Consider the following 230,686-nt stretch of genomic DNA (forward strand, 5'->3'; position numbering starts at 1 on the left):
TGCCCGAAGAACCTGCTCGGATCGATATAGCGCTTCTTCGCCTCGTCCGGCCACGCCCCGATGTGCAGACACGACCGGTCGCAGTGGTCACCGGAGCCGATCGTGCCGATGCGCTCGCCGGCCGAGAACTCTTCGCCCTTCTTCAGCATTGTCGCCGCCGGTTGGAAGGACAGCACATGCCCGGAGGCGGTGAGCACGCTGACGGTGGCCGTGCCTGCGACCGTGCCGGCGAAGCGGATGGTGCCCTTCGTCGGCGCCCGCAGCGGTTCTCCCTCGACCGCGAGCACATCGATTCCCCGGTGTCCCTTGAGCCAGGGCTTGTCGGGCGGGTCGAAAGCGTTGATGATCTCCATCGCGGGCACCGGGCTGACCCAGTTCTGTGCATCGGTCGCCGCTGCAGCACTCGGGGGAGATGTGGTGAAGATGAGTGCCGAGGCGAGGAGCGACGCCAGCAGCAGAGACCGGATCTGCCCGGAACTGGCGAACGACCACTCGGGGCGGTATGACCGTCGACGATGGTGGGGCCCGCCGGATGCACCGCGATAGTGGGACCGGCGGGTCCATCCTCGGCGGTGAAGCGTGTGATGCGGATCAGGGGAGACGAGGTTCATGCGCCCATAGAAGCCCCCGCCCCTCCACCGTGTCACCCTCCCAGAAGCCGCCTGTGGACACGTGTAGGCCGTCCCCAGGGCTCGGGAGGTGGAGTCGGGGCAGGGTCCACAGAAACAGGTGGTCGAGTGCCCGCGTGCGCACCCGCGTGCAGCCCTCTCCGGTCTGCGGACTTCAGGCACGAACCGCGCGCCACTGCCTGCAAGGCCGCGCACCGGAACCGTCCCAGGGGCGGATCCCATCCACACCCTGCGGCGCACGAGTCGGCGGGTTCGGGAGGCAGCCGAGCGCCGCCTCGGCGAGGGCGGACCTCGATTGGAAATGACTTGCCCAACCGGGATAGAATCGCGTCAGCAGAAGCATGTCTTCTGACTACGCGTATCCGAATTCTTCTCCTTCCCATGGTGCAAGCTGCCATCAGGTGTGCTTGTGGGGCGGACGAACCGGGTACCAGGAATCAACCGAAAATGTCATCGACGCTCCCCGTCGGTCGGATCGAAGCGAGCCCTCGCGGGTTTCGCATCGCGGAAGGACCGACGCGCGCGTGACGTAAAAGCACCCTCGGGTGCAACAGAAAGGAGGGCGTCGGCATGGCCGTCGTCACCATCCGCCAGCTGCTCGACAGCGGCGTACACTTTGGACACCAGACCCGTCGTTGGAACCCGAAGATGAAGCGCTTCATCTTCACCGAGCGCAACGGCATCTACATCATCGACCTGCAGAAGTCGCTGGGCTACATCGACTCAGCCTTCGAGTTCGTCAAGGAGACCGTGGCCCACGGCGGCACGATCCTCTTCGTCGGCACCAAGAAGCAGGCCCAGGAATCCATCGCCGAACAGGCCAAGCGCGTGGGTCAGCCCTTCGTCAACCAGCGTTGGCTCGGCGGCATGCTCACGAACTTCCAGACCATCTCGATGCGTCTGCGCCGCCTCAAGGAACTCGAAGAGATCGACTTCGACGATGTTGCAGGCTCCTCGCACACCAAGAAGGAACTGCTCATCCTTCGTCGCGAGAAGGACAAGCTCGAGAAGACCCTCGGCGGCATCCGCGACATGCAGCGCACCCCGTCGGCCGTCTGGATCGTCGACACCAAGAAGGAACACCTCGCCGTCGATGAGGCCAAGAAGCTGGGCATCCCGGTCATCGGCATCCTCGACACCAACTGCGACCCGGACGACGTCAACTACCCGATCCCGGGCAACGACGACGCCATCCGCTCGGTCTCGCTGCTGACCCGCGTGGTCGCCGACGCTGTCGCCGAGGGCCTCATCGCCCGTCACTCCTCGGACGAGCAGTCCGGTGAGAAGAACGTCTCCGCTGTCGAGCCCATGCCCGAATGGGAGCGCGAGCTGCTCGAAGGCAAGACCGAGGAGAAGCCCGCCGAGGCTGCTGCCGAGTCCGCTGAAGCCGCTCCTGCCGCTGAGGCCGAGACCGCTGCCGCAGCTCCTGCCGCCGAGGCTGAGACCGCTGCCGCAGCTCCCGCCGCCGAGACTGCTGAAGCTGAGACCGCTGAAGCCGCTCCGACCGCTGAAGCTGCCGACTCCACCGAGTCGACCGAGTCCTGATTTCCTTTAACTCCACCACCCTGAGGAGAAAGAATGGCAAACTACACTGCCGCTGACATCAAGGCACTGCGCGAGAAGACCGGCGCCGGCATGATGGACGTCAAGAAGGCTCTTGACGAGTCCGACGGCGACCAGGCCAAGGCTATGGAAGCTCTGCGCGTGAAGGGGCTCAAGGGAGCCACCAAGCGCGAAGGCCGCTCCACCTCCGACGGCCTCGTCGCCACGCACGTGGACGGCGGCGTCGGCACCATGATCGAACTCAACTCGGAGACCGACTTCGTCGCGAAGTCCGAGCCGTTCGTCAAGCTCGCCGACCAGGTCCTCGAGCTGGCCGTGGCCAACAAGTCGGAATCGGCCGAGTCGCTGCTCGCCGCCGAGACCGACGGCAAGCCCATCTCCCAGTTCATCACCGAGTCCGGTGCCACCCTGGGCGAGAAGGTCGACCTGCGTCGCGTGGGTCGCGTCGAAGGCGCCAAGGTCGCTTCCTACCTGCACCGCACCAACAAGGACCTGCCCCCGCAGGTCGGTGTGCTGCTGGCCTTCGAAGGTGACGACGAGACCGTGGCACACGATGTCGCCGTGCACATCGCTGCCATGAGCCCGAAGTACTTCTCCCGCGAAGACGTTCCCGCCGACATCGTCGAGAACGAACGCCGCATCGCCGAAGACACCGCGAAGAACGAAGGCAAGCCCGAGAAGGCTATGCCGAAGATCGTCGAAGGTCGCGTCAACGGCTTCTTCAAGGAGAACTGCCTGCTCGACCAGGGATTCGCCAAGGATCCCAAGCAGTCCGTGGCCGCGGTGCTCGAGGCTGCCGGAGTCAAGGCCACCGGCTTCCTGCGCTACCGCGTCGGAGCCTGAAACACCACTGACCGCTGAGCAGCCCCTGCGTCTGCTCGGCAGGTTCGCTGCGTGAGTGAGAACTCACCTGCGCAACGGGGTCGGACCGATCGGTCCGACCCCGTTTTTCGCTAGACTGGCCCAGACGACTCAACCGAATGACGATCCACCCGGGCATCGATCTGCCCGCACGGAAGAAGGACTCCATGACAAGCACCCCGGTTCACGAATCTGCTCACGTCAGCCATCCCGTCCGCACCCATCGCCGGCGCGTCCTGCTCAAACTCTCCGGTGAGGTCTTCGGCGGCGGTCGGATCGGCGTCGACCCGGATGTCGTGGCTGCGGTCGCCCGCGAAGTCGCCCCCACGGTCGAGGACGTCGAGGTCAGCATCGTCGTCGGCGGCGGCAACTTCTTCCGCGGCGCCGAACTTTCCCAGCGCGGCATGGACCGCACCCGCGCCGACTACATGGGCATGCTCGGCACCGTGATGAACTGTCTGGCACTGCAGGACTTCCTCGAACAGACCGGAGTCGACACCCGGGTCCAGACGGCGATCCCGATGTCCCAGGTCGCCGAGTCCTACATCCCCCGCCGCGCCATGCGGCACATGGAGAAGAACCGCGTCGTCATCTTCGGTGCCGGAGCCGGACTGCCCTATTTCTCCACCGACACCGTCGCCGCCCAGCGCGCGCTGGAAGTCCACGCCGATGAGGTGCTCATCGCGAAGAACGGCGTCGACGGGGTCTACACCGCCGACCCGAAGGTCGACCCGGCTGCTGAGAAGCTCACCGAGATCACCTACCAGGAAGCCCTGCAGCGCGGACTCAAAGTCGTCGACGCCACCGCCTTCAGCCTGTGCATGGACAACAAGCTGCCGATGCACGTCTTCGGCATGGAAGGCGAAGGCAATCTGCGCAAGGCGATCATGGGCGACAAGATCGGCACCGTCGTCCACTGAGATCCGCCGCCACCGAGGCGGTCACCCCTCCGCAGAGGAGGCGCCGAGGCGGGCCCACCGTTTCGCATCCACGCAGGTGAGGACACCCCTGTGAAGATTCGGTGCGGCATTTTTCAGTCATGACCCATAGAATGAACCCAAAGCTTACAGAGATGGAAAGAGTGAACCGTGATTGAAGAGACACTGGCCGAAGCCAGAGAGAAGATGGACAAAGCCGTCGAATTCACGCAGGACGACTTCGCGTCGATCCGCACCGGCCGCGCCAACCCCGCACTGTTCGCCGACATCGAAATCGACTACTACGGTGCTGCGACCCCGCTGCAGCAGCTGGCATCGTTCCAGACGCCCGAGGCCCGCACGATCCTCGTGACCCCCTACGACAAGGGCACCCTGGGCGATATCGAGAACGCTCTGCGCAACTCGGACATCGGTGCGAACCCGGCCAACGACGGACATGTCATCCGCGTCGTCCTCCCGGAGCTCACCGAGGAACGTCGCAAGGAATACGTCAAGATCGTCAAGGGCAAGGCCGAAGACGGCAAGGTCTCCATCCGCAACATCCGTCGCCACGCCAAGGACGTCCTCGAGCGCATCAAGAAGGACGGCGAGGCCGGCGAGGACGAGGTCACTCGCAGCATCTCGGAACTCGACGATCTGACGAAGAGCAAGGTCGACAACATCGACCAACTGCTCTCCCAGAAGGAAGCCGAACTCCTCGAGGTCTGATGATCTCCGTGACCGGGTCCGACAGCCCAGCCGCAGATCCGGCTCCCCTCGGGGAGCCGGATCACTCGCGCGACGCCGCACACTCAGAGGCACCGTTCCCCAAACGACGGGACCTGCGCCACTCGGACAAGCCGTATTCGCCGGACGATCCGGATTCGAACCCGACCCCCGAGGCGGTCGAAGAGTTCGAAGAACCCGAACCGAAGGACTACGGTCGAGCCGGCCGCAACCTCCCCGCCGCCATCGGCATGGGCATGCTCATCGGCGGCGTCGTGCTCGCCTCCCTCGTGTTCCTGCCGATCTCGTTCCTCTTCATCGTCCTCATCGGCATCGTCGCTGCGATGTGGGAACTGGCGAATGCGCTTTCGCGTTCGGGTTCCCTCGTCTCCCGTGTGCCCACCATGGTCTCCGCGGCCTGCATGGTCGTGGCCACCTATATCGGCGGTCGTGAGGCCCTGTGGGTGACCTTCGCCGCCAGCGCCGGCGCGGTTATGCTGTTCACGATGGTCGAACGGCGGAAGAACGCGGTCAAAGACGTCTCGCTCTCCCTCTTCGCCCTCACCTACGTCGGCCTCATGGCCTGCTTCATCGTCTTCCTGCTCACCCAGCCCGACGGCAACTTCTACATCATCATCTTCCTCGCCTCCGTCGTCGCCTCCGACACCGGCGGCTACGTCTTCGGCGTGCTGTGGGGCAAGCACCCCATCGCACCGAGGATCTCGCCGAAGAAGTCCTGGGAGGGCTACCTCGGCTCCACGGTCTTCGCCGCGATCGTCGCGACCATCCTCGCCGTCACCCTCGTCGGTGCCCCGTTCTGGACCGGACTGGTCATCGGTGCGGTCATTCCCGCGTTCGCGACCCTCGGCGACTTCAGCGAATCGATGATCAAACGCGATCTCGAACTCAAGGACATGGGCACCCTGCTGCCCGGCCACGGCGGAGTGATGGACCGACTCGACTCGATCCTGCCCACCGCCCCCGTCGCCCTCGTCCTGTTCATGGTGTTGCCCGGCTACCTCTGAGCAGCGTTCACCGGCGTGGCGGCTCACACACGACAGTCCCGTGCCCGACATGAGACAATGGGTCCGTGAGTTCTCAAGCAGGCAGAAGGCAGACCAGGCCCGTCGTCGAACACGCCGACGGCACGACATCGAAGACCCCGATGCGCGATGGCCGTCCCCTTCTCAACTTCAAGTCCGCGCGGGTCAAGCAGCCTCCCCAGCACTTGGCCGACATGAGCATGGGCGAACGGGTCGAAGCGGTCAAGGAAATGGGCCTGCCGGCCTTCCGCGCCAAGCAGATCTCGACGCACTACTTCAGCCACTACGTCACCGACACCGAGGGGATGACCGACCTGCCCAAGGACAAGCGGGCTGAGATCCAGGAGCGGTTCTTCCCGCACCTGCTCACCGAGGTCCGTCGGCTGCGCACCGAGAACGGCGACACCATCAAATTCCTCTGGCGTCTCTTCGACGGCGCCCTCGTCGAGTCCGTCCTCATGCGCTACCGCAACCGGGTCACCCTGTGTGTGTCCAGCCAGTGCGGCTGCGGCATGAACTGCCCGTTCTGCGCGACCGGACAGCAGGGGCTGACGCGCAACATGTCCACCGCCGAGATCGTCGAACAGGTCATCCGCGCCAACCAGGTCATCGCCGCCGGCGAACTCGCCGAGGCACCGAAGTCGGACATGCCGGGCACCGGCGAGACCGCGCTCGGCGCCGAAGCCGACGATGATGACGCGGCAGGGGAGTCCACGTTCGACGGGGACGGCACGGCCGCCTCGGCGAGCGGACCCGAACGGGTCTCGAACATCGTGTTCATGGGCATGGGCGAGCCCCTGGCCAACTACAAGCGGGTGATGGACGCGGTGCGCCGGTTCGTCGGACCGGCACCGGAGGGCCTGGGCATGTCGGCCAGGCGGATCACGATCTCCACGGTCGGGCTGGTGCCGGGCATCAACAAGCTCGCCGCCGAGGACATCCCCGTGACCTTCGCGCTCAGCCTCCACGCACCCGATGATGAGCTGCGCGATGAGATGATTCCGGTCAACACCCGGTGGAAGGCCGATGAGGCCATCGACGCCGCCTTCAACTACTACCAGGTCACGGGGCGGCGCGTGAGCATCGAATACGCGCTCATCAAGGACATGAACGATCACGTCTGGCGCGCCGAACTGCTCGCGAAGAAACTCAATGCGCGTGGCCGCGGCTGGGTGCACGTCAACCCGATTCCGCTCAACCCGACCCCCGGATCGGTGTGGACGGCATCGGAACCGGAAGTCGCCGACGAATTCGTCCGCCGCCTCCTCGACCACGGCATTCCGACGACGATCCGCGATACCCGCGGCTCCGACATCGACGGTGCCTGCGGTCAGCTCGCCGCCGCCGACTGAGACACGGCCCGGTCGGAGACATCCGATGGCCGGCACGTACGTGCCGGCACGCAATTTCTGCGGCTTCCATCTATCATGGTGGAAACACCACAGCCACTCGCTTCTGGAGGAGACATGGCGGACACGACTTTCCCTCGGATGTCCGGTTGGAAGAACGGATACGACCCCAAGCAGGTCGACAGCTTCTTCAAGCGCGCCCGCGAGTCCTTCGAACGGCCGACCCCGCAGCCCGGGGACCTGGATTCGCGTGCCGTGCGCACGGTCGGCTTCGACCTCGTCCGCAAGGGCTATCATGTCGCCGTCGTCGATGCCGCACTCGACCGCCTCGAAGACGCCTTCGCCAAGCAGGCCCGCGACCGTCTCATCGCACAGTCCGGTCAGGACGCCTGGGTCTCCGAGCTCACCCGCGTCGCCGCGTCCCTGCGGGGCCGTCTGGTGCGTGAGACCGGGGAACGCTTCGACAACCCGCCTCCCGGTGTCATCGGCTATGACATCGAGCAGGTCGATGACATGTGCGACAAGGTCAACTCCTACTTCACGCAGGGCGTGGCGATGAGCGTCGACCAGGTCCGCCGTGTGCTGTTCAAGACGGCGAAGGGCAAGAAGGCCTACAACGAGGACCAGGTCGATGCGTTCATCGACCGCGTCGTCGAGGTGATGGCCTCCGTTGACTGACTTCCACTTCTTCTCCGTTCCGACGAAGTCGCATCCCGGCACCCTCAACCCCGTCTACGAGATCCTCGACTTTCCGATCGCCATGGGGCAGGCCGACGACGTCGTCCTCACCGGTCCCGCACCCGAGAAACCGCTCGTCGACGGTCGCGAAGTCACCGACCCCCGGCTCATCAAGGCCCTGTCCGTGCCCGTCGAACTCGACCGCGCGGAGGTGCTCGACCGCAGTTCGAAACTCGCCGGGGTGCTGCGGGCCATGGGTGTGGTCCCGGAGTCCGGTGCCACGCTCACCGTCGCCGAGGATGTCCCACCGGTGGCGCGGGCGCTCAGTCTCCTCGCCGCGGCCCGGATCGGGCTGACCGTGGACCTGCGCGGTCCCGGGGATTCCTCTGACGGTGTCGCGGGCGCCGGAGATGCGATCGTTCTGCACGCTATCGAAGCGGAACCGGTCGAACCGGGTCGGGCGTCGGTGCGGGTCACCCGCTCGCGGTTCGAAGGCGTGGGCGTGACCATCGGGGCCGAGACCGCGAACCTCGATCAGGCGATGCGCGACTCCCGGGTCGAATTCGCCGCACTCGTCCCACTAGCCCCCGACCACACCCTTCTGCTCACGGACTCCGGTGAGATCGACGCCGAGTCGAGCCTCGAGTGGCTGCGCAACGAGGTCCTCTCTGCCTCGTAGGCCGCAGCACGATCCGCGATTCGCACCGACCGTGGAGCGTCTGCGCGCCGCCGGCTGCGTCTTCGCCGAAGACGAAGCGGCGATTCTTCTCGAAGCGGTGCACCTCGGCGACCCGGACACGAAGCTCGTCGACCTCGTTGCACGACGGGTCGCGGGAGAACCGCTCGAACAGATCGTCGGCTGGGTCGACTTCGCAGGACTGCGCCTGAACGTGCGGCCCGGAATGTTCGTTCCCCGGCAGCGCACCCGCCAGCTGGCCGAGGCCACGGCGTCCGCGATCAGGGACGTGGCGCGCCGCCGCGGTGCAGGAGGAGCGGGCCCGGTGGTGCTCGAAGCCTTCTGCGGAGTCGGACCCGTCGCCTCGGTCGCAGCCGCCGCAGTCACGGCCGCTTCGGTGCCGGACGTTCAGATCCATCTCGGTGATGTGCAGGCAGAGGCGGTGAGGTGCGCCGTGCGGAATGTGACAGCATCCTCGCAGGCCGGGGCGCCTGGGCAGCCGGGAGCGCTTGGGCAGTCAGGGATGCCTGGGCATGAGCGGCGGCCGGGGATCACCGTGCACGGACACACTCTCGACTGTCTGCACGGCCTGCCCGAGGCATTGCGGCACAGGCTCTCGGTCATCGCCGCCGTTCCACCCTATGTGCCCGGGACCGCCGCGGACTTCCTGCCCCGTGAAGCCGTGGACTTCGAACCGGCCCGTGCACTGTTCGCGGGCCCCGATGGGCTCGACCTCGTGCGACGTCTCATCATCGAATCCACGGACTGGCTCGCAGCCGATGGCGTGCTGCTCATCGAACTCGGCCGGGAACAGGCCGCGGACGCCGCCGAGTTCGCCACTGCCCATGGGATGCACGCTCACAGCCGCCTCGGCGAGGACGAACTGACGATCACGCTGGAACTGCGACCGGTGTCGTGAACGCGACACCGCCCGCCGAACCCCGAGGGGTCGGCGGGCGGCAGCGGCACTGAGCGGCGGGAGCGCCGAGCTTGCGCAGCAGCCGGCGGCCCAACTTCAGTTGGCGAAGGCGTTGATTCCGGTCATCGAACGGCCCAGGGTCAGCTGGTGGACCTCATGGGTGCCCTCATAGGTGAGCACGGTTTCGAGGTTGACCGCGTGACGCAGCGGCGGGTACTCGCTCGTGATGCCCGAACCGCCGAACAGGGCGCGCAGGTCACGGCAGACGTTCATCGCGGTATCGACGTTGACCATCTTGCCGAGGCTGATCTGCTCCGGACGCACACCCTTTTCGGAATCCTTGAGCTTGCCCAGGTGAGCGGCGAGCAGAGTGATCTGCGAATACTGGCCGAAGGCCTTCGCGAGCTTCTGCTGCGTGATCTGGAACGACGAGAGCGGACGGTCGAACTGGATCCGGGTTCCGGTGTACTCCAGTGCCGAGAGCAGCGCGTCACGAGCGGCACCGGTGACACCGAAGACGATTCCGTAGCGAGCCTCGGACAGGCAGGACAGGGGGCCCTTGAGTCCCTTGGCCTTCGGCAGCATGGCATCTTCGGGCAGACGGACATTGTCGAGGACGATCTCACCGGTGATCGACGCCCGCAGCGAGATCTTGCGATGGATCTCCGGGGTCTGCACACCCTCCGTGTTCGACGGCACGACGAAACCGCGCACGACCTGCTTGCCCTTGTCGTCGACCTCTTCGGTCTTGGCCCACACGACCATGACATCGGAGACCGGGGAGTTCGTGATCCACATCTTCGCGCCGTTGAGGACCCAATCGGACCCGTCCTTCTTCGCGGTCGTCTTCATCCCCGAAGGGTCGGAGCCGACATCGGGTTCGGTCAGTCCGAAGCAGCCGATGGCCTTGCCGGCGGCCATCTTCGGCAGCCATTCTTCCTTCTGCTCCTCGGAACCGAAGTGGTGGATGGCGAACATCGCCAGCGAGCCCTGCACGGACACGAGCGAGCGCAGACCGGAGTCTACGGCTTCGAGCTCACGACAGGCCAGACCGTACTGTGTGGCGGTCGATCCGCCGCAGCCGTAGCCGTCGAGGTGCATGCCGAGCAGACCGAGTTCGCCGAGACCCTCCGCGAGCTCACGGGCGGGGATCGTCGCGTCGAGGAAGTAGTCACCGATCTTCTCGCGAACGTTCTCGTCCAACCACTTCTTGACAATCGATGCGAATTCGAGGTCATCGGATTCGAAGACCGAATCCAGTCCAAGAATGTCGTCAGGGCTCAGCGTCTTGCTCATATCCATCTCTTTCGCCATTGATTCTTCTCACTCACTGTTTCACCGGATCGCGGTGGAAGACCAGCGCCGGCGAACCACAGCAGACACCTGCGGTTCATCGGGCGGGACACGAGCTGCCACGCGGGGTCGTGTCGAGTCATTTCCCAGAGAACTTTGGCATCATCGGTTGGCGTGAGTAAACGTAGCTTCATTGTAGTCGGCTCCACCGGCTCGGTCGGCACCCAGGCCCTCGATGTTCTCCGTGGACATCGGGACGAGCATCGGATCGTCGGCCTCGCCGCCGGATCCCAACTCGATCTGCTGGCCGACCAGGCGCTGACCTTCGGCGTTCCCGTCATCGGGCTCACGACCCCACCGGCCGGGGGAGAGGCCGAAGTGCGTGCGCGCCTGTCTGAGATGGCCGCGCGGCGAGGAATCGCCGATCCCGTCGAGGTCATCCACCTCGGCGACACCGCCGCCGAGGCGGTTGCGGGCCTGGACGCGGACATGATCCTCAACGCGATCACCGGTGCCGCCGGCCTGGGCACGACCCTGGCCGCTCTCGCCCAGGGCACCGATGTGGCTCTGGCGAACAAGGAATCCCTCATCATCGGCGGCTCCATCGTCCTCGACGCCGCCCGTGCCACCGGTGCCCGGCTCATTCCCGTCGACAGCGAGCATTCGGCGATCGCGCAGGCACTGCGCGCCGGCACCCACGGTGAGGTCAGCAAACTCATCATCACCGCCTCGGGCGGGCCCTTCCGCGGCATGACTCGCGATGCCCTGCGCCGTGTCAGCCCGGCACAGGCACTCAACCATCCCACATGGTCGATGGGGTCGATGATCACCATCAACTCCGCGACTCTGGTCAACAAGGGCCTCGAAGTCATCGAAGCCCATCTGCTCTTCGACATCGACTTCGACCACATCGAAGTCGTCGTCCACCCGCAGTCCCACATCCACTCGATGGTCGAATTCAGCGATGCCTCGACGATCGCGCAGATCTCCCCGCCGGACATGCGACTGCCCATCTCCTACGCCCTGGGCACTGAGGACGATGGAACGACGAAACGTCTGTCCTCGGGCGCGGTGGCGAACAACTGGGGCCAGCCCATGCACTGGTCGTTCGAACCCGTCAACCATCTCGCGTTCCCGGCACTCGGCCTGTCCATCGATGCCGGGCGGAAGGGACGCAGCTATCCGGCAGTGCTCAACGCCGCCAACGAGGTGTTCGTAGCAGCGTTCATCGCCGGTGACATTCCGTTCACAGGAATCGACAAAGGCCTCGCCCGAGCCCTGGCCGCACACGAACCGGCCGCCGCACACACCGTGGACACTGTGCTCGCAGCCGATGCCTGGGCCCGCGAGTTCGCCCACACCGACGTCGCAGAACAGACTGCCGCCCAGAAGCCTGCGCGCGACTCCGCACGCGATTCTGCCCGGAATTCCGCGCACGACTCTGCAGGGAACGGGGGCCGCGCATGACCGTAGTGCTCTACATCATCGGGATCATCCTCTTCCTCATCGGCATCTCGATCTCCATCGCCTTGCACGAACTCGGCCACCTCACCCCGGCGAAGAAGTTCGGGGTCAAGGTCACCCACTACATGGTCGGCTTCGGCCCGACCCTGTTCTCCTTCCGCAGGGGAGAGACCGAATACGGCATCAAGGCGTTCCCGCTCGGCGGGTTCATCGCGATGCCCGGCATGTACCCGCCTGCCGAAGCAACGACGAAGCGAGTCGACCGGGTCGGTGCTGTGGCTGCGGTCGACAGCGGCACGGGGACGGACGGCGAAGTCACGGCAACGGCGGGCCACCTCGGCGAGGGTGATTCCGACCTTCATCGGAACGAGCCTCTCAACGGTGACGCACCACGCCGGAATCGTCGGAAGGGTCGCCTGTTTGAGAACACGATGGCCGATGCCCGGGAATTTTCGAATCAGGAGATCGAGCCGGGGGAAGAGCACCGGACGTTCTACGCGCTGAGCGTGCCCAAGCGGCTCGTTGTCATGTTCGCCGGACCCTTCGTCAATCTGGTCCTCGGCATCCTCATCATGGCGATCTCGCTGCTGGGCATCGGCGTGATGACCCCGACGACGACGGTGCAGACCGTCGTCGAATGCGCGGTGCCGGCCTCCGAGGCTCAGCAGCGTCCCGCGTCGGAGCAGAACACGTGCCGTGCCGATGACCAGCTCACCCCCGCCTGGGAGGCCGGGATCGAACCCGGTGATGAGATCACTGCGATCGCCGGTGTCGAGACGAAGGACTGGGACCAATTGTCCGCAGTCATCAAGGAGCACGCAGGTGAGCGGGTCGAGGTCGACTACATCCGCGACGGCAAGGCAGCGTCGGTGACGGTGCCGATCATCGCCACGGAGCGGCCGAAGGTCGACGACTCCGGCAAGGCGCTGATGAACGCCGACGGCACCCCGCAGACCGAGAGCCAGGGCTTCCTCGGCATCGGACCTGTGCAGGAACGCGCATCCCTGCCGATCGGCGAATTCCCCGGAGCCGTCTGGGACCAGGTCTCGGGAGTCTTCCATGCGATCATCACCCTGCCGGTCAAACTCGTCGACATCGGCGAGGTCGCGGTCGGGTCGAAGGACCGCGACGCCGAAGGACTCGTCGGGATGGTCGGTGTGGGCCGCATCGCCGGCGAGATCGTGTCCACCGACAAGATCGACGTCGTCGACAAGGCGCAGATGGGTCTGGGCATGCTCGGCTCGGTCAACATCTTCCTCTTCGCGTTCAACATGATCCCGCTGCTGCCGCTCGACGGCGGTCACATCGCCGTCGGCCTCTACGAAGGCGCTCGCCGCCGCATCAATCGGTGGCGCGGTCGCGGACTCGTCGGACCCTTCGACACAGCGAAGCTGCTGCCGCTGACCTACGTGTGCATCGGACTCATGCTGTGCATGACGGCGCTGCTCATCTACGTCGACCTCGTCAAACCCATCACCCTCGACGCGATCTTCAACGCCGGCGGATAGGGGTGCAGGGCCTCAGGCGCTCAGGGTGATCGCCTGCACCTCGCCGAGGTGGTTGAGCCCGACCGTGATCGTCACCGTCTGATCAGGTGCATCCGTCGCTGCTGCATCGCTGGTGCCCGTCGCTGTCCCGTTGCCCGGCACCGTGACCACTCCGCGCAGCGGGGAGACCATGGTCAGGTCCGCTTCGGTGAACGGGGCCGTGACCTGCTTGGTCGCCCGCCACCTTGAAAAGCGCTCACGTCGTTCGTGCCGGGGTTCGTCGAGGTCCATGTTCATCGAGAACAGCTCATCGGCGACCGTGTCGTCGAATTGCGTGACGAGGTTCGCCGCGTCCAGGACCGTCTGGGTCTGTGCGGACTTCGCCTCATAGCGGGGCACCGGCGCCGAGGTGGAGCTGCGGTCAAGAGCCAGGCCCGGCCTCCCAATGGCTGCCGCCCAACCGGCGTCGACGGCGTTCTGAACACTGCGCTGAGCCGGGTAGTACGTGGTGTTGCCGAGCACGACGATGCTCAACCCCAGGTCGGGGAACCAGCGCATGTGCGAGCCGTAGCCGGGATAGCCGCCCGAATGGCAGACCACTCGCCCGAAGCGCGAATCCAGCCGGGTCTCCAGGCCATACCCGTAGACCAGGGTCTCCGTATGGTGCTCGCTGCGCTGGGTCTCGATGAGCCGTCGGCCCTGCTGATTGCCGGTGAGAATGTGCGGAAGCGTTCCGGGCTCCGCATCGAGGTCGTCGAGCGCGTCGAGGTGGGCCGCCATCCACGTGCCGATGTCGCCCACCGTGGAGATCACCCCGCCGATGGGGGAGAAGACCCCGGGCCCGGTGAGCTCGGCCGGGTGAAGACCGCCGTCGGCGTCGACTCGGAATCCCGGTGTCAGGTCCGGGAAGTCGGTGTGGTCGAAACCGGTGCGCGTGAGTCCCAGGGGGTCGAAGACTTCCGCGCTCACGAGCTCGGAGAAAGGGCGTCCGATAACCGCCTCGGCGACCATGCCGAGCACCGCATAGCCGAGGTTCGAATACTCGTAACCGGTGTCGGCGGGCGCTGTGGCGATCGTGCCGCGGCGCAGCCAGGCGATCAGCTCGTCCGGGGCCATCGACTCCATCCGGTCGGCCCACGGATCGTCCTTCGTGAACCCGGTGCCCATGGTCAGAGCCTGCCGGCAGGTGCGGTCGGCGATCGCCGTGCCGGCCAGTTCGGGCACAAGCCGACCGAACGGCCGGTCGAGGTCGAGGCCGTCCGCGGCGAGGAGACCGATGGCCGCGGCGGTGAAGGACTTCGTCATCGACGCGATCCGGTACGGAACGTCGGCGTTGACGGCTCGTGCGGAGCCTCCTCGGCGAAAGATCCCCCAAGCCAGGGATCCACCCTGATCGGCCAGCGCGCTCGCCTCCGCATCCAGGGAGGCGGTCATCGCCTCGATGTCGGGTTCGGGGTATGCGCCTTCGCTCACGGGTCCGCTCCTTCACATTTCCGGCACAGTTCTGGCAGGTCACTGTCACACTACCGGTCGGGCGGCAGACTGGAAGGGGAGGCTGGGACGGAATCGACCTTCGAACGCGCGACCGGGACTCGCCCAGAGGTCCTACAATGGACGTGGTTCGAACAATCCGGCCGCAGCGAGGCGCCACCTCGGCGTCGGCACCATCATCGTCGCTGGTCACCAGCCAGACGGAAGGGATCGTCTTCGTGACATCGGTGAATCTCGGAATGCCCACCGCTCCACCTCCCGTGCTTCAGCCCCGGCGGAAGACCCGGCAGATCCAGGTCGGCAAGGTCGGGGTCGGATCCGAATCCCCGGTGAGCGTGCAGTCGATGACGACGACGCCGACGACCGACATCAACGCGACCCTGCAGCAGATCGCCGAACTCACCGCAGCCGGCTGCGACATCGTGCGTGTCGCCTGCCCGACGGCCGAGGATGCCGCGGCCCTGCCGATCATCGCCGGGAAGTCCCAGATCCCTGTCATCGCCGACATCCACTTCCAACCCAAGTACGTCTTCGCCGCGATCGACGCCGGATGTGCGGGAGTGCGCGTCAACCCGGGCAACATCCGGAAGTTCGACGATCAGGTGCGTGAGATCTCGAAGGCCGCCGCCGACGCCGGAGTGTCCATCCGCATCGGCGTCAACGCCGGTTCCCTGGACAGGCGACTCATGGACAAGTACGGCAAGGCCACCCCGGAAGCACTCGTCGAATCCGCGCTGTGGGAAGCCTCCCTGTTCGAAGAGCACGGGTTCTATGACTTCAAGATCTCCGTCAAGCACCACGACCCGGTGATCATGGTCCGTGCCTACGAACTGCTCGCCGAACGCGGGGACTGGCCGCTGCACTTGGGTGTGACCGAGGCAGGACCCGCCTTCCAGGGCACCATCAAGTCCGCGACCGCCTTCGGCCACCTGCTCGCCGAGGGCATCGGCGACACGATCCGCGTCTCCCTGTCCGCGCCTCCGGCCGAAGAGGTCAAGGTCGGCAACCAGATCCTCGAATCGCTCAACCTGCGCCCGCGCCGGCTCGAGATCGTCTCCTGCCCTTCGTGCGGTCGGGCTCAGGTCGACGTGTACACCCTCGCCGAGGAGGTCACCGCCGGGCTCGAAGGCATGGAAGTGCCGCTGCGCGTGGCGGTCATGGGCTGCGTGGTCAACGGCCCCGGTGAAGCCCGCGACGCCGACCTCGGAGTCGCCAGCGGAAACGGCAAGGGCCAGATCTTCGTCAAGGGGGAGGTCATCAAGACCGTGCCCGAATCCGAGATCGTCCAGACGCTCATCGAGGAGGCCAACCGGATCGCCGAGGATGCCACCGGGGACTCATCGGGCCCGCCTGCGGTCGTCGTCGGGTGAGTGCGATACCTTGAGTCGAACACGTTCATCATCCGGGCCGCCTCCTTCGTGACGGCCACGGACAGCGTCAGGGAAGAGTGCACGGGCAGATGGTGCTGAGAATCGCGCGACTGGAGCATCAGCATACGCAGTGGCTGACAGACCTGCTCGCCCGCAATCCCTGCCAGAACGTCTACCTCATCTCCCTGCTCGAAGTCACCGGCACCGCCCGACTCGGTTCGCCCGCCGGGACTCTCTATGGGGTCTTCGACCGCGACCGGCCGGTGGCCGCCTACTGGGTGGGCGGGAACATCATCCCGGTCGCGGCGACGCCGGAGACGAACGAGGTGCTGGCACGCAAACTCAATGCCGATGGCCGCGTCTCCTGTTCGCTCATCGGTGAGCGCACCGTCATCCTCGACCTGCAGTCGCGGCTGAACTGGGGTCGACCGCGAGGCGTCAGGCAGCGCCAGCCGCTGCTGGCGATCAGTTCGGATCCGCTCGTGACCCCGGACGAACACGTTCACCGGGTGACCCTCGATGACCTCGGCGCGGTGTTTCCCGCCAGCGTCGACATGTTCACCAAAGAGGTCGGATTCTCACCCGTCGAAGACGGCACCGCCGGTTACCTGTCTCGGGTGCGCGGCATCATCCGCAGCAAGAACTGCTACGCCCGGATCTCGACCACTCTGCCCGACGGCGGAGCCGTGCCCCGATGGCCGGCGACGGAACAGGACGAGCAGGTGCTGTTCAAAGCCGATATCGGCATTCGGGCCCGCCGCATCGTCCAGGTCCAAGGCGTGTGGGTCCACCCTGAGGTGCGCAACCAGGGGCTCGGGGCGGCCGGGATGGCCGCCGTCGTCCAACGCACGCGCGACAAGGGCCATTCCACGGTGAGCCTGTATGCCAATGACTACAACGAGTCCGCGCTGCGGATGTACGCCCGCGTCGGCTTCGACCAGGTCGGCACCTTCGCCACCGTCATGTACTGATCGGGTGGTAAACCTCAGTCGCGGCGGTTGCGGGACTGGGGCTTGGCCATGTCGCCTAAGAACTTCTCCATCTCCCGACGGTCCTTCTTCGTCGGACGTCCCAGCCCTTTGTCGCGACGGGGCACGAACCCGCGCAGAGCCGGGTCCGGCGGGGGAGTGAGATCTTCGTAGCACTTGACTGCGACGGACGCCTGCATCCGGGTCGGGATGAAGCCGGTGATCTTCCAGGTGAATTCGGACCCGGCCTTGCGCACCCGCACCTCTTGGCCGATCGTCACCTTCTGTGCGGCTTTGACCCGCTGACCGTCGACCTGCACATGCCCGCCTCGGCAGGCCTGAGTGGCGAGATTGCGGGTCTTGAACATCCGCGTCGTCCACAGCCACACGTCGACGCGCATGTGCTTTGCCGCATCACGGTTGATCTCGGTCATCGCCGGTGTCCTTCGGGCTCCTGGCTGCGAGAGTCGGCCCGCAGGGCCAGCTCGGAGCGGCGGGTGAACGTCTGGGCGGGACGGCCCCGCCCCTGAGTCACGGCCTGACCGGTGGGATCGAGCAGCGGCAGCATGGTGCGCCGGAACGTATCGGCCTGCAGACTCTCCCCGGCCACAACCTCGTGGAGTTCGCGCAGCTGCCGCAGCGAGAACTCGCTTTCGAGCAGACCGAAGGGATCCGGAGTCCGTTCGTGCAGCGCCCGCAGCCGGTGCACGGCCACGCGCACGATCTCCCGATGCTCCTCACTGAGCTCCTCGACCTCGTGCACGGGCACGAGTCTGCGGCGGTGGGCGGGGGAGTCGGCGTAATCGGAATCCCGCGCAGCCTCCTCGGCGGCGGGGTGGGGATGATCATCCTCGGCGAGGCCGACGTCGGCGGCCGAGAGCACATCGAGGTGAGCCACGGAGATCACCCACCCGCGATCGTCACGGTCGGGCTGATCGAACACGTGCAGCTGCACCGGTGCCCGGTCGACCAGCCGGGCCTTCTCGCGCAGGCACCGGGCGACCGCCTCGGCGAGCCGTTCCTGCGGACGCAGGATCGACCCGGGCAGCTGCCAGACCCCATCCCCGGGATGGGTCATGAGAACATGCAGGCCGCGGCCGGGCACGGGGCAGAGGACCGCGGTGTCGACCGCGACCGAGGGCCGCGGGAACTGCGTGAGTTGACTCGGATCAGGCATGCTCTTCGTATCGTTCGAATTCGTCGTCGGTGCAGGTGGTCGGCGAGGAGACCGGAGGTCTCGCGTGGTGCTGGACTTCCGTGCAGCACGCACCAGTCTAATTCTCTTCTGCCGGGTGACGAATCCTCTCTCACCGGTGAGCGAAATCCTGCCCCCGCCGTTTGTTCCGCGCCGATTCCCTGACCCTCGCCCGCGTGCGATAGTGTTCGAGCAGAGTCCTGACAAGTTGAGGAGAATCACCCATGGCCCTGCGCATGTCGTCCCTGTTCGTGCGAACCCAGAAGGAGGACCCGGTCGGCGCCGAGGTGGCCAGCCACAAACTGCTGCACCGCGCCGGATACATCCGCAGGTCCGCCCCGGGGATCTACACGTGGCTGCCGCTGGGTCTGGCCGTACTCGGCAAGATCGAGGCCATCGTGCGCGAAGAGATGGCGCGCGCCGGCTCCCAGGAAGTCCATTTCCCCGGCCTGCTGCCGGCCGACCCGTACAAGACCTCGGGCCGTTGGGAAGCCTTCGGACCCGACCTCTTCCACCTCAAGGACCGTCGGGACAACGACTACATCCTCGCGCCCACCCACGAGGAGGTCTTCACCCTCCTCGTCAAGGATCTCTACTCCTCGTACAAGGACCTGCCGCTGTCGATCTACCAGATCCAGACGAAGTACCGCGACGAGGCCCGGCCCCGGGCAGGACTGCTGCGCGGACGCGAATTCATCATGAAGGACGCCTACTCCTTCGACATCGACGATGCCGGACTCGACGCCTCCTATGAGGCCATGCGCGTGGCCTACCTGCGGGCCTTCGCTCGCCTCGGCCTGCCTTGCCTGCCCGTCAAGGCGACCCCGGGCGCGATGGGCGGCTCCGGCACCGAAGAGTTCATCTACCCCTCCGAGGTCGGCGAGGACACCTTCGTGCGCTCGCCCGGCGGGTACGCCGCGAACGTCGAGGCCGTGACCTCGATCGTTCCCGAGGCGATTCCGTACGCTCAATCTCCTGCCGCCCACGTCGAGGACACCCCGGACACCCCGACGATCGAAACCCTCGTCGCCGCCGCGAACGCTCAGCATCCGCGCGCCGACCGCGAGTGGACGGCCGCAGACACACTGAAGAACGTCGTCTGTGCCGTCACCCATCCCGACGGCACGCGCGAGATCATCGTCATCGGCCTGCCCGGTGATCGCGAAGTCGACCTCGACCGGGCCGCCGGCACCGGAATGCTCGGCAACGGCGAGGTCGGCCTCGAGGCCGCCACCGCCGAGGATCTTGCCGCCCACCCGGAACTCGTCAAGGGCTACATCGGGCCCGGCAACGACCTGGCCGACCCCGTGCTCGGTCTCGAATCGCCCTCGAAGATCCGCTACCTGCTCGACCCCCGTGTCGTCGACGGCACGCGCTGGATCACCGGAGCCAACGAACCCGGACGTCACGTCTTCGACCTCGTCGCCGGTCGTGACTTCACCGCCGACGGCACGATCGAAGCCGCCCAGGTGGTTCTCGGCGACCCCGCACCGGACGGTTCGGGACCCCTGGAACTGGCTCGCGGCGTTGAGATCGGTCAGATCTTCAAGCTCGGCCGCAAGTACGCCGAAGCCCTCGACCTCAAGGTGCTTGACCAGAACGGGAAGGCGCAGACCGTGACGATGGGCTCCTACGGGCTCGGCGTCACCCGCGTCATGGCCTGCATCGCCGAGGAGTACCACTCGGAGAACGGCCTGCTGTGGCCCCAGCATCTGGCCCCGGCCGATGTCCACATCGTCGTCGCCGGCAAGGGCGACGAGATCGCCGAAGCGGCCGAGACCATGACCGCCGAGCTCGAAGCCGAAGGTGTCAGCGTCCTGCTCGACGACCGCAACAAGGTCTCACCGGGCTTCAAGTTCGCCGATGCCGAACTCATCGGCATCCCCACGGTCATCGTCGTCGGACGGGGGCTGGCCGACGGTGTCGTCGAGGTCCGCGACCGTCTCGGTGACGGCAAGGGCGATGTCCCCGTCGCCGAGGTGGTGCCGTCGACCGTGGCACGAGTGCGCGCAGCATATGCGAAGGCGAACGATGCAGCCGATGCGGCGGTGGCTGCCGACGGCGCGGACGCGTCCGACACCGCCGACGCGAACGACTGAGCCTCCTCGGTGTTCGAAGCGCTCACCGGCGGCATCGATGTCACCGTGGCCATGGTCCTGTGGCTGCTCGCCGCAGGAGTCCTGGCCGGGTGGATCGATGCGGTCGTCGGCGGGGGTGGACTCATCCAGCTGCCCGCGCTGCTGCTCGTCCCGGGGATGACCCCGGTCCAGGCGGTCGCGACGAACAAGATCGGGTCGATCGCGGGCACGACCGCCTCGGCGATCACGTATCTGCGCAAGATCACCCCGGATCGGTCGGCGACGATCCCGGCGGCTGCCTCGGCGTTCCTCGGCGCTGTGCTCGGGGCGAAGCTTGCGACCCTGGTTCCCTCCGCATTGTTCACGCCGATCATCCTGCTCGCTCTGATCGGGGTCGGACTGTTCACGCTGCTGAACCCCAGCCTCGGCGCGGATGCGAGCCTGCGGTTCGGGGAGACGTCGAAGCGGCACCATGCGCTGTCATGGCTCATCGGGCTCGTCATCGGCGTCTATGACGGGGTGCTCGGGCCGGGGACGGGATCGTTCCTCGTCATCGCCTTCGTCTCGGTCATCGGGTTCTCGTTCCTGCAGGCCTCGGCCACGGCCAAGGTCATCAACTGGGCGACGAACTTCGGTGCGCTCGTCTACTTCGTCCCCGATGGTCAGGTGGTGTGGCTGCTCGGAATGGTCGTGGCGGTCGGAAACGTCGCCGGCGGCATCTTCGGGGCTCGGACCGCGCTGAAGAAGGGGTCCGGGTTCGTCCGCGTCATCTTCGTCGTCGTGGTCTCCGCGATGATCCTCAAACTCGGCTTCGACATCCTGACCACCCTCATCCACCCACCCCTTGCTACCTGACGGCGGCCCAGCAACCTCGCGCGAGGTTGCTGGGCCGCCGTCACGTAGCAATTAGCCGATGGGTTTGAGGGCGTGGGCGTTGACTCCGGCCACGTCGGCGCCGGACAGGGCGCGGGCGACCCACAGGGAACGCGCCGCATCGGCCAGGCTCGACGTCGACCCCTCGGAGGCCGAGCGCAGATACCAGAACATGTTCGTGATCTCGCGGGCCACGGTCGCGCCCATCCCGTACTGCGGGTCGATGCGCGCGCACAGGGCCAGGTCCGTGGCGAAACCGCGCAGCCACGCCGCCTGCGCCTGCGGATGGTTCGATGGGATCTCAGCCAGACGATTCCACAGCACCGGGGCCAAGGTATAGGCGGTCGGCCCGGCCAGAGGCTGCGGGTCGATGGCCTTCCACGTCGAAATGCCCGTCGGATCCGGATTGCCGGCAAGGATGTTGTAGTAGTGCAGGTCGGCGTGGATGAGCCAGTTCTCATCCGAGGAGGCCAAGGTCTGCATCCAATTGCGGGCGAACGACAGCAGCAGCCGATCATTCGGACCCGCCTCCGACCACCCGGTGAGCAGCCCGGCATCGGCATCGAAGCTGTTCAGCCACCCGCCGACGACGTCCTGGACGCGCAGGAACTCCGCCGCCGCCGGAATCTCCAGAGACCGCTGCAGGGCACCCCACACGGGAGGCACATCGGCCAAGGGCAGCACCGAGAGATTGTCCTTCGTGCGCAGCCGCTCCTGCAGGGTCACGCGGAAGCTGCGATCATCGCGGATGACCCGCACGGCGCCGTGCCCGTTCCACATCTTCAACGCGCGCAGCACCTGCGCATGCGCGGCGGTATGCGCCGAGGTGGGGGCCGCGAACCGCAGCACACCCTGATAGTTCTCCTGAGTGAGCACCGGAATGACCAGCGATTCGCAGCCGGCCCACGGGGAGCCGGGCACATCGTCGAAGCGCAGCTTCCACCGATCGAGGAGCTCAGTGGCCATGAAATCGAGCGCCGCGACCCAGGCATCGGTGCGGAACTCGCCGATGATGTCGCGAGTGGACCGGTAGAGAACAGGTGGAACCCTCACTTCGTCGCCTCCGCCCGTCCCGGATCGTCGTAGGAAAAACGCAGCGGCTGCGGTGCGGCGAAGACCGTGCGTGCCCGCGCCGATTCCCACAACCGCAGGATCGCCGAGGCGTCACCGTCCAACCACGGCAGCACCGAGGCGGCCACGCCGTCTTCGAGATTGAGGGCGAGCTCCTTCGCCGACTCGGCATCCGTGGGGGTGGGCTCGAGTTTCCACGCCGAGGCGTTCGGGTCCGCCTGCTTCTCGCCGAGGAGTTCGAGCATCTCCCCGGACAGGGCCCCCAGGGACTCGAGCCGGGCCAGCGCCCTCATGCGTTGAGAGGACTTGACCGGGAAATTCACGGCCAGGCGTTCGTAGCCGTAGGCCGCCGCCCGCGACTGATTGAGGATCGCGTTGAACATCGCCTGCCGATCCTCCGCACCGCCGGACGGGGAATCGCCGCTGCCGTTACCATCCTCGCTGCCCTCGCCATCCTCGCCGCCCTCGGCATCCTCGGCGGCTGCCGACGGCTGCGCACGGTCGGACATGTCCTCACGCCCGGTGCGGATGAGGTCATCGGCAGTGTCGATGAGCTCGGGCCGCTTCGTCCCGGCCGTCAGTGCCAGCCCGGTCGCGACGTCGGCCAGGACGGGGATGAGGCCCGATCCGAGCGGCGACGACGCTGAGAAGACGGCCTTGAGGACGACCTCGGCGGCGTCGACGAATGGGCGTGATTCCTCCGTCGGGGGAGGATCGGTGGCGAACTCCGTCGGCGGGTTCCACTCGGGGCCGATCGCCGTCTTGAAATCGGCAAGATCCTCACCAGCGGTTTCCGGGTCACCGGAGCCGGGGGAGGCGGCGTCGAGGATGCGTGCGATGCGGTTGCGCAGCTGCTGCGTGGAATCGAGGGTGGGGATGTCGGGGTCGGAGTCGATGCGCAGGCCACAGGCCGTGAGTAGACTCAGACTCATTCCGCTGACGCCGGTAGTCAGGAGGACGCGGCGACTGACGGGAAAACGCATACGGCAATCCTATCGGATGCCCACCGGCCGGCCCGGACGCACAGTCCGGGCGGAAACTCGCCCCGCGGATCGGATGCTTAACGTCGAGCGAGGGTGTCGCTTAGGGTGGGGTGAAACGGTCGACCGGGCATGCGCACGGGCCACCGCACCCACGCCGCCGCCTCGGCGAGTGGGCCGTCCAGTGACGAGGAGGAGATATGGACGAGGACATCGAACGGATCAAGGGTCTGCTCGCCCCACCCCTGGAATCCGCGGGATTCCACCTGGAGAACGTCAAGGCCGTCGCCGCAGGCCCCCGCCGCACGCTCACCGTCGTCGTCGACCTCGATGAGTCGAGCACGGATCCGATGTCGATGGAGAAGATCGCCGAATCGACGAAGATCGTCGGCGCCGCCCTCGACGAGGTCGAGATCTTCCGAGACAAGCCCTACCAGCTCGAGGTCACCAGCCCCGGTGCCACACGCAAGCTCGAGACCCCGCGTCACTTCCGCCGCGTGATCGGCCGCCGCCTGGAGATCACGACGAAGAAGGACACTTTCAAACTCGACCTCGCCGAGGTGGGGGAGACTTCGATCACGGGAACGAACCCCCAGAACAGGCAGACGAAGCAGGTGCCGCTCGACGACATCCGCACGGCGCAGGTGGAATTGAAGTTCCGCTGAGGTCGAACTGACGTTCCGCCGCGGCCGAACGTGGGGCTTCGCTGATACGGTGCGGGCGCGGACTGGGATAGACTGTTACGCCTGCATAAGTGAACACAGACAATTCAACGCTCGAGTGAGCTGCAATGCTTGAGTGAGCCGGAGAGGACATAGGCATATGGACATCGATCTCAATGTTCTGCGCGTGATCGAACGAGAGCGTGAGATTCCGCTGGAGACCCTCGTCGAACTCATCGAACAGGCTCTCTACCTCGCCTACCAGAAGACCGAGGGTGCGTGGCCCGACGCCCGCGCAGAGCTCGACAAGTCCTCCGGTGAGGTGCGCATTCTCGCTGTTGAGTTCGACAACGACGACAACCCGATCGGCGAATTCGACGACACCCCCACCGGCTTCGGCCGCATTGCCGCCCAGACCGCCAGGCAGGTCATCTACCAGCGCCTGCGCGACGTCGAGGACGAAACCGTGCTCGGCACGTTCAAGGGCCGCGAGGGCGAGATCGCCTCGGGTACCATCCAGCAGGGCAGGGATCCGCAGATGGTCCAGGTCGACCTCGGCGATGTCGAGGCCGTTCTGCCCCCGCACGAACAGGTCCCCGGCGAGGAATACACCCACGGCACTCGTCTGCGCGTCTACATCGCCGACGTCCACAAGGGGCAGAAGGGCACCTCGGTCACCGTTTCCCGCACCCACCCGAACCTCGTGCGCCGTCTCTTCGCCCATGAGGCCCCGGAGATCGCCGACGGCACCGTCGAGATCGTGTCCCTGGCCCGTGAGGCCGGCCATCGCACGAAACTCGCGGTGCGCGCCACGAAGCCCGGCGTCAACGCGAAGGGCTCGTGCATCGGCGAGCTCGGATCCCGTGTGCGGGCAGTCATGAACGAGCTCGGCCAGGAGAAGATCGACATCGTCGACTACTCCGACGATCCGGCGAAGTTCATCGCCCACGCGCTGTCGCCGGCGAAGGCCAGAAGTGTCGAGATCCTCGACGCAGCCGCCCAAGAATCCCGCGCCGTCGTACCGACCGACCAGCTCTCACTGGCCATCGGCAAGGAAGGGCAGAACGCCCGCCTGGCCGCGAAGCTCACCGGCTGGAAGATCGACATCGTCGCAGCCGACTGATCCTCGCCGAGGCGGCCCACCGGTCGACATCGCCGCAGGCGAACAGCCTTCCGCAGTGATCCTCACCACTGGCCCCTTGGCGCGCGCCGTGGCGTCGGTGCTGTAGAATCATTCATTGTGAATGTTGGCGATGGACCCGTAAGGACGTGCATCGCCTGTCGGCAGAAGGCCGATCGGAGCGAGCTGACGCGATTCGTCTTCCGCCCCGATCAGCACCCCGCCGTCGTCCACGACGTGTCAGCGACACTGCCGGGACGCGGCGCCTGGGTGCACCCTGACGAGAAGTGCCTGACCAAGGCACGGACCGCTGCCCCCTTCGCTCGAGCCTTTCGAACGAAGATCACGGCCTCGGACCTCCCGAAGCCGGACACCGAACCCAAAGAGAACGGGTAGCCGAATGGATGACAAGTTGTGAGTGTCGCACGATGACACCCAGACGGAAATCGAGAGAGCAGTGAAATGAGTACTGCTCTTCATTGATGAGGTTCTTTCCTGACCGGGAAAGAACCCGGACAGGAGAACTGTGGCAAAGCCCCGTGTCCATGAGCTCGCGAAAGAGCTCGGCACAACCAGTAAAAACGTCCTTGAGAAGCTTCAGGACATGGGCGAATTCGTTCGCTCTGCTTCCTCGACGCTCGAAGCGCCCGTCGTGCGCCGAGTGAAGGAAGCCTTCGCCGATTCCGCACCCGCCGCTGGCGAGAAGTCTGCCGGTGGTGCCGCGAAGAAGTCCGCTGCCAAGCCCGCGGCGAAGCCCGGAGCCCCGAAGCCCGGTGCGAAGCCGGCACCCAAGCCCGCCGCGAAGTCGACGGCCAAGCCGGCCCCGGAGAAGTCCAAGTCCGCTGAGGCGGACGAGACCGCAGCGAAGCCGGCGTCGAAGCCGGCAGCCAAGCCGGGCGCCAAGCCCGCAGCTCCGGCTGCCCCGAAGGCAGAGACTCCCGCCGAGGCTCCCGCGGCCGAGACGAAGCCCGAAGGCTCCGCCTCCGCCAAGCCCGATGCACCGAAGCCGGCTGCCGCACCCAAGCCGGGTGCGCCGAAGCCCGGTGCGCCGAAGCCCGGTGCCCCCAAGCCGGGTGCGCCCAAGCCCGGTGCGCCGAAGCCCGGGGGCCGGTCATCGGCACGCCCCGGCAACAACCCGTTTGCTCCCTCGCAGGGAATGCCGAAGCCCGGTCGCGGCCCGAAGCCCGGCGGCCGTCCCGGCGGTCAGGGTGGTCAGGGCGGACGCCCCGGCAACAACCCGTTTGCTCCCTCGCAGGGAATGCCGAAGCCCGGCCAGAAGCCGCGCGGCACCGGTGAGGAGTCCGCGGCAGGTCCGCGTCCGGCACCGCGTCCGGGCGCACCTCGCCCGAACCCGTCGATGCTGAAGAACTCGGCACTGAACAAGCCCGCTCCCGGCCGCGGTCGCGGCGGGGGACGCGGCAATGCCCCCGGCGGCGGTCCCGGTGCTCCGGCAGGCGGTCCCGGCGGCGGTCCGCGTCGCGGTCCCGGCGGTCCGGGCGGACGCGGTTCAGGTCGCGGTCGCGGAAGCACCCAGGGTGCATTCGGCCGCGGCGGCGGTCCCCGTCAGAAGGGACGGAAGTCGAAGCGGGCGAAGCGCGCAGAGCTCGAGCAGATGCAGGCTCCGTCGGTCGGTGGCGTCACCGTTCCGCGCGGAAACGGCAACACGCCGCTGCGTCTGCGTCGCGGCTCCTCGCTGGCCGACTTCGCCGAGAAGATCAACACGGATCCCACGAACCTCGTGACCGTGCTCTTCCACCTCGGTGAGATGGCGACGATCACCCAGTCCCTCGACGAGGCGACCTTCGAGATCCTCGGCGAGGAGCTCGGCTACAAGATCGAGATCGTCTCGCCCGAAGACGAAGACCGTGAGCTGCTCGAGACCTTCGACATCGATCTCGATGCCGAAGCCGCCGAAGAAGACGATGAAGACCTCCAGGCTCGTCCGCCGGTCATCACCGTCATGGGTCACGTCGACCACGGTAAGACCAAGCTGCTCGACGCGATCCGCTCGGCCAATGTGGCAGCACGGGAAGCCGGCGGCATCACCCAGCACATCGGCGCCTACCAGGTCGAGGTCGACCACGAGGGCCAGGAGCGCAAGCTCACCTTCCTCGACACCCCGGGCCACGAGGCGTTCACCGCCATGCGTGCCCGCGGTGCGAAGTCGACCGACCTCGCGATCCTCGTGGTCGCCGCCGATGACGGTGTCATGCCGCAGACCATCGAAGCGCTCAATCACGCTCAGGCGGCGAATGTGCCGATCGTCGTGGCTGTCAACAAGGTCGATAAGGAGGGGGCGAACCCGGCCAAGGTCATGCAGCAGCTGACCGAGTACAACCTCGTGGCCGAAGAGTACGGCGGCGAGACCATGTTCGTGCCGATCTCCGCGCTCAAGCGTGAGGGCATCGACCAGCTGCTCGAGTCCGTGCTCCTGACCACCGATGCGGCACTGGACCTGCGGGCCAACCCCGACAAGTCCGCTCGCGGCATCGCGATCGAAGCCAAGCTCGACAAGGGCCGCGGCGCGGTTGCGACCGTGCTCGTCGAGTCCGGCACCCTGCGCCAGGGCGACGCCATCGTCTGCGGCACCGCCTACGGACGTGTGCGGGCGATGTTCGATGAGAACGGCAACCTCGTCGAGGAGGCCGGTCCCTCCCGTCCGGTCCAGGTCCTCGGTCTGTCCTCGGTCCCGCGTGCCGGTGATTCGTTCATCTCCACCGATGACGACCGCACCGCACGTCAGATCGCTGAGAAGCGCGACGCCATCGAGCGCAATGCCGCTCAGGCCCGCGGTCGCAAGCGCATCAGCCTCGAGGACTTCACGAAGGCGCTGGCCGAGGGCAAGGTCGACATGCTCAACCTCATCCTCAAGGGCGACGTCTCCGGTGCTGTCGAAGCACTCGAGGATTCGCTGCTCAAGATCGATGTGGGCGAGGAAGTCGATCTGCGGATCATCCACCGCGGCGTCGGTGCGATCACCGAGAACGACATCAACCTGGCCACGGTCGACAACGCGATCGTCATCGGCTTCAACGTCCGTCCGGAAGCGAAGGCTCGCGACCTGGCAGACCGCGAAGGCGTCGACGTCCGCTACTACTCGGTCATCTACCAGGCGATCGACGACATCGAGAGCTCGCTCAAGGGCATGCTCAAGCCCGAGTACGAAGAGGTCCAGACCGGTACCGCGGAGATCCGCGAGGTCTTCCGGTCCTCGAAGTTCGGCAACATCGCCGGTTCGATCGTCCGCGATGGTCACATCAAGAGGAACTCGACCGCACGCGTCACTCGCGACGGAGTCGTCATCGGCAACAGTGTCAGCATCGAGTCGCTGCGCCGGTTCAAGGACGATGCCACCGAGGTCCGTGAGGGCTACGAGTGCGGTATCGGACTCGGCAAGTTCAACGACCTGCGCGTCGGAGACATCATCGAGACTTTCGAGATGCAGGAGAAGCCGCGCGACTGAGCGGACCAGTCTGAGTCGCACGCTCACGATGTGAGTCGCAACCGTTGGCTCCGGTCGGCCCCTGGAACAGGGGACCGGCCGGAGCCGGTTCGATTCCACGTCTAAGATAGGGCCGGAGACACGCTCCGGCCCCGAACCACGAAGGACAGCACTATGGCAGACCCCACCAGGGCTCGCAAGATCGCCGATCAGATCAAGGTCATCGTCGCCAGCACGATCGAGCGTCGGCTCAAGGATCCGCGCCTCGGCTTCGTCACCGTCACCGATGTGCGTGTGACCGGAGATCTGCAGCACGCCACCATCTTCTACACCGTCTACGGTGACGACCAGGACCTCATCGGCACCGGCAAAGCGCTGGAATCCGCGAAGGGCTTCATCCGCTCCGAGGTCGGCAAGGGGCTGACGATCCGTCTGACCCCGAGCCTCGAGTTCATCGCCGATGCCGTCCCCGAGGCGGCCGCCCGTCTCGATGGACTGCTCGCTCAGGCCGCCGCCGACGATGCCCGCGTGGCCGATCTGGCTGAGAACGCGGAGCACGCGGGAGACGCCGATCCGTACAAGAAGAGCGAGAGCGCCGACGACGAGTGATCGGCGATCTTCGTCACGAATGCAGAAAACGTCGTCGTAACAGTTTTGTTATGTTTCCGAGATGTCGTAGACTTCTTCGGGTAACGAAATGATCACGACTCTGTTAAGGGAATTCTGCATTGGGTAAGCACTCTTCACCGAAGCCGTCGTTCGCGAAGCAGCTCATCCGGGACCTGACTCCCGGCAGGCGCCCCGCGGGACGACGCGCAGCGACTGCGCCGTCGACGGCGACATCCGTGCTGGCGACCGTCAAGCAGCGTCCCGTCGTCGCCGCGATCGCCGTTCCGGCCGCAGCGACCGCGGCCGTGGTCGGTTCGACCGTCGTGATGGGCCCGCCGGAATCCGGCGAGGTCACCAGCGAAGCCGCCAGCACCACGCCTGAGCAGGCGAGTCCCTCGTCTGTGAGCCAGGACGAGATCGACGCGCAGCGGAAGAAGGCCGGCGAAGAGTACCTCGAGAAGGTCAAGGACAACCCGAAGTACAAGAACAAGTCTTCGAAGTCCACCCTCGAGGTCAAGACGCCGAAGCCGGAGCCGACCGCCGAATCCTCGACCGCGGCGACCAAGAGCGGCAGCGACTCCTCGTCCAAGGACAAGTCCACCGAGGGCGGAGGCACCTCGGACGACACCTCCGCACCGCCGTGCAGCGTGTCATCGTCGATCGAATCCGGTCTGCTGCCCAACGCCGTCAACGGATACCGTGCCGTGTGCGCGAAATTCCCCGAAGTCAAGACCTTCGGCGGCCGTCGCCCCGGCACCGGGTCGGACCACAACACCGGTGAAGCCGTGGACATCATGATCAGCGGCGCCACGGGTGACCGCATCGCCGACTACCTGATCAAGAACCAGGGCAGCCTCAACGTCAAGTACGTCATCTGGAAGCAGCGCATCTGGATGCCCGGCCAGGGCTGGAAGGGTATGGAGGACCGCGGCAGCACGACTGCCAACCACTTCGACCACGTGCACGCCTCCTTCAACTGAAGTCGGCCTCAGTGAGCGATACTTCCCCACAGGGCATCCTCGTCTGCGACAAGCCGCAGGGCCTGAGCTCCCACGGTGTGGTCTCGCGGATCCGGCGCTGGTTCGGCACGAAGAAGGTCGGCCATGCCGGCACGCTCGATCCCATGGCCACCGGTGTGCTCGTGCTCGGCATCGGCCGCGGCACCAAACTGCTCACCTACATCACCGGAGTCTCGAAGACCTACTTCGCGACGATCCGACTGGGTGCGTCGACCCCGACCGATGACGCGGACTCCGAACCTGACCGCTTCGCCGAGCCCGCAGCGCTCGCGCGCAGCGACGCCGCCGCCATCGAGGGCGCCGTGGCAGCCCTGCGCGGCCCGATCGACCAGGTGCCCAGCGCCGTCTCGGCGATCAAGGTCGACGGCAAACGCTCCTATGCCCGCGTCCGCGCCGGTGAGAAAGTCGAGCTCAAGGCCCGCCGGGTCGAAGTCTCCGCGTTCGAGATCATCGACATCCGCTTCGCGGCAGACGAAGGGCACATCGACGTCGATGTCGAAGTCGACTGTTCCTCGGGCACCTATGTGCGTGCCCTGGCTCGCGATGTCGGCGCCGACCTCGGCGTCTACGGCCACCTCACGGCTCTGCGCCGCATCCGCGTCGGCGACTTCGAGCTCGACCAAGCCGTGACCCTGCCCGAGGACCTCGACGACCCTGCTCCCGGGCTCATCCCCCTCGCCGAGGCGGCCCGCACCCTTCTGCCCGTCGTCACGGTCACGCGCGAGCGGGCCACTGCGCTCATGCAGGGCAAGGTCGTCGCCTCCCGCGACTGGGCCGGCGACTCGGCCGCCGAGGCCCTCCCCGGCACGGAAGTGTCCGTGATCTGCGAGGACACACTCGTTTCCGTGGCAGAGGTGCGAGCGGACGGAGGGCTCAAATCCGTCACTGCCTTCGCCATCGACCTCGCCTGAACAACCCAAAAAGTTGTATTCGATCAATACAATGGAAACTCTTGTATTGCGGCCGAGGGTCTGCTGTACTGGAACCATGTTCGTCTTGACCATCGACCAGCAGGATTCGCGCACGAGCGCCGACGCCGTGCCCGAGGTCCTCGCGGTGCTGGCCCCCATTGCGACCGTCGTGCCCTTCGCCCGCACCATCGGCGATGAGGTCCAGGGAGCCCTGGAGGATGCGAACGCCGTCGCCGAGGCGGTGCGCCGACTCGCGGTCCGCACCGGCTGGCACATCGGCATCGGCATCGGCGAGGTCGACGAACCGCTGCCCGAAGCGACGGCCGCGGGCCGGGGCCCGGCCTTCTACGTCGCCCGAGAAGCCGTCGAAGCCGCGAAATCCGCTCCCGCCCACCTCGTCGTCCGCTCCGGGGAGGACCCGGGGGAGAGGTCCGCGACGGCGGACCATTGTTCGCTCGCCGAGGCGGCCCTGCGCCTGCTCGTGAGCACACTGGCCGAACTGCGCGCACAATCGCGCGGCTACGTCGACTACCGGCTCGACCACCCCGAGGCGACTCAGGCCGAGATCGCCGCCCGCTTCGACGTCTCCCAGCAGGCCGTGTCGCGAGTGCTCGCTCCCGGGACCGCGGATATCGTCGCCGGCGCCCAGACACTCGCCCGTCACCATCTCGAGCTGGCGGAAGGAGCATTCGATGTGGACTGAAGTCCTCGTCGCCGTCGGCGCGGCACTCGTCGCTGCACTCATCGGCTGGCCCCTCGTCCCCGCCTTCCTGCGGCTGACCCATTCGGGTCCCGGAAGCAGACCCGAGCGCACCGGAGCCGAAGATGTCGAAGTCCTGCGCGGAGGACTGTGGGTCGGCATCGTCGAACGTGCCCTCATCGCCGGGGCCATCGTCCTCGGCCGTCCCGAACTCATGGCCGTGGTCATCGCGGTCAAGGGCCTCGGTCGCTTCGCCGAGATCAAATCCTCGGCGGCAGCGGGGGAGCGGTTCATCATCGGCACCTTCGTTTCGATCGCCTTCGCCTCCCTCGTCGGGGTCGTCGGCTGGGCGATCATCGCCTGAGCGCAGACGCGCAGACGACCGTAATCGCCCGACCGGCGTGACCCGCCCGCCTCCGCCGGTTCGTCCGCGCCCGAGATCGGGTGGAGCCGCCTCGGCGAGGTGTGGGTTAGGAGGCGTGAGATCTCTGCGATAATCTGAATCGGTGCACGGAAGGAGCGAATGTCTGGTGGAGCTGTATCACGGACTCGGTGAAGTCGAGGCCGACGCTGTCGGCACCGTCGTCACCCTCGGCAACTTCGACGGCGTGCACCGCGGGCACCAGACGGTTCTCAAGACCGTCGCCGCCCTCGCTCGGCAAGAGGGACTGCGCTCGATCGCGATGACCTTCGACCCGCATCCGCGCACGGTGCACCGTCCAGCCGACCCGACCGTGATGATCACCTCGACCCGGCAGCGGGCCGACCTCATCGCCGAGACGGGCATCGACGCCCTCCTCATCCAGCCCTACGATCTCGATTTCGCCGCCCAGACGGCCGAGGAGTTCGTCCGCACCTACTTCGTCGAGGGCCTGGCCACGAAGATCGTCGTCGTCGGCGACGATGTCCGCTTCGGGCGCGACAACGAAGGCACCATCGACACGTTGCGCCGCCTCGGCGAGAAGTACGGGTTCCGGACCGAGACGATCGACGAAGTCGGACGTGGGGGACGATATTCGTCCTCGCGCATCCGCGAACAGCTCACAGCCGGGGATGTCGCCGAGGTGGCCGACCAGCTCGGTCGCTACCACGCCCTGCACGGCACCGTCGTCCACGGCGATGCGCGCGGCCGCGACCTCGGGTTCCCGACCGCGAACCTCTCGACCGACCCCGAAGGGCTCGTGCCCGCCGATGGCGTCTACGCGGGATGGGCGACGTTCTCCGGTGAGGGTCAGGCGTATCCGGCGGCGATCTCCGTGGGCACGAATCCGACGTTCCACGGTGAGACGCGTCGGGTCGAGGCCTATGTGCTCGACAAGGAGTTCGGCGAATTCGACGTCTACGACCGTGAGATGACTCTCGAATTCGTCTCCCGCATCCGCGGCCAGGTCGCGTTCACCGGGATGGACGACCTCATCGTGCAGATGCATGAGGACATCGCCGATGTGCGCGAGGTCCTGCACACCTGATACGCTGAACTCTGCCGTTTTCACCGGCCGCGGTCCCAGAGTGCGAGGATTTCAGGTCTTCGCGCCGCGCAACGATACGAAGGAGAACTCCATGGCTCTCGACACTGCTGTGAAGCAAGAGATCATCAAGGAATATGCAACTCACGAGGGCGACACCGGTTCTCCCGAGGTTCAGGTTGCACTGCTGACCCGCCGGATCACCGATCTGACCGAGCACTTCAAGGATCACAAGCACGACCACCACTCGCGTCGTGGCCTGCTGCTCCTCGTTGGTCAGCGTCGCCGCATGCTCAAGTACCTGCAGAAGGTCGACATCGAGCGTTACCGTTCGCTCATCAAGCGCCTCGGCCTGCGCCGCTGATTCGGTCTGAGCCGATCAGCTCACGCTGATCTTCTCTCACCGATCGATTCGGAAGCGTCCCACCACTCGGTGGGGCGCTTTCGTGCTTCCGCGGCCGGGTCCGGCCCGGTGCGTGCCGCTTCGCAACGGTGCTTCGGCGGTTTCGTGCTTCTGCGGTAGACTCGGACGTGGACACTCTTGCCATGGACGTTTCGGTCTTCGGTAGTGGCCTCCGGAGGAATGCGCGTCTGCATCTGCTTTCACCTGTGTGCAGCGCCGGTTCCGTGGGCCCCGATCGATGACCGGCCTGGATCCATGGAGAGTCCACAGCCAATATCCCGCCGGCAGGACGCGGGGCCTCGCGCTGCACAAGGCAGAGCGATGCCTCATACGTCGAGGGCCATTCCTCGAGCGCTGCAGGCCTCACATCGATGAGGGCCACCGCGCACCGGCACAACATAGGAGACTACGTGGGACTCAACCCTGAATCCGCCGTTGCCAATATCGACAATGGCAGCTTCGGTTCGCACACCATCCGCTTCGAAACCGGGCGTCTGGCCCAGCAGGCCGCCGGTTCCGCCGTCGCTTACCTCGACGACGACACCATGCTGCTGTCGGCTACGGCCGCCGGCAAACACCCCCGTGAGGGCTTCGACTTCTTCCCCCTGACCGTCGACGTCGAAGAGCGCATGTACGCCGCCGGACGCATCCCCGGCTCGTTCTTCCGCCGTGAGGGACGCCCCTCGACCGACGCGATCCTCACCTGCCGCCTCATCGACCGCCCGCTGCGCCCCTCCTTCGTCAAGGGCCTGCGCAACGAGGTCCAGGTCGTCGTCACCGTGATGTCGGTCAACCCCGACCACCTCTACGACGCCCTGGCGATCAACGCCGCCTCGATGTCGACCCAGCTGTCCGGTCTGCCGTTCTCCGGCCCCATCGGCGCTGTGCGCATCGCGCTCATCGACGGTCAGTGGGTCGCCTTCCCGAACCACTCGCAGCTCGAAGACGCCGTGTTCAACATGGTCGTCGCGGGCCGTGTCGTCGGTGACGACGTCGCCATCATGATGGTCGAGGCCGAAGCCACCGACAACGTCATCGACAAGATCAAAACCGGCGCCCAGGCTCCCACTGAGGAAGTCGTGGCCGAAGGCCTCGACGCCGCCAAGCCCTTCATCGCCGAGCTCTGCCGCGCCCAGTCCGAACTCGCCGGTCGTGCCGCGAAGCCGACCGTCGAATTCCCCGTCTTCCGCGACTACGAGGACGATGTCTACGAGGCCGTGCGCGAGCTCGCCGAGGCCAAGCAGACCGAGAACTTCCAGATCGCGGACAAGCAGGAGCGCGAAGCCGCCGGTGCCGTCCTCCTCGACGAGCTCTTCGAGAAGCTCGGGGAGCGCTTCGCCGGACGTGAGAAGGAGATCGCGAACGCGCTCAACGCTCTGACCAAGCAGGTCGTGCGCAAGCGCATCCTCACCGATCAGGTCCGCATCGACGGACGTGGACTCAAGGACATCCGTCCGCTGACCGCGGAGACCAACGTCATCCCGCGCGTCCACGGTTCGGCCCTGTTCGAACGCGGCGAGACCCAGATCCTCGGTGTCACCACGCTCAACATGCTCAAGCTCGAACAGCACATCGACTCGCTGTCGCCGGTGACGTCGAAGCGCTACATCCACCACTACAACTTCCCGCCCTACTCGACCGGTGAGACCGGCCGTGTGGGCAGCCCGAAGCGCCGCGAGATCGGTCACGGCGCCCTTGCCGAGCGTGCGCTCGTGCCGGTCCTGCCCAGTCGCGAGGACTTCCCGTACGCCATCCGCGAGGTCTCCGAGGCCCTCGGTTCGAACGGTTCGACCTCGATGGGTTCGGTCTGCGCCTCGACCCTGGCCATGCTCTCGGCCGGTGTGCCGCTCAAGGCCCCTGTCGCCGGCATCGCCATGGGATTGGTCTCCGACGTCATCTCCACCGACCAGGGTGAGCAGACCGCATACGCGGCGCTGACCGACATCCTCGGCGCTGAAGATGCCTTCGGCGATATGGACTTCAAGGTCGCCGGCACCCCGGACTTCGTCACCGCGATCCAGCTCGACACGAAGCTCGACGGTCTGCCCGCCTCGGTGCTGTCCGCAGCGCTGAAGCAGGCGCACGAGGCCCGCATGGTCATCCTCGGCGTCATCAACGACGCCATCGACACTCCCGCCGAGATGGCTGCGACGGCTCCGCGGATCATCTCCGTGAACATCCCCGTCGACAAGATCGGTGAGGTCATCGGGCCCAAGGGCAAGATGATCAACCAGATCCAGGAGGACACGGGCGCCGACATCAGCATCGAAGACGACGGAACCGTCCTCATCGGTGCCACCGACGGACCGGCTGCCGAGGCCGCCCGCTCGATGATCAACGCGATCGCGAACCCGCAGGTGCCCGAGGTCGGCGAACGCTACCTGGGAACCGTCGTGAAGACGATGAGCTTCGGTGCCTTCGTCTCCCTCACGCCGGGCAAGGACGGTCTGCTGCACATCTCGGAGCTGCGTAAGCTCAATGAGGGCAAGCGCGTCGAGGACGTCGAAGACGTCGTCGGTGTCGGCCAGAAGGTCCAGGTCGAGATCACGAAGATCGACGACCGCGGCAAGCTTTCGCTGGCTCCGGTCTCCGATGACGATGAGCAGTCGGACGACGAGGGATCAGACAACTGATACTCAACAGTTCACACACCGGGGAGGGCAGCCGAATCGATCGGTCTGTCCTCCCCGGTGGTTTGACGCTGACCACCGAACACATGCCGGGCCTGGCCTCGGAGACGATCGGCATCTGGGTCGCCGCCGGCTCCCGGGACGAATCCGCTGCGACCGCGGGTTCGACGCACTTCCTCGAGCACATGCTGTTCAAGGGCACCGGCAGCCGTGACGCGAAGACGATCGCCGCGGCCTTCGACCGCACTGGAGGTGACTCGAACGCGATCACCGCGAAGGAGCTCACCTGCTATTACTCGCGGTGCCTCGTGACCGATCTGCCGAACATCACGAATCTGCTGCTCGACATGGTCTCGAACGCCCAACTCGACGTCGAGGAGTTCGAGCGGGAGCGCGGTGTCATCATCGAAGAGCTCGCGATGTCGGCCGACGATCCCGGCGATGTGCTCTTCGACGACTTCGATTCGCTCGTCTTCGGTTCGCATTCGCTGGCGCGCCCGGTCGGGGCGACGAAGGACCAGATCCGGGCGCTCGGCCATCACACGGTCATCGACCACTACACCTCGACGTACATTCCGCCGCGGCTGGTCATCGCTGCCGCCGGTGGGGCGACCCATGAGGATGTGCTGGCGATGGTTGAGGATGCCCTCTCCGAGGCGGGGCTCGGATCCCGTGCCGACGTCTGGTCGGGTGCGGGGGTCGAGAAGGGATCGCATCTGGGTGGGGCCGCACGCGTGCGCCCGGACTTCCATGCCGGAATCTCCCATACCGTCAAGGACATCGAGCAGTTGGGCATCATGCTCGGCTGCGAAGGCCTGGAAGAAGGTCACGAGGATCGGTTCATCTACTCGGTCCTGCTGACCATGCTCGGCGGCGGCATGTCGTCGCGTCTGTTCCAGAGCGTTCGTGAGGAACGCGGACTGGCCTATGCTGTCAACTGCGTGGCCAGCCAGTTCACGGATGTCGGCACCTTCGGCATCTACGCCGGATGCACTGCGGAGAACGCGCAGGCTGTCGTCGATCTGGCTCTGAGCGAATGGGACCGGTTGGCGCAGGAGGCTCCGAGCCAGTTCGAACTCGACGAGATCGTCTCACAGCTCTCGGGCTCGATGGTGCTCGGTCTCGAATCCTCGGCGGCGCGGATGAACCGTCTGGCGCGGTCGGAGATCTTCGGACTGCCGATGGAATCGCCGATGGACCTCATCGAACGCGTCCGCTCGGTCACGGCCGAGGACGTCAGTGCGATGGCCGGTCGGCTGCTCTCGCGGCCGAAGGCCCTGGCCATGGTCGGCCCGACGGCCGAGGTCGAATTGCCCTGAAGGGAGTCTGAGACGATGGCGCGGAAGAACGCGGCCGTGCGCCGGGACGAGATCCTGGCGGCGACGGTCGAGGAGATCGAAGCCTCCGGTCTGCGGACCCTGCGCGTCTCCGATGTCGCTGCTCGGCTCGGTTTGAGCGCGAGCCTCGTCATCTATCACTTCGAGACGAAGGAAGCTCTCGTCTCCGAGGCCTTCGGCTATGCCGGACGTCAGGACATCGACCATGCCCGGGACCTCGCTTCGGGGGCGCCGCCCGCGCATCCCACTGCCACTGCCGCCGACGCGGTTGCGGAGCCGGACTCAGCGGCGCTCTCGGCTCGGCAGCGTCTGTGGAATGTCATCCGGTGGTACATGCCCAGCGGCTCGTCGCGCAGTTGGCGGATCTGGATCGACGCCTGGTCGGCTGGTCTCTTCGACGAGGAAGTGAAGTCGACGTTCGCCGGACTCGACCGCGAATGGAAGTCGGTGCTCAGCGGTCTCATGGACGAGGGCATAGCCGCGGGGGAGTGCCGGCCTCCTGAAGGCGGCACGGAAGCCTGTGCGACGAGGATGCTGGCCTATCTTGACGGCCTGGCGATCCAGATGATGGTCAATCCCGACACCGTCGACGCCGAGCGGATCGCGGTCTGGGTCGAGGACTTCCTCGCCCGCGAACTCGCCTGACTCCTTCAGCCATCTCAGTTGATTCCTTCGCGTCAATAGCGAGCAGAGAACCCACCGTCAGCGGAGAGCAGCTGACCGCTGATCCATCGTCCCTCCTCGGAGAGCAGGAATGCGGTGAGACCAGCCCTCGTCGCACGTGGTCTTGACGCGCCAGCCCTCGCCGAGTCAGACTGGTGTCACAGCGCTACTGAATCGCGGTTCAGTAACCTTCTGCTGCGGTCTGACCCCGATGCCCTCCTGGAGGCCCTATGTTCATGGACATCACGTGGCAGGATTCTGTCACCGGCGCACTCGGCTACGTCGTCATCGACACCCTCGTGCGCGGCACGGCCTCCGGCGGACTGCGCATGCGCAAGGGCTGCACCCTCGAAGAGGTGCGCGGACTGGCTCAAGGCATGACGCGGAAAGAAGCCATCCACTTGCGCGAAGGCCGCCACTACGTCCCGGTCGGCGGGGCGAAAGGCGGGATCGACTTCGACCCCCGCGCACCGGGAGCCAAAGACGTCCTCGAACGCTTCCTCGTCGCCATGAACCCGATCATGCGCACCTACTGGGCCCTCGGCGAAGATTTCGGAGTCCGCCAGGACGACATCGACGAGATCCTCGCCCGTCGCGAACTCGGCTCCGGACTCTCCGCCGTGAACAAACTCGTCGATGATCCGGACGCCGTCGAAGCCCGCGCGAACACCGCATTCTCCACGATCGTCGACGGCGTCGCTCAGGACGAACTCGTCGGCGGACTCGGCGTGGCCACCTCGGTGATCGCCGCACTCGAAGCCGCCGGCCGGAAACCCAGCGAATCCACCGCCGTCATCCAAGGCTTCGGCTCCATGGGCGGAGCCACCGCCCGCTACCTCGCCGAGGCGGGACTGCGTATCGTCGGCATCGCCGATGCCGACGGATTCGTCTCCAACCCGGACGGACTCGACGTCGAAACCCTGCTCGCCAGCCGCGACCCATTCGGCGGAATCGACCGTGCCCGACTGCGGCCGACAGACCACGACGGTGACCGCGACGACTGGCTGGCCGCCGCCACTGACGTCCTCGTCCCCGCCGCCGTCAGCTACGCGATCACCGCTGACAGCTGTGACCGGATCCGCGCCGAACTCATCGTCGAAGCCGCGAACATGCCCGTCCTGCCCGCCGCCGAAGAGAAGCTGCTGGCCCGCGGAGTCACCGTGATCCCGGACTTCCTCGCGAACTCCGCGACGAACGCCTGGTGGTGGTGGGTGACCTTCGGCGACGTCGACGGCAGCTGGGACGACAGCCGCGCCCTCGTCACCACGACCCTGCGCGACCTCACCACCGAGGTGCTCACCACCGCCCGCGACCAGGGCATGAGCCCACGTCAGGCCGCCCAGGAAAAGGTCGACACGAACCTCGTGAAACTCGCGGACCTCAGCCCAGCCCCCGCCTCGGTGCCGGAAAGCTAGCGGCATGGACGCGTTCTTCGATCCCGGCAGTGTGGCCGTCCTCGGAGCATCGAACGATTCCAGCAAATGGGGATTCTGGCTCGCCGCCGGAGCACTGCGCGGAGCCGACCGCCGCAGTGTCCACCTCATCAACGCGAAGGCCGCCTCGATCCAGGGCCACCCCACCTTTGCGCACTTGGGCGAACTGCCGGAGGTGCCCGAACTCCTCGTCGTCTCCGTGCCCGGTCCCACCGTGGCAGGAGTCGTCGCCGAGGCGCTCGAGCTCGGGGTGCGCGCCTTCCTCGTCATCTCCGCACGCGTGCCCGATGCGGCCGGGCTGGCCGCCACCATCCGAGCCGCCGGCGGACGTCTCATCGGCCCGAACTCGTTGGGCCTCGTCGATTCGAGCAACGACCTGCTCCTGGCCTGGGGCAACTTCACCCCCGGCTCCTTGGCCGTGGTCACGCAGAGCGGGCAGCTCGGCACGGAGATCGCGACTCTGTCGGCCCGCAGCGGACTGGGCATCTCCCGCTTCGCCTCGATCGGCGGGCAATCCGATGTCCGCGCCGCCGAGATCCTCACCGCACTCGTCGACGACCCCGCCACCACTCAGGTCGCCCTGTACCTCGAATCCTTCGCCGGCGGCCCCGCCCTCGTCGCCGCGCTCAAAGCGCTGCGGGCAGCAGGGAAGCCGACGATGATCCTCACCACCGGAGCCTCCTCGGCGGGCGCGCGGATGGCGAAATCGCACACGGGTTCGCTGACCTCGACGATGGATGCCGTCGATGCCGCCTGCCGCGCGGCCGGGGCCATCCGGCTGAATACCCCAGGCCAGCTCGTCGAACTCGCCGGCTTCTTCACCACCGCGTGGCTGCCTGCCGGCCCGCGCATCGCCGTGCTCTCCGACTCCGGCGGCCAAGGCGCGATCGCCGCCGACACCTCCGAGAACTGGGGACTCCATGTGCACGAACTCCACTCAGACACTGCAACCCGAATCGGTGCCGCACTGCCCGAAGCCGACCATGTCGACAACCCCATCGACCTCGACGGGGCCGGGGAGAAGAATCTCGATACCTACGCCGACCTCACCGAGGTGCTGCTGGCCGGCCCGGACATCGACGCCGTCGTCCTCAGCGGCTACTTCGGCTGCTACGGCCAAGACATCCCCGAACTCCTCGAGACCGAGCTGGCCGTCGTCGAACGCTTCGGCCGGATCGTCGCGGAGGCGAAGAAGCCCGTCATCGTCCATTCGATGAGCGCGGACTCGCAGGCCGTGACCCGACTGTGGGAGCTCGGTGTCCCCGCCTACACCTCGATCGAGGCCGCCATGCGCGTGCTCTGCCGTGCCGGCTTCTACGCCGCCCACTCCGGCCGACTCACCGATACCCAGGACGTCACCGGCCCCGTCACTCCGTGGGGGACCGGATACGCCGCCGCCCGCGACGTCATCGCCACCGCCGGTGTTCCCGTCCCCGCCGCCGTGAGCCTGGGCAGAGGCCGGGAACCTGCCGAGGTGGTCCCGGACTCCGGACTCAACCCGCCGTTCGCCCTCAAGGCCGGATGGCCGGCGCACAAGACCGAAGTCGGCGGCATTGCTCTCGGGCTGAACGATCTCAGCGCCGTCGAGGAGGCCTATGCGGACATGGTCGGCCGCCTCGGTGACGGGGAGTACATTCTCGAGGAGATGGACACCCGCGATCATGTCGTCGAGATCCTCGTCGGCGGTCGGCAGGATGAGAACTTCGGGCCGCTGGTCATGGTCGCGGCCGGCGGAACGGAGACCGAACTCTTTGCCGACACGTGGCTCGAACTGGCGCCCGTGTCGCATACCGAAGCGCTCGAGATGATCTCGCGACTGAGCTGCTCGCGGCTGCTGACCGGGTGGCGGGGGCGACCCGCCGCCGATATCGACGGACTCGCCGAAGTCATCGTCTCCGTCTCACGGCTGGTCGCCGGCAGCAATGACATCGCCGAGATCGAAATCAACCCCGTGCGAGTCGCCCCTGATGGGGCGGTTGCCGTCGACGCACTCGTCGTGACCACAGAGAACCCTGACAGCGAGGAATGAGAATGGAACAGATGACCATCACCGGCGGTGCCCACCTGGCCCGCGCGCTCCAGGCCGAGGGGATCACCCGCGTGTTCGGGATCCCCGGCACCCACAACCTCGAGATCTTCGCGCAGCTGAGCGCCCACGGCATCGACATCGTCTCTCCCCGCCACGAACAGGGCGCCGGGTACATGGCCGACGGCGCCGCGCGCACCACCGGAGAGGTGCAGGTCATCGTCACCACCACCGGTCCGGCCGCGCTCAACGCCCTGACCGCGCTGCTGCAGTCATTCACCGACTCCGTACCGGTCCTCCTCATCACCCCGGGCATGCCGCTGACCCACCCGGGCCGCGGCAACGGGCTCCTCCACGAGGTGCGCAACCAGGAGGCGGCGCTGTCCGCGGTCCTCACCGAAGTCCACCGCGTCACCAGCCCCGGCGAGGTGTCCCTGGCCGTCGGACAGACCCTGTCGGCGATGCGTTCGGGACGCAAGCGGCCGGCCGCCATCGAGATTCCGCTCGACCTCATCGAAACCACCGGACCCGGCCGCCTCCACCCGTCGGTGACCCGTGCCCTGCCGGCCCCGGTACAGACCCAGATCGACACCGCCGCCGAGGCGATCGCCGCCTCGAAGCGCCCTCTCATCATCGCCGGCGCCGGCGCGCTCGGCGGGGGTGCCGGCACAGAGATCGAAGCGCTGGCGGACACGCTCGGGGCCGGGATCCTCCTGTCCTCGAACGCCAAGGGGCTTCTCGACGATCGGACGGTGAGCTGCCTCGGCGCTGTCGGGTTCCTCGAAGTGCTGCCCGAACTCCTCGGCGATGCCGATGCCGTCATTGCGATCGGCACCGAATTGGCGTCCAGCGATTTCTGGCCCGAGCCGCTGTCGCTGCCCGAGACCGTCGTGCGCATCGACATCGACGAGGTGCAGATGCTCACGAACGCGACCGTGACCCACCCGATCCTCGCGGACGCTGCCACCGCGGCCGCTGATCTGAACACTCGTGTGGCGGGTCTGCGGAGCGACGCCGACGCGGCTGCCGCACGGGACTGGACGGCCGGCTGGAAGGCGCGGACCGCCTCGGCGGCGGAATCCGAAGGTCGGCCCTGGGCCGAGCTCTCGGCAGCGCTGACTGCGTTCGCGGAAGCCGAGGAATCTCCGCTCATCGTCGCCGCGGATTCGACGATGGCCTGCTACTACGGAGTGCAGACCGGGTGGGCGGCTCGCCGCGGTGACCGGTTCCTCTACCCGGCCGGGGCCGGAACGCTCGGCTACGGACTGCCCGCCGGAATCGGCGCGAAACTCGCCTCACCCCGAGCTCGAGTGGTTGCCGTCGAAGGCGACGGCGGGTCGATGTTCACCATCGCCGAACTCGCCGCGGCCGTGCAGGCCGGCGTCCGGATGACGCTCATCATCGTCGACAACGGCGGGTACGGCGAGATCCGCAACGAGATGGAAGACCGCGGCGATACGCCCTCCGGGGTCAAGCTCACCAGACCCGACTTCCCCGCCCTGGCGCAGGCGATGGGCGCCCGAGGCATCCACGTCGACGGCTCGCAGGAGCTGCTGGACGCGCTGACCGACGCCGAGTCAGCGGAGGGTCCGACGCTCATCCACATCACAGAGGACTCACGGGCCGGGGCGGACATGCTTCGCCGGTGAGGCGGACGCGCCGGGGCCGCTGTCGTCAACCGGTGGAGAACGAAGGAATTCGGTCGGGCGCAACGGCGCGTCCGACCTGCACACGAATCTGAAGGAGATCAGCATGAGCTACACGCCTTGGCCGCTGTCGGATGAACAGCATGACATCCTCGACCTGGTGCGCGGATTCGCCGCGGACACGATCCGGCCCGCCGGACGCCGCGTCGACGAAGCCGACACCGAATCGCCCGTCGACATCTTCCGGGCCGCCGCCAAGCTCGGGATCACGGACTTCATGGTCCCCGATGAGTTCGGCGGGGGCGGGTTCACCGATGTCTTCACCCAGTGCCTCGTCCAGGAGCAGCTGTGCTTCGGCGACCCGGGCATCGGGAACTTCGTGTGCTCGAACGGGTTCTTCGCCGATCCGATCCTCGCGCTCGGCACCGATGAGCAGAAGGAGGCCTGGCTGCGCCCCCTGACCGGATCGGAGCCGGTGATCACCGCACTGGCGACGACGGAACCGGGATCCGGATCGGACTCGGCGTCGATCATCACACGCGCGGACGCCGTCGACGGCGGATACGTGCTCAACGGGCAGAAGGCGTGGATCTCCAATGCCGGACTCGCGGACTACTACGTCGTCTTCGCCAAGACCGACCCGACTCAGCGCTCACGCGGAATCAGCGCCTTCCTGCTGCCGCGCGAGACCGAGGGGATGGAGTTCGGGGCGCCGATGAAGAAGATGGGCCAGCGGGCGATCGTATGCCGGGAGATCTTCTTCTCCGACGCATTCGTGCCCACGTCGGGCCGCCTCGGCGAGGAGGGCAAGGGCTTCTACGGCCTCATGCGCACCTTCGACATCTCACGGGTCGTGCTCGGGGCGGCGGCCCTGGGCACGGCGCGGGCGGCGTTCGAATACGCGCGCGACTACGCGCACGAGCGCACGCAGTTCGGGACGAAGATCATCGACCACCAGGCTGTGGCCTTCCGCCTGGCTGACATGTCCTCGCGCATCGATGCGGCGTGGCTGCAGGTGCTCAACGCCGCACGGATGCTCGACGCTGGGGACGCGGTGGAGCGGCAGAAGATGACGGCTGCGGCGGCGATGGCGAAGCTCATCGCCTCGGAGACGGCGATGTTCTGCACCTGGGCGGCGGTGCAGACGCTCGGCGGGTGGGGCTACTCACGCGAACACCCGGTCGAACAGTGGATGCGCGACGCCAAACTCGAGGAGATCGAAGAGGGCACCTCGGATATCATGCGGCTGCTCATCTCGCGCAACCTCGGTTGAGAAGCGGAAAGGGGCTCATGTGTCATCGAGACGGGGCGGTCGTGTCTTCGACGGGCTGATCAGCGGAAAAGGGAATAGGACTCGGGGAACCCTTGTTGTCCGAGATGAGACCCTGGGATAGGGTCGAAATGAAGCCACCGATGTGGTGGTCATCAAATCTCATCAGGAGGAATCTCATGGCTGAGCAGTACACACTTCCGGAACTGCCCTACGACTACTCCGCTCTCGAGCCGCATATCTCGGCTCGCATCATGGAGCTGCACCACGACAAGCACCACGCCACCTACGTCAAGGGCGCCAACACCGCCGTTGAGCAGCTGGCCGAGGCCCGCGAGTCCGGCAACCTCGCGAACGTGCCGAAGCTGACCCGCGACCTCGCATTCAACCTCGGCGGACACGTCAACCACTCGATCTTCTGGAACAACATGTCCCCGGACGGTGGAGACAAGCCGGTCGGTGAACTCGCCGCAGCCATCGACGACCAGTTCGGTTCGTTCGACAAGTTCCGCGAGCACTTCACGACCGCAGCCACCACGATCCAGGGCTCCGGCTGGGCCGTCCTCGTCTACGACCAGCTCGGCGGAAACCTCTTCATCGAACAGCTCAAGGACCAGCAGTCCGACATCCAGCTCGGCGGCACCCCCGTTCTGCAGCTCGACATGTGGGAGCACGCCTTCTACCTCGACTACCAGAACGTCAAGCCCGACTACGTCAAGGCCTGGTGGAACATCGTCAACTGGGCCGACGCCGGCGCACGCTTCGACCGCGCTGTCGCACAGACCAAGGGCCTTCTCCTCGGCTGACCCCAATTGCTACCTGACGGCGGCCCAGCAACCTTGCGCGAGGTAGCTGGGCCGCCGTCACGTGTGTGGAGGGAGTGCCTATCGCACACATGGTCGAAGTCAGGGTGATCCTATGAACGCAAACCTCAGGCGCTGGCGAGACGATGATGCCGCAGGGTTGGGCCGCGTCTTTGAGCAGGCCGACGCGGCTCTGCTGTCGAACGTTCCCGACGACCGCAGTCCCGATGGTGCTCGTAAGTGGATCGAGATCGTCACCGGCTCCGAGGCGGAGGGCAAGGTCTGTGCCTTCGCCGTCGTTGATCATGCCGACGGATTTGATCTACGTATCCTCGGCAACGTCATGGCCTCCGGGATCGAACACCGGCACTCGACTGCGTGGATCTCCTACTGGACTGCCGCCGAGGGGAGAGGCCGAGGGCTGACCTCGGCGGGATTGCGCAGCCTCGTCGATCACCTCCACGACGAACTCGGCATCTATCGACTCGAACTCGGGTACCGAGTGAACAACCCCGCCTCGGCCGCAGTGGCGATGAACGCTGGTTTCATCATCGAAGGTCGCGAACGCCAGAAGCTGCTCTATGACGGCATCCGATATGACACCGAAGTCTGCGCCCGGCTCGCCGACGATCCTCGAACCGCAGGGCCGCGTCTGCCGATCCTTCCGCCTCACTGACCTCTACCGCACAATTGCTTGCCGTAGGAGTCCGCCCAGAAGCACCTGACGGCTGCCCAGCAACCTCGCGCCAGGTTGCTGCGCCGCCGTCAGGTAGCAAATGGGAGTGTTCTTTGGGGCACCGGATGTGAGGAGTCACCCCCCTGGGTCGCTAGACTGGCTGGCGGAGATCGCCGGGATCATCACACAAGGAGTCAAAGACACATGAGCATTCGCGTAGCCGTCATCGGAGCCAAGGGGCGGATGGGATCCCACGCCGTCGAAGCGATCGAGAACGCCGAGGGCATCGAACTCGTCGCGGCACTCGGCAGCAGCGATTCGCTCGAGACCCTGCTCGATGAGGACATCGACGTCGCCGTCGAACTCACCGTGCCCAAATCCACCGAGGACAACGTCACCTTCCTCGTCGAACATGACATCGACACGGTCGTCGGCACCACCGGCTGGGACAACGACCGCCTGGCCCGGCTGTCATCGACACTCGAGGCTCATCCGCAGACCGCGGTGCTCATCGCCCCGAACTTCTCGATCGGTGCGGTTCTGGCGATGCGCTTCGCCGAACTCGCCGCCCCCTACTTCGACTCCGCCGAAGTCGTCGAGATCCACCACACCCGCAAACTCGACGCACCTTCGGGCACCGCGAACCACACGGCCCAGCGCATCGCCGCGGCCCGCAACGCCGCCGGACTGCCCGCTGTGCCCGACTCGACGGAATCCGACCCGCAGGGTGCCCGGGGCGCCGTCATCGACGGCATCCATGTCCACGCCATCCGCCAACAGGGCATGAACGCCCACGAGGAGATCCTCTTCGGCTCCGACGGCGAGGCACTGACCATCCGCACCGACTCGCATTCCACCTCGGCGTTCATGCCCGGCATCATCACCGCGGTGCGTTCGATCGCCGATTACACGGGGCTCATCCACGGCCTCGAGAACATGCTCGACCTCTGATGTCGAAGGCCAAGATCGGGGCGATCATCGTCTCCGTCGTCCTCGTCTTCTACTTCGTCCTCATGGGGCAGCGGGCGTGGATCCTCGTGCGCGAACCCGACCTCATCCCGCGCATCATGGGCATCGCCCTGTTCGTTCTCCCGCTCATCGGCGCGTGGACGCTCACCGTCGAACTCATCTTCGGAGCACGGACCGAGAAGCTTGCCCGCATCCTCGGCGCCGAAGGCGGACTGCCCGTCGACGATCTGCCGCGCACGCCGGGCGGGAAGATCATCCGCGAAGCCGCCGATCGGGAATTCGTGAAATACCAGGCCGAAGCCGAATCCGCCCCCGAAGACTGGCGCTCCTGGTTCCGACTCTCGTGCGCCTATGACGCCAGCGGGGATCGCAAACGCGCCCGGGCGACGATGCGGAAGTCGATCAGCCTCTTCCGCGAAGGGCAGAAGCAGGGCGCCTGAGCGAAGACGCCCGAATAAGAGCCGCGATTCCGCCTTCCAAGGGTCCGCGCGAGTTGACGCACATCTTCCACAGCAGCGGGACGAGCACGAAGACCAGTGCGTGGATCGAGTATTCCGTGGTCTGCTCGGCCACGGTCGCCGCACCTTCGACCGGGTCGCCGACGATCTGCGGCCGGGTGATCTCAATCAGCACCACATGTGCCGCGTAGACGCTCAGGGGCATCGATCCCGGTGCCGACAGCGGCGCGAGTGCCCAGGACCTGCGTCCCAACAGCACCGCGGCGGCCTGGCACGCCGCGATCGTCATCACCGCGGTCCCGCCGGTGGAGAGCAGGTCGAACGGTGTGCCCGAATGCGGTCCGGCGATTGCCAGCCACCACCACGAGGTCGCGGGAGTGACCCCGTAGCTGCCGGTGAACAGCGCCGCGCTGAGATCGATGCCCCACATCTGCGAGTCCTGCACGAGTGCGGCATCGCCGCCGAAGACGTTGAGCAGGATCCAGGAGGTGCCGCGCCCGAGGATGAAGAGTCCGAGTCCGGCAGTGAACAGTCCGAGCAGATGCCTGTCGATGTCGAGCTTGGCCACGGCCATGCCCAGCAGAATGTAGGACATCCACTGCAGCACGGGGTAGTAGCCGGTGAGGAGGAGATCGGTGAGCATCGTCCCCGGAGTCGCGAAGTCGAAGAAGCCCATCGGCAGGTAGCTCGGCTCGAGGAAGTACGTCGACCGCACGAGCATCGAGACCGCGGGGGAGATGAGCATCCACGCCCCGGCGATCGCGAACAGCGCACCGGCCCGCAGACGCAGGAACACCAGAGCGAGGGCGAACATGATCCCGTAGTTGACGAGGATGACCGCGAGCAGCGTGGAGATCGACCCGAGGCACAGTCCGACGAGCACGATCGCCGCCGCCCGGATGAGCACGCTCGGCGCGGCATCGCGCAGCCGGCCCCGTTCGGAGAGCCGCCCGCGGGTGGACAGGACCAGTGAACAGCCCGCGAGGACGGCGAACAGCGCCGAGGCGCGACCGGCGAAGACCGCCGCCCAGGTCGGCATCCCCGTTTCGTCGGCCAGCGCGAAGATATGGGTGATCATCATCGCCAGCAGTGCGATCCCGCGGGCGGCATCGAGTCCGATGAGTCGACCGGCGGGGCTGAGTCGGTCAGCCACCATCGCCGAGGCGGTGGCCGGGTCAGATCCGTGCCCGCGGTGGGAGTTCGCCTGCTGAGAGCTCATGGAACGATTCTCACACGAGTTGAGGGCAACCGTGGCCGATGCCGGATCGGCCACGGCATCTTTATGCCATGACTGCCACGGCGCCGTCCCCTGCCTCTCGGATCTGTGCGAGGACGAACCCTTGCCGCCATTCGTCATATGGTGATATGAATAACGGGGTCAGCCGCATCCTCGAGTGATCAAGGACGATCATGTCTCAGCTGTTCCCGCACCTCTTCGACCCCATCGCCCTCGGCCCCCTGACCGTCCGCAACCGCATCGTCTCCTCCGGCCATGACACCGTCCTCGACGACTACGGTCACATCGGCGACGATCTCGTCGCGTACCACGAAGCCCGCGCGCAGGGCGGAGCCGGACTCATCGTCCTGCAGGTCTCCGGCGTCCACGAAACCGCCCGCTACACCAGCCACGTGCTCATGGCCACCGACGAATCCTCCGTGCCCGGATATCAAGCCGTCGCCGAGGCGGTCCACCGCCACGGTGCCACGATCTTCGCTCAGCTCTTCCACCCGGGCCGGGAGGTCATGGACGGTGAGCGCGGCATGGCCCCGCGAGCCAAAGCCCCCAGCGACGAACCGCAGGAGCGATTCAAGGTCGTCCCCGAAGCGCTGACCACCGCCGAGGTCAAAGACATCATCGCCGGATACGGCCGTGCCGCGAAACGCATCACCGACTCCGGCATCGACGGCGTCGAGATCGTCGCCAGCCATGGCTACCTGCCGATCCAGTTCTTCAATCCGGGAGTCAACACCCGCACCGACGAATACGGCGGCAGTCCGCAGAACCGCCGCCGGTTCCTCGCCGAGGTGGTCGCAACCGTCCGCGAATCAGTCGGTCCCGACGCAGTGGTGGGCCTGCGGATCTCCGGAGAGGAGAAGACCGAAGACGGACTCGTCGCCACCGAGATCCTCGACCTCATCGACCATCTCGACGGCCTTGACCATGACGGCCGCGACTGTCTCGACTACTACTCCGTGACAGCCGGCGATTCCTCGACCCTGCAGGGAGCAGTCCATATCGTGCCTTCGATGCAGGTCGAGGCCGCTTATGCGACGAACCTGTCCGAGCAGGTCAAGAAGATCACGGATAAGACCGTCATGGTCGCCGGCCGCATCAACCAGCCCCATGAAGCCGAAGCGGCCATCGCCGAGGGCCGCACCGACATGGCGATCATGACTCGCGCGATGATCTGCGACCCCGAGATCGCGAACAAATCCCAGGCCGACAGAGTCGACGAGATCCGTGCCTGCATCGGCTGCAACCAGGCCTGCATCGGTCACTTCCAGCAGGGAGTGCCGATCTCGTGCATTCAGTACCCCGAATCCGGTCGCGAACTCACCTTCCTGCCCCGACCCCGCGTTCGCGCCCGAGACAAGGTCCTCGTCATCGGTGGGGGACCGGCCGGGCTCAAAGCCGCGGCCGTCGCCGGCGAACAGGGCGACGAGGTGGTGCTGTGTGAGAAGGAGCCCCACCTCGGCGGAGCTGTGCTGCTGGCTCAGGAACTTCCGTATCGATCCGAATTCGGGGGAGCTGCGACGAATCTGTCCGCCGAGGCGGCCCGCGCTGGCGTCGACATCCGCACCTCGACGCCGGTGACCCAGGCGTTGATCGACGACATCGTCCCCGATCATGTCATCGTCGCCACCGGGGCCCAGCAGCGTCTGCCCGCGCTCGAGATCGCCGACGATTCTCTCGTCATCGGAGCCCGCGACTATCTGCGCGAGGACCCGAACCTGCCGACCGGCCGGGTGCTCGTCACGGATTGGAAAGGCGACTGGATCGGCCTCGGCATCGCGCTGCGGTTGGCCGAGGCCGGCCGGCACGTGACCTTGGCGACCGCGGCGAACTTCGCCGGTGCCGCCATCCAGCAGTACACGCGCACCCTGCTCGTCTCTCAAGCCCTGCGGACCGGGCGCATCGAGTTCCTGAACGACGCTCGGCTCGTCGGAGTCGACGCCGACACCGGGTATCTGCAATCCACGCTGTGCGAAATCGTCCACGAGGTCGCAGATGTCGCCGCCACGATCGTCTCGGCAGCACCGCGATCGGTGCCGGTCGATCTCGACTTCGGGACCGCCTCGGTGACGGTGATCGGCGACGCGCTGGCCCCGCGCACGGTCGAGGAAGCCGTGTACGAGGGACTCACCGCGGCCACCGAGATCGCGGCCTGGCAGCGGACTGTTCCGGCATGAGTCCCCGTCCGGCGCAGCCGCCCGAACGGGCCGAAGCGAAGAGATCAGCGATCATCCGGGCCACCCTCGACGTCATCGTCGACCGTGGGCCCGCCGCCGTGCGACTGGCCGATGTGGCGAGTGCGGTGGGCATGTCGGTCGGGACCGTGCAGTACTATTTCGCCTCCCGCAACGAGCTGCTCGCGCAGTCGTTCTCATCTCACACTGCGACCGTGCTCACCGACATCGAGAAGATCGCGAATGCTCGCGAGGACAACCGTGGACACACCGCGCGGCATCGCCTGCACACCGCCTTTGCCGCCATTCACGAGGTCGGCAGGCACGAGCAGCGATCCCGGATCTGGCTCGAACTCGTCACCGTCGCCCGCACCGACCGGGGGCTGCAGAACTGCGTCGACGCCGTCTTCGACGGCTGGCGGGGACTGTTCCGGCAGATCATCGACGACGGGGTGGAAAAGGGCGAGTTCCGCCTCGGCGGGCTCACCGTGGCCGAGGTGGTCGACACGTTGACCGCGATCATCGACGGCTTCGACCTCGCCACCGTCGCCGGGCACGGACCGAATCCGCGGACGATGGCGCGTATGCTCATCGAAACCGCCGACAAGCTGCTCGAAAGCTGAGAGGAAGAGCGTCGAGATGAGTGAAGAAGTGTTCAGCCCCGCTCGGATCGCCGACGCCGGTCTCGACGACTGGAGGCAGCTGGCTGGCCCGATCCGTGCTCGATTTCTCCCGCGGAGCTTCACCGATGCGGCAGCCTTCGTCAGCCGCATCAGCGAGCTCCCCGGTGCGGTGACCCATCCTCCCGAAGTCCTCCTCACCGGCGGCCAGGTCATCATCACTCTGACCAGCATTGACGCTGGGGGCGTGACAGCTTCCGAGATCGACCTCGCACGAGAGATCAGCGCCATCGCAGCTGATGTCGGACTGCCCGCGGACACCACGCATCTCATCCAAGCGGAATTCGCTCTCAACACTTCGGCCAGCGATCGTGTGTCACCGTTCTATGCGGCCCTCCTCGACGGTGTGCCGGCCGGCATCCACTCGAACGGTGATCTCGTCGACCCCAGCGGACAGGTGAATACGCTTCTGTGGTGGCAGGAACCCAAGACCGACAGCCGGTTCCCATTGCCGGACTCAGCCGTCGACCAACGCTGGCATCTCGATGTGTGGGTCAGCCACGATGAGGCAGAGGGAAGGATCGCCGCTGCGATATCGGCCGGCGGACGCCTTGTCTCTGATGCGGCGGCTCCCTCGTACTGGGTCCTCGAAGACCCGGACGGCAATCGGGCATGCGTGTGCGCACCGATGATCGTCTAGGCCCACGCGGCGGAGCTCACAGCCGCGCGATGGTCTGCACGTCCTCGCCGAACTGCCGGGCGGTCTCGTCGGAGACGGTCGCACGGGTCGCACGCAGCGCCTCGAGATAGTCGGCCGTCGACAGCACATCCGTCCGGGAAGCGATGTCGACCAGCTCCTGACGCAGTGATGATGCCAAGGCCTCCTGCGAAGCACGCCGGGCCGCGTACTCGATATCGGCCGGGGTCAGCCCATCACTGGCATCGACGAGTACCGCAAGATCGACACCGGAGATCGTGTGCTCGGGAATGTAGCGCGACCAGATCGCCTCCCTGGCCGTGGCATCGGGCAGACCGATCGGAATGACGTAGTCGAAACGCCCATGCCGTAGAAACGCCGCATCGAGAGCACGGACGAAGTTCGTCGCACAGATGAGCAGCCGGCCCTCCCGGTCCCGGAACTCCGCGACCTGTTTGAGCAGCTCATTCGTCACTCCCTGAGTCGGCGAGGGCGGTTCACCGCCGCGTTTCGACGCGATCTCCTCAACCTCGTCGATGAACACAACAGCATGCTCAAGCTCGTTGATCTGCTCAAACGTCGTGCGCAGACCAGCGGCCACACCACCGGGTTCACCGGAGAGGCGTGAGGGGAAGACCTCGACGAACGGCCAATCCAAACGCGACGCCACCGCCTTCGCAAACGTCGTCTTCCCCGTCCCCGGAGGACCGAAGAGCATGACCGCTCGAGGTGGGACCACCCCGAAATGATCGGCGAGATCCGGTTCGGCCAAAGGCACGACGAGGCGGTCCTCGAGCATGTCCTTCTCCTCCTGCATTCCGCTCACCCCGTCCCAGAGGTGGCGCGGCAGGATCCGTCCTCCGACTGTTTTGAGCCGGTCGAGCTCACGGCGCTGGACGGGCAGGTGCCGTTCGACGTACTTCAACCCGGAACGGGCCTCGAAACCATTGGCCACAAGACCATCGCAGGCCGGGGTTCCGGCGGGAATGAGCATCGACAGTTTGCCCAAACCCAGCGGCATGAGGCGACGTTCGAGCGCATCGAGGAGCCCCGCCTCGGCGCGAGGTCCCTGCCCCGGATCGGCACGCACCCTCTCCAGGACATGGAAGAACACGAGCACGCCCTGTCCATGGGCGGCACGGCCGACGGCGGCGCCGACGATCTCCTCATCGCGCACGGCAACGACCGCCTGATTGCGCTGGCAGGCGGCCAGCACTTCGGAAAGCGGATAGAGCGGGGGAGCGGTCGCCGCAGACTCCGGCATGGCGGCCTCAAAGAGACGGATGATTCCGTCGAGATCATCATCATGGAAATCGCGGATGCGGGTGCGGGTCATCGAAAACTCCTTCGGTTTCGGTGGCGGGCAGGGTCCAAGCGTAAACGACTCCCGGCCACCGGCCGTGATCTGTCTCTCACCGACGAACGGCGGGGCCGCCTCGGTGAGGGAAAGGAGCCGGGGGCGCGAGGGCGCGGACAACGCGATCCCGTGAGGATGTTCACCGGATCGTGATCGCTCGTGCGCGTGATTCGCGACGAAGTCCATCCGCAACGCGGGTGGACCACTGCACTCGTGAGACGACGTGGGCGGTATCCTGGGACTATGGCGATTCTCGGTGACAGGGCAGCAGCGACTGCCATTGACGCGTTCGGTACCGTCGGCACGGCAATGGTGACCCCATTCAAACGCGACGGAAGCATCGACTATGCGTCCGTGGAGAAGGTGGCGAACCACCTCGTCGAGCTCGGCAACGACATGCTCGTCGTCTCCGGGACCACCGGCGAATCACCGACGACGACTGATGACGAGAAGGTCGAACTGCTGCGCGTCGTGCGCGGGGTCATCGGCAATCGGGCGAAGATCATCGCCGGCACCGGCAACAACGTCACCGCCCACACCATCGAACTCTCGCGGCGCTCGGCCGATGCGGGAGCCGACGGCATCCTCATCGTCACCCCGTACTACTCGAAGCCGACGCAGCCGGCGATCGAAGCGCACATGCGCGCGGCCGCCGACTCGACCGACCTGCCGGTGATGCTCTACGACATCCCCGGACGGGCCGGCGCACCGATCATCACGGATACGCTGCTGAGGCTGTCCGATCATCCGAACATCCTCGCGGTCAAGGACGCCAAAGGCGACCTCTTCGCGTCCTCGTTCGTGATGAACAACTCATCGCTGGTCTACTACTCCGGCGAAGACGCCCTCAACCTGCCGCTGCTGTCCCTCGGCGCGCTCGGACTCGTATCCGTTGCCGGACACGTGTGCTCCGACCGCTTCGCGGCGATGGTGGCCGCAGTGGCGAACAACGATCTCAACACCGCCCGCATCCTTTCCCGCGATACCGCGGATGTCGTGGATGCGCTCATGAACCACATGCCGGGAGTGACCTCGGCGAAGGCCGCTCTGCAGGCCCAAGGAATACTCGACAACCGCGATGTGCGGATGCCGCTGCTCCCAGCTGATGAGGAGCAGGTGGCGTTCGTCACCGCCCAATTGACCAGGAGTGGTTACCTCAGTGAATAATGCATTGACCCAAGAACTGTCCCGTCCGCCGAGGATGGATAAGGAAGCCGTCCGCATCGTCGCACTCGGCGGCCTCGGCGAAGTCGGGCGCAACATGACCGTGTTCGAGTACCACGGCAAACTCCTCATCGTCGACTGCGGCGTGCTCTTCCCCGAAGAGGACCAGCCGGGCGTCGACCTCATCCTCCCCGATTTCTCGTACCTCGATGACCGCCTCGACGACATCGTCGGCCTCGTCCTCACCCACGGCCACGAGGACCACATCGGCGCGGTTCCCTACCTGCTGCGCCGCAAGGGAGACATCCCGATCCTCGGCTCGAAGCTGACGATCGCGCTCATCGAAGCCAAGCTCAAAGAACACCGGATCAAGCCGATCACCCGCGTGGTCAAAGAAGACGATGTCGATCAGCTCGGTCCCTTCGACCTCGAGTTCGTCGCCGTCAACCACTCGATCCCCGATGCCCTGGCCGTGTTCATCCGCACCGGGGCCGGCAATATCCTCCACACCGGTGACTTCAAGATGGACCAGCTGCCGCTCGACGGCAGGATCACCGACCTGCGTGCCTTCGCCCGCCTCGGCGAAGAGGGCGTCGACCTGTTCATGACGGACTCGACGAACGCTGAGGTCCCCGGCTTCACCGCGCTGGAGAAGGACATCGGGCCCGTGCTCGAAAACCTCTTCGGCACCGCCGAGCGCCGGATCATCGTAGCCTCCTTCTCCTCCCACGTCCACCGTGTGCAGCAGGTGCTCAACGCTGCGACCGCCCACGGGCGCAAGGTCGCACTGGTCGGCCGGTCGATGGTGCGCAACATGAAGATCGCCGCCGACCTCGGGTACCTCGACGTGCCGGACGGTACGCTCATCGACATCAAGAAGGTCGATGACTACCCGGAGGACCAGATCGTCCTCATGTGCACCGGATCTCAGGGTGAGCCGATGGCGGCACTGTCGCGCATGGCCAACCGCAGCCACCGCGTCGACGTGGGCGACGGCGACACCGTCATCCTCGCCTCCTCGCTCATCCCCGGCAACGAGAACTCCGTGTTCAAGGTCATCAACGGCCTGATGAAGCTCGGTGCACGCGTGATCTCGAAGGCCGATGCGAAGATCCACGTGTCCGGCCACGCCTCCGGCGGCGAGCTGCTCTACTGCTACAACATCGTCAAGCCCCGCGGCGTCATGCCCGTCCACGGAGAATGGCGCCACCTGCTGGCCAATGCGCGCCACGCCGAGGCGACGGGAGTCGACCCGAACAACATCGTCCTCGCCGACGACGGCTGGGTCGTCGACCTCAAGGACGGCCACGCCGAGGTGGTCGGAGCTGTCGACTGCAACTACGTCTTCGTCGACGGCTCGTCGGTCGGCGAGATCACCGAGGCCGACCTCAAGGATCGTCTCGTCCTGTCCGGTGAGGGCTTCGTGACGATCTTCATGGCCGTGAACTCGCAGACGAAGTCGCTCATCGCCGGCCCCGAGATCCATGCCCGCGGTGTGGCCGAGTCCGACGATGTCTTCGACTCGATCATGCCGAAGGTCCAGAAGGCCGTCGAGGATGCTCTGCGCGACGGCACCACCGACCAGTACCAGCTGCAGCAGGTAGTGCGCCGCACGGTCGGCCGCTGGGTGTCGTCGAAGTTGCGTCGCAAGCCGATGATCGTCCCCATGGTCGTCATCGTCTGAGTCGGCTCTGTCGGCAGGCGCGCTCATGAGGGCCGCCTGCCGTCAGCAGCGCGCATCGCCGAGCAGCAGCGCGCCGAGCAGCGCCTTTGCTAAAGCGCGCATTGCCGAGCAGCACCTTTGCCAACGCGCGCATTGCCGAGCAACATTGGCAGCGCGCCTACGAGTTCCTGCGCCCACGGCGTGTGCTTTTCAGCGCGGTCGTCCGGAAACAGCACGGTCTTTGCCCCGAGCTGAAGTCGGACGACCGCGCTGATGCCATTCACAGGCCTGCGTGGGCGCTTCCATGCGCCTGCTCGTCTCACTAACCACTTTTCGTACCGTGCATCAGTAAAAAAGCTGATGCACGGTACGAAATGTAATGCGACCTGCACCAAATGTGGTGATCCGCGTACCAAATGTGGTGTCAGGGCACGCCCATCTTGATGCACGCTCCGGCGCCGAAGCGGGTGTCAGGCGCGGGCGGTGGGCTCCGGCTCGTCGTCATCGGCGGCAGAGCCATCGGCGGCAGAGCCGTTGGTCTCCGCGCCGGTGCTGTGCGAATCGCCGGCGGCAGCGCCTGTGCCAGTCGTGCCGCCGTTCGAACCGCCGGCGGCAGAGCCGTTGCCGTCGCCCTGAGTTGCATGGCCTCCGGCACCGACCTCGATGCCCGGCAGGGGTTTGCCCGGTGACCTGCGGGCGAGGACGACGGCCACGGCGAGGCCGACGATGAGTGCCGTGAGCACGACGGTGCCGGCATTGAACCCGAGGCCGTTGAGGCCGATGAACGCCAAGGCGCCCGCAGCCAGCGAATAGATGAGCATCGGGACCGACGTGCGGCGGATGAGCTCGCCCTCGCGGCCCACCAGCCCCACCGTCGCCGAGGCGGCCACCACATTGTGTACGGCGACCATGTTGCCCGCGGCACCGCCCACGGCCTGCGCGGCCACGACCGTCTCGGGGCTGGCCGCACCGATGGCGGTGCCGGTCGAGAACTGGAACTGCGAGAACATGATGTTCGAGACCGTGTTCGAACCGGCGATGAACGCGCCGAGAGCACCGACGAACGGGGCAAGCAGCGGCCACGCGTCTCCGACGGTCGAGGCGGCCGCCTCGGCGAGGGTGACCGGCATGGATTCGAGCCCGGCCCCGTTGTAATCGGCACCGGAGTTGATGAAGACACGCACCAGCGGCAGGGAACACAGCAGGGCCACGGCGGCACCGGCGATCTGCGAACCGGCGATCTGCCAGGACCCGGCGATCTGCTTCTTCGTCATCCGATGGATGAAGTAGGTCAGCCCGCAGGCGAGGACGAAGATCGCGCCCGGGGACCACAGCAGATCCATGTTCTGGTTGATCGCGGTGCCGAAGATGCCGTCGATCTTGATCACCGCGGGGCCGTTGAGGAACTCCTTGATAGCCGGAACATTGCGGGTGATGAGCAGCAGCGCGACGACGATGAGGTAGGGCGACCAGGCGCGGACCATCGACATCTTCTTCTGCAGCTGAGCCTTCTCCTTGTTCGGGTCGACGGTGCCCATCCAGAACGCCGGCCATTTCTCCCTGGGCGCGAAGTCCCAGGTCTTCTTCGGCATGAGGAAGCCCATCCGCGAAGTCGTCACGACGATCGCCAGACCGATGAGACCACCGAGCAGGGACGGGAACTCGGGTCCGAGCAGATTCGCCACGATGAGATAGGGGACGATCATCGCCAGCGCCGCATAGATCGCGAACGGAGCGACGGCCAGTCCATCGGCGAACCGACGATTGGCTCCGAAGAACCCGGTCATCATGCAGGCCAGAAGAAGCGGGATGAGGATACCGCAGATGGCATGGATGAGAGCGACCTGTGCGGCGGTGTGGGCGACGAACTCGGCCTGATTGAGACCGAGCTGCCCGGCACGCGCGGCGACATCGGCCGACATCGATCCGTCCTCCTGTGCGAGTCCGGTGCCGATGCCCAGCACCATCGGTGTGCCCACGGCGCCGAAGCTCACCGGCGTCGACTGGATGATGAGACCGGCGAGGACCGCCGCGATCGCCGGGAAGCCGAGGGCGAGCATGAGCGGAGCGACGACGGCCGCCGGGGTGCCGAAGCCGGCAGCGCCCTCGATGAAGGAGCCGAAGAGCCACGCGACGATGATGACCTGCACACGCCTGTCCGGAGAGATCGCGATGAAGCCCGAGCGGATCGTCTCGATCGCTCCCGAGCGGGTGATCGTGGCCAGCAGCAGAAGCGCGCCGAAGACGATCCACAGCAGACCGATCGCCACGAGGAGACCCTGGACGACGGAGGCGCCGATCGTCACCCACTCGATCTTCCACGCGAAGTTCGCCACGAGCGCGGCGGCGACCAGTCCGACGGGCATCGCGTATTTGGCCGGCCAGCGAAAGCCGATGAGCAGGATTCCCGCCAACAGAATGGGGGAGAGGGCCAGTAGAGCTGCAACAGCGAGGTTGTCCACTGCGAGTCCGATCTGCGGCGTCGTTGCCGCGTCGATCCAAGGACGCAGCCTGGGCGACGCTGTCCTTCCTCCGACCGAGAACTTCGGGTGGTCGGTGCTGGTCGGCCGCCTCGGCGAGTCCACGAAAGATGGTGCTCTGCACATCGTCTCCGGCCCGCGTCGAGGAGTCAACGAACACACCGTCTCGAATCCGGGATAGGGTTTGACGAGATGTGCATCACCTCATAGTCTTTCGTTGTGTGAACATACATTTTCACGATGTGAAAGTTTCGCAGGCCAAACCCCGTTGACCAGCGAGAACGACGCACCACGCGGTGCGGACAAAGACGCAGCAACTCTGTGCTGACTAAGGAGAACCATCGATGACCGCTCATATCGAAAACCTGGACATCCCCGCCGGGATGGAGATCACCGGTGAGCTGCCGGACGGGGCTGAAAAGGTCCTCACCCCCAAAGCGCTTGAGCTCATCGTCGACCTGCACCGGAAGTTCAACGGCGATCGCCTGGCCCGTCTCGAAGCTCGCAAGAAACGTCAGGCCGAGATCGCCGCAGGCAAGGACCTCGACTTCCTGCCCGAAACCGCCGAGATCCGCAACGACCCGAGCTGGCAGGTCGCACCGCCGGCACCCGGCCTCGAGGACCGCCGGGTGGAGATGACCGGACCGACGTACAAGAAGATGACGATCAACGCCCTGAACTCGGGTGCGAAGGTGTGGCTGGCCGACCAGGAGGATGCGAACACCCCACAGTGGGATTCGGTCATCCAGGGCCAGATCAACCTGCTCGATTCGCTCAACCGCGAGATCGACTTCACTTCGCCCGAGGGCAAGTCCTACACCCTGGCCCCCGAGGAGGAGCTGCCGACCATCGTCGTCCGCCCCCGTGGCTGGCACATGCCGGAGAAGCACATCCGCATCGACGGTGAGGAGACCTCGGGCTCGCTCGTCGACTTCGCCCTCTACTTCTCCACCGCCGGTCAGATCCAGATCGAGAAGGGCAGGGGCCCCTACTTCTACCTGCCGAAGATGGAATCCCACCTCGAGGCCCGTCTGTGGAACCAGGTCTTCGAGGTCGCCGAGGATACCTTCGGCCTGGCCCGCGGCACCATCCGCGCGACCGTGCTCATCGAGACCTACCCCGCGGCCTTCGAGATGGAGGAGATCCTCTACGAACTGCGCGAGCACTCCGCCGGTCTCAACGCCGGTCGCTGGGACTACATCTTCTCCGTGATCAAGAACTTCCGTTCGCGCGGCGACGACTACCTGCTGCCGGACCGCTCGGACGTGACGATGACCGTGCCGTTCATGCGCGCCTACACGGAACTGCTCGTGCGCACCTGCCACAAGCGCGGGGCGCACGCCATCGGCGGCATGTCCGCGTTCATCCCGTCGAAGGACGAGGCTGAGAACAAGGCCGCCTTCGACAAGGTCCGCGATGACAAATCCCGTGAGGCCGGCAACGGCTTCGACGGCTCCTGGGTCGCCCACCCCGGCATGGTCGCCCTCTGCAAGGAGGTCTTCACCGAGACCCTCGGCGACAAGCCGAACCAGATCGAGAACAAGCGCGAGGACGTCAATGTCGTCGCCGCCGATCTCCTCGATGTGAAGTCGACCCCGGGGTCGATGACCGAGCAGGGTCTGCGCACCAACGTCTCCGTGGGCATCCAGTACCTGCGCGCCTGGCTCGAGGGCAATGGCGCGGTGGCCATCAACGGGCTCATGGAGGATGCCGCGACAGCGGAGATCTCCCGGTCCCAGGTCTGGCAGTGGCTGGATGCCGGCATCACCCTCGACTCGGGGGAGAAGGTGACGAAGGAGCTCGTCGAGCGCGTCGTCGCCGAGGAGGTCGCGAAGCTGCCCGGTGACGACGCCGGTTGGAAGGACGCCACCGACACCTTCGTCTCGGTCGCGCTCGCTCCCGACTACGTCGACTTCCTCACCCTGCCGGCCTACGCCCGCATGCCGTGATCCGGATTCGGTGCTGACACCGAACGCCCCCGAAATCTGTGCCCAGAGCGCCGATTTCGGGGGCGTTCTTCGCTAAGCTCGACATACATCGGCGCGGCCCGATGACCGCACAGAGGAACGGTCGGAGGAACGACCGCAACGACGAAGAACAACCGCAACGACGAAGAGCGACCAGCAGTGCCACCACCAGCAGGAACCGAGACAGGGATGACCCGGACCACTGACGAACTGCCCCGGCTGGCCAGCCCCGGCAGCATCGCCGAGCTCTCCGAACTCCTCTCGCGCGCCCATGCCGAATCCCGCACCGTCGCCGTCTTCGGCGGCGGCACCGCCTTCGACGACCATCCGCCCGCGCCCACGCCGGGGCTGCTGCTCGACCTGTCCGGACTCGCCGAGGTGGCCGGACACTCCCGCGACGATAAGACCCTTCGTGCCGGTGCGGGAGCGAAGATCAGCGCACTCAATCGGCAGCTTGAGAACGCAGGGCAGGAGATCCTCGCCGACCTGCCCGCCGATCGCATCGATGCCGGGTCCAGCTTCGGCGGGATGATCGCCACGGCCGCGACCGGCCCGGCCCACCTCAACCGTCCCCGACTGCCCGAGACGGTGCTGGCCGTGACCACGGTCGGCGCCGACGGGACCATCGCCCGCACCACCGAAGGGCTCTCGCCGGAGTTGGCCGGCTGCGAGCTGCCCGGACTCGTCACGGGCTCGTGGGGAAGCAGGGCGATCATCGTCGAGGCCGAAATCCGTGTCAGAGCCCGACCCGAATCCCGCGGATTCGTGTGGATACCCGGCGCCGAGGCGGCCCCCGCCCTCGTGGGCGCTCGCCGTGTGCCGGATGCGGTCGTCCTCGAACGCCCGCCCGGTTCACCGGCGGCGACGGTGGTCCTCTTCGAAGGCCCAGGCGAGCTCGTCGAATCCGAGAGCGACCGCCTCGTCGAGCGAATCCCCGGCGCCACCGCCTGCGCCCGTCCGAGCTGGTGGGGCACACGGGTGCGGACTCCCGTGACGATCAGTGTGTCCGTGGCCCCCGATTTCCTGCCGAGCCTGCTCACGACGATCGACCGGCTCGAAACCGCGATCGGCTATCCGCTGCAGCTGCGGGGGAGTGCGTCGGGACGTGTCGAACTCGGAGTCGGCGCCCCGGAGACCGAACCGGGAGTGGCCACACGCGTCGTGCTCGAACACCTGCGCTCCTTCGGCCTGCACCGCATCAGCGCACGGCTGCTCCATGCTCCGGCGCCGGTCTGGGACGAACTCGACGCGTGGGGGCCGCTGCCGGGCAGTCGCGGGCTGCAGGAGATCAAGGACCTGCTCGACCCGCGCGGAATCCTCGCGCCGGGCCGTGGCCTCGGCGGGATCTGAACCCGACTGCTCTATTTCACCAACAGCACCGGGCAGTCGGCTTCGAGGATCACCTGCTGGGCACTCGACCCGAGCAGCAGCTTGACCACGGGGGAGCGGCGTTTGGCCGCCATGACGATGAGCCGTGCCGCATGCGTGGAGGCCAGGTCGAGGATCTGCTCGGCGAGGTCGGAACCGGCACGGTGGACCTCGAACTCCAGGCCCGCCTCGGCGAGGGCGGTGCCCAAACGGGAGCATTCGGCCAGAGGGGACGTCGACGGGGCGGTGGTCGTGTCCGTGCCGAACACGACCGCCCGCACGCAGGCGTTCTCACGTCGGGCCGCCGCGATCGCCTGCTCGAGCACGGCCTCCGAGGCATCCGTTCGCAGGGCCAGGACGACGGTCGCGGTCGCAGATCCGAGACCGGGTGACGCCGTCACCCGCAGGGTGGGGGCCGGGAAGCGGCGGTGCGGAGTCGAATAGAGATCAGTCATGGTTGCTCCGCTCAGCCGATTCCGATGACGCCGATGGCCACACCCACGGCGAGCATGACGAGGGCGACGATGAGTGCCCGCCACAGCACCTTCTTGTGGTGGTCGCCGAGTTCGACGCCGGACAGGGACACGAGCAGCAGGATCGCCGGCACCAGCGGTGACTGCATGTGCACGGGCTGGCCGGTGATCGAGGCGCGGGCCATGTCGGCCGCGGAGATGCCGAAGTGGGAAGCGGTCTCGGCGAGCACGGGCAGGATGCCGAAGTAGAAGGCATCGTTGCTCATGAAGAACGTCATCGGGATCGACAGCAGACCGGTGATGACGGCCATATAGGGGCCCATCGCGTTCGGGATGACGTCGACGAGCCACGCGGCCATCGCATCGACCATTCCCGTGCCGGACATGATTCCGGTGAGCACGCCCGCGGCCATGACCATGGCGACGACGGAGATGATCGCAGTCGCGTGGCTGGCGAGCTCCTCCTGCTGGTCCTTCATCTTCGGGAAGTTGACCATGAGCGCGATGACGGTGGCGATCATGAACAGGTACGGCAGCGGCAGAATGTCGGCGATGAGCAGAACCATCACGGCCACGGTGAGTGCGAGGTTGAACCAGAACAGCTTCGGCCGCAGTGTCGCGCGATGGGGATCGAGCGCGGTGTTCGCCAGGGCCGAACCCGAACCGGCGGATCCAGTTGCGGGGGCAGGGGAGTCGAGGGTCGCCTCGGTGGCGGTGCCGTCCGATCCCGTCCCCGAGGCGGCCGTGCCGTGCCCGCTCGCAGTCGCTGCCTGCCCGGTGCCTGCCGTCGCTGACTTGCCCGCGGTGGTCGTCGTCGACGATCGGCCCGCCTTGCCTCCGGCTATGGCGCCGACGAGATCCGACCGGGACCGGCCGGATCCGGACTCCTCGACCCAGGCCACACCGTTCTTCGCCAGGCGACGACGCTCGGAGAGGCCGAGCAGATATGCGAAGAGGAAGCACACGAGCAGACCCGCGACCAGCGAGGGCACCATCGGGGCGAAGATCTCGTTGGCGTCGATCTGCAGCGCCGATGACGCACGTGCGGTCGGCCCGCCCCAGGGGACGATGTTGAGCGTGCCGTTGATGAGACCGGCCACACAGGTGAGCACGACCGGGGACATCTCGAGGCGCTGGTAGATCGGCAGCATTGCGGCGGTGACGACGATGAATGTCGTCGATCCGTCGCCGTCGAGGGAGACCGCTCCGGTGAGCAGGGCGGTGCCCATGACGACCTTGACCGGGTCGTGGCCGGCGACCTTGAGGATGAATTCGACGAGCTTGTCGAAGAGGCCGACGTCGATCATGATGCCGAAGTAGATGATGGCGAAGAGCAGCAGCGCTGCCGTCGACGACATCGAGGCGATCGCGTCCATGACCATCTCTCCGATGCCCAGACCGGCTCCGGCGAAGAGGCCGAAGATCGTGGGCACGAGGATGAGTGCGAGGATCGGTGAGAGTCGCTTGGTCATGATCAGCGTCATGAAGACACCGATCATGGCGAAACCGAGGATGACGAGCACGAGAGCTTCTCCTTCGAAGGCGAATGTGAGGCTGAGAACACCGTAGGGTCCAGATCACATGCTTCGCGCGCTTGTGTGCACTGATGGCGTTTAGATCATTGACCACCTTTTGCGCATTGCGCTCAAACCGGTCTACGCTTGCCGCGTGCCAAGGCCCCGCCAATCGTTCTCCCGTCGTGTGCTGATCTCTCAGCTCGCGCTCGTCGTCGTCATCCTGGCGCTGGTGACCGGGGTGTTCGGGTGGATGGGGGCGCGCACCGTCACCGAGGTGACCGAGACCGAAGCGCTGTCCACTGCCCGCACTCTCGCGATCGACCCGGATGTCCGGGCCGCCGCGACACAGGCCTCGGCCGAGCACGCTTCTGCGCCCGATGAGCAGCTTGTGAAGTCGATGCTGAAGATCACCGACGATCTGCGTGACCGTACTGGTATCAGCTTCGCCGTCATCACCGACGACCGCGGCATTCGGCTGACTCACCCGGACCGCACGAAGATCGGGCACAAGGTCTCGACCTCACCGGATGAGGCGCTGGCCGGACGCGAGAACGTCTCCCACGAATCGGGCACGCTCGGTGAGACCGTTCGAGCGAAGGTCCCGATCTATTCGAGTGAGGATTCAAAGACGGTCGTCGGCGAAGTGTCTGTGGGTATCTACGCCTCGGTGCTCGATGCCGATGTGCGCCGGGAGATGCTGCTGCTGGGCACCGTGGCCGTGCTGGCATTGGCGCTCGGAGGTGTCGTGTCGTACCTGCTCGGGCGTCGGCTGCGTCGGGAGACTCTCGGAGTCGGGCCCGAAGAGCTCGCCGAGATGGCGCGAGACCAGGCAGCCGTGTTGCGCGGTCTCGACGACGGAGTGCTCGGCTTCGGCAACGACGGCGCGCTGACCCTGAGTAACTCGAACGCGAAGGAGCTGCTTGGGGCGGCCTCGGGGGAGGACAGGGTCGCCGGTACGGGCAGGGCCGCCTCGGCGCGGGGATTCGACGGGGATGACGAGATCGACGTGCCCGACGAAATCACCGCGATGATGGCCGAAGCCCCGGCCGAAGGAGCCCTGCGCCGGCGGATCACGATCGGTGAGCGGATCCTCCTGGCCACCGCTGTGCGGGTTCAGCGCGACGGGGTGTCCGTCGGCGGGGTCGTGACTCTGCGTGATGAGACCCAGATGCTCGCCATGGCTCGGCAGCTCGAATCCGTCACGGCCATGGCGCGGGCCCTGCGCACCCAGCGCCACGAGTTCGCCAACCGATTGCACACCGTGCTCGGCCTCGTCGACACCGGAGCCACCGACGAGGCCCACACGTATCTGTCCTCGCTGCTGGGCACCGGGCCGATCACGACCCCAGTCGAGGACATCGATCTGATCTCCGACCCGTATCTGCGTGCCGTTCTCGAGGCCAAGGGGACCACTGCCGCCGAGGCGGGAGTGACCCTGGCCGTGACCCCGGATTCCCTGGCTGTGGGTACGGTCCGCGATCCCGAGGCGGTCACACTCATCCTCGGCAACCTCATCGACAATGCCGTGCGTGCGGCCGTTGCCGGGCACCGATTCCCGGGATCGGGCGGCCGCGTCGAAGTGCAGCTCCTCAGCGCCGGCGCCGAACTCCACGCCGTCGTCACGGACACCGGCGACGGGGTCGATGCGGACCTGTCGGAGACGATCTTCGACGAGGGATTCTCCACCGTCGAGGCCGCCTCGGCGACGGACTTCGGCATAGGACTGACAACGGGAACCGGGACCGGGGACGCTCATGGGCTGGGCATCGGTCTCGCACTCAGCCGCCGCATCGCCGAGTCCGGAGGCGGCCGGGTGTGGCTCATCGACGGCCGCGATCCGGACCTCGGCGGGGCGAGCTTCGGAATGGTCCTGCCCGAGGCGCTCGACGATACGGCAGACGACAGCTCACAGCGATCTGAGGAGAGATGATGGTCAACGTTCTCGTGCTCGATGACGACTTCTTCGTCGGGCAGATCCACGCCCGCTACGTCGACGAGGTGCCCGGTTTCACCGCGCTCGAACCCGTGCGCGACCTGAAGACGGCGCGCGAGGTCATCGCCTCCGGCGGTGTCGACCTGCTGCTCGCGGACTATGTGCTGCCCGAAGGCACCGGGGTCGAGCTCGTCCGTGAGACCGATATCGATGCGATCGTGCTCTCGGCGGTGACGGATCCCCAGGTGGTGAGGGCCTCGCTGCGGGCCGGGGCGATGACGTACATCGTCAAACCCTTCGCGGCCGAGGTGCTGCAGAATTTCCTCCGTCGCTATGCCCGGTTCCGTCGGTATTGGGAGCGGGAGAAGGTCGGGCAGGCCGATCTGGAACGTCAGCTGCGCAACCTCCACGATGCGTCCGCGTCGGGCGGAGCCGGGGCGAGTCCGGCCGGGTCGTCGACGACGAGTCGGATCCTTGAAGCCCTCGAGGAGGCGAGCGGTCCGATGACGGCCCTCGAAGTCGCCGAGGCGGTCGGTGCCTCCCGCGCGACCGCGCAGCGGCATCTGGCGAAGCTCGCCGAAGCGCGCACGATCACCGTCTCCCTGCAGTACGGGTCGACGGGCAGGCCCGAACACCTCTACGCCACCCGCTGAACCTGCACGGGCGAGTGGGGCCGCCTGCGCTGAGTGGGCGAAAAGGGCGGACGCGGCGCGGGAACAACGGCCCAGAACGACCGGCGAGGTGTACTTCTGCGAGATTCGTGCAGGACGACCGCTTCAGGCGTCTCGGTTCTGAGATTCATCGGTCGCACGCGAGGCGGCATCACCGGCGAGGAGATCGTGTTCGCAGGGCAGCTCGCGCATCCGCAGCAGCGGCTTCGGGCAAATATAGGTCGGTAATGGATACTTTTTCGCGAAATTTCTCTCCGAAGGTGACCTACGTTTGGGGTGCAGACGGGTTTGCCGGCGGATCCACGGCGAAATTCGCTCGGGAAGCCACGAGGGATCGACCAGACAACCCAGGCGAGACGGTGCCCGGGATGAGGTTCCTTCGAATTCGGCGAACTTCAGGGGTGGAACATCCGGCTGATCGGGCCTCCGACACCCCAGCTGACGTCGATACTTGTCCGGCACGGCTCGTCCACCACACGCCACACCACCCGCCTCGCCACACGCCGAAACCTGCGGATTTGCTGGGCAGGAGCGCAATATCGTCCTAAGATGAGAGACATGGCAACCAGAACGACTTCCCCCGCTTCTGGTTCCGGGAAACGCACAGCGCGCAAAAACGCTGGTCGGTCCGGTCAAGCGGGGACCGAAGAACCCGGGACAAACGTTGTCACCGGTGCATGGAGGGGAGTGGCCCACATGGCCGGAAACCGTGCGCGAAAGACTCTCAGCGACGAACCGACCGATCAGTCACCGACGAAGCGGGACGGCACAGCCTTCTTCCTCATCGGCCTCTCGATCGTCATCGCCGCCTTCGAATGGTGGAATATCCCCGGCGCGATCAGCGACGGCGTCCGCGGCATCGTCGAAGGCACCTTCGGGCGAGTGGCCCTGGCCCTGCCCGTGATCTTCACCTGCTACGCGATCCGCCTGTTCCTGCGCGGCGACGACAATCGCGGCAACAACCGCATCCTCATCGGGATGATCTTCGGCCTGCTCGCCGCATCCGGCCTGGCACACATCGCCGCCGGCAACCCGTCCTTCACGAACTCCCGCGAAGCCATGGCCAACGGGGGAGGAGCCCTCGGCTTCGTCGTGTCCTCGCCTTTGGTCGTCGCGACCACCGTCTACGTGGCGGTGCCGCTGCTCGTCCTGCTCGGACTCTTCTCCCTGCTCGTGGTCACCGCGACCCCGGTGCGCGCGATTCCGAAGCGTCTCACCGACCTGTACTACCGACTCACCGGCGGTGCCCGACCCAGCAGGACCGCCGAGGTGGACTCTGAGGGCAACCCCGTCGACCTCGTCGCCGACAACAGCCGCACCTCCGACCTCAAGCCCGTGATGGGCGCGAAGCGCCGGAGCCGGAAGAAGAAGACCGACATCCCGGACTCCGACAAGAAGTCCGACGACGACGCTGTCACCAAGGCCTACGACAAGGCCTACATCCACGAAGACGATGTCAGCGACGAAGAGGCCGACACCACGGTCATCGACACCGAACCGAAGCTCAAGCCCGGCCAGCGCCGTCCGACCAAGGCCGAACGCGAGGTCGCCGAGCTCAAGAAGACCATCGGCATGGACGACGACGCGAACCAGGCGAAGAAGTCCGAGTCCGCAGCCGCCTCGACGCCGGTGCCGGTGACGAATGCACCCCCGCCGCCGCCCACGGAGCAGCTGCCCGAACGCGTCGAACAGCTCACGCTGGCCGGCGACGTCACCTACACCCTGCCCGCCTCGGACAACCTCCAGCCCGGACCTCCCGCGAAGGAACGCTCCGAGGCCAACGACCGCGTCGTCGAAGCCCTGCGCGATGTGCTCGAGCAGTTCAAAATCGACGCCGAGGTCACCGGATTCTCCCGTGGCCCCACGGTCACCCGCTACGAGGTGGAGCTGGGCGCCGGCACGAAGGTCGAGAAGGTCACGGCGCTGTCGAAGAACATCTCCTACGCGGTGGCCAGCGCCGACGTCCGCATCCTCTCGCCGATTCCCGGCAAGAAGGCCATCGGCATCGAGATCCCGAACTCCGACCGTGAGAACGTCGCCCTCGGCGATGTGCTGCGTTCGAAGGCCGCCCGCAAGACCGACCACCCGATGGTCATGGGCGTGGGCAAGGACGTCGAGGGCGGATTCGTCGTCGCCGACCTGTCGAAGATGCCCCACCTGCTCGTCGCCGGTGCCACCGGTGCCGGTAAGTCGAGCTTCGTCAACTCGATGATCACCTCGATCATGATGCGCGCGACACCCGACGAGGTGCGCATGATCCTCGTCGACCCCAAGCGCGTGGAGCTGACGATCTACGAGGGCATCCCGCACCTCATCACCCCGATCATCACGAACCCGAAGAAGGCCGCCGAGGCGCTCGAGTGGGTCGTGCGCGAAATGGACGCCCGCTACGACGACCTCGCCCAGTACGGGTTCAAACACGTCAAGGAATTCAACAAGGCCGTCCGCGAGGGCCGCATCCATCCGCCGGCCGGATCCGAACGCGTCCTCCAGCCCTACCCCTACCTGCTGGTCGTCGTCGACGAGCTCGCCGACCTCATGATGGTCGCCCCGCGCGACGTCGAAGCCTCGATCCAGCGCATCACGCAGCTGGCCCGTGCCGCCGGCATCCACCTGGTGCTCGCCACCCAGCGTCCCAGCGTCGACGTCGTCACCGGCCTCATCAAGGCCAATGTGCCCTCACGACTGGCCTTCGCAACCTCCTCGCTGGCCGACTCGCGAGTCGTGCTCGACCAGCCCGGTGCGGAGAAGCTCATCGGTCAGGGTGACGCCCTGTTCCTGCCCATGGGTGCGGCGAAGCCGATGCGTGTCCAGGGTGCCTGGGTCAACGAGTCCGAGATCGAGAAGGTCGTCGACCACGTCAAGGGCCAACTCAAGCCCAACTACCGCGAAGACGTCGCCGTCGAGGCGCCCAAGAAGGTCATCGACGAGGAGATCGGCGACGATCTCGACCTCCTGCTCCAGGCCGTCGAACAGGTCGTGACCACCCAGTTCGGTTCGACGTCGATGCTCCAGCGCAAGCTGCGTGTCGGCTTCGCCAAGGCCGGCCGGCTCATGGACCTCATGGAGTCCCGCGGCATCGTCGGGCCCTCCGAGGGTTCGAAGGCCCGCGATGTGCTCGTACGCCCCGACGACCTGCCGGGAACCCTGGCCATCATCAAGGGCGATACTCCTCCGCCCGAAGATGACTCCTCCGGGGCCGCGGCCGAACCCGAAGGACAGGACCATGGCCAGTCCGGGCATGCCTCGGCGGCGGGAGACTACGACGAGGAGTTCGAGGACTACGGACAGTCGTCGAACCCCGGTTCGCAGTCGTCGGACCACGGACGCGACCGCTACGCCCACGGTGTCGGCCACGCCGAAGACTTCAGCGTCGGCGATATCGACCCGGAGACCGGGCTCGAAGTCGTCGAAGCCAGCGGAGACGACGCCTGGCAGCTCACCGGGCGGTGAGTCTCGAACCCACCCCTTCGCCGAGGCGGCCGTCCGTGACCACGGACGGCCGCCTCGGCGATTGTGGCTGCGATGATCTGTCCAGCTCACTCCGATAGGGTGGAGTCGTGAACGATCGAGTCGAGGCCGGAGCCTCTCAGCAGCCCGCCGCAGAACCGAGCCCATGGAACATTCCGAATGCGCTCACGGTGCTGCGCATCCTCATGGTGCCCGTCTTCCTGGTCCTCCTCCTGGCCCAGGGAGGCGACGATGTCACCACCCGCTGGTGGGCCCTCGTCGTGTTCCTCCTGGCGATGCTCACCGACAAGATCGACGGTGATCTGGCCCGCAGATACAACCTCGTGACGAACTTCGGCAAGATCGCCGATCCGATCGCCGACAAATCGCTCATGGCCGCCGCCCTCATCGGGCTCGCGATCATCGTCGAACTGCCCTGGTGGGTGCCGGTGATCATCCTCGTGCGCGAACTCGGCATCACCGTGCTGCGGTTCTTCATGATCCGCATCGCCGTCATGCCCGCCTCACGCGGCGGGAAGATCAAGACGGTGCTGCAGACCGTCGCCATCGGACTCTTCCTGCTCATCTTCCCGTTGGCGCACCTGGTCCCGCCCGTCGTCTACGTCGTCCTGCTCGTCTTCGCGTGGGTCGTCATGACCGGGGCCATCGTCGTCACCCTCGTCACCGGCATCGACTACTGCGTGCAGGCGGCGAAGCTCTACAAGGAGGCGAAGGCCGGCGGTTCGAGTGCGGCAGGGGACGGGGCCCGTGACTGAGACCGAGCTGTTCGAATCCAACCGGCGGATCATCGCCACCTGCACACGACTGGGTCTGTCACTGGCCTCGGCGGAATCCCTGACCGGAGGGCGCTTCGTCGCCTCACTCGTCGACGTTCCCGGTGCCTCAGCCGTTGTGCGCGGGGGACTGGTCACCTACGCCACGGACCTCAAAGCCAGCCTCGCCGGAGTCGATGCCGACCACCTCGAGGAGACCGGGCCGATCGACCCGGTCGTCGCCGCACAGATGGCCGTCGGCACCGCTCAGAGATGCGTGGCCGACATCGGGATCTCATGCACCGGGGTGGCCGGGCCCGACCCGCAGGACGACAAGCCGGTGGGGCTCGCCTACACGGCGATCGCCTTCGGCGGCAAAGCCACAATCTTCGAACACGAGTTCAGCGGCGACCGCAACGCCATCCGCAATCAGACGGTGCAGGCGATGGCGGTCAACCTCGACGAATTCGTCACCGCACTTGCCTTCGGCCCGGCCCCCGAACAGTCGCAGCCTGCCCCTGCCGAGAGCACCGAGCCCGGGGCGGTCGGGCCGTCAGGGGAATAACTTCGATGCTTAAGAGGTTGACCGAGTGATGACCATCGGACGTAATCTCTCCAAAGTCTTCGAGTGGACTGGCAAAACCATCCGCTCGGGGAACCAGGTTGGTGCTGTGTCACGGCCAGGTTGTAAGGTTATTGGAACCACCACGACGGAACGCGCTGACAAAGGGAGGGCCGCGTTATGTTATTGAGAGTCGAAATCGGCGACGCGCTACGCTCCGCCCGCCGTCGTCAAGGACGCACCCTTCGCGATGTCTCCACCGGTGCCAGCGTTTCGCTCGGCTACCTGAGCGAGATCGAACGCGGACAGAAGGAAGCCTCCTCGGAGCTGCTGTCGGCCATCTGCGAGGCACTCGATCTGCCGCTGTCAGCGCTGCTGTCCTCGGTTTCCGATCGCTTCGCCCTCGAAGAGGGAGTGCAGATCCCCGACACCATCCCGCAGGAACTGTCGGACAAGATCCTCGGCCATCCCGAGAGCTACTCCGGGCCACGCCTGGCCGCCAAGCCCTGATGCGGCACACGCTCTACTGGATCCTCATGAACGAGGAATTCGGTGAGGCGCGTGCTGCCTCCCTGCACACCGACCTCACCCTCAGCTCGCTCGGCTCACGCACCGCCGCAGAGGCGTTCTCGGCAGGAGTCGAACCCCGCGACATCTGGATCGCAGTCTGCGATTCCATGGGCGTGCCCGAATCCCGCCGCCTCGGCAAAGAGAAACCGCGCGCCACCCCGTTCTGATTCGTGCTGATTCCCGCCGACCGCAGACGTCGCGCTCGAACGAAATGCGCGACACACCCCAATATATAGAACACCTGTTCCCATGTCGGTTATGCTGGTAGGGAATCACGGGACCTGTGACCATGAGTGGCTGGTTATCCACGGGGGAAATCCTTCCTCTGTCGTTATGTCAGTGCCATCTTCTAGCCTTGGTCTCAACGGAAAAGCAACGAAGAGGAGACGTCATGGCACGTACACCCAAGAACCTTCAGGTCCCCACCGGCGGCGACAAGTCGAAGGCGCTCGAAGCGGCGATGGGACAGATCGATCGCAACTATGGCAAGGGCGCGATCATGCGTCTCGGCGATGGAGTCCGGGAGCCGATCGCCTCGATCCCGAGCGGTTCGATCGCCCTCGACATCGCTCTGGGCATCGGCGGTCTGCCGCGCGGCCGCGTCGTGGAGATCTACGGCCCGGAATCCTCCGGTAAGACGACCGTGGCCCTCCACGCTGTAGCCAATGCTCAGAAGGCGGGCGGAATCGCCGGCTTCATCGATGCCGAGCACGCGCTCGACCCGGAGTACGCGAAGAAGCTCGGCGTCGACACCGATCAGCTGCTCGTGTCCCAGCCGGACACCGGTGAGCAGGCGCTCGAGATCGCCGATATGCTCATCCGCTCGGGAGCCCTCGACGTCATCGTCATCGACTCCGTGGCCGCGCTTGTGCCGAAGGCGGAGATCGAAGGCGAGATGGGTGACAGCCACGTCGGCCTGCAGGCACGTCTGATGTCGCAGGCGCTGCGTAAGATCACCGGCGCCCTGGCCCAGTCGAAGACCACCGCGATCTTCATCAACCAGCTGCGTGAGAAGGTCGGCGTCTTCTTCGGTTCGCCGGAGACCACTTCGGGCGGTAAGGCGCTGAAGTTCTACGCCTCCGTACGCATCGACGTCCGCCGCATCGAAACCCTCAAGGAGGGCCAGGACGCGGTCGGCAACCGGACGCGCGCGAAGATCGTGAAGAATAAGGTCGCCCCGCCGTTCAAGCAGGCCGAATTCGACATCCTCTACGGCCACGGCATCTCTCGCGAAGGCAGCCTCATCGATATGGGCGTCGACAACGGCATCATCCGCAAGTCCGGTTCCTGGTTCACCTACGACGGCGATCAGCTCGGCCAGGGCAAGGAGAACGTCCGCAACTTCCTCCGGGACAACCCCGGACTGGCGGAGGAGATCGAACTGAAGATCAAGCACAAGCTGGGTCTCATCAAGGTCGACGAACCCGAGGAAGACGCCGAAGCGGCCGGAGAAGCACAGACGGATGACGTCGAAGTCTCCTGACACCCCGATGCCTGACGACGAGTTCACCGCACCGGCCGCCCAGGTCGGTGCGGGAGACTCCGGTCAGGCGACGACGCTTTCCCAGCTGCGCAGTGCGATCACCGAGATCGACCAGCGCCATGCCGAAGGCGACGGCGGGTTCTTCGCCGGGCTCTCTGGTATCGACGCGGACCCTGCTCCGAGGAATGCGCCGCGAAAGAAGAAAAAGGCGTCCCGCAGCCCACGTCCGCAGAAGGACGCAGGAAACGGCTGGGTCGAAGGTGGGACCGACGCGCTTCCCGACTTCGTCGCTGTTCCGGACTCTGCGCAGACACTCGATGGCACACACGCCCCTGACTTCGCATCTGAGGACAATGACACCGGTGCCGGCACCGACGTCGAAGGCGGCCTGCGCTTCGACGACGAAGACGATGCCCCCGACTTCGAGGCCGACTATGCGCAGGCGAAGAAGACAGCAATGAACATGCTCGCCATGCGCGATCATGCCAGCGACGAGCTGCGCAAGAAGCTGCTCAAACGCGACCTCATGCCCGAGGCCGTCGACGAACTCATTGAGAAGCTGCAGAATTCCCGTCTGCTCAACGACGAAGAATTCGCCCACCGCTTCGTCCGGGCGCAGAGAGAGAACCGGAAACTCTCTCGCTCCGTACTCAAACGCGAACTGAGCAAGAAGGGCATCAGCCCCGAACTCGCCGACGATGCCGTCGCCGAAGTCGATGGCGAGGAAGAACTCGCACGCGAAGTCGCGGCGAAGAAAGCGGCCTCGACCCGCCGTCTCGAATACCACGTGCGAGAGCGCCGAATCCTCGGCATGCTCGCCCGCCGCGGTTTCCCCTCGGCGATCTGCATCAAGGTCACCCGCGAGGTCCTCGCCGAAGACTGAACCGAGTCCGGGGAAGGGCTAGAATAGGTGCGCCATGACTGAACTGATTGAATCCCCGGCGACATCCGAGACCGCACCTCGCAGCTACGAGGTCAAGACCTATGGATGTCAGATGAACGTCCACGACTCCGAACGTCTCTCCGGACTCCTCGACGACGCCGGCTATGTTCAGGCCGACACCGACGACCAAGCCGATGTTGTGGTCTTCAATACCTGCGCCGTGCGCGAGAACGCCGACAACCGGCTCTACGGCAACCTCGGTCAACTCGCGAAGGTCAAGGAGAACCACCCGGGCCTGCAGATCGCCGTGGGCGGATGCATGGCACAGAAGGACCGCGACACCATCGTCAAGAAGGCCCCCTGGGTCGATGTCGTCTTCGGCACCCACAACATGGGGTCCCTGCCGGCGCTGCTCGAACGCGCCCGACACAATGAGGAAGCCCAGGTCGAGATCCTCGAGAGCCTCGACGTCTTCCCTTCGACCCTGCCCAGCCGCCGCGAATCCCAGCATTCCGGATGGGTCTCGATCTCGGTTGGCTGCAACAACACCTGCACCTTCTGCATCGTCCCCAGCCTGCGTGGCAAAGAGAAGGACCGTCGCCCCGGCGACATCCTCGCCGAGGTCGAAGCACTCGTGGCCGACGGAGTCGTCGAAGTCACCCTGCTGGGACAGAACGTCAACTCCTACGGTGCCGAATTCCGTGACAAAGGCGCGTTCGCGAAACTGCTGCGGGCTGTCGGCAACATCGACGGAATCGAACGCGTCCGCTTCACCAGCCCGCACCCGGCCGCCTTCTCCGACGACGTCATCGAAGCGATGGCCGAGACCCCCACCGTCATGCCGCAGCTGCACATGCCGCTGCAGTCCGGTTCGGACACCATCCTCAAGTCCATGCGCCGGTCCTACCGGACGAAGCGATTCATGAACATCCTCGACAGCGTGCGCGAACGTATCCCGCACGCGGCCATCACCACCGACATCATCGTCGGCTTCCCCGGTGAGACCGAGGAGGACTTCCAAGGCACCATGGACATCGTCCGCCGCGCCCGCTTCTCTCAGGCCTTCACCTTCCAGTACTCGATCCGGCCCGGCACCCCGGCCGCGACCATGGACAACCAGATCCCGAAGGACGTCGTCCAGGAACGCTTCGAACGCCTCACGGCACTCCAGGACGAGATCGCCTGGGACGAGAACAAGAAGCAGATCGGCCGCGAGGTCGAGGTGCTCGTGACCAAGCTTCCGCACGATGATTCCCCACGACTGAGCGGTCGCGCCGCGGACAACCGACTCGTCCACGTCGGCATCCCCGAAGGCGCAGAGCCTCCTCGCCCCGGCGACTTCGTCACCGCCACCGTCACCGAGGCGAAACCCTACTTCCTGCTCGCCGATTCCGGATATTCGCTGCGCCCGTCCCGCGCCGGCGACGCCTACGACCGTGCGCAGGCCGACAGCTGCGGCGCTCCTGCGCCCGGACAGGGCGCGGGCGGGGCGACGAACCTCGGCATGCCGACCATCCGCCCCCGCGACTGAGATGAGCGGCTTCGCCATCATCCCGGCAGCCCCCGTGCTGCTCGACGACATCGACCGGACCGAAACGGTCCGCACCGCCGGACTGCGCGCCAAGATCCGCGAGATCCTGGGCACCCACTCGAACTGGGCACTGCCTATCGACACCCTGCCTCCCGTGGCCGGGCTCGGCGGCTGGGGCATCGATCGCGGCCTCGACCTCCGCACCGACCGACTCCACACCGGTGGTGCCTGGGTCGAGCTCGTCGAATCTTTGACCGAGACCGAACGGTCCCTCGCCGAGGCGGTCGATTCCGCCATCATCGTCGCCCTCCTTCATGCTCATGCCACCGGAGTCGAGGTCGGAGCGCTCGGGTCGAGTGCGAATCTGCTGCTGCCCGTCGACCTGTCCGGAGCCGCGGCCGAAGAAGCTCCTCTGGCCCCGGTCGACGGAGCCGCAGAATTCGACACCGCGGTCGTCGCGGCACTCACCGCCGGCGCGACCCTTGAGGCGGCCGCCGTTGTCGACCTCTGTGCCCAGGGGGAGTCCATGCATGCGAATCTCTCCGTCCTTGAGGCCGGGATCCAACACCTCATCGAACAGGGCGCTGAGATCTCGTCAGTCGACGTGAGGTTCGACGAGCGCGTCCACGATGTGCGGTCACTGTGCGGTACAGGTTCCTGGACGGCAGCGGAGACTGGCGCTCTCCAGCACCAGGGCGTGAATGACCGTGACTGAGCACCACGATCCGCCGCCGATCATCGCCGTCGTCGGAGCCACCGCCACCGGCAAGTCCGAGCTCGCCCTCGATCTGGCCGAGCGCCTCGGCGGGGAGATCATCAACACGGACTCGATGCAGTTCTACCGGGGGATGGACATCGGCACCGCGAAGCTGCCGGTCACGGAGCGCCGAGGCATCGTCCACCATCTCATCGACATCCTCGACGTCACGGAAGAGGCGAACGTCCAGGACTTCCAAGCGCGTGCGCGGGCCGCCATCGCGCAGGTGCGTGAACATGGGCACCGACCGATCCTCGTCGGCGGGTCCGGGCTCTACGTCCGCGCCGCCGTCGATCATATGGAATTCCCCGGCACCGATCCGGCTGTCCGTGCCCGTCTCGAAGCAGAAGCCTCAGCCGATCGCTGGAGCCTGCACAAGAAGCTGCGGGAACTCGACCCGACCGCAGCCGCGAAGATCACCGTGAACGATCAGCGGCGCATCGCCCGGGCCCTCGAAGTCATCGAACTCACCGGACGCCCCTTCAGCGCCCAGCTGCCCGACTACCAGGAGATCGAACCGACGATCCACCTCGGGCTGAGCATGGACCGGACCGTCCTCCACGAACGCATTGCGACCCGTGTCGGACTCATGTGGGACCACGGCTGGGTCGACGAGGTCCGTGACCTCCTCGACCACGGACTGGCGGAGGGCAAGACCGCGTCCCGAGCCATCGGCTATGCCCAGATCCGGCGCCACCTCGCCGGGGAGCTCACCGTCGCCGAGGCGCAGGAGGAAACCACGATCAGGACCCGTCAGTTCGCCCGACGGCAGGACACCTGGTTCCGCCGGGACCCGCGCATCCACTGGATCGACGGCAGCGCCGCCGACACCGAACAGAACCTGGCAGCAGCGCTCAAGGTGCTCACTGAGCCCTGATCGGCGTCCGCCGACGCAGGTTCGACTGACGGTACGCCACTTCGCTCCGGCCTCTGTCCGGCTCGCCACTTCGCTCCGGCATGTGCTCGGCTCGCCACTTCGCTCCGGCCTCTGCTCGGCTCGTCACTCCGCTCCCGCATGTGCCCGGTTCTCGGTCTGCGGTCGCTTGTTCGCTTCGACGTCGATGCCGCGCATCCCCATGAGCACAAGCGATGCCAGGAGCAGCACCGCTCCGACGAACACATAGATCAGCTGCGGACTCCATCCTCCGTCGAGCAGGGCACCGGTGGCCGTCGGAGCGATGATGGCGCCGAATCGCCCGATTCCGATGCCCCATCCTGCGCCCGTCGACCGCAGCGTCGACGGGTACGATTGCGGCGTCAGCACGTAGAGTCCGGCGATGCAGCCGTTGATCGACATGCCGACAAGCACACCGAAGACCACGACGACTGCGATCCACTGCGCCATGAAAATGAAGATCGCCATGAGCACGGCAGCCACCACCGAGAACGTCATGAGTACGGTTCGCGTGGACCAGCGTGAGGTGAAGAGGCCGAAGACCACAGAACCGATGGCCCCGCCCAAGGTGAGACCGACGGTGACGATCATCGACAGGGTGTCTGTCAGACCGGTTTCGTGCATGAGCCGTGGAGTCCACGAATTCACGAAGTAGAACCCGAACATGATGATGAAGAACGTCGTCCAGACGACGAAGGTGACGCGGCGGTTCTGGCGATTGAACAGAGCCATGATTCCCGTCCCGGAGTCCGCTCCTCCAGCAGATGCGGCCGGCCTGGCATCGATATCGACGGGCTCGTCGAAACCGAGCCTGCGGGCGATGACTTCGAGCTTGGCCTGCGAATTGTGCGGCTTCCTGTTGTAGAGGAACGACGGGGACTCCGGTACCAAGAAGATGACCAGCAGGAGTGAGAAGACGGCCAGCGCACCGCCGAGGACGAACACCGATCGCCAGCCGGAGCTCGCGATGAGCGCGACCATCACGGATCCGCCGATCGCCGCACCGATTCCGTACCCCGCTGCATAGATGCTGATGACCAGGCCGCGACGCTTGCGTGAGGAGTATTCGGCTGAGATGACGTTGGTGGCAACCAGAATGCCTCCGATGCCCAAGCCGGTGACGATCCGCCACAGACCGAGCTGATTCGCCGAGGTTGCGGTTGCGGACATGAAGAGACCGATCGCATTGATGATGATGGCGATCACGATCATGTTCCTGCGCCCGATTCGGTCTGCCACCGGGCCGAGCACCAGGGCTCCGACGGCCATGCCGAAGAGCGCCGCGCTCATGACGAGTCCGAGAGCAGTCCCGGTAAGTCCGAATTCTTCGGTCACCTGATTGGAGGAGAAGGAGATGGCCAGGACGTCATAGCCGTCCAAGGCGTTGAGAAGTGTGCAGATCGCGACGATCAGCCATTGGTAGAAGGACATCGGCGAGTTGTCGATGCGAGTGCGTAGATCCACGAGAAGTCTCCGTCATTGTGAGGTCTGGTGAAGAGCAGGAACGTCGCCCCGATGCGACTTCCCTATACAGAGTCCCTATGATGATAGTGAAAATGAGATGCCAGTCACGCTAGCATCGCCCGAGCCGCAGGGCAATGGTTCGCGGCCAGGGCTCACTCCGGGGAGGCGATGCGCAAAGTACCTATGGACTGAGGCAAATACCTATGCGTATAGTGACTCACGGAACCCATTGAAGTGTTCGTGAAAGGCGGCCTCGTGGTCACAGCAACCGGAACTCAGCTCGTTGACGACTACTCACTCGAAATGACGGGCAAGGACGTCGAGAAGCTGCGTGAAGCGGCTCCTGCCATACCACCAGGCACTCGCGTCAACGTCACCTTCCTCGGCAACGAGGAGCTCGCGATGCGAGTCAACGCTGCGAAGGTGGTCCGCGAGCTGGGCTTCGTTCCGGTTCCGCACATCTCCGCGCGCAGACTGAAATCGCCAGCTGAGCTTGAAGACTTCCTCGGCGAACTTCAGCAGGTGGGGGCTTCGGAGCGCGTATTCGTCGTCGCCGGAGACCCGAAGGAACCGGAAGGACCCTACGCCGATTCGCTGTCGGTCATCGATACCGGAATTCTGCCGAACTACGGCGTGACCGAGGTCGGCATCGCCGGATACCCGGAAGGTCACCCCGATATCGCAACGAACGACCTGTGGTCTCATATGGAGGCAAAGACCCAGTCCCTGAAAGCCCAAGGGCTGGACCGTGTGGTCCTCACCCAGTTCGCCTTCGATGCCGACCGGGTCTGTACGTGGATCCGGGAGACCCGGGAGCACGGAATCGACTCCCTCATCCGCATCGGAACGCCCGGCCCAGCCGGAATCAAGCGGCTGCTCGGATATGCGGGCCGATTCGGGGTCGGGACAAGCGCCTCGATCGTCAAGAAGTACGGATTCTCCCTCACCAATCTTCTCGGCACGGCAGGCCCCGACAGGTTCCTCACCGAGCTGGCAGGCGAAATCGACGACCCGAGCAGGAACGACGGCCCGCACAGGAGCAACATCAAGGTGCACTTCTACACCTTCGGCGGCCTGCTCAACACGGCCCAATGGGTCAGCGACTTCTCGCCCGGACTCTAGGGGGCCCACGCCGAACGAGAAGTGCTGTCAGCGACCACCAGCAAGAACGCGACCATCAGCAAGAATCAGAACAGAGAGGTTCACATCCCATGACCGACAATCTCCAGCAGCTCCTCGAGACCACGAACCCGGTCGACCTGCTCCGCAATTCCCAGATCGGGTCATACATCTATCCGGTCGTCCCCGCTGACTTCAGCAACTGGATCAAGGAACAGCGGGCATGGCGGGAGACCGCAGTCCTCTACGACCAATCACATCACATGGACAACGTGTTCCTGCGCGGCTCCGACGCCATCAAGCTCATCTCCGACACCGCCATCAACTCAACGGCGAAGTTCGCGGTGAACAAGGCCAAGCAGTACGTTCCGACGACGGCCTCGGGCCATGTCATCGGCGACGGCATCCTCTTCCACGAGGCCGAAGACGAGTACGTCTACGTCGGACGCGCCCCGGCGTCGAACTGGCTGCTCTACCACGGCGAGACCGGCGGCTACTCGAACCTCGACATCGAGATCGATCGTCGTTCGCCCTCGCGCCCGTATGGCGACGCGGTCTCACGGCAGTACTGCCGATTCCAGATTCAGGGTCCGAACGCGTGGAGCATCATTGAGAAGCTCAACGGCGGCCCGCTCGAGAAGCTCGGCTTCTTCAACATGTCGACGATGTCGATCGCCGGCAAGCAGGTCCGCACGCTGCGGCACGGAATGGCCGGCGCTCCGGGCCTCGAGGTCTGGGGCCCCTACGAAGACCACCACCTGATCCGCGATGCCATCGTCGAGGCGGGAGCCGAGTTCGGCCTCCTGCCGGTCGGGGCTCGCGCCTACCCGTCGAACACCCTCGAATCCGGCTGGATCCCTTCGCCGCTGCCGGCGATCTACACCGGCGAGGAAGAGCGCGGTTTCCGCGAATGGCTCGGTGTCGACAGCTACGAAGCGACAGGAACGCTGGCCGGATCGTTCGTCTCGGAGAACATCGAAGACTACTACCTGACCCCGTGGGAGCTCGGCTATGGCTCCTTCGTCAAGTTCGACCACGACTTCATCGGCCGCAGCGCCCTGGAGAAGATGGATCCGGCGAAGCAGCGTCGGAAGGTCACCCTCGCCTGGGACGCCGACGACCTCGGCCAGGTGCTGTCCTCGCCGCTCAATGTCGACGGTCCGAACTACAAGTACTTCGATCTGCCGCTGGCGAACTACGGTTCGGCGAACTACGACTCGGTCATCGACGCCGAGGGCAACACAGTCGGCTTCTCGATGTTCACCGGATACTCGGCCAACGAACGTCGCGGACTGTCACTGGCCGTGATCGATCCAGAAGTTCCCGAAGGCGCGGAGCTCAAGGTCGTGTGGGGCGAGCCGAACGGAGGCACCTCGAAGGCATCGGTCGAGCCGCACGAGCAGACCGAGGTTCGTGCTGTTGTCAGCCCGGTCCCGTATTCGACGGTCGCACGTCAGACGTATAAGGGCGGTTGGCGGACCGGCTACACGAACTGACACCGCTATCCTGAGAGGGCCCGGACTTCGGTTCGGGCCCTCAATGCGTTCGACTACAGGGAGATTCAGACCTATGAGCCTACGCAGTGCCCTCCTCGTGCTCCTGCGGATAGCACCCATGTCCGGCTACGAGCTGCAGAAGCAGTTCTCGCAGTCCGTCGGATACGTCTGGCACGCTCCGGACTCGCAGATCTATCCCGAGCTGAGGAAGATGGCCAAGGAAGGACTCGTCGAGCCCGAAGAGCAGACCCGGGGGAGCGTGGCCACCCGGCGGGTGTATCACGTCACGGATGCCGGTGAGGACAACTTCGCCGAATGGATGCGCACTCCGCTGAAGTATCAGCGCACGCGTGACGCTGCGCATCTCAAAGCCGCGTATCTGGAATCAGCCGATCATGAGACCCGAACAGCCTTCCTCAACGATCACATCGCCCATTGGACTTCTGAACTGAAGTGTTGGGAAGACGAGATCGACAAGATCGACACACTGACCACACCTATGCTCCAGCGGCGACTGGAAGTGACCCGCCCCGAAGACCGCGAGAAGACGATCGCGTTCAAGCGATTCGCCTATGAAGGACTGGCCGAGAAGGCACGAACCGAGATCGCGTGGGCGCAGAGGGGCCTCGAGCTGGCGAAGAGATTCGGTCCCTGATCGGAGACTGTATCGAGCCGCCGAGGTCCACCGATAGGATGGTGCCATGAGCACTCCGGATACCCCGTTCGCCGCCTGGACCGATGTCTCCTTCCTCAAGGGACACGGCACGCAGAATGACTTCGTCCTGCTGTCCGACGATGACAGCGAACTCGAGATGCATCCGGAAACCGTGGCCACACTGGCCGACCGGCGAGCCGGGCTCGGCGCCGACGGCATCATCCGCATCGTCCGGTCCGCCGCCAGCGGCATCCCCGGCGCAGCCGAGCAGGCCGCAGCCGGCGCCGAATGGTTCATGGACTACTACAACAACGACGGCAGCCTGTCCGAGATGTGCGGCAACGGTGTGCGTGTCTTCGCCCACGTGCTCGTGACCAGCGGTCGCGTTCCGGCCGATACCCGCGACATCCTCGTCGGCACCCGCGACGGAATCAAAACCGTGCGCACCACCCTCAACCCGGCACTCGGCGTCCAGACCGGCGACGACGTCGTCGGCACGGGAGCGTCGGGACCCGGCTCGGCCAGCGACGCCTGGTACACGATCGACATGGGCGACTGGTCACTCGACCCGTCGAGCTCGGTGCTCGTGACCACCGGCGGCGTCGAAGTCGCTCGACCCGGACTGCGCGTGTCCACCGGCAATCCGCATACGGTCGTCGCGCTGGCCGAACACTCCGAACTCTCTGCCGCCGATCTGCGTGACGCCCCGGTCCTCGACCCGGTGCCCGCGGACGGTTCGAACGTCGAATACATCGTCATGGAGCCCGCTCGCTCCGACGTTGCCGGAGGAGAGGGCGCACTGCGCATGCGGGTGTTCGAACGCGGAGTCGGCGAGACCCGCTCCTGCGGCACCGGCGCATGCGCCGCAGCGATCGCCGCCCACCACTGGGCGGGGGAGACCTCGCCGCTGCAGTGGCGCGTCGACGTGCCCGGCGGACAGCTGCGCATCGAGATCGACCCGAACCCCGAGGGCACGAGCGGACGTGTCAGCCTCGCGGGCCCCGCGACCCTCGTCGCCAGCGGCACCATCAGCTGAGGCGCGAGCGGACCGCACTTCGTACGCGCAGCCGAGCCCGACCTCGGCGAGGGAAGACCTCAGCCTCGGCGCGGAATGACGTGTCGAACCGAAGACTCAGCCGCGGTGGACGGTGAGGACGCGAAAGCCCTTCGACGAACCCGTGCGTTCGATCGTGAACCCGTCCCCGAGCATCTGCGCGATCCATTTCTGCAGGGAATCGGCCCCGAGGTTCTTCGACACGACGAGATCGGCCCGACCGCCCGGCGCCAGTCGCGGCAGCCAGGTCTCAAGCAGTTCGTGGAGGGCGGCCTTGCCGATGCGGATCGGGGGATTGGACCGGATGGCGGAGAACTGGAGGTCCGCGGGGATCTGCTCGGCGGTGACGGGAGCAATCGAATCGAGTCCGAGCCGGCGCGCGTTCGCCGCTGTCGTCTCCAGGGACCGGGAGTTCACGTCGAGTGCCCACACTCGCAGGGCCACCTCGGCGTCCTTGGCCTCCAATGCGGTGTGCAGGGCGATCGGCCCCCACCCGCAGCCGAGGTCGAGGACATCACCGGTCGGCGGTTCGGGCAGATGCCGCAGCAGCACGGCGGTGCCGAGATCGAGGCGAGTCGGTGAGAACGTGCCTGATACGGTTTCGACGGTGACCTCGCGGCCGGCCAATTCGAGGCGCAGTTCGCGGGTCTTGGCCTCACTGCTCGGAGATTCGGTGAAATAGTGCTCTGACACCACTTCAGTCTAGACGGCTGTGGGAGAATTGATGGACACCATCGTCGGTGCGATGCGCCACCGTCGGTGCGCAGCAGGACCACGCCCACACGATCAGTACCGTGCGGGCGGCAGAGAACAAAGGAATGAATGACGTCTGAAGACAAGGAGCGTCGCAACGCGATGCTCGACCGTGTGCTCTCCCGAGGCGCCCAGGCCCTGGACGATCACGACACCACCCGCGAGGACGACCAGTTCGACCTCGCCGAGCGTGCCGCACTCACCCGTGTGGCCGGACTCTCCACCGAACTCGAAGACATCACCGAGGTCGAATACCGCCAGGTCCGACTCGAACGCGTCGTGCTCGCCGGCATCTGGAACACCACTCAGGCCGAAGCCGAGAACTCGATCCGTGAGCTCGCGGCGCTGGCCGAAACCGCCGGTTCGGACGTCCTCGACGCGCTCATCCAACGCCGTGACAAACCGGACCCCGGCACCTACCTCGGCAAAGGCAAGGCGAACGAACTCGCCGAGATCGTCGCCTCCGTCGGCGCCGACACCGTGATCATCGACTCCGAGCTCGCCCCCAGCCAGCGTCGCGGCCTCGAGGACGTCATCAAGGTCAAGGTCGTCGACCGTGTCGCCCTCATCCTCGACATCTTCGCCCAGCATGCGAAATCCCGTGAAGGCAAGGCCCAGGTCGAACTCGCCCAACTCGAATACCTCCTGCCGCGCCTGCGCGGTTGGGGCGAGTCGCTGTCCCGGCAGGCCGGCGGTCGTGTCGCCGGCGGTGCCGGAATCGGCTCCCGCGGACCCGGTGAGACGAAGATCGAACTCGACCGCCGCCGCATCCGCACCCGCATGTCCAAACTGCGCCGTGAGATCGCCGCAATGGCCCCGTCACGGGAGACGAAGCGGAAGAACCGCGCCCGCCACCATGTGCCCTCGGCCGCGATCGTCGGATACACGAACGCGGGCAAGTCCTCCCTGCTCAACCGGCTCACCGATGCCGAGGTGATGGTGCAGAACGCGCTGTTCGCCACCCTCGACCCGACCGTCCGACAGGCGAAGACCGCCGACGGCATCGTCTTCACCTACACCGACACCGTCGGTTTCGTCCGCAACCTGCCCCACCAGCTCGTCGAAGCCTTCCGCTCGACGCTCGAGGAGGCCGCCGGTTCGGATCTGCTCCTCCACGTCGTCGACGCCTCCCACCCGGACCCGCACGGGCAGATCCACGCCGTGCGCGAAGTCCTCAAAGACGTCGAGACCGGGGACATCCCCGAACTCCTCGTGTTCAACAAGTCCGATCTCGCCGAGGAGGCCGTGATCACCGGTCTGCGCGCGGAATATCCGAAGGCGCAGTTCGTCTCGGCCGTGACGAGGGAAGGCATCGACGCCCTCGTCGAGGCCATCGAGAGTCGGCTTCCCGCCCCGGACATCGACATGACGCTGCTCGTCCCCTATGAACGCGGCGACCTCGTGTCGAAGATCTACGCCCTGGGCACCGTCGAACACGAATCCCACGGGTCCGAAGGCACGAGCCTGCAGGTGAAGGTGCCGGCCGAAATCGTCGACGAGCTGCGTGAGTTCCAGCGTCCGGACCTGGTCATCGACGAGTGAAGGCTGTCGACGACCTCCTCGAATCCGCCGTTGGGGCCATCGGCGGATCGCCCAGGCAGGGTCAGCAGGATATGGCTCAAGCGGTCGCCTCGGCGGTCGACAAAGGCATCCACCTGCTCGTGCAGGCCGGCACCGGCACGGGCAAGTCCCTGGCCTACCTCGTGCCGGCGGCCGAATACGTCAATCGCACCGGCGGGAAGGTCGTCGTATCGACAGCGACCCTGGCGCTGCAGACGCAGATCATCCACCGTGACCTGCCGCGTCTGTTCAAAGCCGTGAAGAAGGACCTCGACCCGCTGCCGAGGGCCGCTCTGCTCAAGGGCCGACGGAACTATGTATGCAAGCACAAGCTCTCCGGCGGGTACCCCGACGAAGGCGAAGGAATGCTCTTCGACCTCGGTGCTGACGCCGAGGCGGGACGCAAACCGGCCGAACGCTCCGGCCTGGGCGAGGAGATCCAGAGGATCCGCACCTGGGAGAAGACCACAGACACCGGTGACCGTGATGACCTCATGCCCGGTGTCAGCGACCGCGCCTGGTCGCAGGTGTCCGTCAACGCCTTCGACTGCCTCGGATCGAACTGCCCCCTGTTCACCGAATGCTTCGCTGAGATCGCCCGGAACAAGGCCGCCGAGGCGGACATCGTCGTGACCAACCATGCGCTGCTGGCCATCGACGCCTTCGGCGAATCGAACGTGCTGCCCGAACACGATGTCATCATCATCGACGAGGCCCACGAGCTCAAGGACCGGGTGACCAACGCCCTGTCCGGGCAGATCAACACGAGCATGCTCTCGGCCGCGACGAGTTCGGTGCGCAAACACACCACCGTCCAGGACGGGGTCGTCTCCCTTCTCGACTCCGCTGCGGCGGCACTCGAACGCGCACAGTCCTCGGTGCCCGAAGGACTCATCCTCCATATGAGCGAAGCCCTCGGGCTGGCATTGACGCAGATCCGCGACTCCGCCCGACAGATCATCAACGACATCGGAGGCAAGACCGAAGACGCCGATGCCGGCCGGCAGATGGCCAAGGCCCGGTGTCAGGAGATCTTCGAACTCGCCGAACGCTTCTGCGATCCGGGCAAGAACGACGTCATCTGGCTCTCGCGGTCGACATTCCGGGAGAAGGAGACGACGAACCTCGTCGTCGCACCCCTGAGTGTGGCCGGGACCATGCGCTCGGGCATCTTCGAAGAGTCCACCGTCGTGGCCACCTCGGCGACTCTGTCCTTGGGCGGGAACTTCGACGCGGTCGCCGCATCCTTGGGACTCTTCGGCCCCGACGCCCCGAAATGGGACAGCCTCGACGTCGGCTCGCCCTTCGACTACGGCAGACAGGGCATCCTCTACGTCGCCTCCCACCTGCCCAAACCCGGACGCAGCGGCCTGAGCGACGAAGCGCTCACCGAACTCGAAGAGCTCGTCAGAGCCTCGAACGGCGGGGCACTGGGACTGTTCTCCTCTCGGGCGGCGGCCAATGCCGCAGCCGAACACCTGCGGGAGAAATTCGATTTTCCGATCCTGCTCCAAGGAGATGACGGCCTGCCCGCACTCGTCTCCCAATTCACCGCCGATGACCAGACCTGCCTGTTCGGCACCATGTCACTCTGGCAGGGAGTCGACGTGCCGGGCCGGACGAACCGGCTGGTCATCATCGACCGGCTGCCGTTCCCGCGCCCCGACGACCCGCTCATGCAGGCCCGCGCGCGGGATGCCGATCAGCGGGGTGTCAACGGCTTCATGGCCGTCTCCGCCACACATGCCGCGCTGCGTCTGGCACAGGGAGCGGGTCGGCTCATCCGCTCGACCAAGGACAGGGGAGTGGTGGCCGTGCTCGATTCGCGGCTGCGTTCGGCCCGGTACTCCGGCTTCCTCGTCAACTCGATGCCGCGGATGTGGCCGACGACGAACGCTCAGCTCGTGCGCACGAGCCTGGCCCGCCTCGCCGAGTCCGAAACGGAATGACTAGGCACTGCGCCTCGACGACCGATCGCTCCGCCTGAATGGCAGAACGCCTGCGACCGATCCGGTCGCAGGCGTTCTGTGTTCGAGCGTTGAGTGCCGGGGCCGCCGGCAGTGTGCTCAGAGGCGGCGGATGACAGCGACGACGAGCCCCATGATCTGGGCGTAGGTGCCGTCGATCGGCTCATAGTTCTCGTTCTGCGGCATCAGCCACTGCTCACCCGCCTTGCGCTTGAGCGTCTTCACGGTCGCCTCGCCGTCGAGCAGCGCCGCAACGATCTGGCCGTTGTCCGCGGTGTGCTGCTTGCGCACGACCACCCAGTCGTCGTGGCAGATGGCGGCTTCGATCATCGAATCGCCGACGACCTTGAGCAGGAACATCTCACCGGAGCCGACGACCTGCGTCGGCAGCGAGAAGATGTCATCGACTTCCTGTTCGGCGAGGATCGGGCCACCGGCGGCGATCCGTCCGACGACCGGCACCTGCACGGTGTTGTTGGCAAGCTCTTCGAACTTCGCCCGCTCCGCCTCTTCCTCTTCGAACGGATTGACGACCTCGATGGCGCGCGGGCGCTTCGGATCGCGGCGGACATAACCGAGACGTTCGAGCTGGGAGAGCTGGTGGGCCACGCTCGAGAGCGAAGCGAGTCCGGCGGCCTTGCCGATCTCGCGCATGCTCGGCGGGTAGCCGTTGGTCACGACAGCGCGTTCGATGGTTTCGAGCACGAGACGCTGACGTGGGGTGAGGCGGAAGTCGTCTTCGCCGGTCGAACCCTCAGGGATCTGAATCTCGTCGTCATCGCTGCGAGCGGCAGCGATCTCACTGGCAACATCTTCGTTGCGAGGCCGGCCTCTGCCTCGTTTGTTCTGAACCATTGCTCGTTCCCCTTCGTTCTATTCCCTGCCGCTGGACGCCGTGATCTCCGCTTCGAAGATTCTCGTGTCAGTGCCGGCTGAGATGGTTCTGACAGATCAATCAACAACGCTGGTTCCCTCTCATTGTCGCATAGATGTTCGAGTTGGACTGGACATTTGTTCGATTGGCATGTTGAATAGAACAGACGTTCTACCGATTGCTGGTGGAATCGTACGAATGAAAGAGGTAATGCGATGTCTGCACAGAACACCGGGCTGCGCCTGACCACTCGTGGACGCCAGGCGGTTCGCCTTCTCCGGACCCTGCTCATTGCTCTCGTCGTCATCGGCGGAGCGCTCCTCCTCGCCACCCAGTCGTTCTCGGCCGCAGCGGTCGCCGAACCGGAATCCGAGAGCATCGGCATCGAAGCCGACGCGGTCGTCGTCGGTGAAGGCGAGTCGCTGTGGACCGTGGCCTCGAGCCTCGGACTTGATCGCGATACCCGCGATGTCGTGGCCGATATCGTCGACATCAACCATCTGACGACTCCGACCGTCCACCCTGGCCAGACCCTCGACGTCCCCGTCCGCTGAGGGCCGGCCGGGTGAGACCGGCAGCCGCGCAGCGTGGCAACGTGCGAGGTCGCCGGGGAGCTGCTTTCGGCCGCATCGGGCCGGAGCTCCGATGTCGGATCTCGAGGCTCGACCCGCCGCCGGAGCGGTGGGAGTCTCTCGGTAGACTGATCGCGTGGGAAACATCGAATCTTTGCCAGTGCGTGCCGACCTCGTCGGGCTCAAGCCCTACGGGGCTCCGCACCTCGACGTGCCGGTCCAGCTCAACGTCAATGAGAACGCCTATCCGCTCCCGGACGTCGTCGTCGACAGCATGCGTGCCGCCGTCAACAATCACTTCTCCGGGCTCAACCGCTACCCGGACCGGGAATTCACTGCGCTGCGCGAACACCTCGTCACCTATCTCAACGGTGTCAACGAACGCGCAGGAGACACAGTCGCACTCGAACCCGGCATGATCTGGGCAGCCAACGGTTCGAACGAAGTCCTCAGCCACATCGTCCAGGCCTTCGGCGGCCCGGGCCGCACCGTCCTCGGCTTCACCCCGTCCTACTCCATGCATCCGCTCATCACGACCGGGACCGGAGCCGAATGGAGGCACGTCGACCGCAGGGACGACTTCACCCTCGACGCTGAGACCGTCGCCGCCGAGGTCGCACGGGTCGACCCCGATATCGTCTTCCTCTGCACCCCGAACAACCCGACAGGCACCTCGATCGGCCTCGACGTCATCGACGCCGCCTACGAGAACTGTTCGGGCATCGTCATCGTCGATGAGGCCTACGCGGAATTCTCCCGCCCGGCCGCATCCTCGGCGATGACCCTGCTCGACGGCCGTCCGCGCCTCGTCGTGTCCCGCACCATGAGCAAGGCCTTCGCCTGTGCCGGGCTGCGCTTGGGCTATGCCATCGCCGCCCCCGAACTCATCGACACCCTCCGCCTTGTCCGTCTGCCCTACCACCTGTCCGAGGTCACACAGGTCCTTGCCTGCACCGCCCTCGAACACGCCGACGTGCTGCTCGGCAACGTCGACCGGCTCATCGACTCCCGCAACCGCATGTCGGAGCATCTCGCTGAAGTCGGCTTCACCGTCCACGACAGCGATTCGAACTTCGTGCTCTTCGGCAACATCTCCTCACCGGCACGACTGTGGCAGGAGCTGCTCGACCGCGGCGTGCTCATCCGCGACATCGGCATCGCCGGCCACGCCCGCGTCAACGCCGGCACCGAGGATGAGACCGACGCGTTCCTTCGCGCCATCGATGAGATCCTCGCCGAGTCCCCGGACATCCTCGCCGAACGACCGACGTCTCCGCCCAGCTCAACGGCTCCCAGCGCGGCTCCCTCCGGCTCAGCTCCGTCATCCTCCGCCCCGACGAAAGGCACACCATGAGGCAGGCCCAGAACTCACGCACCACCTCCGAGTCCACGGTGTCCGTGTCCGTCGACCTCGACGGCACCGGCACCTCGAACATCTCGACCAGCGTGCCGTTCTTCGACCATATGCTCACCGCCCTGGCGAAGCACTCGATGATCGACCTCGACGTGACTGCCACCGGCGACACCCATATCGATGTCCACCACACCGTCGAAGACACGTCGATCGTGCTCGGCCAGACTCTGCGTGAAGCCCTCGGCGACAAGATCGGCATCCGTCGCTACGGCTTCGCCGCGGTTCCACTCGACGAAGCCCTGGCCCAGTGTGTCGTCGACGTCTCCGGTCGCCCCTACTTCGTCCACGCAGGCGAACCCGACGGTCAGCAGTACCACCTCATCGGCGGTCACTTCACCGGTTCGATGACCTCCCACTCGCTCGAATCCATCGCCTTCCACGGCGGACTGACCGTCCACCTCGACCTCGTGCGCGGTCGCGATCCGCACCACATCGTCGAAGCCCAGTTCAAGGCCTTCGCCCGTGCCCTGCGCGAAGCCGTGGAAGAAGACCCCCGCAGCAATTCCGTTCCCAGCACCAAGGGAGTCCTGTGAGCACGACCGTTCTCGTGACCCCCTTCGGGGTCGCCCAGCAGCTGGCCGCAGCCTGCGTGCTGTCGAACATCCACGGCACCATCGTTCCGATCGGGGAGTTCACCGGAATCGTCCTCGCCGACACCGATGTGCAGGCCGGCAACGAGGCGGCTGCCGCGATCTCGAAGCTCGCGGGCAAACATGAGGTCCTCCTCCTCGTCCGCAGTGAAGAGCAGATCGATGCCGGACATTACCGTCACGGCAACCGCGAATCCGATGTTCCCGCCGGGCTGGCTCTGAAGAACCTGCCCGATGTGCTCGAAGGTCTCCTGCTCGAAACCGTCGCCGCCGAAGACGTCGACGGCAATATCCCGACGAGTTCGATGACGAAGCTGCAGGCCAGCGCCGCCACCATGACGCCGGGACGTGCCGCGGTGGCCCGCACCGCGCTGCTGTGGATCGTCGCCGCGGTCCTCGCCGGTCTCGTCGCTGCCTTCGGCGTCGCATTGGGCCTCGGCGGCAACACCGTCGCCTGGGTCGTCGCCGTCTTCGGTGCCATCGTCCTCGGATTCTCCCTGTGGCGGATCTGGTCGGTGCTGAGCAAGGGCGCAAAGCGATGACGACGGTCGCGGTCCTCGACTACGGCGCCGGAAACGTCCGCTCCGCTGTGCGCGCGGCCGCTGCCGCCGGCGCCGAGGTGACACTGACGGCCGACCACGACGTCATCAACGACTCCGATGGTCTCCTCGTCCCCGGCGTCGGTGCCTTCTCCGCCGTCATGACGGGACTGCAGAACGTCGGGGGAGGCGAACTCATCCGGACCCGCCATGCACAGGGCCGTCCGCTGCTGGGCATCTGCGTGGGCCTGCAGGTGTTCTTCGCCCGAGGCGAGGAACACGGCGTGCAGACCGACGGCATCGGCCTGTGGCCGGGAGCCGTCACCGGCCTCAAGGCCCCGGTCGTTCCTCACATGGGCTGGTCGCAGGTCTCCGCGCCGGAGGACTCGCAGATGTTCGCCGGCATCCGCGAGGAGCGCTTCTACTTCGTCCACTCCTATGCCGCGACCCAGCCGCCTCCCGACACCAAGGTGACCACGGCCCGACACGGCAGCGACTTCATCGCCGCCGTCGAAGACGACACCACCTGGGCGGCCCAATTCCATCCGGAGAAATCCGCCGAAGCGGGAGCGCAGCTGCTGCGCAACTGGATCGGCACGTTCTCGTAGAGCCCCGCTCAGTTCCTGACCGAGCGCACCGACTAGCATTGCCCGAAACCCCTGGCACCCTTCGCAGAAAGGTCACAATGACAGAGACCCCGAACAAGCTCGTCCTCCTTCCCGCAGTCGACGTCGCCGACGGCAAAGCCGTCCGGCTCGTCCAGGGTGAAGCCGGCACCGAAACCGACTACGGTTCACCCATCGACGCGGCTCAGGACTTCGAGAGCAGGGGAGCCGAGTGGATCCACCTCGTCGACCTCGATGCCGCCTTCGGCCGCGGTTCGAACTCGGACCTGCTCAACCAGGTCGTCAAGGCCGTGGGGATCAAGGTCGAACTCTCCGGCGGAATCCGCGACACCGAAAGCCTCGAGCGCGCACTCGACACCGGCGCCGAACGCGTGAACATCGGCACCGCGGCACTGGAGAACCCGGAGTGGACGGCTGAGATGATCTCCCGCTTCGGCGACCAGGTCGCCATCGGACTCGACGTCCGCGGCACGACGCTGGCCGCCCGCGGCTGGACGCAGGACGGCGGAGACCTCTACGAAGTTCTGGAGACCCTCGAAGCGGCCGGCTGCTCTCGCTACGTCGTCACCGATGTCCGCAAGGACGGCACCCTGCAGGGCCCCAACGTCGAACTGCTCAAGTCCCTGGCCGAGAAGACCGAGACCCCGATCGTCGCCTCCGGCGGTGTCTCCAGCCTCGACGATCTGCGTGCCCTGCGTGAGCTCGTGCCCTTCGGCGTCGACTCGGCGATCGTGGGAAAGGCACTCTACGCCGGCAAGTTCACTCTGGAAGAGGCCCTCGACGTCGCAGGACGGTGAGCCGGTGAGCACACACTCGCACGGTCCAGAGGACTCCCATCAGCCCACGGACTCGGCCGGACAGGCCTGGGCCGGGCGGGAGCTCAAACCCAACCCGTTCTCCGGGGACTCCGGACTGGCCGACACCGCACTGCTGGAAGCGTTGAACCAGGTCGCACAAACGCCCCTGGAACCCGCCGCACACCAGCAGGTCGTCACGGCACTGTCCGGGGCCCGGCTCTACGCCCCGATCGTGCCGATGGTCGTCGACCAGGAGGTCGGAGAGAACGGGCTCATGGCCGACAACTCTTCGGAGATGGCGATGGTCCGTCTTCAGGCCGAGGACGGACGCGAGTGCACGCCCGGCTTCTCCGGCATTCCGCCGCTGACCGCCTGGCACCCGGATGCGCGTCCCGTGCCGATCGAATCCGAACGGCTCGTGCTCGGTGCGATCGAGGCCGAATCCCAGCTCGTCGTCCTCGACCCGGGAGCCGAGCCCTCGTTCCTGCTGCGCCGGCCGTCCATGTTCGCCTTCGTCCAGTCCCAGCCCTGGACCCCGTCCTGGGCCGACGCCGAGGTGGCCCGGCGTCTGCGTGCCATCGCCGAGTCGTTTCCGTGGCTGGCTCGGCTGGGCGTCAGCCCCGGCAGCAACTCCGTCCACTTCGCAGGACCGGAGCTCGGCATCACCCTCGGCGTCGAATCCGAGGTGCCGCAGGAAGAGGTGCGCCGGTTCCAGGAGACCGTCGCCGCCGATGAGGAGCTCGTCGCGAAGATCGACTCCCTCGCCATCCGCATCATCGAAGCCTGAGACTCACCGAACCCCGGCATCGACGAGACCCCGACGGACACCGGATCATGCGGTGCCGCCTCGGCGGATTCGGACATGACGGGATCGGAAATGACGGAATCGGGTGTGCCACAACGGCAAGACACCTATGCTTACAGCCATGAGTGGAATCCGTGATCTCAATCACCCGACCGCACCGGACGAGAGCTACCTCGACCAGATGGCCCACCAGACCCGGATTCGGGCCGAAGCGGCCGCCGACTGGGACTCGGACTTCGCCGGTGCCCCGGAGACGAGCCGCACCGGAATCGCCGCAGGCCTCGAGGCCGCACAGAGCGAGCTGAAGGACCTGCTCCACACGATCCATACGCTGGCCGAGACCGCCTTCGTCGAATTCGAATCCGTCGCCGCAATCGCCTCGGTACTGGACAAGCACGGCATCGACGTCGAGACGGGACTGTACGGGGTCGAGACGACGCTGCGGGCCACGACCGGTTCCGGGCAGGGTCGGACCATTGCGATCCTCGCCGAATACGACGCCCTGCCCGAGATCGGACACGCCTGCGGACACAACATCATCGCCACCGCGGGAGTCGGCGCCTTCCTCGCACTCCACGCACTGTATGAGAAGGATCCCGAGGCTGTGCCGGGCACCGTCGTGCTGCTGGGCACCCCGGCAGAAGAGGGGCACTCGGGCAAGGAGGTCATGGCCCGGGCCGGTGCCTTCGACGGTCTCGATGCGGCGATCATGGTCCACGGCTACGGTTACGACTGCGCCGACCAGGTGTGGTTGGGACGGCGACTGCTCACCGTCACCTACTCCGGCATCGCAGCCCACGCCTCGGCGCAGCCGTTCATGGGCCGCAACGCCCTCGACGCGGCGAACCTCTTCTACCAGGGACTCGGCCTGCTGCGGCAGCAGATGCCCCCGATCTCGCGCCTGCACGCCGTGATCACCGACGGCGGCACCCGACCGTCGATCATCACCGAGGCCGCCACGGTCCAGTGCTACGTCCGGTCGAAGTTCCCAGAAACGCTCAAGGAGCTCTCGGACCGGGTCGAAGACGCCGCGCAGGGTGCTGCACTGATGACCGGCACCGGAGTCGACGTCGCCTGGGACGAACACCCGCCGTCGCTGCCCGTGCGCGCGAACTCGGCGCTGACCCGACGTTGGGCAGAGCACGAACAGGCCCGCGGGCGGTCTCCGCTTCCCCGCGGTGTCCTCGACGAGTCGATCGCCGCATCCACAGACTTCGGCAACGTCTCCTACCGGATCCCCGGCATTCACCCGCTCATCAAGACCGCCGACGCCGAGGTGGCCCTGCACACCCGTGAATTCGCCGAAGCCGCGAAGACCCCGGCCGCAGAGTCAGCAGCGAGCGACGCGGCCTATGGACTGGCGTGTACGGCCCTGGACTTCCTCGTCGACGATGCCCTGGCCGCCGAAGTCGCCGAAGAGTTCGCTCGAGACGGGGGAGCCATCGACGTCGAGAACTACTTCGCCTGATCGCCTGAGGACTCTGACCACCGCAAGAAAGAGAGCATCCATGTCAACGACGACACAGGGCAAGGTCGGCATCGGGCAGCGACTGCTGGACTGGGTCGAGAACGTCGGCAACAAGCTGCCGGAGCCCTTCACCCTCTTCCTCGGTCTGTTCATCATCACCGGGCTGGTCTCGACGGCGATGGCGATGGCCGGGGTCTCGGTCACCATCCCCGGCGATGACGAGACCATCGCGATCAAAGGACTGTTCACCGGTGAGGGACTGTCGTGGCTGACGACGACGATGGGGGAGAACTACCTCGGATTCCCGCCGCTGGCCACCGTGCTGCCGATCCTCTTGGCCGTCGGTGTCGCTGAGAAGTCGGGAATGCTCGCCGCGGCCGTGCGCATCGCCTTCGGCAGGAGTCCACGCTGGCTGCTGCCCTACGCCGTCGGGTTCGTCGGAGTCACCGGGTCGATCATGTCCGACTCTGCGTTCATCATCATCCCGCCCTTGGCCGCGCTCGTGTTCAAAGCCGCCGGTCGCCACCCGATGGCCGGGCTCATCGGCGGATTCGCCGCCACCGGTGCCGGATATTCGACGTCGATCGTGCCGACGAGCCTCGATGCGCTGTTCGCCGGCATCACCACCTCGGTGATGGACACCCTGCCGAACACCGACTTCACGGCCGTCAACCCCGTGTCGAACTACTACTTCAACATCGCGTCGTCGATCGTGCTGGCCATCGTCGCCGGATTCATCATCGACCGTCTCATCGAACCGAACATGATCCGCCGAGGCGTCCCCCGCGAATACGCGAATGCAGGAGCTCAGGGGCTGGCGAAAGAGTATCGAGCGGACAACCCGTACGGCGAATCCGGGAGCGCAGGCGGTGGCGAAGCCGAGGACGAAGAGTCCGAGATCAGGGCCGAACTCGAACCGCAGGAGAAGCGGGGTCTGATCTGGGCTGTTCTCGCAGCGCTGCTGCTGACCGCGCTGATCCTGTTCTCCGTGCTCATCCCGAACTCGCCGTGGCGCAACGAGGACGGCGGATTCCTGCCGGAGTCACCGCTGCTGTCATCGATCGTGTTCATCGTCTTCGCCTACTTCATGCTCATGGGAGTCGTCTACGGATTCGCCGTGCGCACCGTGCGGTCGATGAACGATCTGGTGAGGATGATGAGTCAGTCGATTATCGACATGATGTCATTCCTCATCCTTGCGTTCATCCTCGGCCAGTTCATCGCTCTGTTCAATTGGACGGGCATCGGTTCGTGGATCGCTGTGGCCGGTGCCTCGGGGCTCGAGGCGATCGGGCTGACAGGGTTTGCCGCGGTCATCGGCTTCATGCTCCTGGCCAGCGTGCTCAACCTGTTCATCATCTCCGGCTCATCCATGTGGACTCTCATGGCCGCGGTGTTCGTGCCCCTGTTCACCCTGCTCGGATACGAACCCGCGTTCATCCAGGCCGGCTTCCGCGTCGGAGATTCAGCCACTCAGGTCATCACCCCGCTCAACCCGTACATGATCGTCCTCCTCGGCCTCGTCCGCCGCTACGAGCCGAGCGCGGGGCTGGGCACCGTGATCTCGCGAATGTTCCCATTCGTCATCCCGTTCTGGCTCGCGTGGGCTGCGCTGTTGGCCATCTGGTACTTCTTCGACCTGCCGCTGGGACCGGGCAATGGGATCTTCCTCAACTAGGGCGCACCGGGTAGTGCTCACAGCATCTGCCGCACGCCGTCGCGCCAATCGGTGATCGGGACCGCGTCGGCCAAGGTGCCCGGTTCGATGACGCAGGGTTCGTACCAGATGGGGGCCAGCTGGTTGAGCTCATAGAAGGAGCGTTCGAACGCACCGACGGCCCTGGTCACCCAGCGCGGCACCGGGACCGGACGCTTGTGCTTCTGCCCCAGAACGTCCGCGGTGAAATCAGCGATCTCAGTGAGAGTCGGATTCGAGGCCGGTGCGATGCGCAGCTGATGCGTCCCCGCGGGGACGGTCGTCAGATCCTCTGCCGCCTGGATCATTGCGGCCGCGTGATCGGCGATGACGGTGATTCCATGAGGGACATCTGTCCGTGCCGGGACCAGGGCGCGGCGCCCCTTGGAGATCGGCTCGGTGATGCACATCCGCACGACCGATGACCACTTCTCTGCGGTTCTGCCGAGCAGATCCCCGGCGATGACACTGGCAGACGTCGCAGAATGAGCGGAGCGAGCCTCGAGGAGCCGCTGCCGGATTCGGCCTTTGTCTTCGACAGGAGCGAAGGGTGAGGTCTCGGTGATCGGTCGGGTGAGGCCGGTGAAGGCGTATACCGATTCGGGGAAGACGACGGGGATGCTCAGTTCGGCGGCGGTGTCGAGGACCGCCTGATCCAGCCGCGGGAGGACCTGTTCCCATTTCCGGCTGTCATAGGGGGCATGAGCGCAGGCGAAGATCACATCGACGCCCTCCGCAGCCTGAGCCAGCTGCGAACGGTCCGTGGCGTCGGCCCTGATATGCGCGGGAGCGGGACTGGGTGCCGGTGCCCCAACGGTCACGGCCTGCTGTGCACGGCCACCCGAGCGCGTGGCGATGCGCACGGTGACCCCTGAGCCGATGAGTTGGGCGGCGATCTCCGAACCGATCTGGCCGTTGCCGATGACGAGTGCTTGCTTCATGACGGGTCCTTTCCGATGACCTCGAATCAAATTGAGAGAGCGGTGATCTCGAAAAATCAGCGTAGACCTCAAGGCGGTTCAATTCAAGAGCAGTGCTCACAATTGTTATCTCTGTTCTCGGATCGTAGAGTGGATCCATGACTGAGACGACCCCACGCCAGCGCGCTCGCGTCGAGACCGAAGCGCAGATCACACGCATCGGCAACCGGATGATCGACGAAGACGGGGTCGACGGCCTGTCTCTGAGGGCGATCGCCCGCGAGCTCGGTGTCGTCTCGAGCGCGGTCTACCGCTATGTGAAGAGCCGCGATGAGCTGCTGACGATCCTCATCCGTGACGCTTTCACCCAGATCGCCGACACCGTCGATGAGGCTCTGGCAGAGCAGCGGAACGTGGAGACTCTGGCGCTGTCGATGCTCGCCTGGGCGCGGAGGTATCCGAACCGCTGGGCGCTCATCTACGGCACTCCGATCGCCGACTATGAGGCCCCACGGGAAGAGACCGTGGTGCCGGGAACACGAATCATGGTCGCCCTGGCATCCCTGGTGGCGGAATCCCGCAATGATTTCGAGGTTGCCAGCCGGGCCGGACAGGTGCAGGGCACCTCGGGTGTCGAAGTGCGGAAACCGAGCGCGACGCTCAAGCCGCTGCGACAAGGGTTCGAAGAGCTCGGGCTCGGCTACGACGATTCCGTCATTCTGGAGACCGTCACGATCTGGGTCGGCATCGTCGGGCTCATCAATGCCTTGCGGTTCGGTCAGTTCGGGCCGGGATTCGATGACGTCGAAGACAACCTCATGTCCGCGGTGGTCGGCCGCCTCGGCGAGTGAGGATGCGACAGCGGCCCCCGATCGATGATCGAGGGCCGCTGGATCAGCTATTGGCGGGGGAGTGGGGTCAGCGGACGGGGCCGGTGAACTTCTCTCCGGGGCCTTCGCCGGGGGCGTCGGGAATCTCCGAGGCCTCACGGAAGGCCAGCTGCAGACTGCGCAGTCCATCGCGCAGCGGGCGGGCGTGGTGATCGCCGATCACCGTGGCGGCGCCGGTGATGAAGCCGGCCAGCGCCGTGATGAGCTTACGGGCCTCATCGAGGTCCTTGAGGTCGGACCCGGGGCCGTCCGGTCCGTCTTCGGCGAGGCCGCACTTGATGGCGGCGGCGGACATGAGATGGACGGCGCTGGAGGTGATGACCTCGACGGCGGGAACCTCGGCGATATCGCGGGTGACTTCGGCGACCGCCTCGGCGGGAACGGATTCTTCAGAACTCATGCCATAAGCTTGACATATAAATCAACGCGGCGATCACACCAGGGTCTCGATGTGCGAAGAGTCATGAAGCGTAGTACACTGGTAGCTGGTGCGAAGCGGAGTCTGACTCCCACCTTGATCGCGAAGAGCGATCGGGTCCAAAGATCTCTCCCGCGGACGACTGTCCGCATGGGTTGCAGATCGAGGTGTATTCACCGAAGACGTACGGTTGACCGTACTGCTCGTGTGTGCAGGCTCCCTTGGCATGTGTCAACGGGAGCCTTTTTCGTTGCCACGACCACATTTGAGCAAAAGGAGTGAACACATCAGCGAGACGCGCATCAATGACCGGATTCGGGTTCCCGAGGTCCGGTTGGTCGGACCCAATGGTGAACAGGTCGGTATCGTTGCCATTCGCAAGGCACTCGATCTCGCCCGTGAGGCGGATCTCGATCTCGTCGAGGTAGCCCCGCAGGCGAAGCCACCCGTAGCCAAGCTCATGGACTACGGAAAATTCAAGTACGAATCTGCTCAGAAGGCCAGGGAAGCCCGGAAGAACCAGGCGAACACTGCGCTGAAGGAGATCCGCTTCCGTCTCAAGATCGACGAACACGATTACGAGACGAAGAAGGGCCACGTCACCCGCTTCCTCGAAGGCGGCGACAAGGTCAAGGTCATGATCATGTTCCGCGGACGTGAGCAGTCCCGCCCGGAAATGGGCATCAAGCTGCTCAACCGCTTGGCCGAAGATGTGTCGGACCTCGGCACCGTCGAATCCTCCCCGCGAGTCGACGGACGCAACATGGTGATGGTCATCGCCCCGCACAAATCAAAGTCTGACGCCAAGGCGGAGGCTCGCAAGGCATCGGCAGGTGCCAAGGGCAAGTCCGCTGAGGTGAAGTCCCGTCGCGATCGGGTTGCTGCAGAGAAGAACTCAGCTCAACCCGAGGCGTGAGCAAACAGGTAACGTCGCGTTCCAGGCCCCCTGGTCTGTGCGTGTGAAGTAGTTGCCGGCGGCCACCGCCGACAACGAATTGCAAAGGAGAACGGCACTATGCCGAAGCAGAAGACGAACAGCAGCGCCAAGAAGCGCATGCGCGTGACTGGCACTGGCAAGATCATGCGTGAAGGCGTGAACAACCAGCACAAGTTCGAGGGCAAGTCCTCGGGCCGCAAGCGCCGGGTGTCCACCGACCAGGTCATCACCGGTGGAGACCGCGCCATGGCCCGCAAGCTTCTGGGCAAGCTCAAGGGCAGGTGAGACCCCTTTCGGGTCTTCTTTCTCGGACGAGTCTCCGGGATCTCCCCGGGCAGCCGATCACCGGCTCCCACAGCTTGAACCAGAGTCCGGCACCGCCGGAAGATACGAACTTTTCAAAGGAGTAACACGTGGCACGTGTGAAGAGGGCGGTCAACGCCCACAAGAAGCGCCGGGTCATCCTCGACCGGGCAAGCGGCTACCGCGGACAGCGCTCGCGCCTGTACCGCAAGGCCAAAGAGCAGGTCATTCATTCGCTGGTCTACAGCTACCGTGACCGTCGCAAGCGCAAGGGGGACTTCCGTCGCCTCTGGATCCAGCGCATCAACGCCGGCGCCCGCGCCAACGGCATGACCTACAACCGTTTCATCCAGGGCCTCAAGGCCGCTGGAGTCGAGGTCGACCGTCGCATGCTCGCTGAGCTCGCCGTCAACGACTCGGCCACCTTCGCGCACCTGGTCAAGGTCGCCAAGGACGCTCTTCCTGCTGACGTCAACGCAGCGAAGACCGACGCCGCCTGAGCAGCGTCACCTGAATACTCCAGTCACACTCGTGACTGATTGGTCACCTCGGTGACCGTCGACGGCCCCGAACTGACATGGTTCGGGGCCGTCGAGTCTGTTCGGGCCATCGCTCGCGCTCTAGGTCGGTTCGTGCCGGCCGCGGCACCGACCCGGCCTGGCTCCCTCCCGGCAAAGTTCTCGTATTCCAGCAGCTCCCTCCATCGACTCTTAGGACCACGCACGCATGAAGCTCCCTGACGTCATCTCCTCGCCGCAGTCGAAGCGGATCAAGAACGCCGCGAAGCTGCTCAAGCGTCGTGACCGCAAGGCCACGGGGCAGTTCCTCGTCGAGGGTCCGCAGGCCGTGCGTGAGGCATTGGCGCTGGCGGGCTCCGTGGTCGAGCTGTTCATCACCGAGGAAGCCGCCGAGGAGCATCCCGAGTTCATGGCCTCGGCCAAACATGGGCGTCTGCAGTGCAGCATCGTCACCCCCGAGGTGCTCACCGAGCTGGCGACGACCGTGAATTCGCAGGGGGTCGTCGCCGTGTGCAAGACTCTCGATGTCGAGCTGACCTCGGTACTGAACAAGGAAGCGCAGCTTGTCGTCGTCCTTTCCCAGGTCCGCGACCCGGGCAACGCCGGTACGATCATCCGCCTGGCCGATGCCGCCGGCGCCGACGCTGTGGTGCTGACATCGTCGTCCGTTGATGCCTATAACGACAAGGTGGTGCGTTCAACTGCCGGCTCTCTTTTCCACATCCCCGTCGTCACCGGAGTCGGACTGTCCGAGGTCACTGAACTTGCGCGAGCCCGCGGCCTGCAGGTCCTCGCGGCCGACGCAAACGACGAGGCGCACGATCTTCACCACCCGTGGGACACAGGGCTGGATCTGACCGCGCGCACCACGTGGGTCTTCGGCAACGAAGCATGGGGGATGAGTGCCGAGGATCTGGAGCTGTGCGATTCGTCTGTTGCCGTGCCGATCTACGGCTCGGCCGAAAGCCTCAACCTCGGGACTGCCGCCGGCGTGTGCATCTATGAGAGTGCGCGCAACCAACGGATGTGAGGTTTCGTGGGCGCGGCCATCTTTGCTGAGCCAGCGGCACTGTGAAACAGATAATTGAGCCTGGCTCAACGGCCACACGGTTTTGAGCGCCTCATTCAACGGCGAATCAGGTTTTCGATACGAGCCAGCATCGAAAACCTGATTCGTGGTTGAACGAGTCCGGTCGTCCCGTCCGCAGCTTGCCTGGGAGGAAGCGCGGATTCGGCCAGGTTGGGAGACGAGGGCGGCTGATTTTCTGACCCTGTGCGCACGAGTCAGGGGTTGTCCACAGCCCCTTGCGCCGCCCTTGCCTGTCTGCTGTGGCACGGCACATGCTGGTGAGCATGTTCATCTGCTTGAGTACCGCAGACCTCCAAGACGCCGGGTGGTCAACGCATCAGATCACCCACGCCTTGCGATGCTGTCTTCGACGTGTGCGCCACGGGATCTACGTTGTGTCAAAAGAGTGCAGGCACCCTGACCACGGCTACGTGGCAACTTTTGCCGCAGCGGCGGATGTCAATCTTCCAGTCGAAGAATCTGGGATGCGGAAGCGGGATGAGGACTTGCGCATCTTGGTCCGATCCTACGCTGGCCGTATGCCGCCCCGCTGCGTCTTATCTCATCGCAGCGCGTTGATCGTCCACGGGTTGCCCATCCCGTATCTCGACAAAGACAGCAGCCCGATGGCCGAAGCAATTCATCCGAAGTACGGAGTGCGCCATGCGACGATGCTGATTCGGCGTCGAGACTTGGCGGAGTCCGACATCGTCGAGGTAGCTGGGATTCCGGTGACGTCAGTGCTGAGGACTCTCTCTGACATTGCACGAGACTACCCGTTGGCTTTTGCCGTGGCAGTCCTTGATGCCGCGGTGCATCGCGGGTTCACATCGGAACAAGCCATCATCAGGTATTGCGAGGCACATCCTCCGCGGACCTTGGCACGGAGAGTCGCTGACGCAGTGCACCTTATGAATGGCGGTCGCGAGTCGGTGTCGGAATCGATCTGTGCTGTCCGATTTGTTGAGTATTCGGTTCCGGGGTTCGAACCGCAAGTGGAGTTCTACGATGAGCAGGGCCGTTTCATCGGCCGCACGGATTTCGCGAACAAGAAGGCAAGAGTCATCGCTGAGTTCGACGGCGAGGGGAAATACCATTTGCCGGGGAAGAACCCTCGGGATGAGATGGAGAAGGAACGTCGCCGAGAATACAAGTTGCGGAATCTCGGTTACGCGGTTTTTCGCCTTCGCTGGCAGGACCTTTTCTCTGCGGACGTCTTTCTCAGGATCAAAGAGAGCGTCGAGCGGCGCAGCGCTCGCACCGGCTGATGTCGGAAGCGGCCGATTCGGCGTCGTGGAACAACAGCCATTCGGACTATCGATGGTGCCTCGTATCGAAAACCTGAAAAGCTGTTGAACGAGACACTGCGAGCGTGCGCATCTGCGGGAGTGCTCGGAATCAGCGGGTGAGAGGTTCTGGGGGTGTGGCCTTTGCCGCTGAATTGGCGGCACGCCAGATGAAAACGCAGCAAGCCAGGATGATGATCCACCCTGAAAGGGCGAGCAGATGTCCCACAGTTCGCGGGAGCTCGAATGCTTCCACAGCGGCCAGAGCCGCCGCGTGGCCGATCGCGACCACGGCCACGCCATAGACATAGGGCGCAGCCGCCTGCTGGCCGCGTTCCCACGACTCGTCTGAACTGAGAGTGTGCTTCGTCCGAATCCCGATTATCCGATTGCGACCGATCATTCTCCGAGCGATTCCCAGCTGCATAAGGACGCAGACAGCGGCAATGACCAGATAGCCGATCATCGGAGGGTAGAACACCTATCGATCACCTCCTGGAACGAAGCCGCTTCGAAGCGGCGCATGCTGAGAGCACTCCTCCTGCAGTGTATCGGTCACGCAGCTGCAACGTGGGCCGAACGGGTGAGAACGCCCCGTGTCCGGCGAGCCAGATACGGTGAGCACATGACGACCGAACCTCCCCGCGCACCCAAGATCACCCTCGGCTCACTGACTCCCGGCTACCTCGGAGACCTTGGCGCAGAAGAATTCCTCGAAGGTATGGAATTCAACGATCTCGACCTCACCGAGGTTGACTCGGCACAGGCGACGTTCCTCGACTGCACACTGACGCGAGTGAACTTCGGCCAAGCAGAGGCGCCGGCGAACCTGACGGGCGGGCGTTTCTCCGGAACACGGGTCGACGACTGTCGGGCCGACACGTGGACGATGCCACGAGGCAGCCTTCTGCACACGGAGATCCGAGGCACACGGATCGGCGCGGGGGTGACTCATGACAGCGTGTGGGAGAAGGTGCGATTTGAGAACTGTCGCATCTCGTATCTCAACCTGCGCGGGGCCACGCTCACCGATGTCGAATTCCGGGACTGCGTCATCGACGAGATCGACCTTGACCGCGCCAAAGTCAGTCGGGTCGCGTTTCCAGGGAGCAGTGTCGGTGCTTTCCAATGCGAGGGAGCGACTCTCGGCAGTGTCGATATCCGTGGGCTGCAGCCGCACAAGATCTCCGGGGTGCACTCGCTGCGCGGAGCGACGATCGACGACACCCAGCTCATGCTCTTTGCCGACCTCTTCGCTCGGGAGCTCGGCATCACCGTGGAATGAGCATCGTGAGTATTCGTCGATGCGCGTCGTCCATGCTCGGGAACGGGAATCGGTCCTGGTTCAAAAAGAACACGCGAGCGTACAACAGCATTGCGTCGGGCATCCGAGGGCCGGAAGGCGGTCGCCGACCGTGCGTCCGAGTCTTGCAGCCATCAGCTGCTACATCATGTCCATTGCTGGTTCTTGGCGAACTCGACCAGAGCCTGTGCGCGCTTCGGCGACGCGTGGTCAGAGGGCCAGATCACTTCGACGCCGACTGGCTCAACTGCCGGCTTGATCTCCTTGACGATCAGAGGATACCCCTCATAACTGGCAGTATTCGTCAGCCTCTGAACCAAGACGCCGTAGCCCAGTCCGCGACCGACAAGTGTTCTCACAACTTCGTAGCTGGTCGTTCGGTGACGGATCCTCGGCGCCAAACCTCGGTCGTGGAACATTCCCAGCGTGTGTTGGCTCGAAGGAGGAGAGTCGAGGAGGATCATGTCACGTTCGACGAGATCCTCCAGACGCACGGCCTCTCGAGCAGCGAAGGGATCATCTGCTGCCAGGATCACATGGGCAGGCTGTGCGAAGAGTCTCGCGTGGTTCGGCGTCCCCGGAATGAGCGTCTCGTAGACAAAAGCAACGTCGATCTCTCCAGACTCCAGAGTTCCGGTCAAGCGGTCCTGTGTGGTCTCGACTATTTCGAGACTTACTCGTGGGTGCTGCTTGCCGAAATCGTCGAGCAGTACGGGCAGAATCACCGGTGCCAGAGTCGGATAGCAACCGATGGTGATCGGACCGGCCAGTTCGCCATCGTGTGATCTGAGTTCACGCTCGAGTTCGTTCGCCTCGGAGATCAGGCGCGTGGCTCGGGCGGCCACCTGTCTTCCGGCGGCAGTGAGCACCAGTCCCTGAGCCTTCCTCCTCACGCACAGCTGTGCATCCATCTGATGTTCGAGCGCGGTGATCGAATCGGAGATTGCCGAGGAGGAGACATGCAGTTCCGCCGCCGCGGCCGAGTTCGTACCCAGCCGGGCTGCGGTGAGGAGATAAGACAGTTGCCTCAGTGAATAGTTCGGGGCGTGATCAGAATGCATCTTCGTATTTCCGGATTAGTTCTCAGATTAATTCCGCTTTTCCTTTCATAGTACCCATCGCAGACTGGACTGTGAACACGATCACAGAGTGATCGCACCGACATAAGCTGTCGCAACGATGAGGAGATGATGATGACGTCAGGTCTTCACGAACACACCCGCAGGGCAGTCACCTCGGCACCGGTGGCGGACTGGGTGAAGATCCCGGAACTCTACGAGAATCCGTTTCCGATCTATGAACGGCTCCGTGCCGAAGGCGGAGTGCACTGGGTTCCTGCGGTCAACCGCTATCTCATCACCAGCTATGAGGCCGTCAGCGCAACCGAACATGACCAGGACATCTTCTCCGCGAACGAAGAGGGCTCCCTGCAGATCCGCGCGATGGGCCATTCCATGCTCCGACGCGATGATCCCGAACATTATGAGCAGCGCCGAGCCTGGCAACCGGTGCTCAAGCCCGGTTACGTCAAACGCGTGTGGACATCTATGTACCGCGAAGTTGCCGAGGATCTTTTGGATCAACTCGTCGAAAAAGGCACTGATATCGACCTCATCTGGGACTTCGCCGCGCCCTTTGCAGCGGAGACCCTGCGTCGCATGCTCGGGCTGTACAACGCCGATCAGCTTGACCTGCAGCGCTGGTCGCAGACGATGATCGACGCCACCGGCAACTACGCGGACGACCCCGAAGTCTGGGCCAAGGGGGAGCGGTCGTTCAACGAGGTCGACGCGGCACTCGACGAAATGCTCGACTACCATCTCACCCACCGTGATGATTCGCTCATCTCGGGGCTCCTATCGATGCCGGGCGAAACCATGCCGATCGAGCAGATCCGGGCGAACATCAAGATGACCATCGGCGGGGGACTCAACGAGCCCCGCGATGCTCTCGGAGTTGCGGCGTTTGCCCTGTTCAACCACCCCGATCAGCGTGAGGCCGTCATGGCCAACCCGCAGCTGTGGCCAACTGTGTTCGAGGAGACCATTCGGTGGATCGCCCCCATCGGCATGTATTCCCGCCAAACCACCCAGGACACCGTCCTCGCGGGCACCCACCTGCCTGCAGGAGCGAAGCTCGGAATCTGCGTGCTCTCGGCCAATCGCGACGAAACCGTATGGGAACACGCCGATCGGTTCGATATCCATCGGGAAGCGAAACCGCATCTGGCCTTCAGCAAAGGAGTGCACGTGTGCCTGGGCAACTGGGCCGCAAGAGCCGAGATCGCCGAAGTGGCTCTTCCGCTCCTCTTCAACAGTCTTGAGGGATTGCGCGTCGATGAATCTCGTGAAACTGCGGTCGGAGGCTGGGTGTTCCGCGGCATGCTCAAACTCCCCGTGACGTGGTCGAGCGCGCGGACAGAGCCCGACTACGGAAAGTCCGCCTGTGGCCGAGCGGCCGCGACGAGTGACGATGCGGCTGGCCGGTCGCACGGACCCACGATCGCGATCATCGGTGCCGGACCGGCAGGCTGCTTCAGTGCGAAGGAGATACTGCGGCAGGTGCCCGGAGGCCGCGTCGACATCTTCGACAAGCTCCCCGTGCCATACGGACTGCTGCGCTATGGAGTTGCGGCTGATCACCAGGGCACCAAATCCGTGACGAGTCAGTTCGACCGACTCTTCACCGATCCCCGAGTGAGATTCATCGGCAACACCGAACTGGGCATCGACGTGTCGATGGATGAGCTCAAGGAGAACTATGACAGCGTGGTCCTCGCCAGCGGGCTCTCCCTCGACCGTACCCTCGGCATCCCCGGAGACGACCTGCCCCAGGTGCACCGGGCAGGCAGGATCACCCGCCTGCTCAATGGGCACCCCGATGAGGAGCGGTCGGCGGTCGAACTGGGTAGGAGAATTGCCGTTGTCGGTCAGGGCAATGTCGCCATCGACATCGTCCGGCTGCTCACCTGTGCACGTGAGTCCCTGGTCGGCAGCGACATCGACGACACCATACATGGGCCGATGAGAGAATCGATCGCTCGCATCGACATCATCGGTCGTTCAGCATCGCGAACTGCGAAATTCGATCCGGTCATGATCCGTGAACTGGCTCGAGTTCCGGGGCTGACTCACACACTTCATGGTGTCGATCTGTCGACGGTTGCCGAGGGCAAGGACGCGAAGCTCGATGCCCTCCGTGACCTCGTCGAACCGGCAGAAAATACCCAATACCAAACAGGGCCAGCAGACGCGATCGAGATGCACTGGTGGTTCTCAAGCACACCCGATGCGATCACCGGTTCGATTTCCTCCGCTCGGCAGGTCGATGGGATCGACATCACCCATGACGGTGCGGCCGTTCACCTCGACGTGGATTCTGTCATCACCGCCATCGGCTTTGTCGGAGACCCGATGTCGATGGCGAAACAGGGCATCTGCCCGGCGACGCCGATCCCCGCAGACGGCAGGATCGACGAGAACCTTTTCGCCATCGGCTGGCTCAAGGGTGCCGGCCGCGGAACCATCCCCGACCAGCGCACAGACGCCAGGATCCTTGCTGCGACCATCGCCGCTGAGGTGAGCACCGGGTCGATCGCCACCGGTGCTCCAGGGCTCGACCCGGGGGAGACCGCCATCGATTTCGACGGTTGGCGCCGGATCGACCTCAAGGAGCGCCTCGGCGCCGGTGAAGGTCGCTGCCGAGCGAAGATCACCTCTCGTGAGGACCTGATGGCCACAGCTGAGGACACCGACCTCGACGACTATCTGCCGGACGCTGCGGCGAGCACGGTTGAGGGCCTGTCTCCCGGGATGCCGGTGACGATCCTGTTCGGCACGGAGTCCGGCAACGCTGAACTCGTCGCCGAGGAACTCGGCACGGTCCTGCGAGAGCTTCCCGAGGTGGAGGTCTCGGACCTGTCCGCGGTGTCACCGTCGGACCTGCAGCCGGAGAGATTCTATTTGCTCGTGTGCTCGACGTACGGCGACGGTGATGTCCCGAGCTCGGCCGCGCAATTCTACGATGAACTGCGCGACCTGCCCGTTGAGCTCGACGGCGTCAGATTCGCCGTGTTCGGGATGGGCGACGCCAGCTACACGAAGACATATTCGCGGGGCAGCGAACTGATGACAGAAGCGCTCGAGGCTCAGGGAGCGACTCGGCTTGGCGAATACGGTCGCCACGATGCCGGAGGGCCGGTACCGGCAACCGAAGCGGCCTGTGAGTGGGCAGAAGGAGTTCTGACGAATCTGTCCGAGACGCTCTCACCGGTCTGACCGGCTGTTCCAGCCCGGCGGCGGATGCCCCGACCGGATTTCAGTGTCTCGCCCGGGTGCCGATGTCACATCACGGCTGTCGGTGACTCTGGACTGACAATTTCTAACCACCACGACAGAACAAGGACGTTCTCATGACTGCCACACACGCACAGACGCCGACGGCGCAGAAAGCGAATCAGCGGAGGGTCGCGTTCGCCTCCATCATTGGTACGACGATCGAATGGTACGACTATTTCACGTATTCGACCGCGGCCGCGCTCGTCTTCGCCCACCTCTATTTCGCGCCGGCGGGTGAGGGCGTCGACCAGCTGCTCGCCTTCGCGACGATCGGCATCTCCTTCCTCTTCCGGCCGCTCGGCGCCTTCCTCTCCGGCCACTTCGGCGACAAGCTCGGCAGACGCTTCATCCTCGTCGTCACATTGGTCACGATGGGTGTGGCCACTGCCCTCATCGGTCTCATTCCCACGTACGAGACCATCGGGGTGACAGCACCGGTCCTTCTTATTCTCCTGCGCATCATCCAGGGCCTCTCGGCCGGAGGGGAGTGGGGCGGCGCGGCCCTGCTGGCCGTCGAACACGCCGATGTGGACAAGCGTGGTCGGGCCGGATCCTACCCGCAGCTCGGAGTTCCGTTGGGCATGTTGCTGTCGTCAGGCGTTATTGCACTCATGACCGGAGTCATCTCACCGGGAGACGCATTCATGGAATGGGGATGGAGAGTGCCGTTCCTGCTCTCGGTCGTGCTCATCGGCGTCGGCTATTGGGTACGGAGGGCCGTCGAGGACACTCCGGTGTTCAAAGAAATCCAGGTCGAGTCGGCCAAGCGCAAGGCACCGATCCTCGTGCTGTTGAAGAAGCATCTGCCTCTTGTATTCGTCGCCGCACTCATCTTCGCCGGTAACAATGCCAGCGGGTATATGACCACTGGCGGGTTCGTGACGAAATATGCGACGACCGATGCAGTGGGCTTCTCGCAGACCGATGTGCTGCTGGCCATCACCTTCGGGTCATTCGTCTGGCTGGTCTCGACCGCGGTCTCAGGTTACCTGTCCGATGCCATCGGCCGGGTGCGCACCTATGTCATCGGATTCGTCATCCTCATCGTCACTGCTTTCCCGCTGTTCTGGCTCATCGACACCGGATCATTGGGTCTGCTCTACCTGTCGCTGGGAATCTTCTCCATTGGGCTCGGTCTCTCCTACGGTCCGCAGGCCGTGCTCTATGTCGAACTCTTCCCTGCGTCGATCCGATTCTCCGGGGTCGCGATCTCCTATGCCCTGGGAGCTGTCATCGGCGGTGCGTTCGCCCCGACGATCGCCCAGGCACTCCTGCAGGCGACGGGCACGACAGCCTCGGTTTCGCTCTATCTGGTGATAATGGCGGTGATCTCTCTTTTCGCCGTCTCATTGCTCAGGGACCGCAAAGGCATCGATCTCTCTGTCGGCAACGAAGAAGAGCAGAGCGCGGGAATGTGGCGGGCGGGGAATTCACGCGTGCGCTGAAAGAGCTGAAAGACGGGTCCCGCCTTGGCCCCGTGCGAGTCGCCGAGGCGGGACCTCACCGGAGTCAAACCTCACCGATCGAGCAGGCTCAGTGCTTGCCCAACTCGTCGATGAGCACCCGCTTGTTCTCAGAATAGTCGACGGGCGCGACGACGATGTGCACACCGCCGGCCTCGAAAGCCGACGACAACACCGAATTCATCTCGGACACGTCGGTGAGCCGATGACCGGAGGCCCCATAGGATTCCGCGTACTTCACGAAGTCCGGATTGCCGAAGGTCAGACCGTAGTCGGGCATGCCGTCGGATTCCTGCTTCCACCGGATCATGCCGTAGGCATCGTCTTCGAGGATGAGCACGACGAGGTCCAAGCCCAACCGCACCGCCGTCTCCATCTCCTGACTGTTCATCATGAATCCGCCGTCGCCGACGACGGCCATGACCCGACGGTCCGGATACGTCAGCTTCGCTCCGATCGCCGAGGGCAGCCCGGCACCCATGGTCGCCAGCGCGTTGTCGAGCAGCAGAGTGTTCGCCCGAGTCGTCCGATAGTTGCGGGCGAACCAGATCTTGTACATCCCGTTGTCGAGAGCGACGATCCCGTCGACGGGCATGACGTCGCGGACCTCCTGCACGATCCGCTGGGGGATGAACCGATCCTCGTCGGCACCTTCGTGGATCTTGACGAGGATGTCCTCACGCATCGGCAGCAGCGCCTCGGCGGTGGAGGTGGGGCTGTCGACCACCTCGGCGAGCCGCTGCAGGGTCGGACCCAGGTCACCGATGACCTCGAACTGCGGAAAATACACCTGCTCGACCACGGCCGCGCGGTAGCCGATGTGGACGACGGTGGGTCCGTTCTCATCCATCATGAACGGCGGCTTCTCCGTCGTGTCGTGACCGATCGTGACGATGACGTCGGCGGCCTCGATCGCGTCATGGACGAAATCGCGGGACGTCAGCGCCGCCGTGCCCAGGTACAGGTCGGAGGACCCGGACACCGAACCCTTGCCCATCTGCGTGGTGAAGTAGGGGATGCGCATCTGCGCGACGAAACGGGAAAGGTCTTCGCTGCAGTCGGAACGGGAGGCATCCGCACCGAGCATGAGCAGCGGTCGCTTCGCCTCCCGGACGACGTTCGCGGCGTTCTTGATCGCCAGATCACTGGCGACGGCCCGCGAATTCGTGTGCGGTTCGATGAGTTCGTACCTGTCGACCGGCAGGCCGGCGATGTCTTCGGGCAGCTCGAGATGCACCGGCCCCGGACGTTCGGCCTGAGCGACGCGGAATGCCTCCCGGACCATGGTCGGAATCATCGCAGCCGAGGTGATCTGCTTGCTCACCTTCGTCAGCGGATCCATCGTCGCCACCGTATTCACCATCTGGAACGCCGCCTGCTCAGCCGTGCGAATGCCCTTCTGCCCGGTGATCATGATGACCGGCATGCCGCCGAGGTGGGCGTACGCGGCCCCCGTCGCAAGGTTGAGCGCCCCCGGCCCGAGCGTCGTCAGACACACCCCGGGTGTGCCCGTGAGCCGACCGTAGGTGGCCGCCATGAACGCGGCGGCCTGCTCGTGCCGAGTGAGGACGAACTCGATCGACGACCGGCGCAGAGAATCGATGAAATCGATGTTCTCCTCACCGGGTATGCCGAAGATGCGGTCGACGCCCTCGTTCTCCAAGGCTCTGATCATGACATCGGATGCACGCTGTGTCGTCATGGTCCCGACCCTACGCTTCTCACCGAACGATCCCTATGACCCACCGCACACCACCGTCACCGAGACGGCCCACCCACCCCGCGGACGCCGCCCCAGCCGCCCCCACCGGAGACGATAGACTTGAACGCGAATAGATATGACGTCCCATCGACACGGACAAAAGGACATTGATGACAGACCAACTCGACCCCTTGGATGAGTCGGCCGTGAAGCAGGCCGTCGACGCGGCACTGACAGCCTTCGCGGATGCGACGACGCTCGACGATCTCAAGCAGGCGAAGATCGACCACACCGGCGACAAAGCCCCGCTGGCGCTCGCCAACCGCGCCATCGGCTCACTCGACAAAGCCGATAAGGCCACGGCCGGCAAGATCGTCGGAAAGTCCCGGGGACAGGTCAAGCAGGCCCACGACGCCCGCCTGGCCGAGCTCGAAGCCGAACGCGATGCGGCCGTGCTCATCGAGGAGGCCATCGACGTCACCCTGCCCACCGACCGTCGCCGCCTCGGCGCTCGCCACCCCCTGAGCCTCATCCAGGAGCAGGCCGCCGACTACTTCGTCGGCCTCGGCTGGGAGGTCGCCGAAGGCCCCGAGATCGAATCCGAGTGGCTGAACTTCGATGCGCTCAACTTCGGCCCCGACCACCCGGCCCGCCAGATGCAGGACACCTTCTTCGTCGACCCCGCCGATGCCGGCCTCGTCCTGCGCACCCACACCTCACCGGTCCAGTCACGCTCCCTGTTGGAACGCGGTGTCCCGCTCTACGTCGTGTGCCCGGGCAAGACCTTCCGCACCGATGAGCTCGACGCCACCCATACCCCGGTCTTCCACCAGATCGAAGGCATTGCCATCGACAAGGGTCTGACCATGGCCAACCTGCAGGGCACCCTCGACGGCTTCGCCCGCGAGATGTTCGGGCCTGAGTCGAAGACCCGCCTGCGCCCGAGCTTCTTCCCGTTCACCGAACCGAGCGCAGAGATGGACTTCTGGTTCCCGAAGAAGGTCGGCGGCCCCGGCTGGATCGAATGGGGCGGCTGCGGCATGGTCCACCCCAATGTGCTGCGCGCCGCCGGCATCGACCCCGATGTCTACCAGGGCTTCGCTTTCGGCATGGGCATCGAGCGCACCCTGATGCTGCGCGAGGGAATCAACGATATGCATGACATGGTCGAAGGCGATGTGCGCTTCTCGGCCCGTTTCGGAATGAAGGCTTGATATGCGCGTCCCACTGAACTGGCTGGCCGACTATGTCGATCTCCCAGCCGAGACAGACCCCCATGCCCTCGCCGCCGAATTCGCCGGCGTCGGACTCGAGGAAGAGGACTTCTTCGGTCCCGAGATCACCGGCCCGCTCGTCGTCGGCCGGGTGCTCGAACTGGTCAAGGAAGAGCACTCGAACGGCAAGACCATCAACTGGTGCCGTGTCGACGTCGGAGACGAGCACAACGAGGCCGCCGACAACCCGAAGGACCCGCAGCCCGGTGAGGAACGCCCCAGCCGCGGCATCATCTGCGGGGCCCACAACTTCGACGCCGGTGACCTCATCGTCGCCTGCCTGCCCGGAGCCGTTCTGCCCGGTGACTTCCAGATCGCGGCCCGGAAGACCTACGGTCACATCTCCGACGGCATGATCTGCTCGGCCAAGGAACTCGGGCTCGGTGAGGACCATTCCGGCATCATCGTGCTGAAGGATCTGGGCCTGATCGGCGAACCCGGCGACGACGCGATCAGTCTGCTCGGCCTCGACCAGGTCACCCTCGACGTCAACGTCACCCCCGACCGTGGCTACCAGCTGTCGATGCGCGGAATCGCTCGTGAGTACGCGCAGATGAAGGGACAATCCTTCACCGACATCGGCAGCGCCTCGGTGGCGGCGGTGAACACTCCGACCGATGACGGGTTTCCCGTCGTCATCGAGGATTCCAATCCCATCAACGAGGTGGCCGGCTGTGACCAGTTCACTGCCGTTCAGGTCACCGGGCTGAACCCGAAAGCGCAGACTCCGTTCTGGATGCAGCGTCGCCTGCAGCAGGCGGGCATGCGCCCGATCAGCCTGACCGTCGACGTGACGAACTACGTCATGCTCGAACTCGGCCAGCCGCTGCACGCGTACGACACGGCGCTCCTCGGCGACGAAATCGTCGTCCGCCGCGCCACTGCCGGCGAGAATTTCACGACGCTTGACGATGTCGAGCGCACACTCGATGCCGAGGACCTGCTCATCACCGACCGGGGTGCCGGCCCCAGCGGCAAGGGCGGGAAGATCATCGGCCTGGCCGGCGTCATGGGCGGAGCCGACGTCGAGGTCAATGACCAGACGACCGAGGTCGTCATCGAGGCCGCTCACTTCGACCCGATCTCCATCGCCCGCACCTCGCGTCGCCACAAGCTGTCGTCGGAGGCTTCGCGCCGCTTCGAACGCGGAGTCGATCCGAAACTCGGGCCCGTGGCGGCCCGACGCTGTGCGGATCTGCTCGTCGAGCTCGGCGGAGGAACGCTCAGCCCCGCGACCACACAGATCGGCCAGGCTCCCGAGCCGACCGTCATCGAACTCCCGGTCGAGCGCGTGGACTCGCTTGTCGGTGTCGACTACACCACCGCCGAGGTGACCGGACTGCTCGAGGGCATCGGCGCAGCCATCGAGGTCGTCGGCAAGGGCCGGCTGGCCGTGACCGTGCCCAGCTGGCGCACGGACATCACCGACGACGTCGACCTCATCGAGGAAGTCGCCCGGACCGGCGGCTACCACCGCATCCCTTCCGTCCAGCCCGCAGCGCAGGCCGGCAAAGGCCTGACCGAGGCACAGAAGACGCGCCGCCGGATCTCGAACCTGCTGGCCGCCGACGGGTTCACCGAGGTGCTGTCCTACCCCTTCACGAACTCGAAGCGGGATGACCAGCTGCGGCTCGAGGCCGATGACGTGCGCCGGGCGCATGTGCGTCTGGCCAACCCGATGTCCGACGACCTGCCGCTCATGCGCACGAACCTGCTCTCGACCCTCGTCGATCTGGTGGTGCGCAACCTCGGGCGCGGAGTCAAGGATGTGGCCCTGTTCGAAGCGGGACTCGTGTCCACCTCGGCGGGTCTGCCCGAGGGCCCGGGACCGCGTCATCTGCCCGGATACCACCCGAGCGATGCGGAACTCGAGAAGATCTATGATTCGGTGCCGCACCAGCCCTACCACTATGCGGGTATCATCTCCGGCCACGCCGAACTGCCCGGCGTCTGGGGCAAGGGACGACCGGCCGAAGCCGCCGACGTCATCGACACCGTCCGTCGCATCGCCCGCACGAATGGTCTCGAGGTCACCGTCGAAGCCGATCAGATCGCGCCCTGGCATCCGGGCCGGGCCGCGAAGTTCGTCCTCGCCGACGGTCAGGTGCTCGGCCATGCCGGTGAGCTGCACCCGAAGGTGTGCGAGAACCTCGGCCTGCCGGCCAGGACCGTCGCCTTCGAGATCGATCTCGACGCACTGCTGGCCCAGGAGGATCTGCGCGCCTGGGACGGTGCGCTGTCGACCTACCCGGTGTCCCGTCAGGATGTGGCGCTCATCGTCGATGCCGAACTGCCGACACAGACTTTGGCCGCGACTCTGCGCGAGGGTGCGGGTGAGGAGCTCGAACTGCTCGAGACCTTCGACCTCTACACCGGCGACCAGCTTCCCGAGGGCAAGAAGTCACTGGCGTTCAGGCTGACCTTCCGGGCCCCGGACCGCACGCTTAAGGCCGATGATGCTTCGGCCATGCGTGAGGCGGCGACGAAGTTGGCTGCCGAGCGTCACGGCGCCGAAGTCCGCAGCTGAGTGAGCACAGCATGAGGGCCCGGTCGAACGTTACGGTGGTTCGACCGGGCCTTGCCCTCTCCGAATCGATGACCACCCACGAGGAGCACAGAGCATGACCGAGAATCTCACCCCCACAGCCACTGCAGTTCCGACGGAGACGATCGCACTGATCACCGGCGGTGCCCGCGGAATCGGACGCCACCTGTCGGAGGCATTCGCTGATGCCGGGTATCACGTGATCGTCACGGCCACCTCGGCGAGCAGCGCTGAAACCGCGGCCGATGAGATCGGCGAGGCGACCGGGGGAGCGGTCACCGGGGTCGGGCTGCGCACCGACGATATCGCCGCGGTGAAGGCTCTGCGTGAGTCCGTGACCGCGGTCGAGGCCGAGACCGGACGGCGCCTGCAGGTGCTCGTCAACAATGCCGGGCGCATCGAGTCGACTGAGGGTCCGCTGTGGGACGCCGACCCGGAGAGCATCAAGGGCGTCGTCGATGCGAACGTGCTCGGGGTCGCACTCATGGTCAATGCCTTCGCGCCCGTGCTGATGGCCAACGCCGAGGCGACTGGTCGGCCCAGCCGCATCATCGACCTCAACTCGGGTTCGGGAGCGAAAGGCACGCCGGCATATGCGGTGTACTCGGCGTCGAAGGCCTCGCTGTTCCGTCTCGCCGATTCCGTGGTCCGCTTTGGGCACGATCAGGGTCTGCGGATCTTCGAGATGGCTCCCGGAGTCGTCGAGACGGCCATGACGAAGTCGATGCCGGTCCACGATTTCCGCGGTGAGGGGGACTGGACGACCCCGGAGGATGTCACCGACCTGGCATTGGCCTTGGCCTCGGGAACGCTGGATGCGTTCACCGGGCGGTACGTCCGTGCGGGTGCGGACTCGGAGGAGTCCCTCCTCGCCGAGGCGGCCGCCGGACTGAGTGGGACCGCGCGGAGGCTCGTACTGGGGTGAACGTTTGAGGAATGCAGACGAGCTTGGTTTACTGACGATTCTATCTGCGGTCGTTTCGAAGAATTGGAATCATCAAGACGAGCGCGGCAATGATTGGAAGCAGTGCCCAAAGCGGATACGGGCGACCGCCCGAGTCCACGAAGAACACCACATTCACGATCAGGCCGATCGCGAGTAACGTCCAAACCGCCAGTTTCATCGGTGTGAACATCGTGACTCTCCTGCTCTATCGAGTGTCGTTGGGAAACATCGACTCGCGTTACTCAACTATGCCAGAGGATTGCAGACTGGTGCTCCGCCGGTCGCGGCCTCATGGAACGTCAGCTTGCTATCGGCTTTTTCAACATATTTGTCAGCTTCCTTGATGGTGTCATTGCTCAGATCGTTGGATACCGTGGCTTCGCTCTGAGTCGTTACCAGCGGAGCGTTTCAAAGCAATAAACCTTGCCTTAAAGAGAGCTGGGCATCGCCTGAATTCGGCCATTGAGTCGAATCAGATCGCTCAGTACGAGGTTCACTGACAATTCAAATACGATAGTAGGAACCGATAGAGGAACCCGCTAGGTCGTCAAATACCGACGCTGATGCAGCCGAGCGGCCGGAGTTACGATCTATTCTCAGATGGAGGCTAGTGTGATCCGAACTCTGCTCATCGACAACGCCGATTCGTTCACGCTCAACCTCTTTCACCTCCTCGCCGAGGTGAACGGTGTCGCGCCGACGCTTGTGGCCCATGATTGGGCCGAGTTCGATGTCAGCGTCCTCGACGAGTTCGACAATGTCGTGATCTCTCCGGGGCCGGGTACTCCGGAGAGGCCGACCGACTTCGGAATCTGCGCCGAGGTGATCGCGCAGTCCCCGATTCCCATCCTCGGAGTGTGCTTCGGCCATCAGGGGATCGCGTATATGCACGGGGGAGTGGTGGTGCATGCTCCCGAGCCTCGGCACGGTCGGGTGTCTCCGATCAGTCATTCTGAGACCGGGATCTTCGCCGGAATTCCGTCGCCGTTCTTTGCGGTGCGGTATCACTCGCTCGCGGTAACCGAGCTGCCCGAGTCTCTTGAGGCGACGGCATGGTCCGAGGACGGTGTCATCATGGCGTTGCAGCATCGGACGAGGCCGCAATGGGGAGTCCAGTTCCATCCGGAGTCGATCGCGTCTGAGGAAGCTAGAGCCTTGCTACAGAACTTCGCGAAACTGACCGTGGAGTGGTGCGCGAGACGCGAGACCGAACACGTCCCCGTGGGGACGGTCACAGACCGTCAGCAAGTTCAGGTAGCCGGCGACGTTCCTGTTGCACAGCGGCGATATGTCCTCGACACCGATGAGTTGTCGCAGACCGTCACCGACGAGAGTCTGTTCACGGAACTCTTCGGCAGCGAGCCTGAGTCGATCTGGCTCGACGGCAACTTGCCCGGCAACGCTTCATCACGGTTCTCGATCATGGGCGCACCGACGGGTCCGCTCGCCAAAGTTGCGACAGCCTCGGTGCCGGACAGGACTGTCGACGTCCGGACGAATAGCGACGGGCCTGAGAAATCTGTTGAGACCTCCGGCTTTTTCGACTGGCTCGGTGCTCAACTCTCCAGCACCGATGTCGAGTTGGCAGGCAGTGACTCGGCTGAGCGCGCCGACAGTCCGTACCTGCCGTTAGATTTCCGGCTTGGGTGGGTCGGGTACCTCGGCTATGAGCTCAAGGCGGAGGTCGGCTCGCCGAACCGGCGCGAGTCCGAGCTGCCCGACGCCGTGATGATGTTCCTCGACCGTGCCCTCGTCATCGATCACGACACCGACCGCATCCACCTCCTCGCATTACGCCAACCTGATGATCCTGCGGGCCATACATCGTCTCAACAATGGTTCGACGACATCCGCGCACAGATCGCAACGATCCCCGCTCACGACGGCGGTGAACCCGTCCAGCCGGGCGCCACCTCGGCGTGGGTAGAGTACTCAACCCACGCTGACCACACACGCTCACACCTCTCGGCACGGCACAGTCGGCAGGAATACCTCGGGCTCATCGACCGGGTGCAGCGGGAGATCACCGACGGCGAAACCTACGAGGTGTGCCTGACGAACATGATCGAGGCCACGGCCGACCCGCACGAGGACACACTGGCGATGTACCTGCGTCTACGCGAAGACAATCCGACGCCGTTCGGGGCATTCATCCGCACCCGGGAGGCTGCGATCCTCAGCACGTCCCCCGAGCGATTCCTGTGCATCGGGTCGGACGGTCGGGTGGAGTCGAAGCCGATCAAGGGCACGCATCCCCGCGGGGACACACCCGAGGAGGACGAAGCGATCAAAGCCGAGCTGGCCACCTCGGTGAAGGATCGGTCGGAGAATCTCATGATCGTCGATTTGGTGCGGCACGATCTCGGGCGCACGGCCGAGTTGGGATCGGTGCAGGTGGACACGCTGTTCGGAATCGAGTCGTATGCGACGGTGCATCAGATGGTCTCGACGGTGAGCTCACGCTTGGCCGAGGACGCCAGTCCGGTTGCGTGTGTGCGGGCAGCGTTCCCGCCGGGGTCGATGACCGGGGCGCCGAAGGTGCGGACGATGGCGATCATCGATGATCTCGAGGCCGGTGCGCGTGGGGTGTACAGCGGCGCGGTCGGATACTTCTCGCTGAACGGTGCCGTTGACCTCAGCGTCGTCATTCGTACTCTCGTGGTCCGTGGGGAGACCTTGCGGTACGGGGTCGGTGGGGCGATTGTTGCGCTGTCGGCCTCCGACGAGGAATACGAGGAGACCGTGGTGAAAGCGGCACCGTTGTTGCGATTGCTCGGCAGTGCCGACTTTCCCGGCGAAGACTCGTCCGACGGTGTTCTCTCCGATGAAGGGCCGGCCCCGGAACTCCTCACAGTGATTCCCAGCGAGACGGCCCAACCGTCTAATGCCGATGTCGCCGAACGCACGGGGGCAGTCGAAACATGAGTGCGTGGTTGTGGAATCCGCGGGAGCGTCGTTTCGACGAGCCGACCGGTGACTTGAGTGCGTGGACGCTGTTGGCAGCCGACTCGTGGTTCGTCGAGGACGGGCGTGTGCGGGCGTTCGAACGTCATCAGGCTCGGTTCGGCGATGCAGCGGCGCAAGTCGGCGGGTCGGTTACTGGGGACTTTTGGGCTGCAGCCGTCGAGAAGATTCCAGAAACGGGGGAGTGGTTTCCACGTGTGGACGTCTTGAGGCCGTCTCCAGGCGAGGCGCCGAGATTGGCCTTTCGACTGCGACCGGCACCGAAACGGACTCGCGAGTTACGGGTTCTCGTCCCGTCTCATCCTGACCCGCGCAAGACACCTGGTCGCAAAGGCCCGGACATTGGACTTCTTGGGCGACTGCTGGCCGAGGCTCGTGCCGATTGCGACTGCTCGGAGATGCTGCTGCTCAGCGAGGACGGCGTCGTGATCGAAGGTGCGACGACGAGTCTGTTGTGGTGGGACGGGGACACGCTCTGCGCACCCGACCCGGATCTGGGGACATTGCCCGGAGTGACCTCGGCGGTGATCCTCGACGAGGCCCGCGCACGGTCGATTCTGGTCGAGCACCGCCGAACGCGACCCGAGGACCTTGCCGACTGTGAGGTGTGGCTGGTCAACGCTCTGCACGGGATTCGCCGAGTGCAGGAGTTCGTCGACGCTCGGGACGATGGCATTGGTGACAAGCACGGCCGGATGCAGCGGGCCGCGACGGGTTCCGCTGGGCGGGCCGCTGTCGCTGTGGAAAGGTTCAAGCGTTGGCGGGAATGGACCGACGCGGCGAGAGCTCCCCTGAGCGTATATGGTGAAGATTCTCCGTAACGACAATGACGACGTTCGCGAAGTTGTCACCTCATCGACACGTATTTTCGAAAGTGGAGATTCGGTTTCAGTTGCTGAGAGTTTTCTGAGCCATGGGTTAAACAGGTTCCCACAGTCGTAACGTCGAAACGTCAATGAAGATGCCGCGACTAAGTGTGCTGTTATGTCTCAACTCAAGAATCCTGCGCCTTCTGATCACGAACACCATATTCAGGTCAGACGCGCGGCTGTCGCCAGTACCATCGGCACCACTATCGAATGGTACGACTACTTCCTCTACGGGACCGCCTCGGCGCTGGTGTTTCCGCACCTGTTCTTCCCCGATGTCTCTGCCTACGTCGGGACCCTCGCCGCCTTCGCCACCTACTTCGTCGGGTTCCTCGCCCGCCCGGTCGGTGCTGCGATCTTCGGGCACTGGGGTGACCGAATCGGCAGGAAGGTCATGCTTATTGTCACCTTGCTGATGATGGGAATCTCCACCGCCCTCATCGGCATCTTGCCCGGCTCGGCGACGTGGGGAGACGCCGCGCCGATCATCCTCATCCTCCTGCGAGTGCTGCAGGGCATCGCTGTCGGCGGTGAATGGAGCGGATCGGTTCTGCTCTCCATGGAATGGGGCGACCAGAAACGTCGAGGTCTCATGGGCAGCTGGCCTCAGCTCGGCGTCGCTATCGGCCTCATCCTCTCGACCGGGCTCATGTCTGTGTTCAACGGAATCTTCGGCAAGGATGCGTTCATCGCCTGGGGCTTCCGGATTCCATTCCTGCTCAGCTTGGTATTGGTCGCTATCGGCCTCTACATCCGGCTGAAGATCATGGAGACTCCGCAATTTTCGAAAGTGGTCGCGGAGGAGACCACGACGACTGCACCGCTGCTGCAGGTGATTCGACGGTTCCCGAAGGAAATCATCCTCTCTGCTCTGCTGAGGATGTCCGAACAGATGCCGTTCTACGTCGTCACTGCCTTCGTGCTGTCGTACATGACAACCGGTTCCCACGGCCATGACTACACGTACAACTTCGTGCTCATCGGCACACTCATCGCTGCAGGCGTGGAGCTCGTCCTCGTTCCGCTTTTCGGGCTCTACTCCGACACGATCGGGCGGAAGAAGATCTACGCGTGGGGCGCGGCCATCATGGGCGTATGGGGCTTCATCTACTTTGCGTTCCTCGACAGCGGCGTCACCTGGTTGGCGTTCCTCGCCCTGTGCTTGGGTCTCATACCCCACGCAATGCAGTACGGGCCGCAGGCGTCGATCATTGCTGAGAGCTTCCCGACGAATCTCCGCTACACCGGTGCCGGACTCGGCTATCAGCTCTCATCGGTCATCGCCGGCGGCCCAGCGGCACTGATAGCCACCTGGCTGATTCACCAGTTCGGAACGGGTTACGCGGTTTCGGTCTACATCCTGGTCTCAGCGGTCATCACACTGATTGCATTGAAGCTGCTCAAAGATCGGTCACGCAGTGATATTACGGAGGACTCAACGTACGAATGAGTGGAGGGAGCGAAGGGCCCTCAACCAACGCGAAGGACGGTGGCGCTACTTGAAGCACCTCCACCCAACTGGGCCCCCAGTCCAATGCAAATCTTCTGGGTCGGTACTTTCCATTGCAACCTGGTAGTAGACGTTCATTTCAAACTCTGAGTCGAACAGACCAATCAGCTCATCGCCCTCGCCGTGAACTCTGTGCCACACCAGGAATATCATCGCTTGGGACTTGTTCGATCTCATGTTTCAACCCCTACGATCACGCCCGGCACGGCAGCTGGTAGCTAGCTGGCATATTAGTTGCGTAGTGACTTGTCCGGGACTGATGCAGGGTTAGGTGACATCTAATCTGGCTTGTTCATAGGCAAGCCTGGAAGGATAGACACCATGCCACAGCCCTACCCGAAAGAATTCCGCGACGACGTGATCCGCGTCGTCCAGACCAGGGATTCCAAGACGACGATCGGACAGATCGCCAAGGACTTCGGAGTCCACGAAGGCACCATCAACAAATGGCTCCGCCAAGCAGAAATCGATGCCGGCAACAAACCCGGCAACACCAGCGACGAGTCCGCCGAACTACGAGAGATGCGTCGGCGCAATCGTCTGCTTGAGCAGGAGAACGAGGTCCTGCGCCGCGCGGCCGCGTATCTGTCACAGGCGAATCTGCCGTCAAAAGGCTCTACCCGCTCGTGAGAGAGCTCGCCGCCGACGGGATCCCCGTGGCGGTGTCGTGCCGGGTCTTGAAGCTCTCCCGCCAGCCCTACTACCGGTGGCTGGCAGCACCCATCCCTGAAGCAGTCGTCATTGAGGCATATCGGGCCGATGCGCTTTTCGATGCCCACCGCGATGATCCCGAGTTCGGGTACCGATACCTCGCCGACGAAGCCGAAGCGGCCGGCCAACCCATGGCGGCACGCACTGCGTGGCGGTTGTGTTCGGCCAATGACTGGTTTTCCGCCTTCGGTAAGGGCCGGGCGAAGAACGGGAAGAAACCCGGCCCACCCGTTCACGACGATCTGTGCGCGGTTGTCGATGCCGACGGGCGGACCAGGCACGAGTTTCGAGCTGATGGCCCGAACCAGCTGTGGTTGACCGACATTTCGGAGCACCATACGAATGAGGGCAAGCTGTACCTCTGTGCGGTCAAGGACGCCTACTCGTCGAGGATCGTTGGCTATTCGATCAGCTCGAGGATGAAGGCCCGGTTGGCTGTCGATGCCCTCGAGATGGCTGTGACCAGGCGGGGTGACGTGGCCGGATGCGTGACCCACAGCGACCGCGGCAGCCAATTCAGATCGAAGAAATTCACTCGGGCTTTGGCCTGTCACGGCATCATCGGGTCGATGGGACGAGTAGGCGCAGCGGGCGATAACGCGGCCATGGAATCGTTCTTCGCCCTGTTGCAGAAGAACGTTCTCGACCGTCGCCGGTGGACCACTCGCGACCAGTTGAGAATCGCGATCGTGACCTGGATCGAGCGGACATATCACCGACGTCGCCGACAAGCCCGGTTGGGTCGATTGACACCAGTAGAGTACGAAGCCATCATAGAGCCAGCTGCTCTCGCAGCTTGACACTCAAACTGTCACCTTTCTTTGCATCAGTCCCTCCTATCGTGAAACGGAACTGCCTGCCTCGCAACTTGAATTGGCCTAGCACCTCTCCGACGAAGTGGCCGTGTCTATGTCGGGCCGATGACGGTGGTGTGTCATACGGTCACAAGCTCGCTAGGCATAGTTGTAGATCTCTGCGACTACCAATAGATCGCGCCCAGTCATCGCCCACCCACTCGCGTGTGATCTTCGTAGTGGCCAATTCCGCGAGCCAAGTCGCACTTCGCCCTGCCGCCTATGGTTGAACGGGAGTGCGCTCCTCCGCCATCATCCACTCGACGATTGCAGCGACATGAGCATCAACGGAGTCGATGGCAGGCAGGGGAGCGGCCTCCGGGGGAACCAACAGGCCGATCTCCGTGCAGGACAGCACTACCGGGTCCGCACCGCTACATAAACCACACAGCTCTCAGACTGCAATTCGGCCCGTCTTGGAAGCCGGGTATTCGTCTGAGCCAGTTGAAGGTCTGTGGAAAGCCGGGGCGAGAATATGCCGGAAGACTGAAGGAGTGGTGGAGACCGAGCCGATCTCCACCACTATTGCGAATCCCGAGCACACAACGCGTGTGCTCAGCCGACAACCTTCACCACCAACCGAAGATTCCCCATACGATGAAGGGCCCCACAGCAACCGATGCTAAACCGTAAATAAGCAGCTGCCTGAAAAGACGAGGTCGCACCTGCTCCTCGGCTGAACCAAGGATCAGACCGCCGGTGATTCCGAGCGGATTGATGTCGACGACGACCGATGCCAAAGCCACAGCGAGAATCGCTCCGATAGGCGAGACTCCAGCATCAACAACGCTTGGGAGCAACGGCATGACGGTCACAAAGACAGCAATGGAGCTTGCGGCGAACGATGTGATTCCAGCGATATAGCAAAGGAGCAACAATGAAATCATGGGGGACCCGTCAACCGTCAGGAGCTGACTGATTCTCTCAAAGGTCCCCAGACTCTGCATGACTCCGATGTATGTGAGCAGGCCTCCGATGAGCAGGATCACCGACCACGGAATTTTCGACACGGCTTCTGAAGGTTCCATCCGCAGCACAAGCATCTGCAGACAGGCCACTGTGGCCCCAAGCAATCCGATATTGGCGTCAAAACCCACGGCTAGAACTAATACGAGACCGATTCCTCCGAGTGTAACGACGAGCTCTCGAGTACGAGGAGCGGTTCGCGCGAGTGTGGCGACACCGCCTCCGGACGAGTCGAGCGGCTCATCCGAGTGCCCGATTTGGCCCTTCGGCAACAGATTCCGAGCTCGAGAATAGATCAACGCGCCCACGCAGACCAGAATGCCGGCGAGCATCGAACCTGCCAGCAGAGTGATTGGGGTGTGGCTGGGCACAAGGAGGTGCGATGCACCGATCTGCTGTTTCGCAGCAATTCCGAAAACGGCCAGAGGTGACAACAGCCCACTGAGAATTCCCATGATCCCGAGTACAGCCATCATCAGCGCTGGCAGCCCATAGCGGGCGGACAACCCCAGCGCGATCGGAGCTACGATCGCGGTTGCCGCCGCGGGTAAGGTCCCGAAAGCTGTCAAGAGGGCACCAGCGAAGAAGGGAACCAGCGCCACAAGGGTTGCGTTATTGCGGACCAACCGCAGAATGCCGTCAAGCATCCAATCGAGCGTTCCGTTGATTTGGGCGACGCCGAATAGTGCGGTGACGCCAACGATCATGATGAAGAAGTCGCCAGGGAATGAGGCAATGACCTCGGCCGATTCAAGCCCTGCCAACGTACTGACTCCGAAAGCGGCAGCGAGTGAACCAAGCCCCAGGTTGAATCCCTTGAGCATGGTTGCGGCGAATAGAAGAACAAGAACAAGTATGGACACGTCTGCGATATTCACGGTTCTGCCCTTCAGATCACTTTGCTTGAACGGAGTGCTGACACTTCTTCATGCGTCAGCGCACCGATCTCTTTCAAAACATCATCGGTGTCTTCGCCGAGGGCCGGGGGAGGTCCGCCGATGGTGTTTGTGAAACCAGAGAACTGCCCTGCCGGCGCTTGCACAAGTCGAGTTCCGCCGAATCCATCGTCAACCTCGACAACCGAACCGCGAAACCTGATGTGAGGATCATTGCAGACCTCTTCAGCGGAGTTGATCGGACCAGCGGCCACGCCTGCATGGTTCAGCTTCTCCAACAGTTCGTCAGCGTTGTGAGACTTAACAAAGTCTGCGACCTTCGCCTCGATCGTCTCGCGATGTTCGAGCCGTGTCGTCATCGTCCGGTAGGACTTCAGCTCAGCAACGCCCATGACGTCGACAAGACGTTCCCACATGCGTTCCGTCGATGCCGGGATTGCAACCCATCTCTCGTCTCGAGTCTGGTACAGATTGTTCGGGCTGATATGAGGGTTCTTGTTCCCCTGCCTCTGCACACTCGAACCGGTCACGCTGTATTCAGTGATGAAATCTTCCATCATTCGCAGGAGCGGTTCATAGAGAGGAATGTCGGCGAGTTGAGGTTCTCCGGTCAGGTCCCGCTGGCGCAGGGCAAGCATGGCGGCAAATGCGCCGTAGATTCCGGTTACACCATCTGCAACGGGGTAACCGGCAAAAATCGGAGGGCCGTCAGGTTCGCCCGTACGATGGGTCAGCCCAGCATACCCCTCTGCTACTCGTGCAAATCCCGGTCGATCCGCGTACGGGCCGGTGCGGCCGAACGCGTTGATGTGGACCATGATGAGATCCTTCTTGAACTTTGTGAGATCGTCGAAGTCGATTCGGTACTTCTTCAGTGTGGCGGGTCGGAAATTTGTCACCACAATGTCAACTGTTCGGACCAGTCGGCCGACTAGATCTGCAGCACCGTCGTGATGCAGATCGATTGTGACACTCCGTTTGTTCCGCCCATGCATCGCCCATGCGGCGGACAGATCACCGACCAGTGGAGGATACTTTCGAGCCGGGTCTCCTTCGCCTGGCTGCTCAATCTTGATGACGTCGGCCCCGAAGTCGCCCAGAAGCGATGCCGATAAGGGCCCGGCGATGATTGTCGAGAGGTCTAAGACACGAATACCCGATAAGGGCTGATCCGCCATAAGTGTTTTCCTTTCACACCGTCGTGAGAGCAATGCTGTGAGCATGCGTCTTATGCAAGCTTCGGCGCTGACACCCCGGGTGGGAAGAAGCGCACACCGCGCAATCGTGAGAGGAAAAACCTCTATCATCGCTGAATGAGAGTTCAACGAGCACGGTACTTCTTAGCTGCAGTCGATACCGGATCTTTTCGATCCGCTGCGGATCGTTGCCAGGTCAGTCAACCGACTTTGAGGGAGCAGGTGACTCTACTCGAAGAGGAACTCAACGTTGTGCTGCTGACCCGCAGCAAAATGGGCGTGCGGCTCACAGCGGCCGGTCGAAGTATCGTGCCGTATTTTAGGCGTCTGATTGCTTCGGAAGAGGCTGTTCATCGTATGGCGGCTGAAATGAGTGGCGCTTACCGTGGTCGAGTTGTCATTGGATCTATCGCCGCTCTCGCCGAGACGTTGATTGCTCCTGTGACCTCGAGATTGCTTGCGCAACATCCTGATCTGCGCTTCGAAGTGTCAGAGGCGAGCTCGGTTGAGATCGAATCAAACGTGCTCAGTGGCGCTCTGGATATCGGGGTGATTTCGGCGCCTCGGACTTCCGCTCCAAAGGGGATAGCCCGTACCCGAGTTGTCGAGGTCAGCTTAGGTGTCGTCGTTCCCGCAGACCATATTTTCGCCAAACTGAAAGCTGTTCGGTGGGATGATGTGGAATCTTGGCCGATCGTGACCATGCGACCAGGTACCGTCATCGGGCAAGAAGTCGCGAGTCGGCTCCCCCACGCCGACGTCGTAGTGCGGGCGGCTTCAGCACGGACCGTACGGGTCATGGTTCAGAACGGTGCAGGGGTCGGCATACTGGCCGCAATCGATTTTCAGAATCACGATACGGCCCTGACATGGCTTCCGCTCCTGGACACACCTCGATTGGAACTCTGTTTGGTTTACCGTACGGACAGCCAACCTTCGGCGTCTGCGCTGATCGTTCGACGATTTATCCAAGAACAGGGGGCTTCGCTGGTCGCGACTTGAATGCGTATTCCCCAGCAAGTCCCGCGGCCATTTTCGCACGCTCCTGAGGCTTCAGGATTTAGGGAACGTCGAGGAGACCTCGAATACTCGTCAGTGAGTCACGCCTGTGCTAATGCCCCAGTGCTCTAGACTTCGGATAGCGGTCTCATACAGAAGGACATCACGGACGGGGAAACCTACGATATGTTCCTGACGAACTCTCGAGGCGACCGGAGCACCCGTTTCGTGCGCTCTCGATGTCGAGAGTCTGTCAGCGCATCGTGTTTAGCTGATTCCGTTAGTACGCTTCTATCGGAGGCATAGCTGGTCTGCTTGGGGACTCGATACTCCATTTAGCCACGCAGGCCCGTGGTTAGCTGATCGCGGTAGCCTGACAATGCTGTGGGCACACACCTTCTCTTAAATGCATACACAGTGGGCGGAAGACGAAGACGATTCTGGAGCTAGCGGATCGCCGTCGACGGTCCATCAAAAATATGCAGACTCACTTTTCGTAGCGACCAGCAAGCGGCTCTAATTAAATAAGTAATTTCAAGAGATTTCGGCGCGCCTTGTTGAAGTACTTGTTGATATATCGTTGTGTCAATGGTGTCATTTTTAGAGGTCGCGACGGCCAAGATTGAACACGACACGTGCTTGTTCTTTTTATACTTCGGTGGCACAATCGGTCCAGTAGTCGGAAAGTTCGCCGAATTTTTAATATCTGTGGGCTGTGAGTCGTAGACGACATGGCTTGCTTGTCGGTTCAAAGAAGAAGCGATTGCGAGGATTCATGCACACTCTTGACGCCGGATCGTCCGTTCTCACTATGAGCGCTCATCACTCACCGGTGATTTCCGTCGAGTCCGGAGATGTCATCCGAGTCGAGACCTTGGACTGTTTTTCCAATTCGGTAAAGACGGAGGAAGATCTATTCAGCTCGGTTGGATGGGATAAGGTGAATCCTGCTACTGGGCCGATAGCCGTTAAAGGTGCATCGCCCGGGGATACGCTTCGAATCGATATCCTCGACATCGAAATAGGGGACGAAGGGACAATGACAACCCACCCCGACCTCGGAGTGCTGCCCGGCACAGTGGAGGAACGTACTAAGAAGATTCCGATCGTTGATGGATGTGTTGAATTCGACGAGAACTACTCTTTTCCGATTGAACCAATGATCGGTGTGATCGGTACAGCTCCGCCTGAGGAAGAAATACCGACGGGCACGCCTGCTGATCACGGTGGAAACATGGACACCAAAAAGATCGCTGCGGGATCCACGCTGTACTTGCCAGTCGAAGTACCTGAAGCCTTGTTGGCCCTAGGCGACGTACATGGTGCCATGGGCGACGGTGAAGTTGCGGTGTGTGGCTTGGAAATCGCTGCTTGGGTCACTATTCGCGTGAGCGTTGTCCCCGGACGACCAGTGCCGCTTCCATTCTTAACGAGTCCAACAGAGGCTATAGCTATTGCTTCACGAGAAGACCTCATGGATGCAGTCCAGGAAGCTACACGCATGATGCGAGACTTCCTTGTGCAAAATTCCGCCCTCGATTCTACCGATGCCCTGATGCTCCTGTCATTGAAGGGAACGGCCAGCATCAGTCAGGTTGTTGACCCGCTGACTACTGCACGCATGGAGGTGCCGCGCACTCTCCTTTCTGCCTACGGAGCTGAGAGCGCGATCGACATGTGACCAATTTACTTGTGTCATTCGATTCAGAGCGGCAGACCACGTGGAGGAGCCGTGAAGGCCAGCCAGCCAACGGTGCTCAGGGCAGTCGGTCTGAGGTGATCTCGTCAAAGGTGATAGGGAGAAGAACTATGGCGTACAACGGGTCGGTTGAGCAATTCGGATACAAGCAGGAACTCAAGCGAAGTCTGACTTTCACTGACATCCTGATTTACGGTCTGATATTCATGGTTCCTATTGCGCCGTTCGGTGTCTACGGCGAGGTCATGCAAGGGTCCAAGGGCATGCCGGCACTTGCGTACCTGATCGGCATGTTCGGAATGATCTTCACAGCCCTCAGCTATGCTCGCATGTCAGAGCAATTCCCGCTGGCGGGTTCTGTCTATTCCTATGTGGGTCGCGGGCTCAAGAAGTCTCTTGGATTCATCGCTGGCTGGCTTATGCTCCTGGACTACCTGCTGGTTCCGACCTTAATGTACGTTGTCAGTGCCGCAGCATTGACCAGTATAGTTCCAGGAGTCCCCGCCTGGGTATGGATCGTCGTCTTTGTGATCATCAATACCGTAATCAACTATTTCGGCATTGAGATGACGGCACGGATAAACAAGATTTTCATCGTGTTTGAACTGCTCGTACTTGCAATATTCCTAATTATAGGAATCAAAGCAATAGCCGAGGGTACAAACGGTGCAACGTTCAGCCTGGACCCATTGTTTAACGCCGATAACTTCAGCTTTGGGCTGGTGCTTGGCGCAACGTCGATCGCGGTGCTCAGCTTTCTTGGGTTCGATGCGATCTCAACACTGTCGGAAGAGTCCAAAGGAGGGCCCAAAGCTATTGGACGAGGAATGGTCTTCTCGCTGCTGATCGTCGGTGTGCTTTTTATCGCCCAGACATGGGTGGCAGCGCTTATCGTGCCGGACTATGAAGGATTCAGCGACTTGGACGGGGCGTTTTATGCGACCGCTGAAGTCGCTGGGGGCCCATGGCTCGGCATTCTTACAGCGGTTGCAACGGTACTTGCATGGGGCATCGCTGACGCTCTCGTGGCGCAGGCCGCGATTTCACGTTTGCTGTACAGTATGGGCCGCGACCGAGTGCTGCCTCACATTTTTGCACGGGTTCATCCCAAATACAGAACCCCGTATGCAAGTACGTTTTTTGTCGCTGGCATATCCATAGTTTTGGGCTTCATCTTCATCGGCGAAATCGGACCATTGAGTTCGCTCGTGAATTTTGGCGCGCTGACGGCATTCCTCTTGCTGCATATCAGCGTGATCAATCATTTCGTCGTTCGTTCACGGAGCAGGGATCTGTGGAACTTCTTGGTTCTACCAGCTATCGGGTTCATTATTCTGCTGTTCGTCTGGGTCAACTTTGATGGCACCACGATGATCATGGGATTTTCGTGGCTGGCGGTCGGCGTGGTCATAGCCATAGTGAATGCAAAACGCGGAAAGACGATTGAATTCAATGCTGGGTGAGGCTCACCGTGTCTACGTGCACGGACTCAGCTGAATGCGTTTTGTCAATCTGGTTGCGGCCAAAAGATAACTGGTAATACCGTCACACGAGTTTGGATGCCAGTTATCTGAGCTTCGCCTTCAGCACAGGCGCAAGTAGCCACCCAAGCTAGGATGCGAACGGAAGGACGAACTGAAGTCCTGATCGTCTTGACTGTTATCCACCCTCACAATCATCGATTTATAGTTCAATTCCTTGGTCTCTGCGAACAGTTTCCCCCGGGAGTAATCAGAGAAGGTCTCAGGCATTTGTACGGCCGCCCACAAGATTAAGAGACGCCGAATAGCTCTCCACGCAAACGTAGGCGCATGGAGCTGGGTCTAGGACGAACCAGCCCTGAACAATACCGCCGTGTGAGTGTCTAGTGAACTTGAGGGTTGCCTGCGAAAGGCAGGGCGATGCGGAGGTTATTGGTCTTGCGTTCAAGTTCGCACTGGCAGGCCGGAAACTGGGTCGCGTCGGTTTAGTGGTTGAGTGTTCATCCCGGGGAAGTTCGTTCACACCGCCGCCAGCTCCTCCGCCATCATCCACTCAACAATTGCAGCGACATGTGCGTCTACGGAGTCGATGGCGGGCAGGGGAGCGGACTCCGGCGGAACCAGCAGGCCGATCTCCGTGCAGGACAGCGTCACGGCGTCGGCGCCGCGAGTCTTGAGGTCGTTCATGATCTCGACGTAGCGGGCACGTGAGGCATCGGTGAATTTTCCCTGTGTGAGCTCGTCGAAGATGATCTGGTCGACCTCGAGGCACGTCTCTTCGTCGGGAACGAGCGTGCGAACCCCCTGTGCTTCGAGCCGTCCGGTGTAGAAATCATCGAGCATCGTCCACTTCGTGCCGAGCACCGCCAGAGTCGAATACCCCTGACGCTTCGCCATCGTCGCGATCGAATCAACGATGTGGATGAGCGGAGCGTCAACCGATTCTTCAATGGCCGGGGCGCACTTGTGCATGAGGTTCGTAGCGATCGCGACAGCCTCAGCGCCACCGTCGACGAGGCGCTGCGCCGTCGACACAAGCGATGCGTCATTGCCCGCCCAGTCCTCGGCGACCTGCATGGCGCGGATATCCGCAAAGTCAGTGGAGTCGAGAAGGATCTGCGCCGAATGATGACCGCCGAGGCGCTTCGCCACGGCATTGTTGATCTTCGTGTAGTACTCGATGCTCGAGTGCCAGCTCATTCCACCCAGCAGGCCGATCCTGCGCATAATCCTTCTCCTCAACGTCGCGATGATGTCTCTTAACTCCAGTGTGGTTCGTCTCATCTTCCTCCGGTAGACCCAGATTCCACTGCTCTGGCATAAGCTTGACTTATGGCTAATCTCTTCGAGCAGGCGCTCGACGTCGGTGATCCGAAGCGCCTCCTCATCTTCGGCGCCATCGCCGAGGCCGGCAGCATCGGTGCCGCGGCACGCGAACTCGGTTGGTCCCAACCGGCCCTGTCCCAGCACATGACCGCTTTCGAGAAGGACCTCGGCGTCATCCTCTTCGACCGCACACCCCGCGGCATCAGGCTGACCACCGCCGGACAGCTCGCCCGGATCCGCGCCGCCGAGGTGGCCGCCTCGGTGACGGGACTGCGCGGAGATCTGGCGAAAGCCTTCGGCCTCGGCGGCCGCAATGTCCGCCTGGCCGGATTCCCCAGCTTCGTCATCGGCCCCCTGGCCGCCGCACTGGGCCGTCTCGAAGCCGACGCCGGATCCGAAGCACCGCAGCACCACTCCTACGAGGTCGCCGAGGCAGAACCACCCGAAGCCATGGCGATGCTCGAAGACGGCGCCATCGATATTGCGTTCCTCTTCCATCACGAAGACGAAGCACCCCCAGAGATTTCCGGCCACATCACCGTCGAACTCGGCACCGACCACCTCGACCTGCTGGTGCCGGAGCGATGGAACCGAGCCGGGCAGATCCAACACCTCTCCGACGTCGCCGACCTGCCCTGGATCATGGGCTGTGTGAGGTGCCGGTCCACCGCCGAGCGACTGTGCCGACGAGCCGGATTCGAACCCCGAACCCGTCATATCACCGACAACCCCGGCGCCATCCAATCACTCGTCTCCAACGGACTCGGCGTCGCCCTGCTGCCGCGCAGCGCCCGCCGTTACTCACAGGTGGCCGGCATCGACTCGATCGTCGTCGCCGAAGCCGGAGCTCGCAGAGTGACCGCGATGATCCCCGACGGGCTGACGGCGGCCTCAGAGGTCGAGGACCTTCTCACCGCACTGCGATCCGGCGAAATAACCGAGACACCCGCGACTCCTGAGATCACCCCATCGACACCGACGGCCCCTGAGAAAACGTCCTCCCCAGCAACAGCCAACAGCATCATCGACAGCGCAGGTCACACAGAATGCTGAAGTTCAACCGAGTTCTCGATAGATGGCTGACGGTGACCACAGCCGCGGCGATCATCGTGATGATGGTCCACATCGTCACCCACGCACTCGTACGCTCGATCTTCCACGCTCCGATCTATGGGACCAACGAGATCGTCGAATACTGGTATCTGCCGATCGTCGCGCTGCTCGGGATCCCCGCCGCGCAGCTGCAGAAGGAACACATCACCGTGACCATGGCCGTCGAGCGGGCAAAACCTGCCACCGCCGCGGTTTTCACGGTCTTCGCGTGCCTCCTCGGCGCGCTCGTGTCGCTCGCCTTCGCCTGGTTCGGGTTGACCAAAGCCCTGCAGAACACGGCGATCAGGTCGACCGCTGACGTCTCCGACGTCATCACCTGGCCGGTGTACTACCTCGTGCCGATCGTGTTCGTGCTGCTTGCCGTGCTCTACGTCCTCGACGTCGTCGCGATCCTTCGGCGCCGCACCACGGGCGGGGAGGGGCAGTGAACGCGAACACCGACCTCACCGGCGCACCCCTGCCGTCAGACGACGCGAACACCACCAGCCCCCAGAGCCCGACCACCACCACGCTCTTCCCCTCCGGATCCCGCCGCGAACGGCCCGGTGCTCTGGCCCTGACCATCGGGTTCGGGCTCGTCACCGTCTGCCTCGTCGGTCTCTTCACCAGCCCGTCCGCTGTCATCGGCGGAGCCTGGTGCATCGGAACGATGCTCGTGCTCCTCTTCCTCTCCGTCCCCGTGGCCATCGCCCTGTCCGTGCCGTCGATCATCGGCGTCTACGCCGTGTCCGGGATCCCGGCGACGATGAACATCCTCTCCACCGCACCGTTCAGCGCCGTCTCGGACTGGACGATGAGCGTGCTGCCGATGTTCATCTTCATGGGCATGCTGCTCACCCAATCCGGCTTGTCCGGCAAGGTCTACCGCGTCGCTGACCACTGGTTCTCCTGGTTGCCCGGCGGCATCGGCATCGGCACGACCTTCGCCGGTGCCGGACTGTCCGCGGTGACCGGGTCGACCATCGGCATGACCTATGCCCTCGGACGAGCTGGCATCCCTGAAATGCTCAAGGCCGGCTACGACAAACGCATGGCCGTCGGGACCATCATGGTCGCCGGCATGACCGGAAACCTCATCCCGCCTTCGATCCTCATGGTCGTCTACGCAGGAATCGCCTCCGTGCCTGTGGGACCCGCCCTCATGGCCGGCGCCCTGCCCGGAATCCTGCTCGCGGTGTGCTTCGCCGCCTTCATCTTCGCCATCGGAGTCATCGCCCCGACACTCGTCGGGCGCAGCCGCACCGCCGACACCACAGCCAATCCAGACAACACCGCCCGCCGAACCACCACCTGGCGTGACCGGTTCACGTCCCTGACCGGCATCTGGGGCTTCGCGATCATCCTCGTCGTCCTCTTCGGCGGCATGTTCTCCGGCCTCTTCACCCCCACCGAAGCCGGAGCCGCCGCAGCACTGTGCTCACTCCTGCTGTGCCTGTGGGAGAAACGCGGCGACGGTCCGTGGCGCAAGGTCGCGGAATCGGCGATGGCGACGGTGGCGGCCACCTCGGCGATCTTCTTCATCATGATCGGCGCGACCATGCTCACCAGCCTGCTCGCGATCACGGGACTGGCCCCCATCCTCACGAACTTCATCACGAGCCTGGGCCTGTCGACGGTGGGCTTCCTGCTCGTCCTCATCGTCCTCTACATCATCATGGGCATGTTCTTCGACACCCTGTCGATGATGCTGCTGACCATCCCGATCCTCCTGCCCACCCTCGAGACGATGGGTGTGAGCGCGCTGTGGTTCGGCGTCTTCGTCGTCCTCCTCGGCGAGTTCGGCATGATCACCCCGCCGGTCGGCATCATCCCCTACATCGTCCACAGCATCGCCAAGAACCCCGAGGTCAACCTCGGCCACACCGTGACCCTGCGCGACATCTTCATCTCCCTGCTGTGGTTCCTGCCCGTGGCCGTCATCTTCCTCATCCTCATGATCGCCGTGCCCGGCATGACCGAATGGCTGCCCGATCTCATCGAACGCACCAGCGGGGGAATGTCCGGCTGACCCGCGCCGAGGTGGCCCCGCCCATCCGTTGAAATCCGCCGTTCGACCGGCTGCCGCAGTGTGAGGGGAGTCATGGTAAGGGTGACCTCATCCAGGCATATGATTGGAGTGATTTCACAGCCTTCGTTCAAAGGAGTCCCATGAAGCGCATCCGTTCGGCGGCAGTACGCCCCGCCAAAGCCGTCGCAGCGGTCGCATCGCTGGCACTGTTGGCCGGGTGCGCCGGATCCGTCGGCGGTGACGGAGCCGGTTCGAGTGACTCCGCGGGGGAGGGCTTCGCCCATGACGCCTCCCAGGAAGAGATCGATGAGGCTCTGGCCGACCTCGACCCGGTGACGTTGAAGTTCCAGCCTTCGGCAATGTCGGAGAAATCAATCCTCGCGCCGAACGGGTTCGATGTGAAGAAGGCGATCGAGGAACGCTCGGGTGGCAAGATCACCGTCGACATCGTGTGGGGCCAGGCGATCGCCAGCTACGCCGATGTCGATGACGCCCTGGCCGATGGCCGCGTCGACCTCGCCTTCACCCTGCCCTCGTACACCCCGGCCGAGTACCCGGCCTTCGACGCGATCGGCACGGCGATGTCGACACTGCCGGCCTCGCCGGTGGCCAGTGACCTGGCGGCGAACGCGGCCGGTGTGCAGGCAGCGTGGGAGACACCGGAAGTCCTCGCCGAATTCGACGACAAGGGACTCGTCCCACTCATTCCGATGCTCGCCGCCGGTGGGTACTCGACGATGTGCTCGAAGCCGATGACCTCGCTTGAGGATTGGAAGGGCAAGCAGCTGCGCGTCGGTTCGGCCGCGGCCGGCAAGCAGGTCACCGATCTCGGTGCGACTCCGGTGTCGCTGTCGTTCCCCGAAACCTACGAGGCGCTGCAGCGCGGAACCGTCGACTGCGATCTCGGGCAGTTGGCTCCGAACGTCGAAGCCGGCACGTTTGAGGTGGCTCCGAACATCGGTGTTGCCGCTGATGCGGGCATTGCGCGTTCGGCCGGTGCGATCACGGCGGGCAAGAAGTACTCGGAGCTGCCGGTGGCCTATCAACAGGTGGTCTTCGATGCGATGGCGACGACGTTTTCCACGATGATGGAGGTCGTCATCGGGGCCAAGGCGATGGCCGTTGAGCAGGCGAAGGACAATGATGGTTCCGTCGAACCGTTTGCCGACGACGTGCAGAAGCAGATGGCGACGTACGCGAAGACTCTGTCGGATGAGACCGCCGAGAAGTCCGGCGTGCCTGATGCGCCGAAGACGCTGAGCACCGCTGGAACCGAATGGGCGAAATCCGTGTCCGAACTCGGCTTTGACGACAAGGGCGACTTCGCTTCCCTCGACGAGTGGTACCCGGAGGACGCGAACTACGACAAGCTCGGCGACGAGCTGTTCGAGAAGGTCATGGCCGAGCATCGGCCGGAGTGAGTGGGAAAGCCTAAAGGTCGACGGCCTGTGCCCCTAGATTGAGCTGGGGCAGCAACGCCCCTCAACCATAGCGACGCCATCTAGTCGACGGGCCCGACTAGATGTTACGAAAGTACATCCTGCTTTACGGAGCTATTCTTCGCGATGTACAAGCAGAGTTCGTTCACCCCTATCAGAAAAATCCCGGATGCGAACGACACCGCTCCAGCTGCCGTGATCTCGGTAAACAGGAGGAACACACCCACGACCAAGAGTGGATAACTGATACCGGTGAGCAGAACTGAACGACGAGCACTCTCATTCACTCTTACTGATCTCCGACCTGAATCGTGTAATTCGTGATCTTGTGGGTCACCACTCCAGTGGCTTGCTGCTTCACGTGGATGATCGCTCCTTTCGAACTGCCGCCAATCGTTCCAGACATCTTCGCGCCAGTCACAGTGAACTTGCCTATCGGGCTAACGGGGCCAGTCTTTGCTGGCGACGGAAGGCAGAGTTGTGACTCGCCGTCGATTTGGATCTTCGTCGGCAACTTCGGCTTGTTGAGGACGACCCCAGTCGGGTACGGGGCCTCAAGGTCGACAGGTTGGACTACAGAACCGTAGCCAAGTCGACGGGATTTGCGACTTTTCGCCGCTTCTTGGTGGGACGCCAGGATTCCATATATTCTCCGTTCGACCCAGTGCAACGTAGTTGACCTGGATGGCGAAGACCACTCAACACTAGCGGGGTTATTTGGCAGGGCGCCTCTCCTGAAAGTATGAGATGCTGACAGGGCGAACAAGGCGGGAGGTGGCAACTGGTTCGATATGATGGAGTTCGTCACAAAGGCTACCTTGAAGAAGCCGGAATCGGCCGTGCGGCACGCAAACGACAATGACAAGTACTGTGCACCAGTCGAGTTGAAATACAAGGGAAAAGTCTACGACCGGTTCAAGGCGGTCTCGCCAGTGTCGCATAAGGGCACGAACGTGATGGCGTCATACCCAGCAAAGAAGTGTTAATGACTAAAAGGATTCGAGACCTCGACTACGTCCTCGCCGGAAGGTTGGCTGACATGGTTGGTGCTGTGGGCGACGTGGAAGTCCGAGGTGCTGAGATGACATTTCCGATGCGTGATAAAGATGGTTCGCTCGTGAACTTCAGCTTTGATATCCGCGGGCTCGCTGACGAAGTCGAGTCGAATGGCTCCGACGCCGTAGTCGCGATGGGGAACAGTCGAGGGGCGCAACGCGCGGCGCTCTCGTTAATTGCAAACGGCATCCTCGAAGAAAATCATGAATACTGGGATACGTCTGCGGACGAAGAAGTGGTGTATCACGACGATGAGTATGAACCGATCGTGATTGACGTGGAAGATTTCCCACCACGCCGACGTAAGTAGGCAAATGGTGCCACCTCGAATCAAGCAGCTCCTGGATAGTTGATCGGAACCTCCTCGACTCGCATGGAGAGAATCTCTGGGTCCGGTCCGGTTCGGGTGCCATGCGATAGATGAGTCAAAGAGTCGAGAGTAATCGGCCTCTTTCGCTTTCACGAGGCGCTACCCCGCAAACTCTCAATCTCAGCCCTACCTGATCTACTAGGCTGGTGACGGTGTCGAACCGTGGCACACCACGCCGGGGCAGGGTGCAGCGAGCGCGCCGAACGATGCTCCACCTCGGCGAGTCTAATCGGACGAGAGAAGGGTTGAACGGGTGACGATCCTCTACACCATCGGACTGGGCGTCCTCAGCGCGCTCATCGTCGGATTCCTCGTCCGGCGGATGATGCTCACCGGCACCGGGGCCGCCCGCAACACCATCGTCTCTCTCATCATGGGCCTCTCGATCTGGCCCATCACCCTCCAGGCCTACAAGATGCTCGGCATCTCCGCAGGCGGATACTATCCGACCCTCGACATGAGCTTCCCGGCCATCATGGTCTTCCTGCTGCTCTTCGCCTGGTTCATCGTCATTCAGATGTTCGTCCTCCTCGCGATCGAACTGGTCATGCCTTCGGGCACGCTGAGCTCGCTCATCCGAAATGCGCCGAAGATTCCCACGTGGTATCGCCGTCTCAACCGACTCGCGCAGATCCAGAAGATCCTCATCAAGTTCGGGCTCTCGCGCTACCTCAAGCCGAGGATCCCGACATTGCGGGTGTCCCTGCGCGAGATCGCCTCGACCACTCGTGATGCCCTGGCCGCCTCCGGCGTGACCTTCATCAAACTCGGCCAGTTCATTGCCACTCGCGGAGATATGATCCCGCATGAATTCGTCGAAGAGTTCTCCACTCTGCAAGCCGGGGTGAAACCCGTTCCCTTCGCCGAGGTGAAGGACCAGCTGGAGGCCGAATGGGGCCGCCACGTCGCCGAGGTGTTCGCCGAATTCGACGAAGTCCCCTTCGCCGGCGCCTCGGTCGCTCAGGTCCACCGTGCGGTGACCTTCGAGGGCCGGGCGGTGGCGGTGAAGGTGCAGCGCCCCAAGATCCGCAAACAGGTCCGCGCCGACTGCGATATCGTCCTCACCCTCGCCGAACGGCTCGAGCGGACCACAGATTGGGCACAGAGGATCGGCATCGGGAAACTCGCCCGTAGCTTCGTCGACTCGCTGCAGGGAGAACTCGACTACCGCGGGGAACTCGCCCATATCGAGGCGCTTCGGATGGCCGACGAGACCGGACGGTCGAGTACGGGGACCGACTCGACCGTTCATATTCCCCACGTGTACAAAGAACTGTCGGGTGAATACGTCATCGTCATGGACCTCGTCGAGGGGTCACCGCTGTCCCACGCCGCCGAGGTGGTCGACGGCCTCTCCGACATCGCGCGCAGAGAGATCGCCCAAGACCTCTTCCTCATGGTCGTCCGCCAGGTCCTCGGCAAGGGCATCTTCCATGCCGACCTCCACCCCGGCAATATCGTCATCTCTTCGGCCGGTCGCGCCGGCCTCGTCGACTTCGGTGCCGTAGGCCGCATCGATAAGCGTGACCGGCGAGCCATCGCTTTGCTGCTCATGGCCTTCGACTCGCAGAATTCGCAGGCGGCGACGGCGGCGATCCTTGAACTCCTCGGCACGCCGAGTGATGTCAACCTGCGGGAGCTGCAGCGTGAGATCGGGCAGATCATGCTCAAATACGGTGACGGACTGCCCGGATCGACATCGGCGGCGCTGTTCGGAGAGCTCATCGACTTCGTCGTCGACTTCGGGTTCCCGATGCCGGCCTCGGTGGCCACAGCGTTCCGGGCGATCAGCACTCTCGAAGGGTCGATCACCAGGCTGGTACCGGAACTCAACCTCCTCGCGCTGGTGACGCAGAACGGGCGGATGCTGCTTCGCGAAGTCGGGGGACTGGGAGTCGACCGGCAGGAGCTGGCACTCTACGCGGCGGCAACTGCCCCGCAGCTCGCCGAGCTGCCGGGTCAGCTCTCCCGCATCGCCGGGCACCTGCAGGACGGAACCCTCGATGTCGGTACGTCAGGATTGAACATTTCGACGATCAAGAATCTGCTTGTGTCCACGGTGGAGCAGTTCATCCAGGTGATTGTCTCGACCGCGCTGATCCTCGGCGGGGTGATCCTCATGGCCGCCGACTTCGGCCCGCCGCTGGCCCCGGAGCTCAAACTCTTCACCTACTTCGGCGCGTGGGTGTTACTGGCTGGTAGTGTGATCGCAGCGCTTGTCCTCGCACCAGCGCTCAGACAGCGAATGATGTGGGAAGGGCTGGGTTAGATCAGGTGACGGAGCCGGTGGAGTCGACGCGAATCAGCGATACCGCACTCATCTTCGAAGGCGGTGGAATGAGGGCCTCGCTCACCAGCGCCATGGTCGTCACTCTGCTCAAGGCCGGTCTGTCCTTTGACTGGGTCGCCGGAATCAGTGCGGGCGCCTCGAACACGGTGAATTACCTGTCCGATGATGCGTGGCGAGCCCGCCGGTCGTTCGTCGAGTTCGCGGCCGATGAGCAGTTCGGCGGACTGCGATATTTTGCTCGCGGCCAGGGCATGTTCAACGCCGAATACATCTATCAGCAGGCCGGCGGACCCAATGAGGCGTTGCCGTTCGATTGGGACGCCTTCCAGGCGAGTGCCGGTGACATGCGGGTCATCGCCTTCGACGCGGAATCCGGTGATGACGTGGTGTGGTCCAAGAAGGACACCCCGCATATCGACGACCTTATGATCAGAGTCCGGGCGTCATCGACGATGCCGGGGCTGATGCCGCCGGTCCATCTCGATGGGCACGTGTATGTCGACGGTGCGATGGGCGAAGACGGCGGAATCGCGTTGAGCCAGGCCCAGCGCGAGGGATTCGAGAAATTCGTCGTCATCCTCACGCAGGAGCGCTCTTACCAAAAAGCTCCGCAGCGTTTCCCGACGCTCTATCGCAGCATCTTCCGCCGGTATCCCGCACTCGGCGATGCTCTGCTGACTCGCTGGAAGCGGTACAACGAGACACGCGAACGCATCTTCGCCCTCGAGCAGGAGGGTAAGGCACATGTCTTCGCTCCTGAGCGCATGTCGGTCGACAACGGCACCCGAGATCTCTCCCGGCTCGCCGCGGCCCATCGCATGGGCCTCTCCCAATCCCGGCGTGAGATGCCGGCGATCCGCGAGTTCCTCGGGGTGTGATCCGCGGGCCGCTGCGAGACCGCCAGCAGCTCTTCGCCGCTCGATTCCGTGGAAACGTCGCCTACTTCTGCTCCTGCATGGTTCCACCAAGAACATCACCGCAGGCTCCACAGCGCGACAGGGAATCAGACGCCCATCGGACGGTCGACTAACCTCTGAAAGACAGCGCGGCTAGTCTCTCCGCCCGATGGAACCCCAGGTGCGGTAACAGGCAATCTCACCCCAGAGACAAACGACCACTCATTGCAGCTTGCAGAATTGACTCTGCTCCTGAAGCATCGAGCAAAACGGGATTGTTGTCGCAGAGCCGCTTGGAGGCGACCCCCTTCTCTGCGGCCAACCCAATCGTGGTGGGATCGAAGCCGATCTGGCTCAGAGCACTGGGAATTTCTACTCCGGACAGATATAGCTGCACGAGACGGGGTGCTGCGGCCGCTAGTTGTTCTTCGCGGTTTTCGCCTGCATTCGTTCCGCTGCTGTCAGCGAGGATGAGCGCATGATCCGCTTCCGAGACACTCGCTGACAAAACGTCGTCTGCAATCACACATCTTCCGATGGTCCTCGCAATCTCTGCGTATTCCGGAATTCGAGCCTGACGGTTGTACTCCATGACGTACGGCATGAGCAGTCCGGTTCCGACTCCGTGTGGTGTACGTGTAGCAGCTCCGACTGGGTACTGAAGCGCGTGAGCGGCGGCGTTGCCCGCAGTGCCGAAAGCCAGTCCACCGAGGAGTGCGCCGTACATCACTTGTGCGCGCGCATGCAGCGAATCCGGTTCCCGATAAGCCCGCAGGAGCCCTTCGCTGATGGACTGAATTCCTTCAAGGGCCAAAGAGCTTGTGAGCTTGCTCTGCCCTATAGCTACGCGGCTTGCCAAGAGATCGGGGTGCCTGTCTCTCCTGATGGCGGTGTACGACTCTATGCAGTGGGTGAGCGCATCGGCACCGGAAGCTGCAGTTACCGAGGGCGGACAGGTAAGTGTCAGCTCGGGATCGCAGAGTGCCACTGTAGGAATCAGATAGGGACTCGAAACTCCTGCCTTCACGCCTTGATCAGTATCTGTCATCACTGCGACCGGGGTGACCTCTGAGCCAGTTCCAGCTGTCGTTGGAATTGCCACTATCGGGAGAATAGGGCCTGGGACTGCAAACTCTCCGAAGTACTGTTTGACATCCCCCGGGTGGGCGAGCAAGCACGAGACAAGTTTTGCCAGGTCAATACTCGAACCTCCGCCAATTGCCACTACCGCGTCTGTCGAATGCCTCTTGGCAGCCGACACGGCAGCGGCGATGTCTTCCATGGGCAGCTCCGGCGAGACGTCAGAAAATATCTCCACTTCAATGCCGCTGTCGGCAACGTTATTCAGCAGTGTGTTCACTTCCGGGTGCGTGACCATCGATGGATCAACACAGAAGAAGACTCGGGTGCCGAGGGTATTGAGGATTTTCGGCAGGCTATGACGCTGACCTGTACCGAAGATGATCTCTCGTGGCGCGCGGAATCCCGCAAACAGTCGGTTATATTCAAGCTCTGACATAGGTCCCATTCCATTCTCGCTAGTATCTCGTATCGTTAGTTCTTGTATTTATCGTTCATTTAAAATCTATCGGAGGGGCCAAACTCATGCGACAGGTTGTTTGTTCGTTCGTCCAGATTGGTTTCCTGTTACGAACCATCAACAGTCACGTCACTTTCCAAATCACTGATGGCACGGACGTCGCGGTCGCGGATCAGCCACGTGCAAGCGAGAGTTACTGCGCAGGAGAAGACCACATAGGTCAATGCAGCATTAAGGGCTCATCGTAATTGAGAGTGTAGAACCGGTCTGAAGCCACCGGACTCGAGCAGACACCTCGCGATGTAATGCGTGAGGTTGCGGAATCCCAGCGCGGACCCGCGTAGATGCTCGAGTCTGCCGTTGATCGCTTCAGTGGGACCGTTCGACGTTCCCGGTCGGGTGAAGAATGCGAGCACATCAGCAGCTCGACGCTTCAACGTTCGTCCTAACCGTTTGAGCTCGACAAGTTCGGGTGGCAGATTCGTTGTCAGGGCGTCGATGACCGTTTGCAAGAGTCTCTTGCCCTCTTTGCGGTCCGCGGTTCGGTAAGCGCTGACAATGTCTTGGTAGACGGCCCAGGTGACTTCGACTTCGGTGAAGTTCGGGTCAGCGAAGAGGTTCGCGATTCTTTCCTGCTGCTTGGTCGTGAGTAAGCTGCTGCCCGTGTGAAGAGTTCTTCTTGCCCGGTACAACGGGTCCTTTGCTCGTCCGCGATGGCCGGTTGTCTCCTGCTGAACTCGGCGACGTACCTCGTCGAGGGCATCACCGGCGAGTTTGACGACGTGGAAGGGGTCCATGACTTCGACAGCGTCGGGCAGCTCCTCAGCTGAGGCTGTTTTGAAGCCGGAGAATCCGTCCATCGCGACGACGTCGATGCCCTCACGCCATTCTTTCGGTCGGTCTTTCAACCATTGTTTGAACACCTGCTTCGAACGGCCAGCCACCATGTCGAGCAGACGTGCCGAGCCTGTTCCCTCGCTGATCGGGGTGAGGTCGATGATGACGGTGACGTACTTGTCACCACGCCGGGTGTGCCGCCATACATGCTCGTCGACACCAATGACGCTGACCCCGTCGAAACGGGTCGGGTCGTTGATCAACAACCGCTGACCTTCGGCGAGGACGGCGGAGTTCGCGGTGTGCCAGGACACGGCGAGTTTCGCAGCGATGACGGACACGGTGTCGTGATCGATCACGAGAGCACGCAACGCCCAGTCGAGGCCGGTTCGCGAGATCTTCGCTCGTGGTGGCGCCGCAGCTGTGGTGTCTTGACGCCAGACGCGGCCACACTCGACGCACTTGTAACGGCGGAGGCGAATGTGAAGCGTGGTTGGTCGGTGGCCGAAAGGTTCGTGGGCCAGCTGGCGGACGACGGTATCGCGAACGATCCCGTGACCACCACATCGTCGGCACCAGTCATCAGCAGTGTTTGGACGGCATTCCAGAATGGCTTTGTGCCCGGTGATGTGTTGGCCGGTGCAGGTCAGATCGAGGTCATTGAGTCTGCAGAAGGTCGTGAGGTCAGGCGTCGAGAAAGTAGGCTTGGCCACGTCGAGGTCTTTCGGATGGACGGTGTGAGAACTTCCATCATCGGAAGACCTCGACGCCTATCTGAGCAGCGACTCGCCGTGTCTGAAAATCCCTGACCCACACTCTCGATTACGAAGAGCCGCATTAAGGCCGAAGCCGCCAAGAAGCCAGGTAAGTATGAAGGGAGTCATGCCGGAAGCAAAGATTCCGGACACTTGATAGACAATTGAAATTCCACTGTACCGGGTCGCAGGTGGGAACAGCTCGGCATAAAATGCTGCCATTGAGCCGTACATCAGCGGATATATTACGCCAAGAGCGACGACTAGCACGCCTGTGAGCAGCAACCACGAACCCAATTGAATAGCCCAGAATGCTGGATAGACGATCGCGACGAGAATCAATGCTCCGCTGCCGAAAACGATACGACGCGGTATTGCGTCCGAAACTCGGCCCCACACCGGAATAAAGACTGCCAAAGCGACCGCCGAGATCATGAGTGACAACAGAACTTCGAGTTGCGAAAATCCTGCCGTGCCGGTAGCAAAGGTAATGATGAATACCGCCAAAAGATTATATGCAACTCCCTCGGCGTAGCGGGTGCCCATTCCCAGCAATAGATGCCTGCGCGACAGTCGGTCTTTAAGCAACTCGGCGAGGGGTATTTTGCGCTCTACGCTTTCGACTTGTTTCTGCGCGGCACGGAAACTTGGAGTCTCGGCAATCTTCGTGCGGAGATAGATCCCCACAATGACCAACAGAACGCTGAAGAAGAAGGCAATGCGCCACCCCCACGAGAGGAAGGCTTCGTCGGACATGGAGAGGTTGAGTAGCGTGAATGCGCCCGTGCCCAACAAGAGACCGAAGGCAAGACCCATTTGAGGAAAGCTGCCGAAGAACCCTCGCCTGGTCTTAGGCGCGTACTCGACGCTCAACAGCACTGCGCCTCCCCATTCGCCGCCGATCGCGATGCCCTGAGCGATCCGCAAGAGGATGAGGGCAATGGGTGCCCAGATTCCGATCTGCTCATACGTGGGAATCGCGCCGATCAAGAACGTAGCGATGCCCATGATGTACATAGTGGTAACTAGAGTCTTCTTTCGCCCTATCCGGTCACCTAGGTGGCCGAAGAACAATCCACCCAGCGGGCGGGCCAAGAATCCCACAGCGAAAGTTCCATAAGATAGCAACAGCCCGATGATGCTGTCACCGGTTGGGAAATACAGGTGGTCGAATACGAGGCCTGCAGCCGTTCCGTAGAGGAAGAAGTCGTACCATTCGATGGTTGTGCCGATTGTCGACGATGACACCGCTGTTCGAACGTCTTTCTTGGTCACGCGGTGAGTGTTCACAGTCAAGTCAGTCTGTCGGAGGTTTTCAGGGTCAGTTGCTTGGTCCTGTTGCATGTCACGTTCTCCAATTCGAGATGGAACAGTGTGGGGGAGCCAACGCCAGTCGTCGTTATGAAGTGCCTCTTTGCACTGCTGCTGGTCGTTATGAGTTGGCCCGACTGCTCCGACTTCGTCTAGGATCGCCGCCGGTGCTCGACCCGCAGACGAAGCGGGGCTGCGAGAGCAACAACAGGATGGCTCTGCGAATGATGTTCTGATAAGGCTGTGGCAGGGAATCGGTCACGATATATGGTTGCCGCGGCCGGCGGAGGTGGTGGCCCCACAATTGAGGGCACCTTTGCGATCCGGGGACAGGATGTCGAATGTACCGGAGGGCATTCGGGCACCGAAGCGCAAGCGCCGTCGGTGCCCGAAAACCATCACAGCCCAGACTCCTGAGGGGTCAGACTCTCACACGTAATCCTTGTACTTGTCCAGAGTCCGAACCGGCTTGCGCAGTGCGTCCCGGCGGAAGGGATCACCGAGTTCCTTGGTGCACATGACCTCGATGACGGTGGTCTTGCCCTCGTTCATCTGAGCGTCCACGGCCTTCTGCAGTGCGGGGCCGACCTCGTCGAGCTGGTCGACGACGATTCCGTCGGCGCCCATCGACTCGGCCATCGCGGCGAAGCTCTCACCGTTGTCGAGCTCTCCGGCGATGAAGCGGTGGCCGTAGAACTCCACCTGGTTCTTCTTCTCCGCGCCCCACTGCCGGTTGCGGAAGACGACCGCGGTGACTGGGATATCGTGGCGGACTGCGGTGAGCACCTCGACCATGCTCATCGCCCAGGCACCGTCTCCGGCATAGGCGATGGCGGGACGCTCCGGAGCTGCGCGCTTGGCACCGATGATCGTCGGCAGGGCGTAGCCGCAGTTGCCGAAGCTCATCGGAGCGAAGAAGCTGCGCGGACGCTCGAAGCGCAGGTAGCTGTGCGCGACCGAGTTGATGTTGCCGATATCGGTCGAGACCATGACGTCGGCGGGCATCGCCTTCTCGAGCTCACGCAGAACCTGACGGGGGTGGAGCCAATTGCCCTCTTCCCGCTCCGCCTCGTCGATGGCGTCGAGGGAGAACTCGTCACGCTCATGGGTCCACGAGTCGAGCTCGGCCTCCCAGGCCTCCTTCTCGGCACGGATGAGCTGTGCGCGCTGATCCTTTGTGGAGTCGCAGGCGACATCGCGGTCGTTGAGCTTGGCCAGGAGCTCTTCGGCCACGGCCTTGGCATCACCGCAGATGCCGACGTCGATCTTCTTGACCAGGCCGAGCATCTTCTGGTCCGCATCGACCTGGATGATCTTGGCGTTCGTGGGCCAGTAGTCGAATTCGTACTGGGGCAGCGTGCCGAACGGTCCGAGCCGGGTGCCGAGTGCGAGGACGACATCGGCCTCATTGATCAGCGTCATGCCCGCCTTCGAACCCTGGTAGCCCAGAGGTCCTGCCCACAGCGGGTGGCTGGCCGGGAAGGAGTCGTTGTGCTGGTAGCTGTTGACCACCGGCGAGCCGAGGCGTTCGGCCAGGGCGATGCACTCATCCACCCCATCGGCCATGACGACGCCGCCGCCGGAGACGATGACGGGGTTCTTCGCCGAGGCAAGCAGCGTGGCCGCTTCTTCCAGGCTCTCGGCTCCGCCGGCGCCGCGGTCGATCTTCTGCGGCTGCGGGATCTCGGGAGAGCATTCGCCGTAGAAGTAGTCGCGGGGGATGTTCAGCTGGGTCGGGCCCATCTCCGATTTCGCCCGGTCGAAGCAGCGGGCGGTGAACTCGGACATGCGTGCCGCGTTGCTGACATGACCCTGGTACTTCGTGAATTCCTGGAACATCGGCAGCTGGTTGGCCTCCTGGAACCCGCCGAGGCCGATCGAGTTCGTTCCCGCTTCCGGGGTGACGATGACCACCGGTGAGTGCGCCCAGTAGGCGGCCGCGATGGCCGTCACGCAGTTCGAGATGCCCGGTCCGTTCTGGCCGGTGACGACTCCGTGTCGACCCGAGGCGCGAGCGTATCCGTCGGCCATGTGTGCGGCACCCTGTTCGTGGACCACGGGGATGAAATCGATGCCGGCGGGGGCGAAGATGTCCATCGCATCCATGAATGCCGAGCCCATGATGCCGAAGATGTCGGTGACGCCATTGGCGACCATCGTTTCGACAAAGGCTTCGGACGAGGTGATCTTCTGCGGCTTAGCGGCCTCGCTCAGCGCCGTCTTGTTGGTTCGATCGGCCAGTTCCGTCATCGCAACGTCTCCTGTTCGTCGTAGGACCACTGCTTTGTGGTCTCGAATTTGTGTTCATTTCACTTCGAAAAGCGGAACACTAGCGACACTAGTGATCGTCTTCCGCAGTGTCAACGAAGTTCCGAAAAAGATTTCGTTTGGTACGATAATATGGAACTTGACGAATTGGGCGGCGATGCTCGAATGGGCTGAGAGGGCGAGACACATGGACGATCTGACTGAGCCGACGATTGATGATCGGGCCTTTCTCGACGGTGAGACCCCCGCGCTGCGGCTGGTGTCCCTGCTGGAGTTCATCTCCACTCGCGATCAGATCTTCACCCTTCAGTCCCTGGTCGTCCAGACCGGTTTGCCCAAACCGACTCTGCATCGCATGCTCCAGCAGCTCGAGGGCGCCGGACTGCTCATGCGGCACAGCGACGGACGACACTACGGCACCGGCGCTCGGCTGCGGCGCATGGCCGAGGACGTCCTGCTCAACGACTCCCGGCAGGGAGCACGGCGGATGATCCTGTCTCAGCTGTCCGAGGAGATCGGTGAGAGCTGCAACCTCACAGCGGTCTCGGGCAACGACGTCATCTACCTCGATCGAGTCGAGACTTCGCACCCGCTGCGAGTCCACCTCGAAGCCGGCAGTCGGGTGCCGATCCATGCTTCGGCCAGCGGGAAGGTGATCACCTCCCAATATGGAGACACCCCTCGGCGGCGGCTTCTCACCAGTGCGGAACTGACCGCCTTCACGCCGAACACGGTCACCGACCCCGAGGCGCTCGATGCCGAACTCGATTCGGTTCGGGAACTCGGCTACGCCCTCGATCGGCAGGAGTATCTGGAAGGCCTCGTCTGCCTGGCGGTGCTCATTCCCACCGACGTCGGTCGGTCGAATCAGGCGCTGGCGATCCAGGCCCCCGTGCTGCGGAAGTCGATCGACGACCTGGTCGAACTCCTCCCGGTGGTGCAGGCGGCCGCGCAGCGCATGGCCGTCCTCGACGAGATCGATCGTGACGATGCGGCCGAGTCCTCGGCCTGACCACCCCCTCTGACACGGACTGCGAAAGGACGGCGCAAATGGCCGAGAAATCAACGCTTCGAGACCTCTTCGGCATCGATGCGGACATGCCCGTTCCCGTTCTCGACGGCGAGAGCGAACTGGTCCCGAGCATCGATGAGAACTATCGGTTCGACCCGCAGGTGACTCGAGCGGTCCTCGCCGGCTTCGCCCACGGCTCCCGAGTGCTCGTCCAAGGACTGCACGGGACGGGGAAGTCGACTCATATCGAACAGATCGCGGCCCGCCTCAATTGGCCGCTCATGCGCGTCAACCTCGACGGGCAGATCTCGCGTGCCGACCTCGTGGGCAAGGACCAGGTCGTCATCGAAGACGGTCAGCCCCGCACGGCCTTCGAAGAGGGAGTCATCCCCTACGCGCTGACTCGGCCGATGGCTCTCGTCTTCGACGAATACGATGCCGGCCGCCCAGAGGTCATGTTCATCATCCAACGTCTGCTCGAACGCGACGGTCTCTTCACACTCACGGAGCAGAACCGGGTGATCCGCCCCCACCCGAACTTCCGGCTCTTCGCCACGGCCAACACCGTCGGACTGGGCAACATCAACGGCCTCTACCACGGCGTCAACCGGCTCAACCAGGCTCAGCTCGATCGGTGGAACATCATCGCCTCGCTGAACTACCTCGACCCCGACGACGAATTCCGAGTCGTCATGGGGCAGGTGCCAGCAGCGGCAGAGACCCTCGGCGCGGACACCGTGAGAACGATGATCGAGGTGGCGGCGCTGACGAGGGACGGATTCGCCGCCGGCGACGTCTCAGCGCTCATGTCCCCGCGGACGGTCATCTCCTGGTCGCAGAACTCGGTGATCTTCGGCGATGTCGAGCTGGCCTTCCGCTTCTCATTCCTCAATCGCTGCGATCCCTCTGAGCATCCTCTCGTCGCCGAGTTCTATCAGCGCTGCTTCGGCGATGAGATCGTCGTCAGAGACGTCGTGACGGCCAGCTGATGACCGGCCGCAGTTCGGTTCCGTCCCAGCAGCGTTCACAGCGGGACGAGACGGTGCTGGAGCGGCGTCTGGCCTCTGTGTTCCGGGCGCTCAGCGGCGATCCCGGAGTCGACCTGTGGGCGCACCGCCCGGTCGATGTGCGGGGAACGCTGCCGATGAACGCCCCTCACCTCTACCCAGATCCCCACACCTCCGGTCTCGACTCGCTGCGCGGAGCCACCGACGCGATGGCCGTTCGCCACAGATTCAGCGACCTCGATGCCCACCGCGCAGCGCTGCCCGAGGCCAGAGAGCAACGCCTCCTTGTCGAGATCCTCGAACAGTATCGGTGCGAGTCCTTGGCCGTGCAGTCAGGTGTGCGCGGCAATCTGGCGCTGCGCCAGACCGATTGGCGCAGCGAATTCCTTCGCAGCCGACTCCATGAGACGCATCTGGGGATGCTCCTGTTCACCGTCATCCTCGTCGTCCGAGCAACGCTGACCCGAGAGCCGATCACCCCTTCAGAATCCGACCTCATCGAGGAATCCCGGTTCGAGATCTCTGCCGATCTGGGGCCGTTCCTGCCTCGCCTGCAGGAGACACGGCACGATCAGTCCGCCTTCGCCGAGGTGGCCCGACAGCTGGCACGCACCGTGGCCGACCGGATCACCGCCCTCGAAGAGCGAGAGAGCACGCGGTCGGGTGCCCGTGAGCGCCGGGTCAGCGCCAGCCTGCCGCTGGTCTTCGATGTTGCTGAGGAGCTGTTCGCCCCCGCCGGAGAGACGGCCAACGGCCGACTGCATCTCGCCCGGGATTACCGGGCCTGGGACACCGGCTTCGACCGGACCTCCCACATCACCGACCTCGTCAGGTACGAGAGCCTGCGCAGCGGCCGCCGTGCCATCGCCGAGGAGACAGCGCGGCGTGCGGTGCCTCTCGCGCCTGTCGTCACCCGCCTGCACAACGTCGTCGACGCTGTCCGTGAAGCCCATGAGGCCGTCGACGCCGACGAAGGCCTCCTCGATCCCTCACGTCTGACACGGCTGCTCACCTCGCCCGGGGATCCTCGGGTCTTCCGTGGGCGCTCGCAGCGCAGCGAGACGGACTGTGCCGTGACCTTCCTGCTCGACCTCTCGGGGTCGATGAAACCCCATGCCCGTCGGCTCGGGGCGCTGCTCGACGTCATCGTCACTGCGCTCGATCGGTTGGGCGTGAGCACGGAGGTCCTCGGCTTCACGACCAATGCCTGGAGCGGCGGCCGGGTGCGCCGGGCCTGGAAGAAGGCGGGCTCGCCCGCTGATCCCGGCCGGCTCAACGAGGTCCATCACATCGTCCTCAAGGCGGCCGGGTCTTCGTGGCGCCGTTCGCGGACCCACCTCGGCGGGCTGCTCAAGACCTCCCTGTTTCGGGAGGGCATCGACGCCGAGGCCCTGCGTTGGGCCGTGGACCGGCTGCGCAGCCAGCAGGCGGCGAAGTCCGCGGTGGTCGTCATCAGCGATGGTCTGCCGGCCGACTCAGCCACCGGCGACGCCAATGACGAACACTATCTGGCCCGTGATCTCGAAGCCACCGTCGCGCGACTGCGACGAGCAGGGGACGTGGGAGTCGTCGGCGTGGGTGTTGGTGCCGATCCGAGTGTCATCTACCCCGTCGGTGTCGAGCTCGATGCCGACGACTTGGGCGATGGGGCGACGGTGCGTGCACTCGTCGATGCTCTCCGCACCGTCCTCGGCCACTGAGTCCGGCGTCTTCAGCCGCTGAGCACGCAGACGATCGGCCCGCTGCTCGATGCAGCGGGCCGATCTCTGAATGCGGTTCTTCTTCCTCAGTGTTCTCAGACCATAGAGTTCTCAGCCCTCAGTCGCCAGGCGGCCTTCGCGACGCATTGCCGCGCGCTCGCTGAAGCGGGTGACCGCCGGGCGGACATCACCGAGGACGAGACGATCGACCTGATGATCGGTGAGCTTCTTGTTGTGGCGGATGCGTGAGAGGAAGAAGACGACTCCGATGACGATCCACACGGCGAGGGCGATGAGGGATTCCTTGCCGAGCGCACCGGGCGAGCCCGGAATGAGCAGGAGCAGCATGAACGTGATGGCGATGACCGCACCCACAGCGGCGAAGATCTTCTTCGTCGTCGAATACATGCCCGGCAGAGCCTCGGGATCCTGTGCCTCACGAGTGGGGCGGAAGATCCGGAAAGCACACAGGCAGGTGTAGAGGTAGGCGATCGTCACACCGATCGACGACATGTCGACGACCCAGGTCAGTGCCGCACGCCCGAACCATGGGCTGATGAGGCAGACGATGAGCACGGCGAGGATGCCGATGTGCGGTGTCTTGTACTTCGAATGCAGACGAGCGAACACCGGCGGGATCATCTGCGCACGGCCCATGGCCATGAGGACTCGGCTGGCCGAGACGTAGAAACCGTTGAGACCGGTGCTCACTCCCATGGTGATCGCGACGGCCAGCAGGAAGAGACCCGAGCCGCCGATGACTCCGGTGACTGCCTCGGCCGTGCCCCATGCGGAACCGGAGTTCGCCAGTGCCTGCCAGGGTTCGGCCATGGAGACCGAGACGAGCATCGCCATGTAGAGAGCCGCGGCGGTGACGATGGCCAGCACAATGAGACGCAGCGCCTTGGCGGGAGAGAAGTCGAACTCCTCGGCGGCCTGGGGAACATTGTCGAAGCCGATGAACGCCCAGGGAGCGATGGCGACGATCGCGATGATTGCGGCAATCGGGTTGACGCCGTCGGGCAGCGCCGGCGACATATTGGAAAAGCTCGTCGTCGGGCTGGCCACGACCGAGATGATGATCGCTGAGACAGCGATGATCATGAGCACGCATGCCCAGAACTGGACGCGGCCCGAGAGTGCAGTCCCTCGGATGTTGAGGACGGCGAAGACGACGAGCGCGGTGATGGAGATGATGATCTCCGGCAGATAGACGTCCCAGCCGGCCACTGTGTAGAGATAGCCCTGTTCCATCACCGAGGGCATGATCTTGCGGAACAGCAGGGCGAGTGCCGAGGCGTTGAGCGCGACGATGCAGACGTAGCCGAGGGTGAGGAACCACCCGGCGAAGAAGGCATGAACTCTGCCGTAGCCGATGAGGGCGTAGGCCAGTTCACCTCCGGAGACAGGGAAGGTGCGGATGAGGAATCCGTAGCTGATGGCGATGATGAGCATGAGGCTCGCACCGATGGCGAACCCGAGTAGGGTTCCCAGCGGCCCGCCCATCGCCAACCAGTCGGTGGGGAGGATGAAGGCACCCCAACCGACGGCGGAGCCGAGCGCGATCGCGAAGACCCAACGCGGTTTGAGCGTCTTCGCCATCCTCTCGGGCTGATCACCGTCCCCGAGACCCGCGGGTGCGGGAACGGCATTCTGTGTTGGGTGTTCTGCTGATTTCGACATGGCACCTTACTTTCGTCACTTCTCTGTGAACGTGGGTTCAGTGGTGGTTGGGGTCAGTGCCTGCAGGCACGTGATGAGTCCGACGTTGACGATGTCGGACACGCTCGCGCCGCGGGAGAGATCATTGATCGGACCGGCCAGACCTTGGAGGAGCGGTCCGAAAGCGTGTGCGCCGGCGAGGCGCTCGGCGATCTTGTACCCGATGTTGCCGGCGGCCAGATTCGGGAAGACGAGCACATTCGCGTGTCCGGCGACCGCCGAGGCGGGAGCCTTCGACTTCGCCACCGATTCGACGATCGCCGCGTCGAACTGGAGTTCGCCGTCGACGTCGAGTGAGGGGCAGGTGCTGTGGATGCGCTGTGTCGCGAGTCTGACCGTATCGATGTCTGCGTGCTGGGCCGATCCCGCGGTGGAGAAGGAGAGCATCGCCACCGACGGTGTCTGCCCGGTGATCGCGGTGAAGGTCCGTGCGGTGGCGACGGCGATCGCGGCCAGTTGCTCGTCGTCGGGTACCGGAACGACGGCACAGTCGCCGAACCCCAGATACCGTCCATCGGACAGCTTCATGAGGAACGAGGAACTGAGCACAGACGAATCCGGTGCCAGACCGACGATCGCCAGCCCTGCCCGGATGACATCGGCTGTTGGGCGATCGGCACCGGCGACGGCGGCGTCGGCGATGCCCTCTCCCACGGCTGCGGCGGCGAGGAAGACGGGGTCGTGGAGCCACTGCTCCTGCAGGTGGCGGTGCTTTCGCTCCGCTCTGCGCCGAATCCGCTCGCCGGGGGCGCCGGCTGCGAGGGCGGCCGGGTCTTCGACTGTCCATCCGTCGAGTGTTCCCACCCCGAGCCGTTCGCCGCGACGCAGGATCGTGTCGCGGTCGCCGATGAGGACGGGACGCAGACCCGCCTCGGCGAGGACACCGGCAGCACGGAGGAGGCGATCGTCGTGGGACTCCGCGAGAACCACGGTGGGACGTGTCCCTGTATCGCACAGTCCGAGCACTCGATCGAGCAGCATCGGATCGATCTCGACATCGTCGGGACCGGTCTCGGGAAGTGCCGTGACGATGTCCTTCTGATTGCGTGCTGCCGGTGTCTTCAACATCGTGCGATCCTCAGACCGCCGCCGACAGCGTCGAGACGCCGAGGTGCTTGTCGACAGCCCCCATGACGTGATCGACCTTGGCGAGCAGATCGTCGAGGACGGCCTGGTCGGCGACCAGGGGCGGTGAGAGCACGAGCATCGTGGCTCCGCGGTTGTCCGGTCGGGTGATGAGTCCGACCTCCTTCATCGCCTGGGGGATGACCTCGCCGAGCACGGACTGGGAGGCTTCGGGCGTGAGCTCGGCTCCCGTGTCCCGGTCGGCCATCATCTCGATGGCGTAGAAGAAGCCGGCCCCGCGGTATTCCTTGATCGACCGGTAGGACTCGGTGATCCGGTCGAGTCCGTTCTGGAAATACGGTTCGAGGCTGCGGACGTTGCCCGGAACGTTCTCGTTCTCCAGCGCGGTGAGGTTCGCGGTGGCGACTGCGGTCGCGACCGGATGACCGCCCCACGTGGCACCATGAGTGAAGACCCCGGCATCGGGGGAGTCGAGCAGCGCTTCTGCCAGGGGCTTGCGGATGATGACTCCGCCGAGGGGAAGATAGCCCGAGGTCGAGCCCTTGGCGAAGGTGATGAGGTCGGGGACGACATCGAACTTGATCGAGCCGAACCATTCGCCCAGCCGTCCGAAGCCGGTGATGACTTCGTCGGCGACGAGGAGGATTCCGTGCTCGTCGCAGATCTTCCGCAGCTCCTGCCAGTAGCCGGCCGGTGGCACCAGTGCTCCGCGGGAGTTCTGCACGGGCTCGGCGAACAGTGCAGCGAAGGTGTCTCCGCCTTCTCGTTCGATGAGTTCCCTGATCGCTTGGATCGAGGGCAGATCGGCTGCGGTGCCGCCTGTTGGGACTTCTTCGCCGAGGGTGTTGGGCACGTGGAAGACTCCGGGCATGAGCTCGCCGAACGGCTCTTTGTAGGCAGGGATGCCGGTGACGGCGAGGGCGCCGAGAGTGGTGCCGTGGTAGGCCATGTCGCGGGCGATGATCTTCGTCCGTTCGGGCTGTCCCTGCGAGCGGTGGTACTGGCGGGCGAACTTGACGGCCGATTCCACGGCTTCCGAACCGGAGTTCACGAAGAACACCGTGTCGAGGTCGCCTGGGGCATGGCCGGCGATGCGCGTCGCCGCATCTACGGCGGCCGGGTGGGCCGAGCCCCAGTTCGTCCAGTACGCCAGGCGGCTCATCTGGTCGTAGGCGGCTTTGGGGATGTCCTGTCGTCCGTGGCCGATGTTCACACAGAACAGGCCCGCCAGACCATCGAGGTACTTGTCGCCTCGTTCGTCGATGAGGTAACTCCCGTTGCCCTCAACGATGATCGGCAGATCGTCGTTGTTCCACACCTTCCCGGTGGTGAAGTGGGGGAAAAGATGCTGCTGGGCACGATTTGCATAATCCGAGATCGTCACGCGAACCCTCCATTCGGTCTTACTGGGTCGGTACGTCGAGGCGTCCCGACTCCGGCACTCCGTCTTTGGTGTGCTTGTCATCACTCTCTCGGCAATCTGGTTCCCAATGAAGTCCCAGTCCGTTGCGAGTTCTTTGGTGCCAGATGTCGCTGAGAGTTCAGGGACGGTGAAGGAGGGAGGCGATGGCCTCGCCGAGGTGGCGGACGCCGGGTTCGATGGCGTCGAGGTCGATGGCGGCGAAGCCGAGGCGGAAGCAGTTGAGATTGGATTCGGGGGAGAGGAAGAAGGGGTCTCCGGTTTCGATGACCACGCCTCGGCGCAGGCATTCTTCGGCCAGTTCGCGGCCGTCGAGTTCCGGCGGGCCTTCGACCCACACGCTCACGCCGCCGGCGGGGAAGGGCACGGTCCAGGGCAGGTGCTTCTCGAGTGCGCTGGTGAGTGTTTCCCATTTCCTCCGCAGCTGGGTGCGGCGGCGGGAGATCGTGCGGTGGAACTGTCCGGAGTCGATGAGCAGCGCCATGGCCCTCTGGGTGTGGCCGGGGACGTGGCGGATCGAGTAGCGGCGGTGGGTGCGCATTCGCTCGATGAGTTCGGGTTCGGCGACGATGTAGCCCAGCCGCAGCCCGGGGGCGAGGAACTTGCTGAAGGAGCCGAGGTAGATGACGTGGTCGGAGTGGGGCAGCGCCTTGAGCGCAGGGGTGGGTTTGCCCCGGTAGCGGAACTCGGAGTCGTAGTCGTCTTCGATGATGAGTGAGTTCGTCTCTCGCATGTGTGTCAGCAGCTGCAGTCTGCGGGAGGGGTCGAGAGTGACGTTCGTGGGGCTGTGGTGGCTTGGGGTGACGTAGACGAGGTCGAGCGGGTCCTCGGGCGGGATCATGCCTTGGCCGTCGACGGGCAGGGGGACGAGTTCGCCGCCGACGCGGGTGAAGGCGTGTTTGGCATCGACGTAGCCGGGGTCTTCGACCCCGACGGTGGTGTCGGGTCCGACGAGCAGTTGTGCCAGGAGGTCGAGTCCCTGTTGGGACCCTGCGGTGATGAGAACATTCTCGGCATTGACGTGGATACCGCGGCTGGGCAGCACGCGCTGACACAGCAGATCGGTGAGCAGGGGATCGTCTTCGTCGATGGCGTCGCGGACGGAGAACGGCAGATGCTCGGGGTCCATGGCTGTGCGCAGGGCTCTGGCCCAGGCGAGTCGGGGAAACTCTTCGGGGTCGACTTGGCCGGCGACGAAGGGGTAGGGGTAGGACTGCCAGTTCTTCGTCTTCGTGATCTCGGGCAGGTTTCTGTCCGGGATGGCGCGGATCTTCGAGTCCCAGTCGATGGAGCCGTCGGAGAGCCGAGCCGTGTGGTTCTTCTTCGGGCCGTCGGCGAGCAGGGTGGTGTTGATGAAGTGCCCGCTGCGCGGGCGGGCTTCGATGAGTCCGGTGGCGACGAGTTCCTGGATCGCGGCGTTGACCGTGTTGCGGGAGAGCCCGAGTTCGTTTGCCAAGTCACGTGACGACGGCAGCGCGACGTCGGGATTGAGCACTCCGGACACGATCTGATGTTCCAGCGCACGGCGCAGCTGACGGTAGAGCGGCTCGTTCGACTCGAGCGAGATCTCGATCGGGGACCGGGCCGGCGGGCCGTGCGTGGATTCGGAGCGTCCGTTCTGGGAAGTCATATCGGCACCGGTTCAGATGGAGAGGTCTTTGTCAGGGGCGGTCTCGGGCGCGGGATAGCGGGGGACGACGACCATCGGCACCGGCAGGCTGCGGAGCATCTTATTGGCGGTCGTGCCGAGGAAGATCGACTGGTTGCTGGCCAGCCTGCTCGAGCCGATGAGGACGACCTCGCCCTCGTCCCAGGTGAGTTTGTCGATGGCCGATTCGATGGATCGTCCATGTGCGACGTCGACCATGACTTCGGTGGCGTCTGCCACCGACTGGGAGGCGTGCAGGAGCAGCTGCTTGGCATGTGCCCGTGCGGTCTCGCTGCTCTCTGTGGCTCCGGAACGGGAATCGAGGCCGAGCAGCGAGATCAGCCGGAGTGGGACGTCGTGGCGAACCGAGGACTGGATGGCGACGTTGAGGGCCACCTCGGCGCCGGGACGCATACCCAGGGCGCAGGTGAGCCGACTCAGACGACTGGGCGGCAGGTAGCCCGAGGGTGCCAAGGCGACCGGTATGGGGGATGCGTGGAGGAGCGCGTTGGCCACTGAGCCGACCGTGAAACGGCGCAGCGGGCCGTGACTGGCCGCACCGACGACGATGAGGTCGCAGGGGCGGGCAGTGGCATTGTCGATGAGCCCTTGGGCCATGGAGTCGGCGAAATGGATCGACGTCGTCGAGCGGATGGCCTTCGGAACGAGGTCGTGAGTCTTCGCCATCCACTGCTGCGCCTCCTCGAGACAGAGCTTCTGGTACTCCCGTTCCGGCTTCGAACTCGCCTGTTCCGGCGGGGCACCGCGGATGACGTGGACCAGGTCGAGTTCGACGGGATGCGACGGCAACGTCGACTGGGCAAGGGTGAGGGCGAGCGAGATGGCCTCGCGTCCGCGTCTGTCCATCGTGATGCCGACGACGTAGCGCATATAAAGTCTCCTTCGACTCGAATGGTCCCGCAGCTGGCGACGCTGTGCTGTTGACTATATGACAGTCGAACGAAGGCGAACAAAGACCCCCGCGAATACGAGATCGTCGTTGTCCGCGGTCTCGGAAAACATTGGAAACTGCGGAGGTGGGCTCTGTCTTCTGCACTGTTCGCTGTGCTGGTCGCGGCTGGCGCCGAACGAGTACAGGGCGCTACTGACTGTCGTCGCCGGCCCCGGCGTTCGCCTCCTCGAGCAGTCTCTTCCGACGTGTGAGGTTGGCTCGGCTGACCGAGAATGCGATGAGCGCGAGCAGAGCGATCTTCGCAGTCGTCCATACCCAGTCGGGGATGTCGAAAGGCAAGTGGAGCGGCGGCAGCCATCCGAACAGAAAGTCGATGACCTCACCGAAGAAGCGGACGATCGCGAGGAGTACTTGACCGAGGGGATGCAGCAGCTGTCCCAGCCAGTTGAATATCGGTTCGAGTATCGGTGTGAGATGTCGAGACAGCCACGCCTTGACCGGCTCGGTGAGGAAGGACAGCAGCGCACCGAGTCCCAGGAGCGGGATGGCCAGACGCAGGATCGTCGTCAGTCCGGCGATGAGGGCGAACGCTGTCGGGTGTGCCGTGCGTTTGAGGTCGCGTGCTTCGGAGCGACTGCCCACTTCCGGGAGCAGTGGGACGATGTCACCACCGGCATGGACCTCGGCTTCACCGGCACCGCCGAGCGCCGCGGTGGTCACATGGATCTTCTCGCGATCGACCATCTTCCCCTCGACGGTTGGCCTCCGGACGACGATGCGAACGGTGAGCCAGCCGTGGACGCGGGCTTCGACCCCGTCGGCTTCGACCTTCGTGCTGTCTGCCTCGGGAAGATGCTCGACGCCATCGATGGTCAGAGCCAGGATCTTCGTCCGCCATGGGGAGTGGCGAACCGTGAGGGCATAGTCGTGACGACGCGCGTGGCCGGAATACGTCGTGACAGAGCGGAATCGTGGATGAGGTCCAGTCATTACCACCAGTCTATAAGTGGCTCATCGTAATTGAGAGTGTAGAACCGGTCTGAAGCCACCGGACTCGAGCAGACACCTCGCGATGTAATGCGTGAGGTTGCGGAATCCCAGCGCGGACCCGCGTAGATGCTCGAGTCTGCCGTTGATCGCTTCAGTGGGACCGTTCGACGTTCCCGGTCGGGTGAAGAATGCGAGCACATCAGCAGCTCGACGCTTCAACGTTCGTCCTAACCGTTTGAGCTCGACAAGTTCGGGTGGCAGATTCGTTGTCAGGGCGTCGATGACCGTTTGCAAGAGTCTCTTGCCCTCTTTGCGGTCCGCGGTTCGGTAAGCGCTGACAATGTCTTGGTAGACGGCCCAGGTGACTTCGACTTCGGTGAAGTTCGGGTCAGCGAAGAGGTTCGCGATTCTTTCCTGCTGCTTGGTCGTGAGTAAGCTGCTGCCCGTGTGAAGAGTTCTTCTTGCCCGGTACAACGGGTCCTTTGCTCGTCCGCGATGGCCGGTTGTCTCCTGCTGAACTCGGCGACGTACCTCGTCGAGGGCATCACCGGCGAGTTTGACGACGTGGAAGGGGTCCATGACTTCGACAGCGTCGGGCAGCTCCTCAGCTGAGGCTGTTTTGAAGCCGGAGAATCCGTCCATCGCGACGACGTCGATGCCCTCACGCCATTCTTTCGGTCGGTCTTTCAACCATTGTTTGAACACCTGCTTCGAACGGCCAGCCACCATGTCGAGCAGACGTGCCGAGCCTGTTCCCTCGCTGATCGGGGTGAGGTCGATGATGACGGTGACGTACTTGTCACCACGCCGGGTGTGCCGCCATACATGCTCGTCGACACCAATGACGCTGACCCCGTCGAAACGGGTCGGGTCGTTGATCAACAACCGCTGACCTTCGGCGAGGACGGCGGAGTTCGCGGTGTGCCAGGACACGGCGAGTTTCGCAGCGATGACGGACACGGTGTCGTGATCGATCACGAGAGCACGCAACGCCCAGTCGAGGCCGGTTCGCGAGATCTTCGCTCGTGGTGGCGCCGCAGCTGTGGTGTCTTGACGCCAGACGCGGCCACACTCGACGCACTTGTAACGGCGGAGGCGAATGTGAAGCGTGGTTGGTCGGTGGCCGAAAGGTTCGTGGGCCAGCTGGCGGACGACGGTATCGCGAACGATCCCGTGACCACCACATCGTCGGCACCAGTCATCAGCAGTGTTTGGACGGCATTCCAGAATGGCTTTGTGCCCGGTGATGTGTTGGCCGGTGCAGGTCAGATCGAGGTCATTGAGTCTGCAGAAGGTCGTGAGGTCAGGCGTCGAGAAAGTAGGCTTGGCCACGTCGAGGTCTTTCGGATGGACGGTGTGAGAACTTCCATCATCGGAAGACCTCGACGCCTATCTGAGCAGCGACTCGCCGTGTCTGAAAATCCCTGACCCACACTCTCGATTACGAAGAGCCCTATAAGTCTGGTTGTCGGCGAAAAGAGACGGCCCGCGTTCTCTTCAATTGCATTTGCCTCCCCAGCGTTGACCACAATTGCGATCTGACAACATTTCGGCGATCCACTACAGTTCATGTAGTCGCGTCAGGGCTTCCTGCTAGATTCACTGAGTATGAGCGACCACCCGAATTCCCGTGAATCACAGCCGCCCTCGCCCGAGCAGGGCGCGACGAAGAAATCGAAATCGAAACCCGTCCTGCTCGGCATTGCCGCGGTCGCGGTCGTTGCGCTCATCGCTGGAGGCGCCTTCGCCTTCTTCTCCGGATACAACCCTTTCGGTGACCCAGAACCCGACTACGCTCAGACGCCCAGCCAATCCGATGTCATGGACTTCAGCGGCCTGAGTGCGGACATGCGCCTCAACGGCGCCCCGCTGACTGCCTCTGCCGAAGCGGGTGAGACCTCCCCAGAGATCCTGCGGTTTATCGGGGCCACCACCTCGATTCTTACCCGAGTGGGCGACGATGATCAGCCCGCCTGGACGGTGTCGATCCCGCATCAGGACATCGACACCGGCACGACCGCGCCGTTGGACGAGGCACTCGACCCGGACGCCTCCGACGACACCTCCGACGAGGAGGAGGAACTGGCCGGCACTCCCAGCGCATGCCGAGTCTCCGGCGAGGCTGTCCAGTGCGGGGACCGAGCGGTCGCACTCAGCGACGGGTCGATGACGACAGCTGAGAGCAAGGCCGATGTCGACCCCGATCCCGCATCATCGAGGGTTCCTCTCGACATCGATGATGAAGGAACAGTGACCGGGCCGGACGATCAGACCTATGATGGTCTGAACCTCGATCCTGAGGCTCATGCCTCGATGATCGCCGGCCCGCAGGTGGGCGAGACCGGACCGTGGGTGGTCTCCGATGGTCAGATTCTTGCCGCCGTCGATTCCGACAGTGTCCTGTGGACGCAGGACCTCGATCCCTCCGACGCCGAGGTGACCGGACTCGGCGACAAACGCGTCACCCCGTCGTGGACAGCCGTGGAAGGTGTTCTCATCATCGGAACCTCGGACGGGGTGACAGGCCTTGACCTCTCGAGCGGTGATCGGCTGTGGGCAGTGTCTGCACCGGCCGACGGGTTCGCCGTCACCGGCAGTCAGCTGCGGATCCAGCATGAGGGCGCAGTGAGCTCGTTCGACTTCACGGATTCCTCGGACGACGAATCCGTGACGGCTGACAAGGGATTCGATGAGAGCATTTCGGCGCTGCCCGCACCGAAGCTTCCGTCGGAGGATGACATCCGCAACGCGAAGCTGGAGGTCCCTCCTGCCTGTGCAGACTTAACTATGGCCGAGGGATCGAAACAGGATTTCTCGGACGGCAAGGCCGCAGAAGGAGAGTACGGGGAATCGATTGCCATTCACGACGTGACGACGTCGTTGGCCACACCGAAGCCGTTGGTGGCTATCGACTTCGTCTGCTATCCGGGTGGGAATTGGGTGACGGATTCGGTCGGTGTCTATGACCAGAAGCTGAACCTCGTTACCTCGATCGAGCCGTGGGGCGCGGACTCGGACTTCCAACAGCTTGCCGATTTCAACCGCAGCATCGTCTCCGCGATCGACATGACCGGCCCCTATATGACAGCGACGGTGAGCAATATCGCCGTCTTTGGCGACGAGGATTTCAACGCCGCAGAGCGTACGGCGGAGGCGGAGCTGCGCTTCGCATGGGCGAAGGGAGGATACGAAGCTCAGGATGTGGTGTTCACCGCCGACGGAGCGACCGTCCGAGTCCCGGAAGTCGAGGAGGTGCAGAAGTTCGTCGATGCGGCCGCGAAAGGCGACGACAACACTGCCAGTGCGATGGCCACTGATGAGGTCATGCGAGACCTGGACACAGTCATCGGGGATGGCATGGGGAACAACTCAACGAGCTACCGAGATCTGGCTCTCCAGGACGGGACCGAAGTCGATACCTGTGAACTCATCGGAGTCGTGGACGAACAATACGGGGACTACACCATGAGCAATGGTGTTGAACTGATGGAAGGAATCGGCGGTTTCGGTACCGATTCCATCAAAGCCGGCGACGTCATCTGCGGATTGAAAGGACCCGGCGAGACAATCGACCCGGACGATGAACGCAGCTGGTACGCAGCGCACCTTCTACTGAGAGGAAATGTGGCAGGGAAGGTGATGGTTTACTCTGTTTCGTCGTACACCGGATGACCCTCGCTTTCCGTGAGGAGCGTCAGCAAGCGTACTCCAGAGATTAGCTGTGTTGGTGTCGAGAGGCGACCACAATAGAATCAGCCAATTCCTCAATGGCATGCTCGACGTCTTCGGGACGTCCAGACAGATCAATTGATCGCAATAGCAGTTTCTTTCCGTTGTTCTTGACTACAACCGTTCGCTGACTTGGACTCTGTGGGCGACGGCAATAGATGAGTATCCCCACTGGCAGGTCCATAGCAGTCGTATAAGCGAGGAGCTGGTAATAGTCGCTGCTTCGTCCCCGGGCGTCGCCTGTGAGTTTGTACTTGATATCGCCGACAAAGCACCTCAGAGGGGTGCTATCTCGGAATTCAAGGTCTGTTTCATGGTCACTTGTTGTCCAATGCCTAAGTGCACAGTTGGCTCGGTGGTGACGGAAAAATGACCGGAAAGCGCTCGTCTCAAACGCTCGGTGACGAATCGCTGGAAAAGGTCGTTCATATTGACCATGAACGAAGACGCGGAAGACGTCCCGTGCACATCTCTCAGTGTGAGGTTGGCTAGGATAAGTCGCCCGAGTCTCAGCGCAGGTCTGTAATGTTCGTTGAGTCTAGAGAAATGGACGGAAGCAACCGTCTCGGCGCTGACGATGACATCCGATACAGCCTCGAGCGCGGCAAGTTGACGCCTGAGTCGTTGTCGTTCCTGAGGTCCGCTTGGAAAGACATCATTTGTTGACTTTCTTGTGGGTGAAGCGGTTTCCGGTAGCGGCCGTGGACAGTTTCCTAAGCAGCTACCAGCGTGATGTCACAGTGAATCCCGAATTTAGTCGAACAGAATGATCTGCCGAATTGAGCGGCCTTCGGCCAAGGAGTCCATGGCCTCGTTAATCTGGTCAAGCGGCATCGTGGACGACACCAACTCGCTGACAGGCAGCTTTCCTTCTCGCCAAAGTTGCACGTATCGAGGGATGTCGCGTGCAGGCAACGCCGATCCAAGATAGGAGCCGATGACGGTGCGCGCCTCGCTGGTGAGCAGAAGTGGTTGAATGGTTGATTCCGCAGTTGGAGATGGTAACCCTACTGTCACGGTGGTCCCACCCGGCGCAGTCGCGCGGAATGCGGTCTCGAATGCTCGTGCGTTGCCGGCCGCTTCGATGACGATAGGAGCAGTCACTTGGTGTTCCGCAGCTTCTCCAGGAGTGTAAGTTGCAACGGCTCCCAGTCGTCGAGCCGTATCCAGCTTTTCGGGGTTAGCGTCGATGCCGATGACCTTCCCTGTGTTCAAACTGAGGGCTGTGATCAGCGCTGCCATACCTACTCCGCCCAGTCCCACTACCATGATGTCTTGGCCCGGCTGTGGTCTGCCTGCATTGATGACAGCGCCGCCACCAGTGAGCACCGCACATCCTAGAGGTGCGGCGACTTCAGCGGGAACGTCGGAATCGATCTTGACGACCGATGCCTGATTGACGACAGCGTGGTCGGCAAAGACCGAGACTCCCAAATGGTGGAAGAGCGGGGAGGAGTCAGCAGCTTCCCCATGAGTTTCATTAAGCCGGGAAAGTTCAGCACTTCCGTTCTCGGTTCGCGGCAAGTTTGCGTCGGCCGGTTGGTCGAAGTCCGGCAGGTAGCCGGCGTTGTTGCTGGCGGTGCCGCGCTCACACGGAAGCTTCCCATCGGTCCGACAATTGACGCAGTCGCCGCATCTGGGGAGAAACACTGTGACGACGTGATCGCCGACTTCCAAACCCGTGACGTGCTTACCGACCTGCTCGACTATCCCGGTGCCTTCGTGGCCGAGGAGCATCGGCAGCGGGCGAGGGCGATTTCCCTCGACGACGGAGAGATCAGAATGGCAGACTCCCGCAGCGGTCAGTTTGATGAGTACCTCACCTGGGCCTGGAGGATCCAGCTCGAGGTCGACAACTTCCAACGGTTTGGACCGGGTGTATGGTCGGGGAGAATTCATCGCTCGGAGTACGGCCCCACGAATCCTCATGAAATGTCCTGACCTTTCTTCTCTTCAACTCTGCTATCAGAGGGTGAATTCTTCGACGTGCCGTTCATCGAGCAGAGGAATGATCTGTTCCTTGCCGATCGATTGAAAGTGCTCGGACTCGCGGTGGACGGCAAACGCTTCCGCCGTTTCATATCGTTCCACGATGAGAATTTCGCCCTCGTTGCCACCCGGGGCATAGAACTCGTATCCGAGGTTCCCCGATTCGGTCAGGCTGGCATTCTTGAGGTCGACGAGTAGTTCCAGAACGCGTTGCTCGTTGCCTTCGGCGGGGAAATAGTGCGCGAGGACTAAGTGTCTTGCCTGTCGAGAGTAGTCAGGTTCGTTATAGTTTGTCATTGCTTATCCTTCGTTTGTACAAAGCAGAAGCTGGGTGAGTTCTTTGCCGAATCCTGCTGTGAAATATTGACTCAGTCAGGTATCGGCTGAGGTTCTCACTCGTGCTTCTGAAAATTCCACAGCTCGGTCTGACTGGTGGAGACTGCCATTGCTCCCAGCCGGAGCGCGGAAGTGATGTCGTCTTCCGTATTTACAAAGCCAGAGGCGATGAACGGCCCGAGAACGTGGAAGAACTCGGGGGAGAGATAGGGCAGAACCGGCCAAGGCATCAGTTGAATGAAGTGTGCGCGGCTCGACTTGGCGGTAGCCGCGGCTCTTCGCAAGTTCGAACGGTCTGTGACGAACACCTTCTGAACTGCCAGGAATCCGAGGTCCACTGCCCGGCTGACCGCATTGGTGTGTGTTGTGACTATGCCGGGGACTCCGATGCCTTGGAGATATTCGAGTCCATCGGAGTTGGCTGTCAGGCCCGGCACAGAATCAATGTTGAGCAAGGGTAAAGTCTTGACCTTGCTCAGGCGTTCGAAGATCGTGCGCACACGGGCCAACGGGAGATTGGCAACGAAACTGAATCGGGTTGGTTGAGTTTCGAAATGATCCAGATCATCTTCACCGAACAAAGTACCGATTACGGGATTGTCCCGCAACGTCTGTTCCAGTGACATCTTTTCTCCTCCGTCGGCCCGCGTAGCGCAGAACCATTGTTATGTGAGTGACTCAGAGTCCAAGTTTGCCTGGATTGAGGATGGACTTCGGATCGAAGCTGCGTTTGAGGCTCTCCAACGCCGTGAACCCTGTCCCCAGCGAGTCTGCCACGTATGGTGAGCGGAGCAGACCGCAACCGTGGTGGTGACTGATGGTCGCATTCTCTTCGATCAGTACGCTGTTGACCGCCTGCCAGACCTTGTCGTACCAAGCTTGTCGTTCGTCGACTTCGACCGTGCCTCGGAGAGAGAAGTACAGGCATGCTCCGTCAACATAGGCATGGGACTGGTGAGCTGATCCTGCATTCGTACCGGGGACCTCGTTGATCGCGGCCACAACTCTATCGTAGATGCGAGAAAGGGCTGACCACGGTGCGATCATTTCAAGAGTGTCGGCCACGAAGCCCGAGCTGCGTTTGAAACCTTCTGCCGACTTGCCGGTGAGATAGCGAGTATCCAACCACCGTTCCAAGATCGCATTCTCGTCTAGCGGGACGCCATTCTGGCAGACGTCAGCAACGACGCTCATGCCCGCATCGACCATGACAGGATTGCCTTCATCAGCGATGAGCAGCACATTGGTTTCGCCATGATCGAATTGCACACCGGACTCAAGCTCATCGTAGAGGCGAAGCACTGCGGGGTTGGCTCCGTTCTGCAATATCTGTCGGCATGCTTCGAGGCCCTCGGCGAAGCTAGCAAACCCGAATGCTAATGCCTTTGTGTAGTCCGGTAGCCTGTGCACGCGAAGGCTGACCGAGGTGATGACACCCAGTGTGCCTTCGGAACCGACGAAGATTTGAGTGAGGTCAGGTCCAACTGCTGCTCTGGGGCTTCCTCCAGTTGTGACGAGGGTGCCATCTGTCAGGATTACGTCCAGTCCGACGACCATGTCTTCGATCTTGCCGTAGCGAGTGGACAGCTGTCCTGCGCCTCGACAGGCTACCCAGCCGCCGACCGTTGAAATGCCGAACGATGACGGCCAGTTTCCTGCTGTGAAGCCTCGAGCCTGGAGCCATTCCTCGAAAACATCGCCGAAGATCCCCGGCTCGACAGTGACGATCTGGCTCTCCTCATCGAAGTCGAGCACTTTGTCGAGGCCGAGCACATCGAGCACGACTCCGCCGGACGTAGGAAGGGCAGCTCCGGTGACATTTGAGCGAGCAGCGGAGGTCGTGACAGGAATTTTGGCAGCAGAACACGCCGCAACTACCGCTTGCACAGCGTCAACGGTCGAAACTTCGACGATCACTGTGTCCGGGTACTGCCCTCGATGATCAGTCTCAGCGATCATCGTGCCGGCCCACCAATCGCGCACGCCGCCGGTGACCTCAATAGGGTCAGACACTACTTTCTCGACACCCGCGATCGCTTCAAGCAACGCAGCGAATCCATCTGGCAATGTGACACCACCGGAGAACCGGGGCTCGTGAGCCTCGGGAACACCGTCTTGGGCGAATTTCGGCACGGTGTGGGCGCCCACGGTATAGTCACCGCGGTTGTACTTGCGGTTCAGGGCTTCCTTGCTGAGCATCAGACTTTCTCCTTCTCGTTGCTGTAGGTGTTCAGCGCGCTTTTTTCTTTGGCGATTTCATCAAGATATTCATGCAGTTGAGCATCAGCCGTGGGCTGGTCGATGGCTCCTTCTGCGACGAGCAGCTCGCCCACAGTCGGCGCGGCTGCTGCCGCCGCGTCGCGAGCATGAAGCCGTGCTCGAATCCTGCGGTCCAAAACGTCCGAAATGGTTCCGGCCATCTCCCGTCGAATGGAATACACGGCCTCGCCGGTGAGATAGGGGAGGCCTTCGACAAGCGGCTTCTCGGCTCCTGGCTCGTGCTCGATGATGTCGGCGACGAAGTGACTCTCATTGCCGTATCGTTCGCTCAGATGCGCAACCAGCCCGCCGGTCGCCGTCGTCGACTGGGCATCGTATCCTGCGCTGCCCAACAATGGCTGCTTGGCCGTCGCGCATCGAGTCTTGATTCCAAGCACAGTCGACACTGCATCGATCGTCTGTTCGGCCATGTGCCGCGAAGTTGTGAGTTTGCCTCCGACGACGGTCACGAGGCCATCCGAATCTACTCGGATCTCATGGTTGCGTTTGACATCGACCGTTTTGCCCCCCGCTGCGGCTGTCAGCGGTCGAGTTCCGGCGATGGAACCGACAACATCGTGTTCATCGAGGTCGGTATTGAGAGCAGTTCGTGTTCCTTCGATGAGGAAGTCTCGTTCGTCTGCCGTGCAATAAACCTCGTCCAGGCTGCCCTGATAGTCGTCGTCGGTCGTCCCCAGCAGGGCAACGTCACCCCAGCGAGTGATCGTGGCGCGTCGGGCGCGGCCGGGTACAGGAATCGTAACCGTACAATCATTGCGGATTTTGGACCACGGCACGGCGATATGGACGCCCTTGGCCGGTCGGATCGGTGGAACACCAGCGTCTGGGAGCGCACCGTGCCAGTCTCGCAGCCACGACCCGGTGGCCATGACGACACATTTGGCGCGGATACTAAGTGAGGTGCCTTCGGCAGTCCCTGCCTCGACGCCCGAAACCTTACCGCCTTGTCGTCGAACATCGGTGACTTTGACATGGTTGGCAACGGTTGCACCGAAATAGGCAGCTGTGCGTGCGATGGTCAGAGTCAGTCGAGCATCGTCCACACGGGCGTCGTAATACATGAAACCGTATTTGAGCCGTTCGGACTTGAACGTGGAGCAGTGGGAAAGTACCTCGTTGGGTGCGAGCTTCTTGTGCAGGACGCCTTCCCTCCAGCCGCCTGCCAGATCGTACGTCCACAGAAGAGCTTCGAAACCGGCTGCCAGTCGAGGATCGAAGACTCCGTTCTCGCTGAGAACAGGGAATAGGAAGGGGAGTCGCTGAACCAGATGCGGAGCATTCTTGCGCAGACGTTGGCGCTCCAGAAGCGAGTGTTTGACGAGAGGGAGATTTCCCTGTTCGATGTAACGCAGACCGCCGTGGACCATCTTCGACGACTTGGATGACGTTCCAGAGGCGAAATCGTCTTTCTCGAGCAGCGCAACTTTCAATCCCCGTTGAGCTGCGTCGAGAGCGGCGTAGCTGCCGGTGATTCCACCCCCCACGATGATCAGGTCGTAGGTGGTCGAGTCGAGTTCTGACAGCATTTCCTTGCGCGAGAACCCTTGTGGGTTTTCCAAGACCATCTTGGCTCGTGCTGTGTTGATCTTTCTGCCCGGAAGGGAAACCATCCGAGTCTCCTTACTATTGCTGATGCGTTACAGGTGGGTAGGGCCGCACTGGCTGGATAGTCGAGGTCTAAGCTGGTGCGGATTGTTGGAATTTCGAGGGCCGGGCCTCGTCTAGAGCTCTCTTTTCGGTAAGAACAGCGTCCCGCCAGCTGCTTGTGTAATCGGCGGCCAACGAATCGGAGAGCTTCGGTTCAAACACCTCGGGTCGTCCCATTGTCAGAGCTGCCTCATCCAAGGAATCCCAGAAGAGATTGACCCCGGCTAAGTATGAAGCTCCACGCACGGTGGCCTTATCAGTATTCGGGTATCTGAGCATTGGCACTCCCGTCAGGTCGGCTTGCATCTGTAAGAGCGGATCCGACTGCGACAGACCTCCGCCGACGAAGATCTGGTGGGGCCGGGCTCCGGCCGCTGTGGCGTTGGCATCGACGCTTTGGGCGACGCACTGGGCAATCCCTTCAAGCATTCCCACCGCAATTTGTTCGCGAGTGGTTGCCAAGCTCATCCCAGTGATGGACGCCCGAACGCGAGTGTCGATGACAGGAAGCCGTATTCCCGTCAGTGCCGGAATGAATCGCGGCACGGTCTCTGACCAAAGGGTTTGTCGGCTCGCAAATTCGGATACTTCGGCAGGGTCGGAGAACATTTTTAGCTGTCGGCACAACCACCCGAGCGCGGAGCCGGTTGCTGAGGTGAAATTTTCGACGGCGTGGACGGTTTGTCCCCTATGCCAAGCGATTGTGCCAGTAACCGCATCGGGAAGATCGGTCCCTAAGACCATGCGCCCACTGAGAATCTGATCGACGAAACTTCCGGTTCCGTGGATACAGGTCGACTGCTGTGGCTCGAAGCACCCTAGGCCGAGAATTGCCCCGTGTTGGTCGCCGATCAGAGCGCGGATCGGGAGTTCTACGCCGAGGATGCTGAGGTCGAGCACCCCCAAGTCATGGCCTCCGTCGTCACAAATCGATGCGAGTAGTTCTTGCGGGAGTCCCAGCTCGGTGATCCATTCTAAGAGATACGAACCAGAGTCCAGGTCGTATCCGCCGCAGGCAGCCACATTCGTCGGCGAGGTGATGTGACTTCGGCCGCCGCTGAGATTCCAAGCCAGCCATGTATCCACGGTTCCGAACATCAGCGTGCCGCGGTCGTACGCCGCCGCAATTTCGGGTTCTGTTGCGAGGCGTTCGGCAGCCCAGAGATAGGGAGAACGAACGCCGGCCGGGCGTCCGGTTTTCTCACGCAGCTTCGTGTCCCAGAGGCCGGACAGCTGTCCTAAGCGCTCTGAGTGCCGAGTGTCCTGCCAGACCATGCCTTTCCCGAATGGCCGGCCGGTGGCTGTATCCCACAGACTGGCAGTTGCTCGCTGAGTGGCGATGGCGACAGCTACCGGAGTGATTCCGAGTTCTCCTGCACGCTCATAAGCCTCGCGAAGGACTTCGAGAGTCGCATTCCACAACTGCTCAAAAGATTGCTCGACAATGCCGGGATTAGGGTTGAACGTCTCCAGCTGACGGTAGGAGAGGAATGGAATGTCTCCGGCCTCCGTGACGATGGCAGCACGTGTACCTGTTGTGCCCTCGTCGATAGCGAGAATTCCGCGTAGTTTCGGCTTACTTGCCAAGATCTGACCTAACTCTCGAGCCTGGCCTGGGGAGCAGACCCCAGGCCAGGGGACAACGGTAAATGCTTCTTTGGGAACGACGATTGAACTTTGAACTCCTACACGAACTGCGGGGCGTCGGTCTCTTCATCGACGTGTACCTCGGCTCGGGTCGGTTCCCAACTGATCACGGAGCACACAATGAAGGCTGCGAGCGGGAAGACCGCGACAATCAAGAATGTCGGTCCCAGCCCAAATGCCTCTTGAAGCAGAGGGAAGATCAACAATCCCAGCGCAGCGCCGAATGAACCTATGGCACCGATAAAACCGTTCGCCGTTGCGCGGATCTCCGATCGGAACGACAGAGACGACAGGCTCTTACCGTTGGCAGCGGGGCCAATGGAATGGCACAGAATGAACAGCGAAGGAAGTGCGAAACCCAGCCAAAGAGGCAGGCTGTCGTAGGCAAATCCGAAGATGACCAAGACGATGAAGACGATGAGGAAGCCCCACTTCGAAGCAATTCGTTGTCCGATCTTCGCTGACAGCCAGGCCGACGCGAATCCGCCGATGATGCCGAAAACGTTGAACACCAGTGTGCCGACCGTGTTGAAGATGAAATCGGAACCGAAAAGAGCAACGGCGATGATCGGAAGGTACCAACCTACTCCGAAATACTGAATCGATTGAACGAGCTGAACCGTGGCCGCGAGGATCGTTCGCGGAAGGTATCTGCCGCGGAAAATCAATTTCAGGTTCTTCAGACCGCGGTTTGCGGTCGGTGGACCCTGCAGCTCCCCGATCGGGGATTCTGCGGCAACGAAGCGCTGTCCATAGATCTTCGACATCGACCGAGCGGCTCCCGCCAAACGATTCTTGCGGGCCTGCCACGTCGGTGATTCGACGAGATAGCAGGATTGCAGAATGAGCAGGACCAGTGCGACAACACCGCAGGTACCAAGCAGATACCGCCAGATCGAGTCGCCGGTTCCCATCTGGAAGAAGACGATAGCGAAGATCAGGTTCAATGAAACTGCCGTGTACCAGATCCCCTGCCAGGTGTTGAGGCGGGCCGAGAACTTCCTCGGAGTAAACTCGGCGAGCATTGCCATGGCAATCGCGAAGTCGATTCCATATGCCATCCCGACGAACACACGTCCGAAGGCGACCTGGAAGACTCCTGCTGCTGTGCAGGCCAGCACCGCTCCGAGGACTGCCAGGGCTTTTGCTGCAATGAGAGGCGGAACTCGGCCGATGCGATCCGCGATGGCACCTCCGATCGGATTGAAGAGAAGGGCTACCCAGGACGACAACGAAGTGAGCATTGCGACTTGCCCGGCGCTCAGGCTCAGATCATCCGTCATCGGATCAAGTCCTGCGCTCATCGCCACGTTGGCTAGCGCCTCGAGGAACAGGCCGCCCAGCAGCAGCCACCAAATAATACTTGCCCGACCACGGATACCGGGGCGTGCATCAATGAACTCGGCAACATCGCCGACTCCGCGAATCTTTACTTCCATGGGTGACCTCCTTGTCGGACCTCCAGCGGGGTCGGACAAGGACAGAGGAAATAGAAAAGGACAGAATCCGACCCACACAGTAGGAGGTCTAAGATTCTTGCCCTACAGGAGCAGACAATAGCCCAGAATGTTTGAGGTGTAAACCACACAGCGTGAGTTGACCGTTGAGGACCGGGCCACACGTGGCGGCCGGGGTCGACGAATTTGCCGACCTGCTCATCGGCAAGGACCCTGCGAACATCGAGGACCTGTGGACGATCATGTACCGCGGTGGCTTCTACCGCGGTGGCCCCATTCTCATGAGTGCGATCTCCGGAATCGATCAGGCGCTGTGGGACATCAAGGGCAAGACACTCGGCCAGCCGGTGCATCAGCTGCTCGGTGGGAAGGTCCGGGATCGGATCCGCACGTATTCGTGGATCGGCGGAGATCGTCCAGGGGACACCGCAGCCGCCGCACTCGAGACGAAGAACCGCGGCTTCACCGCTGTGAAGATGAACGCCACCGAGAAACTGCAGTTCATCGACTCCTTTACCAAGGTCGACCAGGTCATCGAGAACGTCCAGGCGATTCGGGAGGCTACCGGTGAGGACTTCGGCATCGGCGTCGACTTCCATGGTCGAGTGCACAAACCGATGGCTAAGGTCCTCATCAAGGAACTCGAACCCTACCGGCTGCTCTTCATCGAAGAACCGGTCCTGTCCGAACACTTCGGCTCCCTGCGTGACGTCATGGCGAACACCCCGACGCCGATCGCGCTTGGGGAGAGGCTGTTCTCCCGGTGGGACTTCCGCGAGGTGATCGCTTCCGGCGCAGTCGACATCATCCAACCGGACGTCTCCCACGCCGGCGGCATCACCGAGACGCGGAAGATTGCGATGATGGCCGAAGCCTACGATGTGGCGCTCGCGCTGCACTGCCCTCTTGGGCCGATCGCGCTCGCCTCCTGTCTGCAGGTCGATGCCGGCAGCTACAACGCCTTTATCCAGGAGCAGAGTCTGGGCATTCACTACAACACGAGCAACGACCTGCTCGACTACGTGACTGACCCGTCGGTTTTCAACTACGACGACGGCATGATCGACATCCCGTGTGGCCCCGGCCTTGGCATCGAGGTCAACGAAGAGTACGTCATCGAGCGCTCCGCTGAGGGGCACCGGTGGCGCAACCCGATCTGGCGCCACATCGACGGCTCATTCGCGGAGTGGTGACACGAGGGAATCGGTAGGAGAGAAGGGTGTTCAACGATGAGCTCAAAGATTGAAACTACAGTTTCGCGACGCGTAGCCTCGCCGGGACGAGCCCGGTGGTGGATTCTCGGGTGGCTGCTCGCAGCGATGATGATCAACTACATGGATCGATCATCACTGTCGATCGCAGCCCCGCACATGATCGACGAACTCGGGCTGACCGCCGCCGACATCGGTCTGTTGGGTACCGCGTTCTCATTGACGTACGCGTTCTTTCAGCTCCCTGGCGGATGGCTGACCGATCGGCTCGGAGCGAAGCCCGTGTACGTCATGGCCCTGGGGTTCTGGTCGATCGCCACTTCCCTGATGGCTTTCGGCCACCACATGTGGCATTTCATGGTGTCACGAGTCCTGCTCGGAGTCTTCGAGGCCCCGGTATCACCCACCTCGGCGAAGATCGTCGCTGAGTGGTTCCCACCCCGAGAGCGCGGGGCCGCGGTCGGCGTCTACGATTCCGGAAGCAAATGGGGACCCGCCGTAGCACCTCCGATCCTCACCTTCCTCATCCTCGGGTTCGGATGGCGGGCCATGTTCGTCATCCTCGGTGTGCTCGGTGTCATCGTGGCAGTGGGTTTCTGGGTCTTCTACCGTTCCCCGGAGCACGACCGCAGAGTCTCGGCGGCTGAACTCGAGCACATCCGCGCCCGAGAGGAAGACGACAACGCCCCAACCGGCCACATCCCGTGGTTGAAGCTCTTCACCAAGCCCCAAACCTGGGCCATGGTGTTGGGGTTCGTCGCAGTGGTGTGGACTCTGAACATCTTCGTGACCTTTCTGCCGCTCATGCTCAACGACATCTACTCGGTCGCCGACGCCGCGCTGGGGTGGTACACGGCGATTCCCTTCGCGGTCGGAGGCGTCGGCGGTATCCTCGGCGGCTGGTTCACAACGAAGTATTCGCGGATACGGGACCAATTGGCTCCTCTTGTCTGTAAGCGACAGATCGCTGCGATCTACGGCGTTGCACTCGCCGTCTGCTCGGTTCTCGTCGGAGTCACTACCGGCCACTTCGTTCTCCAACTGTCGGCGATGAGTCTCGCACTGTTCTTCTGCGGAGCATTGAGTGCCGTGGGATGGTCAATTCCTGCAGACGTGGTCACCGGCAGTCGCGTCGCCTCACTGGGATCTATCCAGAACTTCGGCGGCTACTTCGCTGGTTCGCTCTCACCCTGGCTCACAGGAGTCTTGGTGACGACCACCGACTCATACCTAGTTCCCTTCGTCCTCGGCGCCGCCGTTGCAGTGATTGCGGGAATCGCCTACCTGCTCCTGCTGCGTGCCCCGATCCGGGTGGCCGGCAGCTCACCAGAAAATGGAGTCTCCACGTCATGACGAAGCTCGACACTGCAGTCACTACTCGCCCCACACGGATCCGCTATATCATCGCGGTTCTGCTCTTCATCACCGTCGTCATCAACTACATGGACCGGGCCAACCTATCCATCGCGATGCCGGCTCTTTCTCAGGAGTTTGACCTCACCCCAGGACAGCAAGGACTGCTGCTCTCAGCGTTCGGCTGGACCTATGCCGCAATGCAGCTGCCCGGCGGGTGGCTCGTCGACCGCGTGCGACCGCGCGTGCTCTATGCCTCGTGTCTGGTGTTATGGTCCTTGGCGACACTGTTCATGGGAATGTCCGGCGGATTTTTCGCCCTCATCATCCTCAGACTCATGGTCGGCGGCTTCGAAGCTCCGGCCTATCCCATCAACAATAAGGTCGCCACCGCGTGGTTTCCCGAGCGTGAACGCGGACGAGTCATCGCCTTCTACACGTCCGGGCAGTTCATCGGCCTCGCACTGCTCACCCCGGTGCTGTCGTGGCTGCAGACGGTGCTCACCTGGCACTGGGTGTTCATCCTCACCGGTGTCGTCGGTATCATTTGGGCCGCGATCTGGTGGTTCGTCTACCGGGAGCCGCGCGACAAGGCGGGCGTCAACCAGGCTGAGATCGACCTCATCGCCTCGGGCGGGGGACTCGTCGATGTTGATTCCGGTGCCTCGAAGGACACGAAGCCGAAGCTCAAGTGGTCGGACGTGAAAGTCGTGCTGTCGCGCCGGAAGCTCTGGGGTATCTATCTTGGCCAGTTCTGCCTAACTTCGACGCTGTGGTTCTTCCTCACGTGGTTCCCGACATACCTCGTCGACTACCGCGGAATGGACTACATCGAGTCGGGCTTCATGGCCTCGCTGCCGTTCATCGCGGCACTTGTCGGTGTGCTGCTCTCAGGGTGGGTGTCCGATTTCATGGTGAAGAAGGGGCTGTCACTGGGTACGGCCCGGAAGATGCCGATCATCATCGGCCTGGCGATGACAGTGTTCATGCTCGGCGCCAACTACACGGACTCGTCGGCTCTGGTCATCGTGTTCATGTCGATCGCGTTCTTTGGCAATGGTTTCGCCTCGATCACCTGGTCGCTCGTGTCTGCGTTGGCGCCGGAACGGTTGCTGGGCCTGACCGGTGGCATGTTCAACTTCATCGGCAACCTGTCCTCGATCGCCACTCCGATCGTCATCGGGTTCCTCGTCACTGACATCGACTTTGCGCCAGCCTTTGTCTACATGGCTGCGATCACGATCGTGGGCGTGCTGTCATACGTGTTCCTCGTCGGGAAGGTAGAGCGCGTCAAGGAGTAGGTATTACTGCAGGCTTCGGGCGGTCCGACGGTTGCGGACTTCAATGAACTCATTGTTCGCCTGCAGATAGTCGATGAGGTCGCATGGAGTCTTCGGCACAGCCGGGGTCGAGAGGCTATCGAAACGGTGAAGAAATCTGATCTGCGAAGTAGCGCTGTTCAGGAGGTCGTCGAGGAGGAAGAACTCGACGTACTCCTTAAAGCTCGCGAACAATGCGAAGAAGTCGGCGTATCTCTGCAGTGCCTCTGCCAATGGGCTCGCTTCGCCACGGAAGCGACGGCGGATACATTCAAGAGTGAGGTCGAAGCGGTCGGCGAAGCGCGGGTGGATCCTGTGCACCGTTGATTGTGGGTACTCCATCAAAATAATTTTTGGGAAAGTTAGTCGCGCTGCCGATCATATAGCCGAGGTCAGGCGGCATCGGTTCCGGCGAAATCTTAGTCAAGAGCTCGGTGACACGGTCCTTCAGCCTTGTTACGTTCGCATCACAGGACAGAACGAATTGCCCGCGACTTGGTACCTAGAGAAGCTAGGTCTTCTCATCGGTCTTTCAGTGATTTCGATAGCATCGAAGACACCGCTGGCTACAGTCTCAGCGTCGATTTGGGACTCGTCACTGCCGCGCCATTGCCTCCGTTGCAACCGTTCACCACAAACAGGCGAGCGGCGACCGCGCCTACTTTCCGGTGAATCGCTCACCGTCACACCGCCGAAGCCGCCAAGAACTGCTTCCGGAGTTGGTTGGACCGCACCGACCGACAGATACATCCGGAGCGGCACTACACGAAGCGATGGAACTGGATTCGACTCGACCTCGAAGAAGAGACCCCACCGTCGGCCCCGGCTAACTGTCAGCACCCGAGGCAATCGCCCCGATGCAACAGCAGATCGAAACGCTCATCGATCTGTACAGACGATGCAGCCGGCCGCCCACTACTGGCAGAGCTCCCAAACTGAGGACAACACCCTCGTCATCGGCAGATTGTTTACGGTCTCTACTCCTAGCGCGGTGAGGCCGCCGATGCCGAATTCGAGGCAAGCAATTGGATCAGCTCGTTCCTCGCACGCAGATAAGGCAGCAGCGACACCTGAGACACTACGACGACCGGTGGTACGGGCCAACCCAGTAAGTCTTCCCATCCCGAGTCTGTCGGTAGCCGCGCACATCATGCGGTCTACGCGAACCCGCCGCACCGTGGGTCACCAGCTGCCCCGAACAGCCGCCATCGACCCATCGAGGCCGATCTGAGAGTCGATACACCGCCGCAGGCCCCTGCCCATCTGGAGCCAGCCGGTCAGCGGCGAACTTCTCATCACCGACCGCCTGCGAAGCCGTCAGCCGACCCTCATGGGCAAAAAGCAGGTCGAGCAGGACAAGCGCAACATGGGAAGCATTACCGGTGGCATACGTGCGCTGCCTGAAATCGACATTTACGAACGTCGGTGCCACCGGGCGGCCACCCGTAGTCGCAAATCGCAAAGCGATGGAATCACGGCCCATCGTTGCCGTCACCGCACTCAGCGACCGGCGACGGGAACTGATCTTCACCGACACCGGCTGCTCAAACAGCAACCGCCATTGCGGGCGATACGTCAACGCCGTGGCAAGGAAGACCGTCTCCACAGTGAGATTCCGCTTACCCGACTCGGCCAGATACGCCTCAACGTCGGGGCACTCCCTGGACCGGACGACTACCGCGGCCACCGGCTTCAACGGCGGACTTGCCGACTGTGGCGGTTTCTTCTTTCTCTTCTTCGGCTGGGTCTGCTTCACCGGTGCCGGCTGAGCAAGTGCCGGGGATGCCTTTGGTTTCGGTGCCGAGGCGGGGAAGACCTCAGGAGAGGGTGCAGCATTCAACTCACGCGCACGCCGGTTGACCCTCGGAAGAAGCTTCTGCCGCTCGTCGATGACCGATGCCAGGTCAGTGCGGGTGATCAGCACCAATGCTCGGCGCCAACGACCTACGACATTCCGGTCAGGGGAGGCCGACAACACTGCATCGGCGATCGCAGCCATCACCGGCGGTGACATCACACCAGCCGACCAGATCCCGCTGGGCAGCCGCGGCTCCTTCTCAAAACCGAGAGCTTCGATGATCCCGACCACCGATTGCGTCCACGTTGCCTGCAAATAGGCGGTGCGGATGGCGTGGGAGATGAACGGCTCGACTTCATGAGCAGGCAGCTTCGAGAATGCGTGCGCCCACGCCCCGAAAGTCCGCGGTGAGCAGACCGTTCGCACATGCGCGGTGACCATCCCGTCTGCCTCTGTGGGGGCGACTCTTCTTGTGCTGTCGACCCAAGATTTAACGACCGTATAGGCAACCGGTGCCTGCATGAGCATCCGGCGATACCGTTCGGCGCGACGATCAGCCTTCTGCTTCATGGTTGGACTTCGCCGTCCTTGGCAACCTCACCACTCAAACAGGGACGGACGCACCACCGAAACATCGCACAACACTTTCTGCTCATAAACACGAACACGCTCATTCAGATCATGGCACACGGCGGCGACACAAGTAGTCACCTCGACCAATGGAGCCTTCATACCGGCTAATCTGATCCCTGAAGATCAAACGACCGATGTGAGGACGACGGTGCCCAGACGACCCCAGCAGCTCGAACTGACTTGGTACAACAAAAATCGAGCGCTCATCCCCACCGAGCACGGCAAGTACGGGTACACGTGGGTGCAGCCCACCGACCCCCGCTACTGTGAGACTCGCCGCCTCATCATCGACGACGAATACACCGGGCAGCAGTCACCGAAGGACGATTCACTGGACTACAGCGGGCGCGCAGACCTCCCGCCTCAGACTGACAATCTGCTCATCAGGGGAGAATCCGGCGACGTACTCGAAGCTCTCACCCGGGTCCCCGAACTCAAAGTCAAATACGCCGGTCAGGTGAAGTGCATTTACATCGACCCACCGTTCAACACCGGTGATGCGTTCGCACACTATGACGACAACCTCGAGCATTCTGTCTGGCTTACGATGATGCGCGACCGGCTCGAGAATCTGAAGACAATGCTCTCCGCAGACGGTTCCATCTGGGTTCATCTCGATGACAATGAATGCCATCGGATGCGCGTACTGCTCGACGAGATCTTCGGCCCCGCATCGTTCAAGGGAACGGTTGTTTGGGAGAAGTCGCCAGGGTCAAAGGGTGACACAGACATCGCCGCCAGCCACGACTACATCCACATCTATGCTCCCCACTCTCCGGATTGGAAGTTGGTGCGCAACAAGCTGCCCCGATCGACCAAGCAGCTTGGACGATACTCAAATCCCGACGGAGATCCCAGAGGCCCGTGGCGCCAAGGAGCGGACGGTACAGCCAAGAGCGGCAACGACACCTTGCGCTTCGAGGTCACGACACCATCGGGGCGGATAGTCACACCGCCCGCGGGCAACTATTGGCGCTTCACCCAGGAGACATTGGCGAAAGCTCGTGAAGAGAAGAGAGTATGGTTCGGCGTTAACGGCGACAGTCTTCCGGTGATCAAAACCTATCTGTCGAACGTCGTAGAGGGCGTCGTCCCGAACACTTGGTGGACGAACTCGGAAGTGGGCAGCAATCAGGAGGCGAAACGCGATCACCTGCGACGGATGTTCCCCGATTCTCCGAAGCTGTTCGACACACCAAAACCGGAACGACTCTTGGAAAGAATCATCCACATTGCAACAGACCCTGGCGATCTGGTGCTCGACGTATTTGCGGGATCGGGGACGACCGCAGCCGTGGCTCAGAAGATGGGCAGACGTTGGGTAGCCAGTGAGCTCCAAGACCATGTATTCGATGAGTTCACTCTGCCACGACTGCGCAAAGTCATCGCCAATGAAGACCCCGATGGAATCACTTCGGTGAAGAAAGACCGAGTTCCCGTCGAAGGGGTCACGCTTCCCGAGAGCATATCTCCCGAAGACGCGCACACACTGACGCGTCTTCTGGCCAAAGCCCACAAATCGGACTCCACACTCATCGGAGTGGACGAGCTCAGCTCCATCCGGGAACGGCTGGCTACAGAACTGGTTCCCACCCTCATCAACTGGCGCGGCGGGGGAGGGTTCCGTACCGCACACCTGTCGCCGGTCTGCTTCGACTACAACTTGGAACTGGGCATCGTCACCCTCACCGAAGCCGCCGAGAACATCAACACACTCATCGGTGCCGTCGCTGCCCACTGCGGGTATCGGCTGACACCCGGCGAATACTTCCACGGCATCTCCGGTCGCAGCCGGCTGCTCGTCACCCGCACGCCCGTTGATACCGAGTTCGTCACCGAAGTAGCAGCCCACTTAGATGACAGAGACACCATGACCATCGCCTCCACCGTCGTCCTCGACGGAGCAAGGGCCGCCGTGCGCAAAGCACGCCGCGGATCACGCATACTTCACATTCCCCACGACCTGTTCACCGTGATGGAGGACGACGACCGATGACCATGAGCAACTTCACCTACGACGAAGACCTCATCGAAGAGATCTCATCCCGTTTCAACCTGCGCACACCGAACCGACTGGCATTCGGTGAGGGGATCGCTGCCCTGGCCGGTGACATCGACCCCCACCGACCCATCGTTCTGTCACTGGCAACCGCCGTCGGCAAAACCTACATCATGGCCGCCATCGTCGAATATTTGCGCACCATGGGGCACACCGACACCATCATCGTCACACCCTCGACCATCGTGCAGGCCAAAACCGTCGCCAACTTCACCCCCGGCAACCGCAAATACATCGACGGCGGACAGCCCGCCCCGCGAGTTATCACCCCCGAGACATACGACCTATTCCGCTCACAGAACGGTAACACGGTTCCGTTCGACTCCCATCTCGACCCGATCCAGCTCTTCATCGTCAACGTTCACCAGCTGCTGAACAACGCCACGAAGATGCCCAGCGAACGCGAACTCGGCGGCAACATCAAGCGATATCTCACTGAGAAGAAAGACCTCATCGTCCTCGCCGACGAACACCACCTCTACTCCCTGAGAGCCAAAGCATTCAACGAAGGCATCATGGGCCTGACCCCTGCCGCGATCATCGGGCTCACCGCCTCGGCAGACGACTACAACGACGATGTGCGATACCGGTACACACTGCGCGAAGCCATTAAAGACAAATACGTCAAACGCCCGGTGCTGGCATTCCGGCGCGGTGGCTACGGCGAACACGAGGAAGAACAGCAGTTGCGCGACGCCCTGGCACTTCTGCGCGTCAAGGAGCAGGCATTCGCCACCTACCTCGCCGCGAATCCGGACAAACAGGCCATCTCACCAGTCCTCTACGTCCAATGCGCCGATGTCGCACATGCCACCGATGTGACCGCACAGCTCCGCGGCCCCGGATTCTTCTCCTCCCACGCCGCCGTCCTCCAAGTCGACAACGAACACAACGACGCAGATACCATCCGACAGCTCACCGACATCGATTCCGTGAAATCACCCGTGCGCTGCGTCGTCAGCGTCAACAAGCTCAAAGAGGGCTGGGATGTCAGAAACGTCGCCGTCATGGTGACACTGCGGGCAATGGCCTCCGAAGTCCTCACCCAACAAACTCTCGGACGCGGACTGAGGTTGCCGTTCGGTGAGATCACCGGCGTCGGCCACGTCGACCAGCTAGACATCATCACCCACGAATCATTCCGCAAAGCGTTGAAGAGCGAGAACGTGCTGCGCGAATTCGGACTCGATGCCATCGACAAAGAGACCCGCGGCACTGGCGAAACCACTCCAACACCACCGCCGCACCCAGGAGGCACCGACACGACAGCAGCGGACGTCACCGCCGATACTGAAACTCAGCCGGTCGGCGACGAGACCGCAGGCGACGACCAGCCCATCGCCCTCCCCGGCGGAACGACAACCGAGACCACCACGAGCACCGGAGGCATCGGTGTCTACGAGTTCGACGACTCCGGCATCAGCTCAAACACCCCACCTCCGAACATCGAAACCGTGACCATGAACCCGTCCCACGGAAACGTCAGCATCCATTTCCCCACGTCGGTCATCCGCCCCATCGACCGGGCACTCGATCTCACTGACGCACTCCACACCTCAGACATCACGAAAGCCGCCGAGGGCGTCTCCGACTCACGGGCCATCCTTCACCGAGAAGAGATCACCTTCACCAGCCGGCGACTGCGCACGCTCAGCGATGAAGACGTTGCCGTCGACTCCATCCGCATCTCAGCAGACGAAGCCCGAGAAGGACTCGTCAGTGAAGTCCTAGCTATGAGCAACTTCGACGCCACGCCGAACAATGTCAAAGCCCTCGAAGTCCTCTACGTTCCCCAATTCGTTCGCGACACCGGCATCACTGAATGGTCGGTCAAAGCTCTGAGCTCGGCCCGAAGCAAACTGCGCACCCTAATCGACGACGCGGCCAAAGCCCACCGGCGCAAGTTCGGAGACACCACCGTCATCCAACCCGTGCCGCTGCCGGCTACAACCAGTTACTCTCTGGCTGAGAACGAAACGATCCTCGATCGTCTGCCCGCCGGCGCCACCTCAGCCGACTTCCGCCCCCACCGCCACTACGGGCCGTGGAAACGCGGACTGTTCACCGCCGCATCGTTCGACTCCTACTCGACCGAGTACCGCATCGCCAACATGCTCGACCGCTCACCGTCGATCACGTGGTGGAAACGCCTCTATGCTAGCGACCGAGCCACCATCGCCTACACCCCGGCCAACGACTACCGTCCCGACTTCCTCGCCCTCGACACAGACGATTACCACTGGATCATCGAGGGCAAAGCCGACGATCAGGACACCGACGCCATCGTGGCCGCCAAACGCGAAGCCACAGAAAAGCTCATTGGCAAAATGAGCATCGACGACACCTTCGCCGGCCAGTACTGGGGCTATGCGATCGCATTCGAATCCGATGTCACAGCAGCCGACTCATGGGACGACCTCATCACCAGCCTAAACCCCGTCAAAACGCAGAAGTTCTGACTTGCCCGACCCGACTACGCCACTGGCCTCTCCGACGCGTGGTAACGAGTGGCCCCTTTACGGTTAATGACTTATCAAACAACGGGAGTAGTAACGGCTCCTTTTCTTAGTTTCTTAAGCAGCCGTGGGTTCAGTCGTGGATAGATTGCTCCATTCTGAAAGAACCTCGATAGGCGGTCGGTAGCCGTTCGCTGAACGTAGCCGGGTCTGGTTGTACCGGGCTACTCACTTCGGCGTCTCCGCTATCACCTCGATCAACCCCGACCACACTTTCCGGCCGATGAGTTCGGCATTATAGGCCGAATTCAGAGCCTCGGCTGCGGCGCAATCATACGAGTCCCAACGCGACCTCACAGACGCCACGACCTCTGACTCTGCGCGGCTCTCACCATAGCGAATCGACCGTGAACGCCTTGGTCGCTGTGGTGGACAAGCTCCGACGCGTCTTCGCCGTCCCGATACTTTGCCGCTAAAGCCATCGTCAGAGCGCCCCCGGCCAGAGACTTCCGCGTATGGTTCGTCACCTGCCAGTCGACGATCTCCCGGTGGAACACATCAAAGATGGATGTCGTGTACAACCGCCCAACCGCGGTGGGGACACATGTAATATCGGCGGACCGAACGCAGTTCGGGCCCGTTGCTGTGTACTCGCGTTTGACGAGATCGTCCGGCCACTCTTCAGCCCGGCAGAAGCAGCTTTCGGATGCAACCGCTTCCGCCGGATCCCGTCGTATCCCAACTGACACATCAACCGGTGCACCGTACACCGAGCAATAGGTCCGAACTGGTCGGCGTATTTGCGGTTGATCGCCTTCCAGATCAACCTCTGTCCGTAGCAGGAGTTGTTCGCCTCATAGACATCGTGACTCACAACCATCAGTGCTTATTCCCGTCGGGCCCTGGTCAATGGTTAACTCATCTTCACCGCCTAGTAGGAGCTCTCACTGCAATTTCCGCAGCAATCACGGACAGGGCGCACACGATTGGCTCGGTTCCTCCCTTCTCGCGATTATCATCGATGAAGGCGACGACGACTTGGATGGGCGGTCGAGCTCCGCCGCGCAGGAAGCCGAGGCCTTTACCGGCTCTTCGCAATTGAGAGTGTAGATCTGTGATTCCAGGACACGGCGAGTCGCTGCCCGGATAGACGCCGAGGTCTTCCGATGATGGAAGTTCTCACACAGTCCATCCGAAAGACCTCGACGTGGCCAAGCCTACTTTCTCAACCCCTGACCTCACGACATTCTGCCGACTCGACTCCCTCGACCTCACCTGTATTGGCCAGCATGTCACCGGACACAAAGCCATTCTGGAATGCCGGCCCAACACCGCCGATGACTGGTGCCGACGGTGTGGTGGGCACGGGATCGTCCGCGACACCGTCGTCCGCCGTCTCGCCCACGAGCCTTTCGGCCACCGACCGACCACGCTTCATATTCGCCTCCGCCGTTACAAATGCGTCGAGTGCGGCCGCGTATGGCGGCAAGACACCACTGCTGCGGCACCACCACGAGCGAAGATCTCGCGCACGGGCCTCGACTGGGCGCTGCGTGCCCTCGTCATCGATCACGACACCGTGTCCGTGATCGCTGCGAAGCTCGCCGTGTCCTGGCACACCGCGAACTCCGCCGTCCTCGCTGAAGGTCAACGACTATTGATCAATGACCCGACCCGGTTCGATGGTGTGTCCATCATTGGCGTCGACGAACACGTATGGCGGCACACTCGGCGTGGTGACAAGTACGTCACCGTCATCATCGATCTCACCCCGACCAGCCAGGGGGCAGGCCCGGCACGTCTGCTCGACATGGTGCCCGGCCGCTCGAAGCAGGTGTTCAAACAATGGTTGAAAGCCCGACCGAAAGACTGGCGTGATGGCATCGACGTCGTCGCGATGGACGGATTCTCCGGCTTCAAAACAGCCTCAGTTGAGGAACTGCCCGGGGCTGTGGAAGTCATGGACCCGTTCCACGTCGTTAAGCTCGCCGGTGATGCTCTCGACGAAGTCCGCCGTCGCATTCAGCAGGAGACCACCGGGCATCGTGGCCGGGCGAAGGATCCGCTCTATCGGGCGAGGAGGACTCTGCACACGGGTAGCAGCCTGCTCACGACCAAACAGCAAGAGCGGATCGCAGGCCTCTTCGCCGACCCCAACTTCACCGAAGTCGAAGTCACCTGGGCCGTCTACCAAGACATCGTCAGCGCCTATCGCAGTGCCGACCGCAACGAGGGCAAGAGGCTCCTGCAAGCGGTCATCGACGCCCTGACGACGAACCTGCCCACAGAGCTCATTGAGCTCAAACGGTTGGGACGAACTTTGAAGCGTCGAGCTGCTGATGTGCTCGCGTTCTTCACCCGACCAGGTACTTCGAACGGGCCCACCGAATCGATCAACGGACGGCTCGAGCACCTTCGGGGATCAGCACTCGGGTTTCGCAACCTCACGCATTACATCGCCAGGTGCCTGTTCGAGTCCGGTGGTTTCAGACCGGTTCTACACTCTCAATTGCGATGAGCCCCTTTACCAGTCTCGCCGCCTCTACTATCCGCGGGACGATTCACGAGCCCTCGACCGTGTTCGTCCTGCAGAGTCGTAATCAGGTCACGAAGCGCGGCGTCGTTTTGCGAGAGTCCGTGATCAAAAGCCCGCTCACCTGCTGGGTTGAGGCCGCGTCCATGTTACCGACGTCGAGGCCTAACCAGACGTCGCATTCGGTGTTCATGACAGCCCTCCTGGACCATCAGTTCTATGGTCGTTGGTTCTCATGACACCCGATGCCGGCGCCCACGTTACGACGGGACCTCAACAGTGCTGGGCCGAGCCCCTATCAGCCGTCAACGCGCGTTCCGGGCTCGCGGCTCCAGGATCATCAAAGAAGGGGAGAACCAGCCACACCAGTGCCAATGACCGGATCTCATTCGGGTCCTACGAAGAAATACGGCGGCCCAAACTCCTGTGAATGATCACTTTTGCTGTATTATGTAACTATGAGTTATGAGCTAAGTAATGAGTTACAGTCTATACGTAATTTTGGAGGCATCGATGCGGATGCTGACAATCTTTTGCGTACTTGTTTTCAAAACCACGACTCCTATGTCTCGGTGCGTGATATGGAGGCATTTTTAGTCCTTGGAAAGAAGGGGTCAGGCAAAACAGCAATATACAAGAAGCTGGTCACAGAGAAGGTTCAAGACATGGTGGCCTTAGGCCACACGTTTGATGACTATCCTTGGCATCATCATGATCTCCAGGCATCGACCGGAGTTCCAGAGGAGCGTAGATATGCCCATAGTTGGAAATACTTGATATTGATTGGCCTCGCAAAAATGTTGCTAAATGACGACTCATCGCAACCCTGGAGTGACGAAGCTTTCGATTCTATGCAGGTAATTGAGAACTTCTTGGTGGATTCCTATGGGTCTCGAAGTCCAGACATGCATCAGCTCTTCAGTCCAGACAAAGAATTGAAACTACGCGGCGGAATGGACTTGAGTGTAGTTAAGATAGAAGGCGAGGTCGTTAAGGTTCAAAATCTTCCTCCTCATATACAGGAGGTTAATCGAGAGATTCAAAAGCACATTTTTCGCATATTGAATCCTTGTGTTAAATACTTTGTATGTTTTGATGAACTGGACCTAGGCTTTGTTGCTGGAGATACCCAATATTCGCGTCGTCTTATCGGTCTGCTTATCGCGGCAAGGGATCTATTTGTATCGTCTCGGGATAGCGGAATTCAATTGAATCCGACGGTTTTTTTGCGAGATGATATTTTTCAAGATCTGAGATTTGAAGATAAGAACAAAATTACTGAAAACTATTCAACCTCTATAAACTGGGCGGAAAATAGTGGGGGTCTGACTCTAAAGGATGTGATGGAGCGCAGGTTCAGCGAGTTGCTTCCTCGGGGTGAAGCGGCAGCAACTCATGTGGTCTGGGGAGATGTGTTTGACGAGAGTAAAGCTATGCCGGGGCGTCAATTGAAGTATTCCCACATCCTTGATCGTACACTGCTTCGGCCCAGGGATATGATTAAATTTTGTAACGAAATTCTAAATTCATACAAATCTCAGGGGGCTTATGGCTTGATTGAAAATGACGCAGTCCATTCCGCCAGAAAGTCTTATTCTGACTATTTACTGAACGAAATTGAGGATGAAATCGCCAAGCATGTGCCGGAATACAGTGAATATTTGGAGGTCGTAAAAACACTTGGCGCTGAAAAATTCACTAAACAATCGTTTATATCATCATACGAGAAGCGGGCGAATCTTTCAGCTGATCCAGAAAAAGCGCTGAGCGACCTATTTGCGTTTTCGATCATCAGCTACTTGAAGCCAGGAGGAAGAGGGGGCGGCTCTGAGTATGTTTGGCGATACAAAGACTCACGCGCAAGATTCGACCCGTTGGCAGATTCGTATCGTGTTCATCCTGGCTTCAAAGAGGCGCTAGGCCTGGTCCGATAAGTCGTTGGCGATTGTTGGCTATTAGGAATCTCTGAAATCCTAGGTTCTCCAATTTTTGTGCTTGGCGGACTTAGTGATTGCGGTATGGCCTGCCGACCCCTTTGTGGAGTCGGCAGGCTCGCCTTGCGCAGACGGGCTAAGCCTGGTCGCTAGGTCAGGCCGTCAACACAACTTTGCCAGTCGTCTTCCTCCCCTCAAGAGCACGGTGCGCATCCGCAGCATCGGCCAGAGCAAACGTGGCGCCGACGCGGAAGTTGAGCCAGCCCTTCTCGATACCGTTGAAGAGCATCGCCGAACGCTTTGCCAGCTCCTCCGACGAGCGAACGAACCACGCCAGGGATGGACGGGACAGGAAGATTCCGCCCGAGGAGTTCAAGCGCTGAATGTCGAAGGGCGGCACCTGACCCGAGGCCCCACCGAAGAGCACCATCGACCCCAACGGCTTGAGCGACGCCAACGATGCATCGAACGTGTCCTTGCCGACGCCGTCGTAGGCGACGTCGACGCCCTCGCCGTCGGTCAGCTCCTTGACCTTCGCCGTGATGTTGACGCCCTCGCCGTAGAGGAACACCTCATCGGCTCCGGCCTTGCGGGCGAGCTCCGCCTTCTCCTCGGTGCTCACTGTCGAGATGACATTGCCGCCCAAGTGCTTGATGATCTGAGTGAGCAGCAGTCCGACCCCGCCGGCCCCGGCATGGACGAGGGCGGTGTGGCCCGGCTTGATCTCATGTGAACTCGTCGCCAGGTACTGAGCGGTCAGACCCTGGAGCGGCATCGCTGCAGCCACCTCGGCAGACACGCCCTCGGGCACGCGGAGCAGATTGTCGGTATTCACGACGACCTGAGTCGCGTACGAGCCCGGGCCCTCGTGCCAAGCGACGCGGTCACCGGCAGAGAAGCTCTCCACGCCCTCGCCGACAGCGGCGATGCGACCCGTGCCCTCCGACCCGACGATATGCGGGTAGTCCATCGGGTACACGCCCGAGCGACGGTACGTATCGATGAAGTTCACACCCGCGGCCTCGACGTCGACGAGTACCTCACCGGGCCCGGCAACAGGGGTGTCGACCTCGGAGAATTCGAGGACCTCGGGTCCACCTGCGTGCATCGCTCGTACTACCTGGGTCATGACGCCTCCTGCATATAATTTAATGGGCTGGTATAGTTATACATATGAATGATCTTACGGTTGCCGTCTCCGGTGCTACCGGATACGCCGGGGGAGAGGTCCTCCGGCTGCTGAGCACTCACCCTCATCTCAACGTCACCACGGTGTGCGGACATTCCTCCGCGGGTGAGAAGCTCGGCCGACATCAACCCCATCTTGCCCGATATTCCGACTTCGTGGTCCAAGAGTCCACCGCCGAGGTGCTCACCGGCCACGACGTCGTCGTCCTCGCCCTGCCCCACGGACAGTCCGGAAAGATCTCCGCCGAACTCGAATCCACGAGCCCCGAAACGCTCATCGTCGACCTCGCCGCCGACCACCGGCTCATCAGCGCGACCGCCTGGGAGAAGTTCTACGGCTCCGACCACCAAGGCACCTGGACCTACGGGCTGCCCGAACTGCTCACCGCCGACGGCACGAAGCAGCGCGACGACCTCAAAGATGCGCAGCGCATCGCCGTGCCCGGCTGCAATGTCACCGCCGTGACCCTCGGCCTCGCGCCACTCATCCAAGCCGGACTCGCCGCACCCGCCGGCCTCAACGCAGTCCTGGCCAACGGCGTCTCGGGAGCCGGAAAGGCGCTCAAGCCGCACCTCACCGCCGCCGAGGTCCTCGGCGACGCCTCGCCCTACGGCACGGGTGGGACGCACCGGCACGTGCCCGAGATCGAACAGAACCTCAACGGCGTCCTCGGCGCCGACGCCGCCGAAGGCCCGACCCGAATCTCCTTCACCCCGACACTGGTGCCCATGGCCCGGGGGATCCTCGCCACCATCACCGCCAGTCCGGGGGAGTCCGCGCCGAAGACCGCCGAAGGTCTCCTCGACGCCGCGGCGCTGGAGGACCAGCTGGCCCGGGCCTTCGAACAGGCCTACGCTGACGAGCCCTTCGTCCGCGTCCTGCCCGAAGGACAGTGGCCGCGCACCTCGGCGACCACCGGCTCGAATATGGCGCACCTCCAGTTCACCGTCGATGAACGCGCCGGCACAATCCTCGTCGTCGTGGCCCTGGACAACCTCGTCCGCGGCACCGCCGGCCAGGCACTCCAGTCCATCCACCTCGCCCTTGGCCTCGACGAGGCCACCGCACTTCCCCTTGAAGGAGTCGCCCCATGAGCGTGACCGCACCACTGGGCTTCACGGCCGCAGGACTGACCGCCGGACTCAAACCCAGCGGAGCCAAAGACCTCTCACTCGTGATCAACACCGGCCCCGACACCGCCGTCGCCGCCGTTTACACCTCGAACCGCTGCAAGGCCAACCCCGTGCTGTGGTCCCAGAAAGCTTCGGCGAACGGTCAGGCCCGCGCCGTCGTCCTCAACTCCGGGGGAGCGAACTGCTACACCGGTGACTTCGGATACGAGACGACCACCCTGACCGCCCAGACCACCGCCGAACTGCTCACCGAGACCGGCACCGACACCCAGGCCGACGACATCCTGGTCTGCTCGACCGGACTCATCGGCGTCGGCGGTCAGGACTTCCGCGATGCCATCGTCGACAACCTCCCGGCACTCGTGGCCGCCGCCGAGGACACCGTCGACGCCGGCGCCCACGCCGCCGAGGCGATCATGACCACCGACACCGTCGCCAAGACCGCGACCCGCGAAGGCTCCACCGGGTACACGATCGGCGGCATGGCCAAGGGCGCGGGCATGCTCGCCCCGGGACTGGCCACCATGCTCGTCGTCATCACCACCGATGCGAAGGTCGACCAGACCGTGCTCGACCAGGCGCTGCGGGCCTCGACGAACCGCAGCTTCGACCGCCTCGACACCGACGGATGCATGTCGACGAACGACACCGTCATCCTCATGTCCTCCGGCGCCCACGACGCCGAAGTCGACACGGAGGAGTTCACGCGCCTCCTCGGCGAGGTCTGCCTCGACCTCATGCACCAGCTCCACGTCGACGCCGAAGGCGCCCATCACGACATTGCGATCACCACGCAGGGCGCGGCCAGCGAAGCCGATGCCGTCGAGGTCTCCCGTTCGGTGTCACGCTCGGCCCTGTTCAAGGCTGCGATCTTCGGTCAGGACCCGAACTGGGGTCGCGTCGTCGCCCAGGTGGGAACCACCTCGGCGACCTTCGATCCCACGCTCATCGACGTGACGATCAACGGCACGCAGGTCTGCCAAGCCTCCGGACCCTATGAAGACCCGGAGAAGGTCGAATTCGACCGCAACGTCGACGTCGTCATCGACCTCCACGCCGGCGACCACACCGCCACGGTCTGGACCTCGGACCTCACCCACGATTACGTCGAAGAGAACAGCGCCTACTCCACATGAGCAACAACCCCCACGACATGTCCACGAAGTCCACGGCCGCCCGGCTCGCCGCCGCCCAGGTCAAGGCCGAAGCCCTGACCGAAGCGCTGCCGTGGATCAAGACCTTCACCGGCGCCACGATCGTCATCAAATACGGCGGCAACGCGATGATCTCCCCGGAGCTGCAGCAGTCCTTCGCCGATGACATCGCCTTCCTCCGCTTCGCCGGCATCCGCCCCGTCGTCGTCCACGGCGGCGGGCCCCAGATCTCGGCCATGCTGGCCCGCTTGGGCATCGAGTCCGAGTTCAAAGCCGGGCAGCGCGTGACCACCCCGGAAGCCGCCGAGGTCATCCGCATGGTGCTGTCCGGCCAGGTCAACCGCGATATCGTCTCCCGCATCAACCAGAACGGCAACGCCGCCATCGGCCTGTCCGGTGAGGACGCGGACCTGCTGCTGGCGAACAAGACCCACGCCGAGGCCGACGGTGAAGTCATCGACCTCGGCCGGGTGGGCGAGATCGCCGAGGTGAACACCACCGTGCTCACCGAACTCCTCGATGCCGGGCGGGTGCCCGTCATCTGCTCGATCGCCTCGGAGATCGGCGGGGAGGCCGGCAAACCGCTCAATATCAACGCCGACCTCGCCGCCTCTGCGGTGGCCAAGGCACTCAAAGCCGACAAACTCATCATGCTCACCGACGTGCCCGGCCTCTACGCGAACTGGCCCGACACCTCTTCACTGATTTCGCGGATCGGAGCGGCCAAGCTGCGCGAACTGCTGCCCAGCCTCGACGCAGGCATGATCCCGAAGATGACCGCAGCACTCGAGGCCATCGAACACGGGGTGCAGCAGGCCCACATCATCGACGGCCGGATGGCGCACTCGCTGCTGCTCGAGGTCTTCACCTCCGAGGGCATCGGCACCATGGTCGAAGACACCGTCGTCGAACCCGCACCCTTGGGCGACGGACACAAAGTCGAAGGCCACGAAGCACTCAAGGAGGACGAGAACGATGAGTGAGACACCAGCCCAGACCTGGCGGGACGACTTCTCCCGCGTCCTGTCCCCGGTCTTCGGATCCCCGCAGCTCGACCTCGTCCGCGGCGAAGGCTCGTATGTCTGGGACGCCTCGGGCCAGAAGTACCTCGACCTGCTCGCCGGCATCGCCGTCAACGCACTCGGCCACAGCCACCCCGCCTGGGTCAACGCGATCACCGAGCAGGCGAACACGCTCGGGCACATCTCGAACTTCTTCACCTCCCCGGCCCAGATCGGCCTGGCCGAGAAACTCCACGAGGTCCTCGACCTGCCGGCCGGATCCGCCGTGTTCTTCTCGAACTCGGGAACCGAAGCCAACGAGGCGGCCTTCAAGATGGCTCGCCGCGCCGCCGGCGGGGGACGCCCCTTCATCATCGCGATCGACGGCGCCTTCCACGGCCGCACGATGGGAGCGCTGGCGCTGACGGCGAAGGAAGCCTACCGCGCCCCCTTCGCCCCCGGAGTGCCCGGAGTCGTCCACGTCCCCTACGGGGATGTCGAGGCGCTGGCCGCCGCCATCAATGAGAACACCGCCGCCGTGTTCATCGAACCCGTCCAAGGCGAGGTCGGGGTCCGGACCCATCCGGCCGGCTACCTCACCGCCGTGCGGGAACTGACGACGAAGGTCGGGGCACTCATGATCCTGGACGAAGTGCAGTCAGGCATCGGCCGCACCGGGTCCTGGTTCGCTCATCAGGATCCCGAGATCGGCGAGGGCATCGTCCCGGACATCATCACCTCGGCGAAGGGCCTCGGCGGCGGCATGCCGATCGGTGCCACCATCACGTTCGGCGATGCGAACACCAAACTGCTCGAAGCCGGGCAGCACGGCACGACCTTCGGCGGCAACCCGCTGGCCTGCGCCGCCGGACTCGCAGTCCTCGAGACCATCGAGAACGAGAAGCTTCTCGACCACGTCGCCGAGGTCAGCGACTGGCTCCAGACCGAACTGGCGAAGGTCGACGGCGTCGGGACGATCACCGGCAAGGGACTGCTCCTCGGGCTCGAACTCACGGCCGGTGCCGACGGTCAGGTCCCGGACTCGAAGGCCGTGGCCGCCCGCGCGCTCGAGGCCGGGTTCATCATCAATCCCGTCGCCCCCGGACGCCTGCGGCTGGCCCCGCCGCTGACGATCATCACTGACGAACTTGCCCCGTTCATCGCGGCCCTGCCCGGCCTCATCGCCGGCTGAGCCCCACCCCATCTCCGAAGGACACCCCATGACACGCCACTTCCTCAAGGACACGGATCTCAGCCCCGCTGAGCAGACGCACGTCCTCGACCTCGCCGCCGAACTCAAGTCCGCCCCCTACTCGCGCACCCCGCTGGCCGGACCACAGACCGCCGCCGTCATCTTCGACAAGACCTCCACCCGGACCCGCGTGTCCTTCGCCGCTGGCATCGCCGCTCTCGGCGGGCAGCCGCTCATCATCAACCCCGGTGAGGCGCAGCTCGGCCACAAGGAATCGATCGCCGACACCGCCCAGGTGATGTCGCGCATGGTCTCGACGATCATCTGGCGCACCTTCTCCCAAGCCGGACTCGAAGAGATGGCCGAGAACTCCTCCGTGCCCGTCATCAACTCGCTGTCCGATGACTTCCACCCCTGCCAGATACTCGCCGACCTGCTCACCATCCGCGAACACCGCGGGGACGTGAAGGGGCAGACGATGAGCTACTTCGGCGACGGGGCGAACAACATGGCCAACTCCTACGCCCTCGGCGGAGTCAACGCCGGAATGCACGTGCGCATCGCAGCCCCCGCCGGCTTCCAGCCCGACGCTGCGATCGTCGCCGAAGCCGAGGCCCTCGCCGCGCAGACTGGCGGGTCGCTGACCGTCACCGACGACCCGGTGGCCGCCGCGGCCGGCGCCGACGTCCTCGTCACCGACACCTGGGTGTCGATGGGCCAGGATTCGGCCGGACGCGACGACGAAGCCTCACCGTTTATGAAGTTCCAGGTCAGCCAGGAACTCATGGAGGCCGGCAATGATCCGATCTTCCTCCACTGCCTGCCCGCCTACCGCGGCAAAGAAGTCACGGCCGAGGTCATCGACGGCCCCGCCTCGGTGGTCTTCGATGAAGCCGAGAACCGCCTCCACGCGCAGAAGGCGCTCATGGCATTCCTCCTGGAGCGATGATGACCGACACGAACGCGAATGCCGGCGGCAACAGCGCACCGCTGACGAAGACCGCTCGGCAGCAGAAGATCATCGACCTCATCACCCGCCAATCCGTGCGATCCCAGATCGAACTCGCCGAGGCACTCGCGACGATGGGCATCACCGTCACGCAGGCGACCCTGTCGCGCGACCTCGCCGAGGTGGGCGCCGTGAAGATCCGGTCCACCGCCGGATCCGTGTACGCCGTCCCCGGCGAGGGCGGGGACCGCTCCCTGCAGCAGTCGACGGGGGACAGCCTCGATGCGAAGCTGCCCCGGATCCTCGAGGAACTCCTCGTCTCCGCGGTCTCGCAGGACAACACGGTTGTGCTGCGCACCCCGCCCGGGGCCGCACAGTATCTCGCCTCGGCGATCGACCGCTCCTCGATGGTCGGGATCTTCGGGACCCTGGCCGGCGACGACACGGTCCTCGTCATCGCCGACGCGGCCGTCGGGGGAGCGGCCCTGGCCGAGACATTCCTCGAATACGCGGCCGGCGGACTCGTCGACGGGTGAGGAATCCGCGCTCACGCTGGGTCGATGAGCCGCCTCGGCGATGATCGGACCGAGGAAATCCTGCGACAATGACAACTGAGCTTCTCCACGACAACGAATGGGCCGAGGCATCTGCGACTCGGTGAAGAAAGGACGATCTGTGAGCGAACGACTGAGCCTGTGGGGCGGACGATTCTCCGACGGTCCGGCCGATGCCCTGGCCGCGCTGAGCAAGTCCACGGACTTCGACTGGCGCCTGGCGAAGTACGACATCGCCGGGTCGAAGGCCCACGCGAAGGTCCTCCACCACGCGGGTCTGCTCACCGACGAGGAACTGTCTGGGATGCATGAGGCTCTCGACGAACTCCTCCGCCGCGTCGAGGCCGGCGAGTACGTCGCCGCCGAATCCGATGAGGACGTGCACTCCTCGCTCGAGCGCGGACTCATCGAGATCGCCGGGCCGGAGCTCGGAGGCAAGCTGCGTGCCGGCCGGTCGCGCAATGATCAGATCGCGACGATGGGGCGCATGTACCTGCGCGACCATGCCCGTGAGGTCGCCGGTCTCGTGCTCGACACCGTCGAGGTGCTCATCGCTCAGGCCGAAGAGCATCCCGAGGTGCCGATGCCCGGACGCACGCACCTCCAGCACGCTCAGCCGGTGCTGCTGGCCCACCACCTGCTCGCCCACGCGTGGCCGTTGCTGCGCGATGTTGCGCGCTTCGTTGATTTCGATGCGCGTGCCGGTGTCTCTGCCTACGGTTCTGGTGCGCTGGCTGGGTCGTCATTGGGGCTTGACCCACAGGCCGTGGCTGCGGACCTCGGTTTCAACGATTCGGTGGAGAACTCCATCGACGGCACGGCGTCGCGCGATGTCTTCGCCGAGTACCTCTTCATCACGACGATGATCGGCATCGACCTCTCCCGCCTGTCCGAGGAGGTCATCGCGTGGGCGACGAAGGAGTTCTCGTTCGTCACCCTCCACGATGCGTATTCGACGGGATCGTCGATCATGCCGCAGAAGAAGAACCCCGACGTCGCCGAGCTCACGCGTGGCAAGTCCGGTCGCCTCATCGGTGATCTCACCGGGCTGCTGTCGACGCTCAAGGCACTGCCGTTGGCGTACAACCGGGATCTGCAGGAGGACAAGGAGCCGGTCTTCGACGCCACCGACACTCTCGAACTGTTGCTGCCGGCGTTCACCGGGATGGTGGCGACGCTGAAGTTCGACACCGAACGCATGGCGTATCTGGCTCCGCGCGGATTCGCGCTGGCCACGGACATCGCCGAGTGGCTCGTGCGTGAGGGCGTGCCGTTCCGTGTGGCTCACGAGCTCTCGGGAGCGTGCGTGCAGTTGGCCGAGTCGCGGGATGTCGAACTGTGGGACCTCTCCGACGAGGACTTCTCGGGGATCTCACCGCACCTGACGCCTGCCGTGCGCGAGGTGCTCACGACGCTCGGCTCGATCGATTCGCGCAATGCCAAGGGCGGCACCGCTCGCTCGGCCGTCGAGCAGCAGATCGCCAACGCGAAGGCAGAGGTCACACGCCTGCGTGAGTTCGCAGGGTCGACCCGCAGCGTGTGAGAGGCTGAGAAACCAGACAGCGATTCTAGATCGGTGCCCGGGCAAGTGAATCCGTTTGTCCGGGCTTCGGCTTTGCACATCAACAACCTCATCAGGAGGTCGAGACATGCGAAGAAGAACGATCCTGCTCATCGGCAGCGCCGTGCTCATCCTCCTCGGCGCGGGTCTCTATGGCCTCGGACTGCTCTTGGATACCGGCTCGGTCCCGGGCGACGCCAACATCGGAGCCGGAATTGCCATGTTGTTCGGAGAGTTCGTCGGAGCTCTCGGACTAGCTGTTTTCGTGGCCTGGGTGATCGAGGCGCTCGTTGCCCGAATGAGGCAGCGGAACACTGACCGCTAGTGAGATCGGCCAGACACCGGCGGTAGGCAGAAATTCAGTGCCTCCCCGAGGTCAGGATCGTGACGGCCTCGATGATTGGCTCTGGTGTTTCCACCGATGGGGATCGGTATTTGCGGCGGTCTTCCGAAGGATGTCCAATGCCGCAGTGAGCTTCTTCGACAACCGTGCTCCGGCCATCGTCACTCCCACGATCGTGTTGGCGAATTCCGGGTTGGTCACCGGCAGATATCGCACTGGCATGCCCTGAAAGGTCAGGGTGTCCGGGTGAGGAACAGCGTTGGCCAAGGAAAAACCGAGTCCTAACCCCACCATCGACCTGATTGTCTCCGCATTCGGAATGAGCCAGCGAACAGAAGGCTCATAACCGATTCCGCGGATCTGGCTGATCAAGAGGTCCGCGGTCGGCGGAGAATCGAGCAGAATGAGCGGGTCGTCGATGAGCTCGGCGATATCGACACCGTCCTGGTCTGCTACAGGATGATCAGCAGAGACGATGGCGTGCAGCTGCACCTCGGCGAGGTCGTGCCTGGTGACTCCCTCGATCTGGATCTGCTTGCGGTACATGACAGCAACATCTACCTCACCGTTGAGAACCATCTGTTGAACGGTCAACGGATGGGCTTCGACAAAGCTGACGTCAACCTGCGGGTGGTGTTTGACGAACTGAGCAGCCGTAGCTGGAAGCATCCGTGGCCCCGCCGTCGGTATGCAACCGATGCGCAAGGGCCCCTGTAAGGCAGCCGACTCGTCGTTCAGAGATTCCACAGCGTCCGAGACATTTGAAAGGATCTCTCTGGCCCGAACTCCGAATTCCCTGCCAGCGCTCGTCGGACGGGCGCGCCGAGCCGGACCACGCGCAATAAGCGTGACTTTGAGCTGCTTTTCGAGTTGGGCGAGAGCCGCAGAGACCGTCGCCTGTGACACTCGGCAGTCTTTTGCCGCGTCGCTCACCGAACCACGATCGAGAACGGCGAGAAAATACTCGAGCTGGCGGAGTGTGAGGTCAGTCATAGCTAGAGTCTATATTGAAGCCAGTAAAAATTTGCTTTTCTTTTTGATGTCAACGGGAAAGACTGAGGAGGTCAAAGACGCAACAACGTGAAAGTGCCGGGTAATGAACGATTCGAAGATGAAAGTAGTCACCCTAGGAACCGCAGGTGGCCCGCGATGGTGGAAGGGCGATTCCAAGGATCGAGCGGGTATCTCAACCGCGATCGTCGTTGAGGATCGCTTCTATCTCGTGGACGCCGGTCACGGTGTCGGGCGTCGCATTCGTCAGGCTGGTCTCGAGCTCGGCGATCTGGGCGGAATCTTCATCACTCACCTGCATTCGGATCACACCATCGATCTGCCGTCACTTGTTATATTCGGGATGCACGAGCTCCAGCAAAGAGTCGACAATCCGGTTCCTCTCCTTGGACCCGGTCCACGTGGAGCGCTTCCTCCGGTCTCTCCGCGGGCAGTCGTCCCGCCGCGACCTGTGGCACCAGCGAACCCCACCCCCGGCATCGCCGACATGTTTACAAACATCGTCGGGGCGTTTGCCACAGACCTCAACGACCGCGTGCTCGATTCGCTGCGTCCGTCACCTGAAGTTCTCTTCGACCCCCGCGATATCGAGATCCCAGAGGGCATCGGATATCACCCGAACACAGCTCCGACCCCGGAGATGGAGCCTTTCGTCATCTTCCAGGATGATCTTGTCACCGTGACTGCGATCCTCGTTGAGCATCCGCCAGTGGCGCCAGCGTTCGCTTTCAGGTTCGAGAGCGAGCACGGATCGGTGACCATTTCAGGTGACACGTGTGAGACCGCCAATCTCGTCAAGCTGGCGCAGGGAACCGATCTGCTTCTTCACGAGGCGATCGACTTCGACTGGGTTGATCAGATGTATGCGCACCGTGACGACGATGAGGGCAGCGCCTCCCGCGACCACCATTACAAGTCACATACCTCGGTCAATGGGGCCATTCGCATTGCCTCCGCGGCACAGGCTCGTGCACTGGCCCTGCACCACCTTGTTCCCGGGTCCGCCGATGACACCGTCTGGCACAAGGGGCACACCGGATTCGATGGAACATTCCTGGTGCCAGAGGACCTCGACACCGTCAACATCACCACAGCCGCACAAGCCGCGATGAGGAGCTGAAGCAACTATGAATAACAACAAAGACGTTGTTGACAAGGACGGACTCCAAACCTCCTTGAAGACGCCGGAGATGCGGAGGATCCTCACCTCGAGCTTCGTCGGATCGGCCATCGAGTTCTACGATTTCATCCTCTACGCGACAGCCTCGTCGATCGTCTTCGCGAATCTCTTCTTCGAAGGGCTCGGACCCGGTCTGTCGCTGTTCGCCTCATTCAGCACCCTGGCTGCGGGATACCTGGCCCGGCCGCTGGGCGGAGTCGTCTTCGGACACTTCGGAGATCGCGTCGGACGGAAGAAGGCCCTCATCGTCTCCATGGTGATGATGGGAGCCGTCACCGTGATCATCGGCCTCATGCCGCCGACTGCGTCAATTGGGATGATCGCACCCGCATCCCTGTTCACCCTTCGGATCATCCAAGGCATCGCCGTCGGCGGAGAATGGGGCGGTGCTGCGCTCATGGCGCTCGAGCACGCACCGAAGTCCCGACGCGGTCTGGCCGCAGCGTTTGCGAACGCGGGCGGTCCCGCGGGAGCCATTCTGGCGACTCTCGTCCTCTCGCTCACGGCCGCTCTGACCGGTGAGAACTTCGACACGTGGGGATGGCGACTGCCGTTCCTCCTGTCTGCGGTCCTCATCGTCGTCGGTCTGATCATCCGGCTCAAAGTCAGCGAGACCCCCGCCTTCCGGCAGCTCGACGAGGAGAGCGAGGAGAGGAAGGTGCCGCTGCTGACCGTCTTCAAGCGATACAAGCGTCAGGTCCTCATCGCGCTGTTCGCAACGATGACGATCTACGTCACCCAGGGCCTGACGACCGTGTGGGGTGTGTCGGTGGCCGTGGCTGCCGGCGAGGACAAGTCCGAAGTCCTCAACTGGAAGGCCGTCGGGGCCCTGACAACGCTGATCGTCACGTTTGTCATCGCCCGACTCAGCGACCGGATCGGGCGTAAACGCTCATTGATCGGTGCCCACATCGTTGCCGCCGTTCTTGCCCTGCCGCTCGTCCTTCTCATCATCAGCGGTGAGGTCCACCAGTACGCTCTGGCGATCATCCTCGGCAACGGAATCGTCCAGGGTCTGTGCTTCGGACCGATCGCGGCCTATGTCTCAGAGCTCTTCCCGCCTGCAGTGCGATATACGGGTGCCTCGGTCGGCTACCAGTTCGCCGCCGCCCTGGGCGCAGGACTGTCGCCGATGATCGCATCTGCGCTCATCCTCATTCCCGGCAGCGGACCGTACCTCATCGGCGGAATCTGGGCCCTTGTCGCCCTCGTCGGAGCAGTCGCCGTCGCGCTCGGCCGTCCCGATCCCGACGAAGACGCCCAACAGACGCTGGAACCCGAAGAATCTGATGTGACGCGCCGGACTGATGACACGGTGAAACAGTGAGCTCCCGGGAGCTCAGGTCCTTATTGTGAGCGATCGGCCGGTGCCTCGCGACCACGGCGAACCGCTTTCGGCACCGTCGTGGCCCGCGGCATCGGCGCTTCGCGGAACACCGTAGAATTGACCCCGTCGGTGCCGCACCGACACTGGCAAATGATTCGAAAGGACCGAAGTGACCGACATCTTCAGTGAACTCAAGGCCCGCGGGCTCGTCGCGGTTTCGACCGACGAGACCGCCCTCCAGAAGGCTCTGGCCGAGGAGTCGCTGACCTATTATGTCGGTTTCGATCCGACGGCGCCGAGCCTGCACATGGGCAACCTCGTCCAGCTGCTCACCGCGGCCCGCCTGCAGCAGGCCGGGCACAACCCGTTGGCTCTCGTCGGCGGTGCCACCGGCCTCATCGGTGATCCGCGGATGTCGGGGGAGCGGACGCTCAACCCGCGCGAGGTCGTCGAGGAATGGGTGGCGAAGATCCGCGCCCAGGTTGAGAAGTTCCTCGACTTCGACGGCCCCCACGCGGCGCAGATCGTCAACAACCTCGACTGGACTTCGCAGCTGACGGCCATCGACTTCCTCCGCGACGTCGGCAAGCACTTCCCGGTCAACCGGATGCTCGCGAAGGAATCCGTCTCCGCACGACTGAACAGCGAAGCCGGCATCTCCTTCACCGAGTTCTCCTACCAGATCCTCCAGGGCAACGATTACCTCGAGCTCAACCGACGCTACGGCTGCTCCCTGCAGACCGGCGGATCCGATCAGTGGGGCAACCTCACCTCGGGCGTCGACCTCATCCGTCGCGTCGAGCAGAAGTCCGTCCATGCGCTGGCCACACCGCTGATCACCAAGGCTGACGGCACGAAGTTCGGCAAGACCGAATCCGGCACCGTGTGGCTCGACTCGTCGCTGACCAGCCCGTACGCCTTCAGCCAGTTCTGGCTCAACGCCGACGACCGTGACGTGGTCAAGTACCTCAAGGTGTTCTCGCTGCGATCGCTCGAAGAGATCGAGGCCATCGAAGCCGAGTTCACCGCCGCACCGCACACTCGTGTGGCGCAGAAGGCCCTCGCCGAGGATGTCACCACCCTCGTCCACGGACGCCCAGCCTACGAGCAGGCGATCGCCGCGGCCTCGGCCCTCTTCGGAGGCGGAGAGCTGGCCGGACTCGACGCCGCTACCCTCGGTGCCGCCACGTCTGAGCTGCCCCGCGGTGACGTGTCCGCGACTCAGCTGGCCGAAGGCATGCCCGTCGCCGACGCCTTCGTCGCCGCCGGCATCGTCAAGTCCAAGGGTGAGGCCCGCCGCGCCATCAAGGACGGCGGTGCCTACGTCAACAACGTCAAGGTCGCCGACCAGGAGCAGACTCTGACTTCCGACGATGTGCTCTCCACGGAGGCCGGGGGAGTGATCCTCCTCCGCCGGGGCAAGAAGACCCTCGGAGCCGTTGACGTCGTCAGCTGAGCCGAAATCGTCGCCGACAGCACCGTGCCATCCCTGGACAGGGATGGCACGGTGCTGTTGTATTTCCCGGAGACAAGCTCCTGGCTTGTGAAGGCGAGTTACAAGCACAGAACTTGTCCAAAGCATTGACATGAGATGCGACCCTGTCGCAGGCCAACCGCACGACCGGACGCGGGAAAACATCATGGCGAGCTCAAGCAAGATCAGCCAGACTGGATTCACGTCCACACCTGTGACGTCGAGACGAGATCGCGCCGACCTCGAACGGCTCGCCCCGACGAAGACCAGCTGCACCGACTACGAACGAACTGCACCGACAGCGAACGAGGAGTTCATGCGCACTCTGCTCAACATCATCTGGTTCATCTTCTCCGGCCTCTGGCTTGCGCTCGGCTATTGGGCCGCCGGCATCATCGCCTGCATCTTCATCGTCACGATCCCCTGGGGGATCGCCTCCTTCCGAATCGGCAACTACGCACTGTGGCCCTTCGGCCGTGAAGTCATCGAAACACGACCCGCCGGCGTCGCCACCACACTGGGCAACATCATCTGGCTCGTCGTCGCCGGAATCTGGCTGGCCATCGGACACGTCATCACCTCGATCCCGCTGTTCGTCTCGATCATCGGCATCCCGCTCGGCTGGGCGAACATCAAGCTCATTCCCGTCTCGCTCATGCCCTTGGGCAAACAGATCGTCAACAGCGATCGGCTCATGCCCGGCTACCGGGGAGCCTGAACCCCGCACTTCCACGGGTGCTGCGACACTTCCATGGGAAGTCGCGGCACCTTCGTGGGATGTCGCGGCAAGTCCACGGGATGCCGCGCTACGTTGTCGTCGGCGCCCGGAGGCCCGCTCTTCTCGGCCCCACAGGCCGCGGTGACCGGTGTCACAGCGCGAAGTCCGCTTTCGAGTTGCACGGCCTGGCTGGAGTGGTCTAGAGTTATATCTCGTTGCCCCGCCGGGAACACAGTCTGAAAGACAGGGTTTCCACCGGGCCTGACCAGGACAAACAGGGTTTGTCACGGTGGTTGGGGATCGGGTGGGTGACGATAAATGAAACTGATGCCCCCAGTGAACACGCCCTTTTTGTTGGGTTGTGGTGATGGGTGAGTGTTTGTGGTTTGAGAATCCAATAGCGTGTTTGTTTGAACAAGTTGTGATGCCAGAAACATTATTTTTCTGGTGAGACAATCACACGGTCGAACAGTCTGGTTCGCCTCCTGTGGGTGGTTCTTTGTTGAATCGTTCACTGTGGTGGCGGTTGGAGTGTTTGATCGTATTTTTTGAAGCCGGCTGGTCACCCCGTGACTGGTTTGGCTGTCTTGCTGGGATTCATACTGCAACATAATTTTTTTATGGAGAGTTTGATCCTGGCTCAGGACGAACGCTGGCTGCGTGCTTAACACATGCAAGTCGAACGCTGAAGCCGGGTGCTTGCACCTGGTGGATGAGTGGCGAACGGGTGAGTAACACGTGAGTAACCTGCCCCTGATTTCGGGATAAGCCTGGGAAACTGGGTCTAATACCGGATATGACCGTTCCACGCATGTGGGATGGTGGAAAGTTTTTCGATCGGGGATGGGCTCGCGGCCTATCAGCTTGTTGGTGGGGTAATGGCCTACCAAGGCGACGACGGGTAGCCGGCCTGAGAGGGCGACCGGCCACACTGGGACTGAGACACGGCCCAGACTCCTACGGGAGGCAGCAGTGGGGAATATTGCACAATGGGGGAAACCCTGATGCAGCGACGCAGCGTGCGGGATGACGGCCTTCGGGTTGTAAACCGCTTTCAGCAGGGAAGAAGCGAAAGTGACGGTACCTGCAGAAGAAGTACCGGCTAACTACGTGCCAGCAGCCGCGGTAATACGTAGGGTACGAGCGTTGTCCGGAATTATTGGGCGTAAAGAGCTCGTAGGTGGTTGGTCACGTCTGCTGTGGAAACGCAACGCTTAACGTTGCGCGGGCAGTGGGTACGGGCTGACTAGAGTGCAGTAGGGGAGTCTGGAATTCCTGGTGTAGCGGTGAAATGCGCAGATATCAGGAGGAACACCGGTGGCGAAGGCGGGACTCTGGGCTGTAACTGACACTGAGGAGCGAAAGCATGGGGAGCGAACAGGATTAGATACCCTGGTAGTCCATGCCGTAAACGTTGGGCACTAGGTGTGGGGGACATTCCACGTTCTCCGCGCCGTAGCTAACGCATTAAGTGCCCCGCCTGGGGAGTACGGTCGCAAGGCTAAAACTCAAAGGAATTGACGGGGGCCCGCACAAGCGGCGGAGCATGCGGATTAATTCGATGCAACGCGAAGAACCTTACCAAGGCTTGACATACACTGGACCGTTCTGGAAACAGTTCTTCTCTTTGGAGCTGGTGTACAGGTGGTGCATGGTTGTCGTCAGCTCGTGTCGTGAGATGTTGGGTTAAGTCCCGCAACGAGCGCAACCCTCGTTCTATGTTGCCAGCACGTGATGGTGGGAACTCATAGGAGACTGCCGGGGTCAACTCGGAGGAAGGTGGGGATGACGTCAAATCATCATGCCCTTTATGTCTTGGGCTTCACGCATGCTACAATGGCTGGTACAGAGAGAGGCGAACCTGTGAGGGTGAGCGAATCCCTTAAAGCCAGTCTCAGTTCGGATCGTAGTCTGCAATTCGACTACGTGAAGTCGGAGTCGCTAGTAATCGCAGATCAGCAACGCTGCGGTGAATACGTTCCCGGGCCTTGTACACACCGCCCGTCAAGTCACGAAAGTCGGTAACACCCGAAGCCGGTGGCCCAACCCTTTTGGGAGGGGGCCGTCTAAGGTGGGACTGGCAATTGGGACTAAGTCGTAACAAGGTAGCCGTACCGGAAGGTGCGGCTGGATCACCTCCTTTCTAAGGAGCACACATTCAGATCCCCACCGTCAGGAACCGTTCGTGTTCCTGGGTGGGTTGCTCATGGGTGGAACATCACAACTTTCGCTCGTCCACTCAGCGTTGTCGGGGTGAGTGCCTCGTCGATGTATGGGTATGAGGATGGGCTAGAACAGACACGTTATTGGGTCCTGGAATCACAAACCCCAACAGCCGTTGGGTGTGGTTTCAACCAACAGGACCGACCCGCTTCACGGGCAGCCACGGCAGTGGTCTGGTTTGTGGGTGGTGTTTGGTAGTGGTTTGAGAATCGTATAGTGGACGCGAGCATCAATGCTGCAACCCTTTTGGGGTTGTGGTGTTATGTAATGTGATTTTTCTTGTCATCATCTTGTGTGATTGAAAGACAATATTTCGCGTACACGCCGCCAACCCTTTTGGGGTGTGGTGAGTGTGTAAGAGCGCATGGTGGATGCCTTGGCATCAGGAGCCGATGAAGGACGTGGAAATCTGCGATAAGCCTCGGGGAGCCGATAAACGGGCGTTGATCCGAGGATGTCCGAATGGGGAAACCCCGCTGCCTGTGAGGGTAGTGACCCGTGCCTGAATATATAGGGTACGTGGGGGGAACGCGGGGAAGTGAAACATCTCAGTACCCGCAGGAAGAGAAAATAACAATGATTCCGGGAGTAGTGGCGAGCGAAACTGGATGAGCCTAAACCGTGTGCGTGTCAAGCGTGCTGGTGTTGCGTGCACGGTGTTGTGGGGTATGTACGGTCTGGTCCAGCATGGCCAGTCTGTGTTGGTGTTGGTGTAGTCGAACCTGGTGGGAAACAGGACCGGAGTGGGTGAGAGTCCCGTAGATGAAACAGTGACGCTAGCGTAGTGTGCGTGTGCCCGAGTAGCACGGAACTCGTGGAATTTCGTGTGAATCTGCCAGGACCACCTGGTAAGGCTAAATACTTCCTGATGACCGATAGCGGATAAGTACCGTGAGGGAATGGTGAAAAGTACCCCGGGAGGGGAGTGAAAGAGTACCTGAAACCATGTGCTTACAATCCGTCAGAGCAGTATCTAGATGACTGTGATGGCGTGCCTTTTGAAGAATGAGCCTGCGAGTTAGCGGTGCGTGGCGAGGTTAACCCGTGTGGGGTAGCCGTAGCGAAAGCGAGTCCGAACAGGGCGTTGTTAGTCGCGTGTCCTAGACCCGAAGCGGAGTGATCTAGCCATGGGCAGGGTGAAGCGTGTGTAAGAGCGCGTGGAGGCCCGCACCCACTTCAGTTGAAAATGGAGGGGATGACCTGTGGTTAGGGGTGAAAGGCCAATCAAACTCTGTGATAGCTGGTTCTCCCCGAAATGCATTTAGGTGCAGCGTTGCGTGGTTCTTGCTGGAGGTAGAGCTACTGGATGGCTGATGGGCCCCACCGGGTTACTGACGTCAACTAAACTCCGAATGCCAGTCAAGGTTCAGCGTGGCAGTGAGACAGTGGGGGATAAGCTTCATTGTCGAGAGGGAAACAGCCCAGACCATCAACTAAGGCCCCTAAGCGTGTGCTCAGTGGGAAAGGATGTTCAGTTGCGAAGACAACCAGGAGGTTGGCTTAGAAGCAGCCACCCTTGAAAGAGTGCGTAATAGCTCACTGGTCAAGTGATTGAGCGCCGATAATGTAGCGGGGCTAAGTACACCGCCGAAGTTGTGGCAGCACCACGTGTATCCGTAATGGTGTGGTGTTGGGTAGGGGAGCGTCGAGTCGCTGGTGAAGCTGCCGTGTGAACGAGTGGTGGAAGCGGTTCGAGTGAGAATGCAGGCATGAGTAGCGAAAGACGGGTGAGAAACCCGTCCACCGGATGACCAAGGGTTCCAGGGCTAGGCTAATCCGCCCTGGGTAAGTCGGGACCTAAGGCGAGGCCGACAGGCGTAGTCGATGGACAACCAGTTGATATTCTGGTACCGACACACAACCGACAGTACCAAAACACATGAGACTAACCATCTAATTCGCCCTTCGGGTCTTCGGATCTGTTGTTTGGTGATGCGGGTGGGACCTGAGTGTGGAGTCGGTAAGCGTGTGGTGTGACGCAGAAAGGTAGCCAGGCCGTGCGATGGTAGTCACGGTCTAAGGTTGTAGCACGCGGGGGTAGGTAAATCCGTCTCCGCTTTGTGTGTGAGAGCTGATGGGCGCCCCACTGTGGTGGGGTGATCTGGTGATCCTCTGCTGCCGAGAAAAGCATCGACGTGAGGGTGTGTGTTGCCCGTACCCTATAACCGACACAGGTGGTCGAGTAGAGAATACTAAGGTGATCGAGAGAATCGTGGTTAAGGAACTCGGCAAAATGCCCCCGTAACTTCGGGAGAAGGGGGACCATCCTGGTGAACCGCACTTGCTGCGGGATGTGCTGGTGGTGGTCGCAGAGGCCAGAGAGAAGCGACTGTTTATTAAAAACACAGGTCCGTGCGAAGATGTAAGTCGATGTATACGGACTGACGCCTGCCCGGTGCTGGAAGGTTAAGAGGACTCGTTAACAGGTTACTGTGAAGCGGAGAATTTAAGCCCCAGTAAACGGCGGTGGTAACTATAACCATCCTAAGGTAGCGAAATTCCTTGTCGGGTAAGTTCCGACCTGCACGAATGGCGTAACGACTTCTCTGCTGTCTCAACCACGAACTCGGCGAAATTGCATTACGAGTAAAGATGCTCGTTACGCGCAGCAGGACGGAAAGACCCCGAGACCTTCACTATAGTTTGGTATTGGTGTTCGGTGTGGTTTGTGTAGGATAGGTGGGAGACTATGAGGCTTGGTCGCTAGATCAGGTGGAGTCGATCGGTGAAATACCACTCTGACCATAGTGGATTCCTTAACTTCGGACCCTGATCGGGTTCAGGGACAGTGCCTGATGGGTAGTTTAACTGGGGCGGTTGCCTCCTAAAGAGTAACGGAGGCGCCCAAAGGTTCCCTCAGCCTGGTTGGCAATCAGGTGTCGAGTGTAAGTGCACAAGGGAGCTTGACTGTGAGACGGACGTGTCGAGCAGGAGCGAAAGCTGGGACTAGTGACCCGGCCATGGCTTGTGGAAGCGTGGTCGCTCAACGGATAAAAGGTACCTCGGGGATAACAGGCTGATCTTGCCCAAGAGTCCATATCGACGGCATGGTTTGGCACCTCGATGTCGGCTCGTCGCATCCTGGGGCTGGAGTCGGTCCCAAGGGTTGGGCTGTTCGCCCATTAAAGCGGTACGCGAGCTGGGTTTAGAACGTCGTGAGACAGTTCGGTCCCTATCCGCTGCGTGCGTAGGAAATTTGTGGAGGTCTGTCCTTAGTACGAGAGGACCGGGACGGACGAACCTCTGGTGTGCCAGTTGTTCCGCCAGGAGCATGGCTGGTTGGCTACGTTCGGGATGGATAACCGCTGAAAGCATCTAAGCGGGAAGCCTGCTCCGAGATGAGATTTCCATCCATACATTTTGTGTGGGAGAGGTGTCCTATAGATGATGGGGTTGATAGGCCGGGTATGGAAGCACTGTGAGGTGTGGAGTTGACTGGTACTAATACACCGATCACTCATCAACTCTTTTGTTGGGGTTGGTGTGTGCGTGAGAGTCTTTTTGGGTTGCACGTGGTGTTGGCTTGAGAAGTCACCCTGTTGTGGGGTGCATGTTATGTGACTGTTGTTGGTGTTCGCGTTCGCTGTGCGGTTCTTGGACCATTACCGCCTGAAGACCCTCCTTGTTGTGGGGGTTTGTGGTGGTGGTCTGTGTGGTTTTGCGGTGGTGATAGTGGTGGGGAAACGCCCGGTTAACCGTTCCGATCCCGGTAGCTAAGCCCATGCGCGCTGATGGTACTGCAACTTGGTGGTTGTGGGAGAGTAAGTGACTGCCGCAATATTTTTTGGTGGGGGTGGCCTCGTCTGATTCCTGTTTTGTGGGGGTTGGGCGGGGCCTTCCTCGTATTCACAATCAATCGCACCAACCTGTGGCAATCATTCGCACCATCCTGTGGCAGTCAAACGCATCGCCCGATCTCACCTGAACGCATCGTGCGACCTCAACTGAAAGTACTGCCCGATCTCAACTGAAAGTACTGCCCGATCTCAACTGAACGCGCTGCCATAGAATCCGGTATGAGCACATTCGAAACTTTGAAAGCAGAGCTGGCAGAGACCGGCCAAGTAACTCTGCACTATTCCTCCAGCAGACAGTTCCTGCGGGGTCTGAGGACGCTGCAATTCGCTGCTCAACGTACCCCTCAGATCATCGTGACTCTTCACGGAGTCTGGATCGCGACGAGCGAATGCCCAGAAGACGGGTTCGCATGGTCGAGGATCCGCGATGTCCACCTCGTCAGGCAATCACTCTTCTCCTCTGTGGAGCTGACCATCGAGGGCGAAGGATCCGCCGGCAGGTCGACGATGAGACTGCCTCGTGGACTGACCGTCGGTGCTCAGGACCTTGCGCTGTGGCTCGCGGCGGAACTCTCCACACACGGTACACCTCTCTGATCACTCGACGAATCCAAGCGAAAGATCGGCCGGCGCCGTCGGAAACTCGGCAGACTCACAGTCAACGTTGATGCGGCAGGCGTAGCGGCGTGCGAGGATGAAGCGGTCCGCTGGGTCGGATGCAACTCATCAGCGACATCCGAAGAGACAGCAAAGGAGAAACCGCATGAACGTGTCAACCATCATCTGGATTGTTGTCGCCATCGTCGTGGTCCTGATCATCGTGGGGATCCTCATCGCAGTCAGCCGCAAGGCCGCCGCGGTGAAGCGTGAACGACAGCGTGAAGAAGCCGCGCAGCTTCGACAGCAGGCCGCGGATTCCGAACACGAAGTCCGTGCTCATGAAGCTGAAATGGAGAAGCGGCGGGCAGAAGCCAAAATGGCCAAAGCCGACGCCGACGCGCGTGCGGCCGACGCGGATCGTCAGGCGGCCGAGGCCGAACAGCTCGACTCGGATGCCGCGAAACGCGAACAGCTCGTGCGCGAAGAACGACTCGCTCACGAGCGGTCACTGCAGCATGCCGACGAACTGGACCCCGATACACCTCCGCATCGGGGAAAGGGCCCTCTCGCCGGCGAGAACCACGACCCAGCCGCCCCTGCGCCCGGTGCCGGCCACCATCGGGGCGACCGGGTCGAGCCTGCTGATACTCGTGGACCCGATGGCCGTCCCCATCCTGAAGCCGATCGGGTGCGGCCCGAAGACGACTTTCGCCCCGAGGGCCAGCCTCCTGTTGAGGGCCGGCCTCGAACCGACGGCCACTCCGGGGCAGCCGGTGACCGTCGCCTCGGCGAGGAACTCGATCCGCGCGGTGAGGACGAGCCTCCCAGGCACTGAGGCGTCTGCCGCCTGCAACCTCGAACGGAGCTCCGGTCATGTCGACCGGAGCTCCGTTCGTCGTTTCTTCGCCTCTCGCGGATGAGCCGTCGGGCCGAGAAGCGGAATCGACAGGCTGAGCGGTGGAATCGACCGGCCGAAAATCGGAATCGACTGTCCCGGAAACAGAGTCGATATCGCTTTGTGACAACGGACTTTGCATGAAAACTCGGACACTTCTGTAGTGTGGGTGAGACACCGCTCACCCGCTTGGTACTCAGGAAGGATGCACGCATGCTTGACAGACTCCACGATGCATTGAGACTCCGCACCAATCCGGCCATCTTCTTCTCCTCGGCTGCAGTGATCATCATCTTCGTCGTCGGAACGATCTTCTTCACGGATCAGCTCGATGCCGGAGTCTCCGTCGCATCCGACTGGCTGCTGACGAACCTCGGATGGTTCTACATCCTCGGTGTCACAGTGTTCCTCGGTTTTCTCATCTACATCGCCGCCTCACGGTATGGCAGGGCGAAGCTCGGCCCGGACGATGAACCACCGGAGCACTCGAACGGTGCCTGGTTCGCTATGCTCTTCGCCGCCGGCATCGGTTCGATCCTCATGTTCTGGGGCGTCGCCGAACCTGTGAGCCACTTCGGCGATCCACCCCGTGCATCGCTGGGCATCGAAGCCGGCACGCCCGCCGCTGCGGTCGATGCCATGAACTTCACCTACTACCACTTCACCCTGCACACGTGGACGATCTTCACCCTCCCCGCGCTGTGCTTCGCGTACTTCATCCACAAGCGCAACCTGCCTCCGCGGGTGAGCTCGATCTTCCAGCCCATCCTCGGCGAGAAGATCCACGGACCGATCGGCAAGACGATCGACGTCGTCGCCATCATCGGCACGGTTTTCGGCATCGCCGTATCGATCGGACTCGGCACCCTCCAGATCAACGGCGGTCTGGCACAAGTCCTCGGCATCCCCGAAAATGCCCTGTGGCAGCTGATCATCATCGGTGTGGTCTGCGGTCTGGCGACGATCTCCGTATCGCTCGGCCTCGACAAGGGCATCAAGGTGCTGTCGAACCTCAACATCGTCATGGCGGTGCTGCTGCTGGTCTTCATCGCCGTCTTCGGCCCGACCCTGTTCATGGCCAAGGGCGTCTTCGAATCCTTCGGCACCTACATCCAACAGCTGCCCGAATTGGCGCTGTGGAACGATACGTTCGCGAACACCGGCTGGCAGAACACCTGGACCGTTTTCTACTGGGCCTGGACGATCACCTGGTCGCCGTTCGTCGGGATCTTCATCGCCCGCATCTCCCGCGGACGCACGATCCGGCAGTTCGTCATCGGTGTGCTCGCGATCCCCGCGGCGTTCTCGGTCCTGTGGTTCGGAATCTTCGGCTACGCCTCGTTCGACATCGAACTCAACAAGGGCGGGGGACTGGTCGACCGGGTCGTCGACCAAGGCGACATCCCCGGTGCGCTCTTCGCGTTCCTCGACCATTACCCGCTGGCCGGCCCCATTTCGGTCATCGCGATCGTCCTCGTCATCATCTTCTTCGTCACCTCGGTGGACTCTGCGGCACTCGTCGTCGACACGATGAACAACGGGCATGAGGACTTCAACCCGCTGCCGCAGAGGATCTTCTGGGCCCTCGCCGTCGCCGTCGTCACGGCGACCCTGCTGGTCTTCTCCGGCTCCGGCGGTCTCGAAGCCCTGCAATCGACGATCATCCTCGTCGGTCTGCCGTTCTTCATCATCGCCTACTTCCAGATCTACGCTCTAATGCGGGCGCTGCGTGAGGACGCCGGCGTGCTGCCCCGGGTGCGGATGCGCCGGTGGAAGAAGGTGCTGCCGCCCGAGGAGGTCGAACGTCGTGAGGGAGGTGACGACGAATTCGGCCACGAGTATGACAGCGACGAGGACATCGTCACCAAACCTCAAGCCGTCGAACCGGCACCGGAGTTCCGTGACCCCTACATCGATTCGCACGGTCACAAGGTCAAACGCGGAGGCACCCTCGCCAGCCGCACCGGCAGTCGTTCGGGCAGCTCCAGCACAAGGAAGGGGAACCACGTAGAATAGGCGTTACCGTTAGTCTTTCGGAGCCGATACCGAGATCGCAGCGACGTTCGCTGATTCATCTCGACTATTGCCGTTGGCAAGATTATTCATCACTCTGTAACGGACCTATTGTGGATCCGTGACCTATTGAGGCCTGCCGGCTCCGGTTGCCGAGGTCCGATCCCTGAGGCGGAATCGGTCATCAGTAGTGATTTTGCCCAATCCGAGCGAAGCGATGTATTCGCCGACAACGGGCCCGTGTTTGAAGAGATGTCCCGAGTCTCCTGCCGAGATGATGACATCAGTGTGCACTGGGTGGCGGTCGATGATGAAATGAGTATCAGCAGTATTAGCAATCTGTCCGACGGCAATCTGCGTTATTGGCCTACCGGTCAGCTCAGGGAATCTCATTTCCAGATACCGCCGAGTCCTCGCGATAGTTGTTGCATCGACGAGTCTGTCTTCGCGTTCGAGGTCAATGGCCAGCTGATGCCAGATCAGTGCGGCTTTGAAACCGAAACCGCCCGCTGCGGGTATTCCGAAAGCTCCGTTTCCGTGGTCGATCCAACAAGGGAATGAAGAGGCGTCGTAGCGGGAGTCGCCCGGCGGGGGAGAGATCATAATGATGTTTTGCCTGGCCACGTTGACGTGGCGTCGTACAGTGCGAGGGAAGAGGTCGCCCATCCAAGCGCCACACGCCATGACGATAAGGTCGGACTTCAACGGCGCGCCGTTCAGTTGTGGCCGCTCCTGGGAATTAGTGCTGACGTTGCCGCGAATCAGTTTCCCGCCTTCGCGCTGGAATTGATCGACTGCGGCGGAAGTTGCTCGCCCTGCGTATATTAGACCGGCTTCGGGCTCCCACAGTCCGTACTCGATGTCTGCGGAATCGGTGATCGGCAAACGTGCGCCGAGCTCCTCAGCAGGTGCAATGAAGTGAGGGATGCCATTGCGGGCGAGGACTTCTGCAGAGGCATCTTCCCAGGCTGTATTGCCACGTTTGGCCAACGCGACGGAACCACATTGGACGAACAGCTCCTGCCCGGTCTCCTCTGCGAGCCGCATCCACCCGAAACGGGCCTCGTAGGCCCACTTTGCGTACCATTCGTCAGTGCCATGACTCGACCGGAGAATCCGGTGTTCTCCTCCCGACGCCGCCGCGGCATGTCCTGGCTCCCAGGCATCGACGAGGGTCACATTGACACCTTCGCGTAATAGCGCCAGGGCAGCGAAAGCGCCTGCTGCGCCGGCGCCGACCACATGGGCGCTAGTCGTCCGCGTCATCATATCCTCCGAACTCTTGTTTACTGGCCTTGCTCTATGTTCAAATACCGTATACGGTAAATCAAGGCTTGTCACCGTCAAAGGCGAAGGGACATTAACCGATGAGCGAGGATCATTTCACGGCTGAATTGCCGAAAGACATCCACAGCGTCCTCCTGGCGATTCCTGATGCGGCAGGAATTCTCCGAGGGAAGGTCGTGCCGGCTGCGGCTTGGAAGAACGTAGCCCAATCTGGCATTCACATGGCGAGTCTTATTTACACATGGACTCCGCAGTGCGAAGCGCGCGATGAGGACGAATGGAACAAACCGGATAAGGGCTGGCCGGATATGCACGTCGTTCCGGACCTGAGCGATATTCGCCCGGTCCCATGGCGACCAGGATGGGCGATGGTGCTCTGCGATACCTATACTGCTGACGGTGGCCCGATTCCAGTTTCTCCGCGTGCCGCGTTGAAGAGAGTGCTGGCAGATGCGGCCGATGCGGGATACGAGGTGCAGACAGGGTTCGAAATCGAATTCTATCTGTTGGAATCCGACTCGAAGCAACCCTTTCATGATGACATCCGTTGTTACAGCATTTCCGCTCTGGGTGGATATGAGTCGATCACTGAGCCGATGCGGAATCGGCTTCTGGAATTTGGCATCCCGATCGAGGCTGCGAACCTCGAGTACGCGCCCGGGCAGGTTGAGATCAATCTTCGATACGACGAGGCGCAGAAGACAGCGGACAACGCTGTTCTGTTCCGCAATGGAGTCAAAGAAATCGCTGCCCAGCAAGGATATCTGGCGACATTCATGGCGAAGATCAGCCACGCTCAGTCCGGCAGTGGAGTACACCTTCATCATTCTTTGCGCAAAGACGGTAAGAACGTCTTTGCCGCAGATGGCAAACTCTCCGATATCGGACGTTGGTATCTTGGTGGGCTTCAGAAGTATATGCCAGAACTGACGCTGTTCGGCTCTCCAACTCCGAATTCTTTCAAGCGGCGGGTTCCGTATTCTTTCTGCCCGACGAATGCTACATGGGGCCATGACAATAGAACCGTGGGGCTACGCGTGATCGAAGGCTCAGACTCTGCTGTTCGGATTGAGCAGCGAGATGGCTCGGCGGATGCGAACCCCTACATGATCATGGCGGCTCAGATTGCCGCGGGTATGAGGGGGATTCGAGATCAAATCGAACCGGGCCCCGCGACTGACTCGGACGCTTATTCCGATTCCCAGTCCGAAGCGCTACCGGCGAACGTCACTGAAGCGGCCGATCTCCTCGATAAGTCGGAATTCGCACGTGAGATCTTCGGCGACCTGTTTGTCGACGTTACCCTCGGCATCGCGCGGAACGAGGAGAACATCTTCGCCTTCCGGGTCTCAGAGGATGAACGCGACAGATACCTCGAGGTCTTTTGACATGGACCTTGCAATCGTGAAGGGAAAAGTCGCTTCGACAGTGAAGGAGTCGGTTCTCAATGGGCATCGTCTGGCCCTCGTTCAGATCGTTGATCTTCAGGGAAACCCCCAAGGCAAGCCGGAAGTGGCTTTGGATGTCACATCTGCAGCATCGGGCCAGATGGTCTTGTTGGCCAGAGGATCTGCTGCTCGAATGACGTCAGCGACCCGACAGTTGCCGGCTGATCTAACGGTCGTCGCGATTGTTGACGAGATATCCCCGGAAAAGGGCTGACCCGTATCGGTTTGGGCACAGTGCCGTGATCGGCGGAGAGTGCCACAAATGATCCATCTCAATTTGAACTACGCAACTGAAACAATTTGGAGGAGAAATGTCTGAAATCCCGCAGGTAGCACTCGGCATGATCGAAACTCGTGGTGTCGTTCCGGCAATCGAAGCGGCCGATGCAATGGTTAAGGCTGCAAACGTTCAGCTCGTCGCTAAAGACAATGCCGGTGGGGGGCTGGTGGCCATTATCGTCCGCGGTGATGTGGGCGCTGTCAAAGCGGCAACCGATGCTGGAGCTTCGGCCGCGAACAAAGTGGGGGAAGTGCTCTCGGTACACGTGATTCCCAGGCCGCACGAGGAGCTCTCGACGGTTCTCCCACAGGAGTGAAAATTGTGTCGGCAGATAGTAAAGAGGCGGACTGAGGGACTGTGATGTCTGACGCAGAGTTTCGAGCAGTGATGGGTGCCTTCGCTCGGCCATCTGAACCTTTGAGCGGGAGCAGAGCGATCAGCAGCGTCGCTGTTTTGGGCGCCGGCCCGATAGGGCGGCTGATCGCGTGCGAAGCCCTGGCGGCTGGTAAGGAAGTGTCCTTGTACTCCGCATTCGCCGAGGAACTTACCGATCTCAAGGCGAAAGGCGGCATCACCGTCCGCGGCGCACATCTGGTCGGAACCTATGGTGTTGGTGTATCAGTTGGGGACAGCCCACGCGTTCGGCTGAATGCCGGCATCGACAAAGCCATCGAGGGGGCTGAGGTGATCTTCGTGGCGACCCCGGCGACAGTGCACGAGACGTATGCGCATCTTGTCGCCGACCACCTCCGCGACGGCCAGATCGTGGTATTGGTCCCAGGGCGGTTCCTGGGTGCCGTGGCTTTTCTCGAAGCTTTGCGTGGGCATGGCGTGTCCGCATCAGTGAAAATCGCCGAACTATCTGAAGCTCCCTACCTGGTAGTCACACGAGACGGCCAACTCAACGTCGCCGCAGTTTCGTCGTCGGTCCATCTGGCAAGCTTGCCGGTGGAGACAGGAAGAGATGTGGTCGAGGCGGTTTCGCAGATACTTCCCCACGTCCACTCGGCGGCTGATCCTCTGGAGACGACTTTCCGCTCTGTGACTGGAATCTTTTACGTCGCGCCACAGCTGCTCAATGCCGCGACCGTGGATTCTCAGACGCCTCCGTTGCTGTCCGAGGTGATCGGTCCGGCTCTGTCACGCACAGTGCTTCGAAAACTCGACGATGAACGGCTTGAGGTGGCCTTCCGTTATGGCATACGGGATATTCCCACGGCCGCACAGTGGCTGTACGAGGCTTTCGGCGAGTCCCTTGACGCCGAAAGCAGGTCATCTGATCTAGCCACAGCGCTTTCCGACCTTGAAGCCTTCGACGAAGTCCGCATCGGCAGAGGTGGGCCCGGATTGGTCGACGAGGTGGCGAATTCTCTAGTCCCTTTGGCGGATGCCGGTAGCAGATGTGCTGTGCCAACCCCCGTTTCGGACACGCTGATCTCTCTTGCCAGCTGCGTACTCGACATCGATGTGCGTGGGCTTGGCCGTACGATGACCAGCCTTGGGATCGACCAGATTCTGCCAAGGGATTTGAGGCGAAATATGCCTCGACCACAGGCGGATGAACAGACAGCGAAGTGGTGGACGGTGTGAGATGGATTCTGACCTGAGAAGTATTTCTGAAGCTCGCCAGGCTGCTCTCGACGCGCATGAGGCCTGGTTGAAGTTCCGGCGGTTCTCACCCGAGCAGGTCGACCATGTTGTGGCTCAAATGGCGTTGGCAGCCGAGAGGGAAGCCGGTCGGCTAGGAGAATTGGCCTACCAGGAGACGAACTACGGCAAGGCTGAAGACAAGCGACTGAAGAATCTCTACAATTCGCGGTTCGTTGCAGACTGGCTGGCGCGTGTGCGGACATTGGGGGTCCTGTGGAAGGACGAGACGACGAAAGTCGCGGCAATCGGAGAGTCCATGGGAGTTGTCGCGGGTCTCATCCCTGTTACTCACCCAACGGCGTTGGTTATCTTCAAGGTGCTCTCTGCCGTCAAAGCCGGCAATGCGATCGTGTGCGCCCCGCATCCGCGTGGTGTCCGTTCATCAGCAGAGACGGCACAGATCATGGCTGATGCCGCCGTACAAGCTGGTGCGCCTGAGCACCTCGTCCAGTGCATGAAGCACGCTAGCATCGAGGGGACGGCGGAATTGATGCGTCATCATCGCACCTCTGTCGTCCTCGCGACGGGTGGTGCCGGCATGGTCAAGGCGGCATATTCTTCTGGCAAACCCACCATAGCCGTGGGGCCGGGCAACGTCCCGTGCTACGTCGACCGCTCCAAACGCGCCGACCTGTCCGAGATCGCGGACGGGATTCTCACTTCGAAAGACTTCGATCACGGAACTGGCTGTGTTTGCGAACAAGCTCTGATCGTGGATCGGCCAGTGTCGAGGATCCTCAGGGAAGAATTCCGAAACCATGGCGCCTATTTCTGTTCGCCCTCCGAAGCCGAAGCGCTGTCGTCTGCGATGTTCGATTCCAGTCTTGGGATCATTCCTAGAAACGTGGGCCAGCCGGCCGCCCGATTGGCCGAAACAGCAGGATTCTCGGTGCCGCCGAGTACACGGGTTCTCATCTGCGACCAGGCTGGAGTGGGTAGAGACTTTGCACTGTCGGCAGAGAAACTCGCCCCTGTCCTTGCATATTACGAAGTCGATGATGCAGCTGCAGGATATGCACTAAGTCAGGAAGTCCTCCGGTTCGGCGGAGAGGGGCATTCTGCGTCTTTGCACAGTTCCGACCCGGACGTCGTCGCAGATTTCTCCGGGCTTCCGGTCGGCAGGGTTTTCGTCAACACTCCTTGTATGCACGCCGGTATCGGCTTCTCCGCCGATGTCGAGCCGAGCTTCATGTTGGGCACCGGCACTCTATCGGGGTCAATTACGTCCGACAACGTCACAGCCATGCATCTCATCAACGTCAAACGCGTTGCCTACGAGTCCCGACCGTGGCGTAACCTATCCGAGATGTTCGAGAGGACCAACCCATCATGACCGATCAAAGCAACTTTTCACTGCGAGCGTTCGTTCAGATCGACCGGCTCCAGCCCCAATTCGCTGCATACAACGGAGCTACCGTACTTGGCTCGGTGCCGATCAGCGGAGACTCCATTCTGGTTGGAGAGCTCGGGCCCGGAAACGAAGTGTTCCGTATCGTCGATGTGGCGTTGAAAGCGGCAAGAGTAGAGGCCTCCAGCCAGATCGTCGAACGTGAATTCGGATTCTTCATGCTTCGCTCTCAAGTGAATTCTGAGATTCTAGCGGCGCGGGACGCGATTCTCGGTCATATCTCCCTGTCACTTGACGATCGGATTGCTCCGGTGCTCGAGAGTGAACAGGTGATCACCTCTGTCGAGCCCTATCAGGCACAGCTGCTCAACAAGTGGAGAAAAGGTTCTCTGGTAGTTCCAGGCGAGACGATGGGCATTATTGAATGCTCGCCCGCGGCGTATATCACTGCAGCCGCCAACGAAGCGGAGAAACACGCAAGCATCAAGATCGTCGAGGTCCGTGCAGTCGGCCGTTTCGGCAGATTGTTCATCACGGGCAGCGAAGGCGAGGTTCGGACCGGTGTCGAAGCCGCGTCTGAGCTACTTAAAACGACAGAGGGTCGCTGATGCCGGTCATAGCCGAGCACGATGTTCGACAGGCGGCGAGCCGCGGCGCTCGCGCGATCCACATCCCCGATGAAGCCGTCGTTACGCCGCAGGCGGTTGAAATCGCAGAGAAGCTTGGGGTCGCCCTCCGCCGAGGTGTCGCGCCCGAAGTTCCGATCCCGGAAACTAATTCGGCTCAAGCCATCCAGCGGCTGCTTCTCAAGAGGTCACCGAGATGGGTGACCCCTGAGTTGCGTACTAGTGCTCGGCCAGGACGGTTCACCCGTCTGAGCTTCATCGGATGTGGGATGGTCGGTGCGCATTCCGCACATCTTGCGGCGACAGCTGACATGACGGACGAGATCAGTCTGATCGACATCGTACCGGGAACGGCAGCAGCGACGGCACTGGATATCGAGCATTCGTTTGGTATTACCGGTTCATCAACGCGGGTTCGAGGATCGACTTCGCTGGCTGACTGCGCCGACGCAGACGCTATCATCGTCACTGCGGGGCGCCCCCGAAGCCCGGGGATGACTCGTGGTGCGCTGCGCGAAATGAACGGGAAGGTCATCCGAGATATCGCCGAAGCGATTGCCTCGCACGCACCTAACGCCGTCGTCATCGTCGTGACGAATCCGCTTGACGAAATGAGTCATGAGATGTGGCGAACCAGCGGGCTGCCGCGTGAACAGGTCATCGGGATGGCTGGTACTTTGGATTCGAGCCGCTTCCGGGTGGCACTGGCTCAGGCGGCTCAGGCGTCGCCGGCTGATGTCAGTGCCGTTGCCTTGGGATCGCATGGTTCCGAGATGGTTCCGATCCTGTCGACCGCCACAATCAAGGGGCGGCCCGCTGCGTCCGTGCTTTCCTCGTCTGCACTCGAAGGGTGTGTGAGTAGCGCGGTTAACGGAGGCGCATCCGTTGTCGAACTCCGTAAAACCGGCTCGGCATCGATCGCCCCGGCCCACTCCATCATCGAACTGCTCGATGCGATGAGAGGTCGCACTGTGGAGCCAGTGCCTGTGTCTGTCTTGCTTACGGGACAATACGGGATCGAAGATGTCTTTCTCGGCGTCCGCGCGCAGCTCGCATTTGGAGGAGTGCGCAACATCGTCGTCGATCCGGTCAGCGAGGCGGAACTCGATGAGCTGCGGAAGGCGGCGGAAGCGGTCCGCTCGCGGACTCACTGATCTTCACTGTCATCGGTGGCTGAAGCGCTCGCCCTCGGGGGCTTTGCTCTCAGAAGTGCGCCTGCTGAACCGCGGAGACCCATAGGTGCGTCGGAATTCCCGGCCTGGGCGGATGGCCACGAAGTGAGTCTCTAACCGCGACGGAGCACTTGTTCAATGCTATTGTTCTGGTCCGCGGCCCCGACAACGGCCTGTAACTCGATTTCTACCATCATCCCAGGAACGGTCAACCCCGCCTCGACTGCGGTCGTCACCGGTCGTACTTCCGCGAACGCTTCGCCATGTGCCTTGATATATCCGCTGGCTTGAGAGATATCAGCAAGATACGCTCGGGTGAGAACCGTGTCTGAGATTGAGGATCCGGCCTTCACTAGAAGGTCGTCGATTATATTGAGGATGAACGCCGTCTGCGCGTATGTGTCACCTGGAGCATAGAGGCGACCGCTGGGCTCGACTGCGGTCGTGCCGGCAACAAAGACTTGGTCGCCGAAACGTCGCACCCGACTGTAAGACCCGGCTTGTTCGAATCGGCCGGAACCTTGTAGCCAGAAATTGTCCATTGGAATCATCCCAATTTATAGTGGTTAGCAGATACGAAATTCGAAATCGGAGAGCAGACGAGGCCGTGATGAGCAGCCCAGCCATGGGGCCAATCGACAAGCGCACTACCACGCTGGCCGAAAGAGCCTACGACAGAATCGCGACCGCCCTGCTCAGCGGAGAGATCCGACCAGGAGAGAGGCTGGTCATGGACCAGCTTGCCGAACGTCTGGACATCAGCAGGACTCCGGTCCGGGACGCACTCCGACGTCTTGCAGGTGAAGGACTCGTCGAGCCGTCGAGCAATCGCGGATACATCGTCCGGCAGGTTAGCGACAAGGACGTCGACGAATTGTATGAGGCGAGAGAAGCCATTGAATCCTTCGCCGCCAGACGGGTCGCTGAGATCGGAACACTGGCGATCGACGAGGTGCGTGCAAAGATTGTTTCCTTGCGGAAGCTGGTTCCTGCTGACGCTGAGGAGGCATTTCGAGCCAACCTTGCCATTCATCGGTCGTTCGTTGCGGCTACTGGCAATCCGATGCTGCTGAATATGTTCGACGACGTCTGGCAGAGAGCGCGCGGACAGTCGCTCTTTGCTGACTTTGTCGCGCACGACACAGAGAAGATATCTGTGTTCGACCGCCATATCGATCTTGTATCCGCGTTGGAAGTGGGCCCGGACGCGGCTTTCGTTGCAATGCGGAGGCATATCGCCGACGGCAAGAATGTTCATCTGAGCTGACCGCTTCCTTCGCCATCACGATGTGGCGCTTGACAACGGCGCTGCGGAGCCCCTGGATGGGGGCGCTCCCGCAGTGCAGCAGCTGCCAGTGACATGTGGACCCCCTTGCTCCGCCGTCGAATCCGGGTACTACCCGTCCTTTTGTAGAAGTTTCTACTTCGGATCTTGAAAACACTTTAATCCTCGCATACCGTATACGGAACACGCAACGATGCGATTGGGAGGTTGATATGTGCGGAATATCTGGACGCATACGCCAAGACGGCGGCAATGTTGGATCAGACATCGTCGAACTGGCCAGCTGTATGCGTCATCGAGGCCCTGATTCGACCGGTTTCGCGATCTATGGGCCTCGTCGTGAGCGAGGTTACGTTGTACGCGGATACCTAGACGATCGCAGGAAGCTGGACAGCACTCTCCAGTCGATCAGCGATTCTCTCAAGGTCATGAACAGTTCTCTGGTGGCCGATCCCACATGGGACGGCAGCTTACAGAAACATGTGATCTTCCGGCTTGAGACCGACGAGATCGATGATCTAGCTGGTTGGGTCGAGATTGTAGAAGAGGCCCCTGGAGTCGAACTGCTGTCCGTGGGACGCTCACTGGAGATCATCAAGGATGTCGGCGATGCCAGGGAGGTCGATGCCAAACACAGAGTGTCTCAGATGAACGGCACTCATGCTCTGTCGAATATGCGGTTGGCCACCGAATCGCTGGTATCGCCCGTGGCCTCCCACCCGTTCTGGGCTCGGCCGTTTCCGGACGTCTGCATAGTTCACAACGGTCAGCTGACAAACTACTTCACCTGGCGGCGTCGCCTTGAACGAGAGGGCTACCGGTTCGGAAGCGAGAACGATTCCGAGCTCATTGCGATCTGGAATTCCGTGCAGATGTCGCGCGGTGCCAGCCTGCAGAGTGCTCTGGAACTTAGCCAGTCGGAGCTGGATGGGGTATTTACCTACCTCCTAGGCACGGCCGACGGCATCGCCATGGCCAAAGACCAATGGGCAATCAAACCGTTGGCTGCAGTCGAAGGCGAGGGTGATTTGGCCATCGCGACAGAGGAGCAGGCTCTGCGTAGCCTGTACCCCGGAGAAACGAGCATTCATAACTACGACGGCCCCTTGATGACCGCGATCTGGGAAGCGACTTCGAAGGCGGCGGTTCCGGCATGACTACATCGTCTAAGACCGAGGTCTCGATCAACTCTGGGCACAGGCCACTGCGAGAGGTCAATCGGGAGATCCGGGCCGCGTCCGAAGCCGGCCACAGAGTGACAGTTTCAGAGACACTTTCACGACACAACCTCGGTGTGGGGTTGAGCGGGCCTGGCCTGGTGAAGTTCGACGGCAACGTCGGATATTACTGCGGGGGACTTAACAATGGCGGTCAAGTCCATATCACCGGCAACAGCGGGTGGGCGACCGGAGAAGGCATGGCGGCTGGTCTCATTACTGTCGACGGGAGCGCAGGAATGAGCGCAGGAGCCGCGATGCGCGGAGGAATCCTGCACATCCGTGGCAACGCTGGTCCGCGTTGCGGCATTACACAGAAGAGCGGCGATATCGTCGTCGAGGGCGACATTGGCTATCTCACAGGGTTTATGAGTCATGGAGGACGCATTATCTGCCTCGGCAATTCGATCGGCTCAGTCGGGGATTCGCTATGGCAGGGAACGGTATGGGTCGCCGGTGAGATTGAAAAGCTGGGAATCGACGCGGAAGTTATCACTCCCAGTGAAGAAGATGTGGCTGATGTGGACTCCTCCTTGGAGAGGCTAGGAATTGCGCCTGCGGTCCGTAATTGGAAGCAGATAGTCGCAGGGAAGAAACTTTGGTACTTCGAAGCAAGGGATGCAAAGAAATGGCTGATGATCTGAAATCCGAACCGGTACTGATCGCCGATGAAAATTTGGTCGTCTTCGGCGATGGCGCTGCAGACGATAAGCCGGCTGGGGTGCCGGCCTCATATGCCGAAGGGAAATCCAAGAAATGGTCGAAAGAAGTCATCGCTGATATCCATGCGAAATCGCAGCTCGGTCGATATCAGCTGCGAGGTTTTTCGACCTTTAACCAGAATCTGCCTTCGTTCGACGAACTGTCGTTCCAACCGGCAACGATGACCCGCCTGCCGTTGGAAGGATATCGCGAACAATGCGAGACAAAGACCGTGATCGGTGACGGCCTGGGGCTAGTGGAAGAACCTCTGGAACTGGATATCCCCATTTACATAGCGTCAATGAGCTTCGGTGCACTCTCGGCGAACGCCAAGGCCGCATTGGGCCGTGGGGCGAAGAAAGCCGGTACCATGACGTGCACAGGTGAAGGCGGCATGCTTGAAGAAGAGAGGCAGGAGAACAGGTATCTGCTGTACCAGCTGTCTCCAGCCCGCTACATGGTCGATCTCGATCACCTGCGTCGCGCCAATGCGATTGAGCTAGTAGTAGGCCAAGGCGCCAAACCCGGGACTGGTGGTCTATTGCTGGGCATGAAGGTTTCCGAGCGGGTCGCACAGATGCGAAACCTTCCGCTCGGAGTCGACCAGCGCTCGACTTCCCGCCATCCTGATTGGCTCGGTGCAGACGATCTGACGATTAAGATCGAAGAGCTCAGAGAAGCTACCGATTACAAGGTGCCCATCTTCATCAAGATGGGTGCGACTCGGCCCTATTACGATGTCGCGGTTGCAGCCAAGACCGGTGCGGACGCGATCGTGGTCGACGGTATGGAAGGCGGAACCGGGGCTTCTCCGGAGCTTCTGCTCGACAACACAGGAGTCCCGACTCTCGCGGCCATTCCAGCTGCACGGCGTGCACTAGAAGACACCGGCATGACCGGAAAAGTGAAACTCGTCGTGTCCGGCGGGATCCGCTCGGGGGCCGATGTTGCCAAGGCGCTCGCGCTGGGGGCGGACTGCACGATGATCGGAACCGCGGGGATGATGGCCGTCGGGTGCAACTCCCCTCGGTACATCGAAGACTATGAAGCTCTGGGCACGTCTCCCGGTGCTTGTCATCACTGTCACACCGGAAAATGTCCGGTAGGGGTGGCCACGCAGGATCCCGAACTGTCCAAGCGCGTCGATGTCGCCGCCGCCGGAGAGCGCGTATACCGTTTCCTGACTGCTATGACGATGGAAGCATCGTTGCTGGCGAAAGCATGCGGAAAGTCTAGCGTGCATCACCTCGAACCCGAGGATCTGCGTGCTCTTACCCTAGAAGCCAGCGCGATGACCGGCGTTCCCTTCGTCGGATCCGACAAGCCCTTTACCTTCTGACTCACTTAGCAGAACTGTGACTTGACTGGTTGAAAACGGATCGCGCTCGTAGGAGTGTTGTCCATTGACATTGGAAGCAAAATGACTGATTTGAGTGGACAACACGTCCACGAATTCCATAAGAAACTCGGGCTTCCAGATGTGATCGCCCAGAGTCTGTCCGTGATCGCGCCGGCGATGTCGGGTGCTTTCCTGACCTACCTGGCGGCCACGAAAGCTGGTGGAGCGACCCCTGTCTCTTTCCTCCTCGGAGCGCTCGGCATGCTCTGCGTCGGGTCGGTGGTCGCTTTGTTCGCAGGAAGCCTGTCGTCCTCCGGATCGATGTACACCTACTTGAGCAAAGGAGGCAATAGGGCGACAGGCTTCATCGGTGGCTGGGCATATGTGAGTGCGTATCTCATCTTCGGCTCGGGAGTACTCTCGGGCTTCGGCTTCTTCATCGCTCAGCTTGTCGAGATGCTCTCAGGCGCAGAGATCGACTGGTACTGGTTCACACTCCTAGGAATTGTGATCATCGCAGCGCTGAACTTCTTCAATATCGCCGTGTCGACGAAGAACCAGTTGATATTCCTTGTCGTGAGCATGGCTGTGATGATTATCGTCTCCGCGATCGTCATCGGCATAGGCTCACCTGACGTAAGTGTTGTCGATGGTGAGACTCGGATCGATTCAGCGGGCCAGAGCTGGGACTTCGCAGCGTTCTGGCCGCCAGCGGCCGGGGTGCCGTGGATCGGTGTGTTCTTCGGGATGAGCTTCGCTATGCTGTCTTTCGTCGGTTCCGAATCGAGCGCTGCTTTATCCGAAGAGACACGTGATTCGAAACGCAACATTCCCAGAGCTGTCTTGGGTTCGATTCTGGTAGCCGGAATCTTCTATCTTGTCGTTAGCTACGCGACATCGATCGGGTTCGGCGTCGAGCAGGCGAAGATCGATTGGCCGTCATCGGCGACCGGACTTGCTGGTCTGGCTCCCAACACACTGACGGCTGCGCTAGTGCTGGCTGCCGCAGGAGGCGCGAGCCTGTTTTGTGCCTTGGGGTTGCACACCGCTTCGTCCAGAGTACTGTTCGCGATGGGCCGAGAAGGGGTGTTGCCGAAGAGGCTGGGGCGTCTCCACCCACACTGGAACACACCATGGAACTCCATGATCTTAGTTGTCGTGGTCTGGATTCTGCTTATCGGAGGCTCAGTGCTCATCGTCTCCAGAGCAGCACAAGTTGAATTGGCCGGAGGCCTTGACGACTACGTGACTGGAGGAGTATTTGTCTTTACCCTCTTGCTGAATTTCGGAACTCCTGTAGTAATGTTCGTCTATCTAATGCTGGGGATCACTGGGGTTGTCCACGGGTTCAGGAACAAGCTCCCCAAATTCATTGCAGCGGGAGTCGGCGCATCCGTATTCGCGGTGGTTGCTATCTTCGGAGGTTTGTACTTCTCCTTTGTCCCCGAGGAACCCGGCGGGACCATTCTTGTGGCATCTCGTCTGATTCCGTGGGTAGGAATGCTGATCGTTATTATAGGATGCATTTTAGCAATCTGGACCAAAAGGAAACGCGCTGATGCCTGGGAAGGAATGGGTCGAGTATTCGACGACTTGTGAGCAAATTCGTTTACCCTCTACGTGCTTGATTCGGTGGACCGGGCGTTAGGGGCCGGGGTTGTCTGGCATATAGATGCTGCAGCCGTGAAATTAAGGTGACGGCTTCTCCGGTTTGTGATTTGCGTTGTTTAATGGTCGTCGATGGTGTCGACGATAAACGCACTATGGGCTTGGTTTGCGACATCACTGCAACGTTAGATGCGACGAGGGGGCCGTTGCTTTTCGCTGCGGCCCCCTCGACAAGATGATCAGCTCGGTTCATTAACCGTCGTCGAGCTGCAAACGGTCACTGACCGTTCTTGATCATCTCCGCGCACTTCTCACCCATCATCATCACCGTGATGTTCGGGTTGACCGTGGTGATCTCCGGCATCGCCGAGGCATCGACGACGCGCAGACGATTGACGCCCTTGACCTTGAGCTGCGGATCGAGCGGCGACATCTCGTCATCGACCGGCCCCATCCGGGTGGTGCCGACCGGGTGGTAGACCGTGTTGTGCGTGCGTGAGACGTAATCGGCGATCTGCTCGTCGGTGACGACATCCTTGCCCGGGAACAGCTCTTCGCCGGCCCACTCGGACATCGCGTCCTGGGAGACGATCTCACGGGCCTTCTTGATCCCGGCGACAGCCACGCGCATGTCATGGCCCTCCGGGTCCGTGAAGTAGCGGGGATCGACCTTCGGCTTGTCGCGGTAGTCCTTCGAGCGCAGACGCACGGTTCCGCGGGACTTCGCGTGAGTGACGTTCGGAGTCAGACAGAACGTGTTCTCCGAGGTCGGGTAGCCCTGCCGCAGAGTGTGCATGTCGAAGGGCACCGAACCGTAGTGCATCATCAGGTCCGGACGGTCGAGACCCTCTTCGGTGGGGGTGAAGATGCCGATCCCCCACCACTGGGTCGAATCCTCGACCATCGGCTTCTTCGCATCCCAAGCGATGACGGCCTCCGGGTGGTCGGCGAGGTGCTCGCCGACTCCCGGGGAGTCGACGCGAACGTCGATGCCCACCTCGGCGAGGTGGTCCTTGGGACCGATGCCCGAGAGCATGAGCAGCTGCGGGGTGTTGATGGCACCGCCGGAGACGATGACTTCCTTCTTCGCCTCGATGCGCTTCGTGTTGCCGAAGGCGTTGTTGACCACGTGCACGCCGGTGCAGTTGTCTGCGTCATCGAACTCGAGCTCGCGGGCCTGCGTGCCGGTGAGGATCGTGAGGTTCTCACGGTCGAGGATCGGGTGCAGGTAGGACACCGAGGAGGACGAACGGGTGCCGTCGTCCTTGCGGTTGACCTGGAAGAAGTTCGCACCGTTGACGATGGTCTCGCCGTCGTTGAACTGCACACGCGGGATCCCGGCCTGCTCGCAGGCGTCGAGGAGAGCGACGCCGCAGGGGTCGACCGGGGGTACGTTCATCAGACGCACGGGACCGTCGTGTCCGTGGTGGTCACCGGGCAGCTCGTTGTTCTCGAGCTTCTTGTACAGGCCGAAGGTGTCCTTCGATCCCCAGCCGGTGGCGCCGTACGTGTTCTCCCACTCGTCGAGGTCCTCGCGAGGGGCCCAGAAGGCGATGCAGGAGTTGTGCGAGGAGCAGCCGCCGAGCACCTTCGCCCGCGCGTGGCGCATGTGCGAGTTGCCGTTCTCCTGTTCTTCGATGGGGTAGTCCCAGTCGAAGCCGGATTCGAGGAGCTCCATCCAGCGGTTGAGCTGGAGGACGACGTCCTCACCGACATCGGTCGGACCCGCTTCGAGCAGTCCGACGGTGACCTGGGGATCCTCGCTCAGGCGGGCGGCGACTGCGGCTCCGGCCGAGCCGCCTCCCACGACAACATAATCAAAGCTATGAGTGGTTTCCACTGTCCATCTCTCCTTATTCTGCGTATTCGTCTGTGATCCCAGGGTCACTTCGTGTGGTCGGGGAACCATCCGGTGACAGCGGGTTCGAGGTTCTGGTAGATGTGCTTGGCTTCCTGGTATTCGGCCAGACCGGTGGGGCCGAGCTCGCGACCGAAGCCGGACTGCTTGAAGCCGCCCCATTCGGCCTGCGGCAGGTAGGGGTGGAAGTCGTTGATCCAGATGGTGCCGTGGCGCAGGCGCTGAGCGACCAGCTGGGTCTTGCCCGCGTCCTGGCTCCACACGGCACCGGCGAGTCCGTAGTAGGTGTCGTTGGCGATCTCGACGGCCTCGTCGACGGTGGAGAAGGTCTCGACGGTGACGACGGGGCCGAAGGCCTCATCCTCGACGACGGACATGCCGCGCTTGACCTGGTCGAGCACGGTCGGCAGGTAGTAGAAGCCGTCGGCCAGGTCACCTTCACCGAACTTGCCGCCGCAGCGCAGCCGAGCACCCTCGGCCACACCCTTCTCGACGTAGGCGGCGACCTTGTCGCGGTGGGCCGCGGAGATCAGCGGACCGGTCTCAGCATTGTCGTCGAAGGGACCGCCGAGTCGGATCTGCTCGGCACGCTCGACGAGGCGGTTGACGAACTCCTCGGCGATGGATTCCTCGACGATGAGCCGGGCACCGGCGGAGCACACCTGGCCGGAGTGGACGAAGGCCGCATTGAGCGCATTGTCCAGGGCGGCGTCGAAGTCGGCATCGGCGAAGACGACGTTCGGGTTCTTGCCGCCGAGCTCGAGGGCGATCTTCTTGACCGTCGCCGAGGCGTTCTTCGCGAGCAGACGACCGGTGACCACGCCGCCGGTGAAGGAGACCATGTCGATGTCCTCGTGCGTGGACAGGGGAGCTCCCGCATCGGCACCGGCACCGAGGATGAGGTTGCCGACACCGGCCGGAAGGCCGAGTTCCTCGAAGACCTGCATGGTGAGGATCGCGGTGTGCGGGGTGAGTTCGGCGGGCTTGAGGATGAAGGTGTTGCCGGCGGCGATGGCCGGGGCGATCTTCCACGCGGCCTGCAGCAGTGGGTAGTTCCACGGGGTGATGAGGGCGCAGACACCCACGGGCTCGTGCACGATCTTCGAAGCGACCGTGTCGGTTCCCGCGTCGACGACGCGACCGGCATCGTTTGCGGCGAGCTTGCCGAAGTAGTCGAAGCAGTTCGCGATGTCGTCCATGTCGATCTGCGATTCGACGAAGCGCTTGCCGGTGTCCAGGGATTCGGCCTTGGCGAATTCGTCCTTGCGCTCACGCAGCACGGCCGCGAACTTCAGGAGCATGTCGCCGCGTTCGCTGGCGGGGACGGAGGACCAGACGCCGGAGTCGAAGGCACGGCGAGCGGCCTTGATCGCCAGCTCGGTGTCGGCGGGGCTGGCTTCGTCCACCTCGGCGACGAAGCTGCCGTCGGCCGGATTGTGGATCTTGCGGGTTCCACCGTTGACGGCTGAAACCCACTGTCCGTCGATGAAGAGTGTGTTTGGCACGATTTCTCCTTTTTCTAGCGGGTGAACGACTGTGTGATCTGAGGGGTCGAACCATCGGTTTCACGAGCAGAGCATGCGGCGTCACTGAGGAGCCTTGCGTTTGCGAAGCTGCCGTCTGACCTGCGGGGCAACCCGGTTCGAGCGCTTCGCCCCAGATGCGTTCGGGCATAAGAATGCGTCCGGGCACAACAATAGGCGAAGCACGGGGCCGAATGCGCAATCCGATGATGCTGATCACAAGCGCAGTTGGGATTGTCCATCGCGTATGCGTGCCGCAGAGAAGGCAGGGGACCGAGGAAAACCGGGGCGGGGAGGCGGATAGCTGCAGAATTTCTGCTCGTGGAGACACGCAGACGGC

General features: G+C 62.9%; 188 protein-coding genes, 3 rRNA genes and 3 pseudogenes (1 of these 194 only partly in view). 138 read left to right on the forward strand and 56 right to left on the reverse strand.

The window, feature by feature from the left end; genetic code table 11:
- Positions 1-611, reverse strand: partial view of a D-alanyl-D-alanine carboxypeptidase family protein gene (locus ACSE4D_RS14910; protein WP_436326159.1) — the 5' portion only. It extends 493 nt beyond the left edge of the window; 611 of the gene's 1,104 nt are visible here — the first part of the coding sequence; it begins with the start codon at positions 609-611; its stop codon lies beyond the left edge, outside the window.
- 588 nt (positions 612-1,199) lie between these two features.
- Here ACSE4D_RS14910 and rpsB point away from each other — a divergent pair.
- The 9 genes from rpsB (at position 1,200) to ACSE4D_RS14955 (ending at position 9,361) form a co-directional block, all read left to right on the forward strand.
- Positions 1,200-2,174 carry a 30S ribosomal protein S2 gene (gene rpsB / locus ACSE4D_RS14915; RefSeq protein ID WP_135539432.1) on the forward strand — a complete coding sequence of 325 codons (975 nt, stop codon included), beginning with the start codon at positions 1,200-1,202 and terminating at the stop codon, positions 2,172-2,174.
- A gap of 33 nt (positions 2,175-2,207) precedes the next feature.
- On the forward strand, positions 2,208-3,035 hold the full coding sequence (gene tsf, locus ACSE4D_RS14920; protein WP_436326160.1) for a translation elongation factor Ts: 828 nt from the start codon (positions 2,208-2,210) through the stop codon (positions 3,033-3,035).
- Between the two features lie 185 nt (positions 3,036-3,220).
- Positions 3,221-3,973 (forward strand): UMP kinase, encoded by a 753-nt coding sequence (gene pyrH, locus ACSE4D_RS14925; RefSeq protein ID WP_135539682.1) that lies wholly within the window; start codon positions 3,221-3,223, stop codon positions 3,971-3,973.
- Between the two features lie 168 nt (positions 3,974-4,141).
- Positions 4,142-4,699, forward strand: coding sequence for a ribosome recycling factor (frr, locus tag ACSE4D_RS14930; protein WP_135539428.1), 558 nt, complete (start codon positions 4,142-4,144; stop codon positions 4,697-4,699).
- Positions 4,699-5,721: a phosphatidate cytidylyltransferase gene (locus tag ACSE4D_RS14935; protein WP_436326161.1), complete on the forward strand. Its 1,023-nt coding sequence runs from the start codon at positions 4,699-4,701 to the stop codon at positions 5,719-5,721. The genes frr and ACSE4D_RS14935 overlap by 1 nt, the downstream gene beginning before the upstream one ends.
- 65 nt (positions 5,722-5,786) lie before the next feature.
- Entirely contained in the window at positions 5,787-7,091 is a 1,305-nt protein-coding gene (gene rlmN / locus ACSE4D_RS14940) for a 23S rRNA (adenine(2503)-C(2))-methyltransferase RlmN (protein WP_436326162.1), read from the forward strand.
- Between the two features lie 114 nt (positions 7,092-7,205).
- Positions 7,206-7,766 carry a DivIVA domain-containing protein gene (locus tag ACSE4D_RS14945; protein WP_135539424.1) on the forward strand — a complete coding sequence of 187 codons (561 nt, stop codon included), beginning with the start codon at positions 7,206-7,208 and terminating at the stop codon, positions 7,764-7,766.
- Positions 7,759-8,445 (forward strand): hypothetical protein, encoded by a 687-nt coding sequence (locus ACSE4D_RS14950; protein WP_135539422.1) that lies wholly within the window; start codon positions 7,759-7,761, stop codon positions 8,443-8,445. Before ACSE4D_RS14945 ends, ACSE4D_RS14950 begins: the two co-directional genes overlap by 8 nt.
- A 31-nt stretch (positions 8,446-8,476) precedes the next feature.
- Positions 8,477-9,361, forward strand: coding sequence for a hypothetical protein (locus tag ACSE4D_RS14955; RefSeq protein WP_436326163.1), 885 nt, complete (start codon positions 8,477-8,479; stop codon positions 9,359-9,361).
- Between the two features lie 96 nt (positions 9,362-9,457).
- Here ACSE4D_RS14955 and ACSE4D_RS14960 read toward each other — a convergent pair whose 3' ends face one another.
- Positions 9,458-10,657 carry an acyl-CoA dehydrogenase family protein gene (locus ACSE4D_RS14960; RefSeq protein ID WP_436327140.1) on the reverse strand — a complete coding sequence of 400 codons (1,200 nt, stop codon included), beginning with the start codon at positions 10,655-10,657 and terminating at the stop codon, positions 9,458-9,460.
- Between the two features lie 171 nt (positions 10,658-10,828).
- On the opposite strand from ACSE4D_RS14960, the gene dxr reads away from it, so the two are divergent.
- Positions 10,829-12,121 (forward strand): 1-deoxy-D-xylulose-5-phosphate reductoisomerase, encoded by a 1,293-nt coding sequence (gene dxr, locus ACSE4D_RS14965; RefSeq protein WP_436326164.1) that lies wholly within the window; start codon positions 10,829-10,831, stop codon positions 12,119-12,121.
- Positions 12,118-13,626 carry a M50 family metallopeptidase gene (locus ACSE4D_RS14970; RefSeq protein ID WP_436326165.1) on the forward strand — a complete coding sequence of 503 codons (1,509 nt, stop codon included), beginning with the start codon at positions 12,118-12,120 and terminating at the stop codon, positions 13,624-13,626. Before dxr ends, ACSE4D_RS14970 begins: the two co-directional genes overlap by 4 nt.
- Positions 13,627-13,638: 12 nt before the next feature.
- Here the strand turns inward: ACSE4D_RS14970 and ACSE4D_RS14975 are convergent, their stop codons facing one another.
- Positions 13,639-15,078, reverse strand: coding sequence for a serine hydrolase domain-containing protein (locus tag ACSE4D_RS14975; protein WP_436326166.1), 1,440 nt, complete (start codon positions 15,076-15,078; stop codon positions 13,639-13,641).
- 236 nt (positions 15,079-15,314) lie between these two features.
- Here ACSE4D_RS14975 and ispG point away from each other — a divergent pair, with 236 nt between their 5' ends.
- Positions 15,315-16,466, forward strand: coding sequence for a flavodoxin-dependent (E)-4-hydroxy-3-methylbut-2-enyl-diphosphate synthase (ispG, locus tag ACSE4D_RS14980; protein WP_436326167.1), 1,152 nt, complete (start codon positions 15,315-15,317; stop codon positions 16,464-16,466).
- 89 nt (positions 16,467-16,555) lie between these two features.
- On the forward strand, positions 16,556-17,437 hold the full coding sequence (locus ACSE4D_RS14985; RefSeq protein ID WP_240689746.1) for a GNAT family N-acetyltransferase: 882 nt from the start codon (positions 16,556-16,558) through the stop codon (positions 17,435-17,437).
- 14 nt (positions 17,438-17,451) lie between these two features.
- On the opposite strand, the gene ACSE4D_RS14990 is transcribed toward ACSE4D_RS14985, so the two are convergent.
- Positions 17,452-17,868: an RNA-binding S4 domain-containing protein gene (locus ACSE4D_RS14990; RefSeq protein ID WP_135539413.1), complete on the reverse strand. Its 417-nt coding sequence runs from the start codon at positions 17,866-17,868 to the stop codon at positions 17,452-17,454.
- A complete protein-coding gene (locus tag ACSE4D_RS14995; RefSeq protein WP_135539411.1) occupies positions 17,865-18,611 on the reverse strand; it encodes an NUDIX hydrolase in 747 nt (248 codons plus the stop codon). Before ACSE4D_RS14995 ends, ACSE4D_RS14990 begins: the two co-directional genes overlap by 4 nt.
- 242 nt (positions 18,612-18,853) lie before the next feature.
- Here ACSE4D_RS14995 and ACSE4D_RS15000 point away from each other — a divergent pair, with 242 nt between their 5' ends.
- Together ACSE4D_RS15000 and ACSE4D_RS15005 are read left to right on the forward strand one after the other, a co-directional pair.
- Positions 18,854-20,728 (forward strand): proline--tRNA ligase, encoded by a 1,875-nt coding sequence (locus ACSE4D_RS15000; protein ID WP_135539409.1) that lies wholly within the window; start codon positions 18,854-18,856, stop codon positions 20,726-20,728.
- 9 nt (positions 20,729-20,737) lie between these two features.
- Positions 20,738-21,562 (forward strand): TSUP family transporter, encoded by an 825-nt coding sequence (locus ACSE4D_RS15005; RefSeq protein WP_240689744.1) that lies wholly within the window; start codon positions 20,738-20,740, stop codon positions 21,560-21,562.
- A gap of 51 nt (positions 21,563-21,613) precedes the next feature.
- On the opposite strand, the gene ACSE4D_RS15010 is transcribed toward ACSE4D_RS15005, so the two are convergent.
- Positions 21,614-22,633: an aminoglycoside phosphotransferase family protein gene (locus ACSE4D_RS15010; protein WP_135539407.1), complete on the reverse strand. Its 1,020-nt coding sequence runs from the start codon at positions 22,631-22,633 to the stop codon at positions 21,614-21,616.
- Positions 22,630-23,634: a hypothetical protein gene (locus ACSE4D_RS15015; protein WP_425118797.1), complete on the reverse strand. Its 1,005-nt coding sequence runs from the start codon at positions 23,632-23,634 to the stop codon at positions 22,630-22,632. The genes ACSE4D_RS15010 and ACSE4D_RS15015 overlap by 4 nt, the downstream gene beginning before the upstream one ends.
- A 197-nt stretch (positions 23,635-23,831) precedes the next feature.
- On the opposite strand from ACSE4D_RS15015, the gene rimP reads away from it, so the two are divergent.
- The 14 genes from rimP to ACSE4D_RS15085 all read left to right on the forward strand — a co-directional run bounded on the left by rimP (position 23,832) and on the right by ACSE4D_RS15085 (position 38,575).
- Positions 23,832-24,296: a ribosome maturation factor RimP gene (gene rimP / locus ACSE4D_RS15020; RefSeq protein WP_135539403.1), complete on the forward strand. Its 465-nt coding sequence runs from the start codon at positions 23,832-23,834 to the stop codon at positions 24,294-24,296.
- A 157-nt stretch (positions 24,297-24,453) separates the two neighbouring features.
- Complete coding sequence (gene nusA / locus ACSE4D_RS15025) at positions 24,454-25,416, forward strand: transcription termination factor NusA (RefSeq protein WP_135539401.1); 963 nt, start codon at positions 24,454-24,456, stop codon at positions 25,414-25,416.
- 117 nt (positions 25,417-25,533) lie between these two features.
- Positions 25,534-25,809: a YlxR family protein gene (locus tag ACSE4D_RS15030; protein ID WP_135539399.1), complete on the forward strand. Its 276-nt coding sequence runs from the start codon at positions 25,534-25,536 to the stop codon at positions 25,807-25,809.
- A 130-nt stretch (positions 25,810-25,939) separates the two neighbouring features.
- Entirely contained in the window at positions 25,940-28,876 is a 2,937-nt protein-coding gene (infB, locus tag ACSE4D_RS15035) for a translation initiation factor IF-2 (protein ID WP_135539397.1), read from the forward strand.
- Between the two features lie 153 nt (positions 28,877-29,029).
- Complete coding sequence (gene rbfA / locus ACSE4D_RS15040) at positions 29,030-29,464, forward strand: 30S ribosome-binding factor RbfA (protein WP_135539395.1); 435 nt, start codon at positions 29,030-29,032, stop codon at positions 29,462-29,464.
- A gap of 119 nt (positions 29,465-29,583) precedes the next feature.
- Positions 29,584-30,444 carry a ligand-binding protein SH3 gene (locus ACSE4D_RS15045; RefSeq protein WP_436326168.1) on the forward strand — a complete coding sequence of 287 codons (861 nt, stop codon included), beginning with the start codon at positions 29,584-29,586 and terminating at the stop codon, positions 30,442-30,444.
- An 11-nt stretch (positions 30,445-30,455) separates the two neighbouring features.
- The gene (truB, locus tag ACSE4D_RS15050; protein ID WP_436326169.1) at positions 30,456-31,394 is read left to right on the forward strand and encodes a tRNA pseudouridine(55) synthase TruB; all 939 of its coding nucleotides are present in this window, start codon (positions 30,456-30,458) and stop codon (positions 31,392-31,394) included.
- A 76-nt stretch (positions 31,395-31,470) separates the two neighbouring features.
- Positions 31,471-32,097 (forward strand): hypothetical protein, encoded by a 627-nt coding sequence (locus ACSE4D_RS15055; RefSeq protein WP_436326170.1) that lies wholly within the window; start codon positions 31,471-31,473, stop codon positions 32,095-32,097.
- A complete protein-coding gene (locus ACSE4D_RS15060) occupies positions 32,087-32,458 on the forward strand; it encodes a hypothetical protein (RefSeq protein ID WP_135539387.1) in 372 nt (123 codons plus the stop codon). Before ACSE4D_RS15055 ends, ACSE4D_RS15060 begins: the two co-directional genes overlap by 11 nt.
- Positions 32,459-32,624: 166 nt before the next feature.
- Positions 32,625-33,563 (forward strand): bifunctional riboflavin kinase/FAD synthetase, encoded by a 939-nt coding sequence (locus ACSE4D_RS15065; RefSeq protein WP_135539385.1) that lies wholly within the window; start codon positions 32,625-32,627, stop codon positions 33,561-33,563.
- Between the two features lie 91 nt (positions 33,564-33,654).
- Positions 33,655-33,924, forward strand: coding sequence for a 30S ribosomal protein S15 (rpsO, locus tag ACSE4D_RS15070; RefSeq protein ID WP_135539384.1), 270 nt, complete (start codon positions 33,655-33,657; stop codon positions 33,922-33,924).
- A gap of 449 nt (positions 33,925-34,373) precedes the next feature.
- Positions 34,374-36,596, forward strand: a complete 2,223-nt coding sequence (locus ACSE4D_RS15075; protein ID WP_135539382.1) for a polyribonucleotide nucleotidyltransferase — start codon at positions 34,374-34,376, stop codon at positions 36,594-36,596.
- A 62-nt stretch (positions 36,597-36,658) separates the two neighbouring features.
- Positions 36,659-37,912 (forward strand): M16 family metallopeptidase, encoded by a 1,254-nt coding sequence (locus ACSE4D_RS15080; protein ID WP_425118795.1) that lies wholly within the window; start codon positions 36,659-36,661, stop codon positions 37,910-37,912.
- A 15-nt stretch (positions 37,913-37,927) separates the two neighbouring features.
- A complete protein-coding gene (locus tag ACSE4D_RS15085; protein ID WP_425118793.1) occupies positions 37,928-38,575 on the forward strand; it encodes a TetR/AcrR family transcriptional regulator in 648 nt (215 codons plus the stop codon).
- A gap of 32 nt (positions 38,576-38,607) precedes the next feature.
- Here the strand turns inward: ACSE4D_RS15085 and ACSE4D_RS15090 are convergent.
- Positions 38,608-38,700 (reverse strand): annotated as a pseudogene (locus tag ACSE4D_RS15090) (SDR family oxidoreductase); the annotation flags it as partial.
- A 123-nt stretch (positions 38,701-38,823) separates the two neighbouring features.
- Here ACSE4D_RS15090 and ACSE4D_RS15095 point away from each other — a divergent pair.
- The 8 genes from ACSE4D_RS15095 to ACSE4D_RS15130 all read left to right on the forward strand — a co-directional run bounded on the left by ACSE4D_RS15095 (position 38,824) and on the right by ACSE4D_RS15130 (position 47,856).
- Positions 38,824-40,008: a Glu/Leu/Phe/Val dehydrogenase dimerization domain-containing protein gene (locus ACSE4D_RS15095; protein ID WP_425118791.1), complete on the forward strand. Its 1,185-nt coding sequence runs from the start codon at positions 38,824-38,826 to the stop codon at positions 40,006-40,008.
- Between the two features lie 4 nt (positions 40,009-40,012).
- Positions 40,013-42,055, forward strand: a complete 2,043-nt coding sequence (locus ACSE4D_RS15100; RefSeq protein WP_425118790.1) for an acetate--CoA ligase family protein — start codon at positions 40,013-40,015, stop codon at positions 42,053-42,055.
- 2 nt (positions 42,056-42,057) lie between these two features.
- Complete coding sequence (locus tag ACSE4D_RS15105; RefSeq protein ID WP_436326171.1) at positions 42,058-43,701, forward strand: thiamine pyrophosphate-dependent enzyme; 1,644 nt, start codon at positions 42,058-42,060, stop codon at positions 43,699-43,701.
- 103 nt (positions 43,702-43,804) lie between these two features.
- On the forward strand, positions 43,805-44,971 hold the full coding sequence (locus tag ACSE4D_RS15110) for an acyl-CoA dehydrogenase family protein (RefSeq protein ID WP_425118788.1): 1,167 nt from the start codon (positions 43,805-43,807) through the stop codon (positions 44,969-44,971).
- Between the two features lie 176 nt (positions 44,972-45,147).
- Positions 45,148-45,774 carry a superoxide dismutase gene (locus tag ACSE4D_RS15115; RefSeq protein ID WP_135539373.1) on the forward strand — a complete coding sequence of 209 codons (627 nt, stop codon included), beginning with the start codon at positions 45,148-45,150 and terminating at the stop codon, positions 45,772-45,774.
- Between the two features lie 112 nt (positions 45,775-45,886).
- Entirely contained in the window at positions 45,887-46,447 is a 561-nt protein-coding gene (locus tag ACSE4D_RS15120; RefSeq protein WP_425118787.1) for a GNAT family N-acetyltransferase, read from the forward strand.
- A 204-nt stretch (positions 46,448-46,651) separates the two neighbouring features.
- Positions 46,652-47,398, forward strand: coding sequence for a 4-hydroxy-tetrahydrodipicolinate reductase (gene dapB, locus ACSE4D_RS15125; protein WP_135539371.1), 747 nt, complete (start codon positions 46,652-46,654; stop codon positions 47,396-47,398).
- Complete coding sequence (locus ACSE4D_RS15130; protein WP_135539369.1) at positions 47,398-47,856, forward strand: tetratricopeptide repeat protein; 459 nt, start codon at positions 47,398-47,400, stop codon at positions 47,854-47,856. Before dapB ends, ACSE4D_RS15130 begins: the two co-directional genes overlap by 1 nt.
- Here ACSE4D_RS15130 and ACSE4D_RS15135 read toward each other — a convergent pair.
- Complete coding sequence (locus ACSE4D_RS15135) at positions 47,819-49,093, reverse strand: heparan-alpha-glucosaminide N-acetyltransferase domain-containing protein (RefSeq protein WP_425118786.1); 1,275 nt, start codon at positions 49,091-49,093, stop codon at positions 47,819-47,821. The genes ACSE4D_RS15130 and ACSE4D_RS15135 overlap by 38 nt on opposite strands.
- A 191-nt stretch (positions 49,094-49,284) precedes the next feature.
- Between ACSE4D_RS15135 and ACSE4D_RS15140 the strand changes: the two genes are divergently transcribed.
- From ACSE4D_RS15140 to ACSE4D_RS15150, 3 genes are read left to right on the forward strand one after another with little or no spacing between them, the layout of a single operon-like run.
- Positions 49,285-51,285 carry an FAD-dependent oxidoreductase gene (locus tag ACSE4D_RS15140; RefSeq protein WP_426937387.1) on the forward strand — a complete coding sequence of 667 codons (2,001 nt, stop codon included), beginning with the start codon at positions 49,285-49,287 and terminating at the stop codon, positions 51,283-51,285.
- Positions 51,282-51,905 (forward strand): TetR/AcrR family transcriptional regulator, encoded by a 624-nt coding sequence (locus tag ACSE4D_RS15145; RefSeq protein ID WP_135539363.1) that lies wholly within the window; start codon positions 51,282-51,284, stop codon positions 51,903-51,905. Before ACSE4D_RS15140 ends, ACSE4D_RS15145 begins: the two co-directional genes overlap by 4 nt.
- A 16-nt stretch (positions 51,906-51,921) precedes the next feature.
- Positions 51,922-52,602, forward strand: a complete 681-nt coding sequence (locus ACSE4D_RS15150; RefSeq protein WP_425118784.1) for a VOC family protein — start codon at positions 51,922-51,924, stop codon at positions 52,600-52,602.
- Between the two features lie 16 nt (positions 52,603-52,618).
- On the opposite strand, the gene ACSE4D_RS15155 is transcribed toward ACSE4D_RS15150, so the two are convergent.
- The gene (locus ACSE4D_RS15155; protein ID WP_425118783.1) at positions 52,619-53,935 is read right to left on the reverse strand and encodes an AAA family ATPase; all 1,317 of its coding nucleotides are present in this window, start codon (positions 53,933-53,935) and stop codon (positions 52,619-52,621) included.
- Positions 53,936-54,199: 264 nt separating this feature from the next.
- Here ACSE4D_RS15155 and dapA point away from each other — a divergent pair, with 264 nt between their 5' ends.
- A complete protein-coding gene (gene dapA, locus ACSE4D_RS15160; protein ID WP_425118782.1) occupies positions 54,200-55,123 on the forward strand; it encodes a 4-hydroxy-tetrahydrodipicolinate synthase in 924 nt (307 codons plus the stop codon).
- Positions 55,124-55,157: 34 nt separating this feature from the next.
- Entirely contained in the window at positions 55,158-56,804 is a 1,647-nt protein-coding gene (locus ACSE4D_RS15165) for a ribonuclease J (RefSeq protein WP_135539665.1), read from the forward strand.
- A 449-nt stretch (positions 56,805-57,253) separates the two neighbouring features.
- Here the strand turns inward: ACSE4D_RS15165 and ACSE4D_RS15170 are convergent, their stop codons facing one another.
- A complete protein-coding gene (locus ACSE4D_RS15170; protein WP_436326172.1) occupies positions 57,254-59,245 on the reverse strand; it encodes an L-lactate permease in 1,992 nt (663 codons plus the stop codon).
- Here ACSE4D_RS15170 and ACSE4D_RS15175 point away from each other — a divergent pair.
- From ACSE4D_RS15175 to ACSE4D_RS15185, 3 genes are all read left to right on the forward strand, one after another.
- Positions 59,238-59,444 (forward strand): hypothetical protein, encoded by a 207-nt coding sequence (locus ACSE4D_RS15175; RefSeq protein ID WP_436326173.1) that lies wholly within the window; start codon positions 59,238-59,240, stop codon positions 59,442-59,444. The two genes, ACSE4D_RS15170 and ACSE4D_RS15175, sit on opposite strands and share 8 nt — an antisense overlap.
- A 163-nt stretch (positions 59,445-59,607) precedes the next feature.
- Positions 59,608-61,212: a malate synthase A gene (gene aceB, locus ACSE4D_RS15180; protein WP_436326174.1), complete on the forward strand. Its 1,605-nt coding sequence runs from the start codon at positions 59,608-59,610 to the stop codon at positions 61,210-61,212.
- 207 nt (positions 61,213-61,419) lie between these two features.
- Positions 61,420-62,580 (forward strand): FAD-binding oxidoreductase, encoded by a 1,161-nt coding sequence (locus tag ACSE4D_RS15185; RefSeq protein WP_167854402.1) that lies wholly within the window; start codon positions 61,420-61,422, stop codon positions 62,578-62,580.
- Between the two features lie 11 nt (positions 62,581-62,591).
- On the opposite strand, the gene ACSE4D_RS15190 is transcribed toward ACSE4D_RS15185, so the two are convergent.
- Both ACSE4D_RS15190 and ACSE4D_RS15195 read right to left on the reverse strand, forming a co-directional pair.
- Positions 62,592-63,053: a universal stress protein gene (locus ACSE4D_RS15190; RefSeq protein ID WP_135539349.1), complete on the reverse strand. Its 462-nt coding sequence runs from the start codon at positions 63,051-63,053 to the stop codon at positions 62,592-62,594.
- A gap of 11 nt (positions 63,054-63,064) precedes the next feature.
- The gene (locus ACSE4D_RS15195) at positions 63,065-64,594 is read right to left on the reverse strand and encodes a CitMHS family transporter (protein ID WP_135539348.1); all 1,530 of its coding nucleotides are present in this window, start codon (positions 64,592-64,594) and stop codon (positions 63,065-63,067) included.
- A gap of 145 nt (positions 64,595-64,739) precedes the next feature.
- Between ACSE4D_RS15195 and ACSE4D_RS15200 the strand changes: the two genes are divergently transcribed.
- From ACSE4D_RS15200 to miaA, 12 genes are all read left to right on the forward strand, one after another.
- The gene (locus tag ACSE4D_RS15200) at positions 64,740-66,518 is read left to right on the forward strand and encodes an ATP-binding protein (RefSeq protein WP_425118778.1); all 1,779 of its coding nucleotides are present in this window, start codon (positions 64,740-64,742) and stop codon (positions 66,516-66,518) included.
- Positions 66,515-67,174: a response regulator gene (locus ACSE4D_RS15205; protein ID WP_426937396.1), complete on the forward strand. Its 660-nt coding sequence runs from the start codon at positions 66,515-66,517 to the stop codon at positions 67,172-67,174. Before ACSE4D_RS15200 ends, ACSE4D_RS15205 begins: the two co-directional genes overlap by 4 nt.
- A 714-nt stretch (positions 67,175-67,888) precedes the next feature.
- Positions 67,889-70,645 carry a DNA translocase FtsK 4TM domain-containing protein gene (locus ACSE4D_RS15210; RefSeq protein WP_426937397.1) on the forward strand — a complete coding sequence of 919 codons (2,757 nt, stop codon included), beginning with the start codon at positions 67,889-67,891 and terminating at the stop codon, positions 70,643-70,645.
- Positions 70,646-70,752: 107 nt separating this feature from the next.
- Positions 70,753-71,418, forward strand: a complete 666-nt coding sequence (gene pgsA, locus ACSE4D_RS15215) for a CDP-diacylglycerol--glycerol-3-phosphate 3-phosphatidyltransferase (RefSeq protein ID WP_135539342.1) — start codon at positions 70,753-70,755, stop codon at positions 71,416-71,418.
- On the forward strand, positions 71,411-71,980 hold the full coding sequence (locus ACSE4D_RS15220; protein WP_205683339.1) for a CinA family protein: 570 nt from the start codon (positions 71,411-71,413) through the stop codon (positions 71,978-71,980). Before pgsA ends, ACSE4D_RS15220 begins: the two co-directional genes overlap by 8 nt.
- A gap of 177 nt (positions 71,981-72,157) precedes the next feature.
- Positions 72,158-72,487 carry a helix-turn-helix domain-containing protein gene (locus tag ACSE4D_RS15225; protein ID WP_135539340.1) on the forward strand — a complete coding sequence of 110 codons (330 nt, stop codon included), beginning with the start codon at positions 72,158-72,160 and terminating at the stop codon, positions 72,485-72,487.
- On the forward strand, positions 72,487-72,714 hold the full coding sequence (locus ACSE4D_RS15230) for a DUF3046 domain-containing protein (protein WP_135539338.1): 228 nt from the start codon (positions 72,487-72,489) through the stop codon (positions 72,712-72,714). The genes ACSE4D_RS15225 and ACSE4D_RS15230 overlap by 1 nt, the downstream gene beginning before the upstream one ends.
- A 224-nt stretch (positions 72,715-72,938) precedes the next feature.
- Complete coding sequence (gene recA, locus ACSE4D_RS15235; protein WP_135539336.1) at positions 72,939-74,030, forward strand: recombinase RecA; 1,092 nt, start codon at positions 72,939-72,941, stop codon at positions 74,028-74,030.
- Entirely contained in the window at positions 74,011-74,913 is a 903-nt protein-coding gene (locus ACSE4D_RS15240; RefSeq protein WP_240689733.1) for a regulatory protein RecX, read from the forward strand. The genes recA and ACSE4D_RS15240 overlap by 20 nt, the downstream gene beginning before the upstream one ends.
- Positions 74,914-74,947: 34 nt before the next feature.
- Positions 74,948-76,444, forward strand: coding sequence for a tRNA (N6-isopentenyl adenosine(37)-C2)-methylthiotransferase MiaB (miaB, locus tag ACSE4D_RS15245; protein ID WP_135539334.1), 1,497 nt, complete (start codon positions 74,948-74,950; stop codon positions 76,442-76,444).
- Between the two features lies 1 nt (position 76,445).
- A complete protein-coding gene (locus ACSE4D_RS15250) occupies positions 76,446-77,159 on the forward strand; it encodes a hypothetical protein (RefSeq protein WP_436326175.1) in 714 nt (237 codons plus the stop codon).
- The gene (gene miaA, locus ACSE4D_RS15255) at positions 77,146-78,078 is read left to right on the forward strand and encodes a tRNA (adenosine(37)-N6)-dimethylallyltransferase MiaA (RefSeq protein ID WP_135539330.1); all 933 of its coding nucleotides are present in this window, start codon (positions 77,146-77,148) and stop codon (positions 78,076-78,078) included. Before ACSE4D_RS15250 ends, miaA begins: the two co-directional genes overlap by 14 nt.
- A gap of 123 nt (positions 78,079-78,201) precedes the next feature.
- On the opposite strand, the gene ACSE4D_RS15260 is transcribed toward miaA, so the two are convergent.
- The gene (locus ACSE4D_RS15260; RefSeq protein WP_135539328.1) at positions 78,202-79,560 is read right to left on the reverse strand and encodes an MFS transporter; all 1,359 of its coding nucleotides are present in this window, start codon (positions 79,558-79,560) and stop codon (positions 78,202-78,204) included.
- A 255-nt stretch (positions 79,561-79,815) separates the two neighbouring features.
- On the opposite strand from ACSE4D_RS15260, the gene ACSE4D_RS15265 reads away from it, so the two are divergent.
- From ACSE4D_RS15265 to dapF, 4 genes are all read left to right on the forward strand, one after another.
- Complete coding sequence (locus tag ACSE4D_RS15265) at positions 79,816-80,682, forward strand: methylenetetrahydrofolate reductase (protein WP_240689731.1); 867 nt, start codon at positions 79,816-79,818, stop codon at positions 80,680-80,682.
- Between the two features lie 89 nt (positions 80,683-80,771).
- The gene (gene ligM / locus ACSE4D_RS15270; protein ID WP_135539326.1) at positions 80,772-82,175 is read left to right on the forward strand and encodes a vanillate/3-O-methylgallate O-demethylase; all 1,404 of its coding nucleotides are present in this window, start codon (positions 80,772-80,774) and stop codon (positions 82,173-82,175) included.
- A gap of 73 nt (positions 82,176-82,248) precedes the next feature.
- Positions 82,249-82,830 carry a PadR family transcriptional regulator gene (locus ACSE4D_RS15275; protein ID WP_135539324.1) on the forward strand — a complete coding sequence of 194 codons (582 nt, stop codon included), beginning with the start codon at positions 82,249-82,251 and terminating at the stop codon, positions 82,828-82,830.
- Between the two features lie 46 nt (positions 82,831-82,876).
- Complete coding sequence (dapF, locus tag ACSE4D_RS15280; RefSeq protein ID WP_135539322.1) at positions 82,877-83,866, forward strand: diaminopimelate epimerase; 990 nt, start codon at positions 82,877-82,879, stop codon at positions 83,864-83,866.
- Between the two features lie 96 nt (positions 83,867-83,962).
- On the opposite strand, the gene ACSE4D_RS15285 is transcribed toward dapF, so the two are convergent.
- Entirely contained in the window at positions 83,963-84,577 is a 615-nt protein-coding gene (locus ACSE4D_RS15285; protein ID WP_135539320.1) for a class I SAM-dependent methyltransferase, read from the reverse strand.
- A 129-nt stretch (positions 84,578-84,706) separates the two neighbouring features.
- Between ACSE4D_RS15285 and hflX the strand changes: the two genes are divergently transcribed.
- Together hflX and ACSE4D_RS15295 are read left to right on the forward strand one after the other, a co-directional pair.
- Positions 84,707-86,179 carry a GTPase HflX gene (gene hflX / locus ACSE4D_RS15290; RefSeq protein WP_135539318.1) on the forward strand — a complete coding sequence of 491 codons (1,473 nt, stop codon included), beginning with the start codon at positions 84,707-84,709 and terminating at the stop codon, positions 86,177-86,179.
- Entirely contained in the window at positions 86,176-88,146 is a 1,971-nt protein-coding gene (locus tag ACSE4D_RS15295; protein ID WP_135539316.1) for an ATP-dependent DNA helicase, read from the forward strand. The genes hflX and ACSE4D_RS15295 overlap by 4 nt, the downstream gene beginning before the upstream one ends.
- 117 nt (positions 88,147-88,263) lie before the next feature.
- Here ACSE4D_RS15295 and lexA read toward each other — a convergent pair whose 3' ends face one another.
- Complete coding sequence (gene lexA / locus ACSE4D_RS15300; RefSeq protein ID WP_135539314.1) at positions 88,264-89,019, reverse strand: transcriptional repressor LexA; 756 nt, start codon at positions 89,017-89,019, stop codon at positions 88,264-88,266.
- A gap of 234 nt (positions 89,020-89,253) precedes the next feature.
- Here lexA and ACSE4D_RS15305 point away from each other — a divergent pair, with 234 nt between their 5' ends.
- The 9 genes from ACSE4D_RS15305 to ACSE4D_RS15345 all read left to right on the forward strand — a co-directional run bounded on the left by ACSE4D_RS15305 (position 89,254) and on the right by ACSE4D_RS15345 (position 97,527).
- Positions 89,254-89,592: a LysM peptidoglycan-binding domain-containing protein gene (locus tag ACSE4D_RS15305; protein WP_135539312.1), complete on the forward strand. Its 339-nt coding sequence runs from the start codon at positions 89,254-89,256 to the stop codon at positions 89,590-89,592.
- Between the two features lie 154 nt (positions 89,593-89,746).
- The gene (locus ACSE4D_RS15310) at positions 89,747-90,964 is read left to right on the forward strand and encodes a histidinol-phosphate transaminase (protein ID WP_425118768.1); all 1,218 of its coding nucleotides are present in this window, start codon (positions 89,747-89,749) and stop codon (positions 90,962-90,964) included.
- A complete protein-coding gene (hisB, locus tag ACSE4D_RS15315; RefSeq protein WP_135539308.1) occupies positions 90,961-91,557 on the forward strand; it encodes an imidazoleglycerol-phosphate dehydratase HisB in 597 nt (198 codons plus the stop codon). Before ACSE4D_RS15310 ends, hisB begins: the two co-directional genes overlap by 4 nt.
- On the forward strand, positions 91,554-92,156 hold the full coding sequence (locus ACSE4D_RS15320) for a hypothetical protein (RefSeq protein WP_425118767.1): 603 nt from the start codon (positions 91,554-91,556) through the stop codon (positions 92,154-92,156). The genes hisB and ACSE4D_RS15320 overlap by 4 nt, the downstream gene beginning before the upstream one ends.
- Positions 92,153-92,761 carry an imidazole glycerol phosphate synthase subunit HisH gene (gene hisH / locus ACSE4D_RS15325; protein WP_426937398.1) on the forward strand — a complete coding sequence of 203 codons (609 nt, stop codon included), beginning with the start codon at positions 92,153-92,155 and terminating at the stop codon, positions 92,759-92,761. The genes ACSE4D_RS15320 and hisH overlap by 4 nt, the downstream gene beginning before the upstream one ends.
- A 77-nt stretch (positions 92,762-92,838) precedes the next feature.
- On the forward strand, positions 92,839-93,576 hold the full coding sequence (priA, locus tag ACSE4D_RS15330) for a bifunctional 1-(5-phosphoribosyl)-5-((5-phosphoribosylamino)methylideneamino)imidazole-4-carboxamide isomerase/phosphoribosylanthranilate isomerase PriA (protein ID WP_135539303.1): 738 nt from the start codon (positions 92,839-92,841) through the stop codon (positions 93,574-93,576).
- A 4-nt stretch (positions 93,577-93,580) separates the two neighbouring features.
- Positions 93,581-94,363, forward strand: coding sequence for an SseB family protein (locus tag ACSE4D_RS15335; RefSeq protein WP_425118765.1), 783 nt, complete (start codon positions 93,581-93,583; stop codon positions 94,361-94,363).
- 139 nt (positions 94,364-94,502) lie between these two features.
- Positions 94,503-95,849: a M20 family metallopeptidase gene (locus tag ACSE4D_RS15340; RefSeq protein WP_425118764.1), complete on the forward strand. Its 1,347-nt coding sequence runs from the start codon at positions 94,503-94,505 to the stop codon at positions 95,847-95,849.
- Between the two features lie 40 nt (positions 95,850-95,889).
- A complete protein-coding gene (locus ACSE4D_RS15345) occupies positions 95,890-97,527 on the forward strand; it encodes an AbgT family transporter (protein WP_425118763.1) in 1,638 nt (545 codons plus the stop codon).
- 17 nt (positions 97,528-97,544) lie between these two features.
- On the opposite strand, the gene ACSE4D_RS15350 is transcribed toward ACSE4D_RS15345, so the two are convergent.
- Positions 97,545-98,486, reverse strand: a complete 942-nt coding sequence (locus ACSE4D_RS15350; RefSeq protein ID WP_135539295.1) for an NAD(P)H-binding protein — start codon at positions 98,484-98,486, stop codon at positions 97,545-97,547.
- A 137-nt stretch (positions 98,487-98,623) separates the two neighbouring features.
- Here ACSE4D_RS15350 and ACSE4D_RS15355 point away from each other — a divergent pair, with 137 nt between their 5' ends.
- Positions 98,624-99,316 (forward strand): TetR/AcrR family transcriptional regulator, encoded by a 693-nt coding sequence (locus ACSE4D_RS15355; RefSeq protein WP_135539293.1) that lies wholly within the window; start codon positions 98,624-98,626, stop codon positions 99,314-99,316.
- Between the two features lie 67 nt (positions 99,317-99,383).
- Here ACSE4D_RS15355 and ACSE4D_RS15360 read toward each other — a convergent pair whose 3' ends face one another.
- Complete coding sequence (locus ACSE4D_RS15360) at positions 99,384-99,755, reverse strand: DUF1844 domain-containing protein (RefSeq protein ID WP_426937399.1); 372 nt, start codon at positions 99,753-99,755, stop codon at positions 99,384-99,386.
- Between the two features lie 283 nt (positions 99,756-100,038).
- Here ACSE4D_RS15360 and infC point away from each other — a divergent pair, with 283 nt between their 5' ends.
- From infC to ACSE4D_RS15385, 5 genes are all read left to right on the forward strand, one after another.
- Positions 100,039-100,689 (forward strand): translation initiation factor IF-3, encoded by a 651-nt coding sequence (gene infC, locus ACSE4D_RS15365; protein WP_425118762.1) that lies wholly within the window; start codon positions 100,039-100,041, stop codon positions 100,687-100,689.
- A gap of 99 nt (positions 100,690-100,788) precedes the next feature.
- On the forward strand, positions 100,789-100,995 hold the full coding sequence (gene rpmI / locus ACSE4D_RS15370; RefSeq protein ID WP_135539289.1) for a 50S ribosomal protein L35: 207 nt from the start codon (positions 100,789-100,791) through the stop codon (positions 100,993-100,995).
- 128 nt (positions 100,996-101,123) lie between these two features.
- The gene (gene rplT / locus ACSE4D_RS15375) at positions 101,124-101,513 is read left to right on the forward strand and encodes a 50S ribosomal protein L20 (RefSeq protein ID WP_025779787.1); all 390 of its coding nucleotides are present in this window, start codon (positions 101,124-101,126) and stop codon (positions 101,511-101,513) included.
- Between the two features lie 226 nt (positions 101,514-101,739).
- Positions 101,740-102,561 carry a TrmH family RNA methyltransferase gene (locus tag ACSE4D_RS15380; protein ID WP_436326176.1) on the forward strand — a complete coding sequence of 274 codons (822 nt, stop codon included), beginning with the start codon at positions 101,740-101,742 and terminating at the stop codon, positions 102,559-102,561.
- Between the two features lie 470 nt (positions 102,562-103,031).
- Positions 103,032-103,868 carry a hypothetical protein gene (locus tag ACSE4D_RS15385; protein ID WP_436326177.1) on the forward strand — a complete coding sequence of 279 codons (837 nt, stop codon included), beginning with the start codon at positions 103,032-103,034 and terminating at the stop codon, positions 103,866-103,868.
- A gap of 130 nt (positions 103,869-103,998) precedes the next feature.
- Here ACSE4D_RS15385 and ACSE4D_RS15390 read toward each other — a convergent pair whose 3' ends face one another.
- A complete protein-coding gene (locus ACSE4D_RS15390; protein WP_426937402.1) occupies positions 103,999-104,352 on the reverse strand; it encodes an SdpI family protein in 354 nt (117 codons plus the stop codon).
- 159 nt (positions 104,353-104,511) lie between these two features.
- On the opposite strand from ACSE4D_RS15390, the gene ACSE4D_RS15395 reads away from it, so the two are divergent.
- Complete coding sequence (locus ACSE4D_RS15395; RefSeq protein ID WP_436326178.1) at positions 104,512-105,171, forward strand: pentapeptide repeat-containing protein; 660 nt, start codon at positions 104,512-104,514, stop codon at positions 105,169-105,171.
- Positions 105,172-105,335: 164 nt separating this feature from the next.
- Here the strand turns inward: ACSE4D_RS15395 and ACSE4D_RS15400 are convergent, their stop codons facing one another.
- On the reverse strand, positions 105,336-106,250 hold the full coding sequence (locus ACSE4D_RS15400; RefSeq protein WP_436326179.1) for a LysR family transcriptional regulator: 915 nt from the start codon (positions 106,248-106,250) through the stop codon (positions 105,336-105,338).
- 126 nt (positions 106,251-106,376) lie between these two features.
- On the opposite strand from ACSE4D_RS15400, the gene ACSE4D_RS15405 reads away from it, so the two are divergent.
- Both ACSE4D_RS15405 and ACSE4D_RS15410 read left to right on the forward strand, forming a co-directional pair.
- A complete protein-coding gene (locus tag ACSE4D_RS15405; RefSeq protein ID WP_436326180.1) occupies positions 106,377-109,466 on the forward strand; it encodes a cytochrome P450 in 3,090 nt (1,029 codons plus the stop codon).
- 134 nt (positions 109,467-109,600) lie between these two features.
- Positions 109,601-110,971: an MFS transporter gene (locus ACSE4D_RS15410; protein WP_436326181.1), complete on the forward strand. Its 1,371-nt coding sequence runs from the start codon at positions 109,601-109,603 to the stop codon at positions 110,969-110,971.
- An 88-nt stretch (positions 110,972-111,059) separates the two neighbouring features.
- On the opposite strand, the gene ACSE4D_RS15415 is transcribed toward ACSE4D_RS15410, so the two are convergent.
- Positions 111,060-112,691 carry an acetolactate synthase large subunit gene (locus ACSE4D_RS15415; RefSeq protein ID WP_436326182.1) on the reverse strand — a complete coding sequence of 544 codons (1,632 nt, stop codon included), beginning with the start codon at positions 112,689-112,691 and terminating at the stop codon, positions 111,060-111,062.
- Between the two features lie 170 nt (positions 112,692-112,861).
- On the opposite strand from ACSE4D_RS15415, the gene pheS reads away from it, so the two are divergent.
- The 3 genes from pheS to ACSE4D_RS15430 all read left to right on the forward strand — a co-directional run bounded on the left by pheS (position 112,862) and on the right by ACSE4D_RS15430 (position 117,435).
- Positions 112,862-113,905, forward strand: coding sequence for a phenylalanine--tRNA ligase subunit alpha (pheS, locus tag ACSE4D_RS15420; protein ID WP_436326183.1), 1,044 nt, complete (start codon positions 112,862-112,864; stop codon positions 113,903-113,905).
- A 1-nt stretch (position 113,906) separates the two neighbouring features.
- The gene (gene pheT, locus ACSE4D_RS15425) at positions 113,907-116,492 is read left to right on the forward strand and encodes a phenylalanine--tRNA ligase subunit beta (protein ID WP_436326184.1); all 2,586 of its coding nucleotides are present in this window, start codon (positions 113,907-113,909) and stop codon (positions 116,490-116,492) included.
- 94 nt (positions 116,493-116,586) lie between these two features.
- Entirely contained in the window at positions 116,587-117,435 is an 849-nt protein-coding gene (locus tag ACSE4D_RS15430; RefSeq protein WP_436326185.1) for an SDR family NAD(P)-dependent oxidoreductase, read from the forward strand.
- Positions 117,436-117,475: 40 nt separating this feature from the next.
- Here the strand turns inward: ACSE4D_RS15430 and ACSE4D_RS15435 are convergent, their stop codons facing one another.
- Complete coding sequence (locus ACSE4D_RS15435) at positions 117,476-117,646, reverse strand: hypothetical protein (protein ID WP_436326186.1); 171 nt, start codon at positions 117,644-117,646, stop codon at positions 117,476-117,478.
- Positions 117,647-118,068: 422 nt separating this feature from the next.
- Here ACSE4D_RS15435 and pabB point away from each other — a divergent pair, with 422 nt between their 5' ends.
- The 4 genes from pabB (at position 118,069) to ACSE4D_RS15455 (ending at position 124,310) form a co-directional block, all read left to right on the forward strand.
- A complete protein-coding gene (gene pabB, locus ACSE4D_RS15440; protein ID WP_436326187.1) occupies positions 118,069-120,381 on the forward strand; it encodes an aminodeoxychorismate synthase component I in 2,313 nt (770 codons plus the stop codon).
- Positions 120,378-121,241 carry an aminotransferase class IV gene (locus tag ACSE4D_RS15445; protein WP_436326188.1) on the forward strand — a complete coding sequence of 288 codons (864 nt, stop codon included), beginning with the start codon at positions 120,378-120,380 and terminating at the stop codon, positions 121,239-121,241. Before pabB ends, ACSE4D_RS15445 begins: the two co-directional genes overlap by 4 nt.
- Positions 121,242-121,404: 163 nt before the next feature.
- On the forward strand, positions 121,405-122,739 hold the full coding sequence (locus ACSE4D_RS15450; protein WP_426937413.1) for an MFS transporter: 1,335 nt from the start codon (positions 121,405-121,407) through the stop codon (positions 122,737-122,739).
- Positions 122,740-123,120: 381 nt separating this feature from the next.
- Positions 123,121-124,310 (forward strand): IS3 family transposase gene (locus ACSE4D_RS15455; RefSeq protein ID WP_370035633.1). Its coding sequence is split into 2 segments (ribosomal slippage): positions 123,121-123,405 and positions 123,408-124,310, totalling 1,188 coding nucleotides; the frame shifts between segments, so codons are not numbered across the junction.
- Positions 124,311-124,933: 623 nt separating this feature from the next.
- Here the strand turns inward: ACSE4D_RS15455 and ACSE4D_RS15460 are convergent.
- Both ACSE4D_RS15460 and ACSE4D_RS15465 read right to left on the reverse strand, forming a co-directional pair.
- Positions 124,934-126,208, reverse strand: coding sequence for an SLC13 family permease (locus tag ACSE4D_RS15460; RefSeq protein WP_436326189.1), 1,275 nt, complete (start codon positions 126,206-126,208; stop codon positions 124,934-124,936).
- An 11-nt stretch (positions 126,209-126,219) separates the two neighbouring features.
- Positions 126,220-127,404: a CaiB/BaiF CoA transferase family protein gene (locus ACSE4D_RS15465; RefSeq protein ID WP_436326190.1), complete on the reverse strand. Its 1,185-nt coding sequence runs from the start codon at positions 127,402-127,404 to the stop codon at positions 126,220-126,222.
- Between the two features lie 135 nt (positions 127,405-127,539).
- Here ACSE4D_RS15465 and ACSE4D_RS15470 point away from each other — a divergent pair, with 135 nt between their 5' ends.
- The 3 genes from ACSE4D_RS15470 (at position 127,540) to ACSE4D_RS15480 (ending at position 131,583) form a co-directional block, all read left to right on the forward strand.
- A complete protein-coding gene (locus ACSE4D_RS15470; RefSeq protein ID WP_436326191.1) occupies positions 127,540-128,424 on the forward strand; it encodes a LysR family transcriptional regulator in 885 nt (294 codons plus the stop codon).
- A 772-nt stretch (positions 128,425-129,196) separates the two neighbouring features.
- Positions 129,197-130,102 (forward strand): acetamidase/formamidase family protein, encoded by a 906-nt coding sequence (locus ACSE4D_RS15475; protein WP_426937416.1) that lies wholly within the window; start codon positions 129,197-129,199, stop codon positions 130,100-130,102.
- Positions 130,103-130,230: 128 nt separating this feature from the next.
- Positions 130,231-131,583 carry an APC family permease gene (locus tag ACSE4D_RS15480; RefSeq protein WP_436326192.1) on the forward strand — a complete coding sequence of 451 codons (1,353 nt, stop codon included), beginning with the start codon at positions 130,231-130,233 and terminating at the stop codon, positions 131,581-131,583.
- 537 nt (positions 131,584-132,120) lie between these two features.
- Here ACSE4D_RS15480 and ACSE4D_RS15485 read toward each other — a convergent pair.
- Complete coding sequence (locus tag ACSE4D_RS15485; protein ID WP_436326193.1) at positions 132,121-132,828, reverse strand: aspartate/glutamate racemase family protein; 708 nt, start codon at positions 132,826-132,828, stop codon at positions 132,121-132,123.
- Positions 132,829-132,933: 105 nt separating this feature from the next.
- Between ACSE4D_RS15485 and ACSE4D_RS15490 the strand changes: the two genes are divergently transcribed.
- The 7 genes from ACSE4D_RS15490 (at position 132,934) to ACSE4D_RS15520 (ending at position 142,081) form a co-directional block, all read left to right on the forward strand.
- On the forward strand, positions 132,934-133,980 hold the full coding sequence (locus ACSE4D_RS15490) for a LysR family transcriptional regulator (protein ID WP_436326194.1): 1,047 nt from the start codon (positions 132,934-132,936) through the stop codon (positions 133,978-133,980).
- Positions 133,974-134,468, forward strand: coding sequence for a TRAP transporter small permease (locus tag ACSE4D_RS15495; protein ID WP_436326195.1), 495 nt, complete (start codon positions 133,974-133,976; stop codon positions 134,466-134,468). Before ACSE4D_RS15490 ends, ACSE4D_RS15495 begins: the two co-directional genes overlap by 7 nt.
- Positions 134,465-136,048, forward strand: a complete 1,584-nt coding sequence (locus ACSE4D_RS15500; protein ID WP_436326196.1) for a TRAP transporter large permease — start codon at positions 134,465-134,467, stop codon at positions 136,046-136,048. Before ACSE4D_RS15495 ends, ACSE4D_RS15500 begins: the two co-directional genes overlap by 4 nt.
- Positions 136,049-136,188: 140 nt before the next feature.
- Positions 136,189-137,469, forward strand: coding sequence for a TRAP transporter substrate-binding protein DctP (gene dctP / locus ACSE4D_RS15505; RefSeq protein ID WP_436326197.1), 1,281 nt, complete (start codon positions 136,189-136,191; stop codon positions 137,467-137,469).
- 1,003 nt (positions 137,470-138,472) lie between these two features.
- The gene (locus ACSE4D_RS15510; protein WP_436326198.1) at positions 138,473-138,853 is read left to right on the forward strand and encodes a hypothetical protein; all 381 of its coding nucleotides are present in this window, start codon (positions 138,473-138,475) and stop codon (positions 138,851-138,853) included.
- A 313-nt stretch (positions 138,854-139,166) separates the two neighbouring features.
- Positions 139,167-141,182: an ABC1 kinase family protein gene (locus ACSE4D_RS15515; protein ID WP_436326199.1), complete on the forward strand. Its 2,016-nt coding sequence runs from the start codon at positions 139,167-139,169 to the stop codon at positions 141,180-141,182.
- Positions 141,183-141,199: 17 nt separating this feature from the next.
- Positions 141,200-142,081: a patatin-like phospholipase family protein gene (locus ACSE4D_RS15520; RefSeq protein WP_436326200.1), complete on the forward strand. Its 882-nt coding sequence runs from the start codon at positions 141,200-141,202 to the stop codon at positions 142,079-142,081.
- Between the two features lie 217 nt (positions 142,082-142,298).
- Here the strand turns inward: ACSE4D_RS15520 and ACSE4D_RS15525 are convergent, their stop codons facing one another.
- The 4 genes from ACSE4D_RS15525 to xsc all read right to left on the reverse strand — a co-directional run bounded on the left by ACSE4D_RS15525 (position 142,299) and on the right by xsc (position 148,792).
- Positions 142,299-143,618 carry an iron-containing alcohol dehydrogenase gene (locus ACSE4D_RS15525; RefSeq protein WP_436326201.1) on the reverse strand — a complete coding sequence of 440 codons (1,320 nt, stop codon included), beginning with the start codon at positions 143,616-143,618 and terminating at the stop codon, positions 142,299-142,301.
- Between the two features lie 260 nt (positions 143,619-143,878).
- On the reverse strand, positions 143,879-145,189 hold the full coding sequence (locus ACSE4D_RS15530; RefSeq protein ID WP_426936723.1) for an ISL3 family transposase: 1,311 nt from the start codon (positions 145,187-145,189) through the stop codon (positions 143,879-143,881).
- A gap of 57 nt (positions 145,190-145,246) precedes the next feature.
- On the reverse strand, positions 145,247-146,506 hold the full coding sequence (locus ACSE4D_RS15535; protein ID WP_436326202.1) for an MFS transporter: 1,260 nt from the start codon (positions 146,504-146,506) through the stop codon (positions 145,247-145,249).
- A gap of 465 nt (positions 146,507-146,971) precedes the next feature.
- Positions 146,972-148,792 (reverse strand): sulfoacetaldehyde acetyltransferase, encoded by a 1,821-nt coding sequence (gene xsc, locus ACSE4D_RS15540; protein WP_436326203.1) that lies wholly within the window; start codon positions 148,790-148,792, stop codon positions 146,972-146,974.
- Between the two features lie 205 nt (positions 148,793-148,997).
- Between xsc and ACSE4D_RS15545 the strand changes: the two genes are divergently transcribed.
- From ACSE4D_RS15545 to ACSE4D_RS15555, 3 genes are read left to right on the forward strand one after another with little or no spacing between them, the layout of a single operon-like run.
- Complete coding sequence (locus ACSE4D_RS15545; protein ID WP_436326204.1) at positions 148,998-149,822, forward strand: IclR family transcriptional regulator; 825 nt, start codon at positions 148,998-149,000, stop codon at positions 149,820-149,822.
- A 38-nt stretch (positions 149,823-149,860) separates the two neighbouring features.
- Entirely contained in the window at positions 149,861-150,811 is a 951-nt protein-coding gene (locus ACSE4D_RS15550; protein ID WP_436326205.1) for an AAA family ATPase, read from the forward strand.
- Entirely contained in the window at positions 150,811-152,529 is a 1,719-nt protein-coding gene (locus ACSE4D_RS15555) for a cobaltochelatase CobT-related protein (protein ID WP_436326206.1), read from the forward strand. Before ACSE4D_RS15550 ends, ACSE4D_RS15555 begins: the two co-directional genes overlap by 1 nt.
- 111 nt (positions 152,530-152,640) lie before the next feature.
- Here ACSE4D_RS15555 and ACSE4D_RS15560 read toward each other — a convergent pair whose 3' ends face one another.
- The 7 genes from ACSE4D_RS15560 to ACSE4D_RS15590 form a co-directional block, all read right to left on the reverse strand.
- The gene (locus ACSE4D_RS15560) at positions 152,641-154,212 is read right to left on the reverse strand and encodes an APC family permease (protein WP_436326207.1); all 1,572 of its coding nucleotides are present in this window, start codon (positions 154,210-154,212) and stop codon (positions 152,641-152,643) included.
- A 15-nt stretch (positions 154,213-154,227) separates the two neighbouring features.
- Positions 154,228-155,319 (reverse strand): phosphotransacetylase, encoded by a 1,092-nt coding sequence (locus ACSE4D_RS15565; RefSeq protein WP_436326208.1) that lies wholly within the window; start codon positions 155,317-155,319, stop codon positions 154,228-154,230.
- Positions 155,320-155,329: 10 nt separating this feature from the next.
- The gene (locus ACSE4D_RS15570; RefSeq protein ID WP_436326209.1) at positions 155,330-156,721 is read right to left on the reverse strand and encodes an aspartate aminotransferase family protein; all 1,392 of its coding nucleotides are present in this window, start codon (positions 156,719-156,721) and stop codon (positions 155,330-155,332) included.
- Between the two features lie 157 nt (positions 156,722-156,878).
- Complete coding sequence (locus ACSE4D_RS15575) at positions 156,879-158,387, reverse strand: PLP-dependent aminotransferase family protein (protein WP_436326210.1); 1,509 nt, start codon at positions 158,385-158,387, stop codon at positions 156,879-156,881.
- 12 nt (positions 158,388-158,399) lie between these two features.
- The gene (locus ACSE4D_RS15580; protein ID WP_436326211.1) at positions 158,400-159,296 is read right to left on the reverse strand and encodes a universal stress protein; all 897 of its coding nucleotides are present in this window, start codon (positions 159,294-159,296) and stop codon (positions 158,400-158,402) included.
- A gap of 211 nt (positions 159,297-159,507) precedes the next feature.
- Entirely contained in the window at positions 159,508-160,308 is an 801-nt protein-coding gene (locus ACSE4D_RS15585; RefSeq protein ID WP_436326212.1) for a hypothetical protein, read from the reverse strand.
- A 21-nt stretch (positions 160,309-160,329) separates the two neighbouring features.
- Positions 160,330-161,640 (reverse strand): ISL3 family transposase, encoded by a 1,311-nt coding sequence (locus ACSE4D_RS15590; RefSeq protein ID WP_426936723.1) that lies wholly within the window; start codon positions 161,638-161,640, stop codon positions 160,330-160,332.
- 276 nt (positions 161,641-161,916) lie between these two features.
- Between ACSE4D_RS15590 and ACSE4D_RS15595 the strand changes: the two genes are divergently transcribed.
- The gene (locus tag ACSE4D_RS15595; protein WP_436326213.1) at positions 161,917-163,980 is read left to right on the forward strand and encodes a hypothetical protein; all 2,064 of its coding nucleotides are present in this window, start codon (positions 161,917-161,919) and stop codon (positions 163,978-163,980) included.
- A gap of 333 nt (positions 163,981-164,313) precedes the next feature.
- Here ACSE4D_RS15595 and ACSE4D_RS15600 read toward each other — a convergent pair.
- The 8 genes and pseudogenes from ACSE4D_RS15600 to ACSE4D_RS15635 form a co-directional block, all read right to left on the reverse strand.
- Positions 164,314-164,664 (reverse strand): annotated as a pseudogene (locus tag ACSE4D_RS15600) (5-methylcytosine restriction system specificity protein McrC); the annotation flags it as partial.
- Between the two features lie 126 nt (positions 164,665-164,790).
- Positions 164,791-165,966 carry an alcohol dehydrogenase catalytic domain-containing protein gene (locus ACSE4D_RS15605; protein ID WP_436326214.1) on the reverse strand — a complete coding sequence of 392 codons (1,176 nt, stop codon included), beginning with the start codon at positions 165,964-165,966 and terminating at the stop codon, positions 164,791-164,793.
- Between the two features lie 36 nt (positions 165,967-166,002).
- Positions 166,003-166,323 (reverse strand): putative quinol monooxygenase, encoded by a 321-nt coding sequence (locus ACSE4D_RS15610; RefSeq protein WP_436326215.1) that lies wholly within the window; start codon positions 166,321-166,323, stop codon positions 166,003-166,005.
- A gap of 95 nt (positions 166,324-166,418) precedes the next feature.
- Positions 166,419-166,988 carry a glycerol-3-phosphate responsive antiterminator gene (locus tag ACSE4D_RS15615; protein WP_436326216.1) on the reverse strand — a complete coding sequence of 190 codons (570 nt, stop codon included), beginning with the start codon at positions 166,986-166,988 and terminating at the stop codon, positions 166,419-166,421.
- A 52-nt stretch (positions 166,989-167,040) separates the two neighbouring features.
- The gene (locus tag ACSE4D_RS15620) at positions 167,041-168,561 is read right to left on the reverse strand and encodes an FAD-binding oxidoreductase (protein WP_436326217.1); all 1,521 of its coding nucleotides are present in this window, start codon (positions 168,559-168,561) and stop codon (positions 167,041-167,043) included.
- Positions 168,561-170,252, reverse strand: a complete 1,692-nt coding sequence (locus ACSE4D_RS15625) for an FAD-dependent oxidoreductase (RefSeq protein WP_436326218.1) — start codon at positions 170,250-170,252, stop codon at positions 168,561-168,563. The genes ACSE4D_RS15620 and ACSE4D_RS15625 overlap by 1 nt, the downstream gene beginning before the upstream one ends.
- A gap of 67 nt (positions 170,253-170,319) precedes the next feature.
- A complete protein-coding gene (locus ACSE4D_RS15630) occupies positions 170,320-171,876 on the reverse strand; it encodes an FGGY-family carbohydrate kinase (RefSeq protein ID WP_436326219.1) in 1,557 nt (518 codons plus the stop codon).
- A 98-nt stretch (positions 171,877-171,974) separates the two neighbouring features.
- The gene (locus ACSE4D_RS15635; protein ID WP_436326220.1) at positions 171,975-173,375 is read right to left on the reverse strand and encodes an MFS transporter; all 1,401 of its coding nucleotides are present in this window, start codon (positions 173,373-173,375) and stop codon (positions 171,975-171,977) included.
- 182 nt (positions 173,376-173,557) lie between these two features.
- Between ACSE4D_RS15635 and dgoD the strand changes: the two genes are divergently transcribed.
- Genes dgoD through ACSE4D_RS15650 form a run of 3 tightly spaced genes read left to right on the forward strand, consistent with a single transcriptional unit; the run spans position 173,558 to position 177,258 of the window.
- On the forward strand, positions 173,558-174,586 hold the full coding sequence (gene dgoD / locus ACSE4D_RS15640; protein ID WP_436326221.1) for a galactonate dehydratase: 1,029 nt from the start codon (positions 173,558-173,560) through the stop codon (positions 174,584-174,586).
- Between the two features lie 36 nt (positions 174,587-174,622).
- Positions 174,623-175,957 (forward strand): MFS transporter, encoded by a 1,335-nt coding sequence (locus ACSE4D_RS15645; RefSeq protein ID WP_436326222.1) that lies wholly within the window; start codon positions 174,623-174,625, stop codon positions 175,955-175,957.
- The gene (locus ACSE4D_RS15650; protein WP_436326223.1) at positions 175,954-177,258 is read left to right on the forward strand and encodes an MFS transporter; all 1,305 of its coding nucleotides are present in this window, start codon (positions 175,954-175,956) and stop codon (positions 177,256-177,258) included. Before ACSE4D_RS15645 ends, ACSE4D_RS15650 begins: the two co-directional genes overlap by 4 nt.
- 3 nt (positions 177,259-177,261) lie before the next feature.
- On the opposite strand, the gene ACSE4D_RS15655 is transcribed toward ACSE4D_RS15650, so the two are convergent.
- Together ACSE4D_RS15655 and ACSE4D_RS15660 are read right to left on the reverse strand one after the other, a co-directional pair.
- Positions 177,262-177,618 (reverse strand): DUF6994 family protein, encoded by a 357-nt coding sequence (locus ACSE4D_RS15655; RefSeq protein WP_436326224.1) that lies wholly within the window; start codon positions 177,616-177,618, stop codon positions 177,262-177,264.
- 736 nt (positions 177,619-178,354) lie between these two features.
- On the reverse strand, positions 178,355-179,644 hold the full coding sequence (locus ACSE4D_RS15660) for a hypothetical protein (protein ID WP_436326225.1): 1,290 nt from the start codon (positions 179,642-179,644) through the stop codon (positions 178,355-178,357).
- 211 nt (positions 179,645-179,855) lie between these two features.
- Here ACSE4D_RS15660 and ACSE4D_RS15665 point away from each other — a divergent pair, with 211 nt between their 5' ends.
- Together ACSE4D_RS15665 and ACSE4D_RS15670 are read left to right on the forward strand one after the other, a co-directional pair.
- The gene (locus ACSE4D_RS15665) at positions 179,856-181,703 is read left to right on the forward strand and encodes a site-specific DNA-methyltransferase (RefSeq protein WP_436326226.1); all 1,848 of its coding nucleotides are present in this window, start codon (positions 179,856-179,858) and stop codon (positions 181,701-181,703) included.
- The gene (locus ACSE4D_RS15670; protein WP_436326227.1) at positions 181,700-184,225 is read left to right on the forward strand and encodes a DEAD/DEAH box helicase; all 2,526 of its coding nucleotides are present in this window, start codon (positions 181,700-181,702) and stop codon (positions 184,223-184,225) included. The genes ACSE4D_RS15665 and ACSE4D_RS15670 overlap by 4 nt, the downstream gene beginning before the upstream one ends.
- Positions 184,226-184,575: 350 nt before the next feature.
- Here the strand turns inward: ACSE4D_RS15670 and ACSE4D_RS15675 are convergent, their stop codons facing one another.
- The gene (locus tag ACSE4D_RS15675) at positions 184,576-184,992 is read right to left on the reverse strand and encodes a DDE-type integrase/transposase/recombinase (protein ID WP_436326228.1); all 417 of its coding nucleotides are present in this window, start codon (positions 184,990-184,992) and stop codon (positions 184,576-184,578) included.
- Positions 184,947-185,102 (reverse strand): annotated as a pseudogene (locus tag ACSE4D_RS15680) (transposase); the annotation flags it as partial. The gene ACSE4D_RS15675 and the pseudogene ACSE4D_RS15680, both read right to left, overlap by 46 nt.
- A gap of 327 nt (positions 185,103-185,429) precedes the next feature.
- Here ACSE4D_RS15680 and ACSE4D_RS15685 point away from each other — a divergent pair.
- A complete protein-coding gene (locus ACSE4D_RS15685) occupies positions 185,430-186,740 on the forward strand; it encodes an ISL3 family transposase (RefSeq protein WP_436326229.1) in 1,311 nt (436 codons plus the stop codon).
- A 473-nt stretch (positions 186,741-187,213) separates the two neighbouring features.
- On the forward strand, positions 187,214-188,689 hold the full coding sequence (locus ACSE4D_RS15690) for a P-loop ATPase, Sll1717 family (RefSeq protein ID WP_436326230.1): 1,476 nt from the start codon (positions 187,214-187,216) through the stop codon (positions 188,687-188,689).
- Positions 188,690-188,843: 154 nt separating this feature from the next.
- Here ACSE4D_RS15690 and ACSE4D_RS15695 read toward each other — a convergent pair whose 3' ends face one another.
- Complete coding sequence (locus ACSE4D_RS15695) at positions 188,844-189,818, reverse strand: quinone oxidoreductase family protein (RefSeq protein WP_436326231.1); 975 nt, start codon at positions 189,816-189,818, stop codon at positions 188,844-188,846.
- A gap of 44 nt (positions 189,819-189,862) precedes the next feature.
- Here ACSE4D_RS15695 and argC point away from each other — a divergent pair, with 44 nt between their 5' ends.
- From argC to ACSE4D_RS15735, 8 genes are all read left to right on the forward strand, one after another.
- Positions 189,863-190,972 (forward strand): N-acetyl-gamma-glutamyl-phosphate reductase, encoded by a 1,110-nt coding sequence (gene argC / locus ACSE4D_RS15700; RefSeq protein ID WP_436326232.1) that lies wholly within the window; start codon positions 189,863-189,865, stop codon positions 190,970-190,972.
- Positions 190,969-192,147 carry a bifunctional glutamate N-acetyltransferase/amino-acid acetyltransferase ArgJ gene (gene argJ, locus ACSE4D_RS15705; RefSeq protein WP_436326233.1) on the forward strand — a complete coding sequence of 393 codons (1,179 nt, stop codon included), beginning with the start codon at positions 190,969-190,971 and terminating at the stop codon, positions 192,145-192,147. Before argC ends, argJ begins: the two co-directional genes overlap by 4 nt.
- Positions 192,144-193,148, forward strand: a complete 1,005-nt coding sequence (argB, locus tag ACSE4D_RS15710) for an acetylglutamate kinase (protein WP_436326234.1) — start codon at positions 192,144-192,146, stop codon at positions 193,146-193,148. The genes argJ and argB overlap by 4 nt, the downstream gene beginning before the upstream one ends.
- Positions 193,141-194,358: an acetylornithine transaminase gene (locus ACSE4D_RS15715; protein ID WP_436326235.1), complete on the forward strand. Its 1,218-nt coding sequence runs from the start codon at positions 193,141-193,143 to the stop codon at positions 194,356-194,358. Before argB ends, ACSE4D_RS15715 begins: the two co-directional genes overlap by 8 nt.
- Positions 194,359-194,386: 28 nt before the next feature.
- Positions 194,387-195,307: an ornithine carbamoyltransferase gene (argF, locus tag ACSE4D_RS15720; protein WP_436326236.1), complete on the forward strand. Its 921-nt coding sequence runs from the start codon at positions 194,387-194,389 to the stop codon at positions 195,305-195,307.
- Positions 195,304-195,843, forward strand: coding sequence for an arginine repressor (locus ACSE4D_RS15725; protein WP_436326237.1), 540 nt, complete (start codon positions 195,304-195,306; stop codon positions 195,841-195,843). The genes argF and ACSE4D_RS15725 overlap by 4 nt, the downstream gene beginning before the upstream one ends.
- A 97-nt stretch (positions 195,844-195,940) precedes the next feature.
- Complete coding sequence (argH, locus tag ACSE4D_RS15730; protein WP_426937436.1) at positions 195,941-197,404, forward strand: argininosuccinate lyase; 1,464 nt, start codon at positions 195,941-195,943, stop codon at positions 197,402-197,404.
- 106 nt (positions 197,405-197,510) lie between these two features.
- The gene (locus tag ACSE4D_RS15735; RefSeq protein WP_436326238.1) at positions 197,511-197,747 is read left to right on the forward strand and encodes a hypothetical protein; all 237 of its coding nucleotides are present in this window, start codon (positions 197,511-197,513) and stop codon (positions 197,745-197,747) included.
- A 51-nt stretch (positions 197,748-197,798) separates the two neighbouring features.
- Here ACSE4D_RS15735 and ACSE4D_RS15740 read toward each other — a convergent pair whose 3' ends face one another.
- Positions 197,799-198,758, reverse strand: a complete 960-nt coding sequence (locus ACSE4D_RS15740) for a LysR family transcriptional regulator (RefSeq protein WP_436326239.1) — start codon at positions 198,756-198,758, stop codon at positions 197,799-197,801.
- 103 nt (positions 198,759-198,861) lie between these two features.
- Here ACSE4D_RS15740 and ACSE4D_RS15745 point away from each other — a divergent pair, with 103 nt between their 5' ends.
- The 8 genes from ACSE4D_RS15745 (at position 198,862) to ACSE4D_RS15780 (ending at position 210,092) form a co-directional block, all read left to right on the forward strand.
- Entirely contained in the window at positions 198,862-199,896 is a 1,035-nt protein-coding gene (locus ACSE4D_RS15745) for an MBL fold metallo-hydrolase (protein WP_436326240.1), read from the forward strand.
- A 7-nt stretch (positions 199,897-199,903) separates the two neighbouring features.
- On the forward strand, positions 199,904-201,283 hold the full coding sequence (locus ACSE4D_RS15750) for an MFS transporter (protein WP_436326241.1): 1,380 nt from the start codon (positions 199,904-199,906) through the stop codon (positions 201,281-201,283).
- Between the two features lie 169 nt (positions 201,284-201,452).
- Positions 201,453-202,739, forward strand: coding sequence for a tyrosine--tRNA ligase (tyrS, locus tag ACSE4D_RS15755; protein ID WP_436326242.1), 1,287 nt, complete (start codon positions 201,453-201,455; stop codon positions 202,737-202,739).
- Between the two features lie 334 nt (positions 202,740-203,073).
- Positions 203,074-203,475 carry a YccF domain-containing protein gene (locus ACSE4D_RS15760; RefSeq protein ID WP_135542765.1) on the forward strand — a complete coding sequence of 134 codons (402 nt, stop codon included), beginning with the start codon at positions 203,074-203,076 and terminating at the stop codon, positions 203,473-203,475.
- 617 nt (positions 203,476-204,092) lie between these two features.
- A 16S ribosomal RNA gene (locus ACSE4D_RS15765) occupies positions 204,093-205,618 on the forward strand.
- Positions 205,619-206,042: 424 nt separating this feature from the next.
- Positions 206,043-209,163 (forward strand): 23S ribosomal RNA (locus ACSE4D_RS15770).
- A gap of 194 nt (positions 209,164-209,357) precedes the next feature.
- A 5S ribosomal RNA gene (rrf, locus tag ACSE4D_RS15775) occupies positions 209,358-209,476 on the forward strand.
- Together the 16S, 23S and 5S rRNA genes form the textbook arrangement of a ribosomal RNA operon.
- Before the next feature lie 238 nt (positions 209,477-209,714).
- Positions 209,715-210,092 carry a hypothetical protein gene (locus ACSE4D_RS15780; protein ID WP_436326243.1) on the forward strand — a complete coding sequence of 126 codons (378 nt, stop codon included), beginning with the start codon at positions 209,715-209,717 and terminating at the stop codon, positions 210,090-210,092.
- 175 nt (positions 210,093-210,267) lie between these two features.
- Here the strand turns inward: ACSE4D_RS15780 and ACSE4D_RS15785 are convergent, their stop codons facing one another.
- The gene (locus ACSE4D_RS15785) at positions 210,268-210,594 is read right to left on the reverse strand and encodes a hypothetical protein (protein WP_436326244.1); all 327 of its coding nucleotides are present in this window, start codon (positions 210,592-210,594) and stop codon (positions 210,268-210,270) included.
- A gap of 6 nt (positions 210,595-210,600) precedes the next feature.
- On the reverse strand, positions 210,601-210,927 hold the full coding sequence (locus tag ACSE4D_RS15790; RefSeq protein ID WP_436326245.1) for a hypothetical protein: 327 nt from the start codon (positions 210,925-210,927) through the stop codon (positions 210,601-210,603).
- Between the two features lie 276 nt (positions 210,928-211,203).
- Here ACSE4D_RS15790 and ACSE4D_RS15795 point away from each other — a divergent pair, with 276 nt between their 5' ends.
- Positions 211,204-213,006 (forward strand): BCCT family transporter, encoded by a 1,803-nt coding sequence (locus ACSE4D_RS15795; protein WP_436326246.1) that lies wholly within the window; start codon positions 211,204-211,206, stop codon positions 213,004-213,006.
- Between the two features lie 123 nt (positions 213,007-213,129).
- On the opposite strand, the gene ACSE4D_RS15800 is transcribed toward ACSE4D_RS15795, so the two are convergent.
- Positions 213,130-214,272 (reverse strand): FAD-dependent oxidoreductase, encoded by a 1,143-nt coding sequence (locus ACSE4D_RS15800; protein WP_436326247.1) that lies wholly within the window; start codon positions 214,270-214,272, stop codon positions 213,130-213,132.
- A 98-nt stretch (positions 214,273-214,370) separates the two neighbouring features.
- On the opposite strand from ACSE4D_RS15800, the gene ACSE4D_RS15805 reads away from it, so the two are divergent.
- The 7 genes from ACSE4D_RS15805 to ACSE4D_RS15835 all read left to right on the forward strand — a co-directional run bounded on the left by ACSE4D_RS15805 (position 214,371) and on the right by ACSE4D_RS15835 (position 220,796).
- Positions 214,371-215,678 carry a glutamine synthetase family protein gene (locus ACSE4D_RS15805; RefSeq protein WP_436326248.1) on the forward strand — a complete coding sequence of 436 codons (1,308 nt, stop codon included), beginning with the start codon at positions 214,371-214,373 and terminating at the stop codon, positions 215,676-215,678.
- 1 nt (position 215,679) lies between these two features.
- On the forward strand, positions 215,680-215,952 hold the full coding sequence (locus ACSE4D_RS15810; RefSeq protein ID WP_436326249.1) for a EutN/CcmL family microcompartment protein: 273 nt from the start codon (positions 215,680-215,682) through the stop codon (positions 215,950-215,952).
- Between the two features lie 97 nt (positions 215,953-216,049).
- A complete protein-coding gene (locus ACSE4D_RS15815) occupies positions 216,050-216,334 on the forward strand; it encodes a BMC domain-containing protein (RefSeq protein WP_423059192.1) in 285 nt (94 codons plus the stop codon).
- A 71-nt stretch (positions 216,335-216,405) separates the two neighbouring features.
- A complete protein-coding gene (locus tag ACSE4D_RS15820) occupies positions 216,406-217,608 on the forward strand; it encodes an NAD/NADP octopine/nopaline dehydrogenase family protein (RefSeq protein WP_436327141.1) in 1,203 nt (400 codons plus the stop codon).
- Position 217,609: 1 nt separating this feature from the next.
- Positions 217,610-219,001: an aldehyde dehydrogenase family protein gene (locus ACSE4D_RS15825; protein ID WP_436326250.1), complete on the forward strand. Its 1,392-nt coding sequence runs from the start codon at positions 217,610-217,612 to the stop codon at positions 218,999-219,001.
- The gene (locus tag ACSE4D_RS15830; RefSeq protein WP_436326251.1) at positions 218,998-219,624 is read left to right on the forward strand and encodes a BMC domain-containing protein; all 627 of its coding nucleotides are present in this window, start codon (positions 218,998-219,000) and stop codon (positions 219,622-219,624) included. The genes ACSE4D_RS15825 and ACSE4D_RS15830 overlap by 4 nt, the downstream gene beginning before the upstream one ends.
- On the forward strand, positions 219,624-220,796 hold the full coding sequence (locus tag ACSE4D_RS15835; protein ID WP_436326252.1) for a malate dehydrogenase: 1,173 nt from the start codon (positions 219,624-219,626) through the stop codon (positions 220,794-220,796). Before ACSE4D_RS15830 ends, ACSE4D_RS15835 begins: the two co-directional genes overlap by 1 nt.
- Before the next feature lie 131 nt (positions 220,797-220,927).
- Here the strand turns inward: ACSE4D_RS15835 and ACSE4D_RS15840 are convergent, their stop codons facing one another.
- Complete coding sequence (locus tag ACSE4D_RS15840) at positions 220,928-221,356, reverse strand: Rid family hydrolase (RefSeq protein ID WP_436326253.1); 429 nt, start codon at positions 221,354-221,356, stop codon at positions 220,928-220,930.
- 68 nt (positions 221,357-221,424) lie between these two features.
- Between ACSE4D_RS15840 and ACSE4D_RS15845 the strand changes: the two genes are divergently transcribed.
- The 5 genes from ACSE4D_RS15845 to ACSE4D_RS15865 all read left to right on the forward strand — a co-directional run bounded on the left by ACSE4D_RS15845 (position 221,425) and on the right by ACSE4D_RS15865 (position 226,956).
- Positions 221,425-222,081 carry a GntR family transcriptional regulator gene (locus ACSE4D_RS15845; protein WP_436326254.1) on the forward strand — a complete coding sequence of 219 codons (657 nt, stop codon included), beginning with the start codon at positions 221,425-221,427 and terminating at the stop codon, positions 222,079-222,081.
- Positions 222,082-222,542: 461 nt separating this feature from the next.
- Positions 222,543-223,256 (forward strand): hypothetical protein, encoded by a 714-nt coding sequence (locus ACSE4D_RS15850; RefSeq protein ID WP_436326255.1) that lies wholly within the window; start codon positions 222,543-222,545, stop codon positions 223,254-223,256.
- Complete coding sequence (locus ACSE4D_RS15855) at positions 223,253-223,960, forward strand: hypothetical protein (protein WP_436326256.1); 708 nt, start codon at positions 223,253-223,255, stop codon at positions 223,958-223,960. Before ACSE4D_RS15850 ends, ACSE4D_RS15855 begins: the two co-directional genes overlap by 4 nt.
- Positions 223,945-225,357, forward strand: a complete 1,413-nt coding sequence (locus tag ACSE4D_RS15860; protein WP_436326257.1) for an FMN-binding glutamate synthase family protein — start codon at positions 223,945-223,947, stop codon at positions 225,355-225,357. Before ACSE4D_RS15855 ends, ACSE4D_RS15860 begins: the two co-directional genes overlap by 16 nt.
- A gap of 57 nt (positions 225,358-225,414) precedes the next feature.
- The gene (locus tag ACSE4D_RS15865; protein ID WP_436326258.1) at positions 225,415-226,956 is read left to right on the forward strand and encodes an APC family permease; all 1,542 of its coding nucleotides are present in this window, start codon (positions 225,415-225,417) and stop codon (positions 226,954-226,956) included.
- A gap of 286 nt (positions 226,957-227,242) precedes the next feature.
- On the opposite strand, the gene ACSE4D_RS15870 is transcribed toward ACSE4D_RS15865, so the two are convergent.
- Together ACSE4D_RS15870 and ACSE4D_RS15875 are read right to left on the reverse strand one after the other, a co-directional pair.
- Positions 227,243-228,805 (reverse strand): GMC family oxidoreductase, encoded by a 1,563-nt coding sequence (locus ACSE4D_RS15870; protein ID WP_436326259.1) that lies wholly within the window; start codon positions 228,803-228,805, stop codon positions 227,243-227,245.
- Between the two features lie 44 nt (positions 228,806-228,849).
- A complete protein-coding gene (locus ACSE4D_RS15875; protein WP_436326260.1) occupies positions 228,850-230,328 on the reverse strand; it encodes an aldehyde dehydrogenase family protein in 1,479 nt (492 codons plus the stop codon).
- Between the last annotated feature and the right edge of the window lie 358 nt (positions 230,329-230,686).

Origin of the sequence: Brevibacterium sp. FAM 27836, from assembly GCF_051351055.1 — a bacterium.
In the GTDB taxonomy this organism is placed as follows: Bacteria; Actinomycetota; Actinomycetes; order Actinomycetales; family Brevibacteriaceae; genus Brevibacterium.

Coding starts and splice junctions, on each gene's coding strand:
- rpsB (WP_135539432.1), top strand. CDS start 1,200: ATGGCCGTCGTCACCATCCGCCAGCTGCTCGACAGCGGCGTACACTTT.
- tsf (WP_436326160.1), top strand. CDS start 2,208: ATGGCAAACTACACTGCCGCTGACATCAAGGCACTGCGCGAGAAGACC.
- pyrH (WP_135539682.1), top strand. CDS start 3,221: ATGACAAGCACCCCGGTTCACGAATCTGCTCACGTCAGCCATCCCGTC.
- ACSE4D_RS14935 (WP_436326161.1), top strand. CDS start 4,699: ATGATCTCCGTGACCGGGTCCGACAGCCCAGCCGCAGATCCGGCTCCC.
- ACSE4D_RS14945 (WP_135539424.1), top strand. CDS start 7,206: ATGGCGGACACGACTTTCCCTCGGATGTCCGGTTGGAAGAACGGATAC.
- ACSE4D_RS14960 (WP_436327140.1), bottom strand. CDS start 10,657: ATGAGCAAGACGCTGAGCCCTGACGACATTCTTGGACTGGATTCGGTC.
- ACSE4D_RS14970 (WP_436326165.1), top strand. CDS start 12,118: ATGACCGTAGTGCTCTACATCATCGGGATCATCCTCTTCCTCATCGGC.
- ACSE4D_RS14985 (WP_240689746.1), top strand. CDS start 16,556: ATGGTGCTGAGAATCGCGCGACTGGAGCATCAGCATACGCAGTGGCTG.
- ACSE4D_RS14990 (WP_135539413.1), bottom strand. CDS start 17,868: ATGACCGAGATCAACCGTGATGCGGCAAAGCACATGCGCGTCGACGTG.
- ACSE4D_RS14995 (WP_135539411.1), bottom strand. CDS start 18,611: ATGCCTGATCCGAGTCAACTCACGCAGTTCCCGCGGCCCTCGGTCGCG.
- ACSE4D_RS15000 (WP_135539409.1), top strand. CDS start 18,854: ATGGCCCTGCGCATGTCGTCCCTGTTCGTGCGAACCCAGAAGGAGGAC.
- ACSE4D_RS15015 (WP_425118797.1), bottom strand. CDS start 23,634: ATGCGTTTTCCCGTCAGTCGCCGCGTCCTCCTGACTACCGGCGTCAGC.
- rimP (WP_135539403.1), top strand. CDS start 23,832: ATGGACGAGGACATCGAACGGATCAAGGGTCTGCTCGCCCCACCCCTG.
- nusA (WP_135539401.1), top strand. CDS start 24,454: ATGGACATCGATCTCAATGTTCTGCGCGTGATCGAACGAGAGCGTGAG.
- rbfA (WP_135539395.1), top strand. CDS start 29,030: ATGGCAGACCCCACCAGGGCTCGCAAGATCGCCGATCAGATCAAGGTC.
- ACSE4D_RS15055 (WP_436326170.1), top strand. CDS start 31,471: ATGTTCGTCTTGACCATCGACCAGCAGGATTCGCGCACGAGCGCCGAC.
- ACSE4D_RS15060 (WP_135539387.1), top strand. CDS start 32,087: ATGTGGACTGAAGTCCTCGTCGCCGTCGGCGCGGCACTCGTCGCTGCA.
- rpsO (WP_135539384.1), top strand. CDS start 33,655: ATGGCTCTCGACACTGCTGTGAAGCAAGAGATCATCAAGGAATATGCA.
- ACSE4D_RS15085 (WP_425118793.1), top strand. CDS start 37,928: ATGGCGCGGAAGAACGCGGCCGTGCGCCGGGACGAGATCCTGGCGGCG.
- ACSE4D_RS15095 (WP_425118791.1), top strand. CDS start 38,824: ATGTTCATGGACATCACGTGGCAGGATTCTGTCACCGGCGCACTCGGC.
- ACSE4D_RS15100 (WP_425118790.1), top strand. CDS start 40,013: ATGGACGCGTTCTTCGATCCCGGCAGTGTGGCCGTCCTCGGAGCATCG.
- ACSE4D_RS15105 (WP_436326171.1), top strand. CDS start 42,058: ATGGAACAGATGACCATCACCGGCGGTGCCCACCTGGCCCGCGCGCTC.
- ACSE4D_RS15110 (WP_425118788.1), top strand. CDS start 43,805: ATGAGCTACACGCCTTGGCCGCTGTCGGATGAACAGCATGACATCCTC.
- ACSE4D_RS15115 (WP_135539373.1), top strand. CDS start 45,148: ATGGCTGAGCAGTACACACTTCCGGAACTGCCCTACGACTACTCCGCT.
- ACSE4D_RS15120 (WP_425118787.1), top strand. CDS start 45,887: ATGAACGCAAACCTCAGGCGCTGGCGAGACGATGATGCCGCAGGGTTG.
- dapB (WP_135539371.1), top strand. CDS start 46,652: ATGAGCATTCGCGTAGCCGTCATCGGAGCCAAGGGGCGGATGGGATCC.
- ACSE4D_RS15130 (WP_135539369.1), top strand. CDS start 47,398: ATGTCGAAGGCCAAGATCGGGGCGATCATCGTCTCCGTCGTCCTCGTC.
- ACSE4D_RS15135 (WP_425118786.1), bottom strand. CDS start 49,093: ATGAGCTCTCAGCAGGCGAACTCCCACCGCGGGCACGGATCTGACCCG.
- ACSE4D_RS15140 (WP_426937387.1), top strand. CDS start 49,285: ATGTCTCAGCTGTTCCCGCACCTCTTCGACCCCATCGCCCTCGGCCCC.
- ACSE4D_RS15145 (WP_135539363.1), top strand. CDS start 51,282: ATGAGTCCCCGTCCGGCGCAGCCGCCCGAACGGGCCGAAGCGAAGAGA.
- ACSE4D_RS15150 (WP_425118784.1), top strand. CDS start 51,922: ATGAGTGAAGAAGTGTTCAGCCCCGCTCGGATCGCCGACGCCGGTCTC.
- ACSE4D_RS15155 (WP_425118783.1), bottom strand. CDS start 53,935: ATGACCCGCACCCGCATCCGCGATTTCCATGATGATGATCTCGACGGA.
- dapA (WP_425118782.1), top strand. CDS start 54,200: ATGGCGATTCTCGGTGACAGGGCAGCAGCGACTGCCATTGACGCGTTC.
- ACSE4D_RS15165 (WP_135539665.1), top strand. CDS start 55,158: ATGGATAAGGAAGCCGTCCGCATCGTCGCACTCGGCGGCCTCGGCGAA.
- aceB (WP_436326174.1), top strand. CDS start 59,608: ATGACCGCTCATATCGAAAACCTGGACATCCCCGCCGGGATGGAGATC.
- ACSE4D_RS15185 (WP_167854402.1), top strand. CDS start 61,420: ATGACCCGGACCACTGACGAACTGCCCCGGCTGGCCAGCCCCGGCAGC.
- ACSE4D_RS15190 (WP_135539349.1), bottom strand. CDS start 63,053: ATGACTGATCTCTATTCGACTCCGCACCGCCGCTTCCCGGCCCCCACC.
- ACSE4D_RS15205 (WP_426937396.1), top strand. CDS start 66,515: ATGATGGTCAACGTTCTCGTGCTCGATGACGACTTCTTCGTCGGGCAG.
- ACSE4D_RS15210 (WP_426937397.1), top strand. CDS start 67,889: ATGGCCGGAAACCGTGCGCGAAAGACTCTCAGCGACGAACCGACCGAT.
- ACSE4D_RS15225 (WP_135539340.1), top strand. CDS start 72,158: ATGTTATTGAGAGTCGAAATCGGCGACGCGCTACGCTCCGCCCGCCGT.
- ACSE4D_RS15230 (WP_135539338.1), top strand. CDS start 72,487: ATGCGGCACACGCTCTACTGGATCCTCATGAACGAGGAATTCGGTGAG.
- recA (WP_135539336.1), top strand. CDS start 72,939: ATGGCACGTACACCCAAGAACCTTCAGGTCCCCACCGGCGGCGACAAG.
- ACSE4D_RS15240 (WP_240689733.1), top strand. CDS start 74,011: ATGACGTCGAAGTCTCCTGACACCCCGATGCCTGACGACGAGTTCACC.
- miaB (WP_135539334.1), top strand. CDS start 74,948: ATGACTGAACTGATTGAATCCCCGGCGACATCCGAGACCGCACCTCGC.
- ACSE4D_RS15250 (WP_436326175.1), top strand. CDS start 76,446: ATGAGCGGCTTCGCCATCATCCCGGCAGCCCCCGTGCTGCTCGACGAC.
- miaA (WP_135539330.1), top strand. CDS start 77,146: ATGACCGTGACTGAGCACCACGATCCGCCGCCGATCATCGCCGTCGTC.
- ligM (WP_135539326.1), top strand. CDS start 80,772: ATGACCGACAATCTCCAGCAGCTCCTCGAGACCACGAACCCGGTCGAC.
- ACSE4D_RS15275 (WP_135539324.1), top strand. CDS start 82,249: ATGAGCCTACGCAGTGCCCTCCTCGTGCTCCTGCGGATAGCACCCATG.
- dapF (WP_135539322.1), top strand. CDS start 82,877: ATGAGCACTCCGGATACCCCGTTCGCCGCCTGGACCGATGTCTCCTTC.
- hflX (WP_135539318.1), top strand. CDS start 84,707: ATGACGTCTGAAGACAAGGAGCGTCGCAACGCGATGCTCGACCGTGTG.
- lexA (WP_135539314.1), bottom strand. CDS start 89,019: ATGGTTCAGAACAAACGAGGCAGAGGCCGGCCTCGCAACGAAGATGTT.
- ACSE4D_RS15305 (WP_135539312.1), top strand. CDS start 89,254: ATGTCTGCACAGAACACCGGGCTGCGCCTGACCACTCGTGGACGCCAG.
- hisB (WP_135539308.1), top strand. CDS start 90,961: ATGAGGCAGGCCCAGAACTCACGCACCACCTCCGAGTCCACGGTGTCC.
- hisH (WP_426937398.1), top strand. CDS start 92,153: ATGACGACGGTCGCGGTCCTCGACTACGGCGCCGGAAACGTCCGCTCC.
- priA (WP_135539303.1), top strand. CDS start 92,839: ATGACAGAGACCCCGAACAAGCTCGTCCTCCTTCCCGCAGTCGACGTC.
- ACSE4D_RS15340 (WP_425118764.1), top strand. CDS start 94,503: ATGAGTGGAATCCGTGATCTCAATCACCCGACCGCACCGGACGAGAGC.
- ACSE4D_RS15345 (WP_425118763.1), top strand. CDS start 95,890: ATGTCAACGACGACACAGGGCAAGGTCGGCATCGGGCAGCGACTGCTG.
- ACSE4D_RS15350 (WP_135539295.1), bottom strand. CDS start 98,486: ATGAAGCAAGCACTCGTCATCGGCAACGGCCAGATCGGTTCGGAGATC.
- ACSE4D_RS15355 (WP_135539293.1), top strand. CDS start 98,624: ATGACTGAGACGACCCCACGCCAGCGCGCTCGCGTCGAGACCGAAGCG.
- ACSE4D_RS15360 (WP_426937399.1), bottom strand. CDS start 99,755: ATGAGTTCTGAAGAATCCGTTCCCGCCGAGGCGGTCGCCGAAGTCACC.
- rpmI (WP_135539289.1), top strand. CDS start 100,789: ATGCCGAAGCAGAAGACGAACAGCAGCGCCAAGAAGCGCATGCGCGTG.
- ACSE4D_RS15380 (WP_436326176.1), top strand. CDS start 101,740: ATGAAGCTCCCTGACGTCATCTCCTCGCCGCAGTCGAAGCGGATCAAG.
- ACSE4D_RS15390 (WP_426937402.1), bottom strand. CDS start 104,352: ATGATCGGCTATCTGGTCATTGCCGCTGTCTGCGTCCTTATGCAGCTG.
- ACSE4D_RS15395 (WP_436326178.1), top strand. CDS start 104,512: ATGACGACCGAACCTCCCCGCGCACCCAAGATCACCCTCGGCTCACTG.
- ACSE4D_RS15400 (WP_436326179.1), bottom strand. CDS start 106,250: ATGCATTCTGATCACGCCCCGAACTATTCACTGAGGCAACTGTCTTAT.
- ACSE4D_RS15405 (WP_436326180.1), top strand. CDS start 106,377: ATGATGATGACGTCAGGTCTTCACGAACACACCCGCAGGGCAGTCACC.
- ACSE4D_RS15410 (WP_436326181.1), top strand. CDS start 109,601: ATGACTGCCACACACGCACAGACGCCGACGGCGCAGAAAGCGAATCAG.
- ACSE4D_RS15415 (WP_436326182.1), bottom strand. CDS start 112,691: ATGACGACACAGCGTGCATCCGATGTCATGATCAGAGCCTTGGAGAAC.
- pheS (WP_436326183.1), top strand. CDS start 112,862: ATGACAGACCAACTCGACCCCTTGGATGAGTCGGCCGTGAAGCAGGCC.
- pheT (WP_436326184.1), top strand. CDS start 113,907: ATGCGCGTCCCACTGAACTGGCTGGCCGACTATGTCGATCTCCCAGCC.
- ACSE4D_RS15430 (WP_436326185.1), top strand. CDS start 116,587: ATGACCGAGAATCTCACCCCCACAGCCACTGCAGTTCCGACGGAGACG.
- ACSE4D_RS15435 (WP_436326186.1), bottom strand. CDS start 117,646: ATGTTCACACCGATGAAACTGGCGGTTTGGACGTTACTCGCGATCGGC.
- ACSE4D_RS15445 (WP_436326188.1), top strand. CDS start 120,378: ATGAGTGCGTGGTTGTGGAATCCGCGGGAGCGTCGTTTCGACGAGCCG.
- ACSE4D_RS15450 (WP_426937413.1), top strand. CDS start 121,405: ATGTCTCAACTCAAGAATCCTGCGCCTTCTGATCACGAACACCATATT.
- ACSE4D_RS15465 (WP_436326190.1), bottom strand. CDS start 127,404: ATGGCGGATCAGCCCTTATCGGGTATTCGTGTCTTAGACCTCTCGACA.
- ACSE4D_RS15470 (WP_436326191.1), top strand. CDS start 127,540: ATGAGAGTTCAACGAGCACGGTACTTCTTAGCTGCAGTCGATACCGGA.
- ACSE4D_RS15475 (WP_426937416.1), top strand. CDS start 129,197: ATGCACACTCTTGACGCCGGATCGTCCGTTCTCACTATGAGCGCTCAT.
- ACSE4D_RS15480 (WP_436326192.1), top strand. CDS start 130,231: ATGGCGTACAACGGGTCGGTTGAGCAATTCGGATACAAGCAGGAACTC.
- ACSE4D_RS15485 (WP_436326193.1), bottom strand. CDS start 132,828: ATGCGCAGGATCGGCCTGCTGGGTGGAATGAGCTGGCACTCGAGCATC.
- ACSE4D_RS15490 (WP_436326194.1), top strand. CDS start 132,934: ATGGCTAATCTCTTCGAGCAGGCGCTCGACGTCGGTGATCCGAAGCGC.
- ACSE4D_RS15495 (WP_436326195.1), top strand. CDS start 133,974: ATGCTGAAGTTCAACCGAGTTCTCGATAGATGGCTGACGGTGACCACA.
- dctP (WP_436326197.1), top strand. CDS start 136,189: ATGAAGCGCATCCGTTCGGCGGCAGTACGCCCCGCCAAAGCCGTCGCA.
- ACSE4D_RS15510 (WP_436326198.1), top strand. CDS start 138,473: ATGACTAAAAGGATTCGAGACCTCGACTACGTCCTCGCCGGAAGGTTG.
- ACSE4D_RS15525 (WP_436326201.1), bottom strand. CDS start 143,618: ATGTCAGAGCTTGAATATAACCGACTGTTTGCGGGATTCCGCGCGCCA.
- xsc (WP_436326203.1), bottom strand. CDS start 148,792: ATGACGGAACTGGCCGATCGAACCAACAAGACGGCGCTGAGCGAGGCC.
- ACSE4D_RS15545 (WP_436326204.1), top strand. CDS start 148,998: ATGGACGATCTGACTGAGCCGACGATTGATGATCGGGCCTTTCTCGAC.
- ACSE4D_RS15550 (WP_436326205.1), top strand. CDS start 149,861: ATGGCCGAGAAATCAACGCTTCGAGACCTCTTCGGCATCGATGCGGAC.
- ACSE4D_RS15555 (WP_436326206.1), top strand. CDS start 150,811: ATGACCGGCCGCAGTTCGGTTCCGTCCCAGCAGCGTTCACAGCGGGAC.
- ACSE4D_RS15560 (WP_436326207.1), bottom strand. CDS start 154,212: ATGTCGAAATCAGCAGAACACCCAACACAGAATGCCGTTCCCGCACCC.
- ACSE4D_RS15565 (WP_436326208.1), bottom strand. CDS start 155,319: ATGTTGAAGACACCGGCAGCACGCAATCAGAAGGACATCGTCACGGCA.
- ACSE4D_RS15575 (WP_436326210.1), bottom strand. CDS start 158,387: ATGACTTCCCAGAACGGACGCTCCGAATCCACGCACGGCCCGCCGGCC.
- ACSE4D_RS15580 (WP_436326211.1), bottom strand. CDS start 159,296: ATGCGCTACGTCGTCGGCATCACGATGGACAGACGCGGACGCGAGGCC.
- ACSE4D_RS15585 (WP_436326212.1), bottom strand. CDS start 160,308: ATGACTGGACCTCATCCACGATTCCGCTCTGTCACGACGTATTCCGGC.
- ACSE4D_RS15595 (WP_436326213.1), top strand. CDS start 161,917: ATGAGCGACCACCCGAATTCCCGTGAATCACAGCCGCCCTCGCCCGAG.
- ACSE4D_RS15605 (WP_436326214.1), bottom strand. CDS start 165,966: ATGAGGATTCGTGGGGCCGTACTCCGAGCGATGAATTCTCCCCGACCA.
- ACSE4D_RS15610 (WP_436326215.1), bottom strand. CDS start 166,323: ATGACAAACTATAACGAACCTGACTACTCTCGACAGGCAAGACACTTA.
- ACSE4D_RS15615 (WP_436326216.1), bottom strand. CDS start 166,988: ATGTCACTGGAACAGACGTTGCGGGACAATCCCGTAATCGGTACTTTG.
- ACSE4D_RS15620 (WP_436326217.1), bottom strand. CDS start 168,561: ATGCTCAGCAAGGAAGCCCTGAACCGCAAGTACAACCGCGGTGACTAT.
- ACSE4D_RS15625 (WP_436326218.1), bottom strand. CDS start 170,252: ATGGTTTCCCTTCCGGGCAGAAAGATCAACACAGCACGAGCCAAGATG.
- ACSE4D_RS15635 (WP_436326220.1), bottom strand. CDS start 173,375: ATGGAAGTAAAGATTCGCGGAGTCGGCGATGTTGCCGAGTTCATTGAT.
- ACSE4D_RS15645 (WP_436326222.1), top strand. CDS start 174,623: ATGAGCTCAAAGATTGAAACTACAGTTTCGCGACGCGTAGCCTCGCCG.
- ACSE4D_RS15650 (WP_436326223.1), top strand. CDS start 175,954: ATGACGAAGCTCGACACTGCAGTCACTACTCGCCCCACACGGATCCGC.
- ACSE4D_RS15655 (WP_436326224.1), bottom strand. CDS start 177,618: ATGGAGTACCCACAATCAACGGTGCACAGGATCCACCCGCGCTTCGCC.
- ACSE4D_RS15660 (WP_436326225.1), bottom strand. CDS start 179,644: ATGAAGCAGAAGGCTGATCGTCGCGCCGAACGGTATCGCCGGATGCTC.
- ACSE4D_RS15670 (WP_436326227.1), top strand. CDS start 181,700: ATGACCATGAGCAACTTCACCTACGACGAAGACCTCATCGAAGAGATC.
- ACSE4D_RS15690 (WP_436326230.1), top strand. CDS start 187,214: ATGAGTTATGAGCTAAGTAATGAGTTACAGTCTATACGTAATTTTGGA.
- ACSE4D_RS15695 (WP_436326231.1), bottom strand. CDS start 189,818: ATGACCCAGGTAGTACGAGCGATGCACGCAGGTGGACCCGAGGTCCTC.
- argC (WP_436326232.1), top strand. CDS start 189,863: ATGAATGATCTTACGGTTGCCGTCTCCGGTGCTACCGGATACGCCGGG.
- argJ (WP_436326233.1), top strand. CDS start 190,969: ATGAGCGTGACCGCACCACTGGGCTTCACGGCCGCAGGACTGACCGCC.
- argB (WP_436326234.1), top strand. CDS start 192,144: ATGAGCAACAACCCCCACGACATGTCCACGAAGTCCACGGCCGCCCGG.
- ACSE4D_RS15715 (WP_436326235.1), top strand. CDS start 193,141: ATGAGTGAGACACCAGCCCAGACCTGGCGGGACGACTTCTCCCGCGTC.
- argF (WP_436326236.1), top strand. CDS start 194,387: ATGACACGCCACTTCCTCAAGGACACGGATCTCAGCCCCGCTGAGCAG.
- ACSE4D_RS15725 (WP_436326237.1), top strand. CDS start 195,304: ATGATGACCGACACGAACGCGAATGCCGGCGGCAACAGCGCACCGCTG.
- argH (WP_426937436.1), top strand. CDS start 195,941: ATGGGCCGAGGCATCTGCGACTCGGTGAAGAAAGGACGATCTGTGAGC.
- ACSE4D_RS15735 (WP_436326238.1), top strand. CDS start 197,511: ATGCGAAGAAGAACGATCCTGCTCATCGGCAGCGCCGTGCTCATCCTC.
- ACSE4D_RS15740 (WP_436326239.1), bottom strand. CDS start 198,758: ATGACTGACCTCACACTCCGCCAGCTCGAGTATTTTCTCGCCGTTCTC.
- ACSE4D_RS15745 (WP_436326240.1), top strand. CDS start 198,862: ATGAACGATTCGAAGATGAAAGTAGTCACCCTAGGAACCGCAGGTGGC.
- ACSE4D_RS15750 (WP_436326241.1), top strand. CDS start 199,904: ATGAATAACAACAAAGACGTTGTTGACAAGGACGGACTCCAAACCTCC.
- ACSE4D_RS15760 (WP_135542765.1), top strand. CDS start 203,074: ATGCGCACTCTGCTCAACATCATCTGGTTCATCTTCTCCGGCCTCTGG.
- ACSE4D_RS15780 (WP_436326243.1), top strand. CDS start 209,715: ATGAGCACATTCGAAACTTTGAAAGCAGAGCTGGCAGAGACCGGCCAA.
- ACSE4D_RS15795 (WP_436326246.1), top strand. CDS start 211,204: ATGCTTGACAGACTCCACGATGCATTGAGACTCCGCACCAATCCGGCC.
- ACSE4D_RS15800 (WP_436326247.1), bottom strand. CDS start 214,272: ATGATGACGCGGACGACTAGCGCCCATGTGGTCGGCGCCGGCGCAGCA.
- ACSE4D_RS15805 (WP_436326248.1), top strand. CDS start 214,371: ATGAGCGAGGATCATTTCACGGCTGAATTGCCGAAAGACATCCACAGC.
- ACSE4D_RS15810 (WP_436326249.1), top strand. CDS start 215,680: ATGGACCTTGCAATCGTGAAGGGAAAAGTCGCTTCGACAGTGAAGGAG.
- ACSE4D_RS15815 (WP_423059192.1), top strand. CDS start 216,050: ATGTCTGAAATCCCGCAGGTAGCACTCGGCATGATCGAAACTCGTGGT.
- ACSE4D_RS15820 (WP_436327141.1), top strand. CDS start 216,406: ATGGGTGCCTTCGCTCGGCCATCTGAACCTTTGAGCGGGAGCAGAGCG.
- ACSE4D_RS15825 (WP_436326250.1), top strand. CDS start 217,610: ATGGATTCTGACCTGAGAAGTATTTCTGAAGCTCGCCAGGCTGCTCTC.
- ACSE4D_RS15830 (WP_436326251.1), top strand. CDS start 218,998: ATGACCGATCAAAGCAACTTTTCACTGCGAGCGTTCGTTCAGATCGAC.
- ACSE4D_RS15835 (WP_436326252.1), top strand. CDS start 219,624: ATGCCGGTCATAGCCGAGCACGATGTTCGACAGGCGGCGAGCCGCGGC.
- ACSE4D_RS15840 (WP_436326253.1), bottom strand. CDS start 221,356: ATGGACAATTTCTGGCTACAAGGTTCCGGCCGATTCGAACAAGCCGGG.
- ACSE4D_RS15845 (WP_436326254.1), top strand. CDS start 221,425: ATGAGCAGCCCAGCCATGGGGCCAATCGACAAGCGCACTACCACGCTG.
- ACSE4D_RS15855 (WP_436326256.1), top strand. CDS start 223,253: ATGACTACATCGTCTAAGACCGAGGTCTCGATCAACTCTGGGCACAGG.
- ACSE4D_RS15860 (WP_436326257.1), top strand. CDS start 223,945: ATGGCTGATGATCTGAAATCCGAACCGGTACTGATCGCCGATGAAAAT.